193 protein-coding genes, 1 pseudogene and 1 riboswitch (2 of these 195 cut by a window edge) are annotated in these 230,686 nt (G+C 67.3%); of the genes and pseudogenes, 117 read left to right on the top strand and 77 right to left on the bottom strand.

The features are described from left to right. The 8 genes from QP609_RS17980 to hslU all read left to right on the top strand — a co-directional run. Window positions 1–834, top strand: partial view of a S9 family peptidase gene (locus QP609_RS17980; protein WP_197621844.1) — the 3' end only. Its footprint begins 1,278 nt before the window's first position; the window shows 834 of its 2,112 coding nt (coding positions 1,279–2,112); the start codon falls outside the window, past its left edge; the stop codon is at window positions 832–834. 54 nt (window positions 835–888) lie between these two features. Beyond that, window positions 889–1,317, top strand: coding sequence for a YbaN family protein (locus tag QP609_RS17975; protein WP_014648466.1), 429 nt, complete (start codon window positions 889–891; stop codon window positions 1,315–1,317). Window positions 1,318–1,399: 82 nt separating this feature from the next. Continuing rightward, on the top strand, window positions 1,400–1,672 hold the full coding sequence (locus QP609_RS17970; protein WP_014648465.1) for a lipoprotein: 273 nt from the start codon (window positions 1,400–1,402) through the stop codon (window positions 1,670–1,672). Continuing rightward, entirely contained in the window at window positions 1,665–2,516 is an 852-nt protein-coding gene (dapF, locus tag QP609_RS17965; protein WP_197621843.1) for a diaminopimelate epimerase, read from the top strand. Before QP609_RS17970 ends, dapF begins: the two co-directional genes overlap by 8 nt. Continuing rightward, window positions 2,513–3,187 (top strand): DUF484 family protein, encoded by a 675-nt coding sequence (locus QP609_RS17960; RefSeq protein WP_046432597.1) that lies wholly within the window; start codon window positions 2,513–2,515, stop codon window positions 3,185–3,187. Before dapF ends, QP609_RS17960 begins: the two co-directional genes overlap by 4 nt. 16 nt (window positions 3,188–3,203) lie before the next feature. Beyond that, complete coding sequence (xerC, locus tag QP609_RS17955; protein ID WP_046432594.1) at window positions 3,204–4,100, top strand: tyrosine recombinase XerC; 897 nt, start codon at window positions 3,204–3,206, stop codon at window positions 4,098–4,100. Window positions 4,101–4,185: 85 nt separating this feature from the next. Next, window positions 4,186–4,737, top strand: a complete 552-nt coding sequence (gene hslV / locus QP609_RS17950) for an ATP-dependent protease subunit HslV (protein ID WP_005411093.1) — start codon at window positions 4,186–4,188, stop codon at window positions 4,735–4,737. Window positions 4,738–4,840: 103 nt separating this feature from the next. Further along, window positions 4,841–6,214 carry an ATP-dependent protease ATPase subunit HslU gene (hslU, locus tag QP609_RS17945; RefSeq protein ID WP_014648461.1) on the top strand — a complete coding sequence of 458 codons (1,374 nt, stop codon included), beginning with the start codon at window positions 4,841–4,843 and terminating at the stop codon, window positions 6,212–6,214. A gap of 96 nt (window positions 6,215–6,310) precedes the next feature. On the opposite strand, the gene QP609_RS17940 is transcribed toward hslU, so the two are convergent. Continuing rightward, entirely contained in the window at window positions 6,311–7,303 is a 993-nt protein-coding gene (locus tag QP609_RS17940) for a Gfo/Idh/MocA family oxidoreductase (RefSeq protein WP_014648460.1), read from the bottom strand. Window positions 7,304–7,349: 46 nt separating this feature from the next. Continuing rightward, complete coding sequence (gene smeT / locus QP609_RS17935; protein WP_032961200.1) at window positions 7,350–8,009, bottom strand: efflux transporter SmeDEF transcriptional repressor SmeT; 660 nt, start codon at window positions 8,007–8,009, stop codon at window positions 7,350–7,352. Window positions 8,010–8,233: 224 nt separating this feature from the next. On the opposite strand from smeT, the gene smeD reads away from it, so the two are divergent. From smeD to smeF, 3 genes are all read left to right on the top strand, one after another. Beyond that, window positions 8,234–9,418: a multidrug efflux RND transporter periplasmic adaptor subunit SmeD gene (gene smeD, locus QP609_RS17930; RefSeq protein WP_014648458.1), complete on the top strand. Its 1,185-nt coding sequence runs from the start codon at window positions 8,234–8,236 to the stop codon at window positions 9,416–9,418. 12 nt (window positions 9,419–9,430) lie between these two features. Beyond that, window positions 9,431–12,553 (top strand): multidrug efflux RND transporter permease subunit SmeE, encoded by a 3,123-nt coding sequence (gene smeE, locus QP609_RS17925; protein WP_014648457.1) that lies wholly within the window; start codon window positions 9,431–9,433, stop codon window positions 12,551–12,553. Between the two features lie 92 nt (window positions 12,554–12,645). Further along, the gene (gene smeF / locus QP609_RS17920) at window positions 12,646–14,046 is read left to right on the top strand and encodes a multidrug efflux RND transporter outer membrane subunit SmeF (RefSeq protein ID WP_169411979.1); all 1,401 of its coding nucleotides are present in this window, start codon (window positions 12,646–12,648) and stop codon (window positions 14,044–14,046) included. A 142-nt stretch (window positions 14,047–14,188) separates the two neighbouring features. On the opposite strand, the gene QP609_RS17915 is transcribed toward smeF, so the two are convergent. The 4 genes from QP609_RS17915 to QP609_RS17900 all read right to left on the bottom strand — a co-directional run bounded on the left by QP609_RS17915 (window position 14,189) and on the right by QP609_RS17900 (window position 16,002). Further along, window positions 14,189–14,611, bottom strand: coding sequence for a low affinity iron permease family protein (locus QP609_RS17915; RefSeq protein ID WP_032961193.1), 423 nt, complete (start codon window positions 14,609–14,611; stop codon window positions 14,189–14,191). Window positions 14,612–14,678: 67 nt separating this feature from the next. Beyond that, entirely contained in the window at window positions 14,679–15,014 is a 336-nt protein-coding gene (locus tag QP609_RS17910) for a hypothetical protein (RefSeq protein WP_005411085.1), read from the bottom strand. A 75-nt stretch (window positions 15,015–15,089) separates the two neighbouring features. Next, window positions 15,090–15,350, bottom strand: coding sequence for a hypothetical protein (locus QP609_RS17905; protein WP_197621780.1), 261 nt, complete (start codon window positions 15,348–15,350; stop codon window positions 15,090–15,092). A 199-nt stretch (window positions 15,351–15,549) separates the two neighbouring features. After that, the gene (locus QP609_RS17900; protein WP_005419409.1) at window positions 15,550–16,002 is read right to left on the bottom strand and encodes a nucleoside deaminase; all 453 of its coding nucleotides are present in this window, start codon (window positions 16,000–16,002) and stop codon (window positions 15,550–15,552) included. A gap of 80 nt (window positions 16,003–16,082) precedes the next feature. Here QP609_RS17900 and ubiE point away from each other — a divergent pair, with 80 nt between their 5' ends. The 4 genes from ubiE (at window position 16,083) to QP609_RS17880 (ending at window position 20,434) form a co-directional block, all read left to right on the top strand. Further along, a complete protein-coding gene (ubiE, locus tag QP609_RS17895) occupies window positions 16,083–16,844 on the top strand; it encodes a bifunctional demethylmenaquinone methyltransferase/2-methoxy-6-polyprenyl-1,4-benzoquinol methylase UbiE (RefSeq protein ID WP_005411082.1) in 762 nt (253 codons plus the stop codon). A gap of 182 nt (window positions 16,845–17,026) precedes the next feature. After that, complete coding sequence (locus tag QP609_RS17890) at window positions 17,027–18,955, top strand: M1 family metallopeptidase (protein WP_100450631.1); 1,929 nt, start codon at window positions 17,027–17,029, stop codon at window positions 18,953–18,955. Window positions 18,956–19,082: 127 nt separating this feature from the next. Next, window positions 19,083–19,814, top strand: a complete 732-nt coding sequence (locus tag QP609_RS17885) for a hypothetical protein (RefSeq protein ID WP_008265071.1) — start codon at window positions 19,083–19,085, stop codon at window positions 19,812–19,814. Beyond that, window positions 19,814–20,434 carry an HAD family hydrolase gene (locus QP609_RS17880; protein ID WP_197575553.1) on the top strand — a complete coding sequence of 207 codons (621 nt, stop codon included), beginning with the start codon at window positions 19,814–19,816 and terminating at the stop codon, window positions 20,432–20,434. The genes QP609_RS17885 and QP609_RS17880 overlap by 1 nt, the downstream gene beginning before the upstream one ends. Window positions 20,435–20,621: 187 nt before the next feature. Here QP609_RS17880 and QP609_RS17875 read toward each other — a convergent pair whose 3' ends face one another. After that, window positions 20,622–21,560: a carbohydrate kinase family protein gene (locus QP609_RS17875; RefSeq protein ID WP_005411078.1), complete on the bottom strand. Its 939-nt coding sequence runs from the start codon at window positions 21,558–21,560 to the stop codon at window positions 20,622–20,624. 283 nt (window positions 21,561–21,843) lie between these two features. On the opposite strand from QP609_RS17875, the gene QP609_RS17870 reads away from it, so the two are divergent. The 9 genes from QP609_RS17870 (at window position 21,844) to QP609_RS17830 (ending at window position 33,911) form a co-directional block, all read left to right on the top strand. Further along, a complete protein-coding gene (locus tag QP609_RS17870) occupies window positions 21,844–22,890 on the top strand; it encodes a rod shape-determining protein (protein WP_005419402.1) in 1,047 nt (348 codons plus the stop codon). 121 nt (window positions 22,891–23,011) lie between these two features. Next, window positions 23,012–24,229, top strand: a complete 1,218-nt coding sequence (gene mreC, locus QP609_RS17865; protein ID WP_289213822.1) for a rod shape-determining protein MreC — start codon at window positions 23,012–23,014, stop codon at window positions 24,227–24,229. Continuing rightward, window positions 24,226–24,711 carry a rod shape-determining protein MreD gene (gene mreD, locus QP609_RS17860; protein ID WP_005419400.1) on the top strand — a complete coding sequence of 162 codons (486 nt, stop codon included), beginning with the start codon at window positions 24,226–24,228 and terminating at the stop codon, window positions 24,709–24,711. Before mreC ends, mreD begins: the two co-directional genes overlap by 4 nt. Window positions 24,712–24,714: 3 nt before the next feature. Further along, window positions 24,715–26,790 carry a penicillin-binding protein 2 gene (gene mrdA, locus QP609_RS17855; RefSeq protein ID WP_053496216.1) on the top strand — a complete coding sequence of 692 codons (2,076 nt, stop codon included), beginning with the start codon at window positions 24,715–24,717 and terminating at the stop codon, window positions 26,788–26,790. Next, window positions 26,787–27,899: a rod shape-determining protein RodA gene (gene rodA, locus QP609_RS17850; protein ID WP_014648447.1), complete on the top strand. Its 1,113-nt coding sequence runs from the start codon at window positions 26,787–26,789 to the stop codon at window positions 27,897–27,899. The genes mrdA and rodA (QP609_RS17850) overlap by 4 nt, the downstream gene beginning before the upstream one ends. A gap of 121 nt (window positions 27,900–28,020) precedes the next feature. Continuing rightward, a complete protein-coding gene (rodA, locus tag QP609_RS17845) occupies window positions 28,021–29,115 on the top strand; it encodes a rod shape-determining protein RodA (RefSeq protein WP_049406772.1) in 1,095 nt (364 codons plus the stop codon). A 1,064-nt stretch (window positions 29,116–30,179) separates the two neighbouring features. After that, the gene (gene mltB / locus QP609_RS17840; RefSeq protein ID WP_197621828.1) at window positions 30,180–31,325 is read left to right on the top strand and encodes a lytic murein transglycosylase B; all 1,146 of its coding nucleotides are present in this window, start codon (window positions 30,180–30,182) and stop codon (window positions 31,323–31,325) included. Beyond that, on the top strand, window positions 31,322–32,590 hold the full coding sequence (locus tag QP609_RS17835; RefSeq protein WP_014648444.1) for a septal ring lytic transglycosylase RlpA family protein: 1,269 nt from the start codon (window positions 31,322–31,324) through the stop codon (window positions 32,588–32,590). The genes mltB and QP609_RS17835 overlap by 4 nt, the downstream gene beginning before the upstream one ends. Before the next feature lie 100 nt (window positions 32,591–32,690). Then, the gene (locus tag QP609_RS17830; RefSeq protein WP_014648443.1) at window positions 32,691–33,911 is read left to right on the top strand and encodes a D-alanyl-D-alanine carboxypeptidase family protein; all 1,221 of its coding nucleotides are present in this window, start codon (window positions 32,691–32,693) and stop codon (window positions 33,909–33,911) included. Window positions 33,912–34,205: 294 nt separating this feature from the next. On the opposite strand, the gene QP609_RS17825 is transcribed toward QP609_RS17830, so the two are convergent. Continuing rightward, window positions 34,206–35,264 (bottom strand): lipid A deacylase LpxR family protein, encoded by a 1,059-nt coding sequence (locus tag QP609_RS17825; RefSeq protein WP_197621827.1) that lies wholly within the window; start codon window positions 35,262–35,264, stop codon window positions 34,206–34,208. A gap of 352 nt (window positions 35,265–35,616) precedes the next feature. Between QP609_RS17825 and QP609_RS17820 the strand changes: the two genes are divergently transcribed. The 7 genes from QP609_RS17820 (at window position 35,617) to gnd (ending at window position 43,029) form a co-directional block, all read left to right on the top strand. Then, a complete protein-coding gene (locus tag QP609_RS17820; RefSeq protein ID WP_005411067.1) occupies window positions 35,617–35,895 on the top strand; it encodes a YbeD family protein in 279 nt (92 codons plus the stop codon). Then, complete coding sequence (gene lipB, locus QP609_RS17815; RefSeq protein WP_014648440.1) at window positions 35,883–36,593, top strand: lipoyl(octanoyl) transferase LipB; 711 nt, start codon at window positions 35,883–35,885, stop codon at window positions 36,591–36,593. Before QP609_RS17820 ends, lipB begins: the two co-directional genes overlap by 13 nt. Window positions 36,594–36,611: 18 nt before the next feature. Then, entirely contained in the window at window positions 36,612–37,622 is a 1,011-nt protein-coding gene (gene lipA / locus QP609_RS17810; protein WP_014648439.1) for a lipoyl synthase, read from the top strand. 247 nt (window positions 37,623–37,869) lie between these two features. Next, on the top strand, window positions 37,870–40,047 hold the full coding sequence (locus QP609_RS17805) for a carboxy terminal-processing peptidase (protein WP_142235160.1): 2,178 nt from the start codon (window positions 37,870–37,872) through the stop codon (window positions 40,045–40,047). Window positions 40,048–40,260: 213 nt separating this feature from the next. Further along, window positions 40,261–40,857: a DUF2242 domain-containing protein gene (locus QP609_RS17800; protein WP_014648437.1), complete on the top strand. Its 597-nt coding sequence runs from the start codon at window positions 40,261–40,263 to the stop codon at window positions 40,855–40,857. A 2-nt stretch (window positions 40,858–40,859) separates the two neighbouring features. After that, on the top strand, window positions 40,860–42,113 hold the full coding sequence (locus tag QP609_RS17795) for a hypothetical protein (RefSeq protein ID WP_289213821.1): 1,254 nt from the start codon (window positions 40,860–40,862) through the stop codon (window positions 42,111–42,113). 10 nt (window positions 42,114–42,123) lie between these two features. Next, window positions 42,124–43,029: a phosphogluconate dehydrogenase (NAD(+)-dependent, decarboxylating) gene (gene gnd / locus QP609_RS17790; RefSeq protein WP_014648435.1), complete on the top strand. Its 906-nt coding sequence runs from the start codon at window positions 42,124–42,126 to the stop codon at window positions 43,027–43,029. Window positions 43,030–43,299: 270 nt separating this feature from the next. Here the strand turns inward: gnd and QP609_RS17785 are convergent, their stop codons facing one another. Continuing rightward, a complete protein-coding gene (locus tag QP609_RS17785) occupies window positions 43,300–44,343 on the bottom strand; it encodes an oxidoreductase (RefSeq protein WP_197621788.1) in 1,044 nt (347 codons plus the stop codon). Window positions 44,344–44,513: 170 nt separating this feature from the next. On the opposite strand from QP609_RS17785, the gene QP609_RS17780 reads away from it, so the two are divergent. The 4 genes from QP609_RS17780 (at window position 44,514) to QP609_RS17765 (ending at window position 48,860) form a co-directional block, all read left to right on the top strand. Next, window positions 44,514–44,897, top strand: coding sequence for a BON domain-containing protein (locus tag QP609_RS17780; RefSeq protein ID WP_014648433.1), 384 nt, complete (start codon window positions 44,514–44,516; stop codon window positions 44,895–44,897). Between the two features lie 192 nt (window positions 44,898–45,089). Then, complete coding sequence (locus tag QP609_RS17775; RefSeq protein ID WP_142235163.1) at window positions 45,090–46,907, top strand: ATP-binding protein; 1,818 nt, start codon at window positions 45,090–45,092, stop codon at window positions 46,905–46,907. Beyond that, window positions 46,904–47,344 (top strand): response regulator, encoded by a 441-nt coding sequence (locus tag QP609_RS17770; RefSeq protein ID WP_005411057.1) that lies wholly within the window; start codon window positions 46,904–46,906, stop codon window positions 47,342–47,344. The genes QP609_RS17775 and QP609_RS17770 overlap by 4 nt, the downstream gene beginning before the upstream one ends. 4 nt (window positions 47,345–47,348) lie before the next feature. Next, window positions 47,349–48,860, top strand: a complete 1,512-nt coding sequence (locus QP609_RS17765) for an ATP-binding protein (protein WP_046432552.1) — start codon at window positions 47,349–47,351, stop codon at window positions 48,858–48,860. Window positions 48,861–49,303: 443 nt separating this feature from the next. Here QP609_RS17765 and QP609_RS17760 read toward each other — a convergent pair whose 3' ends face one another. Next, window positions 49,304–50,047: a 20S proteasome subunit A/B gene (locus QP609_RS17760; protein WP_197621863.1), complete on the bottom strand. Its 744-nt coding sequence runs from the start codon at window positions 50,045–50,047 to the stop codon at window positions 49,304–49,306. 89 nt (window positions 50,048–50,136) lie between these two features. Between QP609_RS17760 and folK the strand changes: the two genes are divergently transcribed. Beyond that, window positions 50,137–50,622 carry a 2-amino-4-hydroxy-6-hydroxymethyldihydropteridine diphosphokinase gene (gene folK / locus QP609_RS17755; RefSeq protein ID WP_014648428.1) on the top strand — a complete coding sequence of 162 codons (486 nt, stop codon included), beginning with the start codon at window positions 50,137–50,139 and terminating at the stop codon, window positions 50,620–50,622. 65 nt (window positions 50,623–50,687) lie between these two features. Here the strand turns inward: folK and QP609_RS17750 are convergent, their stop codons facing one another. Continuing rightward, on the bottom strand, window positions 50,688–51,425 hold the full coding sequence (locus QP609_RS17750; protein WP_197621864.1) for a pteridine reductase: 738 nt from the start codon (window positions 51,423–51,425) through the stop codon (window positions 50,688–50,690). A gap of 59 nt (window positions 51,426–51,484) precedes the next feature. Here QP609_RS17750 and QP609_RS17745 point away from each other — a divergent pair, with 59 nt between their 5' ends. Then, complete coding sequence (locus QP609_RS17745) at window positions 51,485–52,669, top strand: SAM-dependent methyltransferase (RefSeq protein ID WP_014648426.1); 1,185 nt, start codon at window positions 51,485–51,487, stop codon at window positions 52,667–52,669. Further along, a complete protein-coding gene (locus QP609_RS17740; protein ID WP_046432545.1) occupies window positions 52,666–53,058 on the top strand; it encodes a membrane protein in 393 nt (130 codons plus the stop codon). The genes QP609_RS17745 and QP609_RS17740 overlap by 4 nt, the downstream gene beginning before the upstream one ends. A gap of 180 nt (window positions 53,059–53,238) precedes the next feature. Here the strand turns inward: QP609_RS17740 and QP609_RS17735 are convergent, their stop codons facing one another. The 3 genes from QP609_RS17735 to QP609_RS17725 all read right to left on the bottom strand — a co-directional run bounded on the left by QP609_RS17735 (window position 53,239) and on the right by QP609_RS17725 (window position 59,534). After that, window positions 53,239–55,596 (bottom strand): family 20 glycosylhydrolase, encoded by a 2,358-nt coding sequence (locus tag QP609_RS17735; protein ID WP_197621285.1) that lies wholly within the window; start codon window positions 55,594–55,596, stop codon window positions 53,239–53,241. Window positions 55,597–55,707: 111 nt separating this feature from the next. Beyond that, on the bottom strand, window positions 55,708–58,371 hold the full coding sequence (locus QP609_RS17730; RefSeq protein WP_075076091.1) for a TonB-dependent receptor: 2,664 nt from the start codon (window positions 58,369–58,371) through the stop codon (window positions 55,708–55,710). 143 nt (window positions 58,372–58,514) lie between these two features. Beyond that, the gene (locus tag QP609_RS17725) at window positions 58,515–59,534 is read right to left on the bottom strand and encodes a glucokinase family protein (RefSeq protein ID WP_100450617.1); all 1,020 of its coding nucleotides are present in this window, start codon (window positions 59,532–59,534) and stop codon (window positions 58,515–58,517) included. A 375-nt stretch (window positions 59,535–59,909) separates the two neighbouring features. Here QP609_RS17725 and QP609_RS17720 point away from each other — a divergent pair, with 375 nt between their 5' ends. From QP609_RS17720 to QP609_RS17695, 6 genes are all read left to right on the top strand, one after another. Then, the gene (locus QP609_RS17720) at window positions 59,910–61,199 is read left to right on the top strand and encodes a sugar MFS transporter (RefSeq protein ID WP_014648421.1); all 1,290 of its coding nucleotides are present in this window, start codon (window positions 59,910–59,912) and stop codon (window positions 61,197–61,199) included. 39 nt (window positions 61,200–61,238) lie between these two features. Then, window positions 61,239–62,306 carry a LacI family DNA-binding transcriptional regulator gene (locus tag QP609_RS17715; protein ID WP_041863830.1) on the top strand — a complete coding sequence of 356 codons (1,068 nt, stop codon included), beginning with the start codon at window positions 61,239–61,241 and terminating at the stop codon, window positions 62,304–62,306. Window positions 62,307–62,313: 7 nt separating this feature from the next. Beyond that, a complete protein-coding gene (locus QP609_RS17710) occupies window positions 62,314–63,342 on the top strand; it encodes an SIS domain-containing protein (RefSeq protein WP_014648419.1) in 1,029 nt (342 codons plus the stop codon). Beyond that, complete coding sequence (gene nagA, locus QP609_RS17705; protein ID WP_180835156.1) at window positions 63,342–64,490, top strand: N-acetylglucosamine-6-phosphate deacetylase; 1,149 nt, start codon at window positions 63,342–63,344, stop codon at window positions 64,488–64,490. The genes QP609_RS17710 and nagA overlap by 1 nt, the downstream gene beginning before the upstream one ends. Then, entirely contained in the window at window positions 64,490–65,557 is a 1,068-nt protein-coding gene (locus tag QP609_RS17700; protein WP_289213820.1) for a heparan-alpha-glucosaminide N-acetyltransferase domain-containing protein, read from the top strand. The genes nagA and QP609_RS17700 overlap by 1 nt, the downstream gene beginning before the upstream one ends. 257 nt (window positions 65,558–65,814) lie before the next feature. Then, window positions 65,815–68,841 (top strand): autotransporter outer membrane beta-barrel domain-containing protein, encoded by a 3,027-nt coding sequence (locus tag QP609_RS17695; RefSeq protein WP_197621286.1) that lies wholly within the window; start codon window positions 65,815–65,817, stop codon window positions 68,839–68,841. 196 nt (window positions 68,842–69,037) lie between these two features. On the opposite strand, the gene QP609_RS17690 is transcribed toward QP609_RS17695, so the two are convergent. Beyond that, on the bottom strand, window positions 69,038–69,472 hold the full coding sequence (locus QP609_RS17690) for a hypothetical protein (RefSeq protein WP_049440684.1): 435 nt from the start codon (window positions 69,470–69,472) through the stop codon (window positions 69,038–69,040). A gap of 408 nt (window positions 69,473–69,880) precedes the next feature. Here QP609_RS17690 and QP609_RS17685 point away from each other — a divergent pair, with 408 nt between their 5' ends. The 3 genes from QP609_RS17685 to QP609_RS17675 are packed head-to-tail and all read left to right on the top strand — an operon-like array spanning window position 69,881 to window position 71,740. Further along, window positions 69,881–70,924, top strand: a complete 1,044-nt coding sequence (locus QP609_RS17685) for a S41 family peptidase (RefSeq protein WP_197621287.1) — start codon at window positions 69,881–69,883, stop codon at window positions 70,922–70,924. Then, window positions 70,921–71,256: a hypothetical protein gene (locus QP609_RS17680; protein WP_014648413.1), complete on the top strand. Its 336-nt coding sequence runs from the start codon at window positions 70,921–70,923 to the stop codon at window positions 71,254–71,256. Before QP609_RS17685 ends, QP609_RS17680 begins: the two co-directional genes overlap by 4 nt. A 49-nt stretch (window positions 71,257–71,305) precedes the next feature. Further along, window positions 71,306–71,740, top strand: coding sequence for an SseB family protein (locus QP609_RS17675; protein ID WP_005419309.1), 435 nt, complete (start codon window positions 71,306–71,308; stop codon window positions 71,738–71,740). Window positions 71,741–71,808: 68 nt separating this feature from the next. Here the strand turns inward: QP609_RS17675 and QP609_RS17670 are convergent, their stop codons facing one another. Continuing rightward, window positions 71,809–73,029 (bottom strand): multifunctional CCA addition/repair protein, encoded by a 1,221-nt coding sequence (locus tag QP609_RS17670; RefSeq protein ID WP_197621288.1) that lies wholly within the window; start codon window positions 73,027–73,029, stop codon window positions 71,809–71,811. 205 nt (window positions 73,030–73,234) lie between these two features. Then, on the bottom strand, window positions 73,235–75,220 hold the full coding sequence (locus QP609_RS17665) for a transglycosylase SLT domain-containing protein (RefSeq protein WP_014648411.1): 1,986 nt from the start codon (window positions 75,218–75,220) through the stop codon (window positions 73,235–73,237). A 151-nt stretch (window positions 75,221–75,371) separates the two neighbouring features. Between QP609_RS17665 and QP609_RS17660 the strand changes: the two genes are divergently transcribed. The 3 genes from QP609_RS17660 to QP609_RS17650 all read left to right on the top strand — a co-directional run bounded on the left by QP609_RS17660 (window position 75,372) and on the right by QP609_RS17650 (window position 79,391). Continuing rightward, window positions 75,372–75,779, top strand: coding sequence for a biopolymer transporter ExbD (locus tag QP609_RS17660; protein WP_014648410.1), 408 nt, complete (start codon window positions 75,372–75,374; stop codon window positions 75,777–75,779). 71 nt (window positions 75,780–75,850) lie between these two features. Continuing rightward, window positions 75,851–76,258, top strand: a complete 408-nt coding sequence (locus tag QP609_RS17655) for a biopolymer transporter ExbD (RefSeq protein ID WP_041863821.1) — start codon at window positions 75,851–75,853, stop codon at window positions 76,256–76,258. A gap of 271 nt (window positions 76,259–76,529) precedes the next feature. After that, window positions 76,530–79,391, top strand: a complete 2,862-nt coding sequence (locus tag QP609_RS17650; RefSeq protein WP_197621289.1) for a TonB-dependent receptor — start codon at window positions 76,530–76,532, stop codon at window positions 79,389–79,391. Between the two features lie 132 nt (window positions 79,392–79,523). On the opposite strand, the gene fhuE is transcribed toward QP609_RS17650, so the two are convergent. The 3 genes from fhuE to QP609_RS17635 form a co-directional block, all read right to left on the bottom strand. Continuing rightward, window positions 79,524–81,662 carry a ferric-rhodotorulic acid/ferric-coprogen receptor FhuE gene (fhuE, locus tag QP609_RS17645; protein ID WP_197621290.1) on the bottom strand — a complete coding sequence of 713 codons (2,139 nt, stop codon included), beginning with the start codon at window positions 81,660–81,662 and terminating at the stop codon, window positions 79,524–79,526. A gap of 185 nt (window positions 81,663–81,847) precedes the next feature. Then, entirely contained in the window at window positions 81,848–82,399 is a 552-nt protein-coding gene (locus QP609_RS17640; protein ID WP_046432517.1) for a M23 family metallopeptidase, read from the bottom strand. Between the two features lie 77 nt (window positions 82,400–82,476). Beyond that, window positions 82,477–82,959 carry an Lrp/AsnC family transcriptional regulator gene (locus tag QP609_RS17635; RefSeq protein WP_197621291.1) on the bottom strand — a complete coding sequence of 161 codons (483 nt, stop codon included), beginning with the start codon at window positions 82,957–82,959 and terminating at the stop codon, window positions 82,477–82,479. Between the two features lie 72 nt (window positions 82,960–83,031). On the opposite strand from QP609_RS17635, the gene QP609_RS17630 reads away from it, so the two are divergent. Then, on the top strand, window positions 83,032–83,901 hold the full coding sequence (locus QP609_RS17630) for an EamA family transporter (protein ID WP_197621292.1): 870 nt from the start codon (window positions 83,032–83,034) through the stop codon (window positions 83,899–83,901). A 69-nt stretch (window positions 83,902–83,970) separates the two neighbouring features. On the opposite strand, the gene QP609_RS17625 is transcribed toward QP609_RS17630, so the two are convergent. The 4 genes from QP609_RS17625 to QP609_RS17610 all read right to left on the bottom strand — a co-directional run bounded on the left by QP609_RS17625 (window position 83,971) and on the right by QP609_RS17610 (window position 87,260). Next, window positions 83,971–84,708 carry an endonuclease/exonuclease/phosphatase family protein gene (locus QP609_RS17625; RefSeq protein WP_014648403.1) on the bottom strand — a complete coding sequence of 246 codons (738 nt, stop codon included), beginning with the start codon at window positions 84,706–84,708 and terminating at the stop codon, window positions 83,971–83,973. A 53-nt stretch (window positions 84,709–84,761) separates the two neighbouring features. Further along, window positions 84,762–85,595, bottom strand: a complete 834-nt coding sequence (locus tag QP609_RS17620; RefSeq protein ID WP_014648402.1) for a thiol:disulfide interchange protein DsbA/DsbL — start codon at window positions 85,593–85,595, stop codon at window positions 84,762–84,764. 107 nt (window positions 85,596–85,702) lie between these two features. After that, the gene (locus QP609_RS17615) at window positions 85,703–86,353 is read right to left on the bottom strand and encodes a thiol:disulfide interchange protein DsbA/DsbL (RefSeq protein WP_032960695.1); all 651 of its coding nucleotides are present in this window, start codon (window positions 86,351–86,353) and stop codon (window positions 85,703–85,705) included. Between the two features lie 106 nt (window positions 86,354–86,459). Beyond that, a complete protein-coding gene (locus tag QP609_RS17610; RefSeq protein WP_014648400.1) occupies window positions 86,460–87,260 on the bottom strand; it encodes a c-type cytochrome in 801 nt (266 codons plus the stop codon). A gap of 156 nt (window positions 87,261–87,416) precedes the next feature. On the opposite strand from QP609_RS17610, the gene yihA reads away from it, so the two are divergent. Beyond that, entirely contained in the window at window positions 87,417–88,019 is a 603-nt protein-coding gene (gene yihA, locus QP609_RS17605; protein ID WP_005411022.1) for a ribosome biogenesis GTP-binding protein YihA/YsxC, read from the top strand. A gap of 73 nt (window positions 88,020–88,092) precedes the next feature. Here yihA and QP609_RS17600 read toward each other — a convergent pair whose 3' ends face one another. From QP609_RS17600 to QP609_RS17590, 3 genes are all read right to left on the bottom strand, one after another. Continuing rightward, a complete protein-coding gene (locus tag QP609_RS17600; RefSeq protein WP_014648399.1) occupies window positions 88,093–89,064 on the bottom strand; it encodes an MBL fold metallo-hydrolase in 972 nt (323 codons plus the stop codon). Between the two features lie 707 nt (window positions 89,065–89,771). Further along, window positions 89,772–90,596 (bottom strand): AraC family transcriptional regulator, encoded by an 825-nt coding sequence (locus tag QP609_RS17595; RefSeq protein ID WP_069117884.1) that lies wholly within the window; start codon window positions 90,594–90,596, stop codon window positions 89,772–89,774. After that, the gene (locus tag QP609_RS17590; RefSeq protein ID WP_014648397.1) at window positions 90,593–91,297 is read right to left on the bottom strand and encodes a VIT family protein; all 705 of its coding nucleotides are present in this window, start codon (window positions 91,295–91,297) and stop codon (window positions 90,593–90,595) included. The genes QP609_RS17595 and QP609_RS17590 overlap by 4 nt, the downstream gene beginning before the upstream one ends. A gap of 152 nt (window positions 91,298–91,449) precedes the next feature. Here QP609_RS17590 and QP609_RS17585 point away from each other — a divergent pair, with 152 nt between their 5' ends. Further along, window positions 91,450–92,814, top strand: a complete 1,365-nt coding sequence (locus QP609_RS17585; RefSeq protein ID WP_014648396.1) for a glutamate--cysteine ligase — start codon at window positions 91,450–91,452, stop codon at window positions 92,812–92,814. A 122-nt stretch (window positions 92,815–92,936) separates the two neighbouring features. On the opposite strand, the gene QP609_RS17580 is transcribed toward QP609_RS17585, so the two are convergent. Further along, window positions 92,937–93,995: an NAD(P)-dependent alcohol dehydrogenase gene (locus QP609_RS17580; RefSeq protein WP_014648395.1), complete on the bottom strand. Its 1,059-nt coding sequence runs from the start codon at window positions 93,993–93,995 to the stop codon at window positions 92,937–92,939. 104 nt (window positions 93,996–94,099) lie between these two features. Here QP609_RS17580 and QP609_RS17575 point away from each other — a divergent pair, with 104 nt between their 5' ends. Then, on the top strand, window positions 94,100–94,984 hold the full coding sequence (locus QP609_RS17575) for a LysR family transcriptional regulator (protein ID WP_032960689.1): 885 nt from the start codon (window positions 94,100–94,102) through the stop codon (window positions 94,982–94,984). Between the two features lie 115 nt (window positions 94,985–95,099). Here the strand turns inward: QP609_RS17575 and QP609_RS17570 are convergent, their stop codons facing one another. Continuing rightward, the gene (locus QP609_RS17570) at window positions 95,100–95,762 is read right to left on the bottom strand and encodes a TetR/AcrR family transcriptional regulator (RefSeq protein ID WP_049440662.1); all 663 of its coding nucleotides are present in this window, start codon (window positions 95,760–95,762) and stop codon (window positions 95,100–95,102) included. A gap of 75 nt (window positions 95,763–95,837) precedes the next feature. Between QP609_RS17570 and QP609_RS17565 the strand changes: the two genes are divergently transcribed. Next, a complete protein-coding gene (locus QP609_RS17565; RefSeq protein ID WP_169412057.1) occupies window positions 95,838–96,533 on the top strand; it encodes a hydrolase in 696 nt (231 codons plus the stop codon). A 12-nt stretch (window positions 96,534–96,545) separates the two neighbouring features. Here the strand turns inward: QP609_RS17565 and QP609_RS17560 are convergent, their stop codons facing one another. Next, complete coding sequence (locus tag QP609_RS17560; protein ID WP_169412055.1) at window positions 96,546–96,962, bottom strand: VOC family protein; 417 nt, start codon at window positions 96,960–96,962, stop codon at window positions 96,546–96,548. Between the two features lie 114 nt (window positions 96,963–97,076). Between QP609_RS17560 and QP609_RS17555 the strand changes: the two genes are divergently transcribed. Next, entirely contained in the window at window positions 97,077–97,754 is a 678-nt protein-coding gene (locus QP609_RS17555; protein WP_197621591.1) for an SMI1/KNR4 family protein, read from the top strand. A 112-nt stretch (window positions 97,755–97,866) separates the two neighbouring features. Here the strand turns inward: QP609_RS17555 and QP609_RS17550 are convergent, their stop codons facing one another. After that, window positions 97,867–98,970 carry an alkene reductase gene (locus QP609_RS17550; RefSeq protein ID WP_197621592.1) on the bottom strand — a complete coding sequence of 368 codons (1,104 nt, stop codon included), beginning with the start codon at window positions 98,968–98,970 and terminating at the stop codon, window positions 97,867–97,869. Window positions 98,971–99,099: 129 nt separating this feature from the next. Here QP609_RS17550 and QP609_RS17545 point away from each other — a divergent pair, with 129 nt between their 5' ends. The 6 genes from QP609_RS17545 (at window position 99,100) to QP609_RS17520 (ending at window position 104,383) form a co-directional block, all read left to right on the top strand. Further along, window positions 99,100–100,005: a LysR family transcriptional regulator gene (locus QP609_RS17545; RefSeq protein ID WP_046432481.1), complete on the top strand. Its 906-nt coding sequence runs from the start codon at window positions 99,100–99,102 to the stop codon at window positions 100,003–100,005. A gap of 70 nt (window positions 100,006–100,075) precedes the next feature. Further along, entirely contained in the window at window positions 100,076–100,351 is a 276-nt protein-coding gene (gene frmR, locus QP609_RS17540; RefSeq protein WP_005411009.1) for a formaldehyde-responsive transcriptional repressor FrmR, read from the top strand. A gap of 58 nt (window positions 100,352–100,409) precedes the next feature. Next, entirely contained in the window at window positions 100,410–101,519 is a 1,110-nt protein-coding gene (locus QP609_RS17535; RefSeq protein WP_032960685.1) for an S-(hydroxymethyl)glutathione dehydrogenase/class III alcohol dehydrogenase, read from the top strand. A gap of 8 nt (window positions 101,520–101,527) precedes the next feature. After that, window positions 101,528–101,884 (top strand): YqcC family protein, encoded by a 357-nt coding sequence (locus tag QP609_RS17530; protein ID WP_053496250.1) that lies wholly within the window; start codon window positions 101,528–101,530, stop codon window positions 101,882–101,884. Window positions 101,885–101,947: 63 nt separating this feature from the next. After that, a complete protein-coding gene (fghA, locus tag QP609_RS17525) occupies window positions 101,948–102,778 on the top strand; it encodes an S-formylglutathione hydrolase (RefSeq protein ID WP_014648385.1) in 831 nt (276 codons plus the stop codon). A gap of 159 nt (window positions 102,779–102,937) precedes the next feature. Continuing rightward, on the top strand, window positions 102,938–104,383 hold the full coding sequence (locus QP609_RS17520; RefSeq protein WP_197621593.1) for a GGDEF domain-containing protein: 1,446 nt from the start codon (window positions 102,938–102,940) through the stop codon (window positions 104,381–104,383). 39 nt (window positions 104,384–104,422) lie between these two features. Here QP609_RS17520 and QP609_RS17515 read toward each other — a convergent pair whose 3' ends face one another. Further along, entirely contained in the window at window positions 104,423–104,893 is a 471-nt protein-coding gene (locus QP609_RS17515; protein WP_164077730.1) for a hypothetical protein, read from the bottom strand. 5 nt (window positions 104,894–104,898) lie between these two features. Next, window positions 104,899–105,345, bottom strand: a complete 447-nt coding sequence (locus tag QP609_RS17510; RefSeq protein WP_289213819.1) for a universal stress protein — start codon at window positions 105,343–105,345, stop codon at window positions 104,899–104,901. Window positions 105,346–105,486: 141 nt separating this feature from the next. On the opposite strand from QP609_RS17510, the gene QP609_RS17505 reads away from it, so the two are divergent. The 4 genes from QP609_RS17505 (at window position 105,487) to QP609_RS17490 (ending at window position 110,384) form a co-directional block, all read left to right on the top strand. Next, window positions 105,487–106,404, top strand: a complete 918-nt coding sequence (locus QP609_RS17505; protein ID WP_014648381.1) for a LysR family transcriptional regulator — start codon at window positions 105,487–105,489, stop codon at window positions 106,402–106,404. Between the two features lie 153 nt (window positions 106,405–106,557). Beyond that, on the top strand, window positions 106,558–108,087 hold the full coding sequence (locus QP609_RS17500; RefSeq protein WP_014648380.1) for an MFS transporter: 1,530 nt from the start codon (window positions 106,558–106,560) through the stop codon (window positions 108,085–108,087). A 21-nt stretch (window positions 108,088–108,108) separates the two neighbouring features. Further along, complete coding sequence (locus QP609_RS17495; RefSeq protein WP_032956599.1) at window positions 108,109–109,191, top strand: HlyD family secretion protein; 1,083 nt, start codon at window positions 108,109–108,111, stop codon at window positions 109,189–109,191. Continuing rightward, window positions 109,188–110,384, top strand: coding sequence for a TolC family protein (locus QP609_RS17490; protein ID WP_197621595.1), 1,197 nt, complete (start codon window positions 109,188–109,190; stop codon window positions 110,382–110,384). The genes QP609_RS17495 and QP609_RS17490 overlap by 4 nt, the downstream gene beginning before the upstream one ends. Before the next feature lie 173 nt (window positions 110,385–110,557). Here QP609_RS17490 and QP609_RS17485 read toward each other — a convergent pair whose 3' ends face one another. The 5 genes from QP609_RS17485 to QP609_RS17465 form a co-directional block, all read right to left on the bottom strand. Then, window positions 110,558–110,896, bottom strand: coding sequence for a hypothetical protein (locus QP609_RS17485; protein ID WP_005410998.1), 339 nt, complete (start codon window positions 110,894–110,896; stop codon window positions 110,558–110,560). A 77-nt stretch (window positions 110,897–110,973) separates the two neighbouring features. Then, a complete protein-coding gene (locus QP609_RS17480; RefSeq protein ID WP_046432465.1) occupies window positions 110,974–111,915 on the bottom strand; it encodes a DegV family protein in 942 nt (313 codons plus the stop codon). Between the two features lie 95 nt (window positions 111,916–112,010). Then, window positions 112,011–112,643, bottom strand: a complete 633-nt coding sequence (locus QP609_RS17475) for a 2-hydroxychromene-2-carboxylate isomerase (RefSeq protein ID WP_032956588.1) — start codon at window positions 112,641–112,643, stop codon at window positions 112,011–112,013. A 20-nt stretch (window positions 112,644–112,663) separates the two neighbouring features. Beyond that, complete coding sequence (locus QP609_RS17470) at window positions 112,664–113,926, bottom strand: amidohydrolase family protein (RefSeq protein WP_014648375.1); 1,263 nt, start codon at window positions 113,924–113,926, stop codon at window positions 112,664–112,666. Then, complete coding sequence (locus QP609_RS17465) at window positions 113,926–115,335, bottom strand: amidohydrolase (RefSeq protein ID WP_197621596.1); 1,410 nt, start codon at window positions 115,333–115,335, stop codon at window positions 113,926–113,928. The genes QP609_RS17470 and QP609_RS17465 overlap by 1 nt, the downstream gene beginning before the upstream one ends. Window positions 115,336–115,590: 255 nt before the next feature. Here QP609_RS17465 and QP609_RS17460 point away from each other — a divergent pair, with 255 nt between their 5' ends. The 3 genes from QP609_RS17460 (at window position 115,591) to QP609_RS17450 (ending at window position 120,457) form a co-directional block, all read left to right on the top strand. Continuing rightward, window positions 115,591–118,980 carry an autotransporter serine protease gene (locus QP609_RS17460; RefSeq protein WP_197621597.1) on the top strand — a complete coding sequence of 1,130 codons (3,390 nt, stop codon included), beginning with the start codon at window positions 115,591–115,593 and terminating at the stop codon, window positions 118,978–118,980. A gap of 117 nt (window positions 118,981–119,097) precedes the next feature. Further along, window positions 119,098–119,874 (top strand): AMP nucleosidase, encoded by a 777-nt coding sequence (locus QP609_RS17455; protein WP_005419211.1) that lies wholly within the window; start codon window positions 119,098–119,100, stop codon window positions 119,872–119,874. A gap of 43 nt (window positions 119,875–119,917) precedes the next feature. Further along, window positions 119,918–120,457: a DUF924 family protein gene (locus QP609_RS17450; RefSeq protein WP_014648372.1), complete on the top strand. Its 540-nt coding sequence runs from the start codon at window positions 119,918–119,920 to the stop codon at window positions 120,455–120,457. A 119-nt stretch (window positions 120,458–120,576) separates the two neighbouring features. Here QP609_RS17450 and grxD read toward each other — a convergent pair whose 3' ends face one another. Beyond that, complete coding sequence (gene grxD, locus QP609_RS17445; RefSeq protein WP_032956577.1) at window positions 120,577–121,503, bottom strand: Grx4 family monothiol glutaredoxin; 927 nt, start codon at window positions 121,501–121,503, stop codon at window positions 120,577–120,579. A gap of 59 nt (window positions 121,504–121,562) precedes the next feature. On the opposite strand from grxD, the gene QP609_RS17440 reads away from it, so the two are divergent. Further along, the gene (locus QP609_RS17440) at window positions 121,563–122,342 is read left to right on the top strand and encodes a polysaccharide deacetylase family protein (protein ID WP_032956574.1); all 780 of its coding nucleotides are present in this window, start codon (window positions 121,563–121,565) and stop codon (window positions 122,340–122,342) included. A 100-nt stretch (window positions 122,343–122,442) separates the two neighbouring features. Here QP609_RS17440 and QP609_RS17435 read toward each other — a convergent pair whose 3' ends face one another. Genes QP609_RS17435 through QP609_RS17425 form a run of 3 tightly spaced genes read right to left on the bottom strand, consistent with a single transcriptional unit; the run spans window position 122,443 to window position 125,062 of the window. Then, on the bottom strand, window positions 122,443–123,162 hold the full coding sequence (locus QP609_RS17435; RefSeq protein WP_197621521.1) for a class I SAM-dependent methyltransferase: 720 nt from the start codon (window positions 123,160–123,162) through the stop codon (window positions 122,443–122,445). Window positions 123,163–123,166: 4 nt separating this feature from the next. Continuing rightward, window positions 123,167–123,784 carry an SGNH/GDSL hydrolase family protein gene (locus tag QP609_RS17430; RefSeq protein ID WP_032956572.1) on the bottom strand — a complete coding sequence of 206 codons (618 nt, stop codon included), beginning with the start codon at window positions 123,782–123,784 and terminating at the stop codon, window positions 123,167–123,169. A 3-nt stretch (window positions 123,785–123,787) separates the two neighbouring features. Continuing rightward, entirely contained in the window at window positions 123,788–125,062 is a 1,275-nt protein-coding gene (locus QP609_RS17425; protein WP_046432453.1) for a pyridoxal phosphate-dependent aminotransferase, read from the bottom strand. Between the two features lie 114 nt (window positions 125,063–125,176). Between QP609_RS17425 and rsgA the strand changes: the two genes are divergently transcribed. Beyond that, complete coding sequence (rsgA, locus tag QP609_RS17420) at window positions 125,177–126,286, top strand: ribosome small subunit-dependent GTPase A (RefSeq protein WP_032129866.1); 1,110 nt, start codon at window positions 125,177–125,179, stop codon at window positions 126,284–126,286. A gap of 126 nt (window positions 126,287–126,412) precedes the next feature. Then, window positions 126,413–127,666, top strand: a complete 1,254-nt coding sequence (locus QP609_RS17415) for a flavohemoglobin expression-modulating QEGLA motif protein (protein ID WP_289213818.1) — start codon at window positions 126,413–126,415, stop codon at window positions 127,664–127,666. Between the two features lie 518 nt (window positions 127,667–128,184). Here QP609_RS17415 and QP609_RS17410 read toward each other — a convergent pair. The 4 genes from QP609_RS17410 to QP609_RS17395 all read right to left on the bottom strand — a co-directional run bounded on the left by QP609_RS17410 (window position 128,185) and on the right by QP609_RS17395 (window position 134,021). Then, on the bottom strand, window positions 128,185–130,485 hold the full coding sequence (locus tag QP609_RS17410; RefSeq protein ID WP_197621519.1) for a TonB-dependent receptor: 2,301 nt from the start codon (window positions 130,483–130,485) through the stop codon (window positions 128,185–128,187). A gap of 227 nt (window positions 130,486–130,712) precedes the next feature. Next, entirely contained in the window at window positions 130,713–131,453 is a 741-nt protein-coding gene (gene phbB / locus QP609_RS17405) for an acetoacetyl-CoA reductase (protein ID WP_005419193.1), read from the bottom strand. A gap of 24 nt (window positions 131,454–131,477) precedes the next feature. After that, complete coding sequence (locus QP609_RS17400; protein ID WP_005419191.1) at window positions 131,478–132,806, bottom strand: CitMHS family transporter; 1,329 nt, start codon at window positions 132,804–132,806, stop codon at window positions 131,478–131,480. A gap of 75 nt (window positions 132,807–132,881) precedes the next feature. Beyond that, complete coding sequence (locus QP609_RS17395; RefSeq protein ID WP_049440639.1) at window positions 132,882–134,021, bottom strand: porin; 1,140 nt, start codon at window positions 134,019–134,021, stop codon at window positions 132,882–132,884. Window positions 134,022–134,265: 244 nt separating this feature from the next. On the opposite strand from QP609_RS17395, the gene QP609_RS17390 reads away from it, so the two are divergent. From QP609_RS17390 to QP609_RS17375, 4 genes are read left to right on the top strand one after another with little or no spacing between them, the layout of a single operon-like run. After that, a complete protein-coding gene (locus tag QP609_RS17390; RefSeq protein ID WP_005419188.1) occupies window positions 134,266–134,955 on the top strand; it encodes a response regulator transcription factor in 690 nt (229 codons plus the stop codon). Further along, window positions 134,948–136,339 carry a sensor histidine kinase gene (locus tag QP609_RS17385; RefSeq protein WP_014648362.1) on the top strand — a complete coding sequence of 464 codons (1,392 nt, stop codon included), beginning with the start codon at window positions 134,948–134,950 and terminating at the stop codon, window positions 136,337–136,339. The genes QP609_RS17390 and QP609_RS17385 overlap by 8 nt, the downstream gene beginning before the upstream one ends. Continuing rightward, window positions 136,336–137,391: an ABC transporter substrate-binding protein gene (locus tag QP609_RS17380; protein WP_014648361.1), complete on the top strand. Its 1,056-nt coding sequence runs from the start codon at window positions 136,336–136,338 to the stop codon at window positions 137,389–137,391. Before QP609_RS17385 ends, QP609_RS17380 begins: the two co-directional genes overlap by 4 nt. 28 nt (window positions 137,392–137,419) lie before the next feature. Further along, on the top strand, window positions 137,420–138,070 hold the full coding sequence (locus QP609_RS17375; RefSeq protein ID WP_014648360.1) for a response regulator transcription factor: 651 nt from the start codon (window positions 137,420–137,422) through the stop codon (window positions 138,068–138,070). 638 nt (window positions 138,071–138,708) lie between these two features. Here QP609_RS17375 and QP609_RS17370 read toward each other — a convergent pair. Then, window positions 138,709–141,351, bottom strand: coding sequence for a PAS-domain containing protein (locus tag QP609_RS17370; protein ID WP_197621391.1), 2,643 nt, complete (start codon window positions 141,349–141,351; stop codon window positions 138,709–138,711). A gap of 66 nt (window positions 141,352–141,417) precedes the next feature. Next, window positions 141,418–142,587, bottom strand: a complete 1,170-nt coding sequence (locus tag QP609_RS17365; protein WP_032959491.1) for a porin — start codon at window positions 142,585–142,587, stop codon at window positions 141,418–141,420. Window positions 142,588–142,919: 332 nt separating this feature from the next. Between QP609_RS17365 and QP609_RS17360 the strand changes: the two genes are divergently transcribed. Both QP609_RS17360 and QP609_RS17355 read left to right on the top strand, forming a co-directional pair. Further along, the gene (locus tag QP609_RS17360) at window positions 142,920–144,263 is read left to right on the top strand and encodes a dicarboxylate/amino acid:cation symporter (protein ID WP_014648357.1); all 1,344 of its coding nucleotides are present in this window, start codon (window positions 142,920–142,922) and stop codon (window positions 144,261–144,263) included. Window positions 144,264–144,493: 230 nt separating this feature from the next. Next, window positions 144,494–146,785, top strand: coding sequence for an NADP-dependent malic enzyme (locus QP609_RS17355; protein WP_014648356.1), 2,292 nt, complete (start codon window positions 144,494–144,496; stop codon window positions 146,783–146,785). A 531-nt stretch (window positions 146,786–147,316) separates the two neighbouring features. Here QP609_RS17355 and QP609_RS17350 read toward each other — a convergent pair. Continuing rightward, window positions 147,317–148,060, bottom strand: coding sequence for a basic secretory protein-like protein (locus QP609_RS17350; protein ID WP_032959489.1), 744 nt, complete (start codon window positions 148,058–148,060; stop codon window positions 147,317–147,319). Continuing rightward, window positions 148,057–151,401, bottom strand: a complete 3,345-nt coding sequence (locus tag QP609_RS17345) for a GH92 family glycosyl hydrolase (protein WP_197621390.1) — start codon at window positions 151,399–151,401, stop codon at window positions 148,057–148,059. The genes QP609_RS17350 and QP609_RS17345 overlap by 4 nt, the downstream gene beginning before the upstream one ends. A gap of 420 nt (window positions 151,402–151,821) precedes the next feature. Between QP609_RS17345 and QP609_RS17340 the strand changes: the two genes are divergently transcribed. The 3 genes from QP609_RS17340 to QP609_RS17330 are packed head-to-tail and all read left to right on the top strand — an operon-like array spanning window position 151,822 to window position 154,462. After that, window positions 151,822–152,019 (top strand): zinc-finger domain-containing protein, encoded by a 198-nt coding sequence (locus QP609_RS17340; RefSeq protein ID WP_005410967.1) that lies wholly within the window; start codon window positions 151,822–151,824, stop codon window positions 152,017–152,019. A 15-nt stretch (window positions 152,020–152,034) separates the two neighbouring features. Further along, window positions 152,035–153,150, top strand: coding sequence for a glycosyltransferase (locus tag QP609_RS17335; protein WP_197621389.1), 1,116 nt, complete (start codon window positions 152,035–152,037; stop codon window positions 153,148–153,150). Then, window positions 153,131–154,462 carry an O-antigen ligase family protein gene (locus tag QP609_RS17330; protein WP_075077185.1) on the top strand — a complete coding sequence of 444 codons (1,332 nt, stop codon included), beginning with the start codon at window positions 153,131–153,133 and terminating at the stop codon, window positions 154,460–154,462. Before QP609_RS17335 ends, QP609_RS17330 begins: the two co-directional genes overlap by 20 nt. Before the next feature lie 97 nt (window positions 154,463–154,559). Here the strand turns inward: QP609_RS17330 and QP609_RS17325 are convergent, their stop codons facing one another. Next, window positions 154,560–155,477 carry an LpxL/LpxP family Kdo(2)-lipid IV(A) lauroyl/palmitoleoyl acyltransferase gene (locus tag QP609_RS17325; protein ID WP_014648350.1) on the bottom strand — a complete coding sequence of 306 codons (918 nt, stop codon included), beginning with the start codon at window positions 155,475–155,477 and terminating at the stop codon, window positions 154,560–154,562. 60 nt (window positions 155,478–155,537) lie between these two features. Here QP609_RS17325 and waaA point away from each other — a divergent pair, with 60 nt between their 5' ends. Continuing rightward, window positions 155,538–156,836 (top strand): lipid IV(A) 3-deoxy-D-manno-octulosonic acid transferase, encoded by a 1,299-nt coding sequence (gene waaA, locus QP609_RS17320; RefSeq protein WP_014648349.1) that lies wholly within the window; start codon window positions 155,538–155,540, stop codon window positions 156,834–156,836. 223 nt (window positions 156,837–157,059) lie between these two features. Next, the gene (locus QP609_RS17315) at window positions 157,060–158,304 is read left to right on the top strand and encodes a hypothetical protein (RefSeq protein ID WP_041863798.1); all 1,245 of its coding nucleotides are present in this window, start codon (window positions 157,060–157,062) and stop codon (window positions 158,302–158,304) included. A 100-nt stretch (window positions 158,305–158,404) separates the two neighbouring features. On the opposite strand, the gene QP609_RS17310 is transcribed toward QP609_RS17315, so the two are convergent. From QP609_RS17310 to QP609_RS17300, 3 genes are all read right to left on the bottom strand, one after another. Continuing rightward, a complete protein-coding gene (locus QP609_RS17310) occupies window positions 158,405–159,763 on the bottom strand; it encodes a TolC family outer membrane protein (protein WP_014648347.1) in 1,359 nt (452 codons plus the stop codon). A 16-nt stretch (window positions 159,764–159,779) separates the two neighbouring features. Next, window positions 159,780–160,427 (bottom strand): protein-L-isoaspartate O-methyltransferase, encoded by a 648-nt coding sequence (locus QP609_RS17305; protein ID WP_014648346.1) that lies wholly within the window; start codon window positions 160,425–160,427, stop codon window positions 159,780–159,782. A gap of 136 nt (window positions 160,428–160,563) precedes the next feature. After that, window positions 160,564–161,244 (bottom strand): TetR/AcrR family transcriptional regulator, encoded by a 681-nt coding sequence (locus QP609_RS17300; RefSeq protein WP_111206945.1) that lies wholly within the window; start codon window positions 161,242–161,244, stop codon window positions 160,564–160,566. Between the two features lie 119 nt (window positions 161,245–161,363). On the opposite strand from QP609_RS17300, the gene QP609_RS17295 reads away from it, so the two are divergent. Next, window positions 161,364–162,494, top strand: a complete 1,131-nt coding sequence (locus tag QP609_RS17295; protein WP_014648344.1) for an efflux RND transporter periplasmic adaptor subunit — start codon at window positions 161,364–161,366, stop codon at window positions 162,492–162,494. Window positions 162,495–162,498: 4 nt separating this feature from the next. Then, complete coding sequence (locus QP609_RS17290) at window positions 162,499–165,660, top strand: efflux RND transporter permease subunit (protein WP_289213817.1); 3,162 nt, start codon at window positions 162,499–162,501, stop codon at window positions 165,658–165,660. A gap of 403 nt (window positions 165,661–166,063) precedes the next feature. Here the strand turns inward: QP609_RS17290 and QP609_RS17285 are convergent. Further along, window positions 166,064–166,969 (bottom strand): annotated as a pseudogene (locus QP609_RS17285) (LysR family transcriptional regulator). Between the two features lie 117 nt (window positions 166,970–167,086). Here QP609_RS17285 and QP609_RS17280 point away from each other — a divergent pair. Then, complete coding sequence (locus tag QP609_RS17280) at window positions 167,087–167,860, top strand: SDR family oxidoreductase (protein WP_046432430.1); 774 nt, start codon at window positions 167,087–167,089, stop codon at window positions 167,858–167,860. 141 nt (window positions 167,861–168,001) lie between these two features. On the opposite strand, the gene leuB is transcribed toward QP609_RS17280, so the two are convergent. The 9 genes from leuB to ilvC all read right to left on the bottom strand — a co-directional run bounded on the left by leuB (window position 168,002) and on the right by ilvC (window position 177,656). Then, window positions 168,002–169,063 (bottom strand): 3-isopropylmalate dehydrogenase, encoded by a 1,062-nt coding sequence (leuB, locus tag QP609_RS17275; protein ID WP_053496221.1) that lies wholly within the window; start codon window positions 169,061–169,063, stop codon window positions 168,002–168,004. Then, window positions 169,053–169,631, bottom strand: coding sequence for a 3-isopropylmalate dehydratase small subunit (gene leuD / locus QP609_RS17270; protein ID WP_005410953.1), 579 nt, complete (start codon window positions 169,629–169,631; stop codon window positions 169,053–169,055). Before leuD ends, leuB begins: the two co-directional genes overlap by 11 nt. Next, window positions 169,631–171,049, bottom strand: a complete 1,419-nt coding sequence (gene leuC, locus QP609_RS17265) for a 3-isopropylmalate dehydratase large subunit (protein ID WP_032958185.1) — start codon at window positions 171,047–171,049, stop codon at window positions 169,631–169,633. Before leuC ends, leuD begins: the two co-directional genes overlap by 1 nt. Before the next feature lie 60 nt (window positions 171,050–171,109). Beyond that, complete coding sequence (locus QP609_RS17260; RefSeq protein ID WP_014648338.1) at window positions 171,110–171,889, bottom strand: class I SAM-dependent methyltransferase; 780 nt, start codon at window positions 171,887–171,889, stop codon at window positions 171,110–171,112. Window positions 171,890–171,899: 10 nt separating this feature from the next. Next, a complete protein-coding gene (locus QP609_RS17255; RefSeq protein ID WP_197621387.1) occupies window positions 171,900–173,486 on the bottom strand; it encodes a 2-isopropylmalate synthase in 1,587 nt (528 codons plus the stop codon). Further along, complete coding sequence (locus QP609_RS17250; RefSeq protein ID WP_049420878.1) at window positions 173,483–174,574, bottom strand: threonine dehydratase; 1,092 nt, start codon at window positions 174,572–174,574, stop codon at window positions 173,483–173,485. The genes QP609_RS17255 and QP609_RS17250 overlap by 4 nt, the downstream gene beginning before the upstream one ends. 96 nt (window positions 174,575–174,670) lie before the next feature. Beyond that, complete coding sequence (locus tag QP609_RS17245; protein WP_014648335.1) at window positions 174,671–174,922, bottom strand: ACT domain-containing protein; 252 nt, start codon at window positions 174,920–174,922, stop codon at window positions 174,671–174,673. After that, entirely contained in the window at window positions 174,906–176,642 is a 1,737-nt protein-coding gene (gene ilvG, locus QP609_RS17240) for an acetolactate synthase 2 catalytic subunit (RefSeq protein WP_014648334.1), read from the bottom strand. The genes QP609_RS17245 and ilvG overlap by 17 nt, the downstream gene beginning before the upstream one ends. Before the next feature lie 39 nt (window positions 176,643–176,681). Continuing rightward, the gene (gene ilvC / locus QP609_RS17235; protein WP_014648333.1) at window positions 176,682–177,656 is read right to left on the bottom strand and encodes a ketol-acid reductoisomerase; all 975 of its coding nucleotides are present in this window, start codon (window positions 177,654–177,656) and stop codon (window positions 176,682–176,684) included. 688 nt (window positions 177,657–178,344) lie between these two features. Here ilvC and ggt point away from each other — a divergent pair. Continuing rightward, window positions 178,345–180,063 carry a gamma-glutamyltransferase gene (gene ggt, locus QP609_RS17230; protein WP_046432417.1) on the top strand — a complete coding sequence of 573 codons (1,719 nt, stop codon included), beginning with the start codon at window positions 178,345–178,347 and terminating at the stop codon, window positions 180,061–180,063. 555 nt (window positions 180,064–180,618) lie between these two features. On the opposite strand, the gene QP609_RS17225 is transcribed toward ggt, so the two are convergent. Continuing rightward, window positions 180,619–182,196, bottom strand: coding sequence for a BCCT family transporter (locus QP609_RS17225; protein WP_075076028.1), 1,578 nt, complete (start codon window positions 182,194–182,196; stop codon window positions 180,619–180,621). Between the two features lie 253 nt (window positions 182,197–182,449). Next, a riboswitch (TPP riboswitch) is annotated at window positions 182,450–182,550 on the top strand. 82 nt (window positions 182,551–182,632) lie between these two features. Here QP609_RS17225 and thiC point away from each other — a divergent pair. The 6 genes from thiC (at window position 182,633) to QP609_RS17195 (ending at window position 192,119) form a co-directional block, all read left to right on the top strand. Then, window positions 182,633–184,477: a phosphomethylpyrimidine synthase ThiC gene (gene thiC / locus QP609_RS17220; RefSeq protein ID WP_032955989.1), complete on the top strand. Its 1,845-nt coding sequence runs from the start codon at window positions 182,633–182,635 to the stop codon at window positions 184,475–184,477. A 93-nt stretch (window positions 184,478–184,570) separates the two neighbouring features. Further along, window positions 184,571–185,242, top strand: a complete 672-nt coding sequence (locus QP609_RS17215) for an ion channel (protein ID WP_014648329.1) — start codon at window positions 184,571–184,573, stop codon at window positions 185,240–185,242. A gap of 259 nt (window positions 185,243–185,501) precedes the next feature. Continuing rightward, window positions 185,502–187,826, top strand: a complete 2,325-nt coding sequence (locus tag QP609_RS17210) for a winged helix-turn-helix domain-containing protein (RefSeq protein ID WP_014648328.1) — start codon at window positions 185,502–185,504, stop codon at window positions 187,824–187,826. Between the two features lie 115 nt (window positions 187,827–187,941). Continuing rightward, entirely contained in the window at window positions 187,942–188,841 is a 900-nt protein-coding gene (locus QP609_RS17205) for a helix-turn-helix domain-containing protein (protein ID WP_014648327.1), read from the top strand. Window positions 188,842–188,890: 49 nt separating this feature from the next. Further along, entirely contained in the window at window positions 188,891–191,740 is a 2,850-nt protein-coding gene (locus QP609_RS17200) for a TonB-dependent receptor (protein WP_014648326.1), read from the top strand. A 169-nt stretch (window positions 191,741–191,909) separates the two neighbouring features. Beyond that, window positions 191,910–192,119, top strand: a complete 210-nt coding sequence (locus QP609_RS17195; protein ID WP_014648325.1) for a hypothetical protein — start codon at window positions 191,910–191,912, stop codon at window positions 192,117–192,119. Window positions 192,120–192,178: 59 nt separating this feature from the next. On the opposite strand, the gene QP609_RS17190 is transcribed toward QP609_RS17195, so the two are convergent. Together QP609_RS17190 and ppa are read right to left on the bottom strand one after the other, a co-directional pair. Then, entirely contained in the window at window positions 192,179–193,300 is a 1,122-nt protein-coding gene (locus QP609_RS17190; RefSeq protein ID WP_014038392.1) for an HDOD domain-containing protein, read from the bottom strand. Window positions 193,301–193,452: 152 nt separating this feature from the next. Then, entirely contained in the window at window positions 193,453–193,989 is a 537-nt protein-coding gene (gene ppa, locus QP609_RS17185; RefSeq protein WP_005410935.1) for an inorganic diphosphatase, read from the bottom strand. 187 nt (window positions 193,990–194,176) lie between these two features. Here ppa and QP609_RS17180 point away from each other — a divergent pair, with 187 nt between their 5' ends. From QP609_RS17180 to QP609_RS17160, 5 genes are all read left to right on the top strand, one after another. Then, on the top strand, window positions 194,177–194,668 hold the full coding sequence (locus tag QP609_RS17180; protein ID WP_180835277.1) for a hypothetical protein: 492 nt from the start codon (window positions 194,177–194,179) through the stop codon (window positions 194,666–194,668). Continuing rightward, the gene (locus QP609_RS17175) at window positions 194,668–195,141 is read left to right on the top strand and encodes a hypothetical protein (RefSeq protein WP_197621642.1); all 474 of its coding nucleotides are present in this window, start codon (window positions 194,668–194,670) and stop codon (window positions 195,139–195,141) included. The genes QP609_RS17180 and QP609_RS17175 overlap by 1 nt, the downstream gene beginning before the upstream one ends. An 84-nt stretch (window positions 195,142–195,225) precedes the next feature. Next, window positions 195,226–195,726 carry an RNA polymerase sigma factor gene (locus tag QP609_RS17170; RefSeq protein WP_014038389.1) on the top strand — a complete coding sequence of 167 codons (501 nt, stop codon included), beginning with the start codon at window positions 195,226–195,228 and terminating at the stop codon, window positions 195,724–195,726. A gap of 105 nt (window positions 195,727–195,831) precedes the next feature. Next, a complete protein-coding gene (locus QP609_RS17165) occupies window positions 195,832–196,767 on the top strand; it encodes a FecR domain-containing protein (RefSeq protein WP_197621643.1) in 936 nt (311 codons plus the stop codon). A gap of 222 nt (window positions 196,768–196,989) precedes the next feature. Beyond that, on the top strand, window positions 196,990–199,908 hold the full coding sequence (locus QP609_RS17160; RefSeq protein WP_197621644.1) for a TonB-dependent receptor: 2,919 nt from the start codon (window positions 196,990–196,992) through the stop codon (window positions 199,906–199,908). Between the two features lie 115 nt (window positions 199,909–200,023). Here QP609_RS17160 and QP609_RS17155 read toward each other — a convergent pair whose 3' ends face one another. Then, window positions 200,024–200,281, bottom strand: coding sequence for a DUF2789 domain-containing protein (locus tag QP609_RS17155; RefSeq protein WP_006390068.1), 258 nt, complete (start codon window positions 200,279–200,281; stop codon window positions 200,024–200,026). Window positions 200,282–200,387: 106 nt separating this feature from the next. Between QP609_RS17155 and QP609_RS17150 the strand changes: the two genes are divergently transcribed. From QP609_RS17150 to QP609_RS17130, 5 genes are read left to right on the top strand one after another with little or no spacing between them, the layout of a single operon-like run. Beyond that, complete coding sequence (locus QP609_RS17150) at window positions 200,388–200,975, top strand: biliverdin-producing heme oxygenase (RefSeq protein ID WP_075076023.1); 588 nt, start codon at window positions 200,388–200,390, stop codon at window positions 200,973–200,975. A 31-nt stretch (window positions 200,976–201,006) separates the two neighbouring features. Further along, window positions 201,007–201,474 carry a YbaN family protein gene (locus QP609_RS17145; protein ID WP_053495203.1) on the top strand — a complete coding sequence of 156 codons (468 nt, stop codon included), beginning with the start codon at window positions 201,007–201,009 and terminating at the stop codon, window positions 201,472–201,474. Next, window positions 201,461–202,189 carry a tonB-system energizer ExbB gene (exbB, locus tag QP609_RS17140; RefSeq protein ID WP_014648318.1) on the top strand — a complete coding sequence of 243 codons (729 nt, stop codon included), beginning with the start codon at window positions 201,461–201,463 and terminating at the stop codon, window positions 202,187–202,189. The genes QP609_RS17145 and exbB overlap by 14 nt, the downstream gene beginning before the upstream one ends. A 9-nt stretch (window positions 202,190–202,198) precedes the next feature. Further along, window positions 202,199–202,624 (top strand): TonB system transport protein ExbD, encoded by a 426-nt coding sequence (exbD, locus tag QP609_RS17135; RefSeq protein ID WP_053495202.1) that lies wholly within the window; start codon window positions 202,199–202,201, stop codon window positions 202,622–202,624. Then, window positions 202,621–203,343, top strand: a complete 723-nt coding sequence (locus QP609_RS17130; RefSeq protein ID WP_126411337.1) for an energy transducer TonB — start codon at window positions 202,621–202,623, stop codon at window positions 203,341–203,343. Before exbD ends, QP609_RS17130 begins: the two co-directional genes overlap by 4 nt. A gap of 78 nt (window positions 203,344–203,421) precedes the next feature. Here the strand turns inward: QP609_RS17130 and QP609_RS17125 are convergent, their stop codons facing one another. Further along, the gene (locus QP609_RS17125) at window positions 203,422–205,449 is read right to left on the bottom strand and encodes a sodium-translocating pyrophosphatase (RefSeq protein ID WP_032956016.1); all 2,028 of its coding nucleotides are present in this window, start codon (window positions 205,447–205,449) and stop codon (window positions 203,422–203,424) included. Between the two features lie 355 nt (window positions 205,450–205,804). Between QP609_RS17125 and QP609_RS17120 the strand changes: the two genes are divergently transcribed. Then, on the top strand, window positions 205,805–206,308 hold the full coding sequence (locus QP609_RS17120; RefSeq protein WP_197621495.1) for a hypothetical protein: 504 nt from the start codon (window positions 205,805–205,807) through the stop codon (window positions 206,306–206,308). A 72-nt stretch (window positions 206,309–206,380) separates the two neighbouring features. Here QP609_RS17120 and QP609_RS17115 read toward each other — a convergent pair whose 3' ends face one another. The 3 genes from QP609_RS17115 to QP609_RS17105 form a co-directional block, all read right to left on the bottom strand. Continuing rightward, window positions 206,381–206,770: a DUF488 family protein gene (locus QP609_RS17115; RefSeq protein WP_197621494.1), complete on the bottom strand. Its 390-nt coding sequence runs from the start codon at window positions 206,768–206,770 to the stop codon at window positions 206,381–206,383. Between the two features lie 120 nt (window positions 206,771–206,890). Beyond that, window positions 206,891–207,685, bottom strand: coding sequence for a hypothetical protein (locus QP609_RS17110; protein WP_046432358.1), 795 nt, complete (start codon window positions 207,683–207,685; stop codon window positions 206,891–206,893). Window positions 207,686–207,850: 165 nt separating this feature from the next. Further along, the gene (locus tag QP609_RS17105; protein WP_014648312.1) at window positions 207,851–209,107 is read right to left on the bottom strand and encodes a 6-phosphofructokinase; all 1,257 of its coding nucleotides are present in this window, start codon (window positions 209,105–209,107) and stop codon (window positions 207,851–207,853) included. 136 nt (window positions 209,108–209,243) lie between these two features. Here QP609_RS17105 and QP609_RS17100 point away from each other — a divergent pair, with 136 nt between their 5' ends. The 3 genes from QP609_RS17100 to QP609_RS17090 all read left to right on the top strand — a co-directional run bounded on the left by QP609_RS17100 (window position 209,244) and on the right by QP609_RS17090 (window position 212,078). Beyond that, a complete protein-coding gene (locus tag QP609_RS17100) occupies window positions 209,244–209,807 on the top strand; it encodes an adenylate kinase (protein WP_032956019.1) in 564 nt (187 codons plus the stop codon). A gap of 331 nt (window positions 209,808–210,138) precedes the next feature. Continuing rightward, window positions 210,139–211,503 carry a UDP-N-acetylmuramate:L-alanyl-gamma-D-glutamyl-meso-diaminopimelate ligase gene (gene mpl / locus QP609_RS17095; RefSeq protein ID WP_014648310.1) on the top strand — a complete coding sequence of 455 codons (1,365 nt, stop codon included), beginning with the start codon at window positions 210,139–210,141 and terminating at the stop codon, window positions 211,501–211,503. Beyond that, the gene (locus tag QP609_RS17090; RefSeq protein ID WP_197621493.1) at window positions 211,500–212,078 is read left to right on the top strand and encodes an LON peptidase substrate-binding domain-containing protein; all 579 of its coding nucleotides are present in this window, start codon (window positions 211,500–211,502) and stop codon (window positions 212,076–212,078) included. Before mpl ends, QP609_RS17090 begins: the two co-directional genes overlap by 4 nt. A gap of 177 nt (window positions 212,079–212,255) precedes the next feature. Here the strand turns inward: QP609_RS17090 and QP609_RS17085 are convergent, their stop codons facing one another. Beyond that, a complete protein-coding gene (locus QP609_RS17085) occupies window positions 212,256–214,253 on the bottom strand; it encodes a bifunctional DedA family/phosphatase PAP2 family protein (protein ID WP_046432354.1) in 1,998 nt (665 codons plus the stop codon). Between the two features lie 85 nt (window positions 214,254–214,338). On the opposite strand from QP609_RS17085, the gene QP609_RS17080 reads away from it, so the two are divergent. The 5 genes from QP609_RS17080 to QP609_RS17060 all read left to right on the top strand — a co-directional run bounded on the left by QP609_RS17080 (window position 214,339) and on the right by QP609_RS17060 (window position 222,449). Beyond that, complete coding sequence (locus QP609_RS17080; RefSeq protein WP_014648307.1) at window positions 214,339–215,001, top strand: serine/threonine-protein kinase; 663 nt, start codon at window positions 214,339–214,341, stop codon at window positions 214,999–215,001. Then, window positions 214,998–215,504 (top strand): DUF2867 domain-containing protein, encoded by a 507-nt coding sequence (locus tag QP609_RS17075; RefSeq protein ID WP_197621492.1) that lies wholly within the window; start codon window positions 214,998–215,000, stop codon window positions 215,502–215,504. The genes QP609_RS17080 and QP609_RS17075 overlap by 4 nt, the downstream gene beginning before the upstream one ends. A gap of 183 nt (window positions 215,505–215,687) precedes the next feature. Beyond that, entirely contained in the window at window positions 215,688–220,922 is a 5,235-nt protein-coding gene (locus QP609_RS17070; protein WP_289213816.1) for an RHS repeat domain-containing protein, read from the top strand. 7 nt (window positions 220,923–220,929) lie between these two features. Beyond that, the gene (locus QP609_RS17065) at window positions 220,930–221,946 is read left to right on the top strand and encodes an RHS repeat-associated core domain-containing protein (protein WP_080053011.1); all 1,017 of its coding nucleotides are present in this window, start codon (window positions 220,930–220,932) and stop codon (window positions 221,944–221,946) included. Next, complete coding sequence (locus QP609_RS17060) at window positions 221,943–222,449, top strand: hypothetical protein (protein ID WP_041863781.1); 507 nt, start codon at window positions 221,943–221,945, stop codon at window positions 222,447–222,449. The genes QP609_RS17065 and QP609_RS17060 overlap by 4 nt, the downstream gene beginning before the upstream one ends. Before the next feature lie 155 nt (window positions 222,450–222,604). Here the strand turns inward: QP609_RS17060 and QP609_RS17055 are convergent, their stop codons facing one another. Continuing rightward, window positions 222,605–223,288 (bottom strand): hypothetical protein, encoded by a 684-nt coding sequence (locus QP609_RS17055; protein ID WP_197621490.1) that lies wholly within the window; start codon window positions 223,286–223,288, stop codon window positions 222,605–222,607. A 108-nt stretch (window positions 223,289–223,396) separates the two neighbouring features. On the opposite strand from QP609_RS17055, the gene QP609_RS17050 reads away from it, so the two are divergent. The 3 genes from QP609_RS17050 to QP609_RS17040 all read left to right on the top strand — a co-directional run bounded on the left by QP609_RS17050 (window position 223,397) and on the right by QP609_RS17040 (window position 226,398). Beyond that, on the top strand, window positions 223,397–224,215 hold the full coding sequence (locus tag QP609_RS17050) for an NAD(P)-dependent oxidoreductase (RefSeq protein WP_014648303.1): 819 nt from the start codon (window positions 223,397–223,399) through the stop codon (window positions 224,213–224,215). A 93-nt stretch (window positions 224,216–224,308) separates the two neighbouring features. After that, on the top strand, window positions 224,309–225,301 hold the full coding sequence (locus QP609_RS17045) for a YiiG family protein (protein ID WP_014648302.1): 993 nt from the start codon (window positions 224,309–224,311) through the stop codon (window positions 225,299–225,301). Between the two features lie 155 nt (window positions 225,302–225,456). Then, a complete protein-coding gene (locus tag QP609_RS17040) occupies window positions 225,457–226,398 on the top strand; it encodes a YiiG family protein (RefSeq protein ID WP_197621489.1) in 942 nt (313 codons plus the stop codon). Window positions 226,399–226,499: 101 nt separating this feature from the next. On the opposite strand, the gene QP609_RS17035 is transcribed toward QP609_RS17040, so the two are convergent. After that, window positions 226,500–227,372 carry an ion transporter gene (locus tag QP609_RS17035; RefSeq protein WP_014648300.1) on the bottom strand — a complete coding sequence of 291 codons (873 nt, stop codon included), beginning with the start codon at window positions 227,370–227,372 and terminating at the stop codon, window positions 226,500–226,502. Between the two features lie 63 nt (window positions 227,373–227,435). Between QP609_RS17035 and QP609_RS17030 the strand changes: the two genes are divergently transcribed. Next, on the top strand, window positions 227,436–228,662 hold the full coding sequence (locus QP609_RS17030) for an acetylornithine transaminase (RefSeq protein ID WP_014648299.1): 1,227 nt from the start codon (window positions 227,436–227,438) through the stop codon (window positions 228,660–228,662). A gap of 144 nt (window positions 228,663–228,806) precedes the next feature. On the opposite strand, the gene QP609_RS17025 is transcribed toward QP609_RS17030, so the two are convergent. Then, a complete protein-coding gene (locus QP609_RS17025) occupies window positions 228,807–229,409 on the bottom strand; it encodes an HAD-IA family hydrolase (RefSeq protein WP_014648298.1) in 603 nt (200 codons plus the stop codon). Between the two features lie 123 nt (window positions 229,410–229,532). Here QP609_RS17025 and azu point away from each other — a divergent pair, with 123 nt between their 5' ends. Beyond that, window positions 229,533–229,982 (top strand): azurin, encoded by a 450-nt coding sequence (gene azu / locus QP609_RS17020; protein ID WP_032956045.1) that lies wholly within the window; start codon window positions 229,533–229,535, stop codon window positions 229,980–229,982. 73 nt (window positions 229,983–230,055) lie between these two features. On the opposite strand, the gene hemL is transcribed toward azu, so the two are convergent. Continuing rightward, on the bottom strand, window positions 230,056–230,686 hold the final stretch of the coding sequence (gene hemL, locus QP609_RS17015) for a glutamate-1-semialdehyde 2,1-aminomutase (protein WP_049407023.1). Its footprint extends 659 nt past the window's final position; only the last 631 of its 1,290 coding nucleotides appear in the window; the start codon falls outside the window, past its right edge; its stop codon occupies window positions 230,056–230,058.

The following is a 230,686-nucleotide window of genomic DNA, read 5'->3' as shown; positions in this document are numbered from 1 at the left end:
CCGGTGATCGGCTATGACGCCTCGAAGTACGAGACCGACCGCGTCTGGATCACCGCGCGCGATGGCGTGAAGGTGCCGGTGTCGCTGGTCTACCGCAAGGGCTACCAGAAGGACGGCAAGGGCGCGCTGTTCCAGTACGCCTACGGCAGCTACGGCATGTCGATGGATCCGTACTTCAACCAGACCGCGGTCAGCCTGCTTGATCGTGGCGTGGTGTATGCCATCGCCCACATCCGTGGCGGCCAGGAGATGGGGCGCGACTGGTACGAGAACGGCAAGCTGCTGCACAAGCAGAACACCTTCAACGACTTCATCGACGTCACCCGTGGCCTGGTAGCACAGGGCTGGGCGGCGAAGGATCGCGTGGCCGCGTCCGGTGGCAGCGCCGGCGGCCTGCTGATGGGCGCGGTGGCCAACCAGGCGCCGCAGGATTACCGGGTGATGGTGGCGCAGGTGCCGTTCGTCGACGTGGTCACCACCATGCTCGACCCGACCATTCCGTTGACCACCAACGAATACGACGAGTGGGGCAACCCGGAGCAGAAGCCGTATTACGACTACATGCTGTCCTACTCGCCCTATGACAACGTGAAGCAGCAGGCGTACCCGGCGCTGTACGTGGGTACCGGCCTGTGGGATTCGCAGGTGCAGTACTGGGAGCCCGCCAAATGGGTGGCCAGGCTGCGTGATGACAACACCGGCCACTACCCGATCCTGTTCCGCACCAACATGGAAGCTGGCCACGGCGGCAAGTCGGGGCGCTTCCAACGCTACCGCGAACTGTCCGAGTCGTACGCGTTCGTGCTGCAGCAGCTGGGCATCGCCCAGCCGTAACGGCGAAGGGGCGCCGGGCGCTGCCTGGCACCCCGAACCGGTATCCTTGCGGCCATGAGCCAGCCCGAGCCATCTGCACCCCGCGATAGCGCCACGCCGCCGCGCGTGGTGCGTTTCCGCTGGGCATGGTGGCTGCTGGCGTACGTCAGCCTGGGCACCGGCATCGTCGGCATCTTCGTTCCGGGGCTGCCGACCACCGTATTCATCCTGATCTCGGCCTGGGCCGCCTCGCGCGGTTCGGAGCGCCTGCATACCTGGCTGCTGCAGCATCCGCGTTTCGGCCCGGCCATCGCCAACTGGCAGGCACACGGGGCGGTCAGCCGCTACGGCAAGTGGATGGCCACGATCACCATGGCGGTATGCGCCGGCATCATGCTGTGGTGCGTGCCGATCGCCTGGGTGAAGTGGTTCTCGATCGGCAGCATGACCGTGGTCGCAATCTGGCTGTGGACGCGGCCGCTGCCACCGCCTCCCGCGGATTGAGCGCCGGCGGTAGTGCCGGCCGCTGGCCGGCAACCCGATTCCCTGCACCAACCGCTCAGCCGCCAATGGCTATACTCGGGGCATGAAGATCCCCCATCGAAACGCCATCCTGATTCCGCTGGCAGCGGCCTCGCTGCTGCTCCTCGCCGCCTGCGGCAACAAGGGCCCGCTGGTACTGCCGCAGAAGCCGGTGCCGGTGGAAGAAACCGTCGAACCCGCTGCCGAGCCCGCCACCGAGGCGACTGCGCCGCAGACCCAGGGCAGCGGCACCCCGGCCACGACCGTGGAGCCGGCCGCACCGGCCACCCAGCCGGCGCCCACGCCCGCGAAGAAGGCGGGCAGCGGGAATGAGTAAGGCCGGTTCCAAGGCCCTGCGTTTCAGCAAGATGCATGGCGCGGGCAATGATTTCGTAGTGATCGACCTGCGTGACGGCACCGCGCCGCCCACGCCCGAGCTGGCCGCGCGCCTGGCCGACCGCCACACCGGCGTTGGCTGCGACCAGATCCTGACCATCGAGGCACCACGTGCGGACGGTTCGGTGGCCTCGTACCGCATCTGGAATGCCGACGGCTCCAATTCCGAGCAGTGCGGCAACGGCGCGCGCTGCATCGCCGCCTGGCTGGTGCGCGAGGGCAGTGCGCAGGGCGTTGCATTCGTCATCGACAGCCCGCTGGCCAGCCATGAAGTGAAGGTGCTGGGCGAAGGGCAGTTTGCGGTGACGATGGGCGTGCCCGCCTTCGAGCCGGCCAACGTGCCGCTGATGGGCTTTGCGCACGCGCGCGAGGAATACCTGCTGCCGCTGCAGGGCGAGAGCGTACGCTTCGCCGCGGTGTCGATGGGCAACCCGCATGCGGTGATCGAAGTGGGCCTGGTCGATGCTGCACCGGTCGAGCGCGTCGGTGCGCTGCTGCAGCAGCATGCGTCGTTCCCGCGCTCGGTGAACGTGGGCTTCGCCCAGGTGATGAGCCCGGCCCACGCCCGCCTGCGCGTGTTCGAGCGCGGTGTCGGCGAGACCCTGGCCTGCGGCAGTGGTGCCTGTGCCGCCGCGGTGACCCTGATGCAGCGCGGTCGCCTGCAGCGCGATGCCCGCATCAGCCTGCCCGGTGGCGACCTGCGCATCCAGTGGTCGGGCGATGGCCAGCCGGTGGTGATGGCGGGCCCGACCGCATTCGTCTTCGAAGGGGAGTGGATCGCATGACCGAAACCGTCGACAAGCTCGGGGCCCATGAAGTCGCTGCCTGGTTGCGGCGTCATCCCGGCTTCCTCAAGCAGTTCCCGGACCTGGCCCTGACCCTGGTGGTGCCGCGTGACGACGGCCCGACCGCGTCGCTGGCCAGCTACCAGCTGGAAGTGCTGCGCGAGAAGAACCGCGAGCTGGCACGACGGTTGGCCGATCTGGGCGCGACCGCCCAGGTCAATGAGCGGCTGGCGGTGCGCACGCACCAGCTGACCCTGGCGCTGATGAAGCAGGACAACGCGGCTGACACCCTGCGCGCGATGGCCGCCTCGTTGCAGGAAGACTTCGCCGGCGACCTGGTGCGGCTGGTGGTGCACACGCCAGTGGCCGGGCTGGAACAGGCCGACTGGCTGCGGGTGATTGCCGCGGATGATCCGCAGCTGGGCCCGTTCCGCGATTGCCTGAACGATGGCGAGCCGATCTGCGGCCGCCTGCAGCCGGAAAAGAATGCCGTGCTGTACGGCGTGCGCAGCGAGGAAGTGCAGACCACCGCGCTGCTGCCGCTACCGGGCGTGGGCCTGATCGCGGTCGGCAGCCACGACCCGAACCGCTTCTACCCGGGCATGGGGACGTTGTTCCTGCGCATGATGGGCGACGCGCTGGTCACTGGCCTGAAGCGCTTCCCGGGCTGAGCAGGTTGCGACGACGATGAGCGCGGTACAGGCCTTCCTGCAGCACCTGCAGGTGGAGCGGCGGATGTCGGCGCATACGCTCGACGCCTACCGCCGCGACCTGGACGCGCTGTCGGCCTGGGCCGAGCCGCGTGGCGTGGCGGTGGAGGCACTGGATGCCGAGGCCGTGCGCCAGTTCGTTGCCGACGAGCACCGGCGTGGCCTGTCGGCCAAGAGCCTGCAGCGCCGCCTGTCGGCCTGCCGAAGCTTCTATGCCTGGCTGCTCAAGCACGGGCGCATCGAGGTCAGCCCGGCAGCGACGCTGAAGGCACCGCGCGCACCGCGCCGGTTGCCACAGGTCCTCGACGCCGATGAGGCGGTGCAGCTGGTCGAGCTGGAGCCGGAGGGTGAGCTCGGCCGCCGTGACCGCGCGCTGCTGGAACTGTTCTATTCCTCTGGCCTGCGCCTGAGCGAAGTCTGCGCGCTGACCTGGCGCGATCTGGATTTCGACAGCGGGTTGGTGAACGTGCTGGGCAAGGGCAACCGCCAGCGCCGGGTGCCGTTCGGCCGGCCCGCGCGCGAAGCCCTGCAGGCGTGGCGCACGGAAAGTGGGGGCGGCCCGGCCTCGCCGGTGTTCCCCGGCCGCAACGGGCCGATCAGCCAGCGTGCAGTGCAGATCCGCATCCGCCAGCTGGCGCAGCGCCAGGGCCTGTTCAAGCACGTGCACCCGCACATGCTGCGGCACAGTTTCGCCAGCCACATCCTGGAATCGTCCGGCGACCTGCGCGGTGTGCAGGAGCTGCTGGGCCACGCCGACATCGCCACCACGCAGATCTATACCCACCTCGATTTCCAGCACCTGGCCAAGGTCTACGACGCCGCGCATCCGCGCGCGAAGCGTCGACGCAGCAACGAGGGCAGCGGAGAAAGCTGAACGTTGCCCCTGCGGCAGCCGGTCGCGGGTGGCTTGAAGGGCGCAGCGCAGTCCCCACCTCTGGTTCTGTCACCCCGGAGGCATCATGGACCCCAGTCAGAACCCCAACGTTTTCCACGCCACCACCATCGTCTGCGTCCGTCGCGGCGAGCACGTGGCCATTGCCGGCGACGGCCAGGTCACGCTGGGCCACACCGTGATGAAGGGCAACGCGCGCAAGGTGCGCCGCCTCGGCCGTGATGGCCAGGTACTGGCCGGCTTCGCCGGTGCCGCCGCCGATGCCTTCACCCTGTTCGAGCTGTTCGAGGCCAAGCTGGAAAAGCACGGCCAGCTGCAGCGTGCTGCGGTCGAACTGGCCAAGGATTGGCGCACCGAGCGCCGCCTCGGCAAGCTGGAAGCCCTGTTGGCGGTGGCCGACAAGGAAACCTCGCTGATCATCAGCGGCACCGGCGATGTGATCGAGCCGGAGGACGGCATCATCGCCATCGGCTCGGGTGGCTCGTATGCACTGTCGGCCGCACGCGCCTTGATGGCGCACACCGAACTGGATGCGCGCACCATCGCCAGCGAAGCGATCGGCATCGCCGGCGACATCTGCATCTACACCAACCGCAACGTGGTGGTCGAGGAGCTGTGAGGGTAGCGTCGGCCGCTGGCCGGCAACCTCATGATCCCCCGCACGCGTGCCTGGTTGCCGGCCAGCGGCCGGCACTACCGACAAAGAATCCGTGAGCACATCCATGTCGAAGATCGAAGTTTCCTCCGCCACCATGACCCCGCGCGAGATCGTGCAGGAACTGGACCGGCACATCGTCGGCCAGCACGACGCCAAGCGCGCCGTGGCCATCGCCCTGCGCAACCGCTGGCGCCGCATGCAGCTGGTGCCCGAGCTGCGCAATGAAGTGATGCCGAAGAACATCCTGATGATCGGCCCGACCGGCGTCGGCAAGACCGAGATCGCGCGTCGCCTGGCCACGCTGGCCAACGCACCGTTCGTGAAGGTCGAAGCCACCCGCTTCACCGAAGTCGGCTACGTCGGCAAGGACGTCGAGCAGATCATCCGCGACCTGGCCGATACCGCGGTCAAGCTCTATCGCGAACAGGCCAAGGTGCGCGTACGCACCCAGGCCGAAGAGCGTGCCGAAGACCGCATCCTGGATGCGCTGCTGCCGCGCCGCAGCGGTGGCATCGGCTTCGATCCGGAAGTCGCCCGCAACGAGCCGTCGGCGCAGGACAACGAGACCCGCATCAAGTTCCGCAAGATGCTGCGCAACGGTGAGCTGGACGAGCGCGAGATCGAACTCGACCTGGCCGCAAACGTCAGCATGGACATCATGACCCCGCCGGGCATGGAGGAAATGGGCCAGCAGCTGAAGTCGATGTTCGCCAACCTCGGCGGCGGCGCCAAGGCGCACAAGCGCACGCTGACCATCAAGGCCGCGCGCCCGCTGCTGATCGAGGAAGAAGCGGGCAAGCTGGTCAACGAGGACGACATCCGCACCGCCGCGATCGAGGCCTGCGAGCAGCACGGCATCGTCTTCATCGACGAGATCGACAAGGTCGCCAAGCGTGGCGACAACGTGGGTGGTGGTGACGTGTCGCGCGAAGGCGTGCAGCGCGACCTGCTGCCGCTGGTGGAAGGCTCCAACGTGTCCACCAAGTACGGCACGATCAAGACCGACCACATCCTGTTCATCGCGTCGGGCGCGTTCCACCTGGCCAAGCCCAGCGACCTGATTCCGGAGCTGCAGGGCCGCTTCCCGATCCGCGTGGAGCTGGGTGCGCTGAGCAAGAACGATTTCGTGCGCATCCTGACCGAACCGAAGGCCGCGCTGACCAAGCAGTACGAAGCACTGCTGGCCACCGAAGGCGTCAAGGTCAGCTTCACTGCCGATGCCATTGATCGTCTGGCCGAGATCGCTTTCCAGGTGAACGAACGCCAGGAAAACATCGGCGCGCGTCGCCTGCATACGGTGCTGGAGCGCCTGCTGGATTCGCTCAGCTACGAGGCACCGGACCGCGACGGCGAAACCCTGGCCATCGACAGCGCCTACGTGGACAAGCACCTGGGTGAGCTGGTGCAGGACCCGGACCTGAGCCGCTACATCCTGTAATGCCCGGTGGGGTCGGATCCCTCGCCGTGGCGAGGGCGCTGACCCCGCCCACTGCAGCAGAAAAGGCCGCCGCAAGGTGGTCTTTTTCCTGTGCGGTCAGTGCGATTGCCGGGTGCGATAGTCCCGCAGCACCTGGTCGATCACTGCACTGGTGCGGGCGGCGCTGATGCCGTTCGAGGGCGAGTGCCCGTTGCCGCGCAGTTCGTCCACGAGGGAGGCGATCAACGGCTGCTGGATCGACGACGGGTTCGGGATGTCGAAGGCCTGCACGCCCGCTTCGGTTTCCAGCTCCACCGGAACGTCCTCGAAGGTGGCAAAGCGCAGCTGGCCACGGTCGCCGGTGATCTCGATCTGATCCTGGCGGCGGAACGCGCAGAAGCTCCATTGCGCGATGCCGTGCGTCCCCGTCCCGGTGCGGAAGCACATCGAGACGCTGTCCTCGGCGGCGTAGGCGCCGGTCAACGAGCTGGCCAGGCCACGCACATCGCTCAGCGGCCCCAGCAGATGGTCGAGCAGGTCCAGGGTATGCGAGCCCAGGTCGACGAACAGCCCGCCGCCGGCGATCGCGGGGTTGGTCCGCCAGAAGTCAGGCGATGCGGCATCCACTGAATGCGGCCGGTGCAGGGTGGCGCGCACGGCGCGCACTGTGCCGATCGCGCCGTCGTCCAGCAGCTGCTTCACCTGTGCGAAGCGGGGCAGGGCACGGCGGTAGTAGGCCACGAACACGGGCACGCCGCTGCGGGCGCTGGCCGCGATGATGCGCTGGCACTCGTCGTGGTCCATGGCCATCGGCTTTTCGATGTAGACCGGCTTGCCCGCAGCAATCGCCTGCAATGCGTAGTGCATGTGCGTGGAGGGCGGTGTTGCAACGTAGACCGCGTTCACCTCCGGATCGGCGATGAGTGCATCGGCGTCCGCGTACCAGCGCGGAATCGCGTGGCGGCGTGCATAGTCTTCGGCCAATGCGGCATTGCGGCGCATGACCGCCACTACCCGTGAGCCCGGCGTGTTGGCCAGGGCTGGCCCGCTCTTCTTCTCGGTGACGCTGCCACACCCGATGAAGCCCCACACCACGTTGTCCAGGATCATCGATCTGCCCTTGCAGGGGGTGCCGCAGTGATGGGAGCAGCCTCGTTCACGCCTCGGGCAGCGGCTCGGGGACGGTGCCGGGAACGAACACACCATCCTTCACGTAGGCGGCCAGGGTCATGTCCAGCGCGAGCATGCCATCGCGCTTGAGGTCCATCAGTTCCGGTTCGACCATCGCGCCGTGCAGCACGCCCAGCACGGTGGCGTGCAGCATGCGCGCGGCGATTTTCGGGTCGGCGCCTTCGCGCAGCTGGCCCAGATCGCGGGCGCGGCGCAGGGCACGCTCCATCCGGTCCAGCGCATCGCGGAATCCGGCCTGCTGCATTTCGGTCAGCACCCTGGTGTCCGCCGACGCATCGCTGCGCAGCATGATCTCCATGGTCTTGCGCAGGCGCTCGTCCTCGGACAGCTCGATGAACGAGTGGATCATCACCGCGCGCAGGTCGTGCACCGGGGTGTCGCGCTGGTCGGTGGAGGTGCGCTCCAGTTCCTGCATGAAGGGCAGGTGCACGCGCTCGACGATGGCGGCCAGCACCTCGCTCTTGTTCTTGAAGTGCCAGTAGACCGCGCCACGGGTGTAGCCGGCGCGGGCACCGATCATCTCCAGCGTGGTACGGGCCACGCCGTGTTCATGGAAGCAGGCTTCGGCGGCGTCAAGGATGCCTTCCCGGGTTGCCTGGGTGTCCTCTTTGGTCTTGCGGGCCATGGGTGTGGGTACGAGTGCGGGTGAAACGTGGCTGAATTGTACCGGTTTACAAACAAACAAGCATGTATGTATATTTCGCACCCATCATTCCCGTCGTGTGCGTGGCAGGCCGGTCCGGCGCCCACTCCACCCGGGTGGGCGCGATCTGCGGGCTTTCACCGGAAGGGGAACGTCCATCGATATCAGCTCCCTCTGAGATTCCTTCCTCCAAGAGCCTTTCCGTCATGTTGCTGAGCCGAATCCGACCCTTTGCACTGTCGCTGGCAATCGCCGCGACCGTGGCTGCCTGCGGCGGCCAACCCCAGGCCCCCGAGCAGGGCCCGGGTGACGTCACCGTGGTCACGCTGAAGTCCGAGACCGTGGGCCTGACCCGCGAACTGCCGGGCCGTACCAATGCCTTCCTGGTCGCCGAAGTGCGCCCGCAGGTCAATGGCATCGTGGCCAAGCGCCTGTTTACCGAGGGCGGCATGGTCAAGGCCGGCGAGCCGCTGTACCAGCTCGACGATGCCAGCTACCGGGCCCAGGCCAACAACGCCCGCGCCCAGCTGGCCCGCGCCGAAGCCACCGCCAATGCCGCGCGCCTGAGTGCCAAGCGCATCACCGAGCTGGCCAAGGTCGATGCGGTCAGCCAGCAGGACCTAGAGAACGCCGTCGCCGCGCAGAAGCAGGCCGAGGCCGACGTCGGTGCCGCCAAGGCCTCGCTGGATGCGGCCAACGTCACCCTGGGCTACGCCCGCATCACCGCGCCGATCAGCGGCCGCATCGGCAAGTCCAGCGTCACCCAGGGTGCGCTGGTCAGCGCCGGCCAGGCCAACGCACTGGCCACCGTGCAGCAGCTGGACCCGATCTATGTCGACCTGACCCAGTCCTCGGCCGAGCTGCTGCAGCTGCGCCGCGAACTGGCCGCCGGCCGCCTGCAGGACAACCAGACCCTGCCGGTCAGCATCCTGATGGAAGACGGCAGCACCTTCGAGCACAAGGGCACGCTGGAGTTCTCCGAAGTCAGCGTCGATCCGACCACCGGCAGCTTCGGCCTGCGCGTGAAGGTGGACAACCCGGACGGCCTGCTGATGCCGGGCATGTACGTGCGTGCGGTGATCGGCGGCGGCGTGCGCAGCGACGCGGTGCTGGTGCCGATGCAGGGCATCGCGCGCGATCCGAAGGGCGACACCACCGCGATGGTGGTCGGCAAGGACAACAAGGTCGAAGTGCGCCCGGTCAAGGTCAGCCGCACGGTCGGCGACAAGTGGCTGGTCGAGGACGGCCTGAAGGCCGGTGACAAGGTCATCGTCGAAGGCCTGCAGAAGATCGGCCCCGGGATGCCTGTCAAGGCCACCGAGAAGGGCGACGCACCGGCCAAGCCGGCGGCAGCCGCCCAGCCTGCCGCCCCGGCCGGCGACGCGAAGTAAGCGGAGAACCCCATGGCACGCTTTTTCATCGATCGACCCATCTTTGCGTGGGTGATCGCCATCATCATCATGCTCGCCGGCGGCCTGGCGCTGTTCAAGCTGCCGGTCTCGATGTACCCCAACGTCGCACCGCCGGCGGTGGAAATCAGCGCCACCTACCCGGGTGCATCGGCCAAGGTGGTCGAGGACTCGGTGACGCAGATCATCGAGCAGAACATGAAGGGCCTTGATGGCCTGATCTACTTCTCCTCCAACAGCTCGTCCAACGGCCAGGCCACCATCACCCTGACCTTCGAGAGCGGCACCAACCCGGATATCGCCCAGGTGCAGGTGCAGAACAAGCTGCAGCTGGCCATGCCGCTGCTGCCGCAGGAAGTGCAGCGGCAGGGCATCAACGTGGCCAAGTCCAGCTCGGGCTTCCTGAACGTCATCGCGTTCGTGTCCGAGAACGGCAGCATGGACGCCAACGACATCGCCGACTACGTCGGTTCCAATGTCGTCGACCGCCTGAGCCGCGTGCCGGGCGTGGGCAACATCCAGGTGTTCGGTGGCAAGTACGCCATGCGCATCTGGCTGGACCCGAACAAGCTGCATACCTATGGCCTGTCGGTGCCGGAAGTGACCGCCGCGATCAAGGCGCAGAACGCCCAGGTGGCGATCGGCCAGCTCGGCGGTGCGCCGTCGGTGAAGGGCCAGCAGCTCAACGCCACCATCAACGCGCAGTCGCGCCTGCAGACCCCGGAACAGTTCCGAAACATCATCGTGCGCGGTGCGCAGGACGGTGCCGAGCTGCGCCTGGGTGATGTCGCCCGCGTCGAGCTGGGTGCCGAGTCCTACGACTTCGTCACCCGCTACAACGGCCAGCCGGCCAGTGGCCTGGCGGTCACCCTGGCCACCGGCGCCAACGCGCTGGATACCGCGGCCGGTGTGGATGCCGCGCTGGAAGACATGAAGGGCTTCTTCCCGGCCGGCCTGAAGGCCGAGATCCCGTACGACACCACCCCGTTCGTGCGCGTGTCGATCAAGGGCGTGGTGCAGACCCTGATCGAAGCGATCGTGCTGGTGTTCGTGGTGATGTACCTGTTCCTGCAGAACTTCCGCGCCACCCTGATCCCGACCATCGCCGTGCCGGTGGTGCTGCTGGGTACCTTCGGCGTGCTGGCGATGCTGGGCTTCTCGGTGAACATGCTGACCATGTTCGCGATGGTGCTGGCGATCGGCCTGCTGGTGGACGATGCCATCGTGGTGGTGGAGAACGTCGAGCGCATCATGTCCGAGGAAGGGCTGTCGCCGCTCGAAGCGACCCGCAAGTCGATGGGCCAGATCACCGGTGCGCTGGTGGGTATCGGCCTGGTGCTGTCGGCGGTGTTCGTGCCGATGGCCTTCATGAGCGGCTCCACCGGCGTGATCTATCGCCAGTTCTCGGCCACGATTGTCTCTGCGATGGCGTTGTCGGTGCTGGTGGCGATCGTGCTGACCCCGGCACTGTGCGCGACCATGCTCAAGCCGCTGAAGAAGGGTGAGCACCACGTCGCCCACCGTGGCCTGGCCGGTCGCTTCTTCAATGGCTTCAACCGTGGCTTCGACCGCACCAGCGAAAGCTACCAGCGCGGCGTGCGCGGCATCATCCACCGTCCGTGGCGCTTCATGGGCATCGTGGCGGCGCTGTTCGTGCTGATGGGCGTGCTGTTCGTGCGCCTGCCCAGCTCGTTCCTGCCCAATGAAGACCAGGGCGTGCTGATGGCGCTGGTGCAGGCGCCGGTCGGTGCCACCCAGGAACGCACGCTGGAATCGATCGCGGCACTGGAAAACCACTTCCTGCAGAACGAGAAGGATGCGGTGGACTCGGTGTTCTCCGTGCAGGGCTTCAGCTTCGCCGGCATGGGCCAGAACGCGGGCATGGCGTTCGTCAAGCTGAAGGACTGGAGCGAGCGTGACGCCGACAATGGCGTGATGCCGATCACCGGCCGTGCGATGGCGGCCCTGGGCCAGATCAAAGATGCCTTCATCTTCGCCTTCCCGCCGCCGGCCATTCCGGAGCTGGGGACCGCCTCGGGCTACACCTTCTTCCTAAAGGACAACAGCGGCCAGGGCCACGAGGCACTGGTGGCCGCGCGCAACCAGCTGCTCGGCCTGGCCGCAGGCAGCAAGAAGCTGGCCAACGTACGCCCGAACGGCCAGGAAGACACGCCGCAGTTCCGCATCGACATCGACGCGGCCAAGGCGACCTCGCTGGGACTGTCGATCGACCAGATCAACGGCACGCTGGCAGCCGCGTGGGGCAGCTCGTACATCGATGACTTCGTCGATCGTGGCCGCGTCAAGCGTGTGTTCGTGCAGGCCGACCAGGCGTTCCGCATGGTTCCGGAGGACTTCGATCTCTGGTCCGTGAAGAACGACAAGGGTGAGATGGTGCCGTTCAGCGCCTTCGCTACCAAGCACTGGGACTACGGTTCGCCGCGCCTGGAACGCTACAACGGTGTGTCGGCAATGGAAATCCAGGGCGAACCGGCCCCGGGTGTCGCCTCCGGTGATGCCATGGCCGAGATCGAACAGCTGGCCAAGCAGCTGCCGGCGGGTTTCGGCATCGAATGGACGGCGATGTCCTACCAGGAACGCCAGGCCGGCTCGCAGACGCCGCTGCTGTATACGCTGTCGCTGATGATCGTGTTCCTGTGCCTGGCCGCGATGTATGAAAGCTGGAGCGTACCGACCGCGGTGCTGCTGGCGGCCCCGCTGGGTATCCTCGGCGCGGTGCTGGCCAACACCTTCAAGGGCCTGGAGCGCGACATCTACTTCCAGGTGGCGATGCTGACCACGGTGGGCCTGACCAGCAAGAACGCGATCCTGATCGTCGAGTTCGCGAAGGAAAACCTGGAAAAGGGCGCCAGCCTGATCGAGTCGATCATGCACGCCGTGCGCGACCGCCTGCGCCCGATCGTGATGACCTCGCTGGCCTTCGGCATGGGCGTGGTACCGCTGGCGATCTCCACCGGTGCCGGCTCCGGCGCCAAGCAGGCGATCGGCACCGGCGTGCTCGGCGGCATGATCGTCGGCACCGTGCTCGGCGTGTTCTTCGTGCCGCTGTTCTTCGTGGTGGTGCAGCGCGTGTTCAAGCGCAGATCCACGACGTGACCTGAAACGGTCATGCCGGCCTCAGGCTGGCGTTATCGAAACGGTAGTGCCGGCCGCTGGCCGGCACTGCCTCCTGCCATCCGGCAGTACCGATGGAAGTGATCCCCATGAAAAGTGCATCCCTGTTCCTCTCCATTGCCGCCACGCTCGCGCTGGCCGGCTGCTCCACCCTGGTGCCGAAGAACACCGCCGTCGCTCCGGCGATTCCTGCGCAGTGGCCGGCCGAGGCCGCGCAGGGCGAGGTGGCCGATGTCGCCGCCGTCGGCTGGCGCGATTTCTTCACCGATGCGCGCCTGCAGCAGGTGATCGAGCAGTCGCTGCAGAACAACCGCGACCTGCGCGTGGCCGTGCTCAATGTCGAGCGCGCGCGTGGCCAGTACCGCGTGCAGCGCGCCGATCGCGTGCCCGGCGTGGCCGTGACCGGCCAGATGGACCGCCGTGGTACCGATGCCGGTGTCACCGAGCAGTTCAGCGCGGGCGTGGGTGTGGCCGAGTTCGAGCTGGACCTGTTCGGTCGCGTGCGCAACCTCAGCGAGGCGGCGCTGCAGCAGTACTTCGCCGTGGCTGCCAACCGCCGCAACGCGCAGCTGAGCCTGGTGGCCGAGACCGCCACCGCGTGGCTGACCTATGGGGCTGATGCGCAGCGGCTGAAGATCGCCGATGCCACGCTGAAGACCTACGAGGATTCGCTGCGCCTGGCCGAGGCCCGCCACGAACGCGGCGGCAGTTCGGCGCTGGAGCTGACCCAGACCCGTACCCTGGTCGAGACCGCACGCACCGATGCCGCGCGCCTGCGCGGCCAGCTGGCCCAGGACCGCAACGCACTGGCGCTGCTGGCCGGTGGCCAGCTCGATCCGGCACTGCTGCCGGACAGCATCGAACCGCAGCTGCTGGCGCTGGCCCCGCCGCCGGCCGGCCTGCCCAGCGACGTGCTGCTGCAGCGCCCGGACATCATGGCCGCCGAACACCAGCTGCTGGCCGCCAATGCCAACATCGGTGCGGCACGCGCAGCGTTCTTCCCGAGCATCTCGCTGACCGGCAGCATCGGCAGCGGCTCCAGCGAACTGTCCAACCTGTTCGACAGCGGCACCCGTGTGTGGAGCTTCCTGCCGAAGATCACCCTGCCGATCTTCCAGGGCGGCAAGCTGCGCGCCAACCTGGCCATCGCCAACGCGGATCGTGATATCGCACTGGCGCAGTACGAGAAGTCGATCCAGGTGGGATTCCGCGAAACGGCCGATGCGCTGGCGTTGAATGTCAGCCTGGATGAGCAGGTGAGTTCACAGCAGCGCCTGGTGGAAGCGGCCGAACAGGCCAATCGCCTGTCGCAGGCACGCTACGACGCGGGGCTGGACAGCTTTGTCACCCTGCTTGACGCGCGGCGTACCGCCTACAACGCGCAGCAGACCCAGCTGCAGGCGCAGCTGGCGCAGCAGGCCAACCGCATCACCCTGTACAAGGTGCTGGGCGGCGGCTGGCACGAGCGCGGGTAAGCAATGCTTCTGGTAGGTGCCAACCTTGGTTGGCACGGATGCGTCAGCGCAGGCGGCTGGCCCTGTGCCAACCAAGGTTGGCACCTACCTGGAGATCGAGGGTAGTGCCGGCCGTTGGCCGGCATTGTCATTCGGAGGCCTGCTATACCGCTTCATCGTCGCGCCGCGCCGCATGGCAGGCGCGAACGCGCGCCAGCGCATCGCCGGCTTCGCGCGCCATCTGCTCGTACTCGGCGCGGATCTCTTCCAGGCGCGCTTCATCCAGTTCTTCCAGATCCAACAGTTCGTTGTTGGCTTCGGCCGTCGCCCGGATCAGCTCGTCCAGCTTGATCTGCATCGCGGCAGTATCCGCGTTCTGCGTGTGCTGGATCAGGAACACCATCAGGAAGGTGATGATGGTGGTGCCGGTGTTGATCACCAGCTGCCAGGTGTCGTTGAAACCGAACACCGGGCCACTGATGCCCCAGATCACCACGATCGCTACTGCAGCCAGGAAGGTCCACGGCGAGCCGGTGGCGGCCGCGGCCTTCTTGGCGATCGTATTGAACAGGTTGCGTGCTTTCATCGTCGTCGTCCCACTCAGGTGACGAGGATGATCGGCAGTGGCCCGTGCAGGGGTTGTGCAGCGGCGGTCAGGCGCGCATGCGCTGCAGTCGTGGCGCCTGCAGGCTGCGCACCGGGCTGCTCTGGTAGACGTGCTGCCAGCAACGGTCGACGAACTCACGGGCCTGGGCTTCGCTCAGCCGCGGCATGATCTGCAGGGCGTATTGGGTCTGGAACATCTCGTCACGTTCGGCCTCGCTGGCGCGCGGCTGGGTGATCAGCGAATCACAGGCGAACTTGATCCACGGCACGTACGAGCCGAACGAGTTGTGCGGCAGTGCGCCTTCGGCATGTTGGCGGCGCCAGTGGTCAAGCTCGGCGTCAACGTTGATGACCGGAGGAATGGTGGGGACTTCAGCGTGCATGACAATCCAGTTCGGTTGAGTGGAAAGGGAGTGGGGGTTCATCCGAGTGTGGCGTATATGGCGGTGCATGCCGCGTCAGCGGGATGTGGAGCCTGCGTTGGCATGGCCGATCAACTGCGCATGTTCGACCGCACCGAGGTCTTCGGCCAGAGTGGCCATCGCATTGCACAGGCGTTCGTGGTCGAGCGGGTGGCGGCGGACCAGCTCCAGTTGCATGTGCTGATAGGCAGTCCAGAACAGCGCGCCGCGCCGGTGCAGCGCATATTGCCGCTGCAAGCGTTCGCGGATCGGATCGAGGATCGGGTCTGTCGTAGGGCGTACGGCGTGCGCGCACATGGCTGGCTCCGCCGGGGAAAGGGTGCCCCGGTGACCCCACCGTAGGCGTGTCAGCCGCGTGGGGTGTTACCGCAATGTGTGCGCGTGGCCTGGCTGACTGTGCGCGCGGTCACGCCGATGCCCGCAAAGGCCGCCGGCACAAGGGCGCACCGGCGCTGAAGCGTTCATTAAATGTGTTGCAGAGACGAGCGCGCGTGGCTCATTCGCCGATGTCCTCGTTCCAGATGTCGGGATGACGGCTGATGAAATCGCCCAGCAGGTCCACGCATTCCTGGTTGTCCAGGTCGATCACGTTGACGCCGTTTTCGCGCAGCCAGTCGATGCCGCCCTGGAAGGTGCGCGATTCGCCCACCACCACGGTGCCGATGTTGAACTGGCGCACCAGGCCCGAGCAGTACCAGCACGGGGCCAGGGTGGTGACCATGATGGTGTCCTGGTAACGGCGCTGGCGGCCGGCCTTGCGGAAGGCGTCGGTTTCCCCATGCACCGACGGGTCGCCTTCCTGCACGCGGCGGTTGTGGCCGCAGCCGAGCAGGCGGCCGTCGTTGTGGTACAGCGCCGCGCCGATCGGCACGCCGCCCTCGGCCAGGCCCTGGCGGGCTTCGGCGATGGCGGTCTGCAGCAGGGCCTGGTAGTCGGGCGTGGTGATCATGCGGGGCTCCGGTAAGTCGTGGCCCGCCATCATACGGGCAGGGGGTGCCGCTGGCCCCCGGCGGTGCGATAATCGGGGCCATGAGCGAATCCCCCTACAAAGCCGGTACCACCCATTTCGGGTTCCGCGACGTCGCCGCCAAGGACAAGCAGAAGCTGGTCGGCCAGGTGTTCACCTCGGTCGCGCGCAACTACGACCTGATGAACGACCTGATGAGCCTGGGCGTGCACCGGGCGTGGAAGCGCTACTACGTGGCCACCGCGCAGGTGAAGCCGGGCGACCGCGTGCTCGACCTGGCCGGCGGCACCGGCGACATCGCCGCCCTGCTGAAGGAGCGCGTCGGCGCCGAGGGCTCGGTGGTGCTGGGCGACATCAACGCCGGCATGCTGTCGGTCGGCCGTGACCGCCTGACCAACCGCGGCCTCGTGCTCGGCCTGGACTACGTGCAGTGCAACGCCGAAGCCCTGCCGTTCCCGGACAACAGCTTCGATCTGGTCACCATTGCCTTCGGCCTGCGCAACGTGACCGACAAGGACGCTGGCCTGCGCGAGATGTACCGCGTGCTGAAGGTGGGCGGCCAGGCCCGCGTGCTGGAATTCTCCGAAGTCACCGCGGACTGGTTCAAGCCGATCTACGACTTCCACTCGTTCAAGATCCTGCCCAAGCTGGGCAAGCTGTTCGCCAACGATTCGGACAGCTACCAGTACCTGGCCGAGAGCATCCGCAAGCACCCGCCGCAGGACGAACTGAAGGCGATGATGGGGCAGGCCGGCTTCGAGCGCTGCCACTACAAGAACCTGACCGGCGGCATCGTCTCGATCCACTCCGGCTACAAGCTGTAAGCCCGGTGTTCCGTAGTGCCGGCCGCTGGCCGGCATCTGCGCGGCCAATCACTGGGCGACGGGGTTGCCGGCCAGCGGCCGGCACTACCGGTGCTGTGCCCGCCATTACCCCGCACCGCGCAACGCCTGCGCGTCCGGAGGGAGGTACCATTGGGGTTTGATCCCCGTAACGGTCCCGATTCATGCGTAATCCGCTGATGCTCCTTCCGCTGGCCGTGGCCCTGGCCGCCGGCTGCTCCCAGGAGGCGGCCGCGCCCGCCGCCGCCCCGACTGCCGCAAAGGCCCCCGCCGCCCCCGTGAACGCCGAGAACCGCAGCCACGACGAAAGCTCGTATGCCGAGCCGGACAAGGTCGTCATCAAGGACATCGCGCTGGATCTGAAGCTGGACTTCGACCAGAAGCAGATCGGCGGAACCGCCACCTACACCCTGGAATGGAAGCAGAAGGACGCCAGGCAGCTGGTGCTCGACACCCGCGAGCTGACCGTGTCCAAGGTCGAGGCCGTCGCCGCCGATGGCGCGCGCAGCCCGCTGCAGTTCGCGCTGGCCCCGGTCGACAAGGTGTTCGGCAGCAAGCTGACCATCGAGACCCCGGAACAGCCGGCCAAGGTGGAAGTGACCTACCACACCGCACCGACCGCCTCGGGCCTGCAGTGGCTGGCGCCGTCGATGACCGAAGGCAAGAAGCTGCCCTTCATGTTCAGCCAGTCGCAGGCCATCCACGCCCGCTCCTGGGTGCCGCTGCAGGACACCCCGAGCGTGCGTTTCACCTACAGCGCGCACGTGGTCTCGCGCCCGGACGTGATGGTGCTGATGAGCGCCGACAACGATCCGAAGGCCGCGCGTGACGGTGACTACACCTTCAAGATGCCGCAGCCGATTCCGTCCTACCTGCTGGCCATCGCCGCCGGCGACCTGGTGTTCGAGCCGATCTCCGGCCGCTCCGGCGTCTGGGCCGAGCCGACCATGGTCAACAAGGCCGCCAAGGAATTCGAAGACACCGAGAAGATGATCGGTGCCGCCGAGAAGCTCTACGGCGAATACCGCTGGGGCCGCTACGACATGCTGGTGCTGCCGCCGTCGTTCCCGTTCGGCGGCATGGAGAATCCGCGCCTGACCTTCGCCACCCCGACCGTGATCGTCGGTGACAAGTCGCTGGTCTCGCTGGTCGCCCATGAACTGGCGCACAGCTGGTCGGGCAACCTGGTGACCAACGCCAGCTGGAAGGACATCTGGCTCAATGAAGGCTTCACCACCTACGTCCAAGGCCGCATCACCGAAGCCCTGTACGGCAAGGAGATGGCCGAGATGGAGAAGCAGATCGACCAGACCGACCTGCTGGCCGAAGTGAAGGACATGAGCCCGGCCGACCAGGCGCTGGCGCTGCCGCCGCTGAACGAGCGTGACCCCGACGAAGCCCTCAGCCAGGTCGCCTACGTCAAGGGTTCGTGGTTCCTGGAATTCCTGGAGCAGCGCTTCGGCCGCGAGACCTTCGATCCGTTCCTGCGCGGCTGGTTCGATGACCATGCCTTCCAGAGCGCGAACACCGACCAGTTCGTCGCGTACATGAAGAAGAACCTGCTGCCGAAGAATCCCTCGGCAGTGACCGAGGCCGAACTGAAGGCGTGGCTGGACGAGCCGGGCATTCCGGCGTTCGCGGCCAAGGCGCAGTCGCGCAACTTCAGCAGCGTCGATACCGCGCGCATTGCCTTCGCCAGCGCCGGCACCGTGCCGAGCAGCCAGGTCATCGCCGACTGGAGCACGCAGGAATGGGTGCGCTTCATCGACGGCCTGGGTGCGACCCAGCCGCTGGACAAGCTGGCCACGCTGGACAAGGCGTTCCACTTCACCGGCACCCCGAATGGCGAGATCGCCATGCGCTGGTACCCGCTGGCGATCCGCAGCGGCTACGAGCAGGCCAATGAAGGTGCTGCCGCGTTCATCGAGCGCGTCGGCCGTCGCAAGCTGATCCTGCCGATCTACGCCGAACTGGTGAAGACCCCGAAGGGGCTGGAGCTGGCCAAGCAGGCCTTTGAAAAGGCCAAGCCGGGCTACCACCCGATCACCACGGCCTCGGTCCAGGACATGCTGGCCAAGGCTGAAGCCAAGTAACCGGTGGAGCCGGCCGCTGGCCGGCAACCGGTCACTGCTTCACCAGCTACGGCGGGGAAACCCGCCGTTGCTGTATCCGCTTTTCGCTGCCGATAGAATCGGGATGCACTCGCATAGGACCTCCGCCATGAAACGACTGATCCTGCTTACCGCCTGCACCCTGGCCCTGGCCGCCTGCAGCAACCCCGAGGAAGAGCGCAAGGCGCAGGAAGCCGCCGCGGCCGCCGTGCAGGCGCAGAAGGAAGCCAAGGCCGAGGACGTGGCCAAGCAGTACGACATGGCCGTGGCCGCGCAGGACTGGGAACGCGCGCGCCTGCATGGCGCCTCGCTGCTGGACCAGTACAAGGACACCGCCGCCGCCGAGCGCATCGCCGCGGGCTTCGACGAGGTCAAGGCCAAGGGCGATGCCGCGCGCGACCTGCGCCGCATGCAGGCGCTGTGGCAGTACAACCAGATCCCGGTGGGCAACAAGGGCAACCAGGTTTCGGCGCAGATCTACAGCAAGGAACGGGTGGACGTGGATGGCAGCGGCGCCAAGCCGGTGCAGCTGGTGTTCCGCGATCACCCGGAGTGGAAGCGGCACGCTTACCTGGTGCTGCAGGCCGGTGATTTCCGCTGCCCGCAGTGCACGGTGAAGGTGACCGTGGACGATGGCAAGCCGGTGTCGATGGCGGCCTGGCGCCCGAAGACCGATGAAGCCATCGCCCTGTTCATCACCGACCAGAAGGCGTTGTGGAAGCTGGCGCGCAAGGGCAAGTCGATCAGCATCGAGTTCCCGGTCAAGGCTGGCGGCACGCGTACGGCCGTGTTCGAGACCGGCGGTGTCGACGCCAGTCGCATGCCGCAGTGGTGGCAGTGATGATCGCGACGGGCAGCGCAGTGCACGCGTTGTCCGCGATCCGGCACTGGGTCTTCGACATGGATGGCACGCTGACCGTCGCCGTGCATGATTTCGCCGCGATCCGCCGTGCGCTGCAGATCGCGGCCGAGGAGGACATCCTGGACCATATCGCAGCGTTGCCGGATGCGCCGGCGCAGGCCAAGCGTGAGTGGCTGCTGGATCACGAACGTGTGCTGGCCGAGGAGGCGCTGCCGGCGCCGGGTGCGGTGACGCTGCTGCGTGCGCTGGCAGCCGACGGTTGCCGGCTGGGCATCCTGACCCGCAACGATCATGCGCTGGCGAAGCTGACGCTGGACGCGATCGGGGTCGGGGAACTGTTCGATGATGCCGACATCGTCGGCCGTGATGAAGCGGTGCCCAAGCCCTCGCCGGATGGCCTGCAGCAGCACCTGCGGCGCTGGGGCATTGCAGCGAGGGAGGCGGTGATGGTCGGCGACCACGCCTACGACCTGGAGTGCGGCCGCGCCGCGGGCGCCCACACCGTGCTGGTCAATCTGCCGGAGAACCCGTGGCCCGGCAGCGCCGACTGGCATTTCGCCGATTGCCGCGCCTTGCTGGCGGCCTGGCAGGCCGCATGACCGTGTAGAGCCGAGCCCACGCTCGGCTGCTCTGCGGTCAGATCGCGCAGGCGCGCGCAAGCCGAGCATGGGCTCGGCTCTACAGAGAGCAGGCAACGTGTCGGTCGGAAGTTCCGGTAGTGCCGGCCGCCGGCCGGCAGTGTCGACCCAGGTCGACACCCACCGAGCGATGCGCGGGCAGTTCGGTTTACGCGCCCAGCGCGTAACCGAACTGCTGCTTGAACTGCTCGTTGAACTCATCGAAGGTGAAGCGCTGGTTCTGCGTGCCCGGGTGCTCGACCTTCAGTGCGCCCATCAGGTTGCCCATGCGGCCGATGGTCAGCCAGTCGTAGCCCTTCTGGATGCCGTAGATCAGGCCGGCGCGGAAGGCGTCGCCACAGCCGGTCGGGTCGACCACGCGGCGCTCGTGCGCCGGCGGGATGTCGTAGCTCTTTTCCGGGGTGTGGATGACCGCGCCCTTCGGGCCGCGGGTGGTGATGTAGGCCTTGACCCGGCTGACGATCTCCTTTTCGTCCCAGCCGGTGCGTTCCTGCAGCAGGTTCGACTCGTAGTCGTTGACCACCACGTAGTCGGCCTGGTCGATGAAGGCGCGCAGCTCGGGGCCGTTGAACAGCGGCATGGCCTGGCCCGGGTCGAAGATGAACGGGATGCCGTCCTCGTGGAATTCCTGCGCGTTCTGGATCATGCCTTCGCGGCCATCCGGGCCGACCAGGCCCAAGGTCACGCCCGGCACGCCGCGCACATGGTTCTCGTAGGAACGCATCATCGCGCCCGGGTGGAAGGCGGTGATCTGGTTGTTGTCGTGGTCGGTGGTGATGAACGCCTGCGGGGTGAACAGCTCATCGATCACGCGCACGCGCGACAGGTCGATGCCCAGGCCTTCGAAATACTCGCGGTACGGGCCGAAGTCCGAACCCACGGTGCCCATCGGGATCGGCTGGCCGCCCAGCAGGTGCAGGTTGTAGGCGATGTTGCCGGCGCAGCCGCCGAACTCGCGGCGCATGCGCGGCACCAGGAAGGACACGTTCAGGATGTGCACCTTGTCCGGCAGGATGTGATTCTTGAACTGGTCCGGAAACACCATGATGGTGTCGAAGGCAAGAGAACCACAGATCAGAGCGGACATCGATGTAAGCCTATGCGGTGAATTTTGGGGTGGGCCAGCCCGGTTCAGCGGGCAAGCAAACGGCGCCCTTGGGCGCCCGACGGCGCAAAGGTTACCCGCTGGTGCCGCTCAGGGCCAGAACCGGGTGATGCCCGATCAGGCCGAAAGCCTGTGAAGACGCGGGTTCAGCTAGTTTTTTCCTTGCTCGGCGGCAGGCGGGTTGCTAGGCTTGTCGGCCTCGATTTCTGCCCATTTTTTCGCCATCCCGCGGCGGGCACGACACCCCTCAGGACTCCTTCCTCAGATGTTCAAGAAACTCCGTGGCATGTTCTCCAACGACCTGTCCATCGACCTGGGCACGGCCAACACCCTCATCTACGTGCGCGGGCAGGGGATCGTGCTGAACGAGCCGTCGGTCGTGGCCGTGCGCCAGGACCGTGCCATCGGTGGCACCCGCTCGGTGGCAGCCGTGGGCGCCGAAGCCAAGCAGATGCTGGGCCGTACCCCGGGTCACATCACCACCATCCGCCCGATGAAGGACGGCGTCATCGCCGACTTCACCTACACCGAGGCGATGCTCAAGCACTTCATCAAGAAGGTGCACAAATCGCGCGTGCTGCGCCCGAGCCCGCGCGTGCTGGTCTGCGTGCCGGCCGGCTCGACCCAGGTCGAGCGCCGCGCGATCAAGGAATCGGCCGAGGAAGCCGGTGCCCGTGACGTGTTCCTGATCGAAGAACCGATGGCGGCCGCGATCGGCGCCGGCATGCCGGTCACCGAGGCCCGTGGCTCGATGGTCATCGACATCGGCGGCGGCACCACCGAAGTGGCGGTGATCTCGCTCAACGGCATCGTCTATTCGGCCTCGGTCCGCATCGGCGGCGACCGCTTCGACGAGTCGATCACCAACTACGTGCGCCGCAACCACGGCATGCTGATCGGTGAAGCCACCGCCGAGCGCATCAAGGTCGAGCTGGGCTGCGCCTACCCGCAGGCGGAAGTGATCGAGATGGAAATCTCCGGCCGCAACCTCGCCGAGGGCGTGCCGAAGATGATCAAGATCAGCTCCAACGAGGTGCTCGAGGCCCTGCACGAGCCGCTGTCGGGCATCGTCAGCGCGGTCAAGCTGGCGCTGGAGCAGACCCCGCCGGAACTGTGCGCCGACGTCGCCGAGCGCGGCATCGTGCTGACCGGTGGTGGCGCCCTGCTGCGCGACCTGGACCGCCTGATCTCCGAGGAAACCGGCCTGCACGTGCAGGTGGCCGACGATCCGCTGACCTGCGTGGCCCGCGGTGGCGGCCGTGCGCTGGAGCTGGTGGACATGCACGGCAACGAGTTCTTTGCGCCGGAATAAGCCGTCCCGGCCGTTCCTGCCCGCCGCGCCCTTCCGGGGTGCGGCCCGCCGTGATGGCGGGCCGGCACCGGCGGGGCGCCCGCGTGTTTCCCTTTCGCCTTCTGCCAGTTGAATCGTTGCCGTGCCGCCCTACGCCGGTCCTCCCGTTGCCTCCCGATCCGGTGATGCCGCCAGCCCCCTGCGGTTGCTGGCCTATCTCGCGTTGGCCATCACTCTGATCGTGCTCGATGACCAGGCCGGCTGGCTGGCGCGCCTGCGCGAGCAGGCCAACAGCCTGGTGCAGCCGGTATGGGCGCTGGCCGGCCTGCCCGGCAAGCTCGGCAACCAGGTCAAGGATTCCGCCGCCAGCCATACCCAGCTGGTGACCGAGAATCGCGAACTGCGCAACCAGCTGCTGCTGGCCAACGCGCGCCTGACCCGCCTGCAGACCGCCGCGCTGGACAATGCCCAGCTGCGCGAACTGCTGAACGTGGCCGAGCGCAGCGGCCTGGACGTGCAGCTGGCGCCGATCCTGGACATCGACCTGGACCCGGTGAAGCAGCGCCTGGTGCTCGACGCCGGCACCCGCGAAGGCGTGCACGTCGGCCAGGCGGTGATCGATGCCGGCGGCTTGATGGGGCAGGTGATCAGTGTCACCGGCGGCACTTCCACCGTGCTGCTGCTGACCGACCCCGACCACGCGGTGCCCGTTACCGTGGCCCGCAACGGCGTGCGCCTGATCGTCTACGGCCGCGGCGATACGCTGGAGCTGCGCGACATTCCGCTCAGCGCCGGCGTGGAAGTGGGCGATGAGATCGTTACCTCCGGCCTCGGCGGGCGTTTCCCGGCCGGCTTCCCGGTCGGCACCATCACCGGCCTGCGCCCGGACGACACCCACGCCTTCCTGGTCGGCGAACTGAAGCCGGCGGCCCAGCTCGACCGCGGCCGCGACGTGCTGCTGCTGCGCCCGGGCGCGGCGATCCGCATTCCGCCGGAACTGCGCCTGCAGCTGGAAGAAACCGCCCCGGGGGGGCCGGCCACCGGCGCCAGCGTGCCTGCGGGAGCCGCGCCAGCGGCAACGACGCCGGCTCCGGCCAGCTCCCCGGTAGTGCCGGCCGCTGGCCGGCAACAGCCCTCGTCGCAAACGAGGACTGTTGCCCCCGCATCCTCCCTTACCCCCGCGCCTTCGGCGCGCCCCCCTCAGCCGACTGCACCTTCGGCGCAACCGGCCCGCGCATCCTCCCTTACCCCCGCGCCTTCGGCGCGCCCCCCTCAACAAGAGGGGGGCTCCACCCCAGCCGGGTCCACGGTAGTGCCGGCCGCTGGCCGGCAACCGACCACGCCAGAGGCCCAGCGATGAGCCGCCTGCGCGACAACCCATGGGTGCTGCCGGCCAGCCTGGTGGTGGCGCTGCTGCTGGGCCTGCTGCCGTTGCCGGCGCTGCTGCAGCCGCTGCGCCCGTACTGGCTGGCGCTGGTGCTGGCGTACTGGGTCATCGAAGCCCCCGAGCGCGTCGGCCTGGGCATCGCCTTCGCCAGCGGCGTGGTTGCCGACCTGCTGTACGGCGGCGTGCTGGGCGAACAGGCGCTGCGGCTGGTGATGCTGGCCTTCATCCTGCAGCGCTTCCGCGCCCGCATCCGCTTCTTCCCGATGTCCCAGCAGATGCTGGCCATCGGCGGCCTGCTGTTCAACGACCGCATCGTCAGCGCGCTGGTCCACATCGTGGTGGATGAGCCGACCCTGCCGTGGTCGTACTGGTGGGCACCGCTGCTGGGCATGGGCCTGTGGCCGCTGGTGTTCGTGCTGCTGGACGCGGTGCGCTTCGGCAAGCGCGGGCGCTGAGCCATGATCCCGCGCCGCCAGGTCAAGAACCCGCACGCCGAAGCCGAACAGTTCCGCCGCCGCGCGGCGCTGGGCTTCCTGGGCGTGCTGGTCTGCCTGCTGGGCCTGGGCGGCTGGTACTTCAAGCTGCAGGTGCTGGACCACGACGTCTATGCCACGCGCTCGGAAGCCAACCGCATCAAGCCGCGGCCGGTGGTGCCCGGGCGCGGCATGATCTACGACCGCAATGGCCGCCTGCTGGCCGAGAACGTGCCGGCCTTCCGCCTGGACGTGACCCCGGACAAGGTCAAGGACATGGACGCCACCCTGGAAGGGCTGGCGAAGATCATCAACATCAGCCCGGAAGAGCTGGAAGCGTTCAACAAGTCGCGCAAGGCGCGCCGCAAGTTCCTGCCGGTCACGCTGAAGCTGCGCATGAGCGACGAGGAGATGGCGCGCTTCGCGGTCGACCGCTGGCGCTTCCCCGGCGTCGAGCTGGAGCCCTACCTGACCCGCCGCTACCCCTACGGCGATCTGTTCGCGCACATCATCGGCTACGTTGGCCGCGTTGATGACAAGGATCTGGAGATCCTCGGCGAAGGCAATGCCGCGCTGACCCACATCGGCAAGTCCGGCCTGGAGCGTTACTACGAGCAGCAGCTGCGCGGCAAGGTCGGCTACGAGCAGGTCGAGACCAACGTGCAGGGGCGCGCGATCCGCACCATCGGCCGCGTCGCCGCGCAGTCCGGCGCCGACCTGCGGCTGTCGATCGACGCCGACCTGCAGCGCGCCATGGTGGCCGCCTTCGGCGACCAGGAAGGCTCGGCGGTGGCGATGGACCCGCGCACCGGCGAAGTGCTGGCGATGGTCAGCCTGCCGTCCTACGACCCCAACCTGTTCGTCAACGGCATCTCGCATGCCGACTTCAAGGCGCTGAACGAAAACCCGTCGCGGCCGCAGTTCAACCGCCTGGTGCTCGGTGGCGTCGCCCCCGGTTCCACGCTGAAGCCGCTGATCGGCCTGGCCGGCCTGGATTCGGGCGTTCGACGCCCGGAAGACAAGGTGCTGTCCACCGGCATGTTCTATCTGCCGGGCACTTCCCGCGGCTGGGGTGACGCCCACCGTGGCGGCCATGGCTGGACCGACCTGCGCAAGTCCATCGCCGAATCGGTCAACACCTACTACTACAAGCTGGCGCTGGACCTGGGCATCGAGCGCTTCGACCATTACATGGAGTACTACGGCTTCGGCCAGCCGACCGGCATCGACCTCACCGGCGAGATCGGCGGCATCCTGCCGTCGCCGGCCTACAAGCGGAAGAGCCGCAAGGAAGCCTGGTACCCCGGTGATACGGTCAACATCAGCATCGGCCAGGGTGACTGGAAGGTCACCCCGCTGCAGCTGGCGCGCGGCGTCAGCGGTCTGGCCGATGGCCAGCTGCGCACCCCGCACCTGGTGATCCAGCAGCGCGAGGGTTTCGACAGCGACTGGTCGGCGATGCCGGCTGGCGAGAGCAAGCCGGTCAGCCCCAACCCCGCCAACGTGCAGGCCGTGCGCGAGGGCATGATGGCGACCATGCGGCCCGGCGGCAGCGGCTGGCGCGTGGCAGTGGGTGCGCCGTACGTGATGGCCGGCAAGACCGGTACCGCGCAGGTCATCAGCCGAAAGGGCACGGCGGCAGTGAATCCGAAGAGCCTGCCGATGCACCTGCGCCATCGCGCGCTGTTCGTCGGCTTCGCACCGGTGGAAAACCCGGTGATCGCGATCGCGGTGGCCGTGGAAGGCGGCGGCTATGGTGGTTCGGCGGCCGCGCCGATCGCACGCAAGGTGTTCGACGCCTACCTGCTGGGCAAGATGCCCGAAGGCATGCAGCCACTGGACAGCGAGCGCGGCACCACCGCCATCGGCGCCACCGCGTTCGACAACGAAGATGCCGGCGCGCGCCAGGCTGGCGACCTCGCCGCGGCGCAGCTGGGTGAACATCCGGTGCTGGTCGGCGTGCCGGCGCCGGAACCTGTACCCGCACCGCAGCCGGGTACGCCGGCCGCCGCCGCGTTGCCCGCCACGCCACGCCCGACCGTCGCGGAGCCCGTACGATGAGAGTGTTCCTGCGCTGGGCCGGCGACATGCTGCGCCGCTTCTTCAGCACGCTGGACTGGGTGCTGTGCCTGGCCCTGGGGACGCTGATGGTGATCGGCCTGGCCACCCTGAAGAGCGCCGGTGGCGACAGCCTGGTGATGGCCCAGGGCGCGCGCTTCGCCGTGGGCATGGCCGCGCTGTGGGGCATCTCGCGGGTGCCGATCCTGCGCATCCGCTCGGCTACGCCGATGATCTACGCGATCTCGATGATCCCGTTGCTGGCGGTGTTCGTGCTGGGCACCGGCAAGTACGGTCGGCAGTGGCTGGACCTGAAGTTCTTCTACCTGCAGCCGGCCGAGCTGCTGAAGGTCAGCCTGCCGATGATGGTGGCCTGGTACCTGCACAAGATGCCGCTGCCGCCGCGCTTCAACACCGTGCTCGTGGCCCTGGTCATCATCGGCGTGCCCACCGGCCTGGTGATGCTGCAGCCGGACTTCGGTACTGGTGTGCTGATCGCTGCCAGTGGCGTGTTCGTGCTGTTGTTGGCCGGGCTGCCGTGGTGGTGGGTCGGCCTGGGTGTGGGTGGCGTGGCCGCGGTCGCGCCGGTGGCCTGGTTCTGGTTGCTGCGGCCGTACCAGAAGGACCGCATCATGATGTTCCTGGACCCGGAGATGGATGCGCTGGGGGCCGGGTGGAACATCATCCAGTCGAAGATCGCGATCGGTTCCGGCGGCTTCGATGGCAAGGGCTGGGGCGAGGGCTCGCAGTCGCACCTGAACTTCATTCCCGAACAGACCACCGACTTCGCGTTCTCGGTGCTGAGCGAGGAGTTCGGCTGGATCGGCGTGGCCACCGTGCTGGCGCTGTACCTGGTGGTGATCGGGCGCTGCCTGTGGATCGCCAGCCAGTCGCGCGATTCGTACTCGCGCCTGCTGGCCGGCGCCACCGGCCTGGCGTTCTTCGTCTATGTGCTGGTGAACGGCGGGATGATTTCCGGCCTGCTGCCGGTGGTGGGCGTGCCGATGCCGCTGATCAGCTACGGCGGCACCTCGGCGGTGTCACTGCTGGCCGGCTTCGGATTGGTGATGGCGGTGCGCAGTCACAACCCGGTGCACGGCGGCTACGGTTGAGTCCGGCGTCGGGGTCAGATCCCTTTTTCCACAGGGAAAAGGGATCTGACCCCATAGCCCGGCTACGGAGATCAGCACCCCTGACAGCTTCACGCAAGCGCCCGTTGTTACCGTGCTGTGCGTGGAATGGAAACGACTGTTTGGCGGCTGCCGTGAGGCAGTGCGCACGATCGATCTGCCGTTGCTGGTCGCATTGCTGATCCTGATGGGCGCGGGCCTGGCGGTGCTGCACAGTGTGTCCGGGCCGGTGGCCGGGCAGGCGGCGCGCTTTGCGGGTGGACTGCTGGCGATGTGGCTGCTGTCACGTGTTTCGCTGCTGCGCCTGCGCGCGTGGACACCGGCGTTGTACGCGCTGTCGATGCTGCCGCTGATGGCGGTGTATGTGATCGGCACCGGCAAATATGGGCAGCGCTGGCTCAACCTCGGCGTGTTCTACCTGCAACCGTCGGAGCTGCTCAAGCTCAGCCTGCCGTTGATGATGGCCTGGTATCTGCACCGGCAACCGCTGCCGCCGTCGCCGCGCACGGTACTGACCGCCGCGGTGCTGATCGGCGCGCCGGCGGTGTTGATCCTGATGCAGCCCAACCTCGGCACCGCCACGCTGGTCACCGCCAGCGGCGTGTTCGCGTTGTTGCTGGCGGGCCTGCACTGGGGCTGGGTGGCGACCGGCGCGGCGGGGCTGGCAGTGGCCGCGCCGCTGGCGTGGTTCGGTCTGCTGCGTCAGTACCAGAAGGATCGTGTGTTGACCTTCCTCGACCCGGCGGCCGACCCCTTGGGCACCGGCTGGAACATCCTGCAGTCACGCATCGCGATCGGCTCCGGGGGATGGCAGGGACGCGGCTGGGGGCAGGGCACCCAAGCCACGCTGGATTTCCTCCCCGAATACACCACCGACTTCGCGTTTTCGGTGCTGGCCGAAGAGTTCGGCTGGATCGGCGTGGCGACGCTGTTCGCGCTGTACCTGTTCGTGGTCGGGCGTTGCCTGTGGATTGCCGTGCACGCGCGCGACACGCATGCACGGTTGCTGGCCGGCAGCCTGGGGCTGGCGTTCTTCGTCTACGTGCTGGTGAACGGCGGAATGATTTCCGGCCTGCTGCCGGTGGTGGGCATTCCGATGCCGCTGATCAGCTACGGCGGCACATCGGCGGTTTCGCTGTTGGCCGGCATCGGGTTGGTGATGGCGGTACGCGGGCACCGGCCCGTGCACGGGGGATAGGGTTTCCGGCCAACGGCGCAGCCCCTCGTGGGTGGTGTCTGGGTGGCTGCGGAAAGCAGAAGCCGCGGGTGGGCCGGTCGGGTTGGGTACGCGGGGGACGCCGTGAATCCGTCCCTGGAGGCTTGGCAGCCGCTTGCTCGTGTGCGCTGTCCTGCGCACACGGCAAGACCCGGGTTGGGCGTCCTGCCCAACCCGCCCGAGGCATGCCTCGGGCCCATGCGGCTGACACCCCCGCGTACCCAACCCGACTGGCTTCTGACAGATTTCGGAGGTCTGCCACCCACGGAGAAGAAAAAGAAGATCAAAAGCGGATCGCGACGCTGCGCTTGCTCGTGAGCCGAGCATGGCTCGGCTCTACACACGGCAATGAAGCGACCCGCCGCCTTTGCTTTTGATCTTCTCTTTACTTCGCCGTGGGTAGACGCGCACGGAACCTGTCCGTGGCCGGGTAGAGGGGCTGCGCAGGGGCGTGAGCCGCATGGATGCGGCGACCGAGCTTACATGGACGTACTTGCAGCGGCCCCTGCGCAGCCCGTCTACCCGGCCCCACCCATGAACTGCTTTTCGCGGCCACCCACGAGGGGCTGCGCCATTGGCTGGAAACTTCCTGACTGCGCAACGCCCGTTGTGTAAGCGTTCTCACACCGATGCACGACAGCACGCCCGCTGACGAAAGTCCGCAAAAAACGTTAGCTGGTTCACACTTTTACACCGCGTTGATCTTGATCAATGGACTTGTCGTAATCGGCCTGCACAATGGCGGCCCGTTCGGCACGGCGCGCCGTCAATCGTTGCAGCGCGAGGGGGCGTCGGGCGGGAAGCAGTACTGATCCAACGGGTACAGGGAGCGCGGGGTACTGCCACTGGGGAGCGGCAGCCGCGCAGGTACCGACCGGATCCGGTCGCCGGTTGCGTCTGCGGGGATGGGGACGCAACCGGCAACCTCCATCTGAATGGGGAAGGGCGATCACGATGCCTTCACATTTCCCGCTGGTCGCAGGCAAATCGTTGTGATTCATGGTGTTAGGGGTTTTAATTCATCCATGACCTGCTAACCTGCGACGATGATTCGACGCACTCTGGCCTGCATGCTCACCCTCGGCCTGGTCGCCTGCGCGACCCAGCCGAAGTCCCCACCGTCTTCGCCCCAGGCCAGCAGTACGCCGCGCCAGCCCGCCGCCAAGGCCCATGGCCCGGCCGAGGCCGCGCCTGAAGCCACCGCCGCCACCGCGGCGCCTGTCGATCTCACCCCGGTGCCGTTCGAGGTCGCACGGGCCCGCTTCATTGCCGGTACCGCCAAGCGCTATGGCCTGAAGCCGGAGCAGATCAGCAGCGTGCTCGACCAGGCGCAGGTGCGCCAGCCGATCATCGCCGCGATGTCGCGCCCGGCCGAACGGGTCAAGCCGTGGAATGAGTACCGGCCGATGTTCATCAGCAAGGCGCGCATCGATGGCGGCCGCGCGTTCCTGGCCGAACACCGCGCCGAACTGGATCGCGTGCAGCAGCGCACCGGCGTGCCGGCCGAAGTGATCGTCGCGATCATCGGTGTGGAAACCAGCTACGGCAGGAATGCTGGCAGCCATCGCGTGCTCGATGCGCTGTACACGCTGGCGTTCTATTACCCGCGCAGCGGCGACCCGGCCAAGCTGGAACGCGAAGTGCGCCGCGAGCTGTTCTTCCGCGATGAGCTGGCCAAGCTGTTCGAGTTGGGCCACGAAGAGAAACTGGATATCACCACGCTCAAGGGCAGTTATGCCGGTGCGATGGGCATGGGCCAGTTCATGCCGTCCAGCTATCTCGACTACGCCGTGGACGGAAACGGTGATGGCCGCCGCGACCTGTTCACCAGCTACGACGACGTGTTCTCGTCCATCGCCAACTACTTCGTGAAGAAGGGCGGCTGGGTGCGTGGCGGGCAGGTGGCCGTGCCGGCCACGCTGGCGCCGGGCCGCGAGGAGTTCAACCCGACCGAATGGATGCCGACCTGGACGATGGCCGACCTGGCGCAGCGCGGCTACCAGCCGGGCGCGCCGGTGCAGCCGGGCGCCACCGCCACGCCGATCACGCTTGAAGGCAGCACCGGCAAGCAGTACTGGCTGGGCTTCCAGAACTACTACGCGATCACCCGCTACAACCTCTCGAAGATGTACGCGATGGCCGTGTTCCAGTTGTCCCAGGCCATCGCCGGACAGGAGCTGCCCCCGGCATGAACATCAGATGGCTGGTCCCAGGCTTGATCGTCCTCGCGCTGGCTGCCTGCAGCAGCGCGCCGAAGAAGCCGGCCACGGCCGGCCATGGTGGCAAGTCCGGCGGCACGCTGGTGCAGGGGCGTGGCTCGCGCCCGGCACACTGCCCGGAAGGGTCACCGTACGCGGCGGCCAAGGAAGACCTGAGCACCCGCGGCAACTACACTGCCGGTGGCCTGTACAAGCCGGGCGTGCGTGACAGCACGCCGGATTACATTCCCAACGTGGCCTGCATTCCCGAGCCGGAAGTGACCGCCGAGGAGCGCTCGGCGATCGGCAACAAGTCGCCGTACGTGGTGCTGGGGAAGTCGTACAAGGTGCTCGACGATACCCACGACTATGTCGAGCGCGGTACCGCGTCGTACTACGGCGCCAAGTTCCATGGCCGCCTGACCTCCAACCGCGAGGTCTACGACATGTACCAGTTCACCGCCGCGCACAAGACGCTGCCGCTGCCCAGCTTCGCCCGCGTGACCAACCTCGACAATGGCGAGTCGGTGATCGTGCGCGTCAACGACCGCGGCCCGTTCCACGATGGTCGCGTGGTCGATCTCAGTTATGCCGCCGCCGTGCGCCTGGGCATCACCCAGCGCGGTACCGGCAACGTGGAAGTGCGCGCGCTGCAGCCGGGCGAGAGCAACCTGCTGGCGCAGAAGCCGTCCCGCCGCGAGCGTCGTGCCGCCGAAGCGGCAGCTGCGGTGGCCAGTGCACGCCCGGCAGCGACCGCGCGCGCCACTGCCGACAGCGATATCGATCGCCTGGTCAAGCGCCTGCCGGCCGATGGCATGCCGGCACGCGGCCAGCCGGCCACCACCCAGGGCGTGGCCAGCACCGTGCCGGAGGTGGCGGTCAGCAGCCTGCCGCCGAGTGCACCGCTGCGCAGCACCGCACCGGCGCCGGTTGCAGTCGCCAGCGCCGCGCCGCGCGCCGTCGCGCCGGCACCCGTGCGCACCGTCGCCGCCACGCCGGCGGCACCCAGCCTGTCGCAGCAGGTGGTGGGCGCGGTGATGGTGCAGGTCGCCAGCTTCTCCAGTCGCGACAACGCCAACCGTGCGATGGGCCAGCTCAACGCTGCCGGCATCGTCGGCGCGACCATCAGCGACATCGCCGCCGGTGGCCGCACCCTGTTCCGTCTGCGCGTTCCTGCCACCGACCATGCCAGTGCCGCGGAACTTGCCGGCCGCATCGCCGGTCTGGGCCTGGGTTCGCCGCAGATCGTCAAGGATTGATCCGCCCGGGCCGGTGCTGCCGGCCCAGGCTCCCCCGGCCTTACAATGGCCGTTACGTTCCACCCTCCATTCCCGGCCGTCCCCTGGAGCCTGCTGTCCAATGAATTTCCGTTCCGCCGCCACCGCCCTGGCCGCCACCCTGGTGGTGGGCCTGGCTTCCGCCCAGACGCCGCTGCCGACCCCGGCCACGCCGGCGCCTGCCGCCGCCGCTGCCGCCCCGGCCACCGTCGCGACCCCGCCGGCCCCGGCCCCGAGCGTGTCCAAGGCCTGGGTCCTGATGGACTACGCCACCGGCCAGGTGCTGGCCGGCGAGAACATCCACGAGCAGCTGGCCCCGGCCAGCATCACCAAGGTGATGACGTCGTACGTGGTTGCCGCCGAGGTCAAGAACGGCAAGGTCCGTGCAGATGACCAGGTGATGATGAGCGAGCGCGCCTGGCGCGAAGGTGGCGCCGGTACCGACGGCAGCTACAGCGGCTTCCCGGTCAACCAGACCGCACGCCTGGAAGACATGGAAAAGGGCATGGCGATCCAGTCCGGCAATGACGCCGCGATCGCCCTGGCCGAGCATGTGGCCGGCAGCGAAGAAGCCTTTGCGTCGCTGATGAACAGCTACGCCGCCAAGATCGGCATGAAGGACTCGCACTTCGTCAACGCCCACGGCCTGACCGCACAGGGCCACCACAGCACCGCCTACGACCTGGCGCTGCTGGGCCGCGCGATGGTGCGTGATTACCCGGAAACCTACGCGTACAACAAGATCAAGGAATTCCAGGTCGGCAACATCAAGCAGCCGAACCGCAACCTGCTGCTGTGGCGCGATGGCAGCGTGGATGGCATCAAGACCGGCCACACGTCCGAAGCCGGCTACTGCCTGATGAGCTCGGCCCAGCGTGGCGACCAGCGCCTGATCGCCGTAGTGCTGGGTGGTGCGTCGGAGAAGCAGCGTGCCGACGACAGCCTGGCCCTGCTGAACTGGGGCTTCCGCTTCTTCGAGACCCATCGCCTGTACGAGCCGGGCAAGGCCGTGGCCGAGCACAAGGTCTGGAAGGGCACCACCGACAAGGTACAGCTGGGCGTGGCCCAGCCGATGCTGGTGAGCGTGCCGCGCGGCCGCTACAACGACCTGAAGCCGAGCATCGACGTGCCCAAGACCCTGGAAGCACCGTTCACTGCCGGCCAGCAGATCGGCACCGTGAAGGTCACGCTGGATGGCAAGGTCATCGCCGAGGCACCGCTGGTGGCCGTGGCCGCCGTCGAGCAGGCCGGCTTCTTCAAGCGCCTGTGGGACAGCTTCTGGATGTGGTGGGAATCGGAATGATCCACGCCTTTGCGTGGTGAACGAAAAGGCCGGCAAATGCCGGCCTTTTCTGTTTCGGAAGGCCGCTTCCCCCCGCACGCGGGGGGTAGAGCCGGCCGCTGGCCGGCTCCGCATGAGCCCATCCGGATGCGGGTCGTGCCGGCCGCTGGCCGGCTCCCCAGCAACTCATCCGGAACTGCCGGCAGCCGGCCAGCGGCCGGCACCACCTGCAGCGCCTGACTTGCAGCGAGCGATGCGGTAACCGGTGTGCCGACCAACGGTCGGCACCTACCCGCTTCACCCTCAGCCCCTCGCCTACAGCGAGCGGCTGATGGTGAAACTGCCGAACACCGGCGATTGGCGCTGGCCGTTGAACTCTCGCGTGCTGTGGTAACGCGCAGCGGCGAACTTCCAGCGTCCGTACATCACGGCCACGCCATAGCCGCCGTAGGCCACCACATGGCGCTTGTCCACGCTGTGACTGTTGCGGAACGTGTTGCCATCCAGCGTAATGTCGCGGATCACCCAGGCCGCGTCCGAGGTCGCGAACAGGTGCCAGGACCAGCCATTGGGACGGCCGCTGCGGGTCGGTGCCGTGTTCTCACCGGCCGGGCGCAACGGCGTGCTGCCGAAGTCGTCCGGCAGCTTCCAGCCGAAGCGCACTTCACCGCCGAGGTTGGCCTTGGTTTCCAGGTTGCCGATCGAGCCGCCGTAGTGGCTGATCGCGTCCCAACCCCAGCCGTCGGCATTGATGCTGGCATCACCCGGCCAGCGGCGCATGCGCTCATGGGTCAGCATGAACAGCGGCTCGTTGTGCAGCTGGTTGTCCCAGCCCTTGAATTTCTCGTCGCCCAGCACTTCGTGCACGGCATTCTGCACCTGCTTGCCCTGTGCCCACGGGCCAACTACGCCCAACGTCAGCTGGGTGGTCTGCAGGCGGTCGCCGCTGCGCGCATTGAAACCGAAATTTGCGATCAGTACGCCCGCGTAAGGGCGGTCGTCCTCGATCAGGTCCCTGCGGCTGAAATCGGTCGGGGTGAAGATGCCCTGGCCGATGCTGAAGATCATGTTCTGCTGTTCGAACCTGCCCGGATGCAGGCCTTCCAGGTACTGGTTCACCCAGCGCGCCATGCGCGGAAGGCACGGGTCGTCGGTGTAATCGACCAGATTGGGCGAGACCAGGGTCAACAGCGCACCGTTGGTATAGCCCTGGTCCTGGTGGCGGCCGCCGAACAGGTCGTTGTCGACGCGGAAATTGACCTGCGGCGGGTGATCGCGCATCGCGTCAGGGCCACATTGTTCGGCCGCCTGGGCGGCAAGGGGGAGGGCAGAGGCCAGCACGCCGGCCAGCCCGAGGGCTGCGACACTACGCATGGATGGAATGCTCATGGGGAAGGGGGCGGTTTTCTGTCGTTTTCTGCAACGCTACGGTACTCGTGCCCGCGCGCCGGAACGAGCACGTTGGGATCACTTGTCTGTTCCGAAAACAACATTGTCCGGCGGACACAATTCGTTACCCGCGCACGCGCCGCAGGCCTGGCGTGAAGGCGACTGCAGGCCGCGCGCACGATGCCCCGGTCAGTGAGGGGCCGAAAGAACCAGTCAGCTGCCGTTGGGCTCTCCGCCCGCGCTTTTGGGCCAGCTGCAACGCAGCAGGCCGCCAGTGCTGTCTTTGACGTTGGTGAATACTCTTGGGTTTGTTGCCCTGCGGCCCGATAATGGGGCCATGGAAATCAAGTCCGACAACCCCGACCACGGCTTCCAGTTCCCCGGCCAGTTCGAGCTCAGCGCCATGGGCCCGGCCAACCGCGGCCTGGAGCATGAGCTTCCCCGTCTGCTGCTGGCTGCCGGCATCGATGTGGTGAACGAACGCATCAGCTGGAAGCATTCGTCCAACGGCAAGTACGTGTCCGTCCGCATCGTGTTCAAGGCCGAGAGCCGCGAGCAGTACGACCTGGCGCACCAGGCGCTGCGCGACCACCCGGAAGTGAAGTGGACGCTGTAGCCGACAGCTGCCCGGCCGAAGCCGCCCCGGAAGACCGCGCGCCGCGTCCGGCGGTGGTCCGCGACCTCGGCCGCCAGGCGTACGAGCCGGTGTGGCGCGCCATGCAGCGCTTCACCGACCAGCGCAGCGACGCCGACGCCGACGAACTGTGGGTAGTCGAGCACGATCCGGTGTTCACCCTGGGCCAGGCCGGCAAGGATGAGCACGTGCTGGCGCCGGGTGACATCCCCGTGCTGCACGTGGACCGTGGCGGCCAGGTGACCTATCACGGGCCCGGCCAGATCGTGGTCTACCCGCTGTTGCGCCTGCCGCGGCTGGGCATCGGTGTGCGCGACTACGTGTGCCGCATCGAGCAGGCCCTCATCGATACCCTGGCCGAGTGGAACATCGGCGCCGAACGCCGCGAGGGCGCCCCGGGCGTCTACGTCGGTGGCGCCAAGATCGCTGCGCTTGGCATCCGCGTGCGCCGCGGCTGCACCTTCCATGGCCTGGCCTTCAACGTGGCCATGGACCTGGAACCCTTCCACCGCATCAACCCCTGTGGCTATCAGGGGTTGCAGGTGACCTCGGTGGTAGACTTGGGCGGCCCCTCCGGGCTGGATGCCGTCAAGCCGGTGCTGCTGGACCACCTGGCCCGCCAGTTCGGCCTGCTGCTGCAGCACACGCCGGAACTGCCCGATCTTTCTGCGGCCGCCTGACCGCCCCCCGGAACTGCCATGACTGAAACCACCGCCCGTTCCATTCCCCTGCAGATCGTGCAGGGCGACTCTCCGTCCGCCGCGCCGTTGCAGGCCGGGGTCAAGCAGCTGGGCGGTGACAAGATCAACCGTTCGCCGGTGCAGTTCGCCGACGCGCCGGTGCTGCGCAAGCCGTCGTGGATCCGCGTGCGCATTCCCTCGGGCAACGCCGTGCAGAACCTGAAGGCCAAGCTGCGCGAGAACCGCCTGGTGACGGTGTGCGAGGAAGCCAGCTGCCCGAACATCCACGAATGCTTCGGCCATGGCACCGCCACCTTCATGATCCTCGGCGAGGTCTGCACCCGCCGCTGCTCGTTCTGCGACGTGGCCCATGGCCGCCCGAAGCCGCCGGATGCCAACGAACCGGCCAGCCTCGGCCAGACCGTGGCCGACATGGGCCTGAAGTACGTGGTGGTGACCAGCGTCGACCGCGATGACCTGCGTGACGGCGGTGCCCAGCACTTCGTCGACTGCATCACCGCCATCCGCGAAAAGTCGCCGGGTACCCGCATCGAAGTGCTGACCCCGGACTTCCGTGGCAAGGGCCGCATGGAGCGCGCGCTGGAGATCCTGGCGCAGAACCCGCCGGATGTGTTCAACCACAACATCGAGACCGTGCCGGACCTGTACCGCAACGTGCGCCCGGGTGCGGACTACCAGTGGTCGCTGAACCTGCTGAAGAACTTCAAGGCACAGCACCCGGACGTGCCGACCAAGAGCGGCATCATGCTGGGCCTGGGCGAAGACTTCGAACAGATCAAGGCCACGATGCGCGACCTGCGCGCGCACGATGTGGACATGATCACCATCGGCCAGTACCTGCAGCCGACCGCGCATCACCACCCGGTACTGAAGTACTGGACCCCCGAGGACTACAAGGCGCTGGAAGACTACGGCTACGCGCTGGGCTTCAGCCACGTGGCGTCCGGCCCGATGGTGCGCTCGTCGTACCACGCTGACGTGCAGGCCAAGGGCGCCGGCGTCTCCTGAGGCGGGTGCGGACCGTTGGTCCGCACGCCTCTGCCTGCCGTAGAGCCGAGCCCATGCTCGGCTGCTTGCTGCCGGCCAGCCGAGCATGGGCTCGGCTCTGCATGCATTCACAATTTGCTACACCGGCCCGGCTAGGCTGGTTTTCCACCGAGCGCGGCCGGATGACAAACCCGGCAACTTTCGGCACTGTCGTGGTGTCTGAACACCCTGCAGTCTCCCCCTTGGCAAGGCGCCTTCGAGCACGTCAATGAAATTCAAAGCCCCCGCATTCCTGATGGCCCTGGCGCTGGTCGCGCCGCTGGCGCTGGCGGCCAAGGCCGACTCGCCCGCATTGCCTGCGGCGGCCACCGCCGATCAGGTGACCACCTCCAAGCTGGTGTACGGCCTGCTGTCCGACAGCCGCTACGCCTACCGCCCGCGCGCGCTGGACGAGGCCACCTCCAAGGACGTGTTCAAGCGCTACCTGGAGACCCTGGACGGCGGCAAGCAGTACTTCACCCAGGCCGACGTGGCGCGCTTCGCGCCGTTCGAAGCCAACATCTCTTCGGCCATCCGTGGCGGCGAGCTGGAGCCGGCGTTCCAGGTGTTCGCGGTCTACAAGCAGCGCGTCGGCGAGCGCGTGGCCTATGCGCGCAAGCTGCTCAAGCAGGAGCCGGACTTCACCACCGACGAGCGCTTCGAATACGACCGCAAGAAGGTTCCGTGGGCGGCCAGCAGTGCCGAACTGGATGAGCTGTGGCGCAAGTCGGTGAAGAACGACTGGCTGCGCCTGAAGCTGGCGGGCAAGAAGCCGGACGACATCCGCAAGACGCTGGACAAGCGCTACGCGACGCTGGAGAAGTCGGTCAACGAGCTGAAGGGCGAAGACGTCTTCCAGTTCTTCATGAACGCCTACACCAGCGCGGTTGATCCGCACACCGACTACTTCACCCCGCGCACCGCCGAGAACTTCAACCAGGCGATGTCGCTGTCGCTGGAAGGCATCGGTGCGCAGCTGCAGCGGCAGGACGACATGGTGGTGATCCGCGAGATCATCGCCGGTGGTCCGGCCGCAGTGGACGGCACCCTGAAGCCGGGGGACCGCATCGTCGGCGTTGGCCAGGGCAAGTCCGGCCTGGTCGAGGATGTGATCGGCTGGCGCATCGACGACGTCGTGGCCAAGATCCGCGGTGCCAAGGATACCCAGGTCAAGCTGGAATTCATCCCGGCCGCCGAGGGCGTGGACGGCAAGCACCACACGCTGGTCCTGACCCGCCAGAAGGTGCGCCTGGCCGAACAGGCCGCCAAGGGCGAGACCATGAGCATCCCGGCCGCCAACGGCGAACCGGCGCGCAGGATCGGCGTGATCAAGCTGCCGACCTTCTACCAGGACTTCGAAGGCCGTCGCCGCAATGCCGCTGACTACGCCTCGGCCACCCGCGACGTCGCCAAGCTGCTGGCCGGCTTCAGGAACGACAAGCTGGATGGCGTGGTGCTGGACCTGCGCAACAACGGGGGCGGCTCGCTGGATGAAGCGATCGAACTGACCGGCCTGTTCATTGAACAGGGCCCGGTGGTGCAGGTGCGCGAGTCCGGTGGCCGCGTTACCGTCAACAGCGACCGCAACCAGGGCGTGGCGTGGGATGGCCCGCTGGCGGTGCTGATCAACCGCGGTTCGGCCTCGGCCTCGGAGATCTTCGCCGGTGCCATCCAGGACTACGGCCGTGGCCTGGTGATCGGTGAAACCAGCTTCGGCAAGGGCACCGTGCAGAACATCGTCGACCTCGATCGCTGGCCGAGCGGCGAAACCCAGCGCTTCGGCCAGGTCAAGCTGACCATCGCCCAGTTCTTCCGCATCAGCGGCAGCAGCACCCAGCACAAGGGTGTGGTGCCGGACCTGGCCTTCCCGGCCAGCGTCGATGCCACCGAATTCGGCGAAAGCACCTACGACAACGCCCTGCCGTGGACCCGCATCGCCGCCGTGCCGCACACCCAGTACGGCAACTTCGCGCCGCTGCTGCCGAAGCTGGAGACCCGCCACGACGCGCGCATCGCCACTGACAAGGAATTCCAGTGGTGGAACGAGGATGTGGAGCAGTTCCGCACCGAGGCCGCGAAGAAGTACATCTCGCTCAACGAGGCGACCCGTCGTGCCGAGCGCGAGCGCCAGGACGCCCAGCGCAAGGAGCGCCAGGTGCAGCGCAAGGAACTGGGCCTGGCCCTGGACCCGCTGGCCGACGACAGCAGCGACGATGGCCTGACCGGCAACGAGCGCGACATCGTGAAGGATGCTGCCCGTGAGAAGGCCGCTGAAAAGCGTCCGGACCCGCTGCTGCGCGAGTCGGCCTCGATCCTCGCTGACGCGGTCAATCTGCTGGCCAATGACCGCCCGCTGTCGGCCCAGGTGCTGCCGCAGTCCACCGGCGCGGGGCGCTGGGCGGACTGAGCCGGCCACGGCATGTGACACTCAGGGGCCGGCATTGCCGGCCCCTCGGCGTAAAAGGGGACGGAGGGAATTAAGTCGTTTGTGGCACAAACGACTTAATTCCCTCCGTCCCCTTTTTCGTGCATGAACCGGGAGCAACGTGGGAGGGTATGTCGACCTGCCGCACACGGGGGTGGGACTACCCTTGGTGCTTCCGTTCTCGCAGGAGTACCCATGCGGGCCTCCCGTCTTTCCAGCGCCGCCGTGGCGCTCACCAGCGCCCTGATCCTCTCGGCCTGCGGTGGCCGTGCCGCCGACAGCACCGTGTTGCGCGAGTCCTTCGATTCCGGCGATACCTTCTCGCGCACGGTCGATGGGCGCCCGGGCGAAGCCTGCGAAGCGGCGCGCCGCACGCTGCTCAGCCAGGGCTATGCCATCGCCCGTTCCGACGATGCACAGGTGGAAGGCAACAAGAACTTCCAGCCGCGCGAGGATGACCATGAGCAGCTGGTGCTGCGCATCTCCTGCGCCCCGCGTGGCGGCCAGACGCTGGTGTTCGTCAGCGCAGTGCAGGATCGCTACGCGCTGAAGAAGAGCCCGACCTCGGCCAGTGTCGGTGTGGGAGCGCTGGGTTCGGTATCGCTGCCCTTCGGCAGCAACGACGACTCGCTGGTGAAGGTGGCCAGCAGCACGGTCACCGATGCCGAGTTCTATCGTCGCTTCTTCCAGCGCCTGCAGCAGTACCTGCCGGCCGCGGCGGGCAAGCCGCCGCCATCGCCGGCAGCGGCACCGGAGCCCGCACCCGCACCGGCGGTCACGGACCAGGGCTGAGCGTGCGCGGCAGGTGGCTGATTGCAGCCCTGCTGCTGGCGCCCGCGTGGGTCGTCGCAGCGCCATCCCCGGACTGTACGCAGGGCCTGCTGCAGCGGTTGGGGTGGCGCTTCGAGGATGCCGGGCTGCGTGCACCGCAGGTACACAAGGGCCCGGTGTGTATGCGTTCCTCGCTCGCCGCGGCACAGGCAGCGGGTGACCTGCGCGTACGCTGGTCGGCGGATCTGCCTGCAGGCGAACGACAGGCACTGCTGCAGCAGCTGCTGGAAGACCCTGCTACGGTCTGCGCCTATGCCTTCGAGCTGGGGGCGGCCACGCGGCGCGCGACCTCGGCATTGCAGGGCAATGCCACGTTCCGCTTCTCCGGCCCGCAACTGGGCTGGATCGGCTTTGGTCTGCGCGGCGCGCCGGCACAGGGCTGGCAGCGTACGCGCAGTTTCGGCCGTGGCTTCGTGCCCAGTGCGGGCAACAGCCATGCGCTGCAGGCGTTCTACAGCGGTGCCGTGCGCGCCGAGTGCGGTGTCGGCCGCCAGGTCGCGCAGCTGGCCACCCAGCGCGAGCTGTATGGCGATGCTGCGTTCGATACAGAGTTCGCAGCGGATGAACTGTCGATCGGCACCTTCCTCGCGCTGCGCGCCACCGACAGCATCCTGCTTGGCGCGCACGCGGGCGAGTTCTTCGCCGATGGCAAGGCGGTGCGCACCTCGGCGATGGGGCGGCAGGCGTTCGTGGGTGTGCCCGGCTTCATCGAACATGTGTACGACAACGGTACGCTGGATGACCTGAGCAACCAGGCCGAGAACTTCGTGGTCGTCACTGTGGGTGAGGGCGCTGCGCAGGCCCTGGCGCAGCACGGCGGCCTGGCCTGGTACGACCAGCGCAATGCCGAACTCTGGAACCTGGCGCAGGACATCCCGCGCATCGGCCAGCGCTACTTCGAGCGCCTGCTGTTCGAGCGCGATCCGCAGTTGCGCGCACGGCTGGCGCCGCGCTACCACGACACGCTCGCGCGCATGGACCAGCTGCTGGACGATCCGTTCTACCAGCAGTTCGTGATCTATGTGCATCCACGCGGTATACGTCCCATCGGCTACCACGTCGCCCGCCTGCTCGATCGCAACCCGCGAACCCCGTTTTCAATCGACCTGGCGGTGCACAATCTGCATACCACGCTCTACCGGCGTTGGCGCGAGGCGCAGCTGCGCCACTGCGCGGCTACCGGCAGGCCAGGCAGCCTGACCCTAGACCCCAACTGAAGGTGAAACAATGGATATTGCAATGATCGGGCTCGGCCGCATGGGCGCCAACATGGCCCAGCGCCTGCATCGCGGCGGCCACCGCGTGGTCGGCTACGACCCGGGCGAAGGCGCCCGCCAGCGCGCCGCCGAGGCCGGCCTGGAGGTGGTTGATTCGCTGGCCGCCGCCGTGGCCGCGCTGCCGGTGCCGCGCGTGGTGTGGCTGATGGTACCGGCCGGCGAAACCGTCGACCAGACGCTGGGCCAGCTGACCCCGCACCTGGCCGAGGGTGACATCGTCATCGACGGCGGCAACTCCAACTACCAGGACTCGATCCGCCGCGCCAAGGCGCTAGCCGAGGATGATCTGGGCTACGTCGACTGCGGCACCAGCGGTGGCGTGTGGGGCCTGCAGGAGGGCTACAGCCTGATGGTCGGTGGCGAAGCGTCGGTGGTGGAGCAGATCGCACCGTTGCTGCGCACGCTGGCCCCGGCCGAAGATCGTGGCTGGGGGCGCGTCGGCCCGTCCGGTGCCGGCCACTTCACCAAGATGGTCCACAACGGCATCGAGTACGGAATGATGCAGGCCTATGCCGAAGGCTTCGCGCTGATGGAGCGCAAGCAGGAGATGGAACTGGACCTGGCGCAGGTGGCCGAGGTGTGGCGCCACGGCAGCGTGGTGCGTTCGTGGCTGCTGGACCTGAGCACCGAAGCCCTCAAGCGCAATCCTTCGCTGGATGGCATTGCCCCGTACGTGGAGGATTCCGGCGAAGGCCGCTGGACCGTGGCCGAAGCCATCGCGCTGGATGTGCCGGCGCCGGTGATCACGCTGTCGCTGCTGGAACGCCTGCGCTCGCGCGAATCGAATTCGTTCACCGATCGCCTGCTGTCGGCGATGCGCAATGAATTCGGTGGCCACGCGATCAAGAAATCGTAAGCACGAAGCCGGGGTCGGATCCCTTTCCGCAGGAAAGGGCTCTGACCCCATGCAGGCAGTCGAGCATGGCTCGACTCTGCAAAAGCCGTCTCCGATGGCTTCCACGTCGACGTGTCGACCAAGGTCGACACCTACCGTCGGGCGCGGATAACTGTCGAAGGCGGGGGGGGGCGCCATCTCACGGGTAGCCGTTTTTTGCCGTTGCTGTTGAGGTTGCCGGCCAGCGGCCGGCACTACCGCTTGTGCGGGTGCAGGGCGCAGCCCTGCCGATCACCCCAACGCGATCCGCCGCCCTTCGCGCGCGCTGTCCATGCCGGCCTGCAGCAACCGCATCAGCTGCAGCGCCTGCACCGGGCTGACCGTGGCTTCGCCCTCGCCGTGCATCGCCGCCGCGAACTGCGCATACAACCGGCGATAGTCGCCGGGCAGGTTGTCGACGGTGCTGCGTTGCACGTTGTCTTCGGTATCGCAGCGCACCAGCTCGCCATGCCGCGGATCGAGGCCCCAGCCTGGTGCGCCCGGCGCCACGCCGCGGCGCAGCTGCGCCTCCTGCACGTCCACGCCGTGCTTGATCCAGCTGGCGGCGCTGCCATGCACACTGAAGTGCGGCGTCTGCGCTGCCACCAGGGAACCGGCATGGACGATCGCCCGATGCCGTGGGTAGTGCAGTATTGCGTGGAAGTAATCGATGCCGCCGCCACCTTCGCGCTGCACGGCCAGGTCGGCATCGATTGCCTCGGGCCAGCCGAACAGCACCAGCATCTGGTCCAGCAGGTGCGGACCGAGGTCGTACCACAGGCCACTGCCGGGCCCGTCCTGTTCGCGCCAGCGGTCGCGCACCTGCGGACGGTAACGGTCGAAGTGCGCGTGGCACTCGGCCACGTCGCCCAAGCTGCCTTCGGCCAGCAGCGACTGCAGGGTGAGGAAGTCGGCATCGAAACGCCGGTTCTGGAACACGGTGGCGATGCGCCCGGCATCGCGTGCCGCAGCCAGCACCGTTTCCGCTTCGGCCACATCCAGCGCGAACGGCTTGTCGACCAGCACATGCTTGCCTGCCGCCAGCGCCGCGATGGCCAGTGGCGCGTGCTGTTCGTTCGGCGTGGCGATCACTACGGCATCCACGGCCGGATCATCGAATACCTGCTGCGGCGTGGCACGCACGTGCACATCGCTGAACGTCCGCAGCAGGGTGTCGCGTTGTGAACTGACGATGCTGTGCAGCGCCAGCCCGGGGCTGTGCTGGATCAGCGGTGCATGGAAGACGCGGCCGGCGAAGCCGTAGCCGATCAGGGCCAGTTGCAGGTCGGGGCGCATGGCAGGGCTCCGGCAGTGGGAAGGGCAGGGTAAACGACGGGGACTGGCAGTCCAAAACTGAACGGTTGCCATTGGAAACGTTTCGATTCACGGCGGCATGACCGCAACGCCACGCCTGCTCTACGGTGGGTTGTCCAGACTGGCAGCACATTCCGAAGGAGTACGACACGATGAGCAATACCACCCGCACGCTGATTGCTTCCGCCCTGACCCTGGGCCTGGCGCTGTCCTCCTCGGCCGCATTCGCCAAGGACCCGGCCGCGAAGAGCCCGCCGACCAGCACCCATCCGACGACCCATGCTGATCGTCACGACTCCAATGAGCCGGTGACCGATACCTGGATCACCACCAAGGTGAAGGCCGATCTGCTGGCCAGCAGCAACGTTCCGGGCACCGAGATCAAGGTGGAAACCGTGAACGGCGTGGTCAGCCTGAGCGGTGCCGTCGCTACGCAGGCGGAGAAGGACAAGGCGGTCAACACCGCCAAGGGCATCAAGGGCGTGACCCGCGTCGATGCCGCCGCGCTTAAGGTCAGCGCCGCTGCCAAGCGCTGAGCATCCACCGCGCGTTGAACAGGGTGGGCGCCCCGAAGGGGGCGCCCACTCGCGTATGGGGCCGGCTGCGGGGGCCCGTTCAGCCTGCCGCGCTTTGGGCTCCAGAGTTGTGACCGCCTGCGCTATATTGCCGGTTCCGCCGCAGCCGGGCTCGTCCCGGGTCCCGCTCCGCGGCCGTGCTGACGAGGAACTATGGCGCTGGTTTTCAGTGACGACATCTGGGACCGCTGGCGGTTGCCGGCCCTGGCGCTGGCGGCTGCCGCGATCATCGTGGTGCCGTGGTTGACCCTGCGCAAACTGCAGCAGGACAGCGAAGAGGCGATGGCTTGGGTCAACCACACCCAGTCCGTTGGTGTGGCGCTGCAACAGCTGCAGGCCGATGTGCGCGACGTCGAATCCGCCGCCCTGACCCTGTCCAAGGGCGTGGATGCGCCCGGCCTGCGCGAGCGGATGGCCAAGGCCAACGAGATCCCCGGGCGCCTGGCCGAACTGGGCCGGATGACGCGTGACAATCCCGATCAGCTGATCCGCATTGGTCGGATCGAATCGATGCTCGAAGGCCGCATGGCGCTTGCCCGCGAGCTGGCCCGGTCCGAACCGAACTCCGACCAGCGTGAGCTGGTGCAGGACCTGAGCACGCGTTATCCGATCCGTGGCCTGGTGGAGGAGCTGCAGGCCAGCGAGCAGAATCTGCTGGCACTGCGCGCCCAGCAGGCCGCGCGCCAGCGCAAGCAGACCGAACTGGTGTCGTGGAGTTCGCTGGCGATCCAGCTGGCCCTGCTCGGCCTGGTGCTGTGGCTGCTGCAGCGGCAGATCGGCCGCCGCCTGCATGCGGAACGGCAATCGCTGCGCTCGGCCGCACGCGCGGCGTCGGTGCTGCAGACCGTGCGCGAACCGATCGTGCTGCTCGACCGCGACCTGCGCGTGCAGCTGCACAACCCGGCGTTCGCCGAACTGTATGACCTGCAGGACGAGCGCGCCGATGGCCTGCTGCTGGAAAACATCGGCGACGGCGCCTGGCGGGATCCGGTGGTGCGCCAGCGCCTGGCCGATGTGCTGTCGCGTGGCCGCGAACTCTGGGACTTCGAGCATGAGCAGCGTACCGCCGTTGGCATGGTGCGCTATATGCTGCTCAACGCACGGCGCATGCCGCTGCCCGACACCGATGACGAAGTGGTGCTGCTGACCATCAGCGACGTCACCATGCAGCGCGCAGTGCAGCTGCGCGTGGAAGAGCTGAACCGCCAGCTGGAGGGCAAGGTCGCGCAGGTGTCCGAGGTCAACCGCGAGCTGGAAGCCTTCAGCTACTCGGTTTCGCATGACCTGCGTGCGCCGCTTCGCCACGTGGCCGGATTCTCCGACAAGCTGTCGCGCCACCTCGGCGACGCCGCCGATGACAAGAGCCGGCATTACCTGGAGGTGATCTCCAGTTCGGCCCGGCGCATGGCGGCGCTGATCGACGACCTGCTGGTCTATTCGCGGCTGGGCCGCGCAGCGATGCGCCAGCAGGCGGTGGACATGCAGTCGCTGGTGGCCGATACCCGCGCCATGCTCGATGCCAACCTGCAGGCCGAGGCCGAGAACAGCGGCCATGCGCACCACGTGGAGTGGAGCATCGCGCCGCTGCCGATCGTGGTGGGCGACGAGAACATGATCCGCCAGGTCTGGCTGAACCTGCTCGGTAACGCGGTGAAGTACTCGGGCAACCGCGAGCCGGCGAAGATCCGCGTGGACTACCAGCCGCAGCCCGATGGCGGCCATCAGTTCACGGTCAGCGACAATGGTGCAGGCTTTGACATGGCCTACGCCGGCAAGCTGTTTGGTGTATTCCAGCGCCTGCACAAGGCCAGCGACTACCCGGGTACCGGCATCGGCCTGGCCAGCGTGCGCCGCGTGCTGACCCGCCATGGCGGCCGTATCTGGGCCGAGGCCGAACCGGACGTCGGCGCCACCTTCCACTTCTACCTGCCTCCCGCGATCGACGCGGACAAACAAGGGCCTTCTGCATGACCACTCTGCGCACCATTCTTCTCGCCGAAGACAGCCCGGCGGATGCCGAAATGGCGATCGATGCCCTGGAAGAGGCGCGTCTGGCCAATCCCATCGTGCACGTCGAAGACGGCGTGGAAGTGATGGACTACCTGCTGCGCCGCGGCGCCTTCGCCAATCGCGAGGAAGGCCTGCCGGCGGTGCTGCTGCTGGACATCAAGATGCCGCGCATGGATGGCCTCGAAGTGCTTCGGCAGATCCGCGAGCACGAAGAACTCAAGCGCCTGCCGGTGGTGATCCTGTCGTCCTCGCGCGAGGAAAGCGATCTGGCCCGCAGCTGGGACATGGGCGTGAACGCCTACGTGGTCAAGCCGGTGGACGTGGACCAGTTCTTCGGCGCGGTGCAGACCCTGGGCAAGTTCTGGGCGTTGATCAACCAGGCACCGGAACTCGAGTGAGCCCATGCCCCTGACCGGTCCCGCCCTGGGGGCGCTGCGCATCCTGCTGGTGGAAGACTCACCAGAGGATGCCGAGCTGATGTCCGAACAGATGCTCGACGCGGGCCTGGACGCCCGCTTCGAGCGTGTCGAGAGCGAGGCGGAACTGCGCCAGGCACTGGCTGCGTTCCAGCCGGACATCGTGCTGTCCGACCTGAGCATGCCGGGGTTCTCCGGTGATGACGCGCTGCGCATCGTGCGCGAGACCTCGCCGGACGTGCCCTTCATCTTCGTCTCCGGCACGATGGGTGAGGAGAACGCGGTGGCGGCGCTGCAGAAGGGCGCCAATGACTACATCATCAAGCACCTGCCGGCGCGCCTGCCGTCGGCGGTGGCGCGTGCGATCCGCGATGCACGCAGCGCGGTGGAGCGTGCACGGGTGGAAACCGAGCTGATGCGCGCGCAGCGCCTGGAAAGCCTGTCGCTGCTTGCTGCCGGCCTCAGCCATGACCTGCGCAACATCCTGCAGCCATTGCTGATCATGCCGGACCTGCTGAAGGCGCGCACCGAGGATCCGCAGCTGCACCACCTGGCCGATGTCATCGCCGAGTGCGGTCGCCGTGGCCATGAGATGGCCGAATCGATGCTGTCGTTTGTGCGCGGTTCGCGCAAGCCGAGCGAGCGCATCGAGATCGATGGCCTGTTCGATGCGGTTGCACTGCTGTTGCGCAGCAACGTGCCCGATGCCGTGCGCCTGGAACTGCAGGTGCAGGACGAAGGCCTGGTGGTCGATGCCAACTACACCGAGCTGCAGCAGGTGATGTTGAACCTGGCGCTCAACGCGATCCAGGCGATGCCCAACGGCGGTCGCCTGAGCCTGACCGCCAGCCATGCCGGCCAGCGCGATGGCGTGGACTGGATGCGGATCTGCGTGGCCGATGAAGGCATCGGCATGGATGCAGACACGCTGTCGCACCTGTTCAATCCGTTCTTCACCACCAAGGCCGACGGCACCGGCCTGGGCCTGATTTCCTGCAAGCGCATCGTCGAAGGTGCCGGCGGCAGCATCCATGTCAGCAGCCAGCCGGGGCAGGGCACCTGCTTCGAACTGCACTTGCCGATGCACGAAGCCAGCGACGGCAGTGAGCCGATCGAGCAGCTGGTGGCCCTGGGCAGTGGCCAGTCGATCCTGGTGGTCGATGGCGAGGCCACGCGCCTGTCGTTGCTCGGCAATGCGCTGTCAAGCCAGGGATATCAGCTGCAGCTGGCCTCCGATGGCCCGGCGGCGCTGCGCTGGATGCAGCAGGAGGCAATGCCGGCGCTGGTGATTGCCGACGCCGGCTCGAAGTTGTTGCCGGCCAGCCAGCTGCTGGGCGAGATGGCCACGCTGGGCTATCGCGGCCCGGCGCTGGTGCTGGAAGACGCAGCGGTGGAGGTGGCGGCCGATGCATTTCCCGCTGGCGTGCAGGTGCACGTGCTGCGCAAGCCGCTGCAGATGCAGCAGGTGTTCCGCGCGGTGTCCGAAGCGCTGGGCTGATGTCGCGGTAGTGCCGGCCGCTGGCCGGCATCCCTGTGTGGTGGGATCAACGCGGTTGCCGGCCAGCGGCCGGCACTACCGTCCGTTGGTTTCCCAGGGGAAGCGCGGCAGGGCGTCCACTGCCTGTTCCAGCCGCTGCAGATATGCAGCTGGTCTTCCGCGCGGTGGCCGAAGCGCTGGGCTGATGCCCGGTAGTGCCGGCCGCTGGCCGGCATCCCTGTGTGGTGGGATCAACGCGGTTGCCGGCCAGCGGCCGGCACTACCGTTCGGCAGGTTCCCAGGGGAAGCGTGGCAGGGCGTCCACTGCCTGTTCCAGCCGCTGCAGATATGCAGCTGGTCTTCCGCGCGGTGGCCGAAGCGCTGGGCTGATGCCCGGTAGTGCCGGCCGCTGGCCGGCATCCCTGTGTGGTGGGATCAACGCGGTTGCCGGCCAGCGGCCGGCACTACCGTTCGGTAGGTTCCCAGGGGAAGCGCGGCAGGGCGTCCACTGCCTGTTCCAGCCGCCGCGACCAGTTCTGGTGGATGTCCGCATACAGCGTGGAATCCGCACCCAGCCGCAGCTGCTGGCCGATGCGCAGTTCGCCGTCGCGCAGCAGCGCCAGGTCGATCGGCAGGCCCACCGACAGGTTGGAACGGATGGTGGAGTCCAACGAGACGATCGCCGTGCGTGCGGCATCCTCCAGGCGCGTGGCCGGGCTGAGGATGCGGTCGAGGATCGGCTTGCCGTACTTGGATTCACCGATCTGCAGGTAGGGCGTCTCCGGCGAGGCGGCGATGGCGTTGCCGAGCGGATAGATCATGTACAGCCCGGGGCGCTCGCCGGCGATCTGCCCGCCGAAGATCAGCGTGGCCTGGGTATTGACCCCATCGTGGCCATGTTCGCTGTGGTTGGTGTGCACCTGGCTGTCCACCAGCAGCTGGCCGACGTACTCGGCGGCTTCGAACAGGTGGGGCATGTCGCGCAGGTTGGGCACGCGCCGCTCTGCGGCGTCGCGGCCCAGACGCGACACCAGCAGCTGGGTGGTGGCCAGGTTGCCAGCCGCCATCAGCACGTAGGCTGCCTGGCCGGGATACTCGAACACGTGCAGCTTGCGATGCACGCGCACATCGTCCAGCGAGGCATTGGTCCGGGTGTCGGCAGCGAAGACCAGGCCCTCGTCCACCTCGATTCCAACGCAATAGGTCATGTCGGTGCCCTATCATGTGCATCCCGGATTGTAGGCAGGCCGCCGTGACGACGGCATGTCCACGCCCCCATTGCTGCCACCTGAACCGCATGACGACCGTGCTCCTGAGCCTGGGCAGCAATGTCCAGCCCCGCCGCTACCTCCACGCCGCGGTGGCGGCCCTGCGCGAGCGCTTCGGCGCGCTGCAGGTATCGCCGGCCTACCGTACCGCCGCGGTCGGCTTCGATGGCCCGGCCTTCCTCAACAATGCGGTGGCGATCGAGACCGATCTGCCGCTGCAGGAGCTGGACGACTGGCTGCACGCGCTGGAAGACGCGCACGGTCGCGACCGCAGCGGGCCGCGCTTCTCCGACCGGACCCTGGACATCGACGTGGTGTTCTATGGCGACCTGGTGCTGGAAGGCCCGGGGCACCTGCGCATCCCGCGGCCGGAGCTGAAGCACGCGTTCGTGCTGAAGCCGCTGGCCGACATCGCGCCGGGCTTCATCGACCCGGTCAGCGGGCAGGACCTGGCCACGCTGTGGCGCGCGCACCCGCAGTTTGGCGAGGCGTTCGAGGTGGTGGATCTGGAGTGACGGGGTCAGATCCCTTTTCCCGCCGGGAAAAGGGATCTGACCCCGTTGTGGACCCCGGCAACCTTTCAGCTGACCGTACGCCCGCCATCCACGCGCAGGGTGTGGCCGGTGACGAAGCTGGCCTCGGCCACCAGCCAGTACACCGCCTCGGCGATCTCCTCGACGGTGCCGATCCGCGCCAAAGGCGTGCGTGCCAGCAGCGCCTCGCGGGCGAAATCATCCTTGTCCTGTTCCGGCCACAGGATCGCACCCGGCGCTACTGCATTGACCCGCACCTTCGGCGCCAGCTCCAGCGCCAGCGCGCGCGTTGCCATCTCCAGCGCGGCCTTGGCCATGGTGTAGGCGATGTGGTCACGCATCGGGTCGGTGCCGTGCAGGTCGGTGAGGTTGACGATGCAGCCCTGCTGGCGGCGCAGGTAGGGCGCTGCCGCCTGTGACAGCAGCAGCGGCGCGCGTGCATTGACCGCATACAGCGCGTCCATCGCCTCGGCGGTGACCTGGCCGAGCGGGGTGGGGAAGAAGTTGGAGGCGTTGTTGACCAGCGCGTCCAGGCGGCCGAAGTGGGTGACGGCCTGTTCGACCAGATCGGCCAGGGCGTCGGCGTCACGCAGGTCGGCCTGCAGGGCCAGCACGCTGCCCGGGCGCACGTTGTCGAAATCGAACGCAGCCTGCTGCAGCTCGGCGCTGGAGGTGTTTGCGTGCAGCACCACCGACCAGCCACAGGCGTGGAACTGGCGGGCGATGGCCGCACCGATCCGGCGCGCGCTGCCGGTGATCAGGACCACGGGGTGGGTATCGCTCATCGAGGGTCCTCCAAGGCTCGGCTATCCTGTGCACCATTGTCACCGCATTCGAAGACGCCATGCAGCCCACCTTCCCCCTGCCCGAAGCCGATGCCCTGGCCCACAGCGACCAGCTGGCCGCTGCCCTGCGCGCCGAAATCCTTGCGCAGGGCGGGGCAATGCCGTTCTCCCGCTTCATGGAGCTGTGCCTGTACACCCCCGGCTGGGGCTATTACAGCGCCGGCGCCAGCAAATTCGGCGGCAGTGGCGACTTCACCACCGCGCCCGAGCTCGGCAGCCTGTTCGCCGGCAGCGTGGCCAACGCGCTGGCGCCGGTGTTCGCCCAGCTGGGTACGCAGGCGCGGATGCTGGAACTGGGCGGTGGTACCGGCGCCTTCGCCGAAGCGGTGCTGCTGCGCCTGGCCGAGCTGGACGCGCTGCCGTCGCGCTACGCCATCCTCGAACCCAGCGCCGACCTGCGCGAGCGCCAGCAACAGCGCCTGCAGCAGAACCTGCCGGCCGAGCTGGCCGCACGCGTGGACTGGGTCGATCGCCCGTTCGAAGAGGACTGGGAGGGCGTGGTGTTTGCCAACGAAGTGATCGACGCGCTGCCGACGCCGCGCTTCCTGATCCGGGATGGCGAGGTCTACGAGGAAACCGTGGAACTGGACGCCGAAGGCAACTTCATCCGTGGTGCGCAGCCGGCCGACATCCTGCTCAACGGTGCGGTGCGCCACATCGAGCGCTACCTGGAGCGCCCCTTCGCCGAGGGCTACCGTTCCGAGGTGCTGCCGCAGCTGCCGTACTGGTTGCAGGCGGTGGCGGGCGGCCTGCAGCGCGGTGCGATGCTGTTCATCGACTACGGTTACAACCGTGGCGAGTTCTACCAGCACGACCGCGATGAGGGCACCGTACGCGCGTTCTACCGCCACCACGTGCACAACGACGTGCACCGCTGGCCGGGGCTGCAGGACATCACCGCGTCGGTGGATTTCACCGCGATGGCCGAGGCCGGCATGCACGGCGGTTTCGAGCTGGCGGGCTACTGCAGCCAGGCCAGCTTCCTGCTCGGCAACGGCCTGGACCAGGTGCTGTCGCTGGCCGAGGAGCGCACCGATGAAGTCGGCCGCATCCAGCTGCGCGACCAGGTGAAGAAGCTGACCCTGCCGACCGAGATGGGGGAGCGCTTCCAGGCGATCGGCCTGCAGCGCGGCGTCGACTTCGAGCCCGCCTTCGAGCTGGGTGACCTGAGCTGGCGCCTGTGAACGATGCGCTGCCGCTGATCAAGCCACTGCGGCGGCCGCGGCTGTGGACCGCACTGTGGTTCAGCGCGGTGTTGCTGGTGATCGTGGTCTGCCTGATCCCACCGCCACCGATTCCGTTGCCGGAAAACGGCGACAAGGGTGAGCACTTCCTCGCCTATTTCATCCTGGCTGGCAGCGCGGTACAGCTGTTCCGGCACGGACGTCCGCTGCTGTGTGTGGGCGTGGGCCTGGTGCTGATGGGGATCGGCATCGAGTTCGCGCAGGGCGCATTGACCGATGACCGCATGGCCGATCCGATGGACGCGCTGGCCAACACGATCGGCGTGCTGGCCGGCCTGGCTACGGCACTGACCCCGCTGCGCGATCTGCTGCTGCGCTGGCGCGGGTAAAGTTCCTGTAGAGCCGAGCCCATGCTCGGCTTCCTCCCAAAGGCAGCCGAGCATGGGCTCGGCTCTACAGTAGATCCACGCCATGCGTGGATCGATCTCCCAAAGGCAGCCGAGCATGGGCTCGGCTCTACAGTAGATCCACGCCATGCGTGGATCGATTGCGCCAGGACAGGCTTGGGGTCACTTCCCCAGCGTGACCTCATCCAGCACCCACATCGCCGGGCGCGTGTCGCCGGTGAAGTTGATGCACAGGTCACCGGTGCCCTGGGAGCCCTTCGGCAGCGTCGCACGCAGCGTCACGAAGCCATCGGCATCCGGCGTGGCCGGCAGCGGCACTTCGGCCAGCACCTTGCCGCTGCAGTCGCCGCGACGCACCAGCATCTCGCCATGCGCACGCTTGGCCTTCTCGAAGCGACGCTTGGGCTCGTCGTGGGCCAGCTGGAAGTAGTACGGAATACGCCCCGCGCGGACTTCCACGCTGCCGATGCCGTCCAGCTGTGCCTGTGGCCAGCGCCAGCATGGCTGGAAGATGTCCACGTTGAACACTGCGCGGTTTCCCTCGCGCGGGCCATCGTCTTCCAGGCGCAGCACCAGCCCCTTCTTGCCTACGCAGCTGAGCAGTTCGTCACTGCGGCGGCTGAGCAGCGATTGCGCACTGAAGTCCGCGACCGTCGGCTTCGCCGCCAGCATCTGGCCCTGGTAGAACGCGGCGGCCTGCACCGTGGTCGGCAGCGTACTGGTCAGCGGCTGCTGGTACAGCGGCGACTGCGCCGTCACCGGCTGGCCATCGGTGCTGTAGCGCACCTCATAGCCCAGCGGGTTGGCCAGCGACACGGTCACCGTGTTGGCGGCGCGGTTGTCGGTGTAGTCCACGCCCACTTCGAACGGGGTCTGCGCGTAGGCCAGGCCCCAGGCGCGGTAGCGTTGCAGCTGCGCGGGCAGGCGCGCGAGGAAATCGCGGAAGTCGCGATGCTCCGGCCTGCTCCAGCCGGTCTCGGCCACCGCGGCCAGGCGCGGGAACAGGTTGTGCTGCAGGCGCGCATAGGTGCGCGTGTGTTCGGTGAACATGTTGGCCTGCAGGCCGAGGATGTGCCCGCGCTTGTCAGCGGCCAGCTCGGCCGGCACGGGCTCGAAGTTGTACAGCTTGCCGAGGTTGACCTGGGCCGGGCGGCCCGGCGGTTCGTTCGGCGAGGCCGTCTGCAGGTAATCCAGATAGAGGTAGCCCACGGGCGACATGACCACGTCATGGCCAGCACTGGCCGCGGCCAGGCCACCTTCGGTGCCCTGCCAGGACATCACCGTGGCCTGCGGCGGCAGCCCGCCTTCGAGGATTTCATCCCAGCCGATCAGGCGCCGGTCGTGCTCCTCCAGGAAGGTCTCCAGGCGCTTGATGATGTGGCTCTGCATGGCCATTTCATCCTTGATGCCCAGCGCACGCATGCGCTGCTGGACCTGCCTGGAGGCTTCCCACTGGTCCTTGACCGCCTCGTCGCCGCCGACGTGCACGTACTTGGCCGGGAACAGTTCGATCACTTCCTCCAGTACGTTCTCGAGGAAGGTGACAGTACTGTCTTCCACGTTGAACAGGTTCGGGAACACGCCCCATTCGCTGAGCGGCTTCAGCGGGGTATTGATCGAACCCAGTTCCGGGTACGCGGCAATCGCCGCGGTCGCGTGCCCCGGCACATCGATTTCCGGAATCACCTGGATATGCAGCTTCGCGGCATAGGCAATCACTTCGCGGATCTGGTCCTGCGTGTAGAAGCCGCAATACGGATGCTCCTTGCCAGTGCCCGGATCGGTGCCACCGTCGCCGGCCGGCAGGCGGCAGCTGCCCACTCCGGTCAGCTTCGGATAGCGCTTGATCTCCATGCGCCAACCCTGGTCATCGGTCAGGTGCCAATGGAAGGTGTTGAGCTTGTGCGCGGCCATTGCGTCGAGCACGCGCTTGATCTCGTCCAGGCTCTGGAAATGCCGCGCCGAGTCGAGCATGAAACCGCGCCAGCTGAAGCGTGGCGCGTCCTGGATCTGCACCGCTGGCAGCACGCCGTTGCTGCCGCCGGTGGCGAGCTGGGCGAGGGTGGTTGCGCCGTAGAACAGGCCGGTTTCGTTGCCGGCCTGTACCACTACGCCCTGTGCGGTGCTTTCCAGCGTGTAGCCCTCGCCGCTGTCGCGGAAGGTGGGCACGATCTGGAAGCGGATGCCACCGGTCCTGGCCGCCGCCTTGCCCTTGGCCAGCCCCAGGCGCGGGCCGCCACTGCGCGCCAGCAGGTCGGCGAACTGGCTGGCGACGCGCTGTGCGGCCTCGCCTTCGGCCTGCAGCACGGTATCGGCGCGCACGGTGATGCCGCTGCCCTGGCCAGGCTGCACATTGCTGGGGGCGGGAATCAGCATCAGGCTGCCGGCACGCAGCTGCGGGCCGGGTGCCTCAGCGGCCGGCATGGGGTCGGCGGCAAGTGCCGGCAGTGCCGGCAACAGGGCGAGCAGGCTGCCCAGCAGCACTGCGCTGCGCATCCGGGCGCGGGAAGGCTTGACCATCGGTACGACTCCTTGGAACGGTGCGATGAACGCTATACATGAAAAACGCCGGGCCCGGAATGACCCAGGCCCGGCGTGCGTGCACGACTCGGCGATGTTGCCGCCGCTGGATCAGTACTTGAAGCGGAAGTTGAGGTAGTACTGGCGACCGTTGCTGTAGAACGAGGTCGGGATGGCCGCGGTCTGGTAGTACTTGTAGGTCGGGTTGTTGAGGTTCAGGCCATCCAGGGTGATGCTCAGCCAGTCGGTGGCCTTGTAGCTCAGCGACGCCGACAGCGTGCCGAAGTCATCCTGGTAGTACGGATTGGTGCCCGACAGGCTGATCAGGAACGAGGAACGGCGGGTATAGCTGACGCGGGCGCCAAAGCGCTCGTTCTCGAAGTAGGCACCCACGTTGTAGGTGTTCTTCGAGGTGCCCAGCAGGTTGTGCGAGCCGTCCGACCAGGTGTGCGAGGTGGTGCCGTTGGCGTAGGTGTAATTGGCATTGACGCCGAAGTACTCGCCGATCGGCTGTTCGTAGGCCACTTCCACGCCGGTGACCTTGCCGTCGGCATTGATCGGGGTGGAGATCTGGTAGGTCTCAAGCTGGTTGGTCAGTTCGCTGTACAGCTGGCGCGAGACCACGTCGAAGGCGATGTAGTCCTTCAGGTCCATGTGGTACGCGCCCACCGACAGCAGGCCGCGCGGCATGAAGTACCACTCCAGGTTGGCGTCCAGGTTGGTCGACAGGGTCGGCTTGAGGTTCGGATTGCCACCGCCGCCGGTGCGGTTCAGGTCCGAACCGTACGAGGAGGCACCCAGTGCCGAGTAGTCCGGCAGGGTCTGGGTCTGCGAGGCGGCGACGCGCAGCACCAGCGAGTCGTCCAGGTCGAACTTGATGTTGGCGCTGGGCAATACGCGGTTGCGCTTGTTCTGGAAGGCCAGGCGCTCCCACATGCCGAACAGGCTGCTGACATCGGCATCGGCGGCCTTGCTGACGGCGTTGTAGGTGTCGATGTCCTGCTTGATGTTGACGTAGCGCAGGCCGACGTTGCCGCTCCACCAGTCGCCGCGGAAGTTGGCCTGCACGTAGCCGGCGAAGTTCTTTTCCTTCACCTTCCACTCGGCGCCATAGTTGTGGCGACCGGTCGGGCCATCATTGCCGGCCAGCCAGGTGGAGTTGTTGGTCACCGCGTCCTTCAGCGCGCCCGGGGTGAAGTACCAGAGGTTGCGCGGGAAGGTGCCGCCGATGTCACCGGCAAAGCCGCTGGGATAGTTGGCCGTCGCACCGTTCTTCAGCGCGCTCCAGATGTCACCCGGGGTTGCACCTTCCGGCGACAGCGCTTCGCGCTTGTGGTCGGCGAAACGCAGGCCGAAGTCGATCGAGCTCAGCACGCCGCCATCGTTGAAGTACTGGTTGAAATCGAGCGTGGCCCACTTCTCCTTGTCTTCAGCGGTGACCTGCTGGTTGCCCCAGGTGCCGAAGCTGGTCACGCCGTTGGGCGAGATGTCGCCGCCGACGTTCCAGTCGATCGGCGAGCCATTGCCGTGGGTAGCCCAGCTGGCGCCGCCGCCGTTGGCCAGGGTGACCTCGGCGATGTACTGGCGCGGCGTCTCGCCGGTACCCTTGGTGCTGCCGGCCTGGAACTTGGCGGTCAGGCTGTCGCTGATCTGCCAGTCGGCATCGAAGGTGACATAGCTCGACTTGGCCTTCGACTCGCGGTAGATCATGTCGTACACCGCATAGTCGGTGCCGGGCACGCCCTTGTAGTTGGCGTTGGTCAGCACGCCGTCCTTGACCACATAGCCCGGATCCGGCGCCTGCGACTTGGCGAAGCTGTTGCCGAACATCATGAAGTTGCGGTTGTAGTTGTTCGCCTTCAGCTCGGAGCTGAAACCATTGAGGCCGAGGGTGAGGCTGTCGCTCGGCTTGAACTGCAGCGAGACCAGGCCGCCCTTGCGCTCGCGGGTCTGTTCGAACAGGGTCGAACCCAGCAGGCCCGGAACGTTGACGCCGATCAGGTCCGGATTGGTCTTGGCGACCGGATCGTTTGCGCCGATCTTGAAGAAGCCACCCGGGATTTCCTGCGCTTCACGGCGCAGTTCGCGCTTCTGGCTGAAGCCCTGCACCATCACGCCGAAGGTGCCTTCGTCGTTCTTGTAGTTGAACAGCGCCGAATATTGCGGGTCGTTCGACTTGGCCTGGTCCGAGCGCACCAGGCCGATCGAGCCTTCCGCGGTGAACGGCTTGGAGAATTCCAGTGGCTTGCGGGTGATGATGTTGACGGTACCGGTGGTGCCGCCGTCCTGCAGCTTGGCCTGCGAGGACTTGTTCACTTCCACCGAGCTGACCAGTTCGGACGGCAGCAGCGAGTAGCTGACGCTGCGGCCGACGTTGTTGCCCTGGCTGAGCACGAACCAGTCGGCCGAACCGACGGTGTGGCCGTTGATCAGGGTCTGGGTCAGGCTCGGGCTGGTGCCGCGCAGGCTGACACGGTCGGCTTCGTCGAAACCGCCTTCATCGGCGCTGGACGAGCTGATGTTGACGCCCGGCAGGCGCTGCAGGGTGTCGGCGACGTTGTGCGCCGGCAGCTTGCCCACGTCCTCGGCGGTGACCACTTCCACGCGCGCATTGGCTTCGCGCTTGGTGTCCAGCGATTTTTCCATCGAACCACGGATGCCGGTAACGGTCACGGTGTCCAGGTCGGTGGCGGTCGGGGCAGCCTGCTGCGCGTGCGCACTGAAGGCGATGCAGCTGACGATGGCGGCCGAAAGCAGGGTCTTGCGGGTATTCATGATGTCTCTCCTCATCACTCGATTGGATGCCGGCGGCGGTGTTCGATAACGGTTGCGATGACATGCGCGGGGCGGCGGCGAAGTCCCGTGCGTTGGCGTGCCACGTACTGCGTGCTGCGATTGCGTTGAAGCCTGTTGCGGTGTCAGGCGGCCGACTGCTGCTGCAGGTACCAGCTGGCAGCGCCGACCACGCCCAGCTGGCCGTGTTCGACGACCTTCACCGGGATGCGTGCCAGTGCTTCGCCCATCGGCCCCTTCTGCAGGTAGCGTTCGACGAAGGTGCTGGCGTGCAGGTATTCGCGGATCTGCGGCAGGATGCCGCCGGCCAGGTAGACGCCACCGTGGGCACCATAGAACAGGGCCATGTCGCCGATGGTGCTGCCGAGCAGGCCGCAGAACACATCCAGCGCCTGGCGCGCGTGTGCATCGGTATCGGCCATGGCGGCGGCGGTGACCGCATCGGGGCTGGCCAGCGTCGGTGCCTGCCCCTGCAGCGCGCACACCGCGCGGTACAGGTTCATCAGGCCCGGGCCGGAGATCGCATGCTCGATCGACACGTGCGCGCGGTCGCGCTGCATGTGGCGGACGATGGCCATTTCCAGTTCGGTGCTTGCGGCCAGGGTCGGCTGGCCGGCTTCCGTCGGCAGCACCACCGGGCCGTGCGCAGTGGGGATCCACAGCGCGGCGCCGAGGCCGGTGCCGGGACCGACCACCAGGGTCGGGCCACGCGCAGCGGTGTCCGGCCCGCACAGGTGCAGCACGCCACTGGCGTCCACCTGCGCGGCGGCATAGGCCACCGCTTCGAAGTCATTGACGATGTAGACCCGCTGCAGGCCGACATCGGCCTCCACCTGGCGTGCCGACAGCGGCCACGGCAGGTTGGCGGTGATCACCGTGCCGTCCTCGCGGGCGTAGCCGGCGCTGGCGACCACACAATGCGTGGGCCGCGGGCCTTCGCCGAGGAAGTCGGACAGGATCGCGCTGAGGCCGGCATGGTCGGCGTTGCGGTACTTGCGGTATTCCAGCACCTGCACCGGATGGGCGGTGTCACCGCTGGCCTGGACCCGGGCCACGCGCACATGGGTGCCACCGACGTCCGCGGCCAGGAACGAGGGCGCGACGCGGGACAGGACATGCGACGGGGCGGGGTGGCTGGCGGTCACGCGGGCTCCTGCTGCAGGTGGGGCTGGCCCCGGGATCGGGGGCAGCGATTGGGGCGGAGTCTGTAACCGCGCTGACAACGATGTCAACGAGTTCGTGACACTTTCGTTGCTGCGCCGCAACGAATGCGACAGGCAGTAAACGTTTACATGGCGTGAGTGCGGGTTTCACGTGGGAACCGTTGCTGCATGGGGCTCTAGGCCTGGCGCGCATTCAGCGCGGAGCACCGCAATCGACTTGCGCAGTGCAGCACGAGGTTGAAGGGGCGTGCATGGAAGTTGACAAACCGCCGTTGTCCACCGAAAGAATGTGACAACGTTGTTCCCAGCCACTCTCCGACGCCGCGTTCTGCGGCTGTCGCCGCAGGAGCCCTCCTGATGTCCGCCGTCCCCGCTGCAAGCGCGCGCCCGAACGTGGCCACCTCCATCGCCATCGTCGGCGTGTTGTTCTTCCTGATCGGCTTCTTCACCTGGCTCAACGGCCCGTTGATCACCTTCGTCAAGCTCGCCTTCGAGCTCAGTGAGGTCGGCGCCTTCCTGGTGCTGATGGTGTTCTACCTGTCCTACTTCTTCCTGGCGCTGCCCTCGTCGTGGATCCTGCGCCGTACCGGCATGAAGAAGGGCCTGAGCCTGAGCCTGCTGGTGATGGCCGGTGGCGCGGCACTGTTCGGCGAATTCGCCACCCAGCGCTGGTACCCCGGCGCACTGGGCGGCCTGTTCGTGATCGGCAGCGGCCTGGCCCTGCTGCAGACGGCCATCAACCCGTACATCTCGATCCTTGGGCCGATCGAAACGGCGGCGCGGCGCATCGCGTTGATGGGCATCTGCAACAAGATCGCCGGCATCCTGGCGCCGATCCTGATCGGCACGGTGGTGCTGCATGGCATTGGCGATCTGGACGTGCAGGTGCAGGCGGCCGATGCCGCGACCAAAGCCGTGCTGCTGAACCAGTTCGCCGCCAAGATCCATGCCCCGTACCTGGCCATGGCGGCGCTGCTGGTGGTGTTGGCGGTGGCGATCCTGTTCTCGCCGCTGCCGGAAATCAAATCGTCCGAAGCCAACGCTACGCCGGTGGCCGCCGGTGCGGTCGAGCGCCGCAGCATCTTCCAGTTCCCGCACCTGTGGCTGGGCGTGCTGTGCCTGTTCGTGTACGTGGGCGTGGAAGTGATGGCCGGTGATGCCATCGGCACCTACGGCCATGGCTTCAACCTGCCGCTGGACGAGACCAAGATGTTCACCGCCTTCACCCTGGGCGCGATGCTGGTCGGTTACGTGGTCGGCCTGCTGGTGATTCCGCGGGTGGTGTCGCAGTCGCGCTACCTGACCATTTCGGCGGTGCTGGGCGTGGTGTTCTGCCTGGGCGCGTGGGCAACGCACGGCTATGTGTCGGTGGCCTTCGTGGCCCTGCTGGGCTTTGCCAACGCCATGATGTGGCCGGCCATCTTCCCGCTGGCCATCCGCGGCCTGGGGCGCTTCACCGAAACCGGTTCGGCCCTGCTGGTGATGGGCATCGCCGGTGGCGCGATCATTCCGCAGCTGTTCGCCCTGCTCAAGCAGCACATCGATTTCCAGCTGACCTTCGTGCTGCTGATGGTGCCCTGCTACCTGTACATCCTGTTCTATTCGGTGGTGGGCCACCGCGTGGGCCTGCCGCAGGACCGGAGCTGATCGGCGATGATGGACGGCAGCCAACCCCAGGAAAAACCGATGCGCAGAGCGACCATCAAGGACGTTGCCGAAAAGGCCAAGGTCTCGCTGAAGACGGTCTCGCGGGTGATCAACAACGAGCCCTCGGTGATGCAGGCCACCCGCGCGCGGGTGCTGCGTGCCATCGCCGAGCTGGACTACGAGCCCGATCCGTCCGCGCGCAACCTGCGCAGCGGCACCACCTTCGTGATCGGGCTGGTCTACGACAACCCGAACCCGTACCACATCATCGGCGTGCAGAACGGCGTGCTCGCCGCCTGCCGCGAGACCGGGTTCGGCCTGCAGATCCATCCCTGCGATTCCAGTTCGCCGCTGCTGGCCGATGAACTGGCTGACTGGGTGCAGCGTTCGCGCCTGGCCGGGCTGGTGCTGACCGCACCGATGTCCGAGCGCCGCGACCTGATCCAGGCGCTGACCGCGCGTGGCATCAAGCTGGTGCGCATCGTTGCGGCCACCGAAGATCCGGCCGACGGTGCCTGCGTGTTCGTCGACGACCGCGAGGCCGCCTACGAGATCACCGAACACCTGATCCAGCTGGGGCACCAGCGCATCGGCTTCCTCTGGGGCGGCAGCTCGCACCGCTCCTCGGGCGAACGCTATGCCGGTTATGAGGCCGCGTTGAAGGACTACGGCATGACCGTGGACAAGCACCTGGTGGTGCAGGGCGACTACACCTTCGACGACGGTTTCCGTGGCGCGCGCCGCCTGCTGGCGCTGCGCGAACCGCCTACCGCCATCTTCGGTTCCAACGACGAAATCGCTGCCGGCGTGCTGGCCGCTGCCAAGTCGGCCGGCATGAACGTGCCCTACGACCTGTCCATTGCCGGTTTCGAGGACAGCCCGTTCTCGCGCCAGTCGTGGCCGCCGCTGACCACCGCCAAGCAGGCCACCGAGGACATCGCCCGCCATGCCGCGCGCCTGCTGATCGCACAGCTGCGCAGCGACGCCTACGACGATGCGCCGGCACCGCTGCACAACCAGGGCTTCGTGCCGCAGCTGGTGGTGCGCGGATCGACCGCGCCGATGCGCCCGGCCGGCGCACGCCCCCTTCCTTCCGATCCTGCCTGAGCCTGCCATGTCGCTGTCAGACCCCACCGCTACCCTGATGTTCGCCGAGGCCGCTGAAGCGGCCGACGTGGTCGCGCGCCAGTTCTCGCGCAACCACGCCACCCTGGAAACCCTGGCCGCCAGCCTGCGTGCCGCGCCGCCGCCGTTCGTGGTCACCTGTGCACGCGGCAGCTCCGACCACGCCGCCACCTATGGCAAGTACCTGCTGGAAACCCAGCTGGGGCTGGTGGTCGCGTCGGCCTCGCCATCAGTGGGCTCGGTCTACGCCGCACCATTGCAGCTGCGCGGCGCACTGTTCATCGTCATCTCGCAGTCGGGCAAGAGCCCGGACCTGCTGCGCAACGCCGAGGCGGCCAAGGCCGCCGGCGCGCGCGTGATCGCGCTGGTCAACGTCGAGGATTCACCGCTGGCGCAGCTGGCCGACACGGTCATCCCGCTGCATGCCGGCCCCGAGAAGAGCGTTGCAGCGACCAAGAGCTACCTGGCCTCGCTGGCCGCATTGCTGCAGCTGGCCGCGTACTGGAAGCAGGACAGCAGCCTGCGTGCGGCGCTGGACCTGCTGCCGGACGCGATGCGTGAAGCCTGGCAGTGCGACTGGAGCGCGGTGACCGAGGGCCTGGTCGAGGCCACCAACCTGTTCGTGCTCGGCCGCGGCCTGGGCCTGGGTGCGGCGCAGGAAGCGGCGCTGAAGTTCAAGGAAACCTGCAGCCTGCACGCCGAAGCCTACAGCTCGGCCGAGGTCAAGCACGGCCCGATGGCGCTGGTCGGCCGTGGCTTCCCTGTGCTGGCCTTCGCCCAGCCGGACGAGACCGGCGCCGGTACCCGTGCGGTGGTCGATGAATTCACCGCACGTGGTGCGCAGGTGTGGATGGCCGGTGCCGGCGGCAACCTGCCGGTGGCTGCCGCGCCGCATCCGCTGTGCGCACCGCTATTGACCGTGCAGAGCTTCTATCGCGCCATCAATGCGCTGGCGCTGCGCCGTGGCTTCAACCCGGACCTGCCGCCGCATCTGAACAAGGTTACGGAGACGGTGTGATGGTGACGGTGCTGCGCAATGCCCGCATCCTGGCCAGCGATGAGTTCCGCGACGACCTGGCGGTGGTGATCGAGGACGGTCGCATCAGCGCGCTGCTGCCCGACGCAGCACCCCAGCTGGGCCACGCGGCCGAGCAGGTGGACCTGGGAGGCGGCTGGCTGCTGCCCGGCTTCATCGATGTGCAGGTCAATGGCGGCGGCGGCGCGCTGTTCAACAACACGCCGGACGTGGCGGCACTGCGCACCATCGCGCAGGCGCACCGCCGCTTCGGTACCACTGCGATGCTGCCGACGCTGATCAGCGATGACGTGGCGGTGATGCGCGAAGCCATCGGTGCGATGCGCGAGGCCATTGCGCAGGGCGTGCCGGGCGTGATCGGCATCCACCTGGAAGGCCCGTACATCGCGCCGGCGCGCAAGGGCACGCACGATGCCAGCAAGTTCCGCGTGCCGGACGAAGCGGAGATTGCGCTGGCCGCATCGCTGGATAACGGCGTGACCCTGCTGACGCTGGCGCCGGAGCGCGTGCCGCTGGAGACCATCCGTGCGCTGGTCGAGCGTGGCGTGATCGTCGCTGCTGGGCACACTGCAGGCACCTACGAAGAGATCCGCGCCGGCCTGGATGCCGGCGTGCGCGGCTTCACCCATCTGTACAACGCGATGTCGCCGTTGCAGGGCCGCGAGCCCGGCGCGGTGGGCGCTGCGCTGGAAGACCGCGACAGCTGGATCGGCATCATCGTCGATGGCGTGCATGTGCACCCGGCCAGCCTTCGCGTGGCGTTGGCGGCCAAGCCGCGCGGTCGCCTGCTGCTGGTGACCGATGCGATGCCGCCGGTTGGAGCCGACGATCCCAGCTACGTGCTGTATGGCGAAACCATCACCGCCATCGATGGCGTGGTGCGCAATGCCGCCGGTTCGTTGGCCGGCTCGGCGCTGGACATGGCCACCGCCGTGCGCAATACCGTGCAGCTGCTCGGCCAACCGCTGGCCGAAGCGGCGCGCATGGCGTCGACCTATCCGGCGCAGTTCCTCAACGTCGACGACCGCCTTGGCCACATCGCCGAGGGCTACCAGGCCGACCTGGTGCTGCTGGATGACGCCCTGCAGGTGCGTGGTACCTGGATTGCCGGACAGTACGAGGCCGCCTGATGAACAGTACGCCGCCACGCCGTCTGGGCTCGATCGATGCCCTGCGCGGCATCACCGTGGCGGCGATGCTGCTGGTCAACAATCCGGGCGACTGGAGTGCGGTGTTCGCGCCGCTGCGTCATTCGGAATGGCATGGCTGCACGCCCACCGACCTGGTGTTCCCGTTCTTCCTGTTCCTGGTGGGTGTGTCGATGGCCTTCAGCGTGGCACCGCGTGCGCTGGATGCCGCTGCACGCCCAGCATTGGCGCGCGGCGTGCGGGAGCGTGCACTGCGCATCCTGCTTGCCGGCGCGTTGCTGCACCTGTTGATCTGGTGGGCGCTGCATACCCATCACTTCCGCATCTGGGGCGTGCTGCAGCGGATTGCGGTGTGCGCAGCGTTGGTGGGTGTTCTGGCGGTGTATGCGCGGCCGCGCGTGCAGGCTGGCGTGCTGGTCACGCTGCTGGTGGGCTACACCGTGCTGCTGCTGGGCATCGGTGATCTGGCGCCATGGACCAACCCGGCCAGCCGCCTGGACACCACGCTGTTCGCACCGTGGATCTACCAGTGGCACGCCGATACCGGACTGGGCCATGACCCGGAAGGATTGCTGAGCACGCTGGGTGCGCTGGCCAGTACCGTGCTCGGCCTGATTGCCGGTGGCCTGCTGCGCAACGGTCGTGCGGCGGCATTGGCTGGCCTGGGTGTGGCAACCGCCGTGCTGGGGCTGCTGCTGGCCACGGTGCTGCCGTTGAACAAGCAGCTGTGGACGCCCAGCTATGTGCTGTGGACCGGCGGCCTGGCCGCGCTGGCGGTGTGGCTGGGCCATGTGTTGATCGACCAGAAGCGATGGCCGCCGCTGGGCCGCCGTTTCGGGGTCAACGCAATTACCGCCTATCTTGGCGCATCGGTGATGTCGGTGGCGCTGATGGCGACCGGCGCGTGGGGCTGGATCTGGCAGCAACTGGCCGCCGCGATGCCGCACGCGCTCGAGCTGGCGTCGATGCTGCAGGCGCTGGCGTTCGTCGCGCTGTGGTGGGGCGTGGCGTGGTGGCTGGACCGGCGGAAGATCTATCTGAAGATCTGACGGCTCCGGGTCGGATCCCTTTCCGCAGGAAAGGGCTCTGACCCAACCCGGGAGGCCACCTCATCCAGGCATGGGCATGACCCCGCAAAGATGAACGATTTCAGGCACGTAGAGGTGGGGTGATGCCCGATCAGGTTCGCATCTGAACTGTGATGATCGGCACGCAAATTCACCTGCCGAAACCGTTCACCATGGCGCAGACTTCGCTCGCAGTACCGCATATCCGCAGTTCCTGATCCCCTGTCCAGGAGTGCTGTATGTCCCGTGCCGTCCCGCGCGCAGTGCGTATGCGCCGCCTCACTGTTTCCGTACTGCAGGCTTTGGCTGTTCCCTCCGTCATGCTGTTGACCGCCAGCGCCGCCTGGGCCGGCTGTGACAGCGTCGCCCCCGTCGCCGGCCAGACGGTCACCTGCGATGCCAATGCGCCGAACCCGCAGACCGTTCCCGTCACCGCCAATGGCGCCGCCGGCATCACCGTCACTGTCGCCAGCACGGCGCAGCTGCAGCAAAGCGGTGGCAGCAGCGCGATTTCGCTTGTCGGGGCCGGTGGGCACCTGTTGTCCAACCTGGGCACGATCAGTTCGGTGGGCGGCGTGGCGGTGCAGCTCGGTGGCGGCAGCCGCGTCGAGAACTCGGGCAGCATCAGCACCGGCAACAACACCGCCCTGCAGTTCGTCGGCGCGGGCGACAGCGTGCTGGTCAACCGCGGAACGATCAGCGGGCGCACCGGCGTGCAGTTCGGTGCCGGCAATGATCGCCTGGACATGCAGGCTGGCAGCATCAGCGGCAGTGTGCTGCAAGGCGATGGCAATGATGCGCTGCTGCTGGACAACGGTACGATCGAAAGCGTCGACCAGGGCAGTGGCGATGACCAGATGACCGTCACCGGCGGCACCGTCACCGGCGTGGTGGCGCAGGGCAGTGGCCGCGATGATTTCGTCATGAGTGGCGGCACGGTCGGCGCGCTGCAGCAGGGCGACAACATCGATACCTTCCGCATGAGCGGTGGCCGCATCATCGGTGCGTTCGAGGATGGTGACCAGGCGTGGATGACCGCTGGCCGCATCGGCCGGGTCAACATGAAGCTGGACAAGAACCTGTGGGACCAGTCCGGCGGCACCGTGGACGGCAACGTGGTGACCGGCTTCGATACCGACACCATCATCATCTCGGGTACCGCCTACATCGGCGGCAACATCAGCGTCAGCGGCGGCAACGACAGCGTGACCATCACCGACGGCACCGTGCGCGGGCAGGTACTGCTCAGTACCGGCAACGACACCTTCAACTGGAATGGCGGCGGCATCGTCTACGGCGCGATCGACATGGGGCCGGACAGCGACGTCGCCAACCTCGGCAACCTCAACCAGGGCAACCTGGGGGCGGTGCCGCTGTTCGACGGTGGCGGTGGCATCGACCAGCTCAACTTCCACAACGTCAAGACTGCCGGCGTGGGCCGCTTCCAGAACTGGGAGGCGATCAGCCTGGCCAACAGCACCGAGCTGACCTTTGATGGCGACCTAGTGCTGGGCGACAGCGGAACCGGCACCGGCACGCTCACCGTGGACGACACCAGCACCGTCTACGCGGGCAGTGGCGGCCATGCAGTCCGTCCGTTCAACAGTGGTGCACTGGTGGAGATGGCCAATGCCGGGCGCATCGACCTGACCGGCACCGGCGCAGGCGACGTGTTCACCGTGCGTGGCAACTATCGTGGTGACGGCGGTGGCCTGTACCTGCGTACCGTGCTGGGCGCGGACAATTCCAGCAGCGACCGCCTGGTGATCGATGGCGGAACCGCCACCGGTACCACCGGCATCGGCGTGCTCAATGCCGGCGGCAGCGGCGCCGCCACGCTGGCCGATGGCATCCTGGTGGTGCAGGCCTTGAATGGTGGCCGCACTGCGCCGGGCGCGTTCTCGCTGTTCGCACCGGTTGCAGCCGGTGCCTACGAGTACTTCCTGTTCAAGGGTGGTGTCAGCGCCGGCACCAGCGAGAACTGGTACCTGCGATCGACGCTGGTGACCGGACCAACGCCGGCACCCAACGGCGGCGGCACTGCCACGCCACCGCCCCTGACGCCGCCGGTCGCACCGCCGCCGGCGATCACCCCGGCACCGCCGCCGCCGCCTGAAGGCGCTACCGATCCGAACCTGACCGCCGGCGAGGCCGCGCCGCCACCGCCGCCACCGGAACCGGCGCCGGTGGCGCCGCCCAGCGACCCGGCGGTGCCGGACGTGCCGGTGGCCGGCGGTGCGTTGCCCGGTACCGGCACCCCACCAACGCCGGGTGCACGCCCGGCCGAAGGCGCGGTGGTGCCGCTGTACCGCGTGGAGACCGCCGCCTACGCCGTGGTGCCACCGCTGCTGCGCGAGACCTCGCTGGCCAGCCTCGGTACCTTCCACGAGCGGCAGGGCGAACAGCGCCTGCTGTACAACCAGGGCATATTCCGCACCGCCTGGGGCCGGTTGGTGGGGCAGAGCAGCGAGATCCACTGGAGGGGTGATGCGCAGCCGGGCTTCGATGGCGATGTGATGGGCCTGCAGGCCGGTCTCGACGTGTGGGCTGCGGCGTCTGACAACCACCGCAACCAGATCGGCGTATTCGTTGGCCGCACCCGCGCGCAGGGCAAGACCACGGGTCTGGCACTGGGCTGGGAGAACGTGCAGGTAGGCCAGAACCGCCTGGATGACAAGCACGTGGGCCTGTACTGGACCTTCACCGATAGCAGTGGGGGTTACATCGACGCCGTGGCGATGCAGAGCCGCTACGACGGCCGCGTGCGTTCCTCGCGTGGGCTCGGCTTCGGCCTGAGCGGCGACGGTACCAGCGTGTCGGTGGAGGCGGGCAAGCCGCTGCTGCACTTCGGGCAGTCCGCATGGTGGCTGGAACCGCAGGTGCAGGTGATCTGGCAGCGCACTTCGCTGGATGACCGTCGCGATGAAGTATCGAGTGTGCGCTTCGACAACGACAACGCCTGGACCGGCCGCATCGGCCTGCGCCTGGCGGGCGATTACCAGTTGGCCGACAACGGCTGGCAGCCGTACTTCAAGCTCAATTACTGGCATGGCCGTTCTGGTGAAGACCGCATCCGCTTCGACGACGACGTGATCATCAATTCGCAGCGCTCACGCGCGCTGGAAGCCGGCGTGGGTGTGGTCGGGCGTTTCAACCGAACGATCAGCGCCTATGCCGTGGCCGACTACACGCGTGAACTGGGCGGCGACCGCAACGAGAAGCGCCGCATCATCGAAGGCAACATCGGCCTGCGTGCGGACTGGTGACAACCGCAACCTTGGGTAGGTGCCGACCTTGGTCGGCACGAGTCCCACCGACGCCACGACGCTGCTCTGGTAGGTGCCGACCTTGGTCGGCACGAATCCCACCGACGCCATGACGCCGCTCTGGTAGGTGCCGACCTTGGGCGGCACGGATCCCACCGGCGCCATGACCTCCGCGCAGCCGACCATAGGCTCGGCTCTACAGCAGCGGTGCGCACGCATCCGGTTCCACCAACGCCCCGGCATGATCGGCCAACACCACCACCGCATGCAGCAGCCCTTCCTCCACCTGCGGCGGACACTGCGCCTGCGCATCATCCATCTCGCGTGCCGACTGCGCCGCCAACAAGATGCCCCCACACGCAGACACCGCCGCCAGGCAGCGCGTCGCCTCGGCCAGCGCCCGACCGCGCGCCTCGCTGAGTTGCCGTTCGCGCCACGCCTGGCCGTCGGCCGCGTGGCTGTGAGCGATGCCGCGCAGCCGCGCGAAGAATGCGGAGGGCGGCGCCTGTTCGTCGACTTCGGTGAGCGCATCTTCCAACGCTTCGGCTGCGGCGTTGGACAGCTGCAGGCCGGGCAGTGCAGCGCCGAGCAGGGCCTGCAGGCGTGGATAGGCGGGGTAGGGCGTGTTCATGGCGGCAACCTCACGAGGCAAGGCCACCTGCGAAGCGCAAGGTGGCGGGCGGTGCGGGTTGGCGTGCCGGTCAAAATCAAAGCGAAAAAGCCGACGGATCACGAGGATCCCCACGCACCGCCCACCATGGGCAAGCCGGTGCATTGTCGCGATTGCCGTTGATGCGGCAAATCGATCGCTTCGATGTTTGATTCAGGACGCCAATCCCGGTCAGCGCAGGAAGCGCCGACGGGGCCACCTTGGCGCGTTGTGCGCCGCGATGGCATGGGCAAAGTTGCAATGTGGTGACCGCACGCAAGCCGCCTTGCTGCAACCCGCGACCGGGCCGGATACGACAGTTCGCGCGTGGCGCAAGCGATCATGCCCCGGTTATGCTGCGGTCCTGATTCAACGACAAGGAAGCGTCGCATGCAGGTTCGCAAGGGAGTGCGTCGCATCGGCGCGCTGATGCTCGTGTTGCTGGCGACCGGCGCCATGGCCGATACGCCAGGCGCGGTCGAGATGCCCTCGCCGGAGGCCCAGGCTGAGATCCTCAACCTGCTTGAACGCCAGGCGCTGTATCGCGACCGGGTGGACTGGCCCGCCATCCGCATCCGCCTGCAATCGGCGCAGGGGGATCCCGCGCAACGGCTGGCCGTTCTGCGCGAAGCCATTGCGCTCAGCACCGGCCACCATGGTGCGTGGACCACGACCCAGCGTCAGCGCGAATCCCTAGCGCGTGCGCAGCAGGCCGGTGCCGCCGCCGTGGACCGGGCCAAGGCCGCTGATGCGGTGGATGCGCGCATCGGCTGGGTGGTCATCGAGGGCTATGCCTCCTCGCTGGGCGCGACGCCGCAGGAAAAATTCCGCCAGGACATCCAGCGTGCCGCGCGATGGCAGCAGGTCATCCGCAGCAAGGACGACGGCGCGCGCTGTGGCTGGATCGTCGACCTGCGGGACAACGGTGGCGGCTCCATGTGGCCGATGCTGCTGGGCATGGCCCCGCTGTTGCGCACCTCGGTGGTGAACAACGAGGACGTCGGCGCGTTCGAAACCGCGCAAGGGCCGCAGCGCTGGACGTTGACGGCGACTGCGGTGCAGCTGGCGGGCAGGCCGCTGCTGGACTTCGGCCAGTCCGGCCATGTAGTGCGGCAGCCTGGCGCACCGGTGGCGGTGCTGTTCGGGCCCCGCACCGGCAGTTCGGGCGAGGCCTCGGTGCTGGCGTGGCGTGGCCGCCCGCAGGCGCGGAGTTTCGGCCAGCCGACCGCGGGCGTCTCCACCGGCAATGTCGTGCACACGCTTGCCGATGGCAGTCGCCTGCTGCTGACCACCAGCGTGATGCGGGACCGCAATGATCGTGGCGATGGCCTGAAGATCGAACCCGACCAGCGCGTCGAGGGTGACGCGGCCACTGTGGCCGCCGCCCAGGCCTGGCTGCTGGCCCAGCCCGCCTGCCAGGTCAACCGGACATGATCCTGATCGGCCAACAGGAACGGGTGCTGATCGTCGGCCCCACCGAAGCGCACCACTGCCTGCGCTGCCAGACGGAAACCGAGTTCGCCCCGCAGCTGCGCTACAAGATGGCGCGCATCGACCTGCTGTTCGGCTTCACCTACCAGCGCCGCTACGAGCTGGCCTGCACCCGGTGCGAGCACGGCTGGGTGCTCGATACCGAGACCATGGACCAGCAGCTGGGCGGGGTGCCGATCCCGTGGCGGCACCGCTTCGGCCTGCCGTTGATGCTGGTGGGGGTCGCCGCGCTGGCGGTGGCCGGTTGGATGTGGCGGCACGGATACATCGGTTGAGGACCGGGCCTGTTAAAGTCTGCCCTGCAACCACGTACCGGAACCGACCATGGACCACGACACCCCGTTCGAACCCCTCAACGACCTCGAGGTGCGCCTGCTGCAGGCCCAGGACGGCACGCTGACCGCAGCGCAGTTCCTCGACGGCCTGCTGACCTCGACGGCGTTCGTGCTGCTGGACAAGGCCATTGGTGAGGATGGCGCCTGGGACGAGAGCATCTCGCCGCTGGTGCTGACCAGCGAGAGCGGCGAGCCGATGTTCGCGGTGTTCACCGCGCCCGAGCGCGCCGGCCTGTGGCACGAGCAGCTGCCGCAGTTTGCCCATGCCATGCCGATCGCGGTGCACGCGCTGCTGGCCGGTATCGGCGACGGCGTCGGCCTGGTGCTGAACCCGGGCCTGGACGTGGGCATGGAGATGATTCCCGATGCCGTGGCCCAGCTGAAGCAGCGTGCGGCGGCGATTACCCGTGGGATGGCGCACTGAAGCCAGTGATATAGGGGTGCCGGCCAGCGGCCGGCACTGCCCATAGCAGTGCGCGCGGACGTTGCGGATCAGCGGGCGGCGGCGATGGCTTTCACCCGCGCCTTGGCCAGCGCTTCGCCGATGGCCGGGCCCTTCAGATGCGTGGTATCCAGATCCCGCGCCTGCACTGACAGCGCCGCCTGGTGCAGGCGCTTGAGCGTTTCGCCCTGGGGGTAGTCGGCGTCCTCGAAGCCGAGCCGGCCGCGCTTGTCGGCCTCGCAGCACAGTGCGATGCGGGCCACGCGTTCCGGCCGGCGCAGCGCATCACAGCGGCCCAGCAGTTCCAGCACGGTGGCATCGCGCAGTTCGTCGATGCGGTGCACGTTCAAGTGCTCGCGACACACCGCTTCGGCCAGCTGCTGGTGTTCGGCGGGAATCTTCAATCGTGCGCACAAGGCCTTCAGCGGCTTGATGCCGCGTTGCTCGTGCATGATGTGGCGCGGCCATTCCTCCGGCGGGGTCAGGCCCTTGCCCAGGTCATGGGTAAGCGCGGCAAAGCCGACCAGGTCATCGCCCGGCGCCAGCCTGGCAGCCATGTCGCTGACCATTTCCTGGTGGATGCCGGTATCGACTTCAGGGTGGAACTCAGCACGTTGCGGCACGCCATACAGCGCTTCCAGCTCGGGCAGGATCGGGCCCAGGGCGTGCGCATCGTGCAGCGTACGCAGGAAGGCAGAAGGCCGCTCACTGACCAGCGCCTTGCGCAGTTCCTGCCAGACGCGTTCCGGCACCAGCGCGTCCAGCTCGCCGCTGGCGGCGACCTCGCGCATCAGCGCCATGGTCTCTTCGGCGACGGTGAAGCCCAGTGGTGCGAAGCGCGCCATGAACCGGGCCGCGCGCAGCACGCGCAATGGATCTTCCACGAACGCGGGGCCGACATGGCGCAGCACGCGTTGCTCGATATCGCGCACACCGCCGTAGGGATCGACCAGCGTGCCGGTGTCTTCGTCGCAGGCAATCGCGTTGATGGTGAAGTCGCGGCGCTGCAGGTCTTCTTCCAGCGTCACTGCCGGGTCGGCATCGACCACGAAGCCGCGGTAGCCACGGCCGGATTTGCGCTCGGTGCGCGCCAGCGCGTATTCCTCAGCGGTCTTCGGGTGCAGGAACACCGGGAAATCGCGGCCGACGGCGGTGAAGCCCTGCGCTTCCATCTGCGCGGGCGTGGCGCCGACCACCACCCAGTCATGGTCGCCGGCAGGTCGCTGCAGCAGGCGGTCACGCACGGCGCCGCCGACAAGATAGATCTTCATGGCTGGAATCATCGCATGCCCGGCGCAGACGCACCGGTAGTGCCGGCCGCTGGCCGGCAACCGCAGTCACCCCGAAGCTGCCGGCCAGCGGCCTGCACTACCGATACAGCGTCCAGCCGATCCAGGCCAGCAGGCTCATCGTTTCCCTCCCCAGCGAGTGGATGCCGGGGAATGCCGGCCAGCGGCCGGCAGTACTGTGTTGCGATCAATCGCCGCCCTGGTCGGCGTTGGCGGCGCAGCTGAAGCGCTTGCGCTTGTCCACCAGGCGGCCCATCAGGCGATCGCTCAGCGGCAGCGCATCACCATTGAGGCGCCAGTCGTAGATCACGCTGAAGGCCAGCACGCGGGCCACGTACTCGCGGGTTTCCTTGTAGCTGATGGTCTCGATCCACAGGTCCGGATCAAAGCCCGGGCGCTGGCTCTGCCAGCGTGCGGTCGGGGTCGGGCCGGCGTTGTACGCGGCGATGGTCACGTAGGGCAGGCCGTCGTACTTGTTCATCAGCTGGCGCAGGTAGGCGGTGCCGATGGCGATGTTGGTGTCCGGGTCGTACAGGCTGTCGGCGCCGCCGTAGCCGGTCAGGCCGATCGACTTGGCCACGCCGGCACCGGTGGCTGGCAGCACCTGCATCAGGCCCATGGCGTTGGCAGGCGAGCGCGCACGCGGGGTGAAGGTGCTCTCGGCGCGGATCTCCGCCGCCACCCAGGCCGGGTCGATTGCGTTGCGTGCCGATTCGCGGCGGATGGTGGCGTCGTGGTGCAGCGGGAAGCGCAGGTCGTACAGGCGCTGCTCCTGCGGCTGCTTGCCGAGCGCGAACACGGCGCGGTCGAACCAGCCGTTGTCCTGCGCCACGCGCACGGCGAGGCGACGCTGGGTGTCATCGAAGCGCGACAGTGCACTGTTCCATTCGGCCACGGCCCAGCCAGCGCGATCGATCTGGTACAACGCCATTGCGCGCTGGATGGCCGGGTCGCGCGCGATCACCGCCTGCGCCTGCGCGCTGTCGTTGGGCTGCCACGGGCACAGCGTGTAGCCCTGCTGCAGCTTGTCGGCGGCGAGGAAGCCGTGGAAGGTCGATGCACGCGCGGCCTCGCGGAACAGCGGCTGCGCCTGCTGGGCCTGGCCGGTCTTCTCCAGCATGCGGCCTTCGAAGTAGCGCCAGCGCGGGTCGCTGCGCTGCTTGCTGCCCATCTTGCGGATGGCGGTCAGCGCCGCGGTCCAGTCGCCGCGGGACATCGCTTCGCGCACGCGCCACTCGTGCAGGCGTTCGTCATAGGCCGACTCCGGCACCGCGTTGAGGCGGCGTGCCGAATCGGGCAGGTAGGACGCCACCGTCCACAGCGCGATCTGGTACAGCACCTGGCCCTGCTGGGCGGCACTCAGCCCCAGTGCCTGCGCGTACTGCGGCAGCTGCTGTTCGGTGGCGGCCGGGTCGGCCTTGGCCAGCTTGGCCAGGCCATCGGTGGCGATGCGCCGGCTGCGCTCGTTGCGGGGCCAGTTCAGGGCGCTGGCGTTGGGCTTGTCGACGAAGGCGGCGTAAGTGTTGGCCAGTGCCAGGTCAGTGGCAGGCAGGCCGCGGGCCGCGCTGCGCATCACGGCGGGCTGCTGCGCGTCGGCGGCAGCATCGATCCGTTCCCAGCGCAGGGCGTCGCTCAGGCCGCCTTGTGCCTGCAGCACGGTGAACACCGCATCGCAGCTGTCCGGCAGCGGCTTGCCGTTCTTGCGCCACAGCTCCTGTGCTTCGCTGATCCACTGCGGATCGACCTTGCCGGTCACCTGGCGCGCGGTCAGCTGCGCACAGCGCAGGCCGGCGTTGTCGGTGGGCGCCCAGTTGGCCAGCAGGGTCGGCCAGTCCTGGCGGCGGGCGAGCGAGGGCAGCCACACGCTGCGGAACGTGCTGGCCACGGCCTGGCCCTCATAGCGCTTGAGGAAGGCCTGTGCCTGCGCGGTATCGACGGTGTCGATGTTGCGGCGCAGGTTGGCGTACTCCAGCCAGCCATACGCCGGATGGCGGCTGAGCGCAGCGGCTTGGCCAGGATCGAACTGGCCGCGTTCGGCGGCCGCGATCGCGGCTTTCAACTGCGCGTTCTGGGCATCGAGGGACTGGGCATTGGCGCAGCCGATCAGCAGCGTGGTGGCCAAGGGCAGCAGGGACAGGGCGGTCGAAGAGCGTCGGGTCATGGCATGCAGCATAGCGGGCAGTGGCTGAATTCAGTTTCGCATTGCGTGCACGCCATGCGTGGGCAACGATAGCTGAATGACTCCGCACAGGCCCCTGCCGCAGGCGGGCGCAGGCGTCGTAACGTCGGCCTTGGGCGAACCGCCCGGCTGCAGGGAGCGGCACATGGCGTTCAGTAGCGCAGGAAGAAGCGGCCCGCTGGCGGACATCAATGTCACGCCACTGGTGGATGTGATGCTGGTGCTGTTGATCATCTTCATCGTAACCGCGCCGATCGTGGCCCGGCCGATTCCCGTGCAGTTGCCACAGGCCACCGATCGCACGATCGATCGCCCCGAACCGCCGCCGCCGATCGAGCTGCGACTGGATGCGTCGAACCAGCTGAGCTGGGATGGCCAGCCGATGGCGATCGGCGATCTGCAGGGGCGCCTGCAGGCGCAGGCCGGCGAGCATGCCGGCAACCTGCCGGAGCTGCGCATCGCCACCGATCCGGCGGCCGAGTACGAAGGCATGGCGCGGATATTGGCTGCGGCCGAAGCCACTGGCATGGAGCGCATTGCCTTCGTGCGGTGAGTTTCGTGCGGTGAGTCCGGCAACGGGCGGCCTGCCATCGGCAGGCCGCTCTTCCTGCGAGGAAACGTGGCATGCGATACGGGACACAGCACGCGGCCTCACTGATGGCCGCCCCCAATCTGGCACCGCTGGTGGATGTGTTGCTGGTGTTGCTGGCGCTGGTGATCACCGCGCTGCCGATGGCGCAGGCGACCGGCCTCCTGGCGCTCCAGCAGCGCACCTCGTGCCCACCCTGGCCGGCGTCCTCACCCCAGCCGATCCACCTGCGCATCGACGCGGCGGGGGCGATGTTCTGGAATGGCCAGCCGCTCGACGCTGTCGCGTTGCAGCGGCACCTGGTGCAGGCGCAGCAGATGCCGCAGCAGCATCGCCCCTGGGTGCACCTGGCGACCGCCGACGACACCGACTACGAAGACATGGCACGCGTGCTGCTGGCCGTGAGCCAGCATGGGCTGCGCGTCGACGCGCCCGGTCACTAGCGCCTGCACCGACAAGTCCCCTTGATGAGTTGTGGCGGATCTCGGCGCGCGCTGACGCAGCCGGCATCAAAGTGGAGGGCGGTGAACAGTACCGTCCGGTTCTAAACGGTCCTCATCTGACGTAAATGGCTGTCAATTGCGTCAATTCCGCGTGAAAGAGTGTCGATCATCACGCCGTGATTTTTACCGCTTGTTTACAAAGGAGACGCTGCCGCCATGCAGGGGGGAGCGCGGCAGTCCATGTCCCGACATTCCTTTGGAGAGAGAGCGAATGAAGCACCTGCACCACCGCCCGTTGGCGGTTGCCGTCACGCTGTGCGCGATGGCCTTGGCACCCCTGGGTGCCGCTGCACAATCCACCACCAACCTCGACGCGGTGGAAGTCACCGGTACCCGCATCAAGCGCGCTGAAGTAGAGGGCCAGGTCCCGATCCAGACCCTGACCCGTGGCGACATCGAACGCACCGGCCTGACCTCGATCGGCGAAGTGCTGCAGCAGCTCACCGGTTCCGGCTCTGCGCTCAACGCCAAGTTCAACTCGTCCGGCAACTTCGGTTTCCCGCCCGATGGCAGTGGCGTGGGTGCCGGCTCGGCGCAGGTCGATCTGCGCCACCTGGGTGCCAAGCGCGTGCTGGTGCTGGTCGACGGCATCCGCTGGGTCAATGAATCGTCGGCGTCCGGTGTGGGCTCGGCCACCGACCTCAACACCATTCCGCTGGCCATCGTCGAGCGCATCGAGGTGCTGGAGGACGGTGCTTCGTCGCTGTACGGCTCCGATGCCATCGCCGGCGTGGTCAACATCATCACCCGCCGCGATTTCGATGGTGGGCAGGTGACGCTGAACTACGGCGAGTACAGCAAGGGCGACGGCACGCAGAAGGGCGTGGACCTGGCCTGGGGCAAGAGTGGCGATCGCTTCAGCCTGTTCCTGGGCGCCAGCTGGACCAAGCAGGACCCGGTATTCGCCAAGGATCGCGAGCAGTCGCGCTTCCCCATTCCCGGTACCGGCCTGGCGTTCGGCAGCGGTGGTATTCCGCAGGGCCGTTTCATGTTCACCGACCCGAACACCGGTGCGGTGCAGAACATCGTGCCCAATACCGGCGTGAGCAATCCGCGGTACGACGGCAGTGCCGGCTGCAGCCGCACGGATGACTATCACTGCTTCACCACCGCCGACCGCTTCAACTTCGCCGAATACAACATGGTGCTGACGCCGTCGGAGCGCAAAGGCCTGTTCGGCCAGTTCCGCTTTGACATCACCGACAACGTGCAGTGGTACATCAAGGCGCTGGGCAACCGCCGCGAGTCGACCAACCAGGCCGGCCCCGAGCCGCTGTTCTTCGGCCCCGATGGCGCCACCGGCAATCCGTTGGCCGACAACATCGTGGTCTCGCGCCTGAACCCGTACAACCCGTTCGGCTTCGATCTCGTCTCCGGCGACAACATGAGCCTGATCGGTCGTCGCCCGGTGGAGGGCGGTGCGCGCGTGTTCAAGCAGAAAGTGGACACCACCTACTTCGCCACCGGCCTGGTCGGTGACTTCCATGCCGCCGACCGCAGCTGGTACTGGGACGTCAACGGCATGTACAGCAAGAACAAGGCCGAGCAGACCAACTACGGCAGCTATGACATCTACAAGGTGAACATGGCGCTGGGCGATCCCGCGGTGTGCGCGGCCACGCCTGGCTGCGTGCCGTTGAACATCTTCGGTGGCGCCGGTTCGATCACCCCGGACATGCTGAAGTGGATCCAGCCAGTGGTGCGCGACCGCAGCCAGAACGAACTGAGCCTGTTCACCGCCAACCTGTCCAGCGAGCTGTTCTCGCTGCCGGCCGGTCCGGTGTCCTTCGCCACCGGCTTCGAGTACCGCAAGTACAAGGGCGCCTACCAGCCCGATCCGCTGACGGTGATCGGCCACTACAACGGCGTGCCGTCGCAACCGACCTCCGGTTCCTACGACGTCAACGAGGCCTACCTGGAGTTGAGCGTGCCGATCTTCGCCGACTCCTCGTTCGGCAAGAAGCTGGACCTGAGCCTGGCCGGCCGCTATTCGGACTACTCCACCTTCGGCGGCGAGTTCACGCCCAAGTACGGCCTGCGCTGGCAGGTGACCGATGACTTCGTGCTGCGCACCACGTACGCCGAGGGCTTCCGCGCACCGTCCATCGGTGAGCTGTACGGCTCTGCCGCACGTGCCGACCTGCAGCTGTTCGATCCGTGCTCGGTGGGCTTGGGCGGCACGCCGCCGCGTGGCAGCGCGGCCAACTGTGCTGCACTGGGCGTCCCGGCCGGCTTCCAGCAGGCCAACTCGCAGATCTCGGTGACCACCGGCGGCAACCGCGAGCTGGACCCGGAACGCTCGCGCAGCTTCAGCGCGGGCTTCGTGTGGAGCCCGTGGTTCGGCAACAACGCCTCGTGGTCGGAGCGCTTCGATGTGGAAGTCACTTTCTACCGCCATGCCATCGATGGTGCGATCCAGGCCATCAACGCGCAGACCCAGCTGGACCTGTGCGTGGATACACTGGACCCGATCTACTGCAACGGCATCACCCGTGCCAGCACCGGTGCGGTCAGCAGCTTCAACAACCGCCTGACCAACCTGGGTTCGATCAAGACCGACGGTTGGGACGTGGATCTGTTCTGGACGCTGCCGCAGACCTCCATCGGCCAGTTCAAGCTGGCATGGAAGAACACCTTCGTCGGCCGTTACGAGGCCACTGGCGCGGCCGGGCAGAAGCAGCCGCAGAAGCCGGGCGTGGAAGTGGCCGACAGCTCGATCCCGGAGTGGACCAGCAATGCCAGCCTCGGCTGGACGATGGATCGCTGGAGCGCCAACTGGACGGTGCGCCACATCTCCGAGCTGACCGAGAACTGCGGCGATGCGGCGGCCTTCCCGGTGTGCAGCAACCAGGCTGCGGGCACCAACACGCTGTCGGCCACCACCTTCCACGACATGCAGGTGGGCTACAAGATCGACTGGATGAAGGGGCTGCAGCTGACCGCGGGCCTGAACAACGTGTTCGACAAGGATCCGCCGATCTGCCTGTCGTGCTCGTTGAACGGCTACGACGCTTCGACCTACGACATCCCGCGTGGCCGTTACTGGTACCTGCGCGCGGACCTGCGCTTCTGATGTGACGGTGGCAGCGCCGGTCAGTTCCGGCGCTGCCTTGCGGGTGTAGAGCCGAGCCCGCGCTCGGCTGATTCTCTGAGCCGAGCATGGGCTCGGCTCTACAGGTGCGGGGCGTGCGAACCCCGCGTCTGATCAGAACGCCCAGGTGAACGTCAGCGAGCCATTGCGGCCATCGCCGTACGCACCGTAGCCGGTGATCTGCGAGTAGTACTTCTTGTCCAGCAGGTTGTTGAGGTTGGCCTGCACGCTGAACTCCGGCGAGATGCGGTAGCGCAGGAAGGCACTGACCAGTGCGTAACCTTCCTGCTCGAAGCGACCCACCACCGGCGCGGCGTAATAGATGCGGTTCTGCCAGTTGGCACCGCCACCGATGGTCAGTTCCTGCAGCGACTGCGGGGTGTAGCTGGTGAACAGCTTCAATGCGGTCTGCGGCAGGTTGGTGTTGATGTCGGCACCGTTGATGTCCTTGGCCACATAGCGCGAAGCACCGAAGGTCGCGTTCCAGCCCGGTGCCAGTTCGCCGTTCACTTCGAATTCGAAGCCACGGCTGACGGTGCCGCGTGCGGCGATCGAGGCGAACTCACCCGGACGGCCGATGATCGGCTCGCTGGTGACCTGGGCGACGTTGTCCTGCTCGATGCGGAACACCGCCAGCGAGGCGTTCAGCCGGTTGTCGAACCAGGCACCCTTGACGCCCACCTCGTAGCTCTTGCCGTCGACCGGGTCGAGATAACGGTCGTTGCGGTCACGTGCGGTCTGCGGCTGGAAGATCTCGGTGTAGCTGGCGTACGCGGAGTAGGTATCGTTGATGTCATACACCAGGCCGGCGTACGGGGTGGTCACCTTGTGTTCGCGGTCGTCGTTCTCGCCTTCGCTCTTCCAGTTGGTGTAGCGCGCACCGAGGATCAGCTTCAGCGGATCAGCCAGCGACAGACGGGTGGCGGCATAGCCGGCCTTCTGGGTGATGGTGCCCTGGCTGGCCAGCGCCAGCGGGTTCCAGTTCGGCTGGGCGATGTTGCCGGTCCAGTCGAGATAGGAGCTGAAGGGATTCCAGCCGGTGCCGGGGCCACCCATCTGGAAGTCACCGTAGTTGGCGAATTCGCGCTTGTTGTAGCTCAGGCCGGCCATGAACTGGTGCTCGCGGCCGAACAGCTGGAACGGGCCGTCGATGTAGCCATCGATGCCATCGACCTTGCGCTCGGTGTTGTAGAAGCCGGCCATCGGCGTGACGCCGGTGCCGGTGGCCTTGTCGAACGCGGTGTAGGACGGATAGAACAGCTTGTCGTCGGCGTTGGTGCGGTCGTGGGTGGCGCCGATCCTGAACTTCCAGCCGTTGCTGAAGGCGTGCTGCAGGGTGGCAAACGCGCGCTTGCTGGTGGTGTCCCAGTAGGTCCAGTCCGGCGACGGATTGAACGAGGTCGGGTAGTTGGTCGGGCTGCCATCGGCGTACCACATCGGGAAGCCGCCCCAGGTCGCACCATTGGCGCGCTTCTGCTGGTAGTCGTAGCCCACGCTCAGCTGGGTGTCCGGGGTCAGGTCGGCATCAATGACGGCGTAGCCCAGCGTCTTGCGCTGGTTGTAGCGGTCCATCTGGCCGTCGGTATCCAGGTAGCTGCCGATCACGCGACCGCGCACGCTGCCGCTGGCGTTGAGCGCGCTGCCCACATCCACCGTGGTGCGGGTGCGGCCCCAGCTGCCGACGTTCACCGACACGCTGCCGGTCAGCTCGGCGCTGTCGGCATGCTTGCGGATCAGGTTCACCGACGCCGACGGATTGCCGGCGCCGCTGAGCAGGCCGGTGGCGCCGCGCACCACTTCCACGCGGTCGTACAGCGCCAGATCCAGGCCGGAGTCACCGTAGCTCCAGTTCTGCACCATCTGCGTCGGCAGGCCGTCGAACTGGTAGGCATCGATGTAGAACCCACGCGCGTAGAACTCGGTGCGCTCGCTGTCGGACTGGGTGCTGGTCACGCCGGTGGTGTTGGCCAGCACGTCGATGATGTCGTCGAGCTTCTGATCTTCGATGCGCTGGTGGCTGATGATGCTGACCGACTGCGGGATCTCGCGCGGTGCCAGGTCGAAGCGGGTACCGGCCGAGGTGCGGCGCACCGAATAGCCTTCGGCGCGTTCGCCCTTGACCATCAACTTGTCCAGCGTGGTCGGATCGGCGGCGGTGTCGGCGAAGGCGGCCGGGGCCAGGGCGCAGAGTGCAACGATTACGGCAACGGACAGCCGCTGCGGTTGCGGGATACGGAAGGCGGGACGGGTCATGGGGGTCCTGGACGAGCACGCGCGCTCGGCCGGCATCCAGAAGGCGAGGCGCTACGGGTGGGAAACGGGCGGGCAGGCCGTCCTGGCACCACCGGAAACGAAAGAAATGGTAATACGAACTATTCCTATTTACAAATCATGAGCGAGGTAGGCGCTCACGCGGGCCGCGACGCAGCGCATGGTGTTCAGCGCAGCAGCGGCAGCGGATCGCGCGCGCCATCGGCGCCGTAGATGCCCCAGTGCAGGTGGGGCGGCGTGCCCTTGGCATTGCCGCTGTCGCCTACATGCCCGAGCAGGTCGCCGGCCTGGACCACCTGGCCGCGCGCCAGGCCCTCGGCCCAGTCGTCCAGATGGGCGTAGTAGTAACGTTCGCGCCCGGGCCCGATCACCCAGACCTGGCGGCCACCGAGGCCGCGCTCGCTGACGTCCGCGATGACGCCGGCAGTGACGCTGCGCACCGCGGTGCCGCGCTTGGCGAAGATGTCGATGCCGGCGTGGGAGCGGTCACGGCCACGTGGTGCGCCGAAGGTGTCGGCGATCTGGCGTGGCCGCACGCCGTCCACCGGCACCGCCAGTTGCGTGGCCGGCGGCATACGAGAGAGTGTCCACAGCAGCTTCGGCGCAGCGGCCCATGGGCTGTTCCACAGCGCCATCGCGGCAATGAGGGCGATGGCCAGCCACAGGCCGCGCAGCAACCAGCGGCGCAGGCGACGGGCGGGGGAGGGCGATGTGTTCATGGTCTCCGACTGTAGCGCCGAGCCATCCTCGGCGGCTGTTGCTGTGCGGTCAAAGCGCAGTCGAGCATGGCTCAGCGCTACAGAACCGGGGCCAACGGCACTTCGAAACTGCGCTTCAACGTCCCCAGCGCGACCGACGTACGGAAGCGCTCGATGTTGTCATCGCCGCCGAACAACCGCTCGGTAATGGCCTCGTACTCTTCCATCGACGCCGCCGAAAGCAGCAGCAGGAAATCGCCATCGCCGGTGATCGAGTAGCACTGCTGCACGGCCGGGTCGTTTTGCACGCGGCGCTTGAACGGCGCCACGCGTTCGCGCTGCTCGCTGACCACGCGCACCTCCACGATGATGGTCAGCGGTCGCCCGACCCTGGCCGCGTCGACCACCGCCACGTTGGCGGCGATCACGCCGCCGTCCTGCAGGCGCTTGATGCGGCGCTGCACGGCCGGCGCAGACAGGTGCACGGCCTCGGCGATTTCGCGCTGCGGCAGGGTGTTGTCCCGCTGCAGCAGGTCGAGGATGGCGCGGTCGAAGCTGTCGAGCACGGGGGCGGTGGCCATGGCGAGCAGAAGTTGCACGAACGGGCCGTCAATTGAGCCAAGTGCTCGGCGCTGGCGCAATAGACTTTGCCCATGCAGACCCCACGACTCGCGCCGATGTTGCCGGCGCTGGCGGTGCTTGGCTCGGTCACCTCGCTGGCCATCGGCACCTCCTATGCAAAACACCTGTTCCCGCTGATCGGCGCGCAGGGCACCAGCGCGCTGCGCGTGGGCTTCTCGGCGCTGTTGCTGCTGCTGTTCTGGCGGCCGTGGCGCTGGAAGACCAGCCGCCCGGATGCGATCACCATCCTGCGCTACGGCCTCACCCTGGGCCTGATGAACCTGCTGTTCTACATGGCCCTGCGCACCATTCCCTTCGGCATCGCGGTGGCCATCGAATTCACCGGGCCGCTGACGGTGGCCATGCTGTCGTCGCGACGGCCGATCGATTTCCTCTGGGTGGGCTGTGCGGCGGTGGGGCTGCTGTTGCTGCTGCCGATCGGCGGTGGTCCGGCGCTGGATCCCGCTGGCGTGCTGTATGCGATGGGGGCTGCGGCGTGCTGGGGCCTGTACATCGTGTTCGGCAAGCGTGCCGGCCACCTGCATGCCGGGCATTCGGTGTCGCTGGGGCTGCTGGCGGCATCCCTGGTGGTGGTGCCGGTGGGCGTGGCGCATGCCGGTGCCGCGCTGCTCGACCCGAAGATCCTGGCCGCCGGGCTGCTGGTGGCGCTGGTGTCCAGCGCGATCCCGATGTCACTGGAGATGATGGCGCTCAAGCGCCTGCCGAAGGAGACCTTCGGCATCCTGATCAGCATGGAACCGGCGGTGGCCGCGCTGTGGGCCATGCTTCTGCTGCACGAGCACCTGCATGGGCTGCAGTGGCTGGCGATCGGCTGCACGGTGCTGGCCTCGGTGGGCAGCACGATGACCGCGCGGCGCCTGAAGGCACCGGCCGCCGCCTGAAAAAGGGGACGGAGGGGATTAAGTCGTTTATGCATAAACGACTTAATCCCCTCCGTCCCCTTTTTGGGGTCAGCGCAGGGTGTCGGCCGGGACGTCGATCTGCATCGCCAGGGCGAGGTGATCGGAGAACGCGGCTGGTACGGCTTCCACGGTACGAGTCTGCAGGCCACTGCTGACCAGGATGTGGTCGATGGCGCGGTCGGGGCGCCAGCTGGGGAAGGTCGGCACGATGCAGCCCGGGGGCTGCAGCCGGGTCTTCTGGTACAGCACCTGCATTTCCGGGCGTTCGGCCAGGCAGTTGAAGTCGCCCATCAGCACCGCGTTGGGGTGGTCGGACAGCAACTCGGCGATGAAGCCCAGCTGCGACATCCGCGAGCCCGCGCCCAATGACAGATGCGCCACCGCCACCGCCAGGCCATCGGTACCATCGCCGAACTTGGCCAGCAGCACGCCGCGCCCGCCGATGCGGCCGGGCAGGGCATGGTCCTGCACTTCCACCGGTTCCAGCTTGCTCAGCAGGCCATTGGCACTGGATGCCACGCCGCCCATGCGCCGGTTCGGCTGGTGGCTCCAGTAGTTGAAGCCGGCGCGCTGGGCCAGGTAGTGGGTCTGGTTGGTGAAGCCCGAGCGCAGGCTGCCCGGGTCGGCCTCCTGCAGGCCGACGATGTCATGGTCGCGCGCCAGGGTGGCGATCGCGTCCAGGCTGCTGCGCTTGCGCCCCGCCGGCAGCGCATGTGACCAGCTGCGGGTCACATAGTCGCTGTAGCGGCGGGTACTTGAGCCGGCCTGGATGTTGGCCGTCAGCAAGCGCAGGGTCCGTGTACGGGGGGAATTCACGGCCGGGAAATGCTTCTCTTGGATCAGTGAGCCTGGGCCGCACCGCGTTCGCGGGCGATCAGGTGGTCGGCGATGCGCAGCATGTCCGGGAAGCTCTTGCCCTTCACCAGGTACTTGCCGTTGACGATGATCGACGGGGTGCCGCTGATCTGGCTGCGCTGGGCGAACTGCTTGGCCGAGTTGGTCTTGGCGTTCACCGCGAAGCTGCCCATGGTGGCGGCGAACTGCTTCGGATCCACGCCATAGGCGGCGTAGAACTTGGCGATGTCTTCCACCGAGTCACGGCCGCGCTCGCCCTTCAGGGTCTTCTGCGAGTGGATGGCGGCGTACAGCGCTTCGTGGGTCTTTTCCTGCACGCCCAGGGTCTGCGCGGCGTAGAAGGCACGGGCGTAGTCATCCCAGGTGCCGCCGAACATGGCCGGCACGTAGACGAAGTTCACGTCGCTGGGCAGGCCGGCCTTCCACGGGCCGACCAGCGGCTGGAATGCGGCGCAGGCCGGGCAGACGTAGCCGAAGATCTCGGTCACTTCGATCTTGCCGGCAGCCGGCTGGAACGGCTGGCCGTTCGGGATCACCTGGTAATCGGCGCCTTCCACCGGGGCCGGGCCGGTCAGCGCGGCGGTGGTCGGGGCCGGCGCCGCGGCGGGGGCGGCTTCGGCCGGGGCCTTTTCGCCTTCGGCGGCAGCCGGAGCGGTGCCTTCGCTGCCCGTGGCCGGCGCAGCGGCCGGTTCGGCGGTGGCCGGGGCGGCTGCCGGTGCGGCCGGGGCCGCGGTGGTGTTGGTGCTGCCGTCATCAGCCTTGCAGGCAGCCAGGATCGGCAGCAGCGCTGCGAGGGCGAGGGCGTAACGGATCTTCATGGAAACGTCTCCAGCATCTGGAAAGGTGGGGGCCGGCGCCAGGCGCCAGCCAGGGGGAAATGATGACATGCGGCGGCGACAGCGCCGTGTCGAGGGTGGGCGTTGGTTCAGCGGCCGCGGGCGGCGCGGGCCTGCGCGATCAGCGCCGAGGCGATGCGCAGCTGGTCGTCGAAGCTGTTGCCCCGCACCAGGTACTGGCCGTTGATGATGATGGCCGGGGTGCCCGGGATCTTGGTGCGCTGGGCGAACGCGCGCGCGGCCTCGACCTTCTTCTGCACGGCATCGCCGCGCAGCGCCTGGAGGTAGCGGTCCGGGGTCACGCCGTAGGCCTTGTAGAACGTGGCGAGCTCATCGGCCGAGACGTTCTGCATCGGCAGCGATCCCTGCTCGTGCAGGGCCTTGAACACGGCAGCGTGGCTGCGCTTTGCCACGCCGACTTCGTCGGCGGCGTAGTAGGCCAGTGCCCAGGCATCCCAGGCGCCACCGAAGGCCGCCGGCACCGGGGTGAAACGCACGTCGGCCGGCAGCTTGGCCGCCCAGGCTTCCAGCTGCGGTTCGAAATGGGCGCAGTGCGGGCAGGTGTAGCCGAAGACCTCGACCACTTCGATCTTGCCGGCCAGCGGCTGGAACGGGCCTGGCTGGGCGATGCGCTCGTAGTCTTTGCCCTCGACCAGCGGGGCATTGGCGGGGGTGGCGGCGCAGGCTGCCAGCGGCAGCAGCACCAGCACGGACAACAGCAGGCGGGAAATCAACCTCATCGACACGCATCTCCGTTGAAAAAAGCAACGCCGGCGCGGTCGCCGGCGTGAAGGAAACATACCGCAGCCGTGGGCCGGCGTCGCGGCCCGGGCCGACCAGTGGTGGTCAGGGGGCGGCAGCCGGTTGCGTCGGCGTGGCCGCAGCGGCCACATCGTCGGCCTTGTTGTGCAGGCCCTGCAGGTAGCTCGACAGCGCCTGCACCTCCTGCTCGCTGAGCTTCTGCGCGACCGTGGCCATGATCTGGAAGTGCGCCTTGTCGGTCTCGTTGGTCTGGCCGGCCTGGTACTCCTGCAGGCGGCGCGCGACATAGCTGGCGTGCTGCCCACCGAGGTGCGGATAGGCCGGGCCGGGATTGCCGGCACCGCTGGGGCCGTGGCAGGCCATGCAGGCCGGCAGGCCGCGCTTGGCATCGCCGCCGCGGTACAGCTGCTGGCCGATCTCGTAGAACTTCATGCCCTTGTAGGGGCCATCGGTCACTGCCGTGTCATCGGCGATGCCGGCGTTGGCCTTCTGCGTGGCGAAGTAGGCGCCGATATCGCGCATGTCCTGCGGGGTGAGGTTCTGCACGAACGGCACCATCGCCACCGCCGCGCCGGAACTGCGCTGGCCGTTGGCGATCAGGGCCATCTGCTGGGCCACGTAGCGCTCGCTCTGGCCGGCAATGGACGGGTACATCTCCACCGTGGAGTTGCCGTCGGCACCATGGCAGGCCGCGCAGGCCGTCGCCTTGGTCTGGCCGGCCTTGGCATCGCCCCAGTGGGTCTTGCTGAAGTCCACCTCCAGCGAGGCGGTATTGATCGGCCCGTTGTCGGGCAGCGGGGTCAACGTGGTCTGCGCGAACGCAGCAGCGGCAACGACTACAGCAGTGGCAAGGGCGGATACGGCAAGAACGCGAGCGTGGCGCATGCTGAAGCTCCGTATGGACCGGGCCGGACGGTGGCCGCCGGCATCGCCCGGATTATCAACGCCGTTTCCGCGCACGGTCAACGCAGCAGTGCAGCAAAATGGCCGCAGCGGCCGCCGGCACGGGCGCGCGGCGCCGCAACATGCGATCCTAGGCACATGTCATTGCTCATCGAACGCGCCCGTTACCACCTTTCGGCCCACAACGTGCGGCAGCTGCCGCCCGACGAAGGGGCTGAAGTGGCCTTCGCCGGCCGCTCCAACGCCGGCAAGTCCAGTGCGCTCAACGCGCTGACCCGCCAGAACGCCCTGGCCCGTGTCTCCAAGACCCCCGGCCGCACCCAGCAGCTGGTGTTCTTCCAGGTCACCCCGGAAGCGCATCTGGTCGACCTGCCCGGTTACGGCTACGCCAAGGTGCCGCTGGACCTGCAGGCGCACTGGCAGGCCTTCATTGACAAGTATTTCCGCACCCGCGAGGCCCTCAAGGGCCTGGTGGTGGTGATGGACATCCGCCACCCCCTGAAGGACTACGACCGGCAGATGCTGTCCTATGCCGTGCAGCGTGGCCTGCCGGCGCACGCGTTGCTGACCAAGGCCGACAAGCTCAGCCGCAGCCAGCAGATGCAGTCCCTGCAGAAGGTGCGCAAGGAGCTGCAATCGGCTTACGGTGACAGCGTCAGCGTGCAGGTGTTCTCCGGCGAAGACCGTACCGGCGTGGACGAAGCCCGCGGCGTGATCGGCGGCTGGCTGGGGCTGGAATAAGGCATTTACGGTCGCCCGGCTGGCAGCCGGGCGCTACCCGATCGGGTGGGTGCCGACCTTGGTCGGCACACCCTCACAACGGCGAATACTCCGCCGGCACCCACGCATAGGCCTGGCCCTCGCCACGCACATGGCCCAGGCCCGGGAACGGCAGGTGCGCACCGGCCACCCACCAACCGTTGGCGGTGGCCTGCTGCAGCAGCCCGCGACGGCTGGCGATGGCCGCCTTGCGGTCCGAATCGGCCTCGAATGCCGCTTCCGGGTGCGCGAACTGCACCGCATGGAAGTGCAGCACATCACCCCACACCAGCAGTGACTGGCCCTGGCTGTCGAACCGGTAGGAGACATGGCCGGGGGTATGGCCGTGGGTGTCCATCGCCACCGCGCCACCGGGCAGGGCATCGCCGGGGCTGAACGTGCGCAGGTGGCCGCTGGCCTGGTAGGGCGCGACCGCGTTGCGTGCCAGCGGGAAGGCGAAGCGCACGCCCTTCGGCGCCGTGGCCTCGCTGGCCGGGCTGAGCCAGTAATCGGCATCGGCCTTGGACAGCCACACCGTGGCATTCGGGTAGGCCGGCTTGCCCTGCGCGTCGAGCACGCCGCACAGATGGTCCGGGTGGGCGTGGGTCAGCAGCACCTCGTCCACCTCGGCCGGGTCCACGCCGGAGGCGCGCAGGTTGCCCAGCACCTGGCCCAGGCCGGGGCCGAAGCACTGCGCGGTGCCGGTATCGACCAGGGTCAGGTGGTTGCCCTGGCGCACCAGGAAGGCGTTGATCGCGGTCTGCAGGCCCTTCTTGTCTTCCGGTACGTAGCGGCCTTCCAACAGGCGGCTGACCAGTGTCGGCGGCACGTTGACCACTTCCTGCCGGCCCAGCGCGACCACGCCGTCGAACAGGGCGGTGACCTGCAGCGCACCAACGCGCTGGTGGTAGACGCCGGGCACCTGCTGGGTGGGAGCGGGCGAGGTGGCTTCGGCCAGTGCAGCCAGCGGCAGGGACGACAGGGCCAGCAGCAGGGCGCCGCGCAGCGGCAGGGGACGCAGGATCATGGCGGTTCTCGGTGGATGACGGGCGGTTCCGTTGTGCCCAGCGTGCCGTGGCCGGCGTGTGCACGGCGCTCAAACCACTGCGCGGAATGCTCAGGGAAGGGGGGGCTGCAGGGCTGCGCCCTGCACCCGCAGAGGCAACGGCAACGGCCGAAGCAACAGCAACAGCGACAGCGGGCTGTCTGGGATGGCGGGGTGGGTCCGGTTGCGGGAGACGCCGTAAACCCCGCTCCGCGGTCCGGCCCAGTCGCTGGCGGCTGGGCGTTCGGGCGCTTGCGAAGCAGTGCTTCGCAAGCAAAGCGCCCTCACCCATGGGGGCTTGGCCGCGGCATCCATGCCGCGGACACTCCCGCAACCGGACCCACCCCGCCTTCGACAGTTTTCCGCGATCTGTCAGCTCGCGGGGTCAGATCCGTTTTCCGCAGGAAAACGGATCTGACCCCACGAATTTCATTCGATAACTGACAGATGTGTCGACCAAGGTCGACACCTACCAACAGCCGCCGGAATCTGTCGAAGGCGGGGCACTGTGGGTTTGCGGGGTGTGAGCCGCATGGATGCGGCGACCAAGCCCCCATGGACGGGTTTACGGCGTCCCCGCAAACCCACAGTGCCCCGCCATTCCACGGAATGCACGCCGTTGCTGTTGCTGTTGCTTCGGCTGTTGCCGTTGCCTCTGCGGGTGCAGGGCGCAGCCCTGCCGAACCCCCTCAAATATCTGTGGGAGCCAGCCCGTACTGCTCGGCGAAGCGCTTGCTGAAACTGGCCGCAGACCGGTAGCCCGCGCGCGCGGCCACGGTCTTCAACGGCAGGTCGGTGGTGTAGAGCAGCTGCATGCCATGTGCCAGCCGGGCCTCGGTGAGCAGCTGGCGCAGGCTGGTGTCCTCGGCCGCCAGGCGACGGCGCAGGGTCGCGCCGCTCAGCGCGAACTGTTCTTCCACATCGCGTGATTGCCAGTCGCGTGCTGGTTCGGCGGCGATGCGGTCGCGGATCTGTTCGCCCAGGCTCGGCGCCTGCGGCAGCAGCAGGTTGCCGTGGCCCTGTCGGCACAGGGTCAGCACCAGCGAGGCCAGGGCCAGCCGCGCGTCGCTGTAACGGCCGTCCTGCAGCGATTGCCGCCACTGGCGCAGCACCGCGCCATGGTCGATCAACGGCAGTCGCGCCATCGCCTGGCCGGGGGCGGGAAGCTCTTCATTCCAGAGCGTACGCGCCGCCGCCAGCACTTCGGTGCAGAGCGGCACGATGGCACTGAGGTAGCGGCCGCTGCAGGGATCGGGGGTGTTGACCACGTCGATGCGGCACCGCTGGGTCAGCAGCAGGATGTCGCCGGGAACGAACGTCAGCGACTGGTGTGCGGTACGTACCTGCTTGCGGCCTTCCAGCAGGATCGCGAACTGCGGTTGCGGAACCTCCACCGAGCTGGCGCCATGCTCGCGGCGTGCGGTGATGCAGGCATAGCCCTCGGCGCGCCCGCAGCCGGCCAGGCTGGCCATCTCGGCCAACAACGCAGTGGCCGCTGGCAGCATGCCGGTCATGACACCTGGGCACCGAACAGGCGACCGACGCCGGCCGCCGCAGCCATCGCCAGCGCGCCCCAGAACATCACCCGGACCGCGCCGCGTACAGGCGGTGCGCCCCCGGCCTGGGCCGCCACCGCGCCGGTCAGGCACAGGCCGAGCAGGGTGCTGGCCGTGGTCATCAACGCAACCTTGTCGGTCGGCGCGAGCAGGGCGGTCAGCACCGGCAGCGCCGCACCGCAGGTGAACGCACCGGCCGAGGCCAGCGCCGCCTGCAGCGGGCGCGCGCGCAGGGTGTCAGTGATGCCCAGCTCATCGCGGGCGTGTGCACCCAGTGCATCGTGGGCGGTAAGCTGTTCGGCCACCTGCCGGGCCAATGCAGGCTCCAGGCCGCGGTGGCGGTAGATCGCGGCCAGCTCCTCCAGTTCGCTGTGCGGGTCTTCGCGCAGCTCGCGCTTTTCCATGGCCAGGTCGGCCGCTTCGGTGTCGGCCTGGGTCTGCACCGACACATACTCGCCGGCGGCCATCGACATCGCGCCGGCCACGGTGCCGGCCACGCCGGTGGCAAGGATAGTGGTGGCGGAGGCGCCGCTGGCCGCCACGCCGACCACCAGGCCGGCCACCGAGACGATGCCATCGTTGGCCCCCAGCACGGCGGCACGCAACCAGCCGACGCGCTCGGAGCGGTGCAGTTCGGGGTGTCGCGAATGACGGTTCATGACGCCGAGTGTACGAGGGTCAAGAGGGCGTCGGTAGGATGCTGAAACCCGTCACCGTCGCATGACGCAACGGGGTGCCACGCTATAGTGCGCCCTTGCGATGGAAGGCCGCGAGCCCCACATCCCCCGCCACCGTCCAGCGAGCCTTCCCCTTGTCGAGCCCCAGCCACGTCGCCGATACCCCCATTACCGACCGCTCGCAGCTGGTGGAGGTGATCGCCTCCGGCGAGAAGCCCCGCGCGCAGTGGCGCATCGGCACCGAGCACGAGAAGTTCGGGTTCCGCCTGGATGACCTGCGCCCGCCGACCTTCGAGGGCGAGCGCGGCATCGAAGCGTTGCTCAACGGCCTGGTCCGCTTCGGCTGGGAGCCGGTGCAGGAAAACGGCAACACGATCGCGCTGCTGCGCGACGGTGCCTCGGTGACGCTGGAACCGGCCGGTCAGCTGGAGCTGTCCGGCGCGGCGCTGGAGACCATCCACCAGACCTGCGTGGAGACCGGCACCCACCTCAACGAAGTGGCACAGGTGGCCGGCGAACTGCAGCTGGGTTTCCTCGGCATGGGCTTCCAGCCGAAGTGGAAGCGCGATGAAATGCCCTGGATGCCGAAGGGGCGCTACAAGATCATGCGCTCGTACATGCCCAAGGTCGGTTCGCTGGGCCTGGACATGATGACCCGCACCTGCACGGTGCAGGTGAACCTGGACTACGCCACCGAAGCGGACATGGTGAAGAAGTTCCGCGTGTCGCTGGCGCTGCAGCCGATCGCCACCGCGCTGTTCGCCGATTCGCCGTTCACCGAAGGCAAGCCGAACGGCTACCTGAGCTACCGCTCGCACATCTGGACCGACACCGACGCCGACCGCACCGGCATGCTCGACTTCGTGTTCGAGGATGGTTTTGGTTACGAGCGCTATGTTGACTACCTGCTCGACGTGCCGATGTATTTCTCCTACCGCGATGGCATCTACCACGACGCCAGCGGGCAGAGCTTCCGCGATTTCATGCAGGCCAGGCTGCCGGTGCTGCCGGGTGCGCTGCCGACGCTGCGCGACTGGTCGGACCACATGACCACCGCGTTCCCGGAAGTGCGCCTGAAGAAGTACCTGGAAATGCGCGGTGCCGATGGTGGCCCGTGGAGCCGCCTGTGTGCGCTGCCGGCATTCTGGGTGGGCCTGTTGTATGACGACACCGCACTGGATGCCGCTTGGGACCTGGTACGCGATTTCACCCTGGCCGAGCGCCATGCACTGCGCGACGGCGTGCCGAAGCATGCGATGAACCTGCCGTTCCGCAATGGCACGGTGCGCGACCTGGCCCGCGAAGCGGTGAAGATTTCCGTCGAAGGCCTCAGGCGCCGTGCGGCGCGCAATGCCGACGGCCAGGACGAGAGCAAGTTCCTGGACGTGCTGCAGGAGATCGTCGAATCCGGCCTGACCCCGGCCGAGCGCAAGCTGGCGCTGTTCCATGGCCGCTGGCACGGCGACGTCGATCCGGTGTTCCGCGAGTTCGCGTACTGAGTGGATTGCGGTAGTGTCGGCCGCTGGCCGGCAGATGTATGGGGTTGCCGGCCAGCGGCCGGCACTACCAGAAGAAAAACCCCGGCATTGCCGGGGTTTTTCTTTTTCGCATCTGCCCTGGATCAGGCGGCGTTCTGCATCGTCGCCATGTCGATCACGAAGCGGTAGCGCACATCGTTCTTCGCCATGCGTTCCCAGGCTTCGTTGACGTTCTTGATGTCGATGATCTCGACGTCGCTGACGATGCCGTGCTCGGCACAGAAGTCCATCATTTCCTGGGTTTCGGCCATGCCGCCGATTGCCGAGCCGGTCAGGTGCTTGCGGCCGAAGATCACGCTGCCGCCGGTCAGCGGCGGGTCCAGTTCGGTCAGCACGCCGACCAGGCACATGGTGGCCTCGCGCTTGAGCAGGCCCATGTACGGGTTGGTGTCATGGCCGACCGGGATGGTGTTGAGCAGGAAGTCGAAGCTGCCGGCGTGCGCCTTCATCTGCGCGGCATCGCGCGAGACCAGTACCTCATCGGCGCCCAGGCGCTTGGCATCAGCACCCTTTTCCGGCGTGGTGGTGATCATCACGACGTGCGCGCCCAGTGCCTTGGCGAACTTCACGCCCATGTGGCCGAGGCCACCGAGACCGATCACGCCCACCTTCTGCCCCGGGCCGACCTTCCAGTGGCGCAGCGGCGACCAGGTGGTGATGCCGGCGCACAACAGCGGGGCGGCCGCCTTCAGGTCGAGGGTGTCGGACACCTTCACCACGAAGCGCTGCTCGACCACCACGTGGTCGGAATAGCCGCCGTAGGTCGGCGCGCCGGTTTCGCGTTCACGGCCGTTGTAGGTCCAGGTCGCGCCTTCGGCGCAATATTGCTCCAGATCGTGCTCACAGGCGTCGCAGTGGCGGCACGAGTCGACCATGCAGCCGACGCCGGCGTGGTCGCCGACCTTGAAGCGGGTGACGTTGCTGCCGACTTCGGTCACCCGGCCGATGATCTCGTGGCCCGGCACCATCGGGTAGATCGAGCCACCCCAGTCATCGCGGGCCTGGTGCAGGTCGGAATGGCAGATGCCGCTGTAGAGGATCTCGATGCGCACGTCGTCCGGGCCGACCGCGCGGCGTTCGAACTCGTACGGGACCAGCGGGTCGGTATGGGAATGGGCGGCGTAACCACGGGCGAGGGACATGGGGAATCCTTGGCAGGGTTTATCGAAAGGCGTTTTACAATACGCCCCGCAACCAGCAGCAAGAAGCGCGGATATCGGCATGATTCATCAAGTGAAACTGCACAATGGCCACTGACAACCTGACCCATCTGGCCGCGTTTGCCGCAGTCGCCCGCCACCGCAGCTTCCGCCGCGCCGGTGCCGAACTGGCATTGTCGACCTCGGCGGTGAGCTATGCGATCCGCGCGCTGGAGGAACGGTTGGGGGTGGGCCTGTTCCATCGCACCACCCGCAGCGTGGCCCTGACCGAGGCCGGGCAGCGCCTGCTGGAGCGCCTGCAGCCGGCGTTGGGGCAGGTGCACGACGCACTGGAAGAAATGAACCACTTCCGCGCAGCCCCGGCCGGCCTGCTGCGCATCAACGCCACCCGCGCGGCGGTACCGACCCAGCTGGGGCCGAGGCTGGCGCGCTTCCTGCACGCCCATCCCGACGTGCGGGTGGAGCTGACCGAAAATGACGGCCTGGTCGACATCGTCGCCGAGGGCTACGACGCCGGCGTGCGCCTGCATGAGTTCGTGCCGGAGGACATGGTGGCGGTGCCGATGGGGCCGCCACTGCGCGGGCTGATCGTCGGCTCGCCGGACTACCTGCGGCGTCGGCCGGCACCGCAGCATCCGCGCGACCTGGCCGCGCACGAATGCATCCGCTTCCGCTTCGCCAGTGGGCACCTGTACAAGTGGCAGTTCGAGCGCGATGGGCAGGCGCTGGAGATCGACGTGCCCGGGCGGTTGACCCTGTGCGAGCAGGGCACGATCGTGCGCGCCGTTCTGGATGGCATCGGCCTGGCGTACGTGCTGGAAGACACGGCAAGGCCGTACATCGAATCGGGGCAGATGGTGGCGGTGCTGGAAGACTGGAGCGAGCCGTTTGCCGGCTTCGCGCTGTACTACCCGAAGCAGCGGCAGATGCCGGGCGCGTTGCGTGCGTTCGTGGATATGTTGCGCGAGTGAGTTGCGATGGATGACGTGGTGCCGACCAACGGTCGGCACCTGCCGGGGCAGGGCGTTGCCGATCAACGAATCGACATCGGCCGGTAGATCCACGCCATGCGTGGATGGCACCACGCTACGGCCCTTGCAACACCGGCGCCAACAACGCCACGCACTCACGCAGATGCATCTCCACCGGCGCATCCTCGGCCACCACGCCGATCACGCGTTCGCGCAGCGGCTCGGCCACGGCCATCGCCAGGATCAGCCGCGCCATGCATGCGGAATCTCCCTCGCGCAGCAGTCCACGCTGCTGCTGACGTGCCAGCCAGTCGGCCAGCAGCGCACGGCCGCGTTCGATGCCGTTGTCGAGGTAGGCCTGCAGCAGCGCGTCCTTGCCGGGGAAATCGGTGGCCAGCAGGCGGAACACCTGCACCGCCTGCGCCGATAGCGCCTGCGTGCACACCGCGTGCAGGATGTCCTGCAGCAGCGGCACGACCTCTTGGGCATTGCGCGCATCACGCTGCAGCTGTGGCGCGAAGCCGTCGGTCCACTCACGCACCGCCAACCCGACCAGCTCCTCGCGGTTGCTGGCATGGCGGTACACGGTCTTCTTCGCCACCCCGGCGTGCGCCGCCACCGCTTCAATGGTGGTGGCCTCGTAACCCTGTGCCAGCAGCAGCTCCAGCGTGGCCTGCAGCACCGCGTGGCGGACTTCGGCTTCCGGTCGCGCAGGGCGGCCACGGCGGCGGGTCGGTGATGTGGGCGCGGGCAGGGTGGTGCTGTTCATTGCGCCCATCTTACCGCACCCGGTTAATTGAGAAACGGAAAGCGTTTCCTTATTGTCGGGTCTCCCAACCCGTAGGAGACTCCCATGGATATTGCTGTGAACGCTCGCCCCTGGCTGGACCACCACGATCTGCTGGACCCGGCGCCGATGCATCTGGAAACCGGCATCCAGCGCCGCGAAGACGGCACGCTGCTGGTGGCGGTGCGCACCGATCTGCACGGCTGCAAGGGCCGCATGCTGAACTGGTGGTTCACCTTCTTCGAGACCACCCAGCACATCCGCTGGTGGCATCCGGTCGATCATGTCGAGCATCGCGGCTGGGACGCGGCCTGGCAGCGCGGGCGCAGCTACCACGGCGCCAGCATCCATGCGGTGGAATCGCTCGCTGACATTCCGCCGGTGGCGGCGCGCCTGAAGTTCCATGACCCGCGCACCTTGCTGGTGCCCGAACGCCTGCAGGCGGCACAGGATGCAGGCCATGTATCGGCGGTGATCGCCGCGCGCATCGGCTTCGGTGATCACGTGCGTCTGGATGTACAGGGCGATCCCTGCGATGGGCAGATGCTGCATGTGGCGCGCGATACGCCGTTTGGCTGCGTGCTGCGCAGCCGCTTCGTGCTCGGCCTGGACAGCGCCGATCCGCGTCGCGATGCCGGCGACGCGGTCGGCCTGGGCCTGCTCAGGCACTGCTATACGGAGTTCAGTTTCCTGTCGCGGCTGCTGCCTTCGCTGTACTACGGCGAGCGCGCCAACGGCGAAGCAGTGCCGTTGCCGTGGTGAACGGCGCGCCGGTCATTCAACCAGCGCATCGTAGCCTTCGCCACTGAACTGGATCAGGCAGAAGCCATGCCCGAACGGATCGGCCAGTATGGCGATGCGTCCCCAGCGACGCTCGCGCACGGACTGCTCGAGTGTCGCCCCGGCCGCAACTGCACGTGCCAGCGCGGCTTCAATGTCATCCACCACCCAGTCCAGGTGCAGCGGCGTCCAATGACGCTCGTAGTCGCGCACGTCGCCGTCTTCCGTGGCGGCGCTGCCGGCGTCGTTGTGCAGCAGGTAGAGCGGCGTTGGCCCACCGAGCAGCTCCACGGCGCCCGGGCCGAGTCGGCGGCCGATGCGCAGGCCGAAGGCCCGGATGTAGAAGTCTTCGGCGGCGGCCAGGTCGGGCACGTCCATGTTGACGATGAAGCTGTGGGCAGTGGCGTTCATGGTAGCGATGGGCGGCATCCGGTGGTCGCAGTCTAGTCCTGCCGCGTGGTGCCGCCGGTTCATCTCCTGCGCGGATTCGGGCAAGCTGGGCGGTCTCCATCGACAAGGACATCCATGAGCGCGCTATCCGGCATCGAACAGGCCACGGGCCAGACCTTCCCGCCCCTGTTCAAGCAGTTGCATGCAGCGGGTCGGTTGAGCTGGGGTGCTCCCCATCCGGAATGGTCCGAGGTGGTATTCCCGGCGCTGCAGGCAGAACCGCCGGTGCTGCTGTACGCCCAGGACTATGAGCCGTTGGAACACGATGAACTGCTCGAGGCGTGGCAGGAGCTGACCGCGGAGGATCATTACAATCCCCTGCGCACTGACCTGCAGTTGCTGCCCTTTGCGCGGACCGGCGCGGGTGACAGTTACTGTTTCTGGAGCAACGCGCCCGGTTTCAGCGAACCGCCGGTGGTGATGGTGTGGCATGACGACGACCGTGCCGACGTGCTGGCCGCCAGCTACCAGGATTTCGTGTTCCGCAAGATGGTCGAAGCGGTTGCCGACTACCAGCGGCCGTACACACTGCTGTCGCACGGCGAGCTGGCCGGGAATCTGCAGCGCTGGCTGCAGACTCACCATTCCTTCCTGCGCGGCGACCGGTACGCGGCATTGCAGCGGCTGTTCGCCCGCGTTGACGATATTGAAGAAGGGAACTTCAGCGAAGACGAGGCACAGGCCATCGTCGCTGAAGTGATCGGCTTCGAGCGGTTGGACGAGTCGTTCGCCTACGTGCGCGAGGACGCCTGAGGGCTGGGGTCGGATCCGGGCGCAGCGTGGCTCTGACTCCTTGTTCGCCGAACAGGGGTCAGAGCCCTTTCCGTTGGAAGGGGATCCGACCCCGTGCGGGCCCCGTGCGGGATCAGCCTGCGGCCGGGTAATCGAGATAGCCCGCCTCGCCGCCCCCGTAATAGGTGCTGCGGTCGGGCGTGGCCAACGCGATGTTGCGCTGCAGGCGTTCGACCAGATCCGGGTTGGCGATGAACGGCTGGCCGAACGCGGCAAGGTCGATGGTGCCGGCCTCGACCAGCTGCAGGGCGCGTTCGCGGGTCATGCCGCCGGCCAGGATCACGGTGCCACCGTAGGCCTGCTTGAACTGCTGCAGGAAGGCCTCGCCCAGCACCGACTGGCCCGCCTGCTGGTTGTCGTTGAGATGCACATAGGCCAGGCCGCGCTTGCCCAGTTCCTCGGCCAGGTACAGATAGGTGGCCTCGTTGTCGGGGTAGAACGGCATGTCGAAGGTGAGATTGTTCGGTGCCAGGCGCACGCCGATGCGCTGCGCACCGATGCGCTGGGCCATCGCATCGACGGTGTCCAGGATCAAGCGCGCGCGGCTGGGCAGCGAGCCGCCGTAGTGATCTTCGCGCTGGTTGATGACCGGGTTGAGGAACTGTTCGAACAGGTAGCCGTTGGCGGCATGCAGTTCGATGCCGTCGAATCCGGCGGCGATGGCGTTCTCTGCGCCGCGCACGAAGTCGTCGACGATGCCGGGGATCTCTGCGGTCTCCAGTGCACGTGCCGGGGTGGGATCGGCGTGGCCGCGGCTGCCATCGTCCAGGTACACGAACGAGGTGTTCTTCGGTGCGCTGGCCACCGGGCGGGTACCGGCGCTGACCGGCTGCCCACCGTCGGGCTGCAGCGAGGAATGCGACATGCGGCCGACGTGCCAGAGCTGGGCGAAGATCGTGCCCTGTGCGGCATGCACCGCCTCGGTGACGAGCTTCCACCCGGCCACCTGCTCGGCCGACCAGATACCCGGGACGTCGATGTAGCCCTGGCCCTGCGGCGAGACCGGGGTGCCTTCACTGATGATCAGGCCGGCGCTGGCGCGCTGCCGGTAGTACTGCGCGGTGAGTTCGTTGGCGACCGCACCGGGGTTGCGGGCGCGGGTCATCGGGGCCATCGCGATGCGGTTGCGCAGGGCGGTGCCTGCCAGATCGAAGGGGCGGAACAGGGCGGCGATCATGTCGGTCATCTCGGTGTGGGGGAAGGCGCCAGCGGCGCGATGCACACAGGATGGAGTTGACATGCGGACGCATAAAGCGCTTCGATCTCCCTGGGCGCGGGACTATTTGTCCCCAATGGAGCGTGATAGATGCTGCCGCTGGAATCGTTGAATGGCCTGGTGACCTTCGTTACCACGGCCCGCTCAGGCAGCTTCACCGAGGCTGCCGACGCGCTGGGCATCTCGCGCTCGGCAGTGGGCAAGGCCATCGCCCGGCTGGAAGCGCGGCTGGGCGTGCGCCTGTTCCACCGCACCACGCGGCGCATCGCGCTGACCACCGATGGCGAGGCGTACTACGCATCGTGCGCGGCGGCGCTGGAAGAAATCTCCGCCGCCGAAGCCTGCCTGGGGTCGGCCGGCCTGCCCAGCGGACGGCTGCGCATCGACATGCCATCCTCGTTCGGGCGGCTGGTGGTGCTGCCCGTGCTGCTGCGCCTGTGCCGGCAGTACCCGGACCTGCAACTGACGATGACCTTCACCGATCACTTCGTCGATCCGGTCGAAGAGGGCATCGACCTGCTGATCCGCTTCGGCGGGTTGCACCAGGCCGAGCACCTGGTCGCGCGCCGGCTGGGTCGCCAGCGCCTGGTCACCTGCGCATCGCCGGAGTACCTGCAGGCGCATGGCGTGCCAGCGACCGTGGAGGAACTGGCGCAGCATCGCAGCATCGTCGGCTTCCGCCATGGGCAACCGGTGGCGTGGCGGATTGGCAGTGATGACGCCGAGGGAACGTTCATCCCGAACGCGGCCTACCAGCTCAACGATGGTGACGCAGTGATCGATGCGGCCATCGCAGGACTGGGCATCTGCCAGATGCCCATTTCACTGGTACGCCGACATCTGGAATCCGGCGCGCTGCACTCGGTGCTGGATGCGCACATGCAACGGCATATCGACATCCATGCGCTGTGGCCACCGACCCGGCACCTGCGGCCGAAGGTGCGCTATGTGGTGGATGAGCTGGCGCGGCTGGCGGGTGAGGGCTTGTTCGATTGAAACGGCACGATTGAGCGGGATGGTTGCCCGTGTATACTATCCCCCAGTATAGTTTCGAGGTGGCCTGATCATGCCGCACTCCCCCGAAGAGAAGAAGAAGGTCCTGGCCCGCGTGCGCCGCATCCGTGGCCAGTGCGATGCGCTGGACCGCGCGCTGGAAGCTGGCGCCGACTGCGGGCCGGTGCTGCAGCAGATCGCCGCCATCCGTGGCGCGGTCAACGGCCTGATGTCCGAGGTGATGGAGGCCCATCTGCGCGAGGAGTTCGGGCAACCCGCCGCCTCCGACGAACAACGCGCCGAACGCGTGCGCGACATGAGCGCGTTGATCCGTTCGTACCTGAAATAAACGACGGCGCAACATGGCGCCGCCCATCCTGTCATTGCCTGTCTCTGGAGAGTCCACCATGAAGTCCCGTGCCGCCGTCGCCTTTGGTCCCGGCCAGCCGCTGCAGATCGTCGAGATCGACGTCGCCCCGCCGAAGAAGGGCGAAGTGCTGGTGAAGATCACCCACACCGGTGTCTGCCACACCGATGCATTCACGCTGTCCGGCGATGATCCGGAAGGCCTGTTCCCGGTGGTGCTGGGCCATGAAGGCGCCGGCATCGTGGTTGAAGTGGGCGAGGGCGTGACCAGCGTCAAGCCGGGCGACCACGTGATTCCGCTGTACACCGCCGAGTGCGGCGAGTGCCTGTTCTGCAAGAGCGGCAAGACCAACCTGTGCGTGGCCGTGCGCGCGACCCAGGGCAAGGGCGTGATGCCCGATGGCACCAGCCGCTTCAGCTACAACGGTGAGCCGCTGTACCACTACATGGGTTGCTCGACCTTCAGCGAGTACACCGTGGTGGCCGAAGTGTCGCTGGCGAAGATCAATCCGGAAGCAAACCCGGAACACGTCTGCCTGCTCGGCTGCGGCGTCACCACCGGCATCGGCGCGGTGCACAACACCGCCAAGGTGCAGGAAGGCGACAGCGTGGCGGTGTTCGGCCTCGGCGGCATCGGCCTGGCGGTGATCCAGGGTGCGCGCCAGGCCAAGGCCGGCCGCATCATCGCGGTGGACACCAATCCGTCCAAGTTCGAACTGGCGCGCGAATTCGGCGCCACCGACTGCATCAACCCGAAGGATTTCGATAAGCCGATTCAGCAGGTCATCGTCGAGATGACGACCTGGGGCGTGGACCACAGCTTCGAGTGCATCGGCAACGTCAATGTGATGCGCGCGGCGCTGGAATGCGCGCACCGTGGCTGGGGCCAGAGCGTGGTGATCGGCGTGGCCGGTTCGGGCCAGGAGATCTCCACCCGTCCGTTCCAGCTGGTGACCGGCCGCAAGTGGATGGGCACCGCCTTCGGTGGCGTGAAGGGCCGCAGCCAGCTGCCGGGCATGGTCGAGGATGCGATGAAGGGCGATATCGAACTGGCCCCGTTCGTCACCCACACCATGGACCTGGACAAGATCAACGACGCCTTCGACCTGATGCATGAAGGCAAGTCGATCCGTTCGGTGGTCCACTACTGAGCCGCGGCGTGGGCTGGTTCGACGCCCTGCGCAGGCCGCGTGCGGAGGATCCACGCGCGGCCCTGGTCGATCCGATCGAGCAGGCGCTGCGCGCGCTGGGCTGGGTCGAGGGCGACGTGGGTCCACCGCGCGTGGTGGACTCGCCCTTCGGCATTGATGAAATGCCGTTCGAGCACTGGCTGGCACAGGTATTCCTGCCGCGCCTGCACGAAGCCCGCGCCGACGGCCTGTGGCCACCGCGCAGCGACGTGGCGGTCGCGGCGTATCGCAACCTGGACGGCCAGCCTGGCGTCGAATCGTTGCTGCGCCTGCTGGCACAGCTGGATGAACTGATCAACCAAGGCGTCCACGCCGGGCGTGGATAAGCCGACCAAGGTCGGCATCTACCAGAAGCACGCGTGCGCTGACGCGCCGCGCAGGAGAGCACCATGGAACGCATTGAACACCGCGCCTGTTTTGGCGGTTGGCAGGATGTCTACCGCCATCATTCGACCACGCTGGGCTGCGACATGCAGTTCGCCGTGTACCTGCCGCCGCAGGCGGAAACGCAGACGCTGCCGGTGCTGTACTGGCTGAGCGGGCTGACCTGCACCGAGCAGAATTTCATCACCAAGGCGGGCGCGCAGCGCTATGCGGCCGAACACGGCGTGATCATTGTCGCGCCTGATACCAGCCCGCGCGGTGATGACGTGGCCGATGCCGAAGGCTACGACCTGGGCAAGGGCGCAGGGTTCTACCTCAACGCCACCCGTGCGCCCTGGGCGAAGCACTTCCGCATGCATGACTATGTAGTGCACGAGTTGCCGGCGCTGATCGAAGCGGAGTTCCCGGCGACCGGCGCACGCGCCATCAGCGGGCACTCGATGGGCGGCCACGGTGCGCTGGTGATCGCGCTGCGCAATCCGGGGCGCTACCGCAGCGTGTCGGCGTTCTCGCCGATCGTCGCGCCCAGCCATGTTCCGTGGGGGCAGAAGGCCTTCCACGCCTACCTTGGCGACAACCCGGCCGACTGGGCGCAATGGGACGCCTGCGCGTTGATTGCCGCGGCCAGCGAGCGCCTGCCGTTGCTGATCGACCAGGGCGAGGCGGACGAGTTCCTGCAGACCCAGCTGCAGCCGCAGCGCCTGCAGGAGGCCTGCGCCGCTGCCGGCCATCCGCTGACCCTGCGCCTGCAGCCCGGCTACGACCACAGCTACTACTTCATTGGCAGCTACATCGGCGAGCACATCGCCCACCACGCCCGCGCCCTGCAGGGCTGAGCCCCCGGAAAAAAGGGGACGGAGGGGATTAAGTCGCATTTGCCGCTGTGCCGCAAACGACTTAATCCCCTCCGTCCCCTTTTTCAGCGATGGATCACACCCTCGTGGCGCCGCCCCGCGCTATCGTGCGCGTAGACGGCCTTGCGGATCGGGGGATGCATGCCGGTAGTGCTGGCGCTGCTGTATGTGCTGTGCCATGGCCTGGTGCTGGCCTTGTGGCCTGGTCCGGCCGGGGTAGGCTCCTTCGTTTTCCTGACCGGTGCCCCGTTGCTGGCGGCGGCCGCCTGCCTGTGGCGGGCCCGCCGCGACCACGCGGCACTGGGGTGGCGCGCCACGGCATTGGCGCTGCTGCTGTGGGCCGGCGGCATGGCGTTCAACATGATCGACGCCCTGGGCGCCGGGCGTGCCGATTTCACCCCGCGCGCAAGCCTGTTCCTTTACGTGCTCTACGGTGTGCCCCTGGTGTTCATCCTGGCCAGGGCGCGCCGGGAACGGGTCAGCATCAGCCTGATCGATGCGGCCATGGCGGCGCTGCTGGGCGTGCTGTTCTTCGTGCACGCGCAGTCGTTCGCCGCCCGCGTTGACATCGACGACCACGCGTTGTCCAACATGCAACGCATGTTCGATATCCAGAACCTGTGCATCGCCGTGTTCGCGGTGGTGCGCTGGCTGGCCGGCGACGTTCCCGAGCGGCGTACCTTTTTCCGCGCGCTGGCGATGTATGCGGCGACCTACCTGTTGGTGGCGTATTACATCAACCACTACACCTCCGGTGATGCGTTCGGTGCCTATGCCGATCTGCTGATCGATCTGCCGTTCCTGCTGCTGGCGCTGCTCGCACTCAGCCAGGCACCGGCGCGGGTCCTGACGCCGCATCCGCGGATGGCGCGCACGGTGCAGGCGGCGGGCCCGATGATCCTGCCGCTGCTGCTGCTGGTGGTGGGCACCCTGGTGGTCGACCATGCCCGGCCCCTGGCCGTGAGCGGTTTCGTGGTGGCGACGCTGGGGTTCGGCCTGCGCAGCATCCTGCTGCAGGTGGACCTGATGGAACGGCAGGCCTCGCTGGACCAGCTGGCGCGCCAGGATGGCCTGACAGGCGTGGCCAACCGGCGCGAGTTCGACGCGCTGCTGCTGGCCGAGTGGAACCGCGCACGGCGCAGTGGCACCGAGCTGGGCCTGCTGCTGTTGGATATCGATCATTTCAAGGCCTTCAACGACCGCCACGGCCATCCCGCCGGCGACCGCTGCCTGCAGGCCGTGGCAGCGGTACTGAAGGCGAGCGCCGGTCGCGCCGGTGACAGCGTCGCACGTTATGGCGGCGAGGAATTTGCGGTGATCGTGCCCGGAAGCGCGCTGTCGGGCGTTCTGGCGCTGGCCGAGCGCCTGCGCCAGGCGGTGGAAGCGCTGCCGTTGCCGGAAGGAACGGTCAGTATCAGCATCGGCGTGGGTTACCTGCATCCGCCGGCTCTGGCCAGTGCCGATCAGTTGCTGGCAGACGCCGATGCCGGCCTGTATGCCGCCAAGCGGGCTGGCCGCAACCAGGTGATCCTGCATGCGCACGTGCTGGATGACGAGGGCAGCACGCACGGAACGATGGACTGCTGAGCAGCTCTCTGCATGCGATCACACGGGGGGCGCGACGGCTTATCGCTGCCGCAACCAGCCGGTCGGATCGAGCAGCCTCAGCCCGACCGGTGACAACGAGCGCTGCCGCAACGGCAGGTTTGCCGCCTGCACGGCCATTGCACAGCGCGCCAGCTGCTGGCGCAACGGTGCCAGCGAGTCGTCCTCGCGGGGCCGTGCATGCCGCCATTGCGCGATGCGCAGCAGGCAGACCAGCAGGTCCAGTTCACTGGCGGCAATGAAGGGAGAGCCGGCCGGCAGCAGATCGATCGGAGCGGCGGGGGTGGCCAGCAGCGGCAGCAGGCCGATGAAGGCGTCGCAGCCCTCCTGGCCAAGCCCGAGTCCGCTCAGCTGGGCAAGGCCATCGGCCTGCAGATCGGGGTCGCGCAACTGCCGTATCGCGCCCAGCAGCGCCTGTTCGCCCCGGCCGAACTGTCGACCGAAGGTGCGGTAGTTGACCCGGGTGGGAAACAACGGGGAACGGGAGGCCATGGTGGCTAGGGCCGTGGGTCGCGGGTTTCCACCAACACCGGACAGGGCGCGTGGTCGATGGTCCATTGCCCGATCGAGGGTTCGAACAGGCGTTCCAGCCGGGACAGGTGGCGATGGCCGATGACGATCAGGTCGCACTCCAGGCGCCGGGCCTGCTCGCTGATCACTTCGCCGGGATCGCCGGAGGGGATCTGCGCGATGGCGTCAATGCCGCGTTCGCGCAGCTCGGCCAGGGCTTCGGCCAGCACCGCTTCGGCCCGCGAGCGCTGGCGGTCGGCTTCCGGGTACTCGATGCGGTCGGCTTCGCTGGCATCGGCCGCCAGCGCGAATTCGGGGTCGAGCACGCACAGCAGGTGCAGGCGGCTGTGGGGGCCGGCGATGGCGGCGGCCAAGTCCAGCACGCGTGCGTGCTGGGGGCCACCATCCAGGGCGACCAGCAGGGTAGTGAACATGGATGTCTCCTTGGCGGGACGGGGATGGTCGCCGATGTCACCGCGCGCACCCATGCCGTGCGCGGCAGTCAATGAATGCGTCGAACGCAATCCACGGTGGTTGCAAGTGCCGTAGAGTCATCTGATTTACTGGAGACTGTCATGCCCCTGCCGGACCTGAACCTGTTGCTGGCACTGGACGTGCTGATTGACGAATGCAGCGTGGCCGCCGCCGCGCGCCGCATGAACCTGAGCGCGCCGGCGATGAGCCGCACCCTGGGCCGGATCCGCACTGCGCTGGGTGACCCGGTGCTGGTGCGTGCCGGCCGCGGTCTGGCGCCCACGCCCCGCGCGCTGCAGCTGCGCGAGCAGGTCCGCGATGTGATCGAGCAGGCCCACCGCGTCTTCAACGCCGGTCGTGAAGTGGACATGCGCGTGCTCGAGCGAACCTTCAGCGTGCGCGCCAATGATGTCTTCATCGGTGGATTTGGCGGTCGCCTGCGCGAGATCTTCCGCCAGCAGGCACCGCGCGCGGTGCTGCGCTTCGTACCCGAGGGCGATACCGACGATGATGCGATGGCGCAGGGCCGGATCGACCTGTACATCAGCACCGCCGGCAAGCATGCGCCCGATACCAAGGTGCAGAACCTGTTCAGTACCTCGTTCATGGGCGCCGCGCGCGAGGACCATCCACTGTTCGACGAGGAGATCAGTGCAGAGCGCTTTGCCGCGTGCGACCACATCGCGGTGTCGCGCCGTGGCCTGCCGCGTGGGCCGATCGATGATGACCTGGCCACGCTCGGCCTGCAGCGCCGCGTGGCGCTGATCAGCCCGACCTTTCACGGTGCGATCTTCGCGGCGGCCGAATCAGACCTGATCCTGCCGCAGATGCCAAGCGTGATGCTGGAGCGGATCGTCAGCATGCGCCTGCCGCTGCGCCTGTTCCCGCTGCCGATCCCGGTGCGTACCGCGGCCATCGTGCAGGCCTGGCATCCGCGGCTGGACAACGATGCCGCGCACCAGTGGCTTCGCCGTTCGATCAAGACCATGTGCGAGCGCGTCGAGGACGCCCACCGCTGAGACCCGCAGGCGTGCGCTGGACGCACGCCTGGGGTGCCGGCGACGCCATTTTTCACAGGGTACCGGCTCCCTAGACTGCGCTCCCCGGAGTTTCACTGAGCGCATTCCAATGACCCTCAACATGCCGTGCACTGCACGGATCGGCGCCTGGCGATGAGTGCGCCGGCCGCCGCTGTCCCGGCCGCCGCAGCGCCCCGTCCTGCCGCCGCCCCCGGGCTCGATCGCCGCATTCTGGTCGGCCTGTGTGGCGTGCTGCTGGCGGTGCTGGTGTCCGGCTTCAACGAGAACATCACCAAGGTCGCCCTGGCCGACATCCGTGGCGCGATGGGTTTCAGCGTCGACGACGGCAGCTGGATCGTCGCCCTCTACAGCGCGATGTCGGTCAGCGCGATGGCCTTCGCGCCGTGGTGTGCCGCCACCTTCTCGCTGCGCCGCTTCGCATTGGCGATGATCGGTGGCTTCATGGTGCTGGGCGTGCTGTGCCCGCTCGCCCCGAACCTGCAGGTGTTCCTGCTGCTGCGTGCATTGCAGGGCCTGTGCGGCGGTGCACTGCCGCCGTTGCTGATGAGCGTGGCGCTGCGCTTCCTGCCGCCTGGCATCAAGCTGTACGGCCTGGCCGGCTACGCGTTGACGGCGACGTTCGGCCCGAGCATGGGCACGCCGCTGGCCGCGTTCTGGGTCGAGCAGGTGGGCTGGCACTGGGCGTTCTGGCAGATCGTGCCGTACTGCCTGGCCGCCATGGCGATGGTCGGCTGGGGCCTGCCACAGGACCCGCTGCGGCTGGAACGCTTCGCCCAGTTCGATGGCGTTGGGCTGCTGCTCGGCCTGCCGGCGCTGGTGCTGCTGGTGCTGGGCCTGGTGCAGGGCCCGCGGCTGAACTGGTTCGATTCGCCGATGATCACGCTGATGATCGGAGGCGGTGCCGGCCTGATGGTGCTGTTCATGATCAACGAATGGTTCCACCCGCTGCCGTTCTTCAAGCTGCAGTTGTTGGCCAACCGCAATCTCAGCTACTCGCTGGTCACGCTGGGGGGCGTGCTGTTCGTGCTGCTGGCGGTGATCTCGATACCGTCCGGCTTCCTGGCCAGCGTGCAGGGCTACCGGCCGCTGCAGACCGCACCGATGCTGCTGTGGGTGGCACTGCCACAGGTGATCGCGCTGCCGCTGGTGGCGGCCCTGTTGAACATCCGCGCGGTGGACTGCCGCTGGGTGCAGGCCACCGGCCTGGCGATGCTGGCACTGGCCTGCTGGCTGGGCTCGCACCTGGACGTGGCCTGGATCCGCGACAACTTCCTGTGGGTGCAGCTGCTGCAGGTGTTTGCCCAGCCGATGGCGGTGCTGCCGCTGCTGATGCTGGCCACCGGCGGCCTGGCGCCACAGGATGGCCCGTTTGCCTCGGCCTGGTTCAACACGGTCAAGGGCTTCGCTGCGGTGCTCGCCGGTGGCGTACTGGATGCCATCGCCCAAGGCCGCCGTCATTTCCATTCCACCGTGCTGGTCGACCGCCTTGGCGAGCAACCGTGGCTGGCCGATGGCCCGCAGCTGGGCGCGCGCCTGCATGCACAGGTACAGGCGCTGACTTCTGCCGACCTGTACTGGGTGGTCGCACTGGTGGCGCTGGCCTTCATTCCCCTCATTGCCTGGATGCCCACCCGCATCCATCCGCCACGCGCCGTGGCCTGAACCTTTCGCAGGAACCCCCTCATGACGATCAATCGAACCCCTCTCAACACCGGCCTGGGCCTGGGCGTGCTGGCCCTTGCCATCGGCGCGTGGCTGCTGCTGCGCGATGGCGGTCACCAGACCACCAACAATGCGTACGTGGTGGCCGACTACACCCTGGTAGCGCCGAAGATTGCCGGCTTCGTCAGTGCCGTGGAGGTAGAGGACAACCAGTCGGTGAAGGCCGGTGACGTGCTTGCCCGCATCGACGACCGCGACTACCAGGTGGCACTGCAGGCTGCGCGTGCCGACCTTGCCAATGCCCGTGCGCAGCTGGCCAATGCGCAGGCCGCACTGGCCCAGCAGGACTCGCTGATCGCGCAGGCCAGGGCCAGCGTCGATGTCAGCCGTTCCGAACTGACCCTGGCCAGTGCCGACCAGCAGCGTTACCGCGAACTGGCCCGCGATGGCGCCGGTACCGTGCAGAACGCGCAGCAGGCGCAGTCGAAGCAGGCCGTGGCCAGTGCGCATCTGCAGCAGGGCCAGGCCGCACTGTCGACCGCACGCCAGCGCACCGACATCCTCAGCGCGGGCGTGCAGGCTGCACAGGCGGCGGTGCAGCGTGCAGAAGCGGCACAGGCACGCGCCGAACTGGATCTGTCGCACACCGTGCTGCGCGCGCCGATCGATGGCATGGTCGGTCGCCGCGCAGTGCGCGTCGGTGCCTACCTGACCCCGGGTACGCCGGTGGCTGCGGTGGTCCCGCTGAAGCGCGCCTTCGTGGTCGCCAACTTCCAGGAAACGCAGATGACCCGCATGCAGGCCGGCCAGCAGGTCGAACTGAAGGTGGACGTATTCCCGGGCACGCCGCTGCGCGGGCACATCGACAGCATTGCACCAGCCACCGGCGTCACCTTTGCTGCAGTCGCACCAGAGAACGCCACCGGCAACTTCACCAAGGTGGTGCAGCGCATTCCGGTGAAGATCGTGCTGGAGCCGGGCCAGCCGCTGCTGGACCAGCTGCGTGCCGGCATGTCGGTGGAAGCCAGCGTTGACCTGGGCAGCCGCGCGCGTGCGCAGAGCGTGCAGCACGGACCGGGCCACAAGCGCGGGGAGGGCGCATGAGCGCCATCACCGTGTTCCGCACCTTCGTTGCGGCCACCCTGTGCACGGCCCTGGCTGCCTGCGCGATGGGCCCGGACTTCGTACGCCCGCAGGCGGAACTGCCCGGCCACTGGCGGGGTGGGGCTGTCGCCGGCAACGCCATCGATCAGGACGCGGCCTGGTGGGCCGGCTTCGACGATCCGCTGCTGGGGCAGCTGGCCCACCAGGTGCTGGCGGCCAACCTGGACCTGCAGCTGGCCGCCAACCGCGTGCAGCAGAGCCGCACCGCGCGCGGCATCACCGCCGCCGATCGCCTGCCCAGCGTCAGCGCGAGCGCCAGTGGCGTGCGTGCACGCAACAGCGAGGTGGGCCTGAATGATCCGTCCGGCAACGGCGGCCGTGATGACTACGGGCTGTTCCAGGCCGGTATCGGCCTGGGCTGGGAACTGGACCTGTGGGGCCGCGTGCGGCGCCAGGTGGAAGCGGCCGACGCGCGCGTGCAGATGGCCGAAGAGGATGCACACGCCGTGCGCATCGCGCTGCTGGCGGAAACCGCGCGTGACCTGCTGGCACAGCCGCCGCAGGCACTGGACGCGCAGCTGCAGGATGCACGCCGTGACTGGCCGGCGTTGCCAGCGGTGGCGGTGGGTCTGCCGAGTGAACTGGCCGAGCGTCGCCCGGACATCCGTCGTGCCGAGGCGGCACTGCATGCGGCAACGGCCGGCATCGGCGTGGCCAAGGCCAGTTTCCTGCCGCGCATCACCTTGAATGGTGACGCAGGCTTCCAGGCCAAGCAGCTGGATGACCTGGATGGCTGGAACGCGCACCGTTTCAGCATCGGGCCGTCGATCAGCCTGCCGATCTTCCAGGGCGGGCGGCTGAAGGCGAACCTCGCGCTGAGCAGGCTGCAGCAGCAACAGTCGGCCCTGCAGTTCCGCCGTACCGTGTTGCAGGCCTGGCATGAGGTGGACGACGCCATGGACGGCTACAGTGCCGAGCAGCAGCGCACGGTGCAGCTGCACGTGGCGGTGGATGAGAGCGAGACGGCACTGGGGGCGGCGCGCCGGCAGTACCAGGCCGGCGTGGTCGACATGCTGGACGTGCTGACCACCCAGCGCATCGCGCTGGACAACCAGGCCGCGCTGGCCAACAGCCAGGCCGCCGCCGCGATCGCGCGGGTGGAGCTGTACCGCGCGCTCGGTGGCGGCTGGTAGCGATAGGGAAACGCCGGGCCATGCCCGGCGGTTCGTCGGTAGTTGCCAACCTTGGTTGGCAGTTTTTTTGGAGCGCCAACCAAGGTTGGCGTCTACCAGAGCATGGTCATCGGCACCGGGTCGATCACGACACGGGCACGGTAGCGCCGGGCCATGCCCGGCGGGCGGGTGCCTCAACGCACGTCGCGCAGTTCCCAGTGGCTGCCGGCCAGCAGGCGCAGGCGCTGCTTGAACACGTCACTGTCGATGCGGGTGGTGGCGACCAGGTTGATGCGCAGGTCCTTCTGCTCGCCGGTCACGGTGGCCTCCGGGTCGGTCACGCCCCACTGCGGTTCCACCGCATCCGGGTCGGGCTGCTTGGCCTTCCAGCGTTCGAACAGCGTGCCGCTGCGCAGGGCATCCTGCAGCTCTTCGGCGAAACCGGCGGCGCCCTGGGAATGGAAGGACAGGTCAGGGTCGTTGCCGCGGGCCTTGGACGGGTCGGGCAGGCTGATGTGGTACTGCGCAGGCATGGAGTTCTCCTTGAAGTGCGGCAAGGCTGGCACAGTCGGGGTGGAATCGATGTGCAGATTCCGGCCGTGGCCAGCGCTCATTCGAACCGATGCGGCCCATCGGCAAATCCCACGGTGACCGCGCCCTTGCCGACGTTGACCATGCCGGTCAGGCTCATCACCGATTCGTACACGGTCACGCCATGGCCGGCGCAGACCTCTTTCATCTGTGCATAGCCGGGCTGGCTGCGCAACTCGTCCAGTTCGCCGCCGTAGCTGACGCACACCGTCGGCGTCATCAGCCCGGCACGCACGCGCTGGCCGACCACCGCGAACAGCTTCTGCACGGCGCTGTCGAAGCCCTTGATCTTGGCCACCGGCCCGGTCTCGCCACGGTAGCCGTGCAGCACCGGCTTGATGTCCAGTGCACTGCCCAGTGCCGCGCTGAGCAGGCCGACACTGCGGTCGCCCTTGTGCCGCGCGCGTGCGCGCATGTAGTACAGGTCGCGGGTGATCATGTAGCCGTGCACGTTGCCGGCCAGTTCTTCCAGCCGTTCGCGGATCTGCTGCACGCTGGCGCCGCTGTCACGCAGGCGGACAGCCTCCACCGCGGTCACGGCCTGCGCGGCGAACAGGTTCTGGGTATCAAGTACGCGCAGCGCGAACGGCGAGTTGTAGCCCGCTGCCTGCCGCACCGGCTTGTAATCGTTGAGGATGGCGAAGCTGGCCTGCAGCGCGTTGTCGTGGATCGGGCTGCGGGTCTTGGTGATGGTCATGCAGAACACGTGGTCGTAATCGATCACCAGCTGCTGCAGGAACAGGTCGCGGATCTGGTTGACGCTGAAGGGGATGGTTTCCGCTTCAGCGCCATGTTCGGCCACATGCGCGTGCAGGAAGCTCAGGGTGGCCTGCTCATCGCGATGATCGGCCAGCACGGCTTCGCCGATCCGTACGGTGATCGGCAGCAGCACGATGTTGTGCTCGGCAATGAAGTCCTGCGGCAGGTCGCAGGCCGAGTCGACGACGATTCCGATGCGCATCCGCGGCTCCCCCTCCAGGGCGGTTGTAGGTTCGGAAATGTGAAATCTATCTCAAATTCTGGCGTGGCGCGCGAGGGAAACGCGGCACGCCCTGTTCAGCGACTGCGCTGCACGGCCACCGGAAGCTCGGCCAGGCGCTGCCATTCGGGCTGCCGCAGCAGATCCGGGTCGGCCAGCACCGCCGCCATCAGTGGGTGGGCGTCGTTGCCCCAGAACAGTTCGCCATCGATGGCCAGGGTCGGCACGCCGAACACGCCGGTTGCAATGGCGGCCTCGGTGTTCCTCCGCAGCTGCTCCTTGACCGCGGGAGTCGCGATGGCGCTGGCGACATCCTCGATCCCCAGCCGCGCGGCTGGTTCGCGCAGGGCCTCGGCGCTGTCGGCGGCATTGCCGTCGCGCCAGATCCAGTCGAACAGCACGTCCACCGCCTGTGCGCTGCCACCCGCGGCCAGGCACAGGCGCAGGGCAGACAGCGGATTGAACGGGTGGCCCGGCGGGAACCGCAGCGGTGTGCCTTCGGCCTGCGCGGTCCACAGCAGCTGGCGGTAGATGAAGCGGCGCTTGGCCGGAATCTCGGCCGGCCCGAGGTTGCCCAGGTGATGCAGCACGGCACCAAAGGCGATCGGCACCGGCTGGATCCGCGGGAATTCGGGCAGCTGCTTCAGCTTCTGCCAATGCAGGTAGGAGTACGGCGAAACGAAGTCGAAATACCAGCGCAGGGTGGCCATGGTGGTGTCCTTCAATGCGGTCAGGGCTGCGCGTTGCGCAGCAGGTAGCGATCGCGCAGCTCGGTCTGGCGCGAGCGCATCGGCATCGCCCGGCCGCCCAGCCAGACCTGTTCGGCATAGTGCGCCACGTCCAGCGGGTCGCCCTCCCACAGCACCAGGTCGGCACGCTTGCCCGGCTCGATGCTGCCGATCTGGTCGGCCACACCGAACGCCTGCGCCGGCACCCGGGTCAGGCCGGCCAGGCCGTCGGCCCAGGGCAGTCCATTGGCCACGGCATTGCCGGCCAGCTGGCGCATCTTGCGGGCGTTGTGCGAGGCGTCGCCACGCTGCACGAACGAGACCGCCACGCCGGCCCGTTGCAGGCGTGCCGCATTTTCCAGGGTTGCACCGATCTGGTCGAAGCTGGCCGGCAGGTTGGACAGCACGTCGACGAACACCGGCACCTGCGCGGCGGCCAGCTCCGGTGCCAGCTGCCAGGCTTCGCTGCCACCGGCAATGGCGATCTTCACCTTCTCGCGGGCGGCCCAGCGCAGCAGCTGGCGGATGTCCGCCGCACGGTCCACCTCCACCACGATGCGGCCCTGGCCGGCCAGGTAGCGGCCCAGCGTGCGGCGCCCGGCCGGGGTCAGCAGCGCATGCGGTGAGTCCGCGGCGACCTGGCCACGCGCCTCGTCCACCATCTGCTGCAGCAGCATCCATTGCGCCGCACGCGAATGCCCGGTCAGTTCCACTGCGGCCGACCCGAGGCGAAGGAACAGCGCGCGCGGCCCGAGGGGATCGGCGCTGCCGTCCAGCCGCATCACACCGCCCTGGCCAGCGACGAAGCCGCCACCGGTGGCGGCCCCCAGGGCGGTGAAGCCGATGCCGTCCAGGCGCGCCACCGGGATCAGCACCGAGGCCGGGTTGTAGGCCAGGGTGACATCGAATTCGGGGCGCAATGGTTGTTCGCCGATCTTCAGCGTGCTGTCGACCGTGCTCGCTTCACCGGAGACTTCTTCGATGCCGATCTCGGTGATGCCCCCGAACAGCGCGGGTGTCAGCGGACGGCCATCGGCCTCGACGACGTTGGCCCCGGCCGGTGCGGACAGCCCATTGCCGACTGCGCGGATGATGCCGCCCTGCACCAGTACATCGGCGTGCTGCAGGCTGCCGCGCGCGCTGGCCGTATGTACGGTGGCGTTGCGGACCAGCAGGTCCTGCGCCTGCGCAGCTGCGGAGAGGCAGGCCAGCACCATGACCGTAGCGCCGAGCCAAGCCCGGCGACGCTTGTTCAACGCGCCCATCAGTGCACCTCCTGGCCGAGCTGGAAATCGGAACGCGGCGTCGCTGCCGGCGCACTGCGGTCGTACAGGCGGCGGCCGTCGATGAAGACCTGTTCGGCCAGCGCGTAGGAACCGAAGGGGTTGCCGTTCCACACCACTACGTCGGCCATCTTGCCGGCCTCCAGGGTGCCGGTCTGGCCTTCAATGCCCAGCGCTCTGGCGGCATTGGCCGTCATCCAGGTGATGGCATGTTCGGGCGTGATCTCCGGCATGTGCGCGCGGCGCGCGGCGGCGATCACCTTGGCCGCTTCCTGGTTCAGGCGCTGGATGCCTTCGGGCGAATCGGAATGGACGATGGCGCAGCTGTTCTTCGGCCGGTCGACCAGTGCGATGTTCTCCGGAATGCCATCGAAGGCTTCCATCTTGAAGCCCCACCAGTCGGCCCACAGCGCACCGCAGACGCCGTCGGCGGCCAGCCGGTCGGCCAGCTTGTAGGCCTCTACGCCGTGGTGGAAGGCCGCCACCTTGAAGCCGAATTCCTTGGCCAGGTCGAGCATGGTGGCCATCTCGTCGGCGCGGTAGCAGTGGATGTGCACGCGGATGTCGCCTTCGATCGCGCCGGCCAGCGTGTCCAGCTTGAGATCGCGCTTGCCGCCGGCATCACCGGCGCTGTCGCCCTTGTCGCTGCCGAACCAGCCCTTGCGCTTGGCCGGCTTGGGTTTGTTCTTGGCGATGTAGTCGGCAGCATCGATGAAGGCGGCGCGGTAGCCGGCAACGTTGCCCATCCGCGTGGCTGGGGCGACGCCCTTGCCTTCGCCGTAAACCCGTTTCGGGTTCTCGCCGCAGGCCATTTTCAGCCCCCACGGAGCACCCGGGAATTTCATGGCCTGGTAGGTGATGGCCGGCACGTTCTTCAGGATCACGCCACGGCCACCGACCAGGTTGGCCGAGCCAGGCAGCACCTGCATGCTGGTCACGCCTCCGGCCAGGGCTGTAGCGAAGCCCGGGTCCTGCGGCCACACCGAGTGCTCGGCCCAGACATTGGCGGTGACCGGTGCGGTCATCTCGTTGCCGTCGCTGTGCGCGCCGACGCCCGGGCTGGGGTACACGCCCAGGTGCGAGTGCACGTCGATCAGGCCCGGGGTGACCCACTTGCCCCGCGCATCGATGCGGGTGACCCCGGCATCGGCCTGCAGCTGGCGGCCCACGGCGGCGATGCGGCCCTCGCGCAGCAGCACGTCGGCGTTGTCCAGGCGCTGGCCGGTGCCGGTGAGCACGGTGGCGTTCTGGATCAGCACCGGCGCATCGGGATGCGCCCGGTAGGTGCTGGGGTAGGGATCGGCGACGAAGCGCGAGGCGCCCATCGTCGGTGCCGTGCTCAACGAAACCAGCGCCATCCCAAGAGCGGCGCGCAACACCATCGATGCCATGCAGAGATCCCCAACCCACGCGTGAATCCGCCGACGCTATCCGTCGTCGATACCACTTGCCAAGTGACCTTGGGCAGGGGCAGGGGTGGGGATTTTCCTATACAAAAATTCTGAACGAAGCATTAATTTTTTGTGACACCTGCCGCTACCAACCGGTGGGACAGCGAGCGCTGACCCGCCGTGAGGTGTGCTTTCCATTGCTCCATGACGGAGCTGCACCTGAAATATTTCAAGGAATCAAGGACGTAACTGCAGATGATTGTCTTCCCGTCGTATCGCTCCACCGCTTCCCGCCGCTCGATCCTCCCCTCACCCCTGGCCTCGGCCATTGTTGGCTCGCTGCTGATGGCCGCCGCTCTGCCGGCGCTGGCCCAGGACAGCAACGCAGACGCCTTGTCGCGTTACCAGTTCCAGCGCAGCCTGCAGGCCGCGTTTGCCGCACCGGTCCTCACCGCTTCGCCGTCGCTGGCCGTCGCCGCCGCCGCCGATGTGGAAGTCGATCCGGAACCCATCATGGGCAAGCCGGGTGATGCCGCCAGCTGGCGCACCACCGAATTCAACAGCGACTGGGGCCTGCAGGCGATCAACGCCGATGTGGCCTACGCACGCGGACTGACCGGCACCGGTATCCGCCTGGGCGTGTTCGACAGCGGCACCGGCCTGGACCACGACGAGTTCGCCGGCAAGGACCACCGCAGCATCCATCTGGCCGATGTGCTGGCCGATGGCAGCCTGTGCGCGCGCGAAGTGCTGAGTGGCCCGGACGCCTGCTTCGCCAGCGACGGTGACCAGGTGGCCGTGTCCTACCAGCTGCTCGACCCGGACTATGCCGATCTGCTGGAGCGCAATGGCTTCTACGAAGGCCTGAGCTACAACGTGCACGGTACCCACGTGTCGGGCACCATCGCCGCCAACCGTGATGGCCACGGCACCCACGGTGTTGCCTTCGGCGCCGACCTGAGCGTGGCCCGCCTGTTCTCCAACAGCGCCACCTACCTGTCGGTGGTGAATATCGGCGGTTCCCTGTATCTGGACGAACAGACCATCGCCGCCATCCAGGCCGACGATTCGATCTACCCGCAGCTGTATGCGCAGATGAACGAGCAGGGTGTGCGCGCCATCAACCACAGCTGGGGCCTGGCCAACGAGCCGACCACAGCGGAAGACCTGGACATGTACCAGTCGCACCCGGTGTTCGCCGCCAGTCTGGCTGCGATGGCCGAAGGTTCGCGCAGCAGCGGCCTGATCCAGGTATGGGCCGCTGGCAACACCGATTCGCCCAACACTTCGCCGGAAGAAGCACCGATTGCCGGCATGTATGCCTCGCTGCCGCGCGCCGTCGCCGACGTCGAGCCGTACTGGCTGGCCGTGGTCAACGTCAATCAGGACCTGGAGCTGAGCAACCGCTCGATGCGCTGTGGCCTGGCGGCGAACTGGTGCCTCGCCGCGCCCGGCTCGAACATCAACTCGACCGTGTACGGTCCCGATTCGGTGATCGAAGGTGATTTCTACGATGACAATGGCAACCTGGTGGTGGACATCATCAGCCAGACCCCGTCGTCCGATTACGAGGAACTGAGCGGCACGTCCATGGCCGCCCCGCACGTCACCGGCGCGCTGGGCCTGCTGTTCGAGCGCTTCCCGTACCTGGACAGCGCGCAGGTGCGCGACGTGCTGCTGACCACCGCCACCGACCTGGGTGCTGCAGGCGTGGACGATGTCTACGGCTGGGGCCTGATGAACCTGGCTGCGGCCGTCGAAGGCTACGGCTCGCTGCGCGTGGACACCGATGTGGTGATGAACCAGAAGGCCGGCGGCCTGAAGGTGTGGGAAGGTGATGCATGGGACGACTGGACCAATGACATCGGCGGCCCGGGCAAACTGACCAAGAGCGGCATCGGCTGGCTGCGCCTGAGCGGCGACAACAGCTTCAACGGCGCGGTGGTGCGCGAAGGCGTGCTGGAACTGGACGGCGTGAACACGCTGACCAGCGCCGTGGACGTGACCGGCGGAATCTTCCTGCTGAACGGCACCCTGCAGAACACAGCGCTGAACAGCCTGGGCGGCAGCAGCCGCATCACCGCCACCGGTGTGCTGGACGGCTCGGACCTGACCGTCACCGGCGGCGTGGTGTCCTTCAACGGCGTGCAGACCGGCGGCAGCACCTTCGTGGGTGAAAAGGGCACGCTGAAGGGCGTGGGCCAGCTGGGAAACACCACCGTGGCCGGCATCATCGCTCCGGGCAACTCCATCGGCACGCTCACCATCAACGGTGACTATGTGCAGACCGCCACTGGCGTGTACCAGGCCGAGGTGGCCCCGGGCAGCCGCAGCGACCAGCTGCACGTGACCGGCACCGCCACCCTGGGCGGCACCCTGGTGGCGCTGCCGGAACCGGGCACCTACTACCTGGGCGAGCAGTTCAACTTCATCCAGGCCGACGGCGGCGTGAACGGTCGGTTCGCCAGCACGGATTTCAGCGCCTTCTCGCCCTTCCTGCAGTTCGGCCTGGCCTACTCCGCCGCCGGCGCGCGCATTGAAGTGACCCGCGGCAACGCGCTGGCTACCGCGGCCACCACCGCCAACCAGTTGGCCGTGGCCACCGTCGTCGACGGTCTGGCGGTCAACCAGGGCCTGCCGCGTCCGCTGACCATGCTGTTCCCGGAACAGGTGGGCAGCGCACTGGACAGCCTCAGCGGCGAACTGCATGCCGCCACCAGCGCGGCCCTGCTGGAAGGCAGCCGCTACGTGCGTGATGCCGCGCTGGCCCGCCGTGCCGGTGCCGCTGCACCGGGTGCCGAAGGCGGCGACGCCAGCGGTGTGTGGGTGCAGGCCCTGGCCGGCAGCACCACGCTGGACGGCAACACCAACACCGCCCGCACCGAAGCCAACAGCAACGGCCTGCTGGTCGGTGCCGACCGCGAGTTCGGCGGCTGGCAGGTGGGCGTGCTGGCCGGTACCGGCCGCACCGACGTGAAGCAGGGCGAAGGCCGCCGTGCGAGGTCGAAGGTGGACAACACCCACTTCGGCGCCTACGCCAGCCACAACTGGGGCGGTTTCGGCCTGCGTGGCGGCCTGGCATGGAGCGAACACGATGTGGACAGTACCCGTGAGCTGGCGTTCGCCGGTTACAGCGACACCCTGAGCGCCCGCTACGACGCGCGTACCCGCCAGGCCTTCATCGAAGCGGCCTACCGCTTCGGTGGCCGCGAGGCTGGCCTGGAGCCGTACGTGCAGGTGGCCCGCGTGGAAGTGGACACCAAGCACGTGAACGAGCGTGGCGGTGCTGCGGCCCTGCAGGGTTCGGTGGACGACGTGCGCACCACCCTGGCCACGGCCGGCGTGCGCTTCGACAAGGGCCTGAAGGCCTCGTTCCAGCAGGACAGCTGGTTGCACGTGCGCGGCGCGGTGGCGTACCGCCACGCCAGCGGCGACCGCAACCCGTCGGCCCGCCTGGGCTTTGCCACCGGCGGTGACAGCTTCGTGGTCAACGGTGCACCCATCGCCGACAGCGCGGTGGTGGCCGAACTGGGCCTCTCGGCCTGGCTGACCGCCAAGCAGCAGCTGGAACTGGGCTACAGCGGCCAGTTCGGCGACGAAAGCCGCGACCACGGTGCCAACCTGCGCTGGTCGGTGCGTTTCTAAGCCACGGGCTCCCGCAGGGAAACCAGGAGGGGCGGCCGTTGGGCCGCCCCTTCTCTTTGTGTGGCAGGGCAGGCGCAGCGTTGCCTACAATGGCGCCCCTGCAGAACCGGACCGGGCATGAAGAGCAAACAGGAAATCGTCGACAACTGGCTGCCGCGTTATACCGGCGTTCCGCTGGACCAGTTCGGCCAGCATATCCTGCTGACCAATTTCGGCGGCTACCTGCACACCTTCTCCGCGCTGACCGGCGCCCCGGTCATCGGCCTGGACAGGCCGATGGCCAGCGCCACCATCGATGGCATCACCATGATCAACTTCGGCATGGGCAGCCCCAATGCCGCGATCATCATGGACCTGCTGTCGGCGGTGATGCCCAAGGCGGTGCTGTTCCTGGGCAAGTGCGGTGGCCTGAAGCGCAAGAACCAGCTGGGTGACCTGGTGCTGCCGATCGCAGCGATCCGCGGTGAGGGCACTTCGGGCGACTACCTGCCGCCGGAAGTGCCGGCCTTGCCGGCGTTCGCGCTGCAGCGTGCGGTCTCGACCATGATCCGTGATCTCGGCCACGACTACTGGACCGGTACCGTCTACACCACCAACCGCCGGGTCTGGGAGCACGACGAGGCGTTCAAGGAGCGGCTGCGGGCGATGCGCTGCATGGCCATCGACATGGAAACCGCCACCGTGTTCGCCGCTGGCTTCGCCAACCACATTCCCAGCGGCGCACTGCTGTTGGTGTCGGACCAGCCGATGATCCCCGATGGGGTCAAGACCGAGGCCTCCGATGCCAAGGTCAGCTCCCAGTTCGTGGAAAACCATATCCAGATCGGTATCGAGGCGCTTAAGCTTATCCGGCGCAACGGCAAGTCGGTCCGCCACCTGCGCTTCGACGAATGATGATGATGGCCTGGCGCGGCGCGCCGGCCCTGGGGAGTAGGTGATGGACGTTGCCGCGCACGTGGTGGAATTCTGGAAAGAGGCGGGCCCTGCGAAGTGGTTCGCCCGCGATGATGCGTTCGACGCGCAGTTCCGCCAGTTGTTCCTGGATGAGCATTTCGCAGCCGCCTCGCGCGCGCGCGAACACTGGCTGGGCAGTGCCGAGGGCGCACTGGCGCTGATGCTGCTGCTGGACCAGTTCCCGCGCAACTGCTTCCGCGGTAGCGCCCATTCCTACGCCACCGATGGCCTGGCCCGGCACTACGCCATGCGCGCCATCGAGGAAGGCCTGGACCTGCAGCTGGTGCCCAAGCTGCGCGCCTTCATCTACCTGCCGTTCGAGCACTCCGAGGATCCGCTGGACCAGGACCGCTCGGTGGCGATGTTCGACGTGCTGGGCGACAAGGAATACCTGCAGTACGCCGAGCTGCACCGCGACATCATCCGCCGCTTCGGTCGCTTCCCCCACCGCAACGCCGTGCTGGGTCGCATTCCCTCACCGGAAGAACTGGACTACCTGGCCGAAGGCGGTTTCGCCGGCTAAGAAAAAGGGGACGGAGGGAATTAAGTCGTTTTTGCCACAAACGACTTAATTCCCTCCGTCCCCTTTTTAGGGGTCAGATCGCCTTTCCGCAGGAAAGGGCTCTGACCCCGGGCCTTCAATCAGTACTTCGGCACGCCGTTGTCGACGTCTTCCGACCAGGCGTTGATGCCGCCGGTGACGTTGAACACCTTGGTGAAGCCCAAGGCGCGGAACTGCTCGGCGGCCTGCGCGCTGCGGCCACCGTGGTGGCACATGAAGGCCAGCGCGGTGTCCTTGGGCAGGGCTTCCAGCGCGGCGCGGCCGTTGCCGTCGAAGGTCTTGAACGGCACGCCCACGGCGGCGATTTCACGCTCGTCGGCCGGGCGCACGTCCACCAGGGTGATGTTGCCGGCACGCACCAGGTCGTCGGCATCGCGCACGCTGATTTCCTGCACCGGCTTGGGCGCATTCGGGTTGTCGATGGCCAGGCCCTTGCCGCGGATGTCGTCCACCCAGTCGATGGTGATGCCGTTGGCGCGACGGGCGCTGGCCAGGTCGAACTGCACGCGCAGGCCGTTGGACTCGGCGGCGATGGCGCCTTCGTCGTGCGGGGCCAGCTGGAAGTTCGGCTGGAAACCGGCGTCGATGGACAGCTGCAGAGCAGCGCCCGGGGCATCGGCCAGCGCGCCCTTGAGCATTTCCACGGCCGCCGGGGTGACGGTGATGCTCGGCGGGGTACGGTCCGGCGCGGCCAGGCCCAGCACGCTGCTCAGCTCGCCGCTGGCAGCCATCTGCAGCACGATGTCGCTGCCGCCGACCAGTTCGCCGTCGATGTACAGCTGCGGAATGGTCGGCCAGTCGCCATAGGCCTTGATGCCTTCACGGATTTCCTGGTCGGCCAGCACGTTGACGTGGGCGAACTCGACGCCGAGGTCCTGCAGGGCGCCCACGGCCTTGGCCGAGAAACCACACTGCGGCATCGACGGCTGGCCCTTCATGAACAGCACGACGCGGTTGGCGTTGAGGATGGATTCGATGCGCGAACGCAGGGCAGGATCGAGGGACATGGACGTCGGGGTTCCGGGAATTCGAATCATCAATTCTACCCCTCATGGCATCATGGGGGATGAGCAACGCAGGAACATTGCATCGCATCCCGACCCGGCCCTGGCGCTGGCTGCCCTGGCTGGTGGCGTCGCAGCTGGCCGTGATCCTGGTCTGGGCCCTGGCCGGCTGGCACTGGGGGCTGCCCGTGATGGTGGCCAGCCACGCACTGTTCCTGGTGCCGGTATTCCTGCCCAACAGCCGCTTCTACGCGCCGGTGCTGAGCCGGATGGGAGAGGCCGGAAACAGCGTCTGGTTGACCATCGATGACGGTCCCGGCCCGGAGACCCGTGCGGTGCTCGACCTGCTGGACCGCTACCAGGCCCGCGCCACCTTCTTCCTGGTGGGCGAGCGTGCGCTGGCACAGCCGGAGCTGGTGCAGGAGATCCTGCGCCGCGGCCACGACCTGGGCAACCACAGCCACAGCCATCCGCAGGCGCGCTTCTGGCGGCTGGGCCCGGCAGCGATGCGTGCCGAGATCGAGGGCTGCCAGCATGCGCTGCAGGCGGTAAGCGGCCGCCCGGTGCGCTGGTACCGTTCGGTGGTGGGCATGACCAATCCGTTCGTGGCGCCGGTGCTGAAGGCGCTGGGACTGGTGCGCGTGGGCTGGAGCGCCCGTGGCTACGACGGTGTCGGCTGCACGCCGGAGGGCGTGCTGTCGCGGCTGCTGCCGGACCTGCGCCCGGGCGCCATCGTGCTGCTGCATGAGGGGGCCGCCCACGGCCACAACCTGGCGATCATCGAACGCGTGCTCCAGGCGCTGGACGAGCGGGGGCTGAAGGCGCGGCTGCCGGTTCCGTAACGCCGGGCCCTGGTGGTGTGGAGCAGCCGAGCATGGGCTCGGCGCTACAAGGGTTGGCGATCATCCTGTAGCGTAGCGCCGGCACATGCTGCACTCGGCGCTACAACGCGGGGCGTTCGGCCACCAGCAACCAGCTGTTGAACGGCGTGCGCCCGTGCAGGGGGCGCGGCGCCGTCACTTTCAATCCGGCCTCGGCCAGTGTCGCCTGCAGCACCTGCGGGTCGGGGTAGTGGCGCGGCCGCGTGCCCATCCAGCCGACCAGCCAGGCCAGCCGGTCCGCCACCCGCGTGGTGCGGTCGCGGCCATCGCCGGTGGCCAGTGGCGTGCGCAGCAGCAGGCGGCCGCCGGGAGCGACCCGCATACTGGCCTCACGCAGCAGTGCCTGCTGTGGGCCCGCGTCCAGGTACTGCAGCACATCCAGCAGCAGCACATGCCCGGCCTGCGCCGGCAGCGGCGCCTGCACGTCCAGGCAGTCGAAGCGCACAGCGGGCAGGCCCGTGGCGGCACGCCGGGCACGGGCGATCTTGCCGGCATCCACGTCCACGCCCAGATAGGGCTGGCAGCCACCGCGCTGGCGCAGCACGTGGGCGAACAGGCCCAGCCCGCAGCCCAGGTCCAGCACGGGTTGCCCGTCGCCAGGCAGGTGCTGCAGCACGCCGTCATACAGCGGGTCGCTGCCCAGCTTGCTGCGGGTGTAGTAGTAGTCGCGGCGGCTGGCCCAGGCGTGTGCGGAGCGGAATGCCTCGGCGATCGCGCGGGCCTGCGCGGCGCTCAAGGGTGTGCAGGGCAGGGGCGGGCCGTTCCGTGGCGTGCCATCCATCGGGTCAGTCCGTTCCGCCGAGCAGGTGGGCGGCGACCGGCAGCGCGCGCGCGCTCCACAGCGCGTACATCCGTGCTGAAGGGTGCAGGCCGTCGTCGGCGATCATCGCCGGGTCGCCACCGTGGTCACGGCTGATGTCGGTGATGTCGACGAAGGCCACGCCCTGCTGGGTGCAGATCACTTCAGCGGCCGCATTGAATTCGTCGGTCTCGATCTCGATCGCGGCCAGGTCACGGCCGCTGCCGATACCGAACGGCGTCGCGCCCCAGTCGGGGAAGGACAGCACCAGCACACGCCCGGGGCGGCCACCGGCAAAGCCGATCGCCCGCTGCAGCAGGGCGTGGAACTGTACGCGGTACTCGTCCAGCGGCCGGCCGCGGTACTGGTTGTTGACGCCGATCAGCAGGCTGACGAAATCGAACGGGCCCTGCGGCGCGGCCGCATCGATGCCGGCGTCCAGCTCGTCGGTGGTCCAGCCGGTGGTGGCGATGGTCTGCGGGTCGGCCAGCGCCACATCCTGCGCACGCAGGGCGGCGGCCAGCTGGTGTGGCCAGCGGCCTTCAACGGCAACGGCTTCTCCGATGGTGTACGAATCGCCCAGCGCCAGGTAGGACAGCGCCACGGCTCAGGCCACCGAACGGCGCGGCTTCAACGGTACGACCTTGGTCGCGTCCTCGGCACGGCGGGCCAGCACGCGGTCGATGCGGGCGAACACATCGCGCATCACCGAGGCTTCCGGCAGCAGGGTCACGCGGAAATGATGGCGGTAGGGCACGTTGAAGCTGGAACCCGGTACCACCAGCACGCCTTCATTGTTCATCAGATCCAGCGCGAAGTTGTGGTCGTCGAAGCCCTTGGCAGCGGCACCGACCACGGCCGGGAACGCGTACAGCGCACCGGCCGGCGCGACCAGCGACAGGTGCTCACTGGCTTCGCAGGCTTCGATCACCGCGCGGCGGGTTTCATACAGGCGGCCGCCCGGGGTGCACAGTTCGGAGATGGTGTCCGGGCCGTTCACTGCGGCCTCGATGGCGTACTGGCCCGGCACGTTGGCGCACAGGCGCAGCGCGCCGAGCAGGTCCAGCGCGGCGCGGAAGTCGCCCAGGCGCGCGTCGTCGCCGCTGAGGTGGGCCCAGCCCACGCGCCAGCCGCAGGCACGGTGGACCTTGCTCAGGCCACTGAAGGTCAGGCACGGGTGGTCGCCGGCCAGCGGCGCGACCGGCTGGAATACCGCATCGTCGTACAGGATCTGGTCGTAGATCTCATCGACCAGCAGCAGCAGGTTGTGGCGGCGCGCGATCTCGACCACGCGCTCGAGCAGTTCGCGCGGGTAGCTGGCGCCGCTGGGGTTGTTCGGGTTGATCAGCACGATGGCGCGGGTGCGCGAGGACACCAGCGTCTCGATCTCGCTCGGGTCCGGCTGGAAGCCGTTCTCGGCGGCGCAGCGGTAGTACACCGGGCGGCCATCGTTGAGGATGGTCGAGGCCGACCACAGCGGGTAGTCGGGTGAGGGCACCAGCACTTCGTCGCCCGGGTTGAGCAATGCGCGCAGCGACAGGTCGATCAGTTCGCTGACGCCGTTGCCGACGAACACACGGTCGGGGTGCGCATCCGGTGCGCCACGGCGGGCGTAGTACGCCGCGATGGCTTCGCGTGCGACCGGCAGGCCCTGCTGGTGGGTGTATGGATCGGTGCGGCCCATGTCATCGGCGATCGCGCGCTGCAGGTGCTCGGGCGCGCGGAAACCGAAGTTGCCCGGGTTGCCGATGTTGAGCTTGATCAGCTTGCGGCCCTGCGCCTCCAGCTCCCGGGCTCGCCGCGCCAGTTCTCCGCGGATTTCGTAGCGCACTTCGGAAAGGCGCTCGCGGATGGCCAGGGGCTTGGGCGAGTTGGTGGACATGGGAGCTGGGCCGTCAAAAGGCATGGGGCTTCCATCCTACCGGAATTGCTGCAATGCATGGCAGGGGCGCCGGGCCCGTCATTGCTGGGCTGGCAGGGCATCGGCACGGGTAGAATGGCGGCGATGACCCAGACCCCCGATTTCATCGCCCTGCAGACCATTGGCTGGCCCTGGCCGGGCCCGGCGCAGCAGGCCGACTGGCAGGCCGCGATGGCCGCACATCCGCAGGCCCGCCCGGCGCGGGTGATCGAACAGCACCGCACCCACTACGTGGTGGCCGATGGCCCGGATGCGTCGATCAAGGCCGAATCGCTGCCGGAATGGCAGCGCCCGCGCTTCCCCAGCCACGAGCGGCCTGCAGTGGGCGACTGGGTGCTGCTGGACGGCATCCGCATTGTCGCGCTGCTGCCACGCCGCACCGCGATCAAGCGTGGCGCCGCCGGCGAGCACTACCACCAGCAGGTGATCGCGGCCAACATCGACACGGTGTTCATCGTCTGCGGCCTGGATGCCGACTTCAATCCGCGCCGCATCGAGCGCTACCTGCTGCTGGTCGGCGGTGGTGGTGCAGAACCGGTGGTGGTGCTGACCAAGGCCGACCAGACCGAGTACAGCGAGGATGCGCTGGCGGTGCTGGAAGAGCTGGAGATGCAGGGCATCGCGCTGCATGCGATCAACGGCCTGGATGCCGACAGTGTGGCGGTGCTGCAACCGTGGCTGGGCCCGGGCCGCACGGTGGTGCTGGTCGGTTCCTCCGGTGCCGGCAAATCCACGTTGACCAACACCCTGCTTGGCGAGCAGCGGATGAAGACCAACGCGGTGCGCGCCAACGATTCGCGTGGCCGCCATACCACCACCCACCGCGCGCTGATGCCGTTGCCGACGGGCGCCTGCCTGATCGACACCCCGGGCATGCGCGAGCTGAAGCCGACCGGCGAAGAGACGCTGTCCGAAGGTGGCTTCGCCGACATCGAGGCGCTGGCCGCACAGTGCCGTTTCAACGACTGCAAGCACCAGCAGGAACCAGGTTGTGCGGTGCGTGCGGCGATCGAGGCGGGCGAGATCGAAGAGAGCCGGCTGCTGAACTACTTCAAGCTGAAGGAAGAAGTGGCTGCCGCTGCCGCCAAGCTGGCGGTACGCCAGGCCGAGACCGCGCAGGAGCGCGGCGGCAAGAAAGGCAAGGGCCAGCAGTTCCGCCCGGCAGGCAAGCCGCGTAGGCGGTAACAAGGCAGCCGAGCATGGGCTCGGCTCTACAGCTGGTCCGCGGTGGAGTCATTTCATGTAGCGCCCGAGCCAATGCTCGGGCGGCGGCGCACCGCGCCGGGCACGGCAGGGCGTTATAGTCCGCGCATGGAACCGACTGCGACGCTGGACCGTGATGTGGCCCACCATGCAGCGCTCGATGCGCGCCTGGTCGAGGCCGTGGGAGGCATCCGCCTGCTGGGCCTGACCAGCTGGCCGGCCACGCTGCAGGCACCGTTCCTGGACAGCGTGGCGCGCGGCCAGCCGGTGCTGCCGAAGGTGGATTACCCACGGCTGGACTTCAGCGAAGAACGTCGCGCGCTGGCCGCGATCGCCGCCGACTGCGAGGACACTCATCCGCTGGGCCACTACGTGCGGCAGTCAGCGCAGAGCTGGGACCTGGCCGCGCAGCTGCTGGAAGGACTGGGCACCGCCGCCGTTGATACCTGTTCGGTGCAGCTGTTCGGCGCCCCCGAGCAGCCGCTGCCGGGCAATGGCCCGAGCACGCGCGACGCGGCGCGCCACTTCATACAGATTGCGGCCGAACTGGACCACGAACTGCTGGCGCCGGAAGAGCAGGTGCCGGTCTCGGCCATCGCCCTGCAGCTGCAGCTGCAGAATGATCTGGATGCGTTCTTCGAATCGCGCATCATCCAGGTGCAGCTGGATCCGGAGCTGGTGTCCAAGGCCGCCGCCGGCCCGACCCGCATCCGCCTGCGCACCAGCGCGCGCTTCAGCGCCTACGACCGCGCGCAGTTGTTCCACCACGAAGCGCTGGTGCATTCGCTGACCGCATTGAATGGCCGCGGCCAGCCGGTACTGCCGAGCCTGGCGTTGTCCTCGCCACGGGTAACGGCGACCCAGGAAGGGTTGGCGACCTTCGCCGAGCAGATCACCGGCAGCATCGACATCGAGCGCCTGAAACGCATCAGCCTGCGTACCGAAGCGATTGCGATGGCACGCGAAGGCGCTGATTTCATCGAAGTGTTCCGCTATTTCTGCGATGCCGGGCAGAACACGGAAGAGAGTTTCGCCTCGGCCCAGCGCGTGTTCCGTGGCGTGCCGCCGAGCGGCGGTCTGGCGTTCACCAAGGACACGGTGTACCTGCGCGGCCTGGTATCGGTGCATACCTTCTTCCGGCACATGCTGGCCGAGGACCGCCTGCAGGTCTGCCGCTGGTTGTTCGCCGGCAAGATGAGCCTGGCCGATGCGATCGCGTTCGCGCCGCTGTTCGAGGCGGGGGTGCTGAAGCCGCCGCGCTGGCTGCCGCATTGGGTGAGCCGGGCGAACGGCCTGGCCGGCATGCTGGCGTTCTCGCTGTTCGCCAACCGGATACGGATGGACCAGCTGGCGCCGGAATGAAATGCGTTGGCGGATCCTCCTGCGCCTGCCTGCTATCGGCTGGGAGGAGGCGGGGCACCCTGGTCAGGACACGCAAAAGCCCCTCCATGGTGCTCGATGGCGCCTTGCTCGTGTGCGCTGTCCTGCGCACACGGCAAGACCGGGGTTGCGCGTCCTGCCCAACCCGCCCGAGGCATGCCTCGGGCCCATGGCGCCAACGGTCCTGACCAGGGTGCCCCGCCTCCTCCAGACAATTTCCTGCGGGCGCGGCAGCAGGTCCACCAGGGGGATTGCGTTTGAAAAGCTTGAAAAGCAAAGCGCCGGGCAATGCCCGGCTCTTTGCTTTTGCTCTAGCTTTCCATTGCCTCCGCGCCGGCGCTGGGAATTGTCGAGCGCGGGTAGGCAGGCCCATGCAGGACCGTTGGCGCCATGGATGGCGCCATCGAGCCCCCAAGGACGGGTTTACGGCGTGTCCTGCATGGGCCTGCCTACCTGCGCCATGCAGGAACAGTCAATGCGCCGCAGCGCCCGCTTCTGACCTAGAACTCCGCCGCCACCGTCATGAACAGCTGCCGCGGCGCACTCGCATGGATCGCATAGCGCGTGCCCTTCGGATCAGTCGGTGCGAACGAACTCAGCTGGCCGGCGTAGCGCTTGTTGGTCAGGTTGGTCGCGTTCAACGACACCCGCACGTTGCGCAGGCCCAGGCCCGGGCCGAAATCGTAGCCCGCACCGGCGTCGAAGGTGGTCACGCCCGGCACCGACTGGTCGTTGGTGTAGGTGTAGTAGCGCTTGCCGGTGTACTTCGCACGCAGGCTGGCGAAGAAGCCGTCGCGGTTCCAGCTGATCTCGCTGGAGGCCATTCGCTGCGGCGTATCCACCGTGATCTTGCCGGCCACCGGAACGATCGCACCGCCCGAGGTGTAGTCATCCTCGTAGGTGGTCTTGTTCCAGGACAGCGCGTTGTACCACTGCAGGCCATCAATCGGCTTGAGGATGAAAGTCAGTTCCGCGCCATGGCTCTTCACCGAACCGACGTTGATGAAGCGCGTCACGCACTCCGGGCGCGTGCCGACTTCGATGCTCGAACACGGGTTCAGCGACAGCAGGCGGTTGTCGAACTTGACGTTGTATGCAGCGATCGAGGCCTGGTACTTCTCACCGAAAGTGCGGAAGCCGGCTTCCAGGCTCTTGGACTTCTCCGGCTCCAGCCCGGCGCTGGCCGCGAACGATTCCGGCGACACCTGCAGCGGGCCGCCGCTGCCACCGCCGACGAAGGCGGCGATGTTCTCGGCGTAGGAGGCGAACAGCTCGTTGTTGGCGTTGAGCTTGAAGCCCAGGCCTACCTGCGGCAGCACCGATTCCTTGGCGGTCAGTGTGCCCGACGCAATGCGGGTTTCAACGCCGGGCTGCGCGGTGGCGCGCATGCGGGTGTTGGGACTCTTGATGCCCACGTCTACGGTCAGGCGCTGGTCCAGGAAGCGCATGCGGTCCTGCACGTAGAACTGGCGCGTGCGGATGTCGAAGTCCTGGTTGAACAGCAAGCGGTCGGGGTTCTTCAGGTACAGGTCGTCCAGGAACGGGCCGCTGATGTAGTAGAAGTTGCGCGACACGTTATGGTCGTTCTGCTCGTACCACAGGCCGGCTTCCAGCTCGTGGATGCCCACCGTCCACGACAGCGCGGCGGTCAGGCCATCGCGGTTGATCGTGTAGTTGGTGCTGCGGATCGAGATCGGCAGCATCCTGTCGGTACCCGGGTAGGACGGCTGGCCCGGTGCCCACCAGTGGCCCTGGCCACGGTTGTCGTGGTGGTAGGCCAGCAGCTTCAGGCGGCCCTGCTCGCCCAGGCGCAGGTCGGCATCGACCGAGTACAGGTTGTCGTCGCGCAGCGCACGGCTCTGATAGTACGCATCGTCGATGCTGTTGACGCCGCCGCTGAACTTGCAGCGCGCCTTGTTGTAGGTGCCAGGCGCGCAGTACGCGGCGGCGACGGCGCGATCCCAGTCCGGCGCGTAGATGTTCCAGTCATACCCCAGTCCGCGTGCCAGCATGTCCTTGGACAGGTAGGCATAGTTGGCCTGGCTGGCGCGCGAGGTCGCCACGAACGCACCGAAACGGTGGTCGCCAACGTTCCACACTGCCTTGGCATTGAACTGGCGGGTGGTCTGGTTCTGGTACGGCGCGGCCCACATGTCCTGGTCCTGGTGCACGCCGGACACATAGGCCGAGAAGCCGTTGAGGTCGCCGGTGTCCACGCGCAGGTAGCCGCGGCGCTGGTTGTTGTCGCCGACGGTGACGCTGGCGCGGCCACCGAATTCGGTGGACGGATCCATCGAGAAATACTGGATGGTGCCGCCCAGGTTGCTGGTCGAGGCCACGCCCAGCGAACCAATGCCCTGCGACAGTTCGGCGCCGGCCAGGTTCTCGGCGATGATCGCGCGGGCGATGCTCAGGCCGTTGTAATTGCCGTAGCTGTTGTCGCCCAGCGGGATGCCGTCCAGCGTGTAGCCCAGGCGGCTCTTGTCGAAGCCACGCAGGCTGATGGTCTGCGATTCCTCGTTGGCGCCAAAGGCATCGTTGGACTGCACCGACACGCCCGGAAGGCGATCGAGGATCTTCTGGCCACTGGTGCCCGGCGGCAGCACCTGCTTGTCCACGGCAGTGATGCGCTGCACCTGGCGGGTCTCGCCCTGACCGATCACGGAGACGGTATCCAGCGTCTGCGCGCTCAGCGCGGCATCGGTGCTGGCGCCGGTATCGGCGGTGGTGGTGGCGGCATGGGCGCTGGCAGCGGCGGAGAGCACGATCGCTACGGCGATCGTCAGGTGTCGGGTCTGCATGGTGGTCCGTTGCATGGGGGGTGATCACCGGCACGCGTGCGCGGTGCAGGGCCACTATGCGAACGGAACATGAAACCTTCTTTACGGAAAACCAACGAATGGTGCAGGGCACCCGCGCAGGTCCCGCAGCCGGATGAAAAAGGGGCCGGATTCCCTTCGCAAGCAAAGGTTCACCGGCCCCGCGCACTCCGTGGGGGAGGCGGTCCACGCGCAGCGTGGAGACTGGCTTACCCCATGTACAGGCCACCGTTGACCGGATAGTCGGCGCCGGTCACGTACGAGGCTTCATCCGAGGCCAGCCAGGCGCACAGGCCGGCCACTTCCTCGGGGCGACCCAGGCGGCGCACCGGCACCGAGGCCGCCAGCCGGTCCAGTACATCCGGCGGGAAGCTGCTGATCGCCTGGCTGGCGATGTAGCCCGGCGAAAGCGTGTTGACGGTGACGCCGCGCGAAGCCACTTCGGCGGCCAGCGCACGGCTGAAGCCATGCATCGCGGCCTTGGCGGTGGCGTAGTTCACCTGGCCGATCTGGCCCTTGTGGGCGCTGACCGAGCCGATGTTGATGATGCGGCCCCAGCCCCGCGTGGCCATGCCGTCGACCACCTGCTTGGTCAGGTTGAACAGCGCATTGAGGTTGGAGGCGATCACCGCGTTCCAGTCCTCCACCGTCATCTGCCGGAACAGCAGGTCGCGGCTGCCGCCGGAGTTGTTGACCAGTACATCGACCTCACCCACTTCGGCGCGGACCTTGGCGAACGCGGCGCTGGTCGAGGCCCAGTCGGTCGCGTTGCCTTCGGAGGCGATGAAGTCGAAGCCCTGTTCGCGCTGCTCGCGCAGCCAGTTGGCCTTGCGCGGCGAGTTCGGCGCGCAGCCGGCAACCACGGTGTGGCCGCTGCGGGCCAGGCTCTGGCAGATGGCAGTGCCGACACTGCCCATTCCACTGGTGACGTAAGCGATTCGAAGCGTCATTGCAGAAGGCTCCTTGGCAAAGGGTCAGGCGGCGAGGGGATACAGGCCGAACAGCAGGCTGCCGATCATCAGCAGCATCGAGATGGCGATGGCCCACTTCAGGGTGAACTTCTGGTGGTCGGCGAATTCGACCTTGGCCAGGCCCACCAGCAGGTAGGTGGACGGCACCAGCGGGCTGAGCAGGTGCACCGGCTGGCCAGCCAGCGAGGCGCGCGCCATTTCCACCGGAGTGATGCCGTAGTTGCCGGCGGCCTCGGACAGGATCGGCAGCACGCCGAAGTAGAACGCGTCGTTGGACATGAAGAAGGTGAACGGCATCGACGCCACCGCGGTGATCACCGCCAGGTACGGGCCCCACGACTCCGGAATGACCGCCAGGAAGCTGTGCGACATCGCTTCGACCATGCCGGTGTTGTTGAGGATGCCGGTGAAGATGCCTGCGGCGAAGATCAGCGACACCACCGACAGCACGTTGCCGGCGTGGTTGACCACGCGGCGGCGCTGCTCGGCCAGGTTCGGGTAGTTGATCACCAGGGCGATGGCGAAGCCGACCATGAACAGCACCGGCATCGGCAGCACGCCGATGATCAGCGCGGTCATCAGCGCCACGGTCAGGGCCAGGTTGACCCACAGCAGCTTCGGGCGCTTGATGTCCTCGGCGTCTTCCACGGTCGGCAGCGGATTGCTGTCATCGGACACGCTGTTGTCCATCCAGCTGCCGCCCTTGGGCAGGGTCACCACGCCGAGGCGACGGCGTTCCTTCAGGCCCAGGTACCAGGCCAGCAGCAGCACGCCGGCACAGGCGATCACCATCGACGGGATCAGCGGCACGAACACATCGGCCGGGTCCACGTGCAGCGCAGTGGCCGCGCGTGCGGTCGGGCCGCCCCACGGGGTCAGGTTCATCACGCCGCCGGCGAGGATGGTCACGCAGGTCATGTTCAGCGCGTTCATGCCCAGCCGCTGGTACAGCGGCAGCATCGCCGAGACGGTGATCATGTAGGTGGTCGAACCGTCGCCATCGAGCGAGATCAGCATCGCCAGCACGGCGGTGCCAAGCACGATCTTCATCGGATCGCCCTTGACGAAGCGCAGAATCACCCGCACCAGCGGATCGAACAGGCCGGCATCGATCATCACCCCGAAGTAGAGGATGGCGAACATCAGCATCACGCCGGTCGGCGCGATCTTCTTGATGCCCTCCAGCATCATCTCGTCGATGCCGGCACCGAAGCCACCGATCAGCGCGAACAGGATGGGAATGGTGATCAGGGCGACGAGCGGCGACAGGCGCTTGCTCATGATCAAGTACATGAACGTAATGACCATGCCAAAGCCGAGGATGCTCAGCATCATCTGCGGACTCCTTGCGAAAACAGGACGTGGGGAGTGGAAGGGGCCGGGCGCCGCGCGCCCGGAATGTCAGGCCTAGAAGTCGTACTGCAGGCGGCCGGTGACCGCGCGGGTGCGGTCCACCGTGACCCCGGCCAGGCGGTCGCGGTTGCGGCTTTCGATCACGTTGAGCATGAAGCGCAGGTTGTCGCGCAGGTACCAGTTGCCGCCCAGCGTCCAGGCTTCGGTGCTGCCGCGGCGCAGGTCCGGCGCGCCATCAAGGTGCTGCGCGCCCCACATCTGGTCGTAGCGCAGCGCCACTTCGAATGCACCGGCCTTGTGGCGGATGTCCTTCACCCGCGCGAAGCGTCCGGTCTTGCGGTCATAGGCGCGGCTTTCGCCGGTGACGAACCAGCTGAGCATGCCGTAGGCGGCCATCACGTCGCCGCGCTGGGCGCCGTCATCGAAGGTGGCGCCACTGAACTCGCCCTGCCACGACAGCGGGCCGCGCACCTGCGCGTATTCCAGCGACCACTTGTTGACGTCGGTATCGCGGCCGGCGGAGAAGTCGACCAGGGTCAGGCGGCTCTCGTCGGACAGGTGGCCGGCCGGGCGCGGACGGATGCGCAGGCCGGGCACGCCATTGGCGCCGGGGTTGTCGTACGCCTCGCGGGCCAGCGACAGGCCCAGGTGCAGCACGTCGCCGTCGCTGGGCGAGGGCGCCCAGGTGATGCGACCACCCGCCGCGCGACCCTTCACCTGCCAGGCGTCGATGCTCTCCAGGCTGTAGAGGCTGGCCGCCCAGGTGAAGTCGCCCGGGTTGGCCTGCCAGGACGCACCCAGGCGGTACAGCGGCGCCAGCGTGGTGCCGGCGTTGCCGCGCTCCAGGAAGCTGCCGTAGTTGGAGCTGGTACGGTCATCCAGCGAGAAATACTGCTTGAACTGGCCCACGGTCAGCTTGCCCGCCTTGCCGAAGCTGCGGGCCAGGTAGACATCCTTGGCCTCGACGCGGTCGCCGGAGAAGTCGGCTTCCAGCTTGTAGTCGACCACGAAGAACTTGCCGGACACATCGACCCATGCACGGCGGATCTCGGTGTCATCCTTGTTCGGCGTTCCGCGGTTGTCGTTGTCGAAGGTGGCGAAGTCCAGGTGCAGGCGGCCCCCCAGGGTGGCGGTGACCGGAAGGTCGTCTTCGGCGGCGAAGGCCGGCACCGACAGGACAGCCAGCGCCATCATGGCGGCAGGACGCCGCCAGGCAAACGTGAATTCCACAAACCCTCCCAGGTGCGCGCCAGGCGCGCGGCAATCGTGGGCACCGGACGGTGCGCGGCCGCAGTCTGGGTCGGGCAAGCTGTCATCGTCCTGTCAACGGATTGTGCGGTGCAGCGAAAAGCACAGGCCGCTGGGCTCGCCGTGCCGCGCCCGGCGAGCCCAGCGGCGGCATGCGGTAGCATTCGGTTCCCCTCCCACCCGTGTGCCCATGCGCCTGCTGCTGGTCGAAGACAATCCGGATCTGGCCGATGCGATCATCCGCCGGATGCGCCGCAGCGGGCACGCCGTGGACTGGCAGGCCGATGGCCTGGCCGCTGCCAGCGTGCTGCGCTACCAGAGCTTCGACCTGGTGGTGCTGGACATCGGCCTGCCCAAGCTCGATGGCCTGCGCGTGCTGGCCGGCATGCGCGAGCGCGGTGACAGCACGCCGGTGCTGATGCTGACCGCGCGTGACGGCATCGAAGATCGCGTGCAGGCGCTGGATGTGGGGGCCGACGACTACCTGGGCAAGCCGTTTGATTTCCGCGAGTTCGAAGCGCGCTGCCGCGTGCTGCTGCGGCGTGCGCGCGGCCAGGCCAGCGAAGTGGTGCAGATTGGCGGCTTCCAGTTCGACAACGCGGCGCACCGGGTCAGCCTCGACGGGGAGCCGATCGAACTGCCCAATCGCGAGTACCGCCTGCTGGAGATCCTGGTCGGCCGTCTTGGCCAGGTGGTCGGCAAGGACGAGATCGGCAACGGCCTGTTTGGTTTCGATGACGAAGCGGGCCCGAATGCCATCGAGTTGTACGTTGGTCGCCTGAGAAAGAAGCTGGCGGGCGCGCCGCTGCGCATCACCACGGTGCGTGGCGTCGGTTACCTGCTGGAAGCCAGCGATACCCATGCCGACGCCGATGGCTGACACGCGTGCTGCGACTGCGGCGCCGGGTTCGCTGCGGCGCACGCTGCTGCTCTACCTCGGCGTGCTGCTGGCGGTGTTCGCGGTGGCCCTGCTGTTCGCCGCACGCGATTACGGCCAGCGCGCCGCCAACCGATCCTACGATCACCTGCTGGTGTCCTCGGCGCTGTCCATCGCCGATTCGGTGGCCCTGGTCGACGGCCAGTGGCAGGTCGATCTGCCCTATGCGGCGCTGGACCTGCTGGCGATGGCGCCGGAGGACCGCGTGTTCTACCGGGTGGCCGACAGCCGCGGCACGCTGATCACCGGCTACGGTGATCTGCCGACACCGCCGCGCAGGCCCGGTACCCAGCCGCAGCTGTTCGACGCCCCCTACAGCGGCGAAACCGTGCGCTTCGTGGTGGTCGGCCGCAGTTTCGCCGCGGCCTCCGCGCAGGGCGAGGTGCAGGTGCAGGTGGGCCAGACCCGGCGCGCGCGCGAAGCCGTTGCGCAGGACATGGTCAATCGTGCATTGCTGGCGATCGGTGTGTTGTCCGGGCTGCTGCTGGCGCTGGTGGCGTTCGGCGTGCATCGTGCGTTCCGGCCGCTGGTGCGGGTGGAGCGCGAGCTGTCGCGCCGCGAGCCGTCCGACCTGAAGCCGCTCGATGCCCGCGTGCCGCGCGAGATGGACCAGATGGTGGCCGCGTTGAACCGCTTCATGGAACGCCTGTCCAGCAGCAACGAGACACTGCGCGCGTTCATGGCCGAGGCCGCACACCAGATGCGCACGCCACTGGCGGCATTGCGAGCTCAGGCGCAGTTGGCGCTGGATGATGACGATCCGGAGGACATGCGACGCAGCCTGCAGGCGATCGAGCGCAACGCCACGCATATGAGCCGGCTGCTCAACCAGCTGCTCAGCGATGCCAGCGTGATCCATCGTTCGCACCTGCAACGCTTTGCGGCGGTGGATCTGGCCGAGACCGTGCACCAGGCGTTGCATGAAGCACTGCCGCAGGCAAGCCCTGCACCGCGCGTGCAACTGGCGATGACTGCCGAGCCGGTGCAGGTGCATGGCGACGCGCTGCTGCTGCGCGAGGCAATCAAGAACCTGGTCGACAACGCGTTGAAGTACGGCGGCGACGGCCCGTTGCAGATCGCGCTGACCGTGGAAAGCGGGCAGGCCGTGCTGACCATCGCCGACCATGGCGCAGGCATCGCGGCTGCCGATGCCGAACGCGTATTCGAGCGCTTCGCGCGTGGCGAAGGCGCGCCATCCGGCGGTGCCGGGCTGGGCCTGGCCATCGTCAAGCGGGTGGTCGACAGCCACGGCGGCCGCATCGACCTCAGCAACCGCCCGCAGGGCGGGCTGATCGCCACCATCCGCCTGCCACGGAGCAGTCCATGATCCGCCTGTTTGCCACGGCCGTTGCCCTGCTGCTGGCCCTGCCGGTGCTGGCCGCGCCCGGCGATGTGCGTCGTTTTCCCGCACAGGGGGCGGCCACCGCGCAGCTGCGCATTCACGGCACTACCGACATCGAAGTGTTCGCGGTGGTGATTGCCGATTACCAGCGGCTGCACCCGGGCACCGAGGTGGTGTACGAGGACATCATCACCCAGGACCTGTACGCGCGTTACCTGCACGACCGCGGTGGACCGGCATCGCCGGACCTGCTGATCTCCAGCGGCATGGACCTGCAGACCAAGCTGGTCAACGATGGCCACGCGCTGCCACATCGCTCGGCGCTGACCGCTGCGCTGCCAGCCTGGGCGCAGTGGCGCAACGAGGCCTTCGGCATCAGCTACGAGCCGGTGGTGATGGTCTACAACACCCGCGCAATGCCTTCGGCAAAGGTGCCGCACACGCGCCGCCAGCTGCTGGACCGGCTGCGTGCCGAAGGTGCACCGCTGCGCGGCAGGGTCGGCACCTATGACATCGAGCGCAGCAGTGTCGGCTACCTGCTGGCAACCCAGGATGCGCAGCGCGGCAGCATCGCCGGCGCGCTGCTGGGGGCGCTCGGCGACAACGACGTGGTGCGCGAAGAGCGCACCGGCGTGCTGCTGGACAAGGTGGCCAGCGGCGAGCTGTCGCTGGTCTACAACGTGCTTGGTTCCTACGCGCAGGCACGGGTCGATGCCGGCGCGCCACTGGCCATCGTCGAGCCTGAGGACTACACGCTGGTGGTGCTGCGCACCGCGGTGATTCCGCGTACCGGCCCACACCCGGAAGAAGCGCGGCGCTTCCTCGACTACCTGCTGTCGCCCCGTGGCCAGCAGGTGCTGTCGCGCGAGGCGCGGCTGATGCCGATCGTGACCGGCAACGCACGTGGCGACGATGCGCCCGGCCGCAGCCGGCGTCCGATCCAGCTCGGCCCGGGCCTGCTGGTGTACCTGGATGCGCTCAAGCGCCGCCAGTTCCTCGATGCCTGGCGCAGCAGCGTCGAGCCGGCGGGGCGCTGAGGCTCCGGCCTGCCCGTACAATGGCGGCATGAGCGAATACACCATCCTGATCGCCGACGACCACCCGCTGCTGCGTTCGGCGGTGGTGCAGTCCTTGCGGCAGAGCCTGCCGCTGGCGCAGGTGCGCGAGGTGGCCAGTGCCGATGCGCTGGCCGAGGCGCTCGACGCACAGCCGGACGTGGACCTGGTGCTGCTCGACCTGACCATGCCCGGCGCGCACGGTTTTTCCGCGCTGCTGCACGTGCGCGGCTCGCATCCGGACATCCCGGTGGTGATCCTTTCCTCCAACGACCATCCGCGGGTGATCCGCCGTGCCCAGCAGTTCGGCGCCGCCGGTTTCATCCCGAAGTCCGCGCCGGCCGAGACCATCGGCGAGGCCGTGCAGGCAGTACTCGATGGCGGCCTGTGGTTCCCGGCGATGGCCGCCGAGCGTTCCGAGGCCGATGCACTACTGGCCAGCCGCCTGGCCCAGCTGACCCCGCAGCAGTTCCGCGTGCTGCTCTGCCTGGCCGATGGCCTGCTCAACAAGCAGATCGCCTACACCCTGGGGCTGGCCGAGAACACGGTGAAGGTGCACGTCACCGCCATCCTGAAGAAGCTCGAGTGCCACAGCCGCACACAGGCGGCGGTGCTGGTGAAGGCGCTGGAGCCCGAGGGCGACGCCGGCATCGGGCTGTAGTTTCCAGCCAACGGCGCAGCCCCTCGTGGGTGGACACGTAGAGCAGTTCATGGGTGAGGCCGGGCAGGTGGACTGCACAAGGGGCCGCTGCAAGTACATCCATGTAAGCTCGGTCGCCGCATCCATGCGGCTCACGCCCCTGCGCAGCCCACCTGCCCGGCCACGGACAGGTTCCGTGCGCATCCACCCACGGAAGAGAAAAGAAGATCCAAAGCAAAGGCAGCCTGACAGGCCGCTTTTTGCAGAGCCGAGCCCACGCTCGGCTGCTTTCTGGCCGGTCCGTGAAGCCGAGCATGGGCTCGGCTCTACACGAGCAAGCGCAGCGCGCGACCCGCTTTTGATCTTATTTTCTTCTCCGTGGGTGCAGGCCACCGAAATCTGTCGGAGGCCGGTCGGGTTGGGTGCGCGGGGGTGTCAGCCGCATGGGCCCGAGGCATGCCTCGGGCGGGTTGGGCAGGACGCCCAACCCGGGTCTTGCCGTGTGCGCAGGACAGCGCACACGAGCAAGCGGCTGCCAAGCCTCCATGGACGGATTCACGGCGTCCCCCGCGTACCCAACCCGACCGGCCCACCCGCGGCTTCTGCTTTCCGCGACCACCCAGACACCACCCACGAGGGGCTGCGCCGTTGGCTGGAAACTACCCGCGATGGCGGATCAGCAACTGACTCATCAGTGCCCGCAGCGCCGGCGGCTTCACCGGCTTGGCCATCATCCCCCAGCCGCGTTCGGCGGCCATCTCACGCAATCCCGCATCGCGCTCGGCAGTAACCAGCACTACCGGCGGGCGGGCCTGCCACAATTCGGCCAATGTCTCGTACAGCACCGGCCCATGGTGATCGCCCATGCGCACATCCAGCAGCACCAGCTCCGGTACTGCGCCTGTTGCTGCCAGCTGCAGCGCCGCCTGTGGGCCATCGGCCAGCGCCACCTCGCAGCCCCAGCGCTCCAGCAGCGCGCGGCTGGCCGCGCACACGTGCGGATCGTCGTCGATCACCCACACCCGGCGACCGCGAAGCGGGTTGTCCGCCGCCGGTTCCTGCACCAGCACCGGCACAGGAGCAGTAGCGGGAATCGCGCTGGCTTCGCCGAACGGCACGCCCACCGCGAACACGCTGCCCTGGCCCAGCTGCGAGCGCAGCCGGATCGGATGCCCAAGCAGGCGGCCGATGCGATCGACGATGGCCAGGCCAAGGCCGGCGCCGCGCTGCTGGCCGTCGTGCAGGCGGCGGAACTCCTCGAAGATCTCGCCCTGCAATGCGTCGGGAATGCCGGGGCCCTGGTCGTGCACCTCGATCCACAGCATGCCTTCACGGCGACGGCAGCCGAGCAGCACGCGGCCGCGTTCGCTGTAGCGCAGCGCGTTGGACAGGAAGTTCTGCAGGATTCGGCGCAGCAGGGCTTCATCGCTGACCACTACCGCATCGGTATCGACCCAGTCGACCACCAGGCCACGCGACTGTGCGGCGATGCCGAATTCGCGCGCCAGCGTCTGCAGCAAAGGCCCGAGCCGGAACGTCTGCACTCGGGTCGGCAGGCTGCCGGATTCCAGGCGCGCGATATCCAGCAGACTGTTGAGGATCGCATCCTGCGCGGCCAGTGCAGCATCGATGTGGTCCGCAGTCTGCTGCTGCGCCGGGTCGCCCAGCTTGCCGCGCAGCACCGAGACGAACATGCGCGCCGCGTTGAGCGGCTGCAGCAGGTCGTGCACGGCCGAGGCGACGAATCGCGTCTTGTAGCGGTTGGCCTGCTCGGCTTCGCGGCGTGCTTCTTCCAGGTCATGGGTGCGCTCGGCGATGCGGTGTTCCAGCGCATCGGCCAGCGAGCGCAGTTCGCGCGCGGCGTTCTTGTAGCTGGTGATGTCGGCATAGCTGGTGACGAAGCCGCCGTCGGGCAGCGGGTTGCCGCGGATTTCCAGCACGGTGCCATCGTCTTTTTCGCTCTCGCGCATGTGCGGGCGGCCGCTGCGCAGGTGGTTCAGGCGGCGCTCGATGGCTTCATCGACCGGGCCCGGACCAAGCAGGCCACGGCGTGCGTTGAAGCGGAACAGTTCCTCGATCGGCCGGCCGACGCGAACCAGGTCCTGCGGGAAGCGGAACAGTTCCAGATAGCGCGAATTCCACGCGACCAGGCGCAGTTCGCGGTCGATCACCACCACGCCCTGCGGCAGGTGTTCGAGGCTGCGGCTGAGGCCGCTGTCGGCATCGGTGGCGGCCTGCAGCAGGCCATCCTGCGCGGTACGCAGTTCCTGTGCATGCTGCTTGAGCAGGGTTTCCAGCTCGCGGCGGCTGCGCAGGCGATGCTTGGCCAGTCGCCGGCGCTGCTGCACGAACAGCACCAGGAAGCCCAGCGCCAGCCATGCAGCGCCACCGGTGAGTGCTGCGGCGCGGCCGGCGCCGGTGGCGGCACTGGCATCGTGCAGCAGGTGCAGGTTCCAGCCTTCGGCGGGCAGCGGCAGGCTCTGCCACAGCATCGGCTGCGGCAGCGCCGGATCCAGCAGGCGCACCATGCGGCCGCCATCGGCCAGCACGTCTTCGGTGCGTGCGCGCAGGGGCTGCAATGCGCGGTCGGCGTACTGGCGGGCGTCCAGCATCTCGCGGCGCTCATCGGCTCCCAGCGGGCGCAGCAGCCGGTAGCGCCAGCTGTCCCGGTTGGCCAGGAACACCACGTCGTGGTCGTCGCTGGCCAGCACCACGTCCGGGCTGCTCAGCCATTCCTGTTCCAGCGCGGACAACTCGACCTTGATCACTACCACGCCCAGCCGCTTGCCGTCTTCTTCGATGGCCTGCGAAAGGTAATAGCCGGGCACGCCGGTGGTCATGCCGATGCCGTAGAAGCGGCCACGGCCCTGCGCCAGCGCCTGGCGGTAGTAGGGGCGGTAGCTGTAGTTCTCGCCGACGTTGGTGGTCGGCTGGTCCCAGTTGCTGGCCGCCACCGCCACACCGTCGTGGCCGACCAGGGTCAGGGTCGAGGCACGGGTGACTTCGTTGGCGCGTTGCAGCTTGAGGTTCAGCCGCTGCCGTTCGCTGGGCGAGGGCGGCACGCGCAGTGCATGCAGCAGATCCGGGTCAAGTGCCAGCACCTGCGGCAAGGTGCCGAAGCGGTCGATGCGCTGTTGCAGGCCCTGGCCATACAGCTGCAGCTGGCGTTGCACCTGGCTGCTTTCCTCGCCGAGCGCGCGCCGCCAGGCGTAATGACCGGCGGCGACCGCGCACAGCACGGTACCGCCGACCATCACCAGCAGGGTCAGCAACAGCATCCGGTGGCGGCTGAGCCAGTACATGGCGGCAGTCTACGCAGGGCCGGCGGGCGTGGCGTGCACGCCCGCCGGGGTCTGACGTGGAAGGGGTCAGAAGTGCATCTGCGCGCGCAGTTCGAAGATCTCCGGCGTGCTGTGCACGCCACGACGGCTGGCGTCGACCTTCACGTAGTTGGCCTGGAACTTGAAGTGGCTGGTCAGGTACCAGTTCGCGCCCAGCGTCAGGTCGTGCTGGCGGCCGCCGAGGATGCTGCCATCGTCCAGGTCGAGACGGCTGTATCGGGCCAGCAGTTCGACCGCGCCGTAGTTGTGCGCCGGCTTGATGTTGGCCACCGCGCCGGCGTTGTACGGGCGCGATTCGCCGGTCAGCACCCAGCTGGCCATCGCGTACTGGCCACTGCCGGTGTAGTCGGGCTTGCCGTCATGACGGGTGACCGTAGCGCGCAGCGCTTCGGCCTGCAGCGAGAACGGGCCCCGGATCCAGATGCCTTCCAGGCCGGTGCGGCGGATCTGGTCGGCAGTGACCAGCGCACCGGAATCGACGTAGCGGATGTCGGTCAGGCCGGCTTCCGGGCGCGCGCGCAGGCGGGCGCTGGCCTCGTGATGCACGTCGCGGCCATCGCTGTAACCACGCGGGTTTTCCTGCGAGTAGGCCAGGCCCAGGTGGATCACATCGCCTGGTGCCTTCACCGGCGTCCACACCGCACGCACCGCCTGGGTGGTGCCGGGGTTGTCGCCCTGCAGGTCCTTGCCGCCATAGGCCCCGGCCTGCAGCAGGTACTGCGGGCGCTCCAGCACCCACTCCACGCCGGTGCGGCGGCCTTCGTAGAAGGCCTGCACCGGCAGCGAGGTTTCCAGGAAGCTGCCGGCACGCGAAGAGGTGTTCGCATCCAGGCCGACCGGGGTCTTCATGTAGCCGAAGCGGAAGCGGCCGACGTCACGGCCGAAGAAGGCCTTGCTCTCGAAGCGCACGAACACGTCCAGCCAGGTATCGGCCTGGAAGTCGTAGTAGACCATCGCATCGTAGACGCCCTTCTTTTTCAGCGTCGCGCCGAATTCCTTGCGGCGCACGGCATCGTCGTCCTCGAGGCCACTGGCCGAGGAGAAGTCGTTGTAGTCGTAGGCGATGTTGGCGGTGGCCGCCAGCTCGGTGCCATCACCGAAGGTGTACTTGGTCGGCCAGTTGTCGAAATCGGCGGCCGAGGCGAAGGCGGGAAGGGCGGCCAGCGACAGGGCCAGCAAGGTGGGATTCGGGCGCATGTTGGGTGCGGCTCTCTCAGATTGCGTGTGGACAGGACATCAACGGCCGCAAGGGCCGGAACTTTCGCAAAGACTCACCCAGCCGTTCAGCCCGGGCCACCAGCCTCCCCAGGATCGGGCGGTGCGGCGCCAGTGTAGGCACCTGTGCCACCTGAACCGGGAGGCTAGTACCAATAGGTTATCTGCGCTGGCGTGCCTGGCGCGTACAAAGGCGTCCATTGGTCGCACCTCCTGTGCGTGCTGCACAGGGCCTGCGATCAGTTTCCACGGTAACGGTTCCCGTGCAGCTCCGGGGCCGTACGTGCCTGAAAACGCCCCTTCCGGAGTCCGCCATGCACATCCCGACCGCAGCACCGGTGCCTGCAAAGCCGTTGCCGATCTATCGCCAGCTGTACTTCCAGGTGATCGTGGCGATCGTCCTGGGCGCCATCCTCGGCCATTACGAGCCGTTGATCGGCGAGAAGATGAAGCCGCTCGGTGATGCCTTCATCAACCTGGTGAAGATGATCATCGCGCCGGTGATCTTCCTCACCATCGTCACCGGCATCGCCAGCATGACCCACCTGCGTACGGTGGGCCGGGTCTTTGCCAAGGCGATGGCGTACTTCCTGTTCTTCTCCACGCTGGCGCTGATCGTCGGCATGATCGTGGCGCACGTGGTGCAGCCCGGCGCCGGCATGAACATCAACCCCGCCGAGCTGGACCAGACCGCGGTGCACAGCTACGTCGAGAAGTCGCACGACCTGACCCTGGTCGGCTTCCTGATGGACATCATCCCGAAGACGCTGCTCAGCGCGTTCGTCGACGGCAACATCCTGCAGGTGCTGTTCGTGGCCGTGCTGTTCGGCATCGCGCTGGCGATGGTGGGCGAGAAGGGCAAGCCGGTGCTGAACTTCCTGGAGGCGCTGGTCGCTCCGGTGTTCAAGCTGGTGCACATCCTGATGAAGGCCGCCCCGATCGGCGCCTTCGGTGCGATCGCCTTCACCATCGGCAAGTACGGCGTCGGCTCGCTGATCAACCTGGCCTGGCTGGTGGGCTCGTTCTACCTCACCGCCTTCCTGTTCGTGGCGGTGATCCTCGGCGTGGTCTGCCGCCTGTGCGGCTTCTCGGTGTTCAAGCTGGCGCGCTACCTGAAGGCCGAACTGCTGCTGGTGCTCGGCACCTCGTCGTCGGAGTCGGCGCTGCCGTCGCTGATGGAGAAGATGGAACGCGCCGGCTGCAGCAAGTCGGTGGTGGGCCTGGTGGTCCCGACCGGCTACTCGTTCAACCTGGACGGCACCAACATCTACATGACCCTGGCGGCGCTGTTCATCGCCCAGGCCACCAACACCGAACTGACCCTGGGCCACCAGATCGCCCTGCTGCTGGTCGCCATGCTCAGCTCCAAGGGCGCGGCCGGCGTCACCGGCGCGGGCTTCATCACCCTGGCCGCCACCCTGGCCGTCGTGCCGGAAGTGCCGGTTGCCGGCATGGCGCTGATCCTGGGCGTGGACCGCTTCATGAGCGAATGCCGCTCGCTGACCAACTTCATCGGCAATGCCGTGGCCACCGTGGTGGTCTCGCGCTGGGAAGGCGCGCTGGACCGCAACCGCCTGAAGCTGGCGCTGGATGGCCGCGAAAGCGAACTGCCGCCGCCGGTCGATGCGCTGCCCGAGGCACTGCCGGCCAAGGGCTGATCCAGGTGTGTGGTACCGCGGGGCCGGTCACGACAGTGGTACGGCCCCGCGGCGTTTCAGGGCGTCCCATGGCTGTCATGGGCAACGCCGAAGCTGACATCCCGGTACCGTCGCATACGGCACGGAATTGTGCGGTCGCAGCATGCTTGCGACAGGATAGCGACAGGTCCAGACGCTCCAACGGGGGTATCATCCCCTGTCCCTTCTGCCCATTCATGTAACCCACATCGATGTCCAACGAAGATTTCAAACAGGCCGCCCTCGATTACCACCGGATGTCCCCGCCGGGAAAGATCAAGGTTTCCGCTACCAAGCCCATGCTGACCCAGCGCGACCTGTCGCTGGCGTATTCGCCGGGCGTGGCGTACGCCTGTGAAGCGATCAAGGCCGACCCGCAGCAGGCCAGCGAGCTGACTGCCCGCGGCAACCTGGTGGCGGTGATCTCCAACGGCACCGCGGTGCTGGGCCTGGGCAACATCGGCGCGCTGGCCGGCAAGCCGGTGATGGAAGGCAAGGGCGTGCTGTTCCAGAAGTTCGCCGGCATCGATGTGTTCGACATCGAAGTCGACGAGACCGACCCGGACAAGCTGGTCGACATCATCGCCTCGCTGGAACCGACCTTCGGCGGCATCAACCTGGAAGACATCAAGGCGCCGGAATGCTTCGTGGTCGAGCGCAAGCTGCGCGAGCGCATGAAGATCCCGGTGTTCCATGACGACCAGCACGGCACGGCGATCATCGTCGGCGCGGCGGTGCTCAACGCCATGGCGATCACCGGCAAGAAGATCGAGGACGTGAAGCTGGCGACCACGGGCATGGGCGCGGCCGGCATTTCCTGCGTGAACATGCTGGTGCAGCTGGGCCTGAAGCCGGAAAACATCCTGGCCTTCGACCGCGAGGGCGTGATCCACACCGGTCGTACCGACCTGGATCCGGAAAAGCAGCGCTATGCGCGCGACACCGACAAGCGCACCCTGGCCGAGATCGTCGACGGCGCGGACATCTTCCTGGGCCTGTCGGCGCCGGGCATCCTGACCGCCGACATGGTCAAGACCATGGCGCCGGATCCGGTGATCTTCGCACTGGCCAACCCGACCCCGGAAATCATGCCGGAACTGGCGCGCGCCGCCCGTCCGGACGCGATCATCGGCACCGGCCGTTCGGACTACCCGAACCAGGTCAACAACGTGCTGTGCTTCCCGTACCTGTTCCGTGGTGCGCTGGACGTGGGCGCCACCGCGATCAACGAGGAAATGAAGATCGCCTGCGTGCGTGCCATCGCTGCACTGGCCCGCCGCGCCGCCACCGACATGGGCTCGGCCTATGGCGGTGACACCCCGAGCTTCGGCCGTGAATACCTGATCCCGCGTCCGTTCGACCGTCGCCTGCTGGTGGAGCTGTCGGCCGCCGTGGCCCAGGCCGCAATGGATTCGGGCGTGGCCTCGCGCCCGATCGACGACATGGGCGCCTACCGCGACAAGCTGGCCCAGTTCGTCTACCGCACCAGCCTGATGATGAAGCCGGTCTACGACCGCGCGCGCAGCGACAAGCAGCGCGTGGTGTACGCCGAAGGCGAAGAGGAAGTGGTGCTGCAGGCGGTGCAGAACGTGGTCGATGACGGCTTGGCGCACCCGATCCTGATCGGCCGCCCGGAAGTGATCGAGTCGCGCATCGAACGCCTCGGCCTGCGCCTGAAGATCGGCGAGAACGTTGAAGTCACCAACATCAACGATGACCCGCGCTTCAACGAATACTGGCAGTACTACCATGGCCTGACCGGCCGTCGTGGCGTGACCGTGGCCGCGGCGAAGAACCTGATGCGTTCGCGCCCGACCCTGATCGCAGCAGTGATGGTGGCGCGTGGCGAAGCCGATGCGATGCTGACCGGCATCGTCGGCCGCTTCCACAAGAAGCTGGGCTACGTGCGCAGCGTGCTGCCGCTGGAGCCGAAGGTCACCTCGACCTCGGCGATGACCGGCGTGATCAACCAGCAGGGCGTGTTCTTCTTCGTCGATACCCACGTGCAGGAAGACCCGACCGCCGAGCAGCTGTGCGAAGCGACCCTGCAGGCGGCCTACCGCATGAAGTTGTTCGGCATCGAGCCGAAGGTCGCGCTGCTGTCGCACTCCAACTTCGGCAGCCACGATTCGAAGGACGCGCTGAAGATGCGCCAGGTGCGCGAGCTGCTGCTCAAGCGCAACCCGCGCCTGAACGTGGACGGCGAAATGCAAGGCGACACCGCATGGGATGAAGCGCTGCGCCAGAAGCTGCTGCCGGGCTCGACCCTGCAGGGCCGCGCCAACCTGTTCGTGCTGCCGAACCTGGAAGCGGCCAACATCGCCTACAACCTGGTGCGCGTGTTCACCGATGGCGTGGCGATCGGCCCGATCCTGATGGGCGTGAACAAGCCGGTGCATATCCTGACCACCAGCGCCACTTCGCGCCGGATCCTGAACATGACCGCGATCGCGGCGGTCGATGCGCAGATCCGCAAGCAGCTGGAAGCGGAAAAGAAGGCATAAGCCTTCTTTCCCACTTCCGCTGCCCACGCATTCTTCCTCTACCCCCGCCTTCGGCGCGCCCCTTCAACAAGAAGGGGCTCCTGGTCGGAAGAATGATGGCGCTGGCGCGGCTGGACGTCGGCGCAAGTGAAAACACCGGGCATTGCCCGGTGTTTTCATTTGCCGCAACGGCCGCCGAACCTGCCACACGCGCTACGCCGCCCGGTCATTTCCCTGCAACGCCGTTGCGGCCCAATACGCCCACGCGGCCCGGCCGTGGGAAGGGACCGGACCGGCCTTCCCACCCTGGGCCCGACCAACTTTCATGGGCGAGGGTGTCATGCGTAATCGAGTCACGCGGCGATATTTCCAGCAGCTGTTCGCGCTGTACGCCGGTTTCGTGCAGTCGCGCTGAGGCGTAGAAAGCAGCGAGGTAGAGTCGACCGTTGGTCGACTATCGCGCGAAGCGCGGGGTTTTCGGGGGCTGTACGAAAGTCAGTCGACTAACAGTCGACTCTACCCAGTCGCCCCAATTCCCAGTTGACCAGCCAGTCAGCGCCGCTTGCCGCGGCGTGCAGGGGCCGGCGGCGGTGCATCCGACCGCGGCTTGGCGTACTGGGCCCACAGTGCGGGCAGTGCCTTGCCGGTGTGCTTCTGCCACAGCGCCGGTGCATAGCGGCCATCGCGCAGGGCCGTGTCCAGTGCCAGCACCAGGCCCGGGTGTTCGGCGTCGGCCCATTTCAGGAACGCACCGGTGACCCGGTAGCCGCTGTCGAAGTTCTGACCCTTCTCGACCTTGCCCGGCAGCGACCAGCCCGCGGCGGCATTGTCCATGCCGTAGCGGTCGCGTGCGTAGTCGGCGATGCCCTCCACCAGCCAACCCGGCACCCGTGCGTCGCCATGGCCCGGATAGCCCTGCACGATGTGCATGGCCTCATGGGTGACCAGGTCGATGTCGTTGGGGTGCTGCGCCAGCCAACCCGGATTGATGGTGATCGTTGCCGCCTGGTCCTTGTCACCGACGAAGGCGATCCCGGTGTAGGCCGGATCGATCACGATGCGCACCATCGATGGCGCGGCCGGGTGGAAGTCCGCACGTTCGCGCAGGTAGGCGAAGTAGAACGTATCGATCACCCGCTTGCGCTGCGGCGCGGCCAGGGCGCCACGGGCGTCCTGGTAGTTCAGCGTCACGCCGTCGCGGGTCAGCTGCGCATCAAAGGCCTGGGTCTGGCCGAAGCTGGAGAAGGAAAGGGCAACAAGGGCCAGAGGCAACAGACGGTAGCGCATAGGGCTCATTGTACGGCGCTGGGCGCCAACAGTTCGATCTCCGCCAGCGGCAGCCGGCCCGGCGCGGCCAGGCGCAGCCGGTACTCGCTGTAACGACCGGGTCTGGCGATGCGGAACGGACGGGTCTGGCGGGCAGACTCGAAGGCTTCGCCGCTGCGCTGGTCGAGCACGGTCCAGTGGCCGTTGCCATTGCGCGCTTCCAGCGTCCATTCGCCGCCCTGGATGCGGCCGTCACCGCTGGTCAGCGTATACATCGTCGGCGTGCCATTGCTCAGGCCGGTCAGTGCGATGGTCGCGCCGCCACCCAGGCCGACGGTGGTGGCCGCATCGTCATCGACCAGCGCCGGCAGGGCGCGGCCATCGGCCAGTGTTGCCTTCGCGTCGCTGCCGAGCAGGTCGTGCAGAAGCTGCGGGCGCTGGCCACGGGCGGTCAGCGAGCGCGGCACGTCATCCACGCCGCTGCCCCAGCGCGACGGCTGCGGGCCCATCACGAAGTCCAGCGTCGCGCCCCTGGCGATCAGCTCGTGCGGCACCCAGGTCTTCGTCCAGGGCGTGCCGTTGATCTTCAGCGACTGCACGTAGACGTTCTCTCGCGAATTGTTGGCCGCGTTCACGGTCAGCACCGCGCCGCCCTGCAGTTCCACCCGCGCGTGGCGGAAGGCCGGCGAACCGATCACATACTCCGGGGCGCCCATGCGCAGCGGGTACAGGCCCAGCGAGGCCAGCACGTACCACGCCGAGGTCTCGCCATTGTCCTCGTCGCCCGGATAGCCCTGGCCGATCTCGCTGCCGACGTACAGCCGCGACAGGATCTCGCGCACGTGCTGCTGGGTCTTCCACGGCTGCCCGGCGTACAGGTACATCCACGGGATGTGGTGCGCCGGCTGGTTGCTGTGCGCGTACATGCCCATGCGCACGTCGCGCGCCTCGGTCATCTCGTGGATGGTGCCGCCGTAGGAACCGGCCAGTGCCGGGTCTGCGGTTTCCGGCGTGGCGAAGAAGGCATCCAGTTTCGCCGCCAGCTTGTCGCGGCCACCGTACAGCGCGGCCAGGCCTTCGCCATCGTGGGCAGCGGTGAAGGCGAAGGTCCAGCCATTGGACTCGGTGTAGTCGTGGCCCCACACGCGCGGGTCGTAGTCCTTCGCGTCCACGCGCCACTGGCCATCGGCAGTGCGGCCCTGGAAGAAGCCGGCGGCCGGATCGAACATCGTCGTGTAGCTGGCGGCGCGATAGCGGAAGTAGTCGGCCTCGGTGCTGTAGCGCTCGCGTGCGGCCGGCGTGGTCGCACGCCTGGCCAGCGCGTCGGCCATGTTGGCGATGCCGAAATCATTGAGTGCGCCTTCCATCGTCCACGACATGCCTTCATGCACGTCCGCGCTGGCGTAGCCACGGAAGGTCGAACGGTCCATGCCCTTGCGGCCGACATGGCGGTCGGGCGGGACCACGGTCGCGTTCTTCAGCGCGGCGGCGTAGGCCTCGGCCGGATCGAAACCGCCGATGCCCTTCAGCCACGCATCGGCGAAGGCCACGTCCGAGCTGGTACCGACCATCAGGTCCGCATAGCCAGGCGACGACCAGCGTGCGATCCAGCCGCCGGCGCGGTACTGCTCGATGAAGCCCTGCACTAGCTGGCCGGCATCGTCGGGCGTGAACAGTGCATAGGCCGGCCAGGTGGTGCGGAAGGTGTCCCAGAAGCCGTTGTTGACGAACACCTTGCCATCGCGTACGCCGGCGTAACTGCGGGTCGCGCTGCCTTCGGTGTTGTCATCGCTGGCGCTGGCCTGGTTGGCGTAGCGCCACTCCGGTGCGGCGGCGCTGCCCACGTTCTCGTGGCCGGAATTCGGGTACAGGTACAGCCGGTACAGGCTGGAGTACAGCGTGGTCTTCTGGTCGTCGCTGGCATCGCCGATGTCGAAGCGGGCCAGGCGCGCGTCCCACGCGTCCTGTGCGCGGCCGGCCACGCTCTCCAGCGTATCGGCGGCGGCGATTTCCAGTGCGAGGTTGTGCCGCGCCTGCTCCACCGAGATCAGCGAGGTGGCGATGCGCATCGTCACCCGCCGCTCGCTGCCGGCATCGAACTTGATGTAGCCGGTCGGGCGCCCGGTGTCGAGGCGGCCGCTGCTGCGCCAGGGCTTGTCGAAGCTGGCCACGACATACATGCGGCTGGCGCCGTTGGAGAGGCCGCTGCGCGTATCGGTGTAGCCGGACAGCGTCTGTGTGGCGGCATCCAGAGTCAGGCCACCACGTGCATCGACGTTGTCGAACAGCAGGTTGGCGTCACCGCCTTCGGGGAAGTCGAAGCGGAACAACGCGGCATGATCGGTCGGCGCGATGGCGGCAGCGATGCCGTTGTCGAAGCGCACGTCGTAGCGGTAGGGGCGCGCGCTTTCATGGCGGCGATCGAACGACAGCGCGCGCTTGCGGCGGTCGGCCTCCGGCACGCCACGGCTGGCCGAGGGCATCACCTGGAAGGTCTGGCGGTCACCCATCCACGGGCTGGGCTGGTGGCTCAGCGCAAGCGCCTGCAGCTGCGGGCGGTTCTGTGCGTCGTTCTGTTCGTTCCAGCGGTACAGCCAGTTCAGTGCGCCGGCATCGGTCACCGGGGTCCAGAAGTTGAAGCCGTGCGGCACCGCCGTGGCCGGGAAATTGTTGCCGCGCGAGAAGGTGCCGTTGGCCTGGGTGCCGCGGGTGGTCAGCACCCAGTCGGAGACGCGCTGTGGCTGCTGCCGCGGCTGTGCGTCCAGGCGCACGTCATCAATCCAGCCAGAGACCGGCGCGCCCTCGGCACTGGCCACCTCCAGCTCGATCGCCACCACGCGGCGGCCCTTCAGCGTGGGTACGTCGCCCAGCCGCACTGCCTTGCGCGCCCACTGTTGCGGGTACAGCGTCTTCGATTCGCCCTGCGCGAGCGCGCCGATCGCCACCCCATGCTGGTCGCGCGCCGCACCGGCCGACACGCGGCTGCCATCGTCCAGCAGCAGGTCCAGCGAGACATAGGTCGAAGCGACGGTGTCCTTGCCGACGATCTCCGGCAGCACCAGCCACGACAGCGTGGTATCGGCCTCGATGGGCAGGTCGGCCTTGAACAGTTCGCGCCGCGCGCTGCCGCCTTCGCTGCTGTAGCGCAGTGCATGCAGGCCGCTGTAGCCGGCGTTGCGCTTGGCCGCGTAAGGCGCCGCAGGGCCGTTGCCGATCGTGACCTGAAGTGCACCCGCGGCCTGCGTCGGGGCAGGTTCGCCGGGCTCGAACGAGGTCTGCAGCCCCTGTGCCAGCACCGGCATCGCAGTGGTCGCACAGGCCAGGGCCAGGGCGAGTGGAAGCAGGGCGCGGCGCGGATCGGACAGGGTCATGCAAGGGTCTCCCGGAAGGGCTGGCGGCGGGCAGAACCCGCATCGGCGGACACCACGGACAGCATCGCTCCGCCCGCCAGGCTGGCAGTGGAAGAGGCGATGCCGGTCCGGTGGGGGCGGGCCATGCGATCGGGTTGGATTGGGTGGGTCGGGGTGCGACCTGGCCCGATCCTGCAACAGCCGTCGCGCGCTGGCAAGTGCCATTTAGTTCGATCCAAATGCGGGAAATATCGCTGGAGTCGATTCTGGCGAGCGAACCTGCCGGAACGACCGCGAAATCCCCGGCGCCGCCGCCGCCCGGCGTGCGGCGGGGAGATGCGAGGCATCGGCGGGAGCGCGCAAAGGCCCGTTGTGGCGCAATGTCGGTGCGGCCCAGATGCTAGAATCACAGGCCTCGCAACCCGTTCACCGACATCCGCCATGAGCCATACCGCCACCGCGCCCGCCAACGCCGAGAAGCGCTACACCGTGCACCGCAGCGATCTGCCGTTGAGCTGCCCGACCCCGGAAATGGCGCTGTGGAACTCGCATCCGCGCGTGTACCTGCCGATCGAAGACGAGCCCAACGGTGAAGCGCAGTGCCCGTACTGCGGTTCCGTGTTCGTGCTGGCCGACTAAACGGCGGCCCCTTCGATGCGCCGATTGACCGTGGTGCAGTTGCTGCCGGCGCTGCACTCCGGCGGTGTCGAGCGCTCGACCCTGGAAATCGCTGCTGCCCTGGTCGCGGCCGGCCATCGTGCACTGGTGGTGTCCGCCGGTGGCCGCCTGGTGCAGCCGCTGCTGGACAGCGGTGCCGAGCACCTCACCCTGGACATCGGCCGCAAGTCGCTGCTGACCCTGCGCCATCTGCCGACCCTGCGCCGCCTGTTTGCCGAGGTCGGTGCGGACATCGTGCACGCCCGTTCGCGGCTGCCGGCCTGGCTGGGCCTGTACGCGATCCGCGCCATGCCCGCCGCACAGCGCCCGCACTGGGTGACCACCGTGCACGGGTTGAATTCGCCCAGCCGCTACAGTGCGGTGATGACCAGTGGCGAACGCGTGATCTGCGTGTCCAATACCGTGCGCGCCTTCGTGCAACGCCACTACCCGACGGTGCCGGAAGAAAAACTGCAGGTCATTCCCCGCGGTGTCGATGTCGGCCAGTTCCCACGCGTAGCACGTGCCGACCGTCGCCCGCGGCTGGCCCTGGCCGCCGATTATCCCTGGCTGGCGCAGGTTGATGGCCCGCTGCTGCTGTTGCCCGGGCGCGGTACCCGGCTGAAGGGCCACGCCCACGCGCTGCAGCTGCTGGCCGACGTGCGTGCCGCCGGCGTGCCTGCGCAGCTGTGGATGCTGGGTACCGAGGAACCCGGGCGTGAGGCCTACGTGGCCGATCTGCGCCGCCAGGCTGCGGCACTGGGCGTGGCCGAGGCCGTACAGATCAGCACGCCTACCGCACGCATCGCCCTGGCCTACGCCGCCAGCGATCTGGTGCTGCAGCTGTCGGACAAGCCGGAAGCCTTTGGCCGCACCGTGGTCGAGGCGCTGTCGGTCGGCCGCCCGGTGCTGGGCTGGGACCACGGTGGCGTCGGCGAACTGCTGCAGCACCTGCAGCCCGGCGGCGCGGTGCCGCTCGGCGACGCGCGCGCGCTGGGTGAACGTGCGCTGGCCCTGCTGGCGCAGCCGCCATCCTTGCCGACCCGCATCCCGTTTACCCTGCAGGCCATGCAGCGCGATACCCTCCGCCTCTATGCCGATCTCGCCGGCTGACCCCGCTGCCATCGTGCGCGACGACCGCGCTGGGCGCTGGGCACCCTGGTGGGTGCTGGCGTACGTGGCGATGTGGCCGTTGCCAGGCATCGCCGAAACCGTGCTCGGCCTTGGCGCGCTCTATGCTGCCGTGCGCATGGTCATGCGCCGGCTGCAGCGCCGCCCGCACCTGTTGAGCACGGCGGCGTGGGCCCTGACCTCGATCCTGTTCCTCGGCTACTGGCTGCCACAGGCGTTCTCGGCCATCGATGCGATCGATCCGGCGGCCTCGTGGACCAAGGCTGCCGCCGGACTGCGCTACCTGCCCTTCATGTGGCTGGTGGCGATCGCGGTAGCCACGCCGGAACGGCGGCGGCTGACCTTCGGTGGCCTGGCGCTGATCACCGGCGCGTGGACGCTGGACGCGTTGGTACAGGCGCTGGCCGGCACCAGCCCATGGTTCTGGTCGCTGGAGCACCTGAAGCTGGCCGTAAGTGGCCACGCGCTGTGCCCGGCCGACGAAGCCGCACTGGCCGACCGCCTCAGTGGCGCGCTCGGGCCCTGCAACCTGAAATTCGGCCAGGTGCTGGCCAGCCTGTCACCCTTCCTGCTGCTGCCGATGGCGCGGCGTTTCGGCAGTGCGGGGTGGTTGCTGGCCGCCGCCGCACTGGGAGGCGTGCTGCTGCTGGCCGGTTCGCGCGCCTCGTGGATCACCTTTGTGCTGGTGCTGGCCTACAGCGGCCTGCGTCAGTTCGGCTGGAAGCGGCTGCTGCTGCTGGCCCTTGTGGCAGCGCTGGGTACGGCCGCACTGACAGCGGGCGTGCCGCAGCTGCGCGAGCGTGTTGCGCGCACGGCACAGGCATGGAACGAAGACGGGCAGGGCGTTGACGAGGCGCTTTCGGGGCGCGCGCGCATCTGGACGGCGGCGGTGTGCATGATCGAGGAACATCCGGTCAACGGTGTCGGTGCGCGCGGCTTCCGCGATGCGTATCCGGCCTGCGTGTCAGACGAGGGCCCCGCCGTGTGGGGCAATCAACCGGCATTGCACGCCCACCAGATCGTGCTGGAAATCCTGGCCGAGACCGGCGTGCTGGGCCTGCTGCTGTGGCTGGCGGCGGTGGCGCAGGCCTGGCGGGCCTGGCGCTATGCACCGCCGGCGGCGCGTGACCGCGCCCGCCCGGCGATGCTGGCGCTGGCGGTTACCGTGTTCCCGCTCAATACGCACCTGGCGTTCTATTCTGCGTTCTGGGGCGGCCTGACCGTGCTGCTGGCGGCCCTGTTCGCCGGCAGTCTGCTGGCCCGCGAATCGGACGAATCTCCGCCGATGCAGTAGTTGCCAACCTTGGTGGGCTCCCCGGGACCGGCCTCGGTTCATCCGGCGCCAACCAAGGTTGGCGCCACGAGGACGCCGGCCCTTCCACCGCATCCGGTTATTTGTAGAAATCACTCCGGCCGCCGGGCTGGCGCTTGAAGCGGCGGTGGATCCACAGGTACTGGTCGGGGGCTTCGCGCACCATCTCTTCGATGGCCTGGTTGACCCGCGTGGTATCGGCTTCCACGTCCTCGCTGGGGAAATTCTCCAGCGGTGCGCCGATCTTCAGCACGTACTTCCCGCCTTCGCGGCGGTGGAAGTACGGGATCACTGCACAACCGGTCATCCTTGCCAGCTGGTGGGTGGCGGTGATGGTCGAAGCGGTGTGGCCGAAGAACGGCACGAACACGGTGTCCTTGCCACGCATGTCCTGGTCCGGCGCGTACCAGAGGAAGCCGCCCTTCTTCAGGTGGCGCACGGTCGCGCGGATGTCCTCGTTGGCGAACATCGCCTTGGCATAGCGCAGGCGGCCGAACTTCACCGCCCACTCGTACACCGGGTTCTTGTGCTTGCGGTACATGCCGGACAGGTCGACGTAGTCGCACAGCAGGCGTCCGCACATTTCCAGGGTCATGAAGTGGCCGGAGACCAGCAGCACGCCGCGGCCTTCAGCCTCCATCTGCCGCAGGTGTTCCAGGCCTTCGATCCGTACCTGCGGGCGGATGCGGTCGATGCTGCCCCACCAGGCGCGGATGCACTCGAACACGCCCACGCCCAGCGCATCGAAACTGTCGCGCACCAGGCGCTGGCGCCAGGCTTCGTCCTTCTCGGGGAAGCACAGCTGCAGGTTGACTTCGGCGGCGCGGCGGCGGCTGCCGAGCAGGCGCCAGGTGATCCAGCCGACGCCCCGGCCCAGCGCGCGCTGCAGCATCCACGGCAGGCGAGCGATGGCGAAGGCGCCGAACATGGCGGCGAACATCGGCCAGTTGCGCGGATCGCGCAGCGATGGGCGGACGGCGGTGGAGGCATCTGACATGGGGCCATTCTACCAAGGCGGCCGCGTGTCTTTCCCCGGGGGCTCCCGTATCCTTGCCGCATGCGCAAAGACCCTGTCGAATGGATCCTGCGCGGCCTGTATTCGGTCGTGCTCTACATCCTGCTGCCGATCACCGTGTACCACCTGGTCTGGCGCGGTTTCCGGGTTCGTGAATACTTCCGGCGCTGGGATGAACGCTATGCCTCCTATCCGCAGCCGACCGGGCAGCCGCGGGTCTGGCTGCACGCGGTCTCGGTGGGCGAGGTCAATGCCGCCGCGCCGCTGGTCAATGCCCTGCGCCAGCAGCGCCCGGACATCCGCTGGGTGATCACCACCATCACCCCGACCGGCTCCGAGCGCGTACGCGCGCTGTGGGGCGACGCCCTGGACCATGTCTACCTGCCGTACGACGTGCCGGGCAGCGTCAACCGTTTCCTCGGCCATTTCCAGCCCAGCCTGGCGCTGATCCTGGAAACCGAGCTGTGGCCGAACATGCTGTTCGGCTGCCGTGACCGCGGCATTCCGGTGTACATCCTCAACGCCCGGTTGTCGGCGCGTTCGCTGCGCGGCTACCGGTTGCTGGCGGCACTGATCCGCCGCGCGCTGCGCACCGTCACCTGCGTGGCCGCGCAGTCGCAGGACGATGCCGAGCGCTTCGTGCAGCTGGGGGCGGATCCCGGCCAGGTGCAGGCGCTGGGCAACCTGAAATTCGACATCGCCACGCCGGATGTGCAGGGTTTCGTCGAACAGTTCCACGCGCGGGTACCGGCCGCTCGTCCGGTATGGATCGCCGCCAGTACGCATGATGGCGAGGAGCAGGCGGTGATCGACCTGCACCGGCGCCTGCGCCAGCGGCATCCGGAGCTGCTGCTGCTGTGGGCACCGCGACATCCCGAGCGTTTCCCGAAGGTGGAAGCGCTGGCGCGCGAACAGGGCTGGAGCGTGGCGACCCGCCGCGTGGACCAGTGGCCACACGCGGCCACCGACGTGTTCGTCATCGACACCCTTGGCGAGCTGATGCCGTTCTATGCCTGCGCCCAGGTCGCCTTCGTCGGCGGCAGCCTGCAGGCCATCGGTGGTCACAACCTGCTGGAGCCGGCCGCGATGGGAACGGCGGCGGTGACCGGCCCGCACCTGCACAACTTCGCGGAAATTTCCCGGCGCATGCGCGAGGCCGGGGCGCTGCTGATCGGCGAGGACGCGCAGGCGGTGGGCGATCTGCTGCAGCACCTGCTCGACGATGCCCAGGCCCGCGAAGACATGGCGCGGGCGGGATGCACGCTGGTCAGCAATGGCCGCGGCGCGCTGCAACGCACGCTTGCCCTGGTGGCGCCGCACCTGCCACCACCGCGCGAGTGATCGCGGCAGCGCGGAGTCAGCGGCGCTGACGAGCATTGTCGTGATCAACTTCATCAATTCTGCTTAGCGACGATTTTTCTGTCGTTGCTGGACCGACCCTGCCGCTGGCAGCGTGCCTGCCATCACATCGTTGCGCACATTCCACCGATTCTGATTCCGCAGGACGACGCAGGCTGCCAGCCTGCTGTCGACCGCGCTTGGGCGGATATCAAGGGAACTTGCGATGGACGGCGACAGGGGCGGGGACGGCACGGGTGGGGCCGGACTGGGGACGGACCATCTGGCGGTGGTGGCGTTGACACTGTTGGTGGGCGGCAGCGTGATCGCACTGGTGGGCCAGCACACGGCGGCACAGGCAGGCCCCGCCATCGTGCTCAGCCTGTTGCTGGCTGCACTGGGGGCCGGCCTGGTGCTGTGCTGCCTGCAGGATCTGGTGCTGCGGTTGCCGGCGGGCGAGGGCCTGCACGGGCTGCTGGCTGCCAGCTGGGGGCCGCGGGTGGCGGGCGTGTTGGGCATGGCCCTGCTGCTGGAGCTGGTGGCGACCACGGCGGGCGTGGCGCAGTCCATGGCCCTCCATCTGCACGCGGTGCTGGCCGCCGAAGGCCTCCAGCCCTGCGACTGGCTGCCGGAACAGGTCACGGCGGCGGTGGGCCTGCTGATGCTGGGCGCGCTGGCATTGCTGCCGCCACGGCGTGTGGTGCTGGTGGCCTGCGCCCTGTTGACGGTGAAGATCGGTGCGGGGGTGTTGCTGCTGGCGCTGGCGGCACGTCATGTGCATTACGCGCACTGGATCCCCTGGCTGCCACCGGCGACCGCGCCGTATCGCTTCGGGCTGGGCGGGGTGCTGGCGGCTGCGGTGCCGCTGCTGGGGGTATTTGCCAGCGTCGGCTTGGCACTGGGCTTTCCTGCGTTGCGCCGCCAGGGCGCGATGTGGCAACCGGCAGTGCTGGCGCTGGTCTCGTTGCTGGCGATGCTGCTGCTGATCGTGCTGGCAGCACTGCAGGCAGGGCTGGTCGAGTTTTCCGCGCTGGCCAGTCCCCGGCCACTGTCGGTGGCGCTGCAGATGCATCCGCAATTGGAGTGGATGCTGCCGTTGTTGCCGCTGGCGGGGGCTACGGGCCTGGCCGCCCTGCAGCTGGTGCTGCTGATGCTGGCCTTGCGGCTGGCAACATCGCTGTGGCCAGGGGCGGGTGATGCAGTGGGACGCTCCCGCGGTGTGATCGTGGCGGTGGTCGGACTGCCGGCGGTGATGCTGGTGCTGTGGCTGCCGTTGGGCACCCTGCCGGCGCTGCCGGGTCCGGCAACCCTGCTGGTGATGGCGGCGCTGTGCCTGGCGGTGCTGCGGCGGCGGAATGACATGAGGCAGGGCGCAACCGGTCGCGAACTGGTGCTGCCGATGCTGGCGCCCTTGGCGGCCGCGCTGTGCGTCCTTGCGGCGTTGGAACGCCTGCGGGCATGGCCGGGCTGAGGGTTCGCGGGGCCGCGCAACGGGCAGCTGCGGGCGGATGCACCGCCTGCAAAAAAGCCACCCTTGCGGGTGGCTTCTTTGTTGCCGGCAGGGCGACGGATCAGTGCGTGGTCGTTGCCGGATTGCCCGCGTCCTGGGTCAGCAGGCGGTTGACGTCCTGCAGCTCGGCCACGTCCAGCGCACCCAGCGACTGGCTCAGCAGCAGGCGGTTCTGCAGGAAGGTGTAGCGGGCCTGGGCGTAGTCCAGCTGCGCCGAGAACAGGATGCGCTGGTTCTGGATCACGTCCAGCACGGTACGGGTACCGACTTCCAGGCCGACCTGCGAGGCGTCGTACGCGCTCTGTGCCGAGACCACGGCCAGGCGACGGGCCTCCACTTCGCTGATGCCCTGTACCAGGGTCTGGTAGGCATTGCGGGTGTTGCGGTCCAGGGCGCGCTTCTGCTGCTCGTAGCCGTCCTGGGCGATGTCACGCTGGGCCAGCGCCTGGCGCACGCCGGACTGGGTGGCACCACCGGAGAAGATCGGCACGCTCAGGGTCAGGCCGATGCTGTTGGTGCGGGCGTCCGGCGACAGCGAACCGGAACCAGTGCTGTCACCCCAGGTCGCGCTCTTGCCCCAGCTGCCGCCCAGCGACAGGGTCGGGTAATGGCCGCCACGGGCGGCCTGCACGCCAGCCTCGGCGGCGCTGACCTTCAGTTCCTGCGCCTTCAGCGCCGGATTCTGGGTGGTGGCCTGCTGCACCAGCTCATCGATGTTGCCACGGTTGGCCGGCACTTCCGGGCGGAAGTCGGCCGGCAGCCCACGCAGGTTGGTCACCGGCTGGCCGGTCAGTTCGGTCAGGGCCTGGTAGTTATCGGCCAGGGTGTTCTGCGCAACGATGGTGTTGGCACGCGCCTGGTCGTACTGGGCGCGTGCTTCGTGCACGTCGGTGATCGGCGCCAGGCCCACTTCCAGGCGCTTGTCGGCGAAGTCGAACTGCTTCTTCGCGGCCGCTTCATTGGTCTGTGCGGCATTCAGCGATTCGATCGCCACCAGCACGTTGAAGTAGGCCGCCGAGGTGCGCACGATCAGGCTGTCGTTGGCCGAATCGAGGGTGAAGTCCGCCGCCTTGCTCAGCTCGCGCTGCGAACGCAGGTTGTTGATCTGGGTCCAGTTGAACAGCGTCTGGCTGCCGTCGATCGTGTAGGTGCGGCGCTTGTTGGTGAACGAGCCGGAGTTGGCGTCGGCGTTCGGCTCACTGCGCGTGCGGTTCAGCTGGGCCTGGCCGTTGATCTGCGGCAGCAGGGCGGCGCGCGCCTGCACGGCGCCTTCCTTGTCATACAGCCGGGTCGATTCGGCGGCGGACAGCTGCGGATCGCCATTGCGCGCCATTTCGTAGACCTGCAGCAGGTCGGCGGCATGGGCGGACAACGGCAGCAGGGCAGTGGCCAGCGCAACAGCGAGGGATCGGCGGATCATTGCGGCTTCCTTGGACTCAGAGGTGGAACTGGGGGGCCGGGGCGGCACCACGCAGGTAATCGATATCGGTCTCGAACAGGGACTCGCTGCTGCCGTCGGCCTTGACCAGCAGGGCCTCCATCGCCGGCGAGCGGCCGTGGATCACGAACAGGCGACCACCCGGACGCAGCCACGAGGCGAACTGTGACGGCACCACGTCGACCGCACCAGTGACACAGATCACGTCAAAGCGGCGTTCGGTCTGCCAGGACAGGGCGTCGGCCACTTCCACGCGGACGTTGGTGCCCAGGCCGGACGCGTCCAGGCGAGCGCGCGCGGCGGCGGCCAGCTCCGGGTCGATTTCCAGGCTCAGCACGTCGCGCGCCAGCGCGCCGATGCAGGCCGACAGGAAGCCGCTGCCGGTGCCGATTTCCAGCACTTCGTCACCCGGCTGCAGGTCCAGCGCCTGCAGGGTACGGCCCTCGATGACCGGCTTCATCATCTTCTGGCCATGGCCGATCGGCAGTTCGACATCGGCGTAGGCCAGTGCCCGGTGTGCATCGGCGACAAAAGCCTCGCGCGGCAGGCGGGCCAGGACGTCGAGCACCTTGATGTCCAGCACGTCCCAGGGACGGATCTGCTGTTCCACCATCAGTTCGCGGGCGTGGGCGTAATCAATCGTCATGAGGTTCAAATCCAGCGCAGTGGGCCGGCCATTTTACCGGTGCCGGAGGCCGGCGGCGCGCCCAGAGCATCAGCTGCCGGGTGGCCGGGGTCGCAGTGCCGGAAGTCATCGCGACCTCCGGTTCGTTCAGTTTTGGTTATTCAGACGTCCCGGCCCCTCGCGGCGCATAGGCGCGCAGGAAGAAGTCGATGCTGGCAGTCACGTGGGCAAGAGGGTCGCATTCCACCGGTGACAGTGGCATGCCGCACATCATATGCATGTGCACTTCGCCCTTGACCAGGGTCAGGAACTGCTCGCCAGCCAGCGAATAGTCGGTGATTTCCAGCTCGCCGCGCTCGGCGCGTGCCCGCAGGAAGTCAGCCAGGGCCTCGCAGGTACGTTCCGGTCCTGCCTTCCAGAACAGCTCGCGCAGGCGTTCGTCGGTCTCCGGCGCCATCATCATGCGCTGGATCGAGATCGCCGCATCGGACGTGATCAGTTCGAAGAAGGCCAGACCGATGCCGATCAGCTGGTCGCGCAGCGGGCCGTCCGCGTCGGCCACGAACAGGGCATCGGGCAGCATTTCAATGCACTTCGACTGCACGGCCTCGGAGAACAGGGTCTCCTTGTCGCCGAAGTGGCTGTACACAGTCAGTTTCGAGACGCCGGCCTGAGCGGCGATGGTGTCCATGCTCACGCCGGTATAGCCCTGTTCGATGAACAGTGTCTTGGCTGCTTCAAGGATCGCCGCGCGCTTGCCGAGGTCCTTGGGGCGCCCGGGTCCGGCGGCCTTGGCAGCGGGCTTGGCCGACGGCTTGCGGGAAGTGTGAGAACTCATCACGACAATACTAGACCAAGCGGTTCGATATTTATACTATACCGGCCGGTTTATTAAATTGGGCCGGCAGTCGCGGCTCCCCCCTTAGTTGCAACCCTGCGTTTTCAGGACGTTGACCGATGAAGATCGTGCGCTGGATGGGCGGTATGGTGTGGATGGCTGCGCTGGCAGCCTGTTCGGGACAGGAACGGGCGCCCCAGGCGGCCGTTCCGGTGCTGGTGGTTCACCCTGGCGAGCAGGCCGGGCAGGCGCCGGCGGCGTTCCCGGGCACGGTGCGTGCGCGGCAGGAAAGTCCACTGTCGTTCCGCGTTGGCGGCAACCTGGTCAAGCGCCACGTCGATGCCGGGCAACGGGTGAAGAAGGGCGACGTGCTGGCCGAGCTGGACGTGGCCGACTTCGCGCTGCAGGCCCGCGCCTCGCAGGCGCAGCTTGCTGCGGCCGAAGCCGATCTGGTGCGTGCCCGTGATGACCTCAAGCGCTACCAGGTGCTGGCCGACCAGCAGCTGGTCAGCCGCTCGCAGCTGGACCAGCAGTCCGCCGCCTTCAAGGCCGCGCAGGGCCAGGCCAACGCCGCCCGCGCCAACCTCGATGTGCTGCGCAACCAGGCCGACTACGCACAGCTGCGCGCGCCGTCCGATGGCGTGATCGCCAGCCGCGAGGCCGAAGCCGGGCAGGTGGTGTCGGCCGGCCAGACCATCTTCAACCTGGCCGCCGATGGCGGGCGCGAAGTGCTGATCGACCTGCCCGAGGCCACCATCCGCGACTATGCGGTGGGCCAGCCGGTCGAGGTGGAGCTGTGGAACCGTCCTGGCCAGCGCCTGCCAGGCACGATCCGCGAGATCGCCGCTGCCGCCGATCCACAGGCACGCACCTATGCAACCCGGGTCAGCCTGCCCGCCGATGCGCTGGCCGATGTCGAACTGGGCCAGAGCGCGCGCGTCTACAGCAGCGCCGGCCGCCACGGCACCCTGCAGCTGCCGCTCGGTGCGCTGCAGCGCGGTGCCAACGGTGCCGCCAGCGTGTGGGTGGTCGATCCGGCCAACAGCACGCTGAAGGCCGCGTCGGTCACCACCGGTGCCTATGGCAGCGAATCGGTACCGGTGCTGTCCGGCGTGAATGCGGGTGACTGGGTGGTCGCTGCCGGCGGACACCTGTTGCGTGCCGGCCAGCCGGTGATCGCCGTGGACCGCCAGAACCGCCCGGTGCTGAAGCCGGCCACGCCGGCCGCTGCCGCCAAGGCCAAGGAGTAAGCCGGTGCGCCGCTTCAATCTTTCCGAGTGGGCGTTGTCCAACCGCCCGCTGGTGCTGTTCGCGATGCTTGCCTTCGCGCTGATCGGCGCATGGTCGTACAAGCATCTGGGCCAGTCCGAGGATCCGCCATTCACCTTCAAGGCGATGGTGGTGCGCACGCTTTGGCCGGGCGCCACCGCCGAACAGGTCTCGCGGCAGGTGACCGAGCCGATCGAGAAGGCGCTGATGAACACCGGCGAGTACGAGTTCATCCGCTCCTATTCGCGCCCCGGCGAATCGCAGGTCATCTTCATGGCGCGCGACAGCCTGCGTTCCAGGCAGATCCCGGACCTGTGGTACCAGGTTCGCAAGCGCGTGGGCGACATCCGTGCGACGCTGCCGCGCGAGATTGTCGGCCCGTTCTTCAACGATGAGTTCGGCGACACCTACGGGAACATCTATGCGTTGACCGGCAAGGGCTTCGACTACGCGGTGATGCGCGACTACGCCGACCGCATCCAGCTGGAACTGCAGCGCGTACCCGATGTCGGCAAGATCGACCTGGTCGGCCTGCAGGACGAGAAGGTGTGGATCGAACTGTCCAACACCCGGCTGGCAACGCTGGGTGTGTCGATGCAGCAGGTGCAGCAGGCGCTGGCCGACCAGAATGCGATCACCGGCACCAGCTTCTTCGAGACCGCCACCGATCGCGTGCAGCTGCGCGTGACGGGCCAGTTCAACGACATCGACGCCATCCGCCAGTTCCCGATCCGTGCTGGCGACCGCACCGTGCACCTGGGCGACATCGCCGAGGTCAAGCGTGGCTTCGCCGATCCGGCGTCGCCGAAGATGCGCTTCATGGGCGAAGAGGCGATCGGCCTGGCGGTGGCGATGAAGGATGGCGGTGACATCCTCAAGCTGGGCGCCAACCTCGACGCCGAGTTCGAGCGGCTGCAGAAGACCCTGCCGGCTGGCATGCAGCTGCGCAAGGTGTCCGACCAGCCGCAGTCGGTGGAGGAGTCGGTTGGCGAGTTCGTGCAGGTGCTGACCGAAGCGGTGGTGATCGTGCTGCTGGTCAGTTTCTTCTCGCTGGGCCTGCGCACCGGCCTGGTGGTGGGCGTGACCATTCCGCTGGTGCTGGCGATGACCTTCTTCGTCATGCATTACTTCGACATCGGCCTGCACAAGATTTCGTTGGGCGCACTGGTGCTGGCGCTGGGTCTGCTGGTGGACGATGCGATCATCGCGGTGGAGATGATGGCCACCAAGATGGAGCAGGGCTTCGATCGCCTGCGCGCGGCCAGCTTCGCCTGGGAATCGACCGCGTTCCCGATGCTGACCGGCACATTGATCACGGCAGCCGGCTTCCTGCCGATCGCCACGGCGGCATCGAGCACCGGTGAATACACCCGTTCGCTGTTCCAGGTGGTGACCATCGCACTGGTGGTGTCATGGATCGCAGCGGTGCTGTTCATCCCGTACCTGGGCGACAAGATGCTGCCGGACCTGTTCAATCCGCAGCCGCCGAAGCCCGGCAGCCTGTCCGCGCGTTGGCTGGCCAAGCGCCAGCAGTGGGCCGACCGCTATCCGGCGCTGGCCAACCTGATCGCACCGCCGCAGCATGGGCACGACCACGATCCCTACCAGCGCCCGTTCTACCGCAGCTTCCGGCGCTTCCTCGACGCCTGCCTGCGCCGCCGCTGGTGGGTGATCGCCGCGACCGTTGCCCTGTTCGTGTTCTCACTGATGATGTTCCGCTTCGTGCCGCAGCAGTTCTTCCCGGACTCGACCCGGCCGGAACTGATGGTGGATATCGAGCTGGCCGAGGGGGCGTCGCTGCGCTCGACCCAGGCCCAGGCCGAGAAGCTGGAGAAGCTGCTGTCCAGCCGCGAGGGCATCGCCAACTATGTGTCCTATGTGGGTACCGGTTCGCCGCGCTTCTACCTGCCGCTGGACCAGCAGCTGCCGGCGACCAACTTCGCCCAGTTCGTGGTGCTGGCCAAGGACATCAAATCGCGCGAAAGCACCCGTGACTGGCTGCTGCACGAGGTGATTCCGAAGTTCCCGGACGTGCAGATGCGCGTGACCCGCCTGGAGAACGGCCCGCCGGTCGGTTATCCGGTGCAGATGCGCATCTCCGGCGAGCACATCGAGAAGGTGCAGGCGATCGCGCGCCAGGTCGTGGCCAAGGTGCGTGAGAACCCGCACGTGATGAACGTCAACCTGGACTGGAGCGAGCCGAGCAAGGTGGTGCGGCTGGTGATCGACCAGGAGCGTGCCCGCGCGCTGGGCGTGAGCAGCGCCCAGGTCAGCCAGTTCCTGGCCAGTTCGCTGGCCGGCCAGTCGGTGAGCGTGTATCGCGAAGGCAACCGCCAGATCGAGATGCTGCTGCGCGGGCCAGCCGATGAGCGCAACCAGCTGGAGCTGCTGTCCAGCCTGTCGATGCCGACCGCCAACGGCGGCAGCATCACGCTGTCGCAGGTGGCGACGATGGAGTACGGCTTCGAGGACGGCATCATCTGGCACCGCAACCGGTTGCCGACCGTGACCGTGCGCGCCGACATCAGCGATGGCATGCAGGCGCTGGACGTGGTGCACCAGATCGTGCCCACGCTGGATGGCATCCGTGCCGAGCTGCCCAGCGGCTACCTGCTGGAAACCGGCGGCACCGTGGAGGACTCGGCGCGCGGCCAGAACTCGATCAAGGCCGGCATGCCGCTGTTCCTGGTGGTGGTGGCGACGCTGCTTATGCTGCAGCTGCGCAGCTTCTCGCGTGCGGCGATGGTGCTGGTGACCGCGCCGCTGGGCATCATCGGTGCGACCCTGTTCCTGCTGCTGTTCCGTGCGCCGTTCGGCTTCGTCGCGCTGCTGGGCACGATCGCGCTGGCCGGCATGATCATGCGCAACTCGGTGATCCTGATCGACCAGATCCAGCAGGACATCGATGCCGGGCATGACCGCTGGCATTCGATCATCGATGCCACGGTGCGCCGCTTCCGCCCGATCGTGCTGACCGCGCTGGCGGCCGTGCTGGCGATGATTCCGCTGTCGCGCAGCGCGTTCTATGGCTCGATGGCGATCTCGATCATGGGTGGTCTGATCGTGGGTACGGTGCTGACGCTGGTGTTCCTGCCGGCGTTGTACGCGGCGTGGTTCCGGGTGAAGCCGGACGAATCCGGGGCGTAATGCCCCGGGTTCTGCGGCTGCACCCATCCACGCATGGCGTGGATGGATCTGCTCGCGGAATCTGCCTTCTGTAGAGCCGAGCCATGCTCGGCTGCTCTTCGCTCTTCGCTCTTCGCTCTTCGCTCTTCGCGCGATGATGGGATGAGTCGAGCATGGCTCGACTCTACAGAAGCACCCACGCATGACGTGCATCTACAGCAGCGGATCGTTGCCCTGGTAGGTGCCAACCTTGGTTGGCACTGCAGCATGCATCCACGCATGGCGTGGACTGATCTGCTCGCGGGATCTGCTTTCTGTAGAGCCGAGCCATGCTCGGCTGCTCTTCGCTCTTCGCTCTTCGCGCGATGATGGGATGAGTCGAGCATGGCTCGACTCTACAGAAGCACCCGCGCATGACGTGGATCTACTGCAGCTGCAGGCCGATCCGCAGCACTGGCAGCAGCCACTCGACGAACACCTGCACGCGCAGTGCACGGTGTTGCCGATGCGGTTGCAGCAGGGTCACCGGCAGCGGCTACGCCGCGTACTGCGGCATCACCTCCACCAATGCGCCTGACTGCAGCTCGGCCTGCACGTCGTAGCGCGGAATCTGCAACAGCCCCAATCCCGCCACGCAGCACGCGATCGAGGCCTCGGCGCTGTTCACGCGTACCCAGCCGGGCATCGGCAGCGTGCGCAGCTGGCCGCCATCCTGCCATTCCCACGGTTCCACCCGTGCCGTGGTCGGCGACGCATAGTTCACCGCGCGGTGCTGCGGCAGGTCGGCAGGATGCTGCGGAACACCGTGCTCGCGCAGGTAGGCCGGCGCGGCCACGTTGACGAAGTCGAGCTGGCCCAGTGAGCGCGCCACCAGGCTGGAATCGCCCAGCTGGCCGACCCGCAGCACGGCATCGCAGCCGTCTTCGATCAGGTTCACCGCGCGGTCGGTCATGCCCAGGTCCAGTTCCACCTGCGGGTAGCGCGCGAAGAAATCCGGCAACGCCGGGGCGATGATGCGACGGCCGATGCGGCTGGGTACGTCGATCTTCAGCAAACCGGCGGGTTGCGCGTCGTCCTGCCGGAACAGCGACTCGGCGTCTTCAACCTCCGCGATCAGGCGCAGGCAGCGGGCATGGAACACGTCGCCGTCATGGGTGGTGGATACCCGTCGGGTCGAGCGCTGCAGCAGGCGGGTGCCAAGCCGCTGTTCCAGCTCGGCAATCGCCGCCGAGACGGTCGAGCGGGGCAGGCCGAGCTGGTCGGCAGCACGGGTGAAGCTGGCGCACTCCACGACCCGGGTGAAGATGCGGAAGCGATCGATCCGGTCCATTGTTCGCTGGCTCTGGAAAGTTAAGTCAATGTGGCGGGCTTTATCCGCTTTTTCTGCACGATATCGTCGTCAGGGCAGGGTTGCCACCCCGGGCAGCCCCCTCCTGAGACCGAAGCCATGACCGACCATTCCCTCAAGGGCAAGACTGTGCTGATTGCCGGTGGTGCCAAGAACCTGGGCGGCCTGATCGCCCGCGACTTCGCCCGCCAGGGTGCCAGCGCCGTCGTCATCCACTACAACAGTGCCGCCACCCAGGCCGATGCAGAAGCAACCGTTGCCGCCGTGCAGGCGGCCGGCAGCAGGGCGGTAGCCCTGCAGGGCGACCTGACGTCGGCGGCAGCGATGGAGCGCTTGTTCGCCGATGCTGTAGCCGCAGTCGGCCGTCCCGACATCGCCATCAATACGGTCGGCAAGGTGCTGAAGAAGCCGCTGCTGGAGATCAGCGAAGCGGAGTATGACGAGATGAGCGCGGTCAACGCCAAGGCCGCATTCTTCTTCCTCAAGGAGGCCGGCCGCCAGGTCAACGACGGCGGTCGCATCTGCACCCTGGTCACCTCACTGCTGGGTGCGTTCACGCCGTTCTATTCCAGCTATGCCGGCACCAAGGCGCCGGTCGAGCATTTCACCCGCGCGGCGTCAAAGGAGTTCGGTGAGCGCGGCATCTCGGTGACTGCGATCGGGCCGGGCCCGATGGACACGCCGTTCTTCTACCCGGCCGAGAGTGCCGATGCACAGGCGTACCACAAGACCGCGGCCGCGCTCTCGGCGTTCACCCGTACCGGCCTGACCGACATCGCCGACATCGTGCCGTGGATCCGCTTCCTGGTCACCGATGGCTGGTGGATGACCGGGCAGACCATCCTGGTCAATGGTGGGTACACCACCAAATAATGCAGCCGCGCATGGCGTGGATCTGCTGCGCGACATTCGAACGATCCACGCATGGCGTGGATCTACAGTAGAGCCACCCCATGGGTGGCTGCGCACAATGACCAAAGGCAGAGGCGCCACGCATGGAGTGGCGCCATCGGATCAGTTGAGTTTGGCCAGCACCGCATCCGTGGCGGCGGCGGTACTCACGGCCTGGCCCTTGGCGGCCAGGTCGGCAGTGAACACCCCATCATCCAGCACCGCGTGCACCGCCGCTTCCACTGCTGCGGCTTCGTCTTCCAGCCCCAGCGAATGGCGCAGCAGCATCGCCGCGCTGAAGATCGTCGCGTAGGGATTGGCGATGCCCTTGCCGGCGATGTCCGGGGCCGAACCGTGGATCGGTTCGTAGATGCCGACCGCACCCGGTTCACCCAGCGAGGCCGAGGGCAGCAGGCCGAGTGAGCCGGCCAGCATCGAGGCTTCGTCGGTGAGGATGTCGCCGAACATGTTCTCGGTGACGATCACGTCGTACTCGCGCGGCTTGGCCAGCAGGTGCATGGCCATCGAATCGACCAGCTGGTGCTCCAGCGCCACCTCCGGGAACTCCTCGCGGCCGATGCGCGCGGCCACGTCGCGCCACAGGCGCGAGGTTTCCAACACGTTGGCCTTGTCCACCGAGGTGACCTTGCCACGCCGCTGCCGGGCCAGGCGGAAGGCACTGCGCAGCACGCGCTCGATCTCGGCCACGGTGTAGCGGCACAGGTCGCTGGCACTGTCGGCATCGCGGGTCTTGTCGCCGAAGTAGATGCCGCCGGTCAGTTCGCGCACCACCACGAAGTCCACACCCTGCAGCAGCTCGGCCTTGATCGGCGAGGCGTGCAGCGCGGCCTCATGGGTGCGCACCGGGCGCAGGTTGGCGTACAGGCCCAGCGCCTTGCGGATCGCCAGCAGGCCCTGTTCCGGACGCACCTTGGCGTTCGGGTCGGACCACTTCGGGCCACCGACTGCGCCCAGCAGCACCGCGCTGGCGGCCTGGCAGGCGGCCAGGGTCGACGCCGGCAGCGGTTCGCCGTGGCGGTCGATGGCGATGCCACCGATGTCGTGCTCGCTGAAGGTGAAGCTGTGGTTGAAGCGTTCGGCGACGGCCTTCAGGACGGCGACTGCCGCGGCGGCCACCTCCGGGCCGATGCCATCACCGGGCAGGACAACAATTTCAGCGTGCATGCTCACTCTCGTAACGTTCGATTTCAGGGACACGGCCCAACAGATACCCCAACTGGTCGACACCTTCCAGCAGGCAGGTCTGCGAGAAGCCGTCCAGCGGGAAGGAATAGACGCGGCCGTCCGGCGTGCGCAGTTCGCGCGCGGCCACGTCGATGGTCAGCTCATCATCCGGGCGCTGCATCAGCGCCTGCACGTCGGCCTCGTCCAGCACGATCGGCAGCAGGCCGTTCTTCAGCGAGTTGCCACGGAAGATGTCGGCGATCTCGCTGCTGACGATGGCGCGCAGGCCCAGGTCGGTCAGCGCCCACGGTGCATGTTCGCGCGACGAGCCGCAGCCGAAGTTGCGACCCGCCAGCAGGATGCTGCGGCCGGCGTTGTGCGGCTGGTTGAAGGCGAAGTCGGCCACCGGTGAACCGTCGGCCTGCCAGCGCCAGTCATTGAAGGCGTTGCGGCCCAGGCCGGCGCGTTCGGTGGTGGACAGGAACCGCGCCGGGATGATCTGGTCGGTGTCGATGTTGGTCTGGCGCAGCACCACGCTGGCCGAGGTCAAGGTGCGGAAACCGGCCATCACGCCACCTCCTGTGCGAACAGCTCGCGGGTGTCGGCGACATGCCCGTTCACCGCGGCCCACGCCGCGCTCATCGGTGAGGCCAGCAGGGTGCGCGAACCGGGACCCTGGCGGCCTTCGAAATTGCGGTTGCTGGTGCTCACGGCCAGCTGCCCGGGCGCGACCAGATCACCATTCATGGCGATGCACATCGAGCAGCCCGGCTCGCGCCATTCGGCACCGGCCGCGCGCACGATCTCATGGATGCCTTCGGCCTCGGCCTCTCGCTTGACGATCTCCGAGCCCGGCACCACCAGCATGCGCACCCGGTCGGCGACGCGACGACCGCGCAGCACCTGCGCCACCTCACGCATGTCACTCAGGCGGCCGTTGGTGCAGGAACCGACGAACACCACGTCCACCGGCGTTCCGGCCAGCGCCTTGCCGGCCTGGAAATGCATGTAGTCCAGGCCCTTCTGTGCGGCGGCATCGTTGGCGGCCGGAATCGGCGCATCCACCGCGATGGCGGTACCCGGGTGGGTGCCCCAGGTCAGGGTCGGGCGGATATCGGCGGCGTCGATGTGCACTTCGCTGTCGAAGCGCGCGCCGTCATCACTGCGCAGCTGCTGCCAGCGCGCCACCGCAGCCTCGAAATCGGCGCCCTTTGGGCCGCGCGGGGTGTTGGCGACGAAGTCGAAGGTGACCTGGTCCGGCGCCACCATACCGGCACGCGCACCCGCTTCGATCGACATGTTGCACAGGGTCATGCGCTGTTCCATGTCCATCGCTTCGATGGTGCTGCCGCGGAACTCGATCACGTGGCCGGTGCCGCCATTGACGCCGATCACGCCGATGATGTGCAGAACCACGTCCTTGGCGCCGACACCCGGCGCCAGCGGCCCATCGACGGTGATCGCCAGCGTCTTCGCCTTGCGCTGCAGCAGGCATTGCGTGGCCAGCACGTGGCCGACCTCGCTGGTGCCGATGCCGAACGCCAGCGAACCGAAGGCACCGTGGGTGGAGGTGTGGCTGTCGCCGCAGACGATGGTCATGCCCGGCTGGGTGAAGCCCTGCTCGGGCGCGATCACGTGGACGATGCCGCGGTTGTCCGAGGCCATGTCGAACAGCTCGATGCCGTGCTCGGCGCAGTTGCGCGCCAGCGTGGCGACCTGTGCCTCGGAGGCGGCGCTGGCATAGGGCAGCGTGCCGTCCGCGGCGGCCGGCAGGGTCGGCGTGGAGTGGTCCATCGTCGCCTTGGTGCGGTCCGGCCGGCGCGGCGACAAGCCGCGTTCGCGCAGTTCGGTGAAGGCCTGCGGCGAGGTCACCTCGTGGATCAGGTGCAGGTCGATGTACAGCACGGCGGGCGCGCTGTCGGATTCGGGAACCACCACGTGGGCGTCCCACAGTTTGTCGTACAGGGTGCGGGGTGCGGAAGTCATGCGTATGCCTGGCAGAAGTACGAAATAGCGAACATCAGTAAGGAAAGCGGAACGGTCAAGTCAGCGACGGCGGGCGAGCACACGCAGGCGCACGTAGTCGGCCAGCGGCTGGCCAGATGCGTCACGCGGCAGCTCGGCCAGCAGTGCGGTGGCCGCCTCGCGCACGGTGGCGCGGGCCTCGGCCGGCAGGTCGTCCAGCAGCGGTGCGGCGAATACCCGCAGCCAGCCGGCCACGCCGGTCGGCAGTGCGGTCGGGCGCGGCGTGCACTCGATCAGTTGCACCTGGAAGCCATGCTGGCGCAGGCGATCGGCGTAGGCGTCGGCCGTCGGGAAGTACCACCGGAAGGTGCTGGCGCCATGCCCGTGGGCCACGCGCGCGGCCTGCACGGCCGCGATGATCGTGGCCACGTTGCCGTGGCCGCCGAACTCCGCGACGAAGCGGCCACCGGGGCGCAGGGCGCGGCGCACGCCTTCCAGCACGCGGTCCGGAGTCGTCATCCAATGCAGTGCCGCATTGCTGAACACCGCATCGAACTCGCTGTCGAACGACAGTGCGTGGCCGTCCATCAGCTGGGCGTCGACGCCGCGCGCACGGGCGGCGATCACCAGTTCCGGCGAGGCATCCACGCCGTGGATGCGCGCACCGCTCAGGGCCAGTTCGGTGCTGAGTACGCCATCGCCACAGCCCAGGTCGAGGATGCGCTCACCGGCGCGCGGGTCGAGCAGGCGCGATACCGCACCGCCGAGCAGCGGCACGAAGCCGGCATCGATCGCATAGTCCTGGGCGTTCCACTGCTGGCCAGCGGCGCTGGCCGGGGTGGGGGTGTCGAAGGCGCTCATGGTGGGATCCTCAGGCGGTGGCGGAAGCGGGAACGTCGGCGCTGCTGTGGACGGCGGCCTGACGCTGGCGCAGCAGGCGGTTGGCCACATCCAGCCAGGCCAGCGCGGAGGCTTCGATGATGTCCTTGCTGGTGCCGGTGCCGTCGTACTCCACGCCGTCATGGCGCACACTCAGGTTGGCTTCACCGCGCGCATCGGCGCCGATGCCGACGCTGTGCACGTGGTAGCTGTCCAGCATCAGCTGCACGCCGGTAGCGGCCGACAGCGCGCCGAACAGCGCATCGACCGGGCCGTCGCCCTGCGCGGTCTCGGCCACGCGGTTGCCATCCGGGTCGGACAGTTCGACCAGCGCGTTGGCGCGGCTGCCGACGTCGCTGATGGTCATCGAGGCCAGGCGGTAGCCCTGCGCGTTGGAGCCGCCCTGCATCAACGTCTGCAGGTCGGCATCGGTGACCACGCGCTGCTGTTCGCACAGGCCCTTGAACTGCTCGAACACCAGCTTCAGTTCGTCTTCGTCCAGCCAGAAGCCCAACGCACGCAGGCGCGCTTCGACGGCGGCGCGGCCACTGTGGCGGCCCAGCACCATCTGCGAATCTTCCCAGCCCACGTCTTCCGGACGCATGATTTCGTAGGTGCCGCGGTGGCGCAGCATGCCGTGCTGGTGGATGCCCGATTCATGGGCGAACGCGTTGGCACCGACGATGGCCTTGTTGCGCTGTACCGGCATGCCGACCAGACGCTGCAGCAGCTGCGAAGTGCCGACGATGCGCGGGGTGTTGATCGAACTGTCCTGTTCGTAGAAGGCCTGGCGGACCTTCAGCACCATCGCGATCTCTTCCAGCGAACAGTTGCCGGCGCGCTCGCCGATGCCGTTGATGGTGCACTCGACCTGGCGTGCACCGCCTTCGATGGCGGCCAGCGAGTTGGCCACCGCCAGGCCCAGGTCGTTGTGGCAGTGCGCGCTGAAGATCACGTTGGCCGCGTTCGGCACGTCGGCGACGCCGGCGATGACCTGCTGGAACATCGCGCGGATTTCTTCCGGCGTGGTGAAGCCGACGGTGTCGGGCAGGTTGATGGTGGTGGCGCCGGCGGCAATGGCCACGCGCGAAACCTCGATCAGGTAGTCCAGCTCGGTGCGGGTGGCATCCTCGGCCGAGAACTCGACGTCGTCGATGTAGGAACGGGCCAACGAGACGTGCTTGCGTACCGACTCCAGCACCTGCTCGCGGGTCATCCGCAGCTTGTGCTCGCGGTGCAGCGGGCTGGTCGACAGGAACACGTGCAGGCGCGGGTTGGCTGCCGCTTCCAGTGCACGTGCGGAGGTCTCGATATCGGCCTGCAGGCAGCGCGACAGCACCGCCAGGCTCAGGCTCGGGCGGCGCAGCTCGCGGCCGATCATCGCCATCGCCTCGCGGTCGGATTGCGAGCTGGCCGGGAAGCCGGTCTCGATGATGTCCACGCCCAGTTCGTCCAGCGCACGCGCCATCACCAGCTTCTGCGGCGGGCTCATGCTGCAGCCGGGGGACTGCTCGCCGTCACGCAGGGTGGTGTCGAAGATGCGGATGCGCGGGGTGGTAATTCGTTCGATGGTGGTCACAGGGAAATCTCCTCGACAGCGGGTGCGACGGCTTGCAGGGGGGAAGGGGAAGAGGCGGGGGAGGCGAGGGCGCTGGCCTTGGTCGGCGAGCGCGGGGTTTCGCTGCGCCGTCGCCGCGGTTTGCGTGGCGGGCGCGGACGGATGTCGGTGAGCAGGCCGGCCAGGACACCGGCATCGATGTTGCCGCCGGACACCACCGCACACTTGCGGCGGCCGGCGACGCGGCGGCCGGCCGCCAGCGCCAACGCGCCCGCGCCCTCGGCGATGATGTGTTCCTCCAGCGCCAGCCGGACCAGCGTTTCGCGCAGTTCGGCCTCGCGCACGATCACCACATCGTCCAGCAGCGAGGTGCACAGGCGGCGGGTCAGGAAGCCGGGAATCTTCACCCGCACGCCGTCGGCCAGAGAGGCAACCGGGGCGATCTCGCGCACGTCGCCGCGGATCGCACGTGCCATCGAATCGACGCCTTCCACCTGCGCGCCAATCACGCGAACGCCCTGCGATTTCAGCGCCAGTGCAACGCCGGAGGCCAGTCCACCGCCGCCGATCGGCACGATCACCACGTCCGGCGCGTGTGCGGCCAGCTCGATGCCGACCGTGCCCTGGCCCGCGATCACATCGGCGTCGTCGAACGCGGACAGGAAGCGGTAGCCGTGTCTCTGTGCCAGTTCGACCGCGAAGGCGTAGGCCTCGTCGTAGCTGGTGCCGTGCTGGCGAACGGTCGCGCCCCAGTGGGCGACGCCGGCGATCTTGGTGGCCGGTGCACCATGTGGCATCACGGTGATGGCCGGCACGTCCAGGCGGTAGGCCGCCCACGCCACGCCCTGGGCATGGTTGCCGGCCGAGGCGCAGATCACCGGCCGGGTATCGCCGCGCTCGCGGCCGGCCAGCAGCGCGTTCAACGCGCCGCGGACCTTGTAGGACCCGGTGCGCTGCAGGTTCTCCAGCTTCAGCCAGGTGCCGAAGCGCTCGGCATGGTGCAGCGGGGTAGGCGGCAGGAAGCGCCGCAGCCGGGCCTGCGCCGCCAGTACGTCGGCGACGCTTACGTCGCCGACATCGCTTTCCTGGCTGGCATCAGCGGCCGGCATGGGCCACCAGCGCGGTGCGGGCGACCGCCGCATGCGGGCACGGGCGGCGAAGAAGACGCCTCCGTACCGGCACCGTGGTCACTACGGTACGGGTGTTCATACGGATGCTCCTTCCACGGCAGTGACCTGCACGGACACGCAGTCGTAGATCTTCTCGATCTGCCGGCACAGCGTTTCCGCCGGGCGCTGGCCATCCACCACCAGCTGCAGGTGCCAGCGGCCATCGTCGTCGGCCACCGGCGCACCGCTGATCGCGCGCGGTGCGAAGCCGCGGCGTTCGGCCATGCCGATCACGCGCAGCAGCGCGCCTTCGGCCGGGTGCAGCACCAGGTCAAGCCGGTATTGCATTGGGGGTCTCCTGGCGGGCATGGGCGGGGTTGCTTTCCAGCATCGTGCTGTTGGCGGTGTTCGGCGGCACCAGTGGCCACACGTTGGCACGTGCATCGATGGCCACGTGCAGCAGGGCCGGGCCCGGTTCGGCCAGCAGCGCGGCCAGGCCGCCTTCCACGTCGTCGCGGTTGTCGATGCGGGTGGCGGCGATGCCGAACACCTGTGCCAGCGCCACGAAGTCCGGGTTGTCGGACAGGTCGATCTCGCTGTAACGCTCGGCGAAGAACAGTTCCTGCCACTGCCGCACCATGCCCAGCGAACTGTTGTCCAGCAGCACGATCTTCACCGGCAGGCGGCAACGCGCGATGGTCGCCAGCTCCTGCACGTTCATCATGAAGCTGCCGTCGCCGGACACCAGCACCACGGTGCGCTCCGGGCATGCGAACTGCGCACCCATCGCCGCCGGCAGGCCGAAGCCCATGGTGCCCAGCGCGCCACTGGTCAGGTGGTTGCGCGGGTGGTTGAAGCGGCAGTGCTGCGCCACCCACATCTGGTGCTGGCCGACATCGCAGGCGATCACCGCATCGGCCGGGGCCAGCTCGCTCAGGCGCTTCAGCAGCGCCGGGGCGTAGATGTGCTGGCCCGGTGCGTCGTAGCGTGCCGAGAAGCGGTCGCGGTGCTGCGCGCAACGCCTGCGCCACGCGTCCTGATGGGCCTTGGGGGAGGGGAAGGCCGCACGCAGGGCACGGATGGCATGGCCGACGTTGCCAGGCACGGCGACATCGGCGCTGCGCAGCTTGGAGATCTCGTAGGCGTCGGCATCGATATGGACGACGCGGGCGAACGGTGCGAACTCGGCCAGCTTGCCGGTGGCGCGGTCGTCGAAGCGTGCACCCAGCACCAGCAGCAGGTCGCTTTCCTGCACCGCCATGTTGGCCGCGCGGGTACCGTGCATGCCCAGCATGCCCAGTGACTGCGGATGGCTGGCCGGCAGCGCGCCCAGGCCACGCAGGGTCATCACGGTGGGGATGGCGCTGGCTTCGACGAAGTCGCGCAGGTCCTGCACCGCATCGCCCAGCGCGATGCCGCCACCGGCGTAGACCACCGGCTTCTCGGCGGCTGCCAGTGCGGCGATGGCTTCGGCGATGGCCGCTTCGGCCGGCGCAGGTGGCGGCTCGACGCTGCTCGGCACGTGCGCCGGCAGGTGGCTGGCATCGGCCAGCTGCACGTCCTTGGGCAGGTCGATCAGCACCGGGCCGGGCCGGCCCTCGCGGGCGACGCGGAAGGCATCGGCGACCACGCGCGGCAGGTCGTCGACGCTGCGCACCAGCCAGCTGTGCTTGACGATCGGCATGGTCAGGCCGAACACATCCAGTTCCTGGAAAGCGTCAGTACCCAGCAGCGGCGTGGCGACCTGGCCGGTGATGCAGACCATCGGCACCGAATCCAGCATCGCATCGGCAATGCCGGTGACCAGGTTGGAGGCGCCCGGGCCGGAGGTGGCCACGCAGACGCCGACCTGGCCGCTGGCGCGGGCGAATCCATTCGCCGCCAGTGCGGCACCCTGCTCGTGGCGCACCAGGATGTGCTTCAGCGACGAATCCACCAGCGCGTCGTAGAACGGCATGATGGTGCCGCCGGGATAGCCGAACAGCGTGCGGATGCCTTCGGCTTCCAGCGCCTGGGTCAGCCAGCGCGCGCCGTTGGGCGGCGCGCTGCGGTGTGTGGAAGAGTTCATGGGGGAACCTTGCAAAGCGGGTGGGGGAGGGCCGCGCGGTTACGCGGCCTGTCCTTGCAACCAGACCATCTTGGCGCGCAGTTCCTTGCCCACCTTCTCGATCGGGTGCTCCAGGTCGGCCTGCTTGAACCGGTTGTAGTTCGGCAGGCCCGCTTCGTACTCGGCCACCCAGTTCTTGGTGAAGGTGCCGTCCTGGATGTCCTTCAGCACTTCCTTCATGCGCGCCTTGGTGCCGGCGTCGATCACCCGCGGGCCGCTGACGTAGTCCCCGTACTGCGCGGTCTCGGAGATGAATTCCAGCATGCGCGAGATACCGCCTTCATAGAACAGGTCGACGATAAGCTTCAGTTCGTGCAGCACTTCGTAGTAGGCGATCTCCGGCTGGTAGCCCGCTTCGACCAGGGTCTCGAAACCGGCCTGCACCAGTGCCGAGGCACCGCCGCACAGCACCGCCTGCTCGCCGAACAGGTCGGTCTCGGTCTCTTCCTTGAAGGTGGTCTGGATCAGGTTGGCGCGTGCACCGCCGAGGCCGGCCGCATAGGCCAGTGCGTACTCGGCCGCCTTGCCGCTCTTGTCCTGGTAGACCGCCCAGATGCAGGGCACGCCACGGCCGATCTCGTACTCGCGGCGCACCAGCGCGCCCGGGCCCTTGGGCGCAACCAGCACCACGTCCAGGTCGTCGCGCGGCCTGATCATGTCGAAGTGCACGTTCAGGCCGTGCGCGAACAGCAGCACCGCACCCTGCTTCATGTTCGGCGCCAGCACGTCGTCGTAGAGCTTCTTCTGCACCATGTCCGGGGTCAGCACGGCGACCAGGTCCGCATCCTTCACCGCGTCGGCCGGTGCTTTCACGGTGAAGCCGTCGGCCTGTGCCTTGACTTCGGTCGGGCCGCCCGGACGCAGGCCTACCACCACGTCGAAGCCGGATTCGCGCAGGTTCAGTGCGTGGGCGCGGCCCTGGCTGCCGTAGCCGATGACGGCGATCTTGGTCTGGGGCAGGTCGTTGGTGCTCATGGGGGAGGTTCCTTGCGGTGGGAAGAAAAAAAGAACGGCCGGTCGTCGAGGTGACGTACCGGCCGGTCAGGGGAAAGCGGTGGAGGAGGCACCATGCGCCGCGCAGGCACAGCCACCACGAGGCGTGGCGGCGGTGTGGGTCCGGGTTTTGCGTTGGGCGTTGTGCATGGTGGTTGCGTCTGAAACCAGGTTCTGAAATGAAAAAACCCGCACCGGGGCGGGTGCGGGTTTTTGAAGAGTTCCGGTGTATTCGTTGCTTACACGCTGGCTCGTCCCGCACCTGTTGGTTGGGTAATAAGTACGAGCACAAGAATCGAACGCAGCGAGGCGGCGCCGATGTCGGCGGCTTCGTTGTGGGTTCGCGGTGGCGTGTTGTGATGCAACATGTGATCGAGAGAAACACAGCCGTTTTGGCGATGTCAACCCTCGCGACGGAATTCTTGTTGGTTTCCGTTGCATCCGGCGAAATCGCCTGTGGCACAAGGATGGTTGCCGCTGAAAGTGTTTCGGTGAACCGGAATTCACTCCTTTCAGGGCGGTTTTTGCGCGGAATCCGGCGGATCCTCGCCTTGCTGGGTGCGGACCTTGCACACCCGCCCCAGGACCAACGTCCATGACCTCTGCCCGATACCCCAGGATGGCCGCAGCGGCGAAGATCGGGGGACCACCCTTCCATCGGAACCCGACCGTGTCCCGACGCCTTGCCCGTTCCCTGCTGGCCGCCGCTGTACTGGCCGCTGTGCCCGCACTGTCTTCGGCCGCCGACCGCATCACCGGCCACACCTTTGCCACCCGTTCGGAGGTGATCGCCCCGCATGCGATGGCCGCTACCTCGCAGCCGCTGGCCACCCAGATTGCACTGGACGTGATGAAAGGGGGAGGCTCGGCGGTGGACGCGGCGATCGCCGCCAACGCCGCGCTTGGCCTGATGGAGCCGACCGGCAACGGCATCGGTGGCGACCTGTTCGCCATCGTCTGGGACCCGAAGACGCAGAAGCTCTACGGCTACAACGGTTCGGGGCGCTCGCCGAAGTCGCTGACCCTGGCCGAGTTCCAGCGACGTGGCCTGAAGGACATCCCGGCTACCGGCCCGCTGCCGGTCTCCGTGCCCGGCGCGGTCGACGGCTGGTTCGCGCTGCACGACCGCTTCGGCCGCAAGCCAATGGCCGACAACCTGGCGCCGGCCATCCGCTACGCGCGCGAGGGCCATCCCGTCGCCGAGGTGATCGCCTACTACTGGGACCGCTCGGTGCCCAAGCTGTCGCAGTACCCGGGCTTCAAGGAGCAGTTCACGATCAACGGCCACGCCCCGCGCAAGGGCGAGATGTGGAAGAACCCGAACCTGGCCAGCACCCTGCAGCAGATTGCCGACGGCGGACGCGATGCCTTCTACAAGGGCGCCATTGCCCACACCATCGGCGATTACTTCAAGGCCAATGGTGGCTACCTGAGCTACCAGGACATGGCCGACCACCATGGTGAGTGGGTCGAACCGGTCAGCAGCAACTACCGTGGCTACGACGTGTGGGAGCTGCCGCCGAACAGCCAGGGCATCGCCGCGCTGCAGATCCTCAACGTGCTGGAAGGCTACGATTTCTCGAAGATCCCGTTCGGTTCACCCGAGCACGTGCACCTGTTCGTCGAAGCGAAGAAGCTGGCCTTCGCCGACCGTGCGCGCTTCTATGCCGACATGGCCTTCCAGCCGGCGCCGGTGCAGAAGCTGATCTCCAAGGAATACGCCGCGCAGCGCCGCGCACTGATCTCGATGGACAAGGCGCTGAAGGAAGTGCAGCCGGGCACGCCGAAGCAGCTGGAAGAAGGCGACACGATCTACATGACCGTGGCCGACGCCGACGGCATGATGGTGTCGTTGATCCAGTCCAACTACCGCGGCATGGGCAGCGGCATGGCGCCGCCGGGGCTGGGCTTCATCCTGCAGGATCGTGGCGAGATGTTCGTGCTGCAGAAGAACCATCCCAACGGCTATGCACCGGGCAAGCGGCCGTTCCAGACGATCATTCCGGCGTTCATCACCAAGGGCGGCAAGCCGTACGCCAGCTTCGGCGTGATGGGCGGCGCGATGCAGCCGCAGGGCCACGCGCAGATTGTGATGAACCTGGTGGATTTCGGCATGAACCTGCAGGAAGCCGGTGATGCACCGCGCATCCAGCATGAAGGCTCGACTGAACCGACGGGTCAGGCCACGGCGATGACCGATGGCGGCGAAGTGAATCTGGAAACCGGCTTCCCCTACGAGACGGTGCGTGCGCTGATGCGCAAGGGGCATCGCATCGTGTTCGCCGATGGGCCTTATGGCGGGTACCAGGCGATCATGCGCGACCCCGAGAGCGGGGTTTATTACGGAGCTTCGGAGAGTCGCAAGGATGGGCAGGCGGCGGGGTATTGAGGTTTCCCGGCCACCGGGCGCAGCCCCCTCTGCGGTGATGGTTCAGCGATGCTTGGCTTGGCCGGGCGGGTGGATTGTCTGGGGGACGCCGTGAATACGTCCCTGTAGGCTCGGTCGCCGCATCCATGCGGCTCACGCCCCCAGCCAACCCACCCGCCCGGCCACGGACAGTTTCCGTGTCCGTCACCGCAGGAAGGGAAAAAGAAGAGCAAGAGCAAAGGCAACGGCAACAGCCGCGGGCTTTGGGTTGGGGTCGGATCCGTTTTCCGCAGGAAAACGGATCCGACCCCTTCTTGTTTTCCGATACACATCTTCCACGCAAAGCGTGGAAAACCAACCGTCACCGAAAATCTGTCGGGCGTGGGGCGGTGTGGGTGGGCAGGACCGTTGGCGCCATGGATGGCGCCATCGAGCCCCCATGGATGGGTTCACGGCGTGTCCTGCCCACCCACACCGCCTCGCCCAGCCAGCAGTAACCCAGAGCCGCTTTGGCTTCTGCACTTGCACTTGCACTTGCTTGAAAAAAGCGGTGCAGCCGCAGGCTGCAAAACACCCTCAATCCTGATCGTGCGCGCGCGCGGCCTCGGCCTGCGTCTCCTCCTGTGCCGCCATCTCGCGTGCGATCCACGCATCGATCATGTGCCGCTGGCGCTGCGCCTGCCGCCGCTCCCGCGTGTACTCCTGGTCGAGCACGCGGTACAGCGACACCATCACCAGCACCATCAGCAGCGCGAATGGCAACGCCGCAATCGTGATCATGCCCTGCAGTGCATCCAGGCCACCGGCCAGCAGCAAGGCCGCTGCGATCAACGCCACCGCAATGCCCCAGGCCAGCTTGCGCTTCAACGGAGGATCGCCTGCTTCGTCAGTGGACATGCTGGCCAGCACCAGTACCGCCGAGTCGGCCGAGGTCACGAAGAAGATCATCAGCAGTACCAGTGCGATGCACGACAGCAGCAGCGGCAGCGGCATGCTGTCGAACAGCGTGAACAGCACGGTCTCGTAGCCATTGCCCAGCGCCTGCACCAGGTCGGCATGGCCGAAGATCTGTGCCCACAGCGCGGTGCCGCCGAATACCGCGAACCAGAAGAAGCCCAGCAGCGTCGGCGCGAGCACTACGCCGATCACGAACTCGCGCACGCTGCGGCCGCGCGAGATGCGTGCGATGAACGACCCCACGAACGGTGCCCACGAGATCCACCAGGCCCAGTAGAAGATTGTCCAGTCCGCCACCCAGGTGCTGCCGGAGAACGGTGACATGCGCAGGCTCATCGTCACCAGCTGGTTGAGGTAGGAGCCCAGCGTGGTGGTGAAGGTATCGAAGATGAAGCCGGTCGGCCCCAGCACCAGCAGGATGGCGGCCAGCAGGGCAGCCAACGCCAGGTTGAAATTGGACAGCCACTTCACACCTCGCTCCACGCCACTGGCGGTGGACGCCATATACAGCACGAAGGCGACGGCAATGATGGTCATCTGCACTGCGACGGTAGCCTGCACGCCGAACACGCGCTCGATGCCGGCGGCGATCTGGATGGTGCCGAAGCCCAGCGTAGTCGCGACACCGATCGCGGTGGCGACCACTGCAGCGATGTTGACCGCCCTACCGATCCAGCCGCGATGGTGGCGGCCGATGATCGGCTGCAGCATGTCGCTGACCAGGCCGCGGCCGTTGCGGTTGAACTGGAACCAGGCCATTGCCAGCCCGATCAGCGCATAGATGGCCCACGGGTGCAGGCCCCAGTGGAAGAATGCATAGCGCATCGAGGCGCGTGCCGCATCCAGGCTCTGCGGAGCAAGCCCTTCCGGTGGCTTGCTGAAGTGCGAAATGGGCTCGGCGGCGCCCCAGAACACCAGGCCGATGCCCATGCCGGCGGCGAACAGCATCGACATCCAGCTGGCTCGCGAGAACTCGGGCTCGGCGTCTTCGCCACCGATGCGCAGGTTGCCGAAGCGACCGAAAGCCAGGTACATCAGGAACACCAGGGCCAGGAATACCACCAGCAGGTACAGCCAGCCGACGCTGCGGATGACTTCTGCCAGCATCGACTGCACCACGGCATTGAAGGGGCCTGGTGCAATACCGGCAAGCAGCACCAGCAGCAGAACCAGTGCGATGGAAACGCGAAACACCATGAAGGAGCTTCTCCGATCAAGGGATTGAGGGGAGCGAGCAGAGCTTGCAGCGAAGGACCGGCGGCATGCAGCGCGAACCGGGCAGGGGCCGCGTCGGCGGCGAAGGAGGCATCGGTCGCTGGAGGGCGACGGACGTGCACGTTACTGAACGCGACGTCATGGTTCTGTTAACGAACAGCGATCCGGATCAGATCCGCTTTCCACAGGAAAGCGGAACTGACCGCGGGGGCGGGCGGTCTATGCTCTAATGCGCACCAAGAAGCGGGGGTACCGGGCCATGTGGCCACGGTTGAGACAGTCCCTTGGAACCTGATCCGGCTCATACCGGCGTAGGGAAGCTTTGCAATGCAGCCGTGCCCGGACTCCGCCCAAGGACCGTCCGTGCGCGGGTGCCGTGCGCCGCCGCTTCGTCCCTGACCTTCCTGGACGATGCCCGATGAACGCACAGCTCTCCGCCCTGCAGCAACAGGCCCAGCAACTCTCCGAATCCGTGACCCGGCCCATTCCCGGCTCGCGCAAGATCCACGTACCCGGTTCGCGTCCGGATCTGCAGGTGCCGATGCGCGAGATCGCGTTGACCCGCACGCCGACGCTGTTCGGCGGCGAGGAGAATGCACCGGTCACGGTCTACGATACGTCGGGCCCGTACACCGATCCGGACGCGCGTATCGATCTGTCCGCGGGCCTGCCGGCGCTGCGTCGTGGCTGGGTGGAGGAGCGCGGCGATACCGAACAGCTCGACGGCCTGAGTTCGTCGTTCGGCCGCGACCGCGAGCACGATCCGAAGCTCGATGCTGTGCGCTTCCCCACACGCAGCCTGCCGCGACGTGCACGTGCAGGCGCGAACGTCACCCAGATGCACTATGCGCGCCGCGGCATCATCACGCCGGAAATGGAATTCGTCGCCATCCGCGAAAACCAGCGGCTGGACGCGATCCGCGATGCCGGCCTGCTGCAGCAGCACCCGGGCGAGGCGTTCGGCGCCTCGATCCAGAAGATCATCACGCCGGAGTTCGTGCGCGATGAAATCGCGCGCGGCCGCGCGGTGCTGCCCAACAACATCAACCACCCGGAAAGCGAGCCGATGATCATCGGCCGCAACTTCCTGACCAAGATCAACGCCAACATCGGCAACAGCGCGGTGTCCTCGGGCATTGCCGAAGAGGTGGAGAAACTGGTGTGGGCGATCCGCTGGGGTGGTGACACCGTGATGGACCTGTCCACCGGCAAGCACATCCACGAAACCCGCGAGTGGATCATCCGCAACTCGCCGGTGGCGATCGGTACCGTGCCGATCTACCAGGCGCTGGAGAAGGTCGACGGCCGCGCCGAAGCGCTCACCTGGGAGATCTTCCGCGACACGCTGATCGAGCAGGCCGAGCAGGGCGTGGACTACTTCACCATCCACGCCGGCGTGCTGCTGCGCTACGTGCCGCTCACCGCCAAGCGCGTGACCGGGATCGTCAGCCGTGGTGGTTCGATCATGGCCAAGTGGTGCCTGGCGCACCACAGGGAGAATTTCCTCTACACGCACTTCGAAGATATCTGCGAGATCATGAAGGCCTATGACGTGACCTTCTCGCTGGGTGACGGCCTGCGCCCGGGCTGCATCGCCGATGCCAACGACGCGGCGCAGTTCGGTGAGCTGGAGACGCTGGGTGAGCTCACCAAGATCGCCTGGAAGCATGATGTGCAGACCATGATCGAAGGCCCCGGCCACGTGCCGATGCAGCTTATCAAGGAGAACATGGACAAGCAGCTGCGCGAATGCGGCGAAGCGCCGTTCTACACGCTGGGGCCGCTGACCACCGACATCGCGCCGGGCTACGACCACATCACCAGCGCGATCGGTGCGGCGATGATCGGTTGGTTCGGCACGGCGATGCTCTGCTACGTGACGCCGAAGGAACACCTCGGCCTGCCCAATCGCCAGGACGTGCGTGACGGCATCATGGCCTACCGCATCGCCGCGCATGCGGCCGACCTGGCCAAGGGCCATCCGGGCGCGCAGGTACGCGACAACGCACTGAGCAAGGCGCGCTTCGAGTTCCGCTGGGAAGACCAGTTCCACCTTGGCCTGGATCCGGAGAAGGCCAGGGAGTTCCATGACGAAACGCTGCCGAAGGATGCGCACAAGCTGTCGCACTTCTGCTCGATGTGCGGCCCGCACTTCTGTTCGATGAAGATCACCCAGGATGTGCGTGACTACGCCGAGGCCGGCATGAAGGAGAAGTCGGAGGAGTTCCGCGCCGCGGGTGCCGAGGTCTACCACCAGGGGTGATGCGCAGACGGTGGTGCCGGCCCGCGGCCGGCACTACCGCTCATCACGCCGCTCCCGGCTATCCTCCGCCCATCATCCCGGGGAAAGGACACCATGCCTGTTGCCATGACCACCCGTTGGCTGGCCATTGCCCGCCGGCATCCTTCGGCCTGGTTGCTGGGCGCGCAGCTGCTGGCGGTGCTGCTGTATCCCGCGCTGGATGACACCGCCGCCGGCCGCGCGGCACTGGGCATGTTCGGCATGGCGGTACTCGGCCTGGCGCTGTGGGTGGTCCAGCGCAGCCCGCTGGGCACCTGGCTGGCGCTGTTGCTGGCCATTCCCTCGGTGGTGTTCTCGTTGGCAGGCGCATTGCTCGAGCGCACCGCATTGCTGACCACCGCGCAGGTGCTGGAGAGCCTGCTGTACTTCTACACGGCTGGCGCCCTGATTGCCTACATGCTCCAGGATCACAAGGTCACCCGCGACGAACTGTTCGCAGCTGGCGCAACCTTCACCCTGTTGGCGTGGGCGTTCGCCTTCGCGTTCGCGGTGTGCCAGCAGTGGTATCCGGGCAGTTTCCAGGGCACCGGCGGGCAGGCGCAGCGCAGTTGGATGGAGCTGCTTTATCTCAGCTTCAGCTTGCTGTCTGGAGTCGGCTTGAGTGACGTCGTGCCGCTTCATCCACAGGCACGAGCACTGGTCATGCTGGAGCAGTTTTCCGGCGTGATGTACGTGGCTTTGGTGGTTTCGCGGCTGGTCGGATTGACCATGCTGCGGCGCATGTGAAAATGAACGCCAGATAAAAATTTCGCGCCCAAGAGGGCGCGAATGATGTCGCGAATTATGTGAATGCGTCGGCGAGAGAGAGCCTGATGTCGACCACGCGATAGGCGAGGTAACTTGCATAGGCTAGTATTCGCGCGCTCGATTGTTTTTGCGGTATGCGCCGATGCTTTGTGCGGAGTCTGGCTTTTCGCTGTTCCCAGGACGGGACCGTAACGAAGGCAAACACTGCCCGGGACCTGTCTCTACTGTGTAGCAGAAAATGAACAGCAGCGAAATACAGCCACCCGTGTCCGATCGGATACGGATAGGAGAGTGCATCGTCACTCTGTCCTCGCGCGAAGTCGAGGTCGTCGGTGCGCGTCGTCCGCGCCGGCTGACGCCGAAGGCGCTGGGCGTGCTGCGCGTGCTGCTGCGGCAGCCGGGCCGTGTGGTCACCCGCGACGAGTTGTTCGCCGAGGTGTGGCCGGACACGCTGCCGACCAACGATGTGCTGACCCAGGCCGTTACCCAGCTGCGCAAGGCGTTCAGCAACGACGACGACAGCGGCCAGGCCTACATCGAGACCATTGCCAAGACCGGCTATCGGCTTCTGGTACCGGTACAGGCGCTGGACGATGCGGAGCCGTCGGCTGCGGGCTTGCCTGACGACGAAGGTGTGGACGTGCAGCCCGCACTCGCCGCCGCTGCGGTGCTGCCCGCGCGCGCGCAGGAATCGCGCCGCCGCTGGCGCCATGTCCGCCGCCGCGTGCTGCTGGCGCTGGGCGTGTTGATGCTGGCCACGCTGCTGGTGATGACCACGCTGCTGCTGCGCCGCGCACCGGCCAGCAGTTCGCCGGTGGAGGCCGCCGTGGAGAACGGCACGCGGGTGATCGGCAGCCCCCAGCGTCCCTATCGGTTGATCACCGCAACCAGCGGCTTTGAAACCTATCCCACGCTGTCACCGGATGGTTCGCTGGTGGCCTATGAAGGCGCCAACGAAGATGGCAATGGCGGTGGTGCGATCAAGGTACAGACCTCCGGCAACGCGCCGGCGCGCCAGTTGCTGGCGCCGCCGGCCGGTGCCGTCGATCGATTCCCGAACTGGTCGCCGGATGGTCGCGAAATTGCCTTCGCACGGTTCTCTGCCGACGGTGGCTGCCAGGTGCTGATCGCCAGCGCTACCGGTGGCGCACTGCGCCAGGCCACGCGCTGCGATGGCACCGAGCTGCTCAGCTTCGACTGGACGCCCGATGGTCGCGGCCTGGTGTTCGGCAGCATGGTCGGGCGCTACGCGCACCGTGGCATCCGCGTGCTGGATCTGGCCAGTGGTCAGTGGCGCGCGCTGGCGTACAGCGTCGACCAGGACGACTTCGACTACGCACCGCGTTACTCGCCCGATGGGCAATGGCTGGTGTTCGTGCGCAATCCGCAGCTGGGCGATCTGTGGCGGGTGCCGGCCGCGGGCGGCACGCCCGAGCAGTTGACCAACGAGGCGGCAGAGCTGCGCGGATGGGCCTGGCTGGACGATGGCCGCACCATCGTGTTCGGTCGCCGCGTCGACAGCGAGGCGCGACTCTATTATCTGGACGTCGAGCGGCACACGCTGCGCGATGCCGGCCTGGATGATGCGCAGTGGCCCGCCGTGTCGCGACGTGGCGGGATGCTGGCCTTCGTCCACCGGCGCGCGCAGTTCGGCGTGTTCAAGGTGCCGGTGCAGGGCAGCGGCGCGCCCGAACGCCTGTTTGCATCCAGTGGCCGCGATGGGCAGCCGATGGCAGCGCCCGATGGCCGCCAGCTGGTCTTCACCTCGGATCGCTCCGGCAGCTTCGCCCTGTGGTGGGCGGACATGCAGCGGCCGGATTCGCTGCGCCCCATTGAAGGGCTGCGGCCGGAAGCGCGGCAGGCACCGGACTGGTCGGCCGACAGCCGCCAGCTGCTCGTGGTCGGCCGCGACGCGCATGGGCGCACGGTGGTCTACGAGATCGCGCCACGCGATGAACGCCTGCAACCTTTGCCGGTCCCGGCCGAACAGCCGCTGCAGGCCCTGTATGGCGCGTCGCCGGAGCAGTTGTTTGTGGTCGAGCGCGATGCCGACCAGCGCACCCGGTTGAGTCTGTTCGACCGCAGCACCCAGCCCTGGCGCCGGTTGGCCAGCATCGAAGGGGTGTCGCAGGCGCGCTTCGACCGCAGCAGTGGCCGCGTGTTGTTCACCCGCCTGGCCGCCGGTGGCCTGTGGTCGGCCGATGCCGCGTTGTCGTCGGGCAGCGTGCAGCAGATCAGCGATGACCGGCCCAGCCGCTGGCGATACCGGGCCTGGACCGTGGCCGGCAACACTGGCGTCGGTTACCTCGGCACTTCGAGCACGTGTGGCACCACCTTCGTGCGCATCCTGCCCGGCCGCGCGGAGCCGGAACGCTGCCTGGATGCGGAACGGCTCAGCGCCGGCAACGGACTCAGCGCCAGCGCTGACGGGCGTGACCTGTTCGTGGCGATGGCGGTCAGCGATGGTGCCGACATCGGTGTGATGCGGTTGCCCGAACGCCCCCCCGCGCTGTTCCCGGCGTTCTCCAAGTTGTTGTTTTTCAGTGGAAATGGGCCTTCGTAATTTCTTCGTCTGGATCTCGTCGCGAATTCGTGGCGATCTCGTCGGACTTTCCTGACGCGGTGCCGCCTGATTAGGCAAAACGGAGTCCTGTACTAGGCAAATCCGTGGTGCCCCCATGCGTCAACTCTCGCTGGCCGATCGCGGCCAAACCGTCTCCCTGGACCGGTCGCTCGACGATGTCACGCCGACCTGCCTGGGCGTGGCCCGGCTGGGCAGCCTGCAGACCGCCGGCTCCAGCTTCACTGTCTGGATGCAGGTGCGTGGCAGTTCGTGGGTGGAGGCCAAGGAAGGACGATTCCGCCTGCGCCAGGGCGAGTGGATCGCCTTCGAAAAGGAATCGCGGCCGTTGGTGCAGGCCGGTCGCAACGGGTTGTGCGTTGGCCTGAACCTGAACGTTGAAGCGCTTCGCGTGCTGACCGAGATGGCCGACTGTGGCCTGTATGCCGGTCGTGGCCGCATGAACCGCAGTGACGCCCGCGTTGCGCTGCGCTTGTGGCGCGATGCGCTGGCCAGCGGCCAGCCGGCCCAGGCCATGCGTCCGCTGCTGCTGCACCTTGCTGGCCTGCAGCGTGGCCTGGCCGACAACGTGCAGCGCTGCCCAGGCCGCTCGCGCAGCCGCAAGCGCCAGGTGTTCGGCCGCATGCAGCGTGCGCGCCTCTATCTGGAAGGCAACAGCCACCGGGTGGTGCGCATCGGCGAACTGGCCGAACTGACCAACTTCTCCAGCTGGTACCTCTCCAAGACCTTCCAGAGCCTGTACGAGGAAAGCCCGCAGTCGCTTTCGGCACGACTGCGCCTCGAACGCGCCGCTGATCTGCTGCGCGACACCGACATGATGGTGGGCGAGGTCGCTGCCGCCAGCGGTTTCGACAACTGCTGCAGCTTCGCGCGTGCGTTCCGCGCCCGCTACGGCCAGTCCGCGTCGCGCTTCAGGGAGAACGGCGGCTTGCTCCCGCCACAATCCGCAAAGTCTCCGGTTGGTTCGCGCAAATACAGCGCTGCAACGCAATCGTAACGTGCTGGGGTGTTTTAACACGCTGCTAACACGTACCTTGGAGAGATAGATGAACGTTCGTAATCCCGCAGTGCGGTTCGGCTTGCTGCCGGCCGGCATTGCGCTGGCGCTGGCGCCGGCCTTTGCTTCGGCTCAGGAAGCAAAGGGCACCACCGACCTGGACCGCATTTCGGTCACCGGCTCGCGCATCCGCGGCGCCTCGGTGGAGACCCAGCAGCCGATCCTGACGATGACCCGCGAATCCCTGGAAAAGCAGGGCTTCTCGAGCGTCGCCGACGTGCTGAACAACCTGACCTCGGCCGGTTCCCCGGCCATTTCGCGTTCGGAGTCGCTGGCTTCGGGCGAGAACGTGGGCGGCTACTACGTCGACATCCGCAACCTGGGCGCCGAGCGCACCCTGGTGCTGATGAACGGCAAGCGCCTGGGCGCTTCGACCTCGGGTCTGCAGGACCTGAGCCAGATCCCGATGTCGGCCGTTGAGCGCATCGAGATCCTGAAGGACGGCGCCTCGTCGATCTACGGTTCCGACGCCATTGCCGGCGTGGTCAACGTGATCACCCGCAAGAACTTCGACGGCGGCGAAGCCAATGTCTACGTCGGCCAGTACGGCAAGGGCGACGGCGACAGCGAAACCTATTCGATGACCCTCGGTGCCCGCGGTGAGCGCGGCAGCCTGACCCTGTCGGCCGAGTACTCGAAGCAGGATCCGGTGTGGGCCAAGGACCGCTGGTACAGCCGTGACGGCTCGCTGGGTCCGAACTCCACCTCGGCTGATTGGAGCCCGATCAGCCAGAACGGCAGCTGGTGCAACCCGAAGCTGTACGACTGCAGCAAGTCGAGCGCGGTGTGGCAGACCCTGAACCCGGGTGGCAATCCGAAGAACCCGAACGACTACCACGCGATCACCGAAGACGAGTTCGCCAACTCGAACGAGCAGATGACCCTGCTGACCGGTGTGAAGCGCAAGTCGGTCTACATCAACGGCACCTACGACTTCACCGATTCGATCAGCCTGAACACCGACGTGCTCTACAACGAGCGCCAGACGTTCCAGCAGATCGCCGGCTATCCGTACCAGTCCGCTTCCAAGTCGATCAACACCCCGCTGTCGGCAGACAGCGCCTTCAACCCGGTTGGCCAGGACGTCAGCTTCCGCCGCCGCCTGTGGGAAGTGCCGCGTACCACTGACAGCCAGCTGAAGACCCTGCGCTTCGCTCCGACCCTGACCGGCTTCTTCGAGCTGGGTGGCAAGACCTTCGACTGGGATGTCGGCGCGCTGTGGAACCGCAACGAGTCGATCAAGAGCAACCGCGGTGACATGAGCCTGATCGGCGCGCGTCAGGCGCTGGGCCCGTCGTTCATCGATGCCGGTGGCGTTGCCCGCTGCGGCACCGCCGCCAACCCGATCCTGGGCGATTGCCGTCCGTGGAACCCGCTGCTGCCGTACGGCGTTGAGGGTCAGGGCTCGCTGGCGAACCAGGAGCTGCAGGACTTCCTGTTCCCGACCTTCACCACCCGTGGCGTCACCAAGACCACCAGCTTCACCGCCAACCTGTCGGGCGCCATCGTGACCCTGCCGGCCGGCGACCTGGGCTTCGCCCTGGGTGTCGAGCACCGCAAGGAAGAAGGCAGCTACGTGCCGGACGCCTTCGCACAGTCGGGCCAGTCCACCGGCCTGGGCCAGAAGCCGACCCGCGGCCAGTACGATCTGAACGAGGTCTACCTCGAACTGAACGTGCCGCTGCTGGCCGACATGGCCTTCGCCAAGGAACTGACCCTGAACGTTGCCAGCCGTTATTCGGACTACAGCAACTTCGGTGGCACCACCAACAGCAAGTTCGGCCTGACCTGGCGTCCGCTGGATGAACTGCTGGTCCGCGGCACCTACGCCGAGGGCTTCCGCGCTCCGACCATCAGCGACCTGTACGGTGGCCTGAGCTCGAGCTTCGAGTCCTACATCGATCCGTGCGGCGTGAAGGCTCCGGGCAGCGTTGCAGGCAATGCCGCGTGCTCCGGCGCAGGCGTGCCGGCCAACTACGTGCAGCTGGGCCAGGCAGGCAAGGAATGTTCGACCCTGCCGTGCCAGTCGGGTGACCAGTTCATCTCGGGTGCCAATCCGAACCTGAAGCCGGAAACCTCCAAGAGCACCACCTTCGGCCTGGTGTGGAGCCCGCGTTGGGTGCAGGGCCTGGACGTGTCGCTGGATTGGTACAAGTACGAAATCAGCGACATGATCATCGCTGACAGCGTCGACCGCATCCTGCGTGACTGCTACGTGCTGGGTAACGCTTCGCGCTGCTCGAGCGTGACCCGTGCGGCTGACGGCCACGTCAGTGCGATCACCTACGGCACCGCCAACCTCGGCAAGATGGAAACCCAGGGCTACGATCTGGGCATCAAGTACCGCCTGCCGGAACTGGCCATTGGTCAGTTCAGCATCGACTGGCAGACCAGCTACACCGCCAAGTACGACGAGCAGCGCCAGAACAGCGCGGGCGACAACATCATGGTCGGCCGCGTCAGCGAGCCGGGCCTGTTCCGCGTGCGTTCGAACCTGGGCGTCAACTGGCAGTACGGCGATTTCGGTGTGAACTACACCGCGCGCTACTACTCGGGCATGAAGGAAAGCTGCATCTCGCTGGCTGACGGCTGGTGCGATGCTCCGAACCACATGGCCAACGGTGAGACCGATCCGCTGCGTCACACCGGTTCCAACACCTTCCACGACCTGCAGGTCAGCTGGAAGGCGCCGTGGGATGCGACCATCGCCCTGGGCGCGAACAATGTGTTCGACCACAAGGGTGCCCTGCAGTACTCGGCTCCGAACTCGGCGTTCGCCTACTACGGCGGCTTCGACGTGGGTCGCTTCCTGTACATGAAGTACACCCAGCGCTTCTGATTCATCGAAGTGCGGTAGCAACAGAAGGAGGGCGGACCGCAAGGTCCGCCCTTTTTCTTGTAGGGGAATTCCGGAAATTGTTGGAAGGTGAGCGCAGTCACGGTCCCGTCGTGTCGTAATCAACACAGTCAGGAGGTCCACTACCGGACGCTTGCATGTGGAGAGGGATATGAAGAACACGTTGCTGCGGCAGGCATCCGCCGCTGCATTGATCTACGCAACGCTGGTGGGCGCGGTGTTCGCGCAGGGCCTCGGGGTCTGCGGCGGTGGGCTCTACTGCGAGGAGTTCCGCCAGCAGTGCCTGGCCAGTGGCAAGTCACCGGTCATCTGCGAGTCGCAGTACCGTCGCTGCGTGCAGGACGCCTGCGGTACCCGCTGACATGGAAAGGGCGCACCTTGTGGGTGCGCCCTCTGTCATCCGGACATCATGCAACGCGCTCAGGCGTCGCTGGGCACCAGTCCCATCAGCGCATTGGCGTGTTCGCGCCATTGCGGCAGTTTGTTCAGCACGCCTGCGCGCTGCAGATAGTCCTCGTCCACCGGATCGCCATTGACCAGCGCCAGGGCCACGTGCACCGCACCGGTCACCCAGAAGCTGCGGGTGTTGGCGCGCTGCGGCTGCAGGTGGAAGGCCACCGCTTCGATGATCGGCATCGGCAGGCCCCACAGGCCCAGCAGGTAGGCGCCGGCCTCGGCATGGCCAGGGCGGGTGTCGCCGGCCAGCGAGGGCTCGCTGCGCTCGTTGCGCACACCCGGCAGCAGCAGGCCGATGTCGGCCAGCAGCGCGGCAGTCGCTCCCAGTTCGGCACTGGATTCGGGCAGCAGGCGTGCGGCGAGCCGCGAGGCCAGCAGTGCGCGCTGTTGCAGCGAGTTGCGCTCGGCGGCCGACAGCGTCGGTGCGGAGAACACTTCGCTGGCCAGCACCAGGTCACGCAGCGTGGCCAGGCCCAGCCGGGTCACGGCGGTGCGCAGGTCGGCAATGGTGCGGCCCTGGCTGAAGAAGGCCGAGTTCGACAGTTGCAGCACCTTGGCGGCGATCGCCGGATCGGCGGCGACCAGCTTGGCGACATCGGCACTGTCGGCGTCGTCGTCATGTTCCAAGGCCTGGGTCAGGCTCAGGTACAGGTGCGGCGGCGAGGGCAGTTTCTCGATACGGCCGATGGCATCGCGCAGGCGCGGGCTGTCCAGCACTTCGCGCAGTTCTTCCAGGCTGGTCAGTGCCTCCAGCAGCACTTCCGGCGCCAGCGGCAGCGGCAGGAAGCGGTGGGCGACACCAATGAGGCGCGCCGGCGGCGGCCGGTTGCCATGCTGCGCATCGACCAGCGCGATGCGGATGGTCTCCGGGCGCAAGGTCCGGATCTGCCCCAGCAGCGTGGTGGCATTGAGATCCGGCAATTGCGGGCAGACGATCACCGCGTCCACGCCCTGCGTGGCCACCGCGGTCATCGCGGCCTGGCCATCGGTGGCGGTCAACGGCTGCCAGTCTTCCCCAAGATCGGCAATGAATTCGGTCAGCTCGGCCGGCAGGCTGGCTGCATCCCCAACAAGCAGAATACGCACGACACATTCCCCTGGCTGTCTCGACGATGGATGTCGATGACGTGTGAAGTGACGCAATTTACCTAATACGGCAGCAAGAGTGATGTGCCGTCGTCATGAAACGTGACCCGCATCGCTCCGGCAGGGTACCGCCGGAGCGATCCGGTTCAGGCTCAGGCCTTGCTGTCGAGATGGCGCTGGTGCGCCTCGATCAGGATCTGCTTGGCCTCAGCGGCGCCGCCCCAACCGTCCAGCTTGACCCACTTGCCCTTCTCCAGGTCCTTGTAGTGCTCGAAGAAGTGGCCGATGCGCTCCAGCCAGTGGCTCGAGACCTGGGCGATGTCTTCGACGTGGGCGTAGCCGCTGAAGATCTTCGAGACCGGCACGGCCAGGATCTTCTCGTCGCTGCCCGCCTCGTCGCTCATCTTCAGCACGCCGACCGGACGGCAGCGCACGACCGAGCCCGGCACCAGCGGCAGCGGCAGCACCACCAGCACGTCGGCCGGATCGCCGTCGCCACACAGCGTGCTCGGCACGTAGCCGTAGTTGCACGGGTAGCGCATCGGGGTGGAGAGGATGCGGTCGACGAAGATCGCGCCGGTTTCCTTGTCCACTTCGTACTTCACCGGCTCCGAGTCCTTCGGGATCTCGATGATGACGTTGATTTCTTCCGGCGGGTTCTTGCCGGGCGAGACGAGTTCCAGACCCATGGTGTGCTCCAGGTGGGGGGATATAGACGGATAGCTCACCATTTTATGCCTTTGCCGGGCGCTGTGCAGCGGGCGGGTGGCCGACCTGCCGACGCGGCAAGGCCTGACGGGGGGCGCCGCCCTTGGCCGATGGGCCAGGAGGGCAGGCCGGCGCAGGCTGGACGCTCATTCCCGAGGAGTTCCGCCGATGTCCTGGTATGCCCGATGCATGGGGGGCGTGCTGTTGCTGGCGTCCCTGCCTGTCTCCGCCCGCGGTCTGCACGTGGACCTGATCGATTACCCCCGGCCCGAGGCCAACTGGGAGCGCGCCTACGGGCTGCAGGCCGCCCTGGCAAGGGAGTTCGACCGGCTCTGTGCCGATACCTGGTGCGAAGGTGAGTACAGCAACTACCGGGTGATGGAGGTCCGCTGCGCGGTGCTGGCCCATCGCGGAACGGTGCAGCGCTGCGCCTGGGTGGTGGTGGCCAGCGAGCTGGCCGTGCAGGCCGATACCGGGGAGGTGCAGGTCGACAATGGCCGCTGGGTCTGTCCGTTGGAGTTGGGGCCAGGGGTACCTGTTGACGCCTTCCATGCTTCACTGGAAGCACCAGATGGCCTGACGGCGAACCTGCCTGGACTTGACCATGGCCTGTTCGATGCGCTGCCGGACTGCCTCCGGAAGACCGGGAGGGCGGGGTGATGCTCGTCTTCCCGGCACGATGGCTGGTCTGCGCGCTGCTGATGGCAGCCAACGCCCAGGCGACCCCTCAATTTGTCGATGCCCGTGACTACCCGAATCCGGCAACCGGGCGCGAGCGCTTCCTGGCGGCCGAACGTCTGTTGGTGCGCGGCTTTGACGATATCTGTGGGGATACCTTCTGCGAAGGGCAGTATTACAACCTGCGGGCGATGCGCTTGCGTTGCTCAGTGCAGCGGGCCACCGGTGTTGTGACCCGTTGTGTCTGGACGTTCGCCGGGAGCTACACCTGGGTCCAGAAGACCGGGCAGATCGATGTTGACCAGGGACGCTATGCCTGCATGCTGCCACTGGCGGCGGGAACCCGCTTGGACGAGCTGCTGGCAGCGTGGGAGCGCGCCGGGCATGACGCCCTGCATGCCACCCTGCCCGGAACCAGCACCCACGTTTACGAGGGGCTGACTGATTGCCTGTGACCATTTCGACAATGCAAACGTGACTGATTCGCATTTGCGGAGTAGCATGCGCAGCGCCTCCCGTCTGTCGTCCCGGCTCCGCGCATGTCCTCCAATGCTGCCTCCCTCACCGAACTGCTGATCCGCGAGCGGCCAGCGCTGCTGCGCCGGGTGCAACGGATACTGGGGGGCGACAACGGCGCCGAGGACGTGATCCAGGCGGTGTGGTTCAAGGCCCGTGGGGTCGATGACAGCCAGGCCATCGACAACCCACGCGCCTATCTGTACCGGCTGGCCGCCAACCTGGCCACCGACCACGGCCGCGAGTCGACCCGGCGCAACCGCCTGTTGGCCGATCACTACCTGTGGGGGCCGGACGAGGTGATCTCCACCGAAGAGCAGGCCATGGCGCAGGACGAGCTGCAGCGGGTACTCGACGCGGCCGGCCATCTGCCGGAGCCGACCCGCACCATCTTCCGGCTCAACCGCCTTCAGGGCCTGACCCAGGCCGAGATCGCACGCCGCCTTGGGGTATCGGTGACCACGGTGGAGAATCACGTACGCACCGCGCTGCAGCGCCTGGCCTGGGCCCGCAGCGGCCGATGATCGCGCCGCCTTGGGGCTGGCCTTCGCGCAAACGTCTTGATCATTGGACCGTGGATGCGGTCCAGTTCCCCCGCCCCGCGCTTGAATGCGCCTGTCCGCCAGCCGATGAGCCCGCCGAACATGCTGCCTGCCGCCAATGACGATGCCCTGGCCGAGCAGGCCCGGGACTGGATCGCGTGGCTGGCCTCGGGCGATATCAGCGACGCGCGCATGCAGGCGTTCGAACACTGGCTGCAACAGCCGGGGCACCGCAGGGCCTTCGAACACGAGCGCGCGCTGTGGCGCAGCGTCGGGCCGCGAGCGCAGCCGGCCCGCGTGGCTGGTCGACGCCCGCGCCGACGGCGTTGGGCCATGGCTGCGGCGGCAATGCTGGCGATGCTGGTGGCATGGCCGGAGGCGTGGCTGCGCCTGCAGTCCGATCACCGCAGCACGCACCAGGTGCAGAACGTGCTGCTGCCTGATGGCAGCCGTGCGGTGCTGGACGCCGACAGTGCGATTGCCGTGCACTTTGATGCGAACGCCCGCCAGGTCGAGCTGTTGCGCGGGCGTGCCTGGTTCGAGGTCAGTCCGGACGCGCAGCGACGTTTCAGCGTGCGCGCCGGCAATGGCGTGGTCGAGGACATCTCGACCGCCTTCACCGTGGCGCGGGGCCACGACCAGGTGGAAACCCAGGTCGGGCAGGGCAGGGTACGGATGGCCAGCCCGGTTGACGGTGGCTGGACCTACCTGCAGCAGGGCCAGCGCGCGGCCTACGGTGAACACAGAGGGGTGAGGCGATTGGGGGACGTTGCGGCCGACAGCGTCGGCGCCTGGCGTCAGGGCGAGCTGCTGTTGGAACAGGCCCGCGTCGCTGACGCGGTGCAATGGGTGGGGCGCTATCGCGCTGGCCCGACCTTCGTGCGTGGTGATCTATCGCAGCTGCCGGCGGTAAGCGCGGCGTTGCGCATCGACCGCCCGGAACAGGCGCTGGATGCGCTGGCCGCGACGGCTGGATTGCAGGTGACCCGGCTGCCGCTCGGCGTCGCCATCGTCCATCGGTAGATCCACGCCATTGCCCCGGTGCCGGCCAACGGTCGGCACCCACCACTGCAACCAGCCACCCAACCGTCGGCGCCTGCTTCGACTGCAAATCCCCTTGGGGTTGCCACGCTTTCATCCGTCTTACTCCGCGAACGTACCCGCCGCCGCCACGTACGTCGCCGTGTCCGCCCGTGTTGCGGATGACGCCGCGTTCGCGGCACCGATTACCTGACAGGTTCCCCCATGTTCGACTTCCATCGCCCGGGCCGCGTGCTGCGCCCGTCCCGCCTGTGCATCGCGTTGCTCGCCGCCGGCCTGGCCAGTGCCGCGCCGTCCGTACTGGCGCAGAGCGCCAGCAGCGACCACGCGGCCGTGCTGCGCTTCGATATTCCGGCGCAACCGCTGGATGACGCGCTGCGCAGCTACATGCGCCAGTCCGGTGTGCAGGTGGTCTATCCCGCATCGCTGGCACGTGGCGTAACCTCTCGCGCGGTCGGCGGCAGCCTGTCGGCCAACGAGGCGCTGCAGCAGCTGCTGCAGGGCAGTGGCCTGGCAGTGCGCCGGGTCAGCGCCGATGCGGTCACCCTGGAAGCGGCAACGCCGTTGCAGGCCGACAGTGGTGTGATCGTCACCGACACGCTGAGTGTGGCCGGCGACCGCGTCGGGAGCGGCGCGACCAGTGATGAAGCACGCCTGCTCGACAGCTATCGCAGCGTGGGTTCGACCACCACGCTCAATCGCACGCATCTGGAGCGTTTCCGCGGCACCTCCAACGGCGACATCGTCAAGGGTGTGGCCGGTGTCACCGCCGGTGATCCGCGCGTGGGCAACGGCTTCGACGTCAACATCCGCGGTATCCAGGGCCAGGGCCGCGTGCCGGTGATCATCGACGGTGGCCAGTCCAGCATGGATACCTACCGTGGCTACGCCGGCCAGTCGCAGCGCACCTACCTCGACGCGGACCTGATCTCCAGCCTGACCATCACCAAGGGCCCGAGCCTGCAGGCCAACGCGTCCGGTGGCATCGGCGGCGTGGTCGAGATGGAGACGTTGAAGATCGGTGACGTGCTGCGCGAGGGCCGCGACGTCGGCGTGCGCGTGCGCGGCGGCCTGGCCAATGGCAGTGCCAACAGCCTGCCGTCCTACAGTGCGGCACCGCGCACCGATCGCAGCGCCACCGGCAGCCAGTTCTTCAACGTGGCCGCCGCAGGGCACTGGGACCGCTTCGATCTGGTCGCCGCCTACGCCTACCGTGACAACGGCAACTACTTCTCCGGCCGCCATGGCTACGACGACTTCCCGCAGGATCGGCGCACGCTGGCGCCGCTGAATCCGCCGCGCACCGAGGTTTTCAATACCTCTTCGCGCTCGAAGTCGGCGCTGCTCAAGGGCACCTGGCGCATCGACGACACGCAGACGCTGGAAGCTGGCTATCGCCGCTATGAAGGCACTGCCGGCGAGATCATGGCCTCGCAGATCATCCGCGTGGATCGTGACCGCATTCCACAGTGGGATCCGGGCCACGTCGACATGGACAGCTACAGCCTGCGCTACCGCTTCAATCCGGACAGCGAGCTGATCGACCTGCGCGTCAACGCCGCGTACACCGACACCGACAGCGTGATGTACAACAGCCTGACCGGCATCACCCCGTGGTACTTCGACCGCCGCACCGAGTGGTATGACGCGCCCAGCTTCAGCGGTGACCCCGGCTACAAGGATGCCTACCGCAATCCGCTGCGGCACAAACGCTTCGGCCTGGATGCCAGTAATACCTCCAGGTTCGACACCCGCGCCGGTGCGTTCACCCTCGACTACGGACTGTCCTACAGCGACGAAGACATCGCGCCGGGCAGTTCGGGGCCGGTCATGCACGATGACCTGGTCAACAACCGTTTCCTGCGCAACGCCGAGCGCAAGGAGTACAGCGCCGTGGCCTCGCTGAAGTGGCAGCCCGATGAGCATTGGGAACTGCTGGCCGGCGGCCGCTGGAACCGCGTGGATGTGCATGACCGCAACCGCCTGGCCACGCCCGATGCCTATGAGGTGCAGGGCCAGTACCGCTATACCGAACTGCTCAATGGCAACCCGGCGCTGCCGTCGTGGCGGGCCAAGCGCATCGCGCTGCTGAACTGGTACCCGGATGCCAACGGCAACTTCACCCGGGAATCGCTGCTGGCCTCGCCGTACAAGAAGGGCACGGTGGCCGACATCGGTGGCTGGAACTTCTACGACGCTGGCAAGGCGCAGGATCTGGAAGTGCCGGTCAGCTGGAACTGGTCGCAGCCGATCCGCCGCCGCGACAGCGCGTTCTCGCCGACCGCCAGCGTGGCCTATCGCTTCAGCGAAGACACCATGGTCTACGTGAAGTACGCCGAAGGCACCAAGCTGCCGAGCCTGTTCGAGACCACGCTGGGCCTGTTCACCGCCGCCAAACCGGTGGGCGAGCTTAAGCCGGAGCGCGCGCGCAGCTGGGAAATCGGCGCCAGCACCCTCCGCTACGACCTGTTCACTGCCGGCGACCGCGTGGCGCTGAAGCTGGCGTATTTCGATACCCGCATCGACGACCTGATCACCCGTGACTACCGCACGCTGTCGGCGGGCCTGATCCGCAACGTCGACCAGTTCAAGGTCTCGGGCATGGAGTTCCAGTCCAGCTATGACAGCGGCAAGGTATTTGCCGATCTGTCCGCGCACTACTACTTCAAGGCCAAGACCTGCGCGCCGGACATCGCCGCCGAGCGCCGTGCCTATGGGGCGCAGCGCAGGAACGGCGAGCTGGCCAACACGCCCGACTGCGTGGACGGCGGCTTCGAGGGCTCGTACACCAATACCCAGAACCCACCGCGCTACATGGTCAACCTGACCCTGGGCTCGCGCCTGTTCGACGAGCGCCTGACCTTCGGCACCCGCGTGGTCCACAACGCCGGCCCGATCAGCAAGCTGGACAAGGACTGGAACGTGGGTCTGTCGGCGATCCAGCAGTTGTACCGGCCGACCACGCTGGTCGACCTGTTCGCCAGCTGGAGCTTCAACGACCAGCTCTCGGTGGAAGCCGGCGTGGACAACCTGACCGATCGTTACTACCTGGACCCGCTGGCCCTGGGCGTGATGCCGGCACCGGGCCGTACGGCCCGGCTGGCGTTGACCTGGAAGTACTGATCGGTCGCGGATGAGCGCTGGGGTCGGATCCCTTTCCTCCGGAAAGGGCGAGCGGCGGGGTCGGATCCCTTTCCTGCGGAAAGGGCTCTGACCCCAACAGCGCGGGATACCCCGCTTACAGCCCCGTCGCCGCCTTCACCGCGTCCTCGTGCAGCGACTCGTTCAGCTCATCCACCACGGTGGTCCATGCCGCATCGGCCTGCAGCGACTCGGACAGGAACTGGCGCTGCGCATCGTTCCAGTACGGTGCCTCGACCACTTCCACATCGGTGGCCAGCTGGTGCTCGCGGATGAAGCGGGCGATGCCCTCGGCGCTGGCGTCCAGGCCCAGCTGCAGGAACAGGTTGGTCATGCGCGGTTCGGTGGTGATCATCGTCGGTTCCTGCGGTAAGAAGGGATGCGCCATTATCGGCGCACATAGCCTTGGGGAAAGCCCCGTGGCGAACGTCTACAGCAGGACGACCCCCTTGGCATCCCCCATGAACGCACATATCGCCCCTGAAGACAGCCGCAGCCTGCGGCTCAAGGCCGCCACCCGCGACAGCCATGGCGCCCTGGACAAGCGCATCATGGCCGGTGACATCTTCGCCGACCGCAGCAACTTCGCCCGGTTCCTGCGCGTGCAGTACCGCTTCCATCGCAGCATCGATGCGCTGTATGCCAACCCTGCGCTGGACGCACTGCTGCCGGACCTGGGCGAGCGCCGCCGCCTGGCCCAGGTGGCGCGCGACCTGCAGGATCTGGAGCAGACGCTGCCCGGGGCCGACATCGCGGCGTTGCCGTCCGATCTGGAACTGCCCGCCGCGTTGGGGTGGCTGTATGTGGCCGAAGGGTCCAACCTGGGCGGCACCGTGCTGTACAAGATGGCCGCCAGGCTCGGCCTGGATCGTGATTTCGGCGCCCGCCACCTGGCCGCGCATCCGGATGGCGCGGCGCGCCACTGGCGCGAGTTCACCGCTGCGCTGGACGCGGTACCGCTGAGTGCCAGGCAGGAGCAGCAGGTGATCGATGCGGCCGACGCCGCGTTCCGCAGCGTGCACGGCCACGTCGAAGTGGAATTCGCCTGATGCCTGGTGCCCGCCTGCGGATGCAGCGCTGATGCGTTGGCTCTGGTTCGCGCTGGGATGGTTGATGGTCGGCCTCGGGGTGATCGGCGCGTTGCTGCCGGTGATGCCGACCACCATCTTCCTGATCCTCGCCGTGGGCTGCTTCGCACGCAGCTCGCCGAAGTTCGAGCAGCGCCTGCTGGCGCATCCGCGCTACGGCCCGTCACTGCGGCTGTGGCGTGAGCAGGGTGCGGTGTCGCGCAAGGGCAAGGCGTTCGCCAGTGCCGGCATGGCCGTGGGTTTTGCGCTGTTCTGCTGGGGAGCGCACCCGTCGTGGCGCCTGCTGCTGGGCGTGGGCCTGTTCTTCGCGGTCAGCGCCGGCTACGTGCTCAGCCGACCCGCGCCGCGGCTGCAGCCCCATCCGGTCGTGGAAGTGGACGACGCCAATGATCCGCGTGCGACCCGCCGTCGCGCAGCGACCCCTGATGCTGATGGAAACCGAGACGATGCTGCCTGCTGACCTGGCCCCTGTGGCCGCCCCCGCATTGACCCCGTGGGGCATGTACCTGGCCGCCGACGTGGTGGTGAAGGCCGTGATGATCGCGCTGGCACTGGCGTCGCTGGCCACCTGGACCGTGCTGCTGGCCAAGGGCTGGGAGCTGGCGCGGCAGGCCCGGCAGCTGCGTGCGGCACGCGCGCTGTTGCTGCAGTCCGCACAGCTGCCGACGCAGAGCGAAGAAGCGACCCTGCAACAGGGCGCCGCACTGACGATGCTGGACGCTGCACGCACCGAACTGCGCCTGTCGCAGGAGCTGGACAGCCACGACGGCATCAAGGAGCGCGTCGCCTCGCGCCTGGAACGCATCGAGCTGGAAACCGCGCGCGTGCAGCGGCGCGGTATCGGCGCGCTCGCCAGCATCGGCGCGGTGGCGCCGTTCGTCGGCCTGTTCGGTACGGTGTGGGGGATCATGAACAGTTTCATCGGCATCGCCCACAGCAACACCACCAGCCTGGCGGTGGTTGCGCCCGGCATCGCCGAGGCCCTGTTGGCGACAGCGCTCGGCCTGGTCGCGGCGATTCCCGCGGTGCTGGTCTACAACCATTTCAGCCGCGTGCTGGCCGGCCTGCGGGGGCTGCTCGGCGATCTGTCGGCCGCCGTGCAGCAGCTGGTGTCGCGCGATCTTGATCGTGCCGTCCCGCGTGCCGCTGCGGCGCCGCTGCGCGCGGTGCACTGAGGCGCGACGATGGCGATCAGGACCGCGTCCGACCGCGACGATGCCCCCGAAGAAGCGCACGAGATCAATGTCACGCCCTTCATCGACGTGATGCTGGTGCTGTTGATCATCTTCATGGTGGCCGCACCGCTGGCGACCGTGTCGGTGCCGGTGCAGCTGCCGGCCAGCAGCGCCAGTGCCACGCCGCCCGAACAGGCGCCGGTGTATGTGACTGTGCAGGCCGATCTGTCGCTTCGCGTTGGCGAACAGGCCGTAGCGCGCGACGGGCTGGCGGCTGCATTGCAGGCGGCCACCCACAGTGACACCGCGCAGCGTATCTTCCTGCGCGCCGATACCCACGTGCCCTACGGCGAACTGATGGCCACGCTGGATGCATTGCGTGCGGCCGGTTACCTGAAGGTGGCACTGGTCGGCCTGGAGCAGCGCACGCAATGAGCGGACTGCGGCGCTGGGCGACCAGCCTGGCGATCGTACTGCTGGTGCACGCGCTGTTGATCGGCGCGGCCTGCTGGTGGGTGGCGCGCGCACCGGTGCAGGCTGCAACGGCTCCCCCGGCAGCGCTGACGCTGGAGCTGGCGCCGATGGCGCAGGCACCGCCGGCGCCGCCGCGCGAGGTCGCCACCGGGCCGCTGCAGCAGCAACAGCAGCGGCAGCAGGCGCCAGCGCCAGCCGTGCGTGAGCAACCCAAGGCACCCGTGCAGCCGCAGGGTGAGCTGCCTCCGCCAGAAGCGCCGGAACCAGCGCCCGCGCCGGACAGCGCCGATGCCAACGTCGCGCAGACCAGCGCACCGCCGCAGGTGGCCGCCGACGCTGCCGCACGCTACACCGCGCCGCAGACCACGGCGGGTGAGCGCAGTCGTGCCGAGGCGACCTGGGAAGGACGCCTGCTCGGGCACCTGCAGAAGCACCGGCGCTATCCACGCCAGGCCGAGCGGCTGCGCCAGCAGGGCGTGGTCTACGTGCGCTTTGCCGTGGCCCGGGATGGCGCGGTCTCGGGGTTGAAACTGGGCCGCAGCAGTGGCTTCGCGCTGCTCGACCAGGAGACGCTGGACACCGTGCAGCGGGCCAGCCCGCTGCCGGCGCCGCCGGCCGAAATGGCCGGCGACCCGGTGGAAGTGATGGTGCCGGTGTCGTTCTTCCTGCGTGGGCGGTGATTGACGGTGGGGTCGGATCCCTTTCCGCAGGAAAGGGCTCTGACCCCATCGAGGCCGTCATCCACGCATGGCGCGGATCTACAACAGCGGCACCAGCAGCAGCGCCACGATGTTGATGATCTTGATCAGCGGATTGATCGCCGGGCCGGCGGTGTCCTTGTACGGATCGCCGACGGTGTCGCCGGTCACTGCCGCCTTGTGTGCCTCGCTGCCCTTGCCGCCGAAGTGGCCATCCTCGATGTACTTCTTGGCGTTGTCCCAGGCACCGCCGCCGGTGGTCATCGAAATGGCCACGAACAGGCCGGTCACGATGGTGCCGATCAGCAGGCCGCCCAGCGCGCGTGGCCCCAGCAGCAAGCCGACCACCACCGGCACCGCCACCGGCAGCAATGACGGCACGATCATTTCGCGGATCGCCGAGCGGGTCAGCATGTCCACCGCCTTGTCGTACTGGGGCTTGCCGGTGCCCTGCATGATGCCGGGGATCTCGCGGAACTGGCGGCGCACTTCCTCCACCACCGCACCGGCGGCGCGGCCGACCGCTTCCATCGCCATCGCACCGAACAGGTAGGGAATCAGGCCGCCGATCAGCAGGCCGATGATCACCGTGTGGTCGCTGAGATCGAAGCGGAACTCCTGGCCGGGATTGGCCGCCTGCAGGTTGTGGGTGTAGTCGGCGAACAGCACCAGTGCGGCCAGCGCCGCCGATCCGATCGCATAGCCCTTGGTCACTGCCTTGGTGGTGTTGCCCACTGCATCCAGCGGATCGGTGATGTCGCGGATCTCCGAGGGCAGCTCGGCCATTTCGGCGATGCCACCGGCGTTGTCGGTGATCGGGCCGTAGGCATCGAGGGCGACGATCATGCCGGCCATCGACAGCATCGCAGTAGCGGCGATGGCGATGCCGTACAGGCCGCCCAGCGCGAAGGCTCCCCAGATCGCCGCACACACCGCCACCACCGGCAGCGCGGTGGACTTCATCGAAATGCCTAGGCCGGCGATGATGTTGGTGCCATGGCCGGTGGTCGAGGCCTGCGCCACGTGCTGCACCGGCTTGTACTGGGTGCCGGTGTAGTACTCGGTGATCCACACGATCAGCCCGGTCAGCACCAACCCGATCAACGCGCAGCCATACAGCGCCATCGGCCCATGCACGTTGTCGGACATCAGCCCGGTGGTGATCGGATAGAACGCAATCGCCGCCAGCACGCCGGAGACGATCACGCCCTTGTACAGCGCACCCATGATCGAGCCGCCCGGCTTCACCTTGACGAACAGCGCACCGATGATCGAGGCGATGATCGATACGCCGCCCAGCACCAGCGGGTAGAGCACCGCGTTGGCGCCGGCCTCGGCCAGCATCAGGCTGCCCAGCAGCATGGTGGCGATCACGGTCACCGCGTAGGTCTCGAACAGGTCGGCGGCCATGCCGGCGCAGTCACCGACGTTGTCACCGACGTTGTCGGCGATCACCGCCGGGTTGCGCGGATCATCTTCGGGAATACCGGCTTCGACCTTGCCGACCAGGTCGGCGCCGACGTCGGCTCCTTTGGTGAAGATGCCGCCGCCCAACCGCGCGAAGATCGAGATCAGCGACGAACCGAACGCCAGCCCGACCAGCGCGTGCAGCGCCTGCTCCATCGGCAGGCCCATGCGCAGCAGCAGTGCGTAGTAGCCTGCCACGCCCAGCAGGCCCAGCCCGACCACCAGCATGCCGGTGATCGCGCCGCCGCGGAAGGCGACGTCCATCGCCGCGCTGATGCCCTGGCGCGCCGCCTCCGCGGTGCGCACGTTGGCGCGCACCGACACGTTCATGCCGATGTAGCCGGCGGCGCCGGACAGCACCGCACCGACCGCGAAACCAATCGCGGTGTACCAGCTGAGGAACACCCCGACCAGCACGAACAGCACCACGCCGGCGATGCCGATGGTCAGGTACTGACGGTTGAGGTAGGCGCGCGCACCTTCCTGGATCGCGGTGGCGATCGCAACCATGCGCTCATTGCCGGTGGGTTGGCGCAGGATCCAGCGCGCCGAGACGATTCCGAACAGGATCGCGAGAATGGCGCAGCCCAGCGCCAGTGACAGCCCGTGACGTTCCAGCATTAGACCCCTCCGCAGAATGGATGTAGGCATCCAGTGGCGATGAACGGCACCACGAGGGGGACGACGGGCTGCAGCCTGGAACCAACCCGTACCGACCTTGGTGGTCGTCCGACGTATGGCGGTGTTCAGCATTCCCTGGTGCCTGCAGTATGCGTGCCGCTCTTTGTAGAGTCGAGCCATGCTCGACTGGCCCGTGGGAGCCGCGCCGCATGACCCGTGGGCGCCCTGCCAATGAGCGCGTCGACATGCGCGCGGACCCGCCGCCAGGCAAGGGCATGATTTGCGAGCCACCGGCCTTTGCACCCCGTTAAGCCAGCCTCTGCAAGCCTGCGCGGAGTCCCGATGGAGATCCCCCATGCGCCTGTCCCTGTTGATGCTCGCCGCCCTGGCCCCGGCCGTGCCGGCACTCGCTGCGGAAACCCCGGAGCTGCAGCGTGCCGTGGGCGCACCCCAGACGGTGGGCGCGGTGCATACGCTGCGGCAGATTCCCGAGGCCTGCGCACGCCTGGAAGGTGCGTTCACCGGCGATGCCGCCGCCCCGTACCGCTTCTCCGCCGTGCGTACCAGCGAGCAGTGCCAGCCACGTGCGCGCTTCGTCGACTACACCAAGGCACAGCCGAGTGCCGACAAGGGCTGGAAGCTCAACGATGTGATCCGCGTGCCCAACGCGGCATGCCCGGCGCAGCAGGCGGTGGTGCGGGTGTGGCGCCTGCCGTCGAGCAACAAGGTCGAGCTGGATGGGCAGGGCCAGTCGCGCATCTATCTGGAAGAGGCCAAGAAGCAGGCGGCAGCCGGCCAGATTCCGCAGGTGACGATGTTCGCCGCGCAGCTGCAGATGGAAGGCAAGGCCTGCAATTGAGATGATGCGTGCGCTGCGCCCACGCAGTCGTCCACGTGGTAGTGCCGGCCGCTGGCCGGCATCGGGCTGATCTCACTCCGCCAGCGTCGCCCCGCGCGCCACCAGCAGCTCGCGCAACGCCCTGCGATGGCAGTGCGCTTCGTCCTCGCAGTAGCAGCCCACGCTGAGGTCGCTGTGCTGCGACATCGCGGCCAGCAGGTCCAGCGCGTGCGCGGCATCGGGCGCTTTCATCTCGGCCTTGTAGTGGCGGAAGAACGCAGTCCAGTCGGCGGCGGTCTTCGCCTCATGGGCCTGTTTCACCAGCTCCGCGCTGGGTGACAGAGCCGGGAACCAGACGTCGTACCAGTCCCGTTTCGCGAATTCGCTGCGGGGCACGCCGCGCGGTGGTCGCCGCACGGTGCCGATGCGCAGGCCCTCACCGGGTTGGCGCGGGCTGCCGAGACGAACAACACGCAGTGCCATGATGACCTCCAGGCGGGGCGTCCATCATCCTGCGATGCACGTGCGCCAGGCGTGAACCGCTGGGGAAACGAAAAGGCCCAGGCGCCTGCGCACCCGGGCCTTTTCCCATGCCGGCAGCGGTCAGTTGCCGCGGCAGTCCTTCAGCCACAACACCCGACCGATCTGGTCGTAGCTGTCGACCACGCCGGTCAGCGTTACTTTCTCGCGCGGGCGCAGGGCCAGCGCATACGCGGCCTGGTTGGCTGCGAACGAGCAGGAAATGGCCACACGCTCAAAATCGATGCTGCCATCGCTGGGCAGGTCGAAGCTGGTGTTGTAGGTGCCGCCACTGCGCAGCACGGTGGTGATGCGACCGGTGATGGCGTAGGTCTTGCCCTTGTAGCGCGGCTCGACCGCGGCCGGGTTGTCCTTGTTCTGGTTGCGCAGCTGGAAGCCGAAGCGGTCGGCGGCAATGGTCACCACCGAGGCCTGCGGAGTGGCCTTGGCCGCCTGTTCGCCCGCCTTGCCTGGCTTGATCTGGTTGAGCAGCTTGCACATTTCTTCGCGCACGCCGTCGGCCGGGGCGATGGCGCCCTTGTTGACCTTCACCACCATGCCGACGGTGCCCTGGCCGCCTTCGGAGGTGGCACTGATGATCATCGGAATCGGCTTGTGGGCCATGGATTCCGGCTCTTCGATCAGCATCGAGCCGCCTTCCACGTCCTCGCTGAGGACGTCCATGTTGGCGTTCTTGGCGATTACCCGCATCTGGCCGATGGCGCTGGCCACGGTCAGGTCAGGATGGGTGACCGATGAAGTGAAGGTAGTGCCGACGAAGGGATTGCCCTTCTTCTGGAAGTTGCTTTCGCAGGTCGCAGCGAAGGCCGGCGCGGCAGCACCGCACAGCAGCGCGGCGATCAGGATCGGGTGCTTCATGGTTACAGTCCTTGTGAAATGGCAGCACGGGCCCGGGCCTTGAGGGCCGGGCAGCGTCGAATCTGGCTTGCAGCGGCCCCTTTGCCCCGGGCCGGAGCCCGATTGTGGGGCGCTTCGGCGGCCGCCGCAATGCGCCCTGTGCGCCGCACAGGACGCAGGCACACTTCAGCCCTCGAAGGCCGGCAGCTTCTGCTTCACCGCCACGTTCTTCAGTGTCACGTACTTCGGCAGGCCGTCGGTGCCATAGGGAAGCGGCGCTTCGCCCTTGATCAGCGGCGACAGGTAGGCGCGCGCCTTGGCGGTGATGCCGAAGCCATCGCGGCGGATGAAGCCGGCTGGCATCTTCTTCTCGTGGTTGGCGATCTTCGACAGCGGGGCCGCTTCGATCTTCCAGCGATAGGGCGCATCGCTGCTGCGCACGATCACCGGCATCACGCCGTTCTGGCCCTTCAGTGCCAGCTGCACGGCGGCCTTGCCGACCGCCTGTGCCTGCTCCCAGTCGGTCCTGCTGGCCAGGTGGCGGGCCGAGCGCTGCAGGTAGTCGGGCAGCGCCCAGTGCACCTTCAGGCCCAGCTGGTCCTTGACCCGTGCAGCAAGGTGCGCGGCCACGCCGCCCAGCTGCGAGTGACCGAACGAGTCCTTGCCGCCGCCTGCGTCGGCGACGAAGCGGCCATCTGCGGTCGCGATACCTTCCGACGCCACCACCACGCAGTAGCCGACGCGCTCGACCACGGCCTTCACCTTGGCCAGGAACGCGGCCTCGTCGTAGGCGCGCTCGGGCAGCAGGATGATGTGCGGTGCTTCGTCATCACCGTTGCCAGCCAGGCCGGCGGCCGCGGCCAGCCAGCCGGCGTGGCGGCCCATCGCCTCGTAGATGAAGACGCGGGTGGAGGTCTCGGCCATCGCCGCAACGTCCAGCGCCGCCTCGCGCACCGAGACGGCGGTGTACTTGGCCGCCGAGCCGAAGCCGGGGCAGGTGTCGGTCACCGCCAGATCGTTGTCGATGGTCTTGGGCACGCCAATGCAGGTCAGGTCGTAGCCGGAGGCCTTGGCCAGCTGCGAGACCTTCAGCGCGGTATCGGCCGAGTCGTTGCCGCCGTTGTAGAGGAACCAGCGCACGTCGTGCGCGCGCAGCACCTCCAGCAGGCGGTCGTAGCGGGCGCGGTCGGCGTCCAGCGATTTCAGCTTGACCCGGCACGAGCCGAAGGCACCGCCCGGGGTATGGGCCAGCGCGCGGATGGCCGCGGCACTCTCCTTGCTGGTGTCGATCAGCTCCTCGCGCAGGGCGCCGAGGATGCCGTTGCGGGCGGCCAGGACCTTGATGCCCTTGGCCCGCGCCTGCTCGATCACCGCCGCCGCCGTGGCGTTGATGACGGCGGTGACACCGCCGGACTGGGCATAAAGGAGAGTACCGTTGCGCATGCTTCTACCTGCTCGGGGGAGGGGACATTGCAGGGACATTACCCGGATGCGGTAAAGTGGCGCTATTGCGGTGCAGCGATACCGGACCGTCCGGGACGCGAACCTTCTTTGTTTTCAACACGTTGGAGTCAGGTCAATGCGATTGGTTCTGTTGGGACCGCCCGGTTCGGGCAAGGGGACACAGGCGACGCGCCTGAAGGAAAAGCTGGGCATCGCCCACATTTCGACCGGTGACATGCTGCGCGCGGAAATCGCCGCCGGCACCGAGCTGGGCAAGCAGGCCAAGACGGTGATGGATGCCGGCAACCTGGTGTCGGACGACATCCTGCTGGGCATGCTGGAGTCGCGCCTGACCCAGGCTGATGTCGCCAAGGGCTTCATCCTCGATGGCTACCCGCGCAACGTGGCCCAGGCCAATGCGATGGACGGCCTGCTGGCCAAGATCGGCCAGCCGCTGGACGCCGTGGTGCAGCTGGACGTGGCCACCGAGCTGCTGGTGGATCGCATCGCCGGTCGTGCCAAGGAGCAGGGCCGCGCCGACGACAATCCGGAAGCGGTGCGCCAGCGCCTGCAGGTCTACAACGAGCAGACCGCCCCGGTGGTCGATTTCTACGCCGGCCGTGGCACCCTGGCCCGCGTCGATGGCGTCGGTGAGCTGGACGAGATCGAAGCCCGCATCCTGGCGGCGATCAAGGCCTGATCCGGCCGGGCCGGCGCGAATTGCCGGCTCCCCGGGCGCAAAAAAACACAGGCCTGGTCCGCGAGGATCAGGCCTGTGTCGTTTGACAGGCGCCAGCGAAGGGCTTGCTCAGGGCCCCGCAGCATGAGCTCCCTTGGGGATGGCCTCTTGGGGAGTAGGACCGGTTCGGGTACTGCGGCTGGCAGTTCGAATTGTGTCCGGGTTCACAGAACATCGCTATCGGGAATTCCCTGACAGCTGATTGGAGTTTTCTCACATCCCGTGTAGGGGTTGTCTTACCCGATAGCGGACATTGGCCCTATACAGCCGTCATCGGTCACAATCCTCGGTCATGAGCAGCGTACATATCCTTGCAATTGCCGGCACCTTCATGGGCGGCGTGGCCGCCCTGGCGCGGGAACTCGGGCATTCCGTCAGCGGCAGCGACCAGGCCATCTACCCGCCGATGTCGACCCAGCTCGAACAGCTGGGCATCACCCTGGACCAGGGCTACCGTGCCGACAGCGTGCCGGCCGGCACCGACGAGGTGGTGATCGGCAACGCGCTGTCGCGCGGCAATGCCGCCGTGGAAGCCGTGCTCGATGCCGGCCAGCGCTATATATCCGGTGCGCAGTGGCTGTCCGAGCAGGTGCTGCCGGGCCGCGACACGCTGGCCGTGGCCGGTACCCATGGCAAGACCACCACCACCACCATCCTCACCTGGCTGCTGGAAAGTGCAGGGCGCTCGCCCGGCTTCCTGATCGGCGGCGTCGCCGAGGATTTCGGAGTCTCCGCGCGCCTGGGCCAAGGCCGCGAGTTCGTGGTCGAAGCCGATGAGTACGACACGGCCTTCTTCGACAAGCGCAGCAAGTTCGTGCACTACCGGCCGCTGGTGGCCATCCTCAACAATCTTGAATACGACCACGCCGACATCTTCCCGGACGTGGCGGCGATCCAGCGCCAGTTCCACCACCTGGTGCGTACCGTGCCCGCACGTGGGCGGCTGATCGTCAACGGCGAGGATCAGCGCCTGGCCGAAGTGCTGGCGATGGGCTGCTGGACCCCGGTCGAGCGGTTTGGTTTCGATCCGTCGCTGGAGTGGCATGCCGAGCTGCTGGCCGCCGATGGCAGCGCGTTCCGCGTGCACCATCGTGGGCAGGCGCTGGGCGACGTGCAGTGGTCGCTGCTGGGCCGCCACAACGTGCTCAACGGGCTGGCCGCGCTGGCCGCTGCGCATGCAGTGGGCGTGGCGCCGGCCACGGTGATCCCGGCGCTGGCGCGCTTCCGCAGCGTCAAGCGCCGCATGGAAGTGATCGGCAGCCATGGCGGCATCACCGTCTACGATGATTTCGCCCATCACCCCACCGCGATCGCCACCACGCTGGAAGGCCTGCGTGCCAGGGTCGGCGATGCGCGCATCGTGGTTGCGATGGAACCGCGCAGCAACTCGATGCGGTTGGGCGCACATGCGCAGGCACTGGCACCGTCGCTGGCGCTGGCTGATGAAGTGGTGTTCCTGCATCGCCCGGAACTGGCCTGGGATGCCGCTGCGGTGATCGCTGCGGTACGTGGTGACGCCCACGCGGTGCCGGATACCGACGCATTGCTGGCGCAGCTGCAGTCCAGCGTGCGTAGCGGCGACCACGTGGTGTTCATGTCCAACGGTGGCTTCGACGGCGCCCCGCGCCGCTTCCTCGCCGCGTTGCAGGCCCGATGAGCGTCGACAGCCCGCTGCCGCTGTTTCCGCTGCACACCACGCTGGTGCCGGGTGCGGCGGTGGGCCTGCGTGTTTTCGAGCGCCGCTATCTGGACCTGGTCCGCGACAGCGGCCGCAGTGGTGAGGGGTTCGGTGTCTGCCTGATCCTCGATGGCGAGGAAGTCGGTGCACCGGCGACGCCGGCGGCCTATGGTGTGCAGGTGCGCATCGAAGACTTCGATGTCGGTGCCGATGGCGTGCTGCAGCTTCGCCTGCGCGGCACCCGCCGTTTCCATGTGGAGCGTACCCGCGTGCGCGACAACGGCCTGGTGGTGGCCGACGTGCGCTGGTGCGAGGAAGACCCGGACGACGAACTGCGACCACAGCACGCGCTGCTGGCCACGGTGCTGGGGCACATCATCGAACAGGCCGGCGAGGTTTATGCGCCGGCCAACCCGGCGTTGCTGGACCAGGCCAGCTGGGTCGGCTGGCGGCTGGCCGAGCTGTTGCCGCTGAGCGAGCAGCAGCGCCTGCAGCTGCTGCAGATGGACGACCCGCACCAGCGATTGCAGCAGTTGCTGGGCTGGATGCCGTAGCAGCCTGCCTTGGGTGGGTGTGCACCTTGGTGCACACGCTGGGGCATGCGTGGAATGCCATCCACGCACGGCGTGGATCTACTGTAGAGCCGAGCCTATGCTCGGCTTGATGGTTCCCGCGAAGAGCGGCCGAGCATGGGCTCGGCTCTTCAGTGGGTGATCGCGCACCGGTGCCGGTCAGGGCGCCGTGGTCTTCAACCGCAGCACCGGCAACCCGGTTTCGCTGTGCACATCCTCGCGCTGCGGCAGGTCCTGCACGGCGTCCTTCACTGCGTTGAGCGCCGGGTCGACGCCACGCAGCGGGTGCCACATGCCGATCCACTCGAAATGACGCTCGTAGCGCAGGGTCTGCGCACTGCCCAGCCATAGCGGCGTATTGCCCGGTTGCAACTGCGCAGGGGCTGGCCACAGGCGCAGTACATAGCGCTCATCGCGGTGTGTACCCGGGCGCACCATCAACAGCGCTTCCACGCGCGTGTCCAGCGTGGCTGGCAGCACCGGCAGTTCGTCGGCACCCGTGTTCTTGTCCAGCATCAGCAGCGCCTCCTGCCAGCCGGCCTGTTCCTGCCGCTTCCAGCCGCGTGCTTCCAGCTGCGCCTGCAGCGGGGCCAGCGGGCCCGCCACCTGCACGTCCAGCGGCCAGCGCTGGTCGTCGTCGAACTCGTTGCGGCGCGCCGGCAGTGTCGCCCAGTCGTGCTGCCACCAGGCCTGCATGTCCATCGCCTGCGCCGCCGGCAGGGTCGGCTCGAAGCGTTCCAGCTTCACCGGAATGTGGCGCGGCGCGTACCACATCGCCGCCACGGCGAAGACACCGTAGAACAGCCACGCCACCGGCTTCACCCAGAACGAGCGGTTGAAGCGGCGGCGGTAGGCGATGCCCAGCACCAGCAGCCAGAACGTGCCGAACAGCATGCCGCCGATCACATCGCTCAGCCAGTGCGCGCCCAGGTACAGGCGCGAGAAGCCGATCAGGCTGACCACGATGCCCGACACCAGGTACGGCCAGACACGGGTGCGGCCAGGCATCTCGCGGGCGATCAGCACCGCGAAGAAGCCGAAGGTGATGGTGGCCATGGTCACCGACACCGACGGGAAGCCAAAGCCACTGCTGGCATCGACCGGTCGCACCACATCCACCGTTGCGCCGAGCAGCATGGTCAACGCCAGGCCGAAGGCAAGCGCGGCCAGCCAGTGCGCGGCTGCCATCCAGCGGCGGCGCCAGATCAGGTAGCCCATCGCTGCAGCGGTGGCCGGCAACAACACCTGCCAGGCGCCCAGCGATGCCAGCGCGGCCATCGGGTAATCGGCCAGCGGGTTGCGCAGCGCCAGCATGGCCTGATGCACCAGCAGGTCGATCGCCAGCGGCTCGCCATGGGCGACCACCACGGTCAGCAGCGCGAACCAGCCCCAGCCCAGCACCAGCAGCATCAGCGCCAGCATCGCCAGCGGCACCGACTCGCGGCGCTTCGGGTCCAGCACACCGACGGTGTAGCGGCCCAGCGTCGGGTGTCGGTTGGACCAGTCCAGCAGCCGCGCCAGCCAGTTGTCCATGCGCGCGGCCGACCAGCGGTAGCCGTACAGCACGATGGCCCAGACCAGGCCGAGGATCACTGCCAGCAGGCCGACCACCACCACCAGGCGCCCTGCGACGGCGGCCACCGCGTCGTAGGCCTCGCCGAGCACCCAGCCCGGTGCCAGGAACAGCACCGCCCACGAAATGCTGGCGATGCCACTGGCCTGCATGTAGCGGCTGGCCGGCATTTTCATCATGCCGGCGATGGCCGGCACGAACGGCCGGATCGCGCCCACGTAGCGTGCTACCAGGATGCTCTTGAAGGCATTGCGGCGGAACAGGTTTTCGCCGCGGTCGAGCAGCTGCGGGTAACGGCTGAAGGGCCACACGCCACGCAGGCGGTCACCCCAGCGGCGCCCGATCCAGTAACTGATGCCATCACCGGCGAATGCGCCCAGTGCGGCTGCCGCCACCGCATACGGCCCGGAGATCTGGCCCAGCCCGATGAACACGCCCACCGCGAACAGCAGCGGCAGGGCCGGCACGATGGCGCCGAGAATGATCACCGCATCGCAGAAGGCGATGAGGAAGATAACGGCACCCGCCAGCACGGGGTGAGCGGCAATCCACGCGAGGGTGGCGTCGATCCATGAAGAGTCCATTGCCCGATTATAGGGGCGTGAAGGTGACTGGTTCCCAGCCGCTTGGTGACCGTTTGCAACGGGCGCCATCGCCTAGAATGGGCACATGCCGCATTCGTCAGACACGCCCTCGCACGCCCTGAAGGCCGACAGCTTCGGTCGCATCCTCCTTGTGGAAGGGCCGGCCGGCTCCTTTGTACGCCGTGATCTGGGCGCCACACCACTGTGGTTGCGGCTGCCGGCCTGGTGGCTGGCCCGCCGTGAAGCACGCGCACTGCGCCACATCCACGGCATGGCCGATGTGCCGCAGCTGCTGGCGTGGGATGGACGTCATCTCGACCGCAGCTTCATGGCCGGCGACGCCATGTACCAGCGTCCGCCTCGCGGTGACCTGGCCTGGTTCCGCGCCGCGCGTCGCCTGCTGCAGCAGCTGCATCGCAATGGCGTGGCCCACAACGATCTGGCCAAGGAAGCCAACTGGCTGGTCACCGACGATGGCCGCCCGGCGCTGATCGACTTCCAGCTGGCGGTGATCGGCAACCCGCGCTCGCGCTGGATGCGCCTGCTGGCCCGTGAGGACCTGCGCCACCTGCTCAAGCACAAGCGCATGTACTGCCGCGAGTCGCTCACCCCGGTGGAAAAGCGGGTGCTCAAGCGCACCTCCTGGGTGCGCGAGCTGTGGTTCGCCACCGGCAAGCCGGTCTACCGCTTCGTCACCCGCCGCATCCTGCATTGGGAAGACAACGAGGGGCAGGGGCCGAAGCCGTGAGCCGTACGCAGGTGGTGACCGGCCCGCCGAGTGCAGGCAGCATCCTGCGCCCACAGCTGGCTGGCGCCGACTTCGTGCACGCCTGCCAGGCGACGACCCGTCGTGATGGGCGCTCGGCCTTGCAGGCCTATCGCGACATGGCGGCGACCATTCCCGGCTGGTTCGATGGGCTGATGGCACTGCGCAATCGCAGCATGCGCCTGCTCGGCATGAAGCACCTGGGCTCGTTGCGTGCGGTACAGGACATCGCGCAGCCGCGTCCGGGGCAACGGCTGGGCATCTTCACCCTGCAGTCGCTGGATGACGATGCCATCGTGCTGGAAGACGACGACCGCCACCTGCGTGTGCAGCTGGCCCTGCAGTGGCAGGGCGATGTGCTGGAAGTGGCGACGGTGGTCCATACGCACAACGCGTTCGGGCGCGTGTACATGCTGCCGGTTGCACCCGTGCATCGGCTGATCGTGCCGCATCTGCTGAGGAAGCAGGTGCAGGGGTACCGGTAGATCCACGCCATGCGTGGGTGCATTAAGCAATTCAATGGTCGCGTGCAAGTGCCAGATGATTGCCGTTGACGACCCCTTCCATCTGTTCGCAGCGCTCGCCTAGAATCAGGAACGAGAGAGTCGCATGGAAGCAACGTCGCGCCGTCCTGGCGCGGCTACGCATGCGGACGCGAGGGGAAAATTGTGAAGCGAGTTGCTGCTTGGCAGTGCCGTGTTGCTACGGCACTGACGCTGTGCGTGGTCGCAGGTTCGGTCTCGGCAGTCGAGCCCTACCAGGAATACCGCAAGCTCATTGAGTCCGCCCAGAACCTGACGGCGCTGAAGGATGATCTTTTCGGCGAGAGCGTCAGCCTCTACAACGGCAAGACTGAGTTTGCCGTCACCGACGTCAGCCTGCCAGGCAACAACGCCCTGCCGGTACAGATGCGGCGCCGGTTCAGTGTCGAGATGGACCTGGTCGGGAGTGGCAGCTTCAACGCCAGTCTCGATGGTGTGGGCGGCTGGGAGGTCGACACGCCGTACATCACCGGCATGTTCCCCGGCGCGAGCGCCTGGCTGAACAATCGTTGCAGTGGCGACATGGTGCCTCAGTGGCCCATTTCCTTCCGGCTCAACGAAGTCTGGCAGGGCAACATGATCCATGTCCCGGGTGGTGGTGATCGCACCATGTTGGGGGCCTGGAACAACACGCCGATGCCGACAGACGGCGTTGCACGCAAGTGGAGCACCTCGCATCGCGATGCCATCGACTGTATTCCAATGAAGTCGGGTCTGGCTGGCGAGGGCTATCGGGTCAGGACCACCTCGGGCGAGTCGTACTTCTTCGATACCGCGTTCACGCGCTTTGGCGGCACGCTGGAGCGCTCGGGCGGCGAAGGAGACAGGACCAAGATCGCTCGCACGCGCATCTACCTCATGGCCAGCCGTGTAGAGGACCGGTCGGGCAACTGGGTACAGTACGAGTACAACGGCAACGGTCACCCGACCCGGATCTGGTCCAGCGATGGCCGCGAGATCACGCTGGCCTACAGCGGCACGCTTCTGGTGTCGGTGACTGCCGCGGGCCGTACCTGGAACTATGGCTACGGTCAGGTCGAAGGCCAGAACCGCCTCACCGCAGTTACCCAGCCCGATGGAAGCACTTGGTCCTACGCCTACTCCAGCGCGCTGCGCGCCTGGGAGAAGGTGAACTGGGACGGCAACAGCAACGAGACCTGTCAGGAGCAGCCGCCGGAGCGTGACGGTACGCTGGTCATGACCATCAAGCATCCGTCCGGTGCGATGGGTGAGTTCCAGTTTTCGAATGGTCGCCAGTACCGCAGTGGCGTCCATGCCAGCGAGTGCATCCGCCGGATCGCACAGTCGGCGTACTACTACGAAATCGTCACCCCGTTTTTCTACGACGTAGTCTCGCTGAGAGCCAAGAAGATCTGGGGACCGGGCCTGCCGAAGGTGCTGCAGTGGAGCTATGACTATGGCAGCGGCTACGAGCCGCTCTGGGGCGGCGTGGGCGGTGCAGCCATCTACCCCTGCACGACCTGCAAGAAGGAAAAGCAGGTCACGATCTCAAATCCCGACGGAACCCGCACGGCCTACCGCTATGGCTCGCAGTACGCGCTGAATGAAGGGCGGCTGCTGGGTAGCAGCGTCATTGACGCGGCCGGGAATGTGGTCAAGAGCAGCACCTCGGTCTACATGACCGAAGACGAAGTGAAATCACAGCCATTCGCCCCGCTTCACGGGATGATCTACAGTGGCGACGAGCCGAGCACAGCTCAGGTGCGGCCGGTCGTGGCCGAGGCCATCCAGCAGGATGGCGTGACCTACCAGACCAGCATATTGTTGTTCGATGATCTGGCTCGCCCGTTGCGTGTCAATAGCGCCAGTCCTTTGGGCAGCCGCACCGATGCCACTCAGTATGCGGACGACCGAAGCAGATGGATTCTGGGCGCGACCGCGAAGGTCACCAACGAGAATACCGGCGTGGTGGTCGAGCAGACGACGTTCGATGGCCTGATGCGCCCCACGGAAGTGCGTTCGTATGGGTTGTTGAAGCAGGTACTGGGCTACAACCCTGACGGAACCGTGGCCATGGTGGATGACGGTCGTGGCAATCGCACTACGCTTTCCGGCTGGAAGCGCGGCACGCCACAGCAGATCCAGTTTGCCGACGGCGCTGTGCAGTCGGCGGTGGTGGACGACAATGGCTGGGTCAGCAGCGTTACCGATGAGAACGGTGCAACCACCCAGTACGGCTATGACGCAATGGGACGCATGGCCACCATCGACTGGCCGGCGGGCGACAGTGTGGCTTGGGCACGTACGACACAGAGTTTCACCGCCATCAACGGCGACGAGTACGGTATCGGAGCGGGTCATTGGCGGCAGACCGTCGCAACCGGAAACGCGCGGCGCAACGTCTATTTCGATGCCTTCTGGCGTCCGCTGCTGACTGAGGAATATGACGAGTCCTCGCGTGGCGTGACCCAGCGCTACCAGAGGTTTGCCTACGACGAAGCGGGTCGGCAGGTGTTCGCCTCGCACCCTGGCGAGTCTGCTGTGCTGAGTACAGGTACATGGACCGGCTACGACGCGCTGGGGCGACAGACCTCGGTGTCCGTCGACAGCGAGGCCGGTCTGCTGACATCGCTGACCAGTTATCTGGCGGGTGGCGGCTTGAAAGTGGTCGACCCCAAGGGCAATACGACGCTGACCACTTTCCAGGCGTTCGGTGCGCCGTCGACGGAATCCCCGGTGTCGATCATTCACCCGGCGGGCGCGTTCACCGATATCGATCGCGACATCTTCGGCAAGCCGCGCTCGATCGTGCGCCGCAACCAGGACGGCAGCGCCCGGATTGCCCGCAATTATGTGTATGACGGTCATCAGCAGCTCTGCAAGAGTGTGGAGCCGGAGACCGGCGCAACGCTGATGGGTTACGACGCAGCGGGCAATCTTGCTTGGAGCGCAGCTGGCCTGGACCTTTCCAGCACCACGGCATGCGACGCTGATGCTGGACCGGTTGCGGCCCGCAGGATCGTTCGTGGCTACGATGCGCGCAATCGGCTGTCGACACTTGCGTTCCCGGATGGGAATGGCAACCAGGGCTGGACGTATACAAGGGACGGCAAGCCGGCCACGGTGACCACGGCAAACGATGCGGGGACGACGCAGGCGATCAACACCTATACCTACAACAAGCGTGGGTTGTTGACGGCCGAAACCTCCAGTGACAGTACCCTCGGCATCCAGTCGCTGGGATATGCCTACAACGCCAATGGCGCACTTTCAGGCCTGACCTATCCGAGTGGGCGCTTCGTTGACTATGCGCCCAACGCGCTGGGCCAGCCGACCAAGGCGGGAGGCTACGCCTCAGGGGTGACTTACTACGCCAATGGGGGCATGAAGCAATTCACCTATGGCAATGGCATCGTGCACACGATGGCGCAGAACCAGCGCCAGTTGCCTACCCGGGTGGTCGACAGTGCCGGAGCGCTGGACACGACCTATGAGTACGACGCCAATGGCAACGTCGCGCGTATCGTCGACAATCTGGACGGGCAGCGCACGCGCACCATGGCCTACGACGGACTGGATCGTCTGATTCAGGCCACCTCGCCTTCGTTTGGCGGAGATGGCGTGTACCGCTACACCTACGATGCTGTGGACAACCTGCGTTCGGCCGCGCTGACCGGTGTCAAGGATCACGTCTATTGGTACGACACCCATAACCGGCTTACCAACGTACAGAACAGTGGAGGCGCCACCACTCTGGGCTTGAGCTACGACGCACAGGGCAACCTCTCCAGCCGCAACGGCGTCGGCTACAGCTTCGACTTCGGCAATCGCCTGCGCAGTGTGGCCAGCGCGGAGCGATACCGATACGACGCACATGGCCGGCGCATCCTGTCGGCGGGCGCCAATGACGGTGCCACCATTCGATCGCTGTACGGCAACGACGGTGTGCTGCGCCGGCAGGAAAATGCCCGGGAGGGCCGCAATACCGAGTACATCCACCTCAATGGCAGCCTGGTGGCGCAGGCCATCCAGGTCGTCGCGCCGGTTACGCCGGTCCTGACCGCGCCCGCGTTCAGCAACAACGGTGCCTATGCACTGCAGTGGACGGCGGTGTCTTACGCCAGCCGTTATGAACTGCGAGAGCAGGCAGCTGGCGGAGCTTGGGCCACGATCTACAACGGCGCCGAACGTAGCTGGAACACGTCCGCGAAGGCGGAAGGAACGTTTGGCTATGCTGTCCGCGCTTGCCAACAGGACAGCTGCAGTGGCTGGTCGGCGACGGCCAGTGTCGTGGTGCAGCGTCCTCCTGCGGCAAAGGCTGCTGTAAGCGCGCCCGCAACGGCATTCAATGGCAGCTACAGCATTACTTGGACGGAAGCGGCGGGCGCGGCAACCTATCGCCTGCAGGAGCAGGTGGGAGCGGGCGCCTGGCAGACGGTGCAGGAGAGCGCGGCGCGCAGTCTCGCGGTCTCCGGCAAGCCGGCCGGGACGTATGGGTACCGGGTCTTTGGCTGTAACCCAGCGGGCTGTGGTCCTGAATCAGATGTTGCCCGGACCCAGGTGATCTATCCGCCTGCAGCGGCACCTTCGCTCAACGTGCCGGGGCAGAGTCTCGATGGCAACTATACGATTGCGTGGAGCAGCGTCGACGGCGCATTGCGCTATGCACTGGAGGAGAGCTTCAACAATGGTGCATGGGCACAGGTTGCCTCACTGGCCAGCACCAGTCAGGCATTCGGTGGCAAGGGGACCGGCAACTATGCCTACCGCGTCCGGGCCGGCAACGATGCGGGGTGGGGCGTGTACTCGGCGACGAGTGTTGTTTCAGTGATCCGGCCACCGGCACCGCCCAGCCTGAGTGCGCCCGCAGGAACCTCGTCGGGCAGTGTCACGTTGAATTGGACGGGCGTTGCCATGGCGGCCAGCTACCTGCTGGATGAGAGTGTCAATGGCGGAACCTGGACGGCGGTCCAGAACGACGGTTCGACCCAGTCGCAGCGCAATGGTCTGGTGTTCGGCAACTACGCCTATCGCGTAAGGGCATGCAACATCTCTGGCTGCAGTGACTTCTCCAACACGGTGGTCGTCGCTTCCAATCCGCCCCCGGGTACGCCGCAGTTCATTCATTCCATCAAGTCGCAATGGAAGGAAGGGCGCGCCACCAAAATCTCCTGCGAGGTGAAGTGGACCAGCATGCCGGGTGCAACCAACTACGAGATGATGGCCTACGGCGGAAGGCTCGAGTATTCCGGTCCGGAGAGCTCAATCGAAGCTCAGGGCGCGGTCTACTGCGCGGAAGTACAGATTGTGCGCGCCTGCAATGCCAGCGGTTGTTCAGCCTGGTCCAACCCGTATCCGCAGAGCGTTGTGGATTACGGCGACCTGACCAACCCTCGGTGACCTGAAAATGAAGATCAAGAAAATTCTGGTTGGTGTCGCTGTTCTATTGGGACTGTTGCTGGGCACAGTGAGTGTTTCGGCGCAGGAGATCGTCCAGTATGTGCATACCGACGCGCTGGGTTCCCCGGTTGCCATCTCTGATGCCAACGGCGCGATCGTCGAGCGCACCGTTTATGAGCCCTATGGTGCGACCGTAGGTGATGCGAAGGGGGATCGCCCGGGATTCACCGGGCATGTGTCGGACTCGGCGACGGGTCTGACGTACATGCAGCAGCGGTACTACGATCCGTTGGTCGGGATATTCCTATCGACAGATCCGGTCGACGTGGGCTTGGACAACGGAGCCCTATTTAATCGATACATGTATTCGGCACTGAACCCCTATACTTTCGTTGATCCAGATGGCCGCTGCACTGGCTCTAGAATCACGAATAGTGACGGTACTTGTAAGAGTACCGGTGGGAACACGACGGCCACTGGGCCGACATCATCTGACTCCGCGATTCCGAGGGCGCCATCCTCTGGCTCATCTCCGAGCGTGGCATCTGGCGGAGAATCAAACTCCAACTGGCAAGAGATAAAGTCGCGTCTTGGCTTGTCGGGAGATTTGACAAAGAATGGAAACATCTTTGACGTCGGTGCCCTTTTTCATGATATCGCGATACCCGCAATGTACTCGCGGGGCGGCGGAGGGCTGGCTTCTGTTCCTGCTGCAATTCCAATGCTTGCTCGATTCAATTTTGCGGTACGAGCAGAGCATGTATTTAGAAGCGCCGCAGGGCATGTGAATCCCACTACGGTTGCTTCACAAATGAGATTTGTTGGTCTTTTCCAGCGTGTCAGCTCAAACCCGGCGAACCTAAGGGTGGATGCGGTTGCCGCGCGGCTAATGACGCAAGATGCAGCCTCTGCCGGTGTCAGTACGTACACTCAGACGATGAGGGGAGGGGCGCAGGTTTGGGTTCATGTGCGGAATGGTGAGATAGTCAACGCAGGCGTTAATGCCGCCGGAAAGGTAAGATGATGATTGATTCTGATGAATTGACTGATGTGGCGAAAACTCTTGCCTGGTACAAGAGTAATTTCTTCGAGGGCTGTGAAGAGAGCTTTGTTGCGGATTTTATGGTTTTTTGTTGGCAGGCGGTTGATCCCGGTCGCGTTGCTTCGCTGGATTTAGATGATGAAACTGTAGATGCATGCGCCGACATGCTCTCTGAGTTGAAGCTCTTTGTTGATGAGAGATGCGGGGAATGGGGGGCGCCTGCTTTCTGGAGGCGCTATATCGATTGGGCGGACTACGCCGCAGATTTTCCGCTTGATGAGTGCAAGCGGTTTATGCGAGAGACTGTTGGTTATCTTGAGCCTTCATTTTTCGTATTTACGACCACCGGCGGCACTGAGATGAGGTCCGAAGCAATGACGATTTTTGCCGAATACTCGCAGTCCCGCAAGGCGCGGGCTGCCTATGTTCGATCGGTAATTGAAAGTCGGCTGACGACTGACTCCTTCTATCAGCGATCCCGTTGATTCTCTCTGTCGCGAGATGCGAGAAACTGCTGCTGCGGTCGTCGTTCGGCTTTGTGGTCAGGGCAAAGCCGATATGTATGCTTCGCGCGGTCGATGTCGCCGGGCATGGCCCGGTCCACAGAGCATCTCGGCGCTTAACGCTAACGCTTAATGCCTTACGGCGTCGCCGGCACCACCTGCTGGCCAATGAAGTTGCGCTTGGCGTCGAAGTCGTACGCGATCTGCAGCTGGCCCACATCCGGGCAGGCGTGGCAGTCGCGCAGCGGCGTGCGGTACAGCAGGCGGACGCCGCCGTTCTCCAGCGGCGTGGCCCCGGCCGACTGCGCCGGTGCGAACGGCGTGGCCTGCGGGTGGTCCTTCAGCAGGGCCTGCACGGCGGGGTCGGCACGCAGGGTGTCGTCCAGCTGCACGGCATCCACATCGATGCGCTTGCCGGTGGCGTCGACCAGGCGGGTGCCCTCGTTGGTGTTGGCGCGGAACGGATACTCGACCGTCGCAATGCCCAGGCCTTCGTTCTCGTGCCAGGCCGTCACGTAGGCCAGCTCGCCCCCGGTGGACAGCTGTTCGGCGGCGGTGATCGCATCGGCGCTGGCGCCGCCGGCGCGCATCGCATCGCGCAGGCAATCACGCGTGGCGGCGTTCTCGCCCTGGCGGCAGGCGTTGAGGTCGCCATCCCACACCACGGCCTCGCTCCAGCGCAGCTTGCCGTCGGCGGCGGCCTTCTCTGCGCTGGGCGTGTCACCGGCAGGTGGCTCCTTGCCCGGTTCCGACGAACGGCCTTGGCAGGCGGTCAGCAGGGCAAGCCCCAGGGCAGGCAGCAACAGGCGGGAACGGCGCATGGCGTGGACCTCGTGCGTTGTCTGGAGGCCCAAGTATCGTCAAGGCCGGGTGAACTCCACGTCGGCGCGGCATACTAGCGGCTCATTGCATACGCTGGAGTGTGGGACGTGGGCAGTCTGCAGGGCAAAACGCTTTTCATCACCGGTGCCTCGCGTGGCATCGGCCTGGCCATCGCACTGCGCGCTGCGCGCGACGGCGCCAACGTGGCCATTGCGGCCAAGTCGTCGGTGCCGAATCCGAAGCTGCCGGGCACCATCCATACTGCGGCCGAAGCGGTGACGGCGGCAGGCGGGCAGGGCCTGGCCCTGAAGTGCGACATCCGCGAGGAAGAGCAGGTGCACGCGGCGGTTGCGGCCACGGTCGACACCTTCGGTGGCATCGACATCCTGGTCAACAATGCCAGCGCGATCTGGCTGCGTGGCACGCTGGATACGCCGATGAAGCGCTTCGACCTGATGCAGCAGGTCAATTCGCGCGGCAGCTTCCTGTGCGCGCAGGCCTGCCTGCCGTACCTGTTGCAGGCGCCGAACCCGCACATCCTCACTCTCGCGCCGCCGCCGAGCCTGGAACCGAAGTGGTGGGGCGCGCATACCGGCTACACGCTGGCGAAGATGGGCATGAGCTTCGTCACGCTCGGCCTGGCCGCGGAATTCGGCCCGCAGGGTGTGGCGGTGAACGCGCTGTGGCCGCGCACGGTGATCGCCACCGATGCGATCAACATGATTCCGGGCGTCGATGCGGCCGGCTGCCGCACGCCGCAGATCATGGCCGATGCTGCGCACGCGGTGCTGGTGCGCGAGGCGGCGGGTTTCCACGGCCAGTTCCTGATCGACGATGACGTGCTGGCACAGGCGGGTATCACCGATCTGTCCGGCTATGCGGTGGATCCATCGCGTCCGTTGTTGCCGGATCTGTTCCTGGAATGATCGCGCGTCGCCGGCAGAGGCCGAGGGCTGCGACCTTCGGCCTGCTGCGCTAGAATGCGCGGCTGTAATCGTTTTCAACAAGGACGTGAACCCATGTCACGCACTCTTTCCGTCGCGGCGCTGGCCGCTTCGCTGTCGATTGTCCTGGCTGCCTGCGGCGGCAAGGCACCCGCAACCACTGGCGACGCCGGCCCTTCCAGCACGCCCGACGCCAGCGCGGCGCCGTCCGACGCACAGCAGCAGTTGACCGCCAAGCTCAACGCCTACATCGGCTGCTTCAACACGCTTGATTCGAAGACCCACGGCAGCATCGAGTCCTATACGCGCTGGATCAAGGACGTCGAGGCCGGCCCGAGCGGGCGCGAGACCCAGGTGTACGGTCCGTTCGAGATCAGCGATTACGACATGAAGCAGTGCGATGGCCCCGTGACCGAGGCGATGGCTGCCAAGCCGGCGCTGGCTGAGCTCGATGCCGCTGCTGGCCATTACCAGCAGGCGCTGAAGGCACTGGTGCCGCTCAGCAAGGACGCGCACGACTATTACGATCGCCAGGACTACGAAGACGACCAGTTCGCCAAGGGAAAGCAGCTGCACGCGCCTTTGATGGCCGCCTTCAAGGAGTTCGTGACTGCCAGCGAAACGTTCAACGCCGAGCTGGAGCGCCAGAACGACGCCGCCCAGCGCGAGCAGCTCAAGGTATTGGAACAGGCCGAGGGACGCACGCGCGAGTACTACCGTCTGGCAATGATGCTGGAAGCCAAGGCCATCATGGATCTGATGAGTGAGGATGACTTCGATCAGGCCAAGGCGCGCGAGCGCCTGGATGCGTTCAACCGCATTTCCGACGAAGCGCATGCGAAGGTGGCTGATCAGGAGCCGGGCAAGCTGGACTGGAACAGCTTCGAGCGTGAAGCCGAGAACTTCCGTCGCGAAGGCAAGGAGCGGCTGCAGCGCGTCGGCGAGAAAAAGCCTTACAGCGATTTCGAACGACGCATGCTGGATTCGCCCTCGATGGCGCCGCGTGGCTCCGCCAACAAGCTGATGCAGGAATACAACTCGCTGGTTTTCCAGAGCAACCGCCAGTAGCGAAGCTCAACGTTATTTTTGTCGCGATCGAGCAGGATGATTGCGACATGACGCGCCCCGCAGCCCCGAATGCCAGCACCTTCCCGAGGTGCTGGAGCGCGCGCCCGCGCCATGCATGAAGATGCCTGCAGTTTTCACTGGTGCAAGGAACTGATTTGAACGCATCCACACGCCTGATTCCCGTTCTCCTGCTTGGCGCGCTGGCCGGCTGCAACAACCCGGCGGGGCTGGCGGTCGCCGACCCCGGGCTGGGGAAGGTGAACGCCTACATCGAGTGTTACAACGGCGTTGAACAGCCCATCCGCGAGGGTTTCCAGACCTATACGGGCTGGATGAAGGATCCCGAGGCCGGCCCGACCGGCAAGGAAGCGCAGCCGCGTTCACCCGGCAAGCTGTTGTCGCACCGGGTCGACTATTGCGGCCAGCCGCTGACCGATGCGCTGGCAAAGACCCCTGCCACGCCGCTGGATGCACCAGCGCGACAGTACCAGCGGGCATTCCAGGCACTGAACACCCTGATCGAGCGTGCCGATGGGTACTTCACCCGCGAGGACTATCGTCGCGATGGTGGCGAAGGGATGCGCAGCCAGCATACCCCGCTGATGCAGGCCTATGCTGATTTCTTCAAGGCCAGCGAAGCGATGGATGCTGCGCTGGAAAAGAACGAGAACGATCGCCGCGCCGCCCAGCTGAAGCAGATCGAGGAAAGCGAAGGCCGCTCGCTGGCCTATTACCACCTGCGCCTTGTCGGCGATGGCAAGCAGCTGGCGATGGCGTTCCACAGCGACGCACCGGACGTTGCGGCGTTGCGCGGCCAGCTGGCCGACTATCAGGCGCTGGTGACGGAAATCCAGAACAGTGGTGTCGGCAAGGACGACCCGATGTGGGGTCATGTGCAGCGTTCGGCCGACAAGCTGGTGCGTACCGCCGGTCGCGGTGTCGAGCGTCTGGAGCAGGGCAAGCCGATCACCGCCGATGCGTTGGCCGCCGAGCGCAAGGCGTCGGGCAGCTGGCTCACCACCGATCCTGAGGGCGCGCAGTCGACGATCCTGGATGCCTACAACGACCTGGTGACCACCAGCAACCGCATGCGTTGAGGAGGATCCACGCATGGCGTGGAGCTACCGGGGGTAGTGCCGGGTCACGCCCGGCACGCACCCTGCGGGTTTGTAGTGCCGGCCGCTGGCCGGCATGTGCCTCAATGGCTGAATGCATCCGGTAGTTCACCCCCGCACTTGCGGCAATGCCGTGCATCCGGCTCGTGGCCTTCCAGCCCGCAGTGCGGGCAGCCACGCGCATCGCGGCGCGCGGCCAGCTCGGCTTCACGCATGGTGCTGGCCAGCTCCGCGGTGTAGATGCCGGTGGGCACGGCGATGATGCTGTAGCCGATCAGGATCAGCACCGACGTGACGAAGCGGCCAAGCACGGTCTGCGGCACGATGTCGCCGAAGCCGACCGTGGCCATGGTCACCACCGCCCAGTACATGCTGGCCGGGATGTTGGTGAAGCCGTGTTCGGGGCCCTCGATCACGTACATCAGCGCGCCGGCGATGATGGTGATGGTGATCACCGTGAACAGGAACACCAGCACCTTGCGCCTGCTGCGCCACAGCGACGTCATCAGCACGCCGCTTTCCTCGATGTAGCGGGTCAGCTTGAGGATGCGGAACACGCGCAGGATGCGCAGCGCGCGTACCACCAGCAGGCTCTGCGCGCCAGGAATGAACATCGACAGGTAGGCGGGCAGGATCGACAGCAGGTCGATGATGCCCCAGATGCTCACCGCGTAACGCAGCGGGCGCTTGACCACGGCCAGCCGCAGCAGGTACTCGGCGGTGAAGATGATCGTGAAGGCCCATTCCAGGATGTACAGCCCGGTGGACCATTCGGCATGCAGGTGCTGCACGCTGTCGATCATCACCACCAGGATGCTGGCGACGATCGCCACCACCAGGATCAGGTCGAAATTGCGCGAGGGCCGCGAGTCGTGGCGGTAGATGATGTCGAACCACCGGCGGCGCCAGCCGGTCTCGGTGGCGGGGTTCAGCTGGGGGGCAGAAAACGGTCGCATGGGCGCATTGTGCCGCAGGGGTTCCGGCGCGAGAATGGGGATTCCTGAACCCTGCCGACTGCCATGACCGCCGCTACCGATCCGCTGATCTCCCTTTCGCACTATTACCTGCCGGTCTACAAGCCCCGTCAGGTGGTACTGGAGCGAGGCCAGGGCGCCCGCGTGTGGGACAGCCAGGGCCGTGAGTTCATCGACCTGGCCGCCGGCATCGCCGTGTGCGGGCTGGGCCACAACGATCCGGACCTGGTGGCCGCACTGGTCGAGCAGGCCGGCAAGCTCTGGCACACCAGCAACGTGTTCTACAGCGCACCGCCGCTGCACCTGGCCGAGGAGCTGGTGAAGGCCAGCCGCTTCGCCGAGCGCGTGTTCCTGTGCAACTCCGGCGCCGAAGCCAACGAAGTGGCGATCAAGATGGTCCGCAAGTGGGCCTCCAGCCAGGGCCGCCCGGCCGACAAGCGGGTGATCATCACCTTCCGTGGCAGTTTCCACGGCCGCACCCTGGGCGCGGTGACCGCCACTGCCCAGCCGAAGTACCAGGAAGGCTACGAGCCGCTGCCCGGCGGCTTCCGCTACATCGATTTCAACGATGAAGTACAGCTGGAAACCGCGATGGCCGCCGGCGACGTGGCGGCGGTGATGCTGGAGCCGATCCAGGGCGAGGGCGGCGTGATGCCGGCCAAGTCCGGTTTCCTCAAGCGCGTGCGCGAACTGTGCGACCAGCACAACGCACTGCTGGTGCTGGACGAGATCCAGGCCGGCATGGGCCGCACCGGCACGCTGTTCGCGCACTGGCAGGACGACGTGGTGCCGGACATGGTTACCCTGGCCAAGGCACTCGGTGGCGGCTTCCCGATCGGCGCGATGCTGGCCGGCCCGAAGGTGGCCGAGACCATGCAGTTCGGCGCGCACGGCACCACCTTTGGTGGCAACCCGCTGGCTGCTGCGGTGGCCCGCGTGGCGCTGCGCAAGCTGGCCTCGGCGGAGATCGCCGCCAACGTCAGTCGCCAGTCCAAGGCGCTGCGCGATGGCTTCGCCCGCATCAACGACGAGTTCGGTGTGTTCAGCGACGTGCGTGGTCGTGGCCTGATGCTGGGCGCGGTGCTGAGCAAGGACTTCGCCGGCCAGGCCGGTGCGATCCTCGACCACGCCGCCGAGCACGGCCTGCTGACCCTGCAGGCCGGCCCGGACGTGCTGCGCTTCGTGCCGTCGCTGAACATCACCGACGAAGAAGTGGCCGAAGGCCTGAAGCGCCTGCGCGCGGCGATTGCCGCGTTCATCGCCGCGCGCTGAGGCCATCGTGCCGGGGTCGGATCCCTCTCCTGCGGAGAGGGCTCTGACCCCGTTGCTGAGGAATGCCCGTAGAGCCGAGCCCATGCTCGGTTCATCGCGATGCCAGGCCACAGCAGCCGAGCATGGGCTCGGCTCTACAGTAGTTCACGCAATCCGGTAACGCTTCAACACCTTGCCCAATCCCCGGCCATCGCGCACGGTTTCCGCGTGCAGGCCGGCAGCGCGCGCGCCACGCACATTGGCGAACAGGTCATCGACGAACAGCGTGCGCGAAGGTGCCACGCCCAGCGCTTCCAGCGTGCGCAGAAACACCGCCGGCGCCGGTTTGCGCAGGCCGAAATCCGCACTGCAGAACACGCGCGCCTGCAGGGCAGGAAACAGTTCCGGCAGCAGGGTGGGCAATGCCTGCTGCATCAGCGCGCCGTTGTTGGTCAGCACCGCGATTGGCAGTTGCAGGGCCTGCAATCGTTGCAACACGGCCGCCTGAGGATGGCTGGCGGCCCGTCGCGCCGCGGTCCATGCAGCCACATCGACAGTCGTGCCCAGAAGCTCTCCCAGCTGCGCCAGATAGGCCGGGCCATCCAGCGTGCCATTGTCATGCGCTGCTTCCAGCCCGCTGTCGTACAGCGCGGCCTGTACGGCGTGCGTCGGAACCTGCAGTGTCCGGGCCAGATGCAGCACGCGTTGCCCGCGCTGGTACTGCACCAGCACGCCATCCACATCCAGCAGCAACAGGTCGATCCGCATCGGCTGAGCATGCCATTGCGATGAGTGCGCGGGAAACCCTGGAGCTGGCATGCGACAGACGGTCGCAGACGGCGCCGCAGGGGGCTGCCTAGAATGGCGCTTGAATCCGCAGGAGATGCAATGATGAAGGCTTGGAGGGTGGCAGTGGGACTGGGTGCGCTGATGCTGGCGCCGTCGGCGATGGCGCGGGTGTGTGCGGTGAGCATCGACAGCACCGACCAGATGAGCTTCAGCAGCCGCGAGATCAAGGTTGCCGCTGATTGCACCGCCGTGGACCTGACCCTGCGCCATACCGGCAAGCTGGCGGTCACCGCGATGGGCCACAACTGGGTGCTGACCCGCAGCGCTGATTACCAGCCGGTGGCGATGGCGGGCATGCGCATGACCCTGGCTGACAGCTACCTGCCGAAGGCCGACAAGCGCGTGCTGGCGCACACCAAGGTGATCGGCGGCGGCGAGACCACGCGCGTGCGTTTCTCTACCCAGGGCCTGCAGAAAGGTGGCGACTACACCTTCTTCTGTTCGTTCCCCGGCCACTTCGCGATGATGAAGGGCAAGTTCCTCTTCGGTTAGAAAAAAAAGGGGACGGAGGGGATTAAGTCGTTTGTGCACAAACGACTTAATCCCCTCCGTCCCCTTTTTGCGATCAGCCCTTGGTGGCCTTGAACGCCACGCGTGCAGCGGCGAGGGTGGCCTCGATCACCGCATCGTCGTGCGCGCTGGACAGGAAACCGGCTTCGTACGCCGACGGCGCCAGGAACACGCCCTGGTCCAGCATCGCATGGAAGAAGCGGTTGAACGCCGGGATGTCACAGGCAGTGGCCTGCGCATAGGTCTCCACCTTCTCGCTGGTGAAGAACAGCCCGAACATCGCGCCCACGCGGGTGGTGGTCACGGCCACGCCGGCTTCGGCGGCGGCCGCTTCCAGGCCGGCACACAGGCGCGCGGTGCGCTCGGCCAGGTCGGCGTGGAAGCCCGGTTGCTGGATCAGTTCCAGCATCGCCAGGCCGGCGGCCATCGCCACCGGGTTGCCGCTCAGCGTACCTGCCTGGTAGATCGGGCCGGCCGGGGCGATCTGCTGCATCAGCTCGCGGCGGCCGCCGTAGGCCCCGACCGGCATGCCGCCGCCAATGATCTTGCCGAAGGTGGTCAGGTCCGGGGTGATGCCGTAGTGCGCCTGTGCGCCGCCGAGGGCGACGCGGAAGCCGGTCATCACCTCGTCGAAGATCAGCAGCGCGCCATGCTTCGTGCACAGTTCGCGCAGGTGCTGCAGGTAG

The organism is Stenotrophomonas sp. 8(2023), assembly GCF_030345295.1.
Classification (GTDB): domain Bacteria; phylum Pseudomonadota; class Gammaproteobacteria; order Xanthomonadales; family Xanthomonadaceae; genus Stenotrophomonas; species Stenotrophomonas muris.
The sequence above is the reverse complement of the archived record's forward strand: the minus strand, read 5'-3'. Positions and strand labels throughout refer to the sequence as shown.

Bases quoted from the DNA above. Each gene is read 5' to 3' on its own strand.
- QP609_RS17975 (WP_014648466.1), top strand. From the start codon at position 889: ATGAGCCAGCCCGAGCCATCTGCACCCCGCGATAGCGCCACGCCGCCG.
- QP609_RS17970 (WP_014648465.1), top strand. From the start codon at position 1,400: ATGAAGATCCCCCATCGAAACGCCATCCTGATTCCGCTGGCAGCGGCC.
- dapF (WP_197621843.1), top strand. From the start codon at position 1,665: ATGAGTAAGGCCGGTTCCAAGGCCCTGCGTTTCAGCAAGATGCATGGC.
- QP609_RS17960 (WP_046432597.1), top strand. From the start codon at position 2,513: ATGACCGAAACCGTCGACAAGCTCGGGGCCCATGAAGTCGCTGCCTGG.
- xerC (WP_046432594.1), top strand. From the start codon at position 3,204: ATGAGCGCGGTACAGGCCTTCCTGCAGCACCTGCAGGTGGAGCGGCGG.
- hslV (WP_005411093.1), top strand. From the start codon at position 4,186: ATGGACCCCAGTCAGAACCCCAACGTTTTCCACGCCACCACCATCGTC.
- hslU (WP_014648461.1), top strand. From the start codon at position 4,841: ATGTCGAAGATCGAAGTTTCCTCCGCCACCATGACCCCGCGCGAGATC.
- QP609_RS17940 (WP_014648460.1), bottom strand. From the start codon at position 7,303: ATGATCCTGGACAACGTGGTGTGGGGCTTCATCGGGTGTGGCAGCGTC.
- smeT (WP_032961200.1), bottom strand. From the start codon at position 8,009: ATGGCCCGCAAGACCAAAGAGGACACCCAGGCAACCCGGGAAGGCATC.
- smeD (WP_014648458.1), top strand. From the start codon at position 8,234: ATGTTGCTGAGCCGAATCCGACCCTTTGCACTGTCGCTGGCAATCGCC.
- smeE (WP_014648457.1), top strand. From the start codon at position 9,431: ATGGCACGCTTTTTCATCGATCGACCCATCTTTGCGTGGGTGATCGCC.
- smeF (WP_169411979.1), top strand. From the start codon at position 12,646: ATGGAAGTGATCCCCATGAAAAGTGCATCCCTGTTCCTCTCCATTGCC.
- QP609_RS17915 (WP_032961193.1), bottom strand. From the start codon at position 14,611: ATGAAAGCACGCAACCTGTTCAATACGATCGCCAAGAAGGCCGCGGCC.
- QP609_RS17910 (WP_005411085.1), bottom strand. From the start codon at position 15,014: ATGCACGCTGAAGTCCCCACCATTCCTCCGGTCATCAACGTTGACGCC.
- QP609_RS17905 (WP_197621780.1), bottom strand. From the start codon at position 15,350: ATGTGCGCGCACGCCGTACGCCCTACGACAGACCCGATCCTCGATCCG.
- QP609_RS17900 (WP_005419409.1), bottom strand. From the start codon at position 16,002: ATGATCACCACGCCCGACTACCAGGCCCTGCTGCAGACCGCCATCGCC.
- ubiE (WP_005411082.1), top strand. From the start codon at position 16,083: ATGAGCGAATCCCCCTACAAAGCCGGTACCACCCATTTCGGGTTCCGC.
- QP609_RS17890 (WP_100450631.1), top strand. From the start codon at position 17,027: ATGCGTAATCCGCTGATGCTCCTTCCGCTGGCCGTGGCCCTGGCCGCC.
- QP609_RS17885 (WP_008265071.1), top strand. From the start codon at position 19,083: ATGAAACGACTGATCCTGCTTACCGCCTGCACCCTGGCCCTGGCCGCC.
- QP609_RS17880 (WP_197575553.1), top strand. From the start codon at position 19,814: ATGATCGCGACGGGCAGCGCAGTGCACGCGTTGTCCGCGATCCGGCAC.
- QP609_RS17875 (WP_005411078.1), bottom strand. From the start codon at position 21,560: ATGTCCGCTCTGATCTGTGGTTCTCTTGCCTTCGACACCATCATGGTG.
- QP609_RS17870 (WP_005419402.1), top strand. From the start codon at position 21,844: ATGTTCAAGAAACTCCGTGGCATGTTCTCCAACGACCTGTCCATCGAC.
- mreD (WP_005419400.1), top strand. From the start codon at position 24,226: ATGAGCCGCCTGCGCGACAACCCATGGGTGCTGCCGGCCAGCCTGGTG.
- mrdA (WP_053496216.1), top strand. From the start codon at position 24,715: ATGATCCCGCGCCGCCAGGTCAAGAACCCGCACGCCGAAGCCGAACAG.
- rodA (WP_014648447.1), top strand. From the start codon at position 26,787: ATGAGAGTGTTCCTGCGCTGGGCCGGCGACATGCTGCGCCGCTTCTTC.
- mltB (WP_197621828.1), top strand. From the start codon at position 30,180: ATGATTCGACGCACTCTGGCCTGCATGCTCACCCTCGGCCTGGTCGCC.
- QP609_RS17835 (WP_014648444.1), top strand. From the start codon at position 31,322: ATGAACATCAGATGGCTGGTCCCAGGCTTGATCGTCCTCGCGCTGGCT.
- QP609_RS17830 (WP_014648443.1), top strand. From the start codon at position 32,691: ATGAATTTCCGTTCCGCCGCCACCGCCCTGGCCGCCACCCTGGTGGTG.
- QP609_RS17825 (WP_197621827.1), bottom strand. From the start codon at position 35,264: ATGCGTAGTGTCGCAGCCCTCGGGCTGGCCGGCGTGCTGGCCTCTGCC.
- QP609_RS17820 (WP_005411067.1), top strand. From the start codon at position 35,617: ATGGAAATCAAGTCCGACAACCCCGACCACGGCTTCCAGTTCCCCGGC.
- lipA (WP_014648439.1), top strand. From the start codon at position 36,612: ATGACTGAAACCACCGCCCGTTCCATTCCCCTGCAGATCGTGCAGGGC.
- QP609_RS17805 (WP_142235160.1), top strand. From the start codon at position 37,870: ATGAAATTCAAAGCCCCCGCATTCCTGATGGCCCTGGCGCTGGTCGCG.
- QP609_RS17800 (WP_014648437.1), top strand. From the start codon at position 40,261: ATGCGGGCCTCCCGTCTTTCCAGCGCCGCCGTGGCGCTCACCAGCGCC.
- gnd (WP_014648435.1), top strand. From the start codon at position 42,124: ATGGATATTGCAATGATCGGGCTCGGCCGCATGGGCGCCAACATGGCC.
- QP609_RS17785 (WP_197621788.1), bottom strand. From the start codon at position 44,343: ATGCGCCCCGACCTGCAACTGGCCCTGATCGGCTACGGCTTCGCCGGC.
- QP609_RS17780 (WP_014648433.1), top strand. From the start codon at position 44,514: ATGAGCAATACCACCCGCACGCTGATTGCTTCCGCCCTGACCCTGGGC.
- QP609_RS17775 (WP_142235163.1), top strand. From the start codon at position 45,090: ATGGCGCTGGTTTTCAGTGACGACATCTGGGACCGCTGGCGGTTGCCG.
- QP609_RS17770 (WP_005411057.1), top strand. From the start codon at position 46,904: ATGACCACTCTGCGCACCATTCTTCTCGCCGAAGACAGCCCGGCGGAT.
- QP609_RS17765 (WP_046432552.1), top strand. From the start codon at position 47,349: ATGCCCCTGACCGGTCCCGCCCTGGGGGCGCTGCGCATCCTGCTGGTG.
- QP609_RS17760 (WP_197621863.1), bottom strand. From the start codon at position 50,047: ATGACCTATTGCGTTGGAATCGAGGTGGACGAGGGCCTGGTCTTCGCT.
- folK (WP_014648428.1), top strand. From the start codon at position 50,137: ATGACGACCGTGCTCCTGAGCCTGGGCAGCAATGTCCAGCCCCGCCGC.
- QP609_RS17750 (WP_197621864.1), bottom strand. From the start codon at position 51,425: ATGAGCGATACCCACCCCGTGGTCCTGATCACCGGCAGCGCGCGCCGG.
- QP609_RS17745 (WP_014648426.1), top strand. From the start codon at position 51,485: ATGCAGCCCACCTTCCCCCTGCCCGAAGCCGATGCCCTGGCCCACAGC.
- QP609_RS17735 (WP_197621285.1), bottom strand. From the start codon at position 55,596: ATGGTCAAGCCTTCCCGCGCCCGGATGCGCAGCGCAGTGCTGCTGGGC.
- QP609_RS17730 (WP_075076091.1), bottom strand. From the start codon at position 58,371: ATGAATACCCGCAAGACCCTGCTTTCGGCCGCCATCGTCAGCTGCATC.
- QP609_RS17720 (WP_014648421.1), top strand. From the start codon at position 59,910: ATGTCCGCCGTCCCCGCTGCAAGCGCGCGCCCGAACGTGGCCACCTCC.
- QP609_RS17715 (WP_041863830.1), top strand. From the start codon at position 61,239: ATGCGCAGAGCGACCATCAAGGACGTTGCCGAAAAGGCCAAGGTCTCG.
- QP609_RS17710 (WP_014648419.1), top strand. From the start codon at position 62,314: ATGTCGCTGTCAGACCCCACCGCTACCCTGATGTTCGCCGAGGCCGCT.
- nagA (WP_180835156.1), top strand. From the start codon at position 63,342: ATGGTGACGGTGCTGCGCAATGCCCGCATCCTGGCCAGCGATGAGTTC.
- QP609_RS17700 (WP_289213820.1), top strand. From the start codon at position 64,490: ATGAACAGTACGCCGCCACGCCGTCTGGGCTCGATCGATGCCCTGCGC.
- QP609_RS17695 (WP_197621286.1), top strand. From the start codon at position 65,815: ATGTCCCGTGCCGTCCCGCGCGCAGTGCGTATGCGCCGCCTCACTGTT.
- QP609_RS17690 (WP_049440684.1), bottom strand. From the start codon at position 69,472: ATGAACACGCCCTACCCCGCCTATCCACGCCTGCAGGCCCTGCTCGGC.
- QP609_RS17685 (WP_197621287.1), top strand. From the start codon at position 69,881: ATGCAGGTTCGCAAGGGAGTGCGTCGCATCGGCGCGCTGATGCTCGTG.
- QP609_RS17680 (WP_014648413.1), top strand. From the start codon at position 70,921: ATGATCCTGATCGGCCAACAGGAACGGGTGCTGATCGTCGGCCCCACC.
- QP609_RS17675 (WP_005419309.1), top strand. From the start codon at position 71,306: ATGGACCACGACACCCCGTTCGAACCCCTCAACGACCTCGAGGTGCGC.
- QP609_RS17670 (WP_197621288.1), bottom strand. From the start codon at position 73,029: ATGAAGATCTATCTTGTCGGCGGCGCCGTGCGTGACCGCCTGCTGCAG.
- QP609_RS17665 (WP_014648411.1), bottom strand. From the start codon at position 75,220: ATGCTGCATGCCATGACCCGACGCTCTTCGACCGCCCTGTCCCTGCTG.
- QP609_RS17660 (WP_014648410.1), top strand. From the start codon at position 75,372: ATGGCGTTCAGTAGCGCAGGAAGAAGCGGCCCGCTGGCGGACATCAAT.
- QP609_RS17655 (WP_041863821.1), top strand. From the start codon at position 75,851: ATGCGATACGGGACACAGCACGCGGCCTCACTGATGGCCGCCCCCAAT.
- QP609_RS17650 (WP_197621289.1), top strand. From the start codon at position 76,530: ATGAAGCACCTGCACCACCGCCCGTTGGCGGTTGCCGTCACGCTGTGC.
- fhuE (WP_197621290.1), bottom strand. From the start codon at position 81,662: ATGACCCGTCCCGCCTTCCGTATCCCGCAACCGCAGCGGCTGTCCGTT.
- QP609_RS17640 (WP_046432517.1), bottom strand. From the start codon at position 82,399: ATGAACACATCGCCCTCCCCCGCCCGTCGCCTGCGCCGCTGGTTGCTG.
- QP609_RS17635 (WP_197621291.1), bottom strand. From the start codon at position 82,959: ATGGCCACCGCCCCCGTGCTCGACAGCTTCGACCGCGCCATCCTCGAC.
- QP609_RS17630 (WP_197621292.1), top strand. From the start codon at position 83,032: ATGCAGACCCCACGACTCGCGCCGATGTTGCCGGCGCTGGCGGTGCTT.
- QP609_RS17620 (WP_014648402.1), bottom strand. From the start codon at position 85,595: ATGAAGATCCGTTACGCCCTCGCCCTCGCAGCGCTGCTGCCGATCCTG.
- QP609_RS17615 (WP_032960695.1), bottom strand. From the start codon at position 86,353: ATGAGGTTGATTTCCCGCCTGCTGTTGTCCGTGCTGGTGCTGCTGCCG.
- QP609_RS17610 (WP_014648400.1), bottom strand. From the start codon at position 87,260: ATGCGCCACGCTCGCGTTCTTGCCGTATCCGCCCTTGCCACTGCTGTA.
- yihA (WP_005411022.1), top strand. From the start codon at position 87,417: ATGTCATTGCTCATCGAACGCGCCCGTTACCACCTTTCGGCCCACAAC.
- QP609_RS17600 (WP_014648399.1), bottom strand. From the start codon at position 89,064: ATGATCCTGCGTCCCCTGCCGCTGCGCGGCGCCCTGCTGCTGGCCCTG.
- QP609_RS17595 (WP_069117884.1), bottom strand. From the start codon at position 90,596: ATGACCGGCATGCTGCCAGCGGCCACTGCGTTGTTGGCCGAGATGGCC.
- QP609_RS17590 (WP_014648397.1), bottom strand. From the start codon at position 91,297: ATGAACCGTCATTCGCGACACCCCGAACTGCACCGCTCCGAGCGCGTC.
- QP609_RS17580 (WP_014648395.1), bottom strand. From the start codon at position 93,995: ATGTCCCTCGCCCGTGGTTACGCCGCCCATTCCCATACCGACCCGCTG.
- QP609_RS17575 (WP_032960689.1), top strand. From the start codon at position 94,100: ATGGCCACTGACAACCTGACCCATCTGGCCGCGTTTGCCGCAGTCGCC.
- QP609_RS17570 (WP_049440662.1), bottom strand. From the start codon at position 95,762: ATGGGCGCAATGAACAGCACCACCCTGCCCGCGCCCACATCACCGACC.
- QP609_RS17565 (WP_169412057.1), top strand. From the start codon at position 95,838: ATGGATATTGCTGTGAACGCTCGCCCCTGGCTGGACCACCACGATCTG.
- QP609_RS17560 (WP_169412055.1), bottom strand. From the start codon at position 96,962: ATGAACGCCACTGCCCACAGCTTCATCGTCAACATGGACGTGCCCGAC.
- QP609_RS17555 (WP_197621591.1), top strand. From the start codon at position 97,077: ATGAGCGCGCTATCCGGCATCGAACAGGCCACGGGCCAGACCTTCCCG.
- QP609_RS17550 (WP_197621592.1), bottom strand. From the start codon at position 98,970: ATGATCGCCGCCCTGTTCCGCCCCTTCGATCTGGCAGGCACCGCCCTG.
- QP609_RS17545 (WP_046432481.1), top strand. From the start codon at position 99,100: ATGCTGCCGCTGGAATCGTTGAATGGCCTGGTGACCTTCGTTACCACG.
- frmR (WP_005411009.1), top strand. From the start codon at position 100,076: ATGCCGCACTCCCCCGAAGAGAAGAAGAAGGTCCTGGCCCGCGTGCGC.
- QP609_RS17535 (WP_032960685.1), top strand. From the start codon at position 100,410: ATGAAGTCCCGTGCCGCCGTCGCCTTTGGTCCCGGCCAGCCGCTGCAG.
- fghA (WP_014648385.1), top strand. From the start codon at position 101,948: ATGGAACGCATTGAACACCGCGCCTGTTTTGGCGGTTGGCAGGATGTC.
- QP609_RS17520 (WP_197621593.1), top strand. From the start codon at position 102,938: ATGCCGGTAGTGCTGGCGCTGCTGTATGTGCTGTGCCATGGCCTGGTG.
- QP609_RS17515 (WP_164077730.1), bottom strand. From the start codon at position 104,893: ATGGCCTCCCGTTCCCCGTTGTTTCCCACCCGGGTCAACTACCGCACC.
- QP609_RS17510 (WP_289213819.1), bottom strand. From the start codon at position 105,345: ATGTTCACTACCCTGCTGGTCGCCCTGGATGGTGGCCCCCAGCACGCA.
- QP609_RS17505 (WP_014648381.1), top strand. From the start codon at position 105,487: ATGCCCCTGCCGGACCTGAACCTGTTGCTGGCACTGGACGTGCTGATT.
- QP609_RS17500 (WP_014648380.1), top strand. From the start codon at position 106,558: ATGAGTGCGCCGGCCGCCGCTGTCCCGGCCGCCGCAGCGCCCCGTCCT.
- QP609_RS17495 (WP_032956599.1), top strand. From the start codon at position 108,109: ATGACGATCAATCGAACCCCTCTCAACACCGGCCTGGGCCTGGGCGTG.
- QP609_RS17490 (WP_197621595.1), top strand. From the start codon at position 109,188: ATGAGCGCCATCACCGTGTTCCGCACCTTCGTTGCGGCCACCCTGTGC.
- QP609_RS17485 (WP_005410998.1), bottom strand. From the start codon at position 110,896: ATGCCTGCGCAGTACCACATCAGCCTGCCCGACCCGTCCAAGGCCCGC.
- QP609_RS17480 (WP_046432465.1), bottom strand. From the start codon at position 111,915: ATGCGCATCGGAATCGTCGTCGACTCGGCCTGCGACCTGCCGCAGGAC.
- QP609_RS17475 (WP_032956588.1), bottom strand. From the start codon at position 112,643: ATGGCCACCCTGCGCTGGTATTTCGACTTCGTTTCGCCGTACTCCTAC.
- QP609_RS17470 (WP_014648375.1), bottom strand. From the start codon at position 113,926: ATGGGCGCGTTGAACAAGCGTCGCCGGGCTTGGCTCGGCGCTACGGTC.
- QP609_RS17465 (WP_197621596.1), bottom strand. From the start codon at position 115,335: ATGGCATCGATGGTGTTGCGCGCCGCTCTTGGGATGGCGCTGGTTTCG.
- QP609_RS17460 (WP_197621597.1), top strand. From the start codon at position 115,591: ATGATTGTCTTCCCGTCGTATCGCTCCACCGCTTCCCGCCGCTCGATC.
- QP609_RS17455 (WP_005419211.1), top strand. From the start codon at position 119,098: ATGAAGAGCAAACAGGAAATCGTCGACAACTGGCTGCCGCGTTATACC.
- QP609_RS17450 (WP_014648372.1), top strand. From the start codon at position 119,918: ATGGACGTTGCCGCGCACGTGGTGGAATTCTGGAAAGAGGCGGGCCCT.
- grxD (WP_032956577.1), bottom strand. From the start codon at position 121,503: ATGTCCCTCGATCCTGCCCTGCGTTCGCGCATCGAATCCATCCTCAAC.
- QP609_RS17440 (WP_032956574.1), top strand. From the start codon at position 121,563: ATGAGCAACGCAGGAACATTGCATCGCATCCCGACCCGGCCCTGGCGC.
- QP609_RS17435 (WP_197621521.1), bottom strand. From the start codon at position 123,162: ATGGATGGCACGCCACGGAACGGCCCGCCCCTGCCCTGCACACCCTTG.
- QP609_RS17425 (WP_046432453.1), bottom strand. From the start codon at position 125,062: ATGTCCACCAACTCGCCCAAGCCCCTGGCCATCCGCGAGCGCCTTTCC.
- rsgA (WP_032129866.1), top strand. From the start codon at position 125,177: ATGGCGGCGATGACCCAGACCCCCGATTTCATCGCCCTGCAGACCATT.
- QP609_RS17415 (WP_289213818.1), top strand. From the start codon at position 126,413: ATGGAACCGACTGCGACGCTGGACCGTGATGTGGCCCACCATGCAGCG.
- QP609_RS17410 (WP_197621519.1), bottom strand. From the start codon at position 130,485: ATGCAGACCCGACACCTGACGATCGCCGTAGCGATCGTGCTCTCCGCC.
- phbB (WP_005419193.1), bottom strand. From the start codon at position 131,453: ATGACGCTTCGAATCGCTTACGTCACCAGTGGAATGGGCAGTGTCGGC.
- QP609_RS17400 (WP_005419191.1), bottom strand. From the start codon at position 132,806: ATGCTGAGCATCCTCGGCTTTGGCATGGTCATTACGTTCATGTACTTG.
- QP609_RS17395 (WP_049440639.1), bottom strand. From the start codon at position 134,021: ATGATGGCGCTGGCTGTCCTGTCGGTGCCGGCCTTCGCCGCCGAAGAC.
- QP609_RS17390 (WP_005419188.1), top strand. From the start codon at position 134,266: ATGCGCCTGCTGCTGGTCGAAGACAATCCGGATCTGGCCGATGCGATC.
- QP609_RS17385 (WP_014648362.1), top strand. From the start codon at position 134,948: ATGGCTGACACGCGTGCTGCGACTGCGGCGCCGGGTTCGCTGCGGCGC.
- QP609_RS17380 (WP_014648361.1), top strand. From the start codon at position 136,336: ATGATCCGCCTGTTTGCCACGGCCGTTGCCCTGCTGCTGGCCCTGCCG.
- QP609_RS17375 (WP_014648360.1), top strand. From the start codon at position 137,420: ATGAGCGAATACACCATCCTGATCGCCGACGACCACCCGCTGCTGCGT.
- QP609_RS17370 (WP_197621391.1), bottom strand. From the start codon at position 141,351: ATGTACTGGCTCAGCCGCCACCGGATGCTGTTGCTGACCCTGCTGGTG.
- QP609_RS17365 (WP_032959491.1), bottom strand. From the start codon at position 142,587: ATGCGCCCGAATCCCACCTTGCTGGCCCTGTCGCTGGCCGCCCTTCCC.
- QP609_RS17360 (WP_014648357.1), top strand. From the start codon at position 142,920: ATGCACATCCCGACCGCAGCACCGGTGCCTGCAAAGCCGTTGCCGATC.
- QP609_RS17355 (WP_014648356.1), top strand. From the start codon at position 144,494: ATGTCCAACGAAGATTTCAAACAGGCCGCCCTCGATTACCACCGGATG.
- QP609_RS17350 (WP_032959489.1), bottom strand. From the start codon at position 148,060: ATGAGCCCTATGCGCTACCGTCTGTTGCCTCTGGCCCTTGTTGCCCTT.
- QP609_RS17345 (WP_197621390.1), bottom strand. From the start codon at position 151,401: ATGACCCTGTCCGATCCGCGCCGCGCCCTGCTTCCACTCGCCCTGGCC.
- QP609_RS17340 (WP_005410967.1), top strand. From the start codon at position 151,822: ATGAGCCATACCGCCACCGCGCCCGCCAACGCCGAGAAGCGCTACACC.
- QP609_RS17335 (WP_197621389.1), top strand. From the start codon at position 152,035: ATGCGCCGATTGACCGTGGTGCAGTTGCTGCCGGCGCTGCACTCCGGC.
- QP609_RS17330 (WP_075077185.1), top strand. From the start codon at position 153,131: ATGCCGATCTCGCCGGCTGACCCCGCTGCCATCGTGCGCGACGACCGC.
- QP609_RS17325 (WP_014648350.1), bottom strand. From the start codon at position 155,477: ATGTCAGATGCCTCCACCGCCGTCCGCCCATCGCTGCGCGATCCGCGC.
- waaA (WP_014648349.1), top strand. From the start codon at position 155,538: ATGCGCAAAGACCCTGTCGAATGGATCCTGCGCGGCCTGTATTCGGTC.
- QP609_RS17315 (WP_041863798.1), top strand. From the start codon at position 157,060: ATGGACGGCGACAGGGGCGGGGACGGCACGGGTGGGGCCGGACTGGGG.
- QP609_RS17310 (WP_014648347.1), bottom strand. From the start codon at position 159,763: ATGATCCGCCGATCCCTCGCTGTTGCGCTGGCCACTGCCCTGCTGCCG.
- QP609_RS17305 (WP_014648346.1), bottom strand. From the start codon at position 160,427: ATGACGATTGATTACGCCCACGCCCGCGAACTGATGGTGGAACAGCAG.
- QP609_RS17300 (WP_111206945.1), bottom strand. From the start codon at position 161,244: ATGAGTTCTCACACTTCCCGCAAGCCGTCGGCCAAGCCCGCTGCCAAG.
- QP609_RS17295 (WP_014648344.1), top strand. From the start codon at position 161,364: ATGAAGATCGTGCGCTGGATGGGCGGTATGGTGTGGATGGCTGCGCTG.
- QP609_RS17280 (WP_046432430.1), top strand. From the start codon at position 167,087: ATGACCGACCATTCCCTCAAGGGCAAGACTGTGCTGATTGCCGGTGGT.
- leuB (WP_053496221.1), bottom strand. From the start codon at position 169,063: ATGCACGCTGAAATTGTTGTCCTGCCCGGTGATGGCATCGGCCCGGAG.
- leuD (WP_005410953.1), bottom strand. From the start codon at position 169,631: ATGGCCGGTTTCCGCACCTTGACCTCGGCCAGCGTGGTGCTGCGCCAG.
- leuC (WP_032958185.1), bottom strand. From the start codon at position 171,049: ATGACTTCCGCACCCCGCACCCTGTACGACAAACTGTGGGACGCCCAC.
- QP609_RS17260 (WP_014648338.1), bottom strand. From the start codon at position 171,889: ATGAGCGCCTTCGACACCCCCACCCCGGCCAGCGCCGCTGGCCAGCAG.
- QP609_RS17250 (WP_049420878.1), bottom strand. From the start codon at position 174,574: ATGCCGGCCGCTGATGCCAGCCAGGAAAGCGATGTCGGCGACGTAAGC.
- QP609_RS17245 (WP_014648335.1), bottom strand. From the start codon at position 174,922: ATGCAATACCGGCTTGACCTGGTGCTGCACCCGGCCGAAGGCGCGCTG.
- ilvG (WP_014648334.1), bottom strand. From the start codon at position 176,642: ATGAACTCTTCCACACACCGCAGCGCGCCGCCCAACGGCGCGCGCTGG.
- ilvC (WP_014648333.1), bottom strand. From the start codon at position 177,656: ATGAGCACCAACGACCTGCCCCAGACCAAGATCGCCGTCATCGGCTAC.
- QP609_RS17225 (WP_075076028.1), bottom strand. From the start codon at position 182,196: ATGGTGTTTCGCGTTTCCATCGCACTGGTTCTGCTGCTGGTGCTGCTT.
- thiC (WP_032955989.1), top strand. From the start codon at position 182,633: ATGAACGCACAGCTCTCCGCCCTGCAGCAACAGGCCCAGCAACTCTCC.
- QP609_RS17215 (WP_014648329.1), top strand. From the start codon at position 184,571: ATGCCTGTTGCCATGACCACCCGTTGGCTGGCCATTGCCCGCCGGCAT.
- QP609_RS17210 (WP_014648328.1), top strand. From the start codon at position 185,502: ATGAACAGCAGCGAAATACAGCCACCCGTGTCCGATCGGATACGGATA.
- QP609_RS17205 (WP_014648327.1), top strand. From the start codon at position 187,942: ATGCGTCAACTCTCGCTGGCCGATCGCGGCCAAACCGTCTCCCTGGAC.
- QP609_RS17200 (WP_014648326.1), top strand. From the start codon at position 188,891: ATGAACGTTCGTAATCCCGCAGTGCGGTTCGGCTTGCTGCCGGCCGGC.
- QP609_RS17195 (WP_014648325.1), top strand. From the start codon at position 191,910: ATGAAGAACACGTTGCTGCGGCAGGCATCCGCCGCTGCATTGATCTAC.
- ppa (WP_005410935.1), bottom strand. From the start codon at position 193,989: ATGGGTCTGGAACTCGTCTCGCCCGGCAAGAACCCGCCGGAAGAAATC.
- QP609_RS17180 (WP_180835277.1), top strand. From the start codon at position 194,177: ATGTCCTGGTATGCCCGATGCATGGGGGGCGTGCTGTTGCTGGCGTCC.
- QP609_RS17175 (WP_197621642.1), top strand. From the start codon at position 194,668: ATGCTCGTCTTCCCGGCACGATGGCTGGTCTGCGCGCTGCTGATGGCA.
- QP609_RS17170 (WP_014038389.1), top strand. From the start codon at position 195,226: ATGTCCTCCAATGCTGCCTCCCTCACCGAACTGCTGATCCGCGAGCGG.
- QP609_RS17165 (WP_197621643.1), top strand. From the start codon at position 195,832: ATGAGCCCGCCGAACATGCTGCCTGCCGCCAATGACGATGCCCTGGCC.
- QP609_RS17160 (WP_197621644.1), top strand. From the start codon at position 196,990: ATGTTCGACTTCCATCGCCCGGGCCGCGTGCTGCGCCCGTCCCGCCTG.
- QP609_RS17155 (WP_006390068.1), bottom strand. From the start codon at position 200,281: ATGATCACCACCGAACCGCGCATGACCAACCTGTTCCTGCAGCTGGGC.
- QP609_RS17150 (WP_075076023.1), top strand. From the start codon at position 200,388: ATGAACGCACATATCGCCCCTGAAGACAGCCGCAGCCTGCGGCTCAAG.
- QP609_RS17145 (WP_053495203.1), top strand. From the start codon at position 201,007: ATGCGTTGGCTCTGGTTCGCGCTGGGATGGTTGATGGTCGGCCTCGGG.
- exbB (WP_014648318.1), top strand. From the start codon at position 201,461: ATGCTGCCTGCTGACCTGGCCCCTGTGGCCGCCCCCGCATTGACCCCG.
- exbD (WP_053495202.1), top strand. From the start codon at position 202,199: ATGGCGATCAGGACCGCGTCCGACCGCGACGATGCCCCCGAAGAAGCG.
- QP609_RS17130 (WP_126411337.1), top strand. From the start codon at position 202,621: ATGAGCGGACTGCGGCGCTGGGCGACCAGCCTGGCGATCGTACTGCTG.
- QP609_RS17125 (WP_032956016.1), bottom strand. From the start codon at position 205,449: ATGCTGGAACGTCACGGGCTGTCACTGGCGCTGGGCTGCGCCATTCTC.
- QP609_RS17120 (WP_197621495.1), top strand. From the start codon at position 205,805: ATGCGCCTGTCCCTGTTGATGCTCGCCGCCCTGGCCCCGGCCGTGCCG.
- QP609_RS17115 (WP_197621494.1), bottom strand. From the start codon at position 206,770: ATGGCACTGCGTGTTGTTCGTCTCGGCAGCCCGCGCCAACCCGGTGAG.
- QP609_RS17110 (WP_046432358.1), bottom strand. From the start codon at position 207,685: ATGAAGCACCCGATCCTGATCGCCGCGCTGCTGTGCGGTGCTGCCGCG.
- QP609_RS17105 (WP_014648312.1), bottom strand. From the start codon at position 209,107: ATGCGCAACGGTACTCTCCTTTATGCCCAGTCCGGCGGTGTCACCGCC.
- QP609_RS17100 (WP_032956019.1), top strand. From the start codon at position 209,244: ATGCGATTGGTTCTGTTGGGACCGCCCGGTTCGGGCAAGGGGACACAG.
- mpl (WP_014648310.1), top strand. From the start codon at position 210,139: ATGAGCAGCGTACATATCCTTGCAATTGCCGGCACCTTCATGGGCGGC.
- QP609_RS17090 (WP_197621493.1), top strand. From the start codon at position 211,500: ATGAGCGTCGACAGCCCGCTGCCGCTGTTTCCGCTGCACACCACGCTG.
- QP609_RS17085 (WP_046432354.1), bottom strand. From the start codon at position 214,253: ATGGACTCTTCATGGATCGACGCCACCCTCGCGTGGATTGCCGCTCAC.
- QP609_RS17080 (WP_014648307.1), top strand. From the start codon at position 214,339: ATGCCGCATTCGTCAGACACGCCCTCGCACGCCCTGAAGGCCGACAGC.
- QP609_RS17065 (WP_080053011.1), top strand. From the start codon at position 220,930: ATGAAGATCAAGAAAATTCTGGTTGGTGTCGCTGTTCTATTGGGACTG.
- QP609_RS17060 (WP_041863781.1), top strand. From the start codon at position 221,943: ATGATGATTGATTCTGATGAATTGACTGATGTGGCGAAAACTCTTGCC.
- QP609_RS17055 (WP_197621490.1), bottom strand. From the start codon at position 223,288: ATGCGCCGTTCCCGCCTGTTGCTGCCTGCCCTGGGGCTTGCCCTGCTG.
- QP609_RS17045 (WP_014648302.1), top strand. From the start codon at position 224,309: ATGTCACGCACTCTTTCCGTCGCGGCGCTGGCCGCTTCGCTGTCGATT.
- QP609_RS17035 (WP_014648300.1), bottom strand. From the start codon at position 227,372: ATGCGACCGTTTTCTGCCCCCCAGCTGAACCCCGCCACCGAGACCGGC.
- QP609_RS17030 (WP_014648299.1), top strand. From the start codon at position 227,436: ATGACCGCCGCTACCGATCCGCTGATCTCCCTTTCGCACTATTACCTG.
- QP609_RS17025 (WP_014648298.1), bottom strand. From the start codon at position 229,409: ATGCGGATCGACCTGTTGCTGCTGGATGTGGATGGCGTGCTGGTGCAG.
- azu (WP_032956045.1), top strand. From the start codon at position 229,533: ATGAAGGCTTGGAGGGTGGCAGTGGGACTGGGTGCGCTGATGCTGGCG.